This is a genomic window from Streptomyces sp. NPDC093109, from assembly GCF_040701725.1.
GTDB lineage: Bacteria > Actinomycetota > Actinomycetes > Streptomycetales > Streptomycetaceae > Streptomyces.
In genome coordinates this window covers 1-213,603 of record NZ_JBFBEZ010000008.1, presented here as the reverse complement: position 1 = coordinate 213,603, position 213,603 = coordinate 1, and the positions used below count along the sequence as shown (strand labels likewise).

Here is a 213,603-nt window from a genome sequence, read left to right as displayed (position 1 = left end):
GAAATGCCCTAGTAGCTCCGCTACGAGGGCCTCTCGGCGCCTTGCGATCGCACGCACCACGCCCCGCTCCCTGATCCAGATCACAACCCCACACAGGCCCTAGAAACACTTCACCACAGGGTCTGTTCCGTCTCCGGCTCAGCGGCTCCGGGCAGGTTGGGCGGGACTCCGACAGCGATCAGCTGGCCCCACGTGTCGTAGTGACCGGCCATGGCGATCAGCAGCTGTGCGGTGGCATACGCGTCGTACGTGGCGCGGTGCCGCCGCCCCGGGGCGGCGGTGAGGTCGGGCCCGATGTAGTCGGTCAGGGCATCGAGCGAGTACGAGGGCAGGCCCTTGTAGGTGGCCCTGGCGAGGCGGAGGGTGTCGATCACTCCGGCCGGTTCCCACGCGGGCAGGTGCCGCTTCAGGACTCCGTAGTCGACATGTGCGTTGTGCGCGCAGATCCACGCGCCGGCCAGGAGGGTCCGAGCCTGGTCGGCGACCTCCTGCCAGACCGGGCGGTCGGCCAGCAGTTCGTTGGTGAGGCCGTGGACCTTCGCCGCGAACGGTGTGACGGGCCGGGGCGGACGGACCGTCCACGCCCCGGCCGTACTGGTGTCGGGCTTGCCGCCGCGGATGGGGAGAGCCGCGGCTTCGACCAGGTCGGGCGGGTTGCCGCCGTTGCCTTCCACGTCTACGACGAGCAGCGGGGGCCAGTCTTCGAAGTTCACATTCCCCACGATGTGTTCAAGCACGTTCAGGTACGCGTGCTCAAAGTCCGGGAAAGCGGGCGGTGTTAACACTGAGCCTCCAGGAGGGAGTGGTTTGGTTCAGGTTCGTGGTCGTGGTCCTGCTCCGGACTGGAGTGCACTACGAGGCGGAGGAAAGGGAGCAGTTGTAGCGGGAGCCGATTGTGGTGAGGACGGAGACGGGACAGACGCTCCACGTCCACAGGCCGATCGATGTCCCCAGGGCGAACCCGTACGGTTTCCCCCTGCGCAATCCGACGACAGCCGCGTCAACGGCGCGGTGGTCGCCGAGCCAGCCCCAGACGTAGTGGAACGTCTCGCGGTCCAGCGTCGGACTGAGTCCGCGTACGGACTCGCGCACCCAGTCGACGGCCGCCCCCGGAGCCGTCGTCGTGAAGTCGTCCAGCGGCTCGGTCAGCGGCGGGTTCCCGACGAAATCGACATGGCACCAGAAGGTGCGTGGCAGCGCCGTCACGCCAACCACCTACTGACGTCGGTCAGCTCCGCAGTATCGGTCGCCTCGGCAAGCAGGTCCAGCATGTCGAGCGCGGCCAAGGCCAGACGGCGCGCATACGCACGGGCCGCCACGAACTCGGTGGGCGCCTCAAGCGTACGGAGAGCCGCCGCGCGCCCAACCGCCTCGGCCGCCGCGTAGACGGTCCCTGCGGGCGACTCCCGAAGGAGGTCGTCCCCCAGAGGGATCAGGACGGCCCGCAGCCGCCAGGTGAGTTCTTCGACCTCATGCGGCGACGGTGCCGCCCACACGCCGAGAACCACGTGCCGACGAACATGTATCCGTGCGAGACGCACCGAGCCAGGCACCATCGTGTAGTGCAGCGACCATTCATTGGCCGCTGAAACGGTTTCCACCGACTCGGTTGTCGTCACGTTTACAGGTCCCCCTCACCGGCAGCCGGGTGCAGCCCCGGCAGCCCTCGGGTCTCCAAGAGGTCGTAAGCAAACCCCGCCAACTCCCTGCGCCGCCACGGCTCATTCGTCAACCGGATACCGATATCCGCAAAGTGCATATCCGGAGCTTGTTCAAGGGTGAGATGCTGCTTACCGTGGGGAATCAGAACACTGACTGGTCCGCTTTCGGTGACCTCAAGGACGCTTCTCGCGCTGGTGACTTCGGCCGCGTGATTCAGCGCGCGCGGCAGATCGCGGGCCTCAATCAGGGTGAACTCGCCGACGCCTGCGGCCTGTCCCAAGCGGCCGTGTCCCGTCTGGAGAATCGCCGCACCGGCGCCTACAACACAACAACTCTGGCGAGCGCCGCCGCAGCCCTCGGGCTACCGTTCGAACTGGTTGGCCTCGCCAATCAGCACACGAACGGACACCCTCCCGTGGAACGACGCGAATTCCTCACCGCCGCCGTCGCGGCAACAGCCCATCCACTCGTCTCAGCCGTCCCTTCCTCTGCTCTGCCTGAATGGGATACCTCCCAGGCCGCTGCTCTACGAACGGCAACCGCCTCCTACCGCCGCCTGGACGCCACCATCCCTTCTCGCAGCCTGGCCGAGGCCATTCACGGCCACTTGCGGCTGATCCAGACGATCGCGGACCTGGCACCCGATGCTCACCATCGCGCCCGTATGGCATCCGTCGGCTCCGAGGCCGCGTCATTCGCGGCGTGGCTGGCTTGGGACATGGCTGACCATGGCTCCGCACGCAGGTGGTACGGCTCGGCCATCGGAGCGGCACGAGGAGCCGACAACGTCTTGCTCGGCGCCTACCAGGCCGGCTCACTCGCTTCCTTCGAGGCCGATACCGGGAACCCCCACGAAGCTCTGCGCCTTGTCACCAACGCTCGACACCAACTCGGCCCGAATGTGCCGCCACTCGCGGGCGCATGGCTCTCCTCCATCGAAGCGGTCGCCCACGCGGCCGGCGGCTCGCGCCGAGCCTGCGACAGAGCCCTCCAGGCATGCGAACAGCACGCGGGCCGCATTTCCGGCTCCGATCCGATCGCCTGGCCATGGATCTTCGCCTTTGACGAGCGGAAGATCGCTGCCTGCCGCATCACATGCGCGGCACGGCTCGGTCCAGCCCACCGCACACGCATGAGTGATGAAGTCATCGCCGCGGCTCTCAGCGGCGGGCACGACAAACAACGGGCCCTGCTCACTCTTGATGTCGCTTCACGGCACCTCGCTGAGGGGAATACCGACGCGGCCTTCGGTCTCGGCGGCCGAGGACTCTCCGAGGGGATACGCCTTCGATCCGGCAGGATCGTCGAAAAAGCTCGTGCCCTGCGCCGCTGTTATTCGTCCTCTTCGCCACCGAGTATGGTGCGCGAGTTCGACGACCAACTACACACCGCATACCTGTAGGAGGACGCACGATGCGTGTCGGCATCACCGGGCACCGGGGCCTGTCCGAGGAAATCGAGCAGCAGGTGCGCGCCATGCTGGCCGAACAGGTCACCGTCATCGGGTCGCGCGACCTGGTCGGCATCAGCTGTATCGCGGACGGCCCGGACACCTGGTGGGCTCAGGCCGTACTCGACGCGGGCGGACGTCTCGAAGTCGTGGTACCCGCCGAGCGGTACCGCGACGGCCTGCCCGGTTGGCATCACGCGGACTACGACGAACTGCTCTCGCGCGCCTCCGACACCCACCACACCGGCCTGACCGAATCCAACTCCGAGGCCCACCAGTCGGGCAGCGAAATCCTCGTCGGCCTCTCGGACCGGCTGCTCGCCGTCTGGGACGGCCTTCCGGCTCGGGGGTACGGCGGCACGGCCGATGTCGTGTCCTACGCGGAGCGTGTCGGTGTGCCCGTCAGCGTCCTCTGGCCCGAGGGAGCCACGCGGTAGTCCCCCGCGCCCAGGCCACCGCCCGCCGCTACTTCTCCCGCCGCGCCCGGCTCGGCTGGACGCGCTTCGGCTCCCCCGGCATCTTCGGGTAGTCCGGGGGGTACGGCATGTCGCTCGGGCCGTGGTCCTGGTCGTGGCGGTCCGCCAGGTCCAGGAGGCCCTCCAGGCTGTAGCGGTTCTCGTCCATGTCCGCGTGTACGTCGCCGAGTTCGGCGTAGCGTACGGGCATGGTGGCCAGGTCGAAGTCGCGCGGGGTCACCGCGTCGAGTTCGTCCCAGCGCAGGGGGGCGGAGACCGGGGCGTGGGGGTGGGGGCGTACGGAGTAGGCGCTGGCGATGGTGCGGTCGCGGGCGGTCTGGTTGTAGTCGACGAAGATGCGTTCGCCCCGTTCCTCCTTCCACCACGCGGTGGTCACCCGGCCCGGCATCCGGCGCTCCAGTTCGCGGCCGACGGTGATGGCGCAGCGGCGTACCTCGGTGAAGGTCCAGCGCGGTTCGATCGGGACGAAGACGTGCAGGCCCCGGCCGCCGGAGGTCTTGGGCCAGCCGACCAGTCCCTGTTCGTCGAGGAAGGCGTGGAGTTCGTGGGCGGCCCTGACCGCGTCGGCGAAGTCCGTGCCGGGCTGCGGGTCGAGGTCGATGCGCAGCTCGTCGGGGTGGTCGGTGCGGCCTCTGCGGACGGGCCAGGGGTGGAAGGTGAGGCAGCCGAGGTTCGCCGCCCAGAGGACGGCGGCGGGCTCGGTCGGGCAGATCTCGTCGGCGGACCGGCCGCTGGGGAAGTCGATCCGGGCGGTGGGGATCCAGTTGGGCAGGTTCTTGGGCGCGCGTTTCTGGAAGAAGGACTCGCCCTCGACGCCGTCCGGGAAGCGTTCCAGCGTGGTGGGCCGGTCGCGCAGGGCGCGGGTGATGCCGGGCGCGACGGCGAGGTAGTAGCGGGCGACGTCCAGCTTGGTGAAGCCGCGCTCCGGAAAGTAGACCTTGTCGGGGCTGGACAGCCGTACGGTCCGGCCGTCAGCCTCCAGCTCCACCGCCTGACCCGCTCCCGATCCCATGGGGGCAACGCTAGGCCGGGCGGAGGCGGAGCGCATATCGGCCCGGTGCGCATATCGGCGCGGTGCGCATATCGGGCGGAGTCCGGGACCGCCGAGGACAATCAGGAGCATGGATCTTCCGGTCATGCCTCCCGTGAAACCCATGCTCGCCAAGTCCGTGGCCCGTATCCCGCCGGGGATGCAGTACGAGGCCAAGTGGGACGGGTTCCGGGCGATCGTGTTCCGGGACGGGGACGAGGTGGTGATCGGCAGCAGGACCGGGAAGTCGCTCGCCCGCTACTTCCCCGAGCTGGTCACGGCCCTGCGCGCCGAGCTGCCCGAGCGCTGTGTGGTGGACGGCGAGATCGTGGTCGTCCACGGGGACCGGCTGGACTTCGACCGGCTGAGCGAGCGGATCCATCCCGCGAAGTCCCGCGTGGAGCTGCTCGCCGCCCGCACCCCGGCGAGCTTCGTCGCGTTCGACCTGCTGGCCCTCGGGGACGGCTCGCTGCTCGATCTCCCGCAGGTACGGCGCCGGGAGGCGCTGGAGGCGGCGCTGACGGGCGTCCGTCCGCCGGTCCATCTCGCGCCCGCCACCACCGATCCGGCGCTGGCGGAGGTGTGGTTCGAGCGGTACGAGGGCGCCGGACTCGACGGGGTGGTCGCCAAGCCGCTGGACCTGCCGTACCGCCCTGACACCCGGTCGATGTACAAGATCAAGCACGAGCGGACGGCGGACGTGGTCGTCGCCGGGTACCGCCCGCACAAGAGCGGTCCCGTGGTGGGGTCGCTGCTGCTGGGGCTGTTCGACTCCGGCGGCGTCCTCCAGCATGTCGGGGTGTGCGCGGCCTTCTCCATGCTTCGCCGGGCCGAGCTGGCCGAGGAGCTGGCCCCGCTGCGGATGGAGACGGCGGCGGGCCACCCGTGGGCGGCCTGGTCCGAGGAGTCCGCGCACGAGAGCGCCCGGCTGCCGGGCGCGCCGAGCCGCTGGTCGGGTACGAAGGACCTGTCCTGGCTGGCGCTGCGGCCCGAGCGGGTGTGCGAGGTGGCGTACGACCATATGGAGGGCGACCGGTTCCGGCACACCACCCAGTTCCGCCGGTGGCGCCCGGACCGTACACCGGAGAGCTGTACGTACGCGCAGCTGGTGGAGCCGGTGGGGTACGACCTGGCGGAGGTGCTCGCGCGGTAGCGGTCGCGCGAGCAACCCGTCCGGCAGCCGTCGGTTCAAACCCGGTCGCGCGTTCTCTCACCGGTACGGACTCCCCCACATGCGCGCCGAAGTGCCGAATGTGACGGTGCAAGGGTGACAACAGCCAGCGAAACCACGGCACCGGCGCCGCTGCCGGCGTCCGCCCCCGTGCCGCCCGTACTCGACAAGCGGCAGCGGAACATCGTCTTCGGCACGATCATGCTCGGGATGCTGCTCGCCGCGCTCGACCAGACGATCGTCGGCACGGCCCTGCCGACGATCGTGTCGGATCTGGGCGGCGCGGCGCACATGTCGTGGGTGGTCACCGCGTATCTGCTCGCCGAGACCGTCGCCACCGTACTGGTCGGCAAGTTCGGTGATCTCTTCGGCCGGAAGCTGATCTTCCAGGTCTCGGCGGTCATCTTCATCGTCGGGTCGTTCCTCTGCGGCCTCGCCACCAATATGACGCTGCTGATCCTGTGGCGCGCCGTCCAGGGCATCGGCGCCGGCGGGCTGATGGTGACGGCCATGGCGCTGATCGCGGACGTCATCCCGCTGCGGGAGCGGGGCAAGTACCAGGGGGCGATCGGCGCGGTCTTCGGGGTGGCCACGGTGGTCGGGCCGTTGCTGGGCGGGGTGTTCACGGACAATCTGAGCTGGCGCTGGTGCTTCTACGTCAATGTGCCGATCGCGATCGCCGTGGTGATCGCGGCGGCCCGCACCATCCCGTCCGTCAAGGCGGCGAGGCGGCCCGTCATCGACTATCCGGGCATCGCGCTGGTGGCCGTCGGGGCGAGTGCCCTGATTCTGGCGACGAGTTGGGGCGGCAATCAGTACGCGTGGGGCTCGCCGGTCATCCTCGGGCTCTTCGTCGGCGGGGCCGCCGCGCTCGCGCTGTTCTGTGTGGTGGAGACGCGTGCCGCCGAACCGATGCTGCCGATGCGGCTGTTCGCCAATCCGGTGTTCGGGGTCTGCGCGGTGCTGAGCTTCATCGTGGGGTTCGCGATGCTCGGCGCGCTGACGTATCTGCCGACCTATCTCCAGTACGTGGACGGCGATTCGGCGGTGGTCTCCGGGGTACGGACGCTGCCGATGGTGCTCGGGCTGCTGGCGGCGTCGGTGTTCAGCGGGAACGTGGTCAGCCGTACGGGGCGGTACCGGATCTTCCCGATCGTCGGTTCGCTGGTGATGGGCGTCGGGCTCTTCCTGCTGTCGCGGATGGGGCCGGGGTCGGGGGTCTGGCGGGAGTCGGGGTCCATGCTGGTCCTGGGGCTGGGGATCGGGCTCTCCATGCAGGTGCTGACGATCGCCGTGCAGAACACGGTGGCCTACGCGGACCTGGGCACGGCGACCTCGGGCGTCACCTTCTTCCGTACGCTGGGCAGCGCCTTCGGTACGGCCGTGTTCGGGACGATCTACGCGAACTCCCTGGCGCCGCGGCTGCGGAGCGGGGTCGCGGAGGCGGTACGGGCGGGCGGTGCGGGCACCGACCCGGCGGCCGTGGCCAGGGCGGCGCAGAGCCCGCAGGGGGTGCACCGGCTGCCCGGGGCGCAGTCGGGCCCGATCGTCCAGGCGTACGCGGACGCGCTGCACACGGTGTTCCTGTGGACGGTGCCGGTGGCTCTCATCGGGTTCGTGGTGGCGCTCTTCCTGAAGCAGGTGAAGCTGCACGACTCGGCGCGGGCCGGTTCCACGGACATGGGCGAGGGGTTCGCGCAGCCCGGTTCCGGTGACTCGGCCCGGCTGCTGGAGCTGTCCGTGGCGAAGATCCTGCGCTCCACGCGCGGGGAGGAGGCGCGCGGAATCGTCGGGTCCGCCGATACGCGGCTCGACATGGCCGGGGCGTGGGCGGTGATGCAGGTCGAGCTGTTCACCCGGATGGTCGGACACGCGAGTCTGGGTCTGATCGCGGGCCGCCACCGGGTGCCGCCGGAGGTGCTGCTGCCGGTCTTCGACCGCATGGTCGACGAGGGATATCTGAGCCGTACGGGGAACATGCTCGCGCACACGGAGGCGGGCAGCCGCGAGGCCGCGGTGATCACGGCGGCCTGGGGCCGCTGGCTGAGCGACCGGCTGGAGGCCGACCGGGGCCGCCCGAGCAGTACGGAGCTGCGCGGGGCCGTGGATGCGATCGCGAAGCGGCTGCTCGCGGAGGACCTGGCGCATGATCTGCCGGGCGGCCGGGGGCTGCGCCCGTCGGGGGCGACGCTCTCGACGACGCGCTGAGCGGACGGGGCGGCATGGGGCGTACGGGGCGGTGGGGGCGTACGGGGAGGCTTGGGGCGGACGGAGCGGTGGGGGCGAGCCTAGGCACGGCCCGGCCGCTCACTCCGGGAACGTACCGTCCACGTACACCCACGCGCCCTCGTGCCGCTCGAAGCGGCTGCGCTCCAGCAGTTCGCCGTCCCTGCCGCCCTCGCGGAAGCGGGCGCGGAAGGTGACCGTGCCCGCCGGGTGGAAGGCGCTGCCGCCGGTGGTCTCCAGGATCTCCAGGCCGGTCCAGCGCGTCCCGGGGTCCAGGTCCAGCCGCTCCGGCCGGGTGGCGGGGGCCCAGGTGCGCAGCAGATACGGCGCGTCCAGGACGGCGAAGGCGCTGTAGCGGGAGCGCATCAGCAGCTCGGGCGTGGGCGCGGCGGCGGCTCCGGTGTGGAACCGTCCGCAGCACGCGCCGTACGGCTCGCCCGCGCCGCAGGGGCAGGGTCCGGCGGGCGCGGCCGGCGGGACGGTGGTGGCCGTACCGGGAGCGGTACGGGCGTCGGTGCGGGTACGGGTACGGGCGGGACGTGACGTGCGGCGGGCCATGGCGCCATTCTCCCCCGCGCCGCCACCCGCGCCGCCACCCGCGCTGCCGCCGGCTTCGCCGTCAGCGCTGCCCGCGGTGGCCCAGCCTCGCGGAGAGCGCGCCCGCTCCCTTGACCGCGAGCTGGGCCAGCTCCTCCTCGCGGGCGTCGCTCCAGCGAATCATCGGTACGGAGATGGAGAGGGCGGCGACGACCCGGCCCACCCGGTCACGTACCGGCGCGGCCACACAGCTGACGTCAGGATTGGACTCGCGGTGCTCGACGGCGAAGCCGCGCTCCCGGATACCGGCCAGCTCGGCGCGGAGGGCATCGGGGTCGGTCAGGCTCGCGGGGGTCATCGCGGTGAACTCGTGTCCGGCGATGCGTTCTTCGAGGTCGGCGGGCGGCAGCGAGGCGAGCAGCATCTTCCCCACGGAGGTGCAGTGCGCGGGCAGCCGGCGGCCGGCGGCGGAGACCATCCGGACCGCGTGGGTGGAGTCCACCTTCGCGATGTAGATGACGTCCGTGTCCTCCAGGATCGCGACATGGACGGTCTCGTCGCAGGTCTCGGCCGTCTCCCGGGCGACCTGCCGCCCCTCGGCCGCGAGGTCGAGCTGCTCCGCGTACCGGCTGCCGAGCTGGTACGAGCGCACGCCGAGCCGGTAGCGGCCCGGCCGGCCGGGCACGGGCGCCAGATAGGAGCGGGCCGCCAGCGTGGTGAGCAGCTCGTGCACGGTGGTGCGCGGCAGCTGGAGTTTGCGAATGACATCGGGCGCGGAGAGCGTGCCGTCGCCCTCCAGGAACAGTTCGAGTATGTCCAGGGCCCGCGTCACCGCGGGGACCAGCCGACCCACGACCGACCACCCACCCCTCTTGTTCGGTACTTCGGCCATCGGCCGACATGACGAACACAGGCTAACCGGTGCACTACCCATTGACACCCCTCCGGCAGCCTGAATACCGTCACGCCACGATTTCGAACGTGTGACGAAATACCGAACGACCCGAACACCGAACCGAACACAGCCCCATCGCACCCTAGGGACACAGCCTTGCGCATTACGGGAATCAGCACGCATGTCGTCGGTACGCCCTGGCGTAACCTCACCTACGTCCTGGTCCACACCGACGAGGGCCTCACCGGAGTCGGCGAGACCCGGATGCTCGGCAGGACCGACGCGCTCGTCGGGTATCTGCGCGAGGCGGAGGCCAACCATCTCCGGGGGTCCGACCCGTTCGCGGTCGAAGACCTCGTCCGACGGATGAAGTACGGCGACTACGGGCGGGCCGGCGAGATCGTGATGTCGGGCATCGCGGTCATCGAGATGGCCTGCTGGGACATCAAGGGCAAGGCGCTGGGCGTGCCGGTCTGGCAGCTGCTCGGCGGCAAGGTCACCGACCGGGTCAAGGCGTACGCCAACGGCTGGTACACCACCGAGCGGACCCCGGAGGCGTACCACAAGGCCGCCGAGGCGGTCGTGGCGCGCGGCTACCGGGCGCTGAAGATCGACCCGTTCGGGACCGGCCACTTCGAGCTGGACCGGCAGGCGAGCAACGACGCCGTGGCGCTGATCGAGGCGGTACGGGACGCGATCGGCCCGGACGCCGAGCTGATGCTGGAGATGCACGGGCGGTTCAGTCCGGCCACCGCGATCCGGCTGGCGCACGAGATGGCGCCGTTCTCCCCGGCCTGGTTGGAGGAGCCGGTGCCGCCGGAGAACCTCAAGGCGCTCGCGAAGGTCGCCGCGAAGGTCGATCTGCCGATCGCGACCGGTGAGCGCATCCACGACCGGATCGAGTTCCGCGAGCTGTTCGAGTCGCAGGCCGCCGACATCATCCAGCCGGACGTGGGCCACATCGGCGGCATCCTGGAGACCAGGAAGCTGGCCGCCACCGCCGAGACGCACTACACGCTGATCGCGCCGCACAACGTCGGCGGCTCGGTGCTGACCGCGGCGAGCCTCCAAGTCGCCGCCTGCACACCGAACTTCAAGATCCTTGAGCACTTCAACGACTTCGCGGACGCGGAGATCAAGAAGGTCGTCACGGGCGCGCCGCAGGTGGACCCGGAGACCGGCTGCTTCGAGATCTCGCACGCCCCCGGGCTCGGTGTCGAGTTCGACGTGGAGGCCGCGGCCGAATTCCCGCAGCAGCGCGCGCGGTTCGACCTGTGGGCCGAGGGCTGGGAGAAGCGCGACCCGAAGGCGGAACGGTGAGCGACGGACCGGTGGGCGGCGGAGCGACGGGCAGCCGCTCGATCGTCGTCGAACGGCCGGGCGCGCACCGGCTGGTGACGGCCGCGGTGCCCGAGCCGGGCCCCGGCGAGGTACGGGTACGGGTCTTCGCGGCCGGCGTCTGCATGAGCGACCGCGAGGTGTACGACGGCCGCCGCGACGCGGCCTATGTGCGCTACCCGGTCACCCCGGGGCACGAGTGGTCGGGGACCGTGGACGCGGTCGGCGCGGGCGTCGACCCGGCCCTGCTCGGCCGCCGTACGGTCGCGGAGGGCTTCCGGGCCTGCGGGTCCTGCGCCCGCTGCCGGGAGGGCGAGACATCGCTGTGCGAGGGCGGTTACGAGGAGACGGGCTTCACCGTGCCCGGCGCCTTCGCCGACCATGTCGTCGTCCCGGCCCGGCTGTTGCACCTGCTCGCCGACGACGCCGATCTGCGCGCCGCCGCCCTGCTGGAGCCGGCCGCCGTGGTGGCCGCAGCCGTCCGGGCGGGCCGTCCCGAGCCGGGCGAGCGGATCGCGGTGGTCGGCGCGGGCACGCTCGGGCTGCTCGCCGTACAGCTGCTCGCGGCCTCCTCCCCCGGCGAGCTGACGGTGATCGATCCCAGAACTCAACGAACCCTCCAGGCACAGGAGTTCGGGGCCACCGGAGTGGGTACACCGGAGGAGTCCAAGGAGCTGCACGGGCGGTACGACCTGGTCGTGGAGACGGCCGGGGCGCCCGCCACGGCGGCCTCCTCGTGCCTGCTGGCGCGGCGCGGCGGCCGGGTCGTGCTCACCGGGATGTTCACCCCGGGGGCGGCCGGGATCGACCCGGTCCACCTGTCGTTCCAGCAGCTGACGGTACGGAGTGTCTTCGGCGCGCCGTCCAGCGCATGGGACTTCGCGGTACGGGCCTTCACGGCGGGGATCCTCACCCCGGGGCCGCTCGTCACGCACGAGTTCCCGCTGGAGCGGTACGGCGAGGCCGTGGCGCTGGTCGGCGGGGGCGATCCGGGCACGGGGAAGGTGCTGCTGCGCCCCTGACCGTACGGCGGTCCCCGCGCCACCGAGCACGACCGGCACCACTGGCACCACTGGCACTACTGAGCACGACGAGCACCACCCAGCACCACTGGCACCACCCGCACCACCTGAACGCCACGCACCACGCACTCCCACTGAACCGAAGGACTCGTCCGTGACCGAAGCATCAGCCCCCGCCCCCCGCCGCCCCGGTGAGCAGGCGCTCGCCTCGCTCGGCCTGGCCGCGCCCGCCCCCGACCCCGCCGACACCTCCCCGCACTCCTTCCCCGACGGTGGCACCTGGCGTACCGAAGTCCCGTCCGTGGAGGGCCCGGAGAGCCTCGCGGTGGTCCTCAAGGAGTCCGCCCGGCTCGATGTGCCCGTCCACCGCATCAGCCAGGGCAGCGGCGTCTGGATGCTCTCCGACGCCGACATCACCGAGATGGTCGACGGCTGCGCCTCCCGTGACATCGAGCTGTGCCTCTTCACCGGGCCGCGCGGCTCCTGGGACATCGGCGCCTCGACCCGTACCGACTCCGGCGGCGCGGGGCTGCGCGCCCGTGGCCACGACGCGCTGGCCGGCTGCGTCGAGGACGCCGTGCGCGCCACCGAGCTGGGTGTGAAGTGCCTGCTCGTCGCCGACGAGGGCGTGCTGTGGACGCTGCACCGGCTGCGGGAGAGCGGGGTGCTGCCCGCCGACACGACGTTCAAGGTGTCGGCGCTGATCGGCCCGGTCAACCCGGCGTCGTACGCGGTGTTCGAGGGGCTCGGGGCCGACTCCGTCAACATCCCGTCGGATCTGGCGCTCGCCCACTTCACCGAGATCCGCCGGGTCAGCCGCGCGCCCATGGACCTGTACATCGAGGCGCCCGACGACCTCGGCGGCTACGTCCGGATGTACGAGGCGGCGGAGTTGATCCGCCGCGGTGCCCCGCTCTATCTGAAGTTCGGCCTGTCAAAGTCCCCCGGCATCTATCCCTTTGGTGCCCAGCTTCGCGAGACTGCGCTCAGCAGTGCCCGCGAGCGGGTCCGCCGCGGCAGGCTCGTGCTCGATCTGCTCGCCCGGCACGGGGCCGACGGCGGTATGTCGCCGCTCGGTTCCCGGCTGCCGGGTGTTCTCCACCGTTTTCCCCTGACCCACGACAAGGACTGATGCCGCCCATGCGTACTCGCCGAGCCGCACTCGCCGTCACCGCCGTCTCCCTGGTTCTCTCCCTCGCCGCCTGCGGGCAGAGCAGCGAGGGCGGCAGCAAGGACGAGGGCAAGAGCGGTGGGGACTCCACCGTCGGCATCGCGATGCCGACCAAGTCGTCGGAGCGCTGGATCGCCGACGGCTCCAACATCGAGGCCCAGTTCAAGAAGCTCGGCTACAAGACGAACCTCCAGTACGGCGAGGACGACGTCGCCCAGCAGGTCAACCAGATCGAGAACATGATCACCAAGGGTGTGGACGTCCTGGTGATCGCGGCCATCGACGGCCGGGCGCTCAGCGATGTGCTCCAGCAGGCCGCCGACAAGAACATCAAGGTCATCTCCTACGACCGGCTGATCCTCGGCACCAAGAACGTCGACTACTACGCGTCGTTCGACAACGAGAAGGTGGGTGTCCTCCAGGCCACCTACCTCCTGGAGAAGCTCGGGCTGGCGGACGGCAGCAAGAAGGGGCCGTTCAACATCGAGCTGTTCGCGGGCTCGCCGGACGACAACAACACCCGCTACTTCTTCGACGGCGCGATGAAGACGCTCCAGCCGTACATCGACAAGAAGCAGCTGGTCGTGCAGAGCGGTCAGACGAAGCTGGAGCAGGTCACCACCCTGCGCTGGGACGGCGGCACGGCGCAGAAGCGCATGGACAACCTGCTCACCGGCTCGTACAGCTCGAAGAGCGTGGACGCGGTCCTCTCGCCGTACGACGGGATCTCGATCGGCATTCTGTCGGCGCTCAAGTCGGGCGGCTACGGTACGTCCAAGAAGCCGTACCCGCTGGTCACCGGGCAGGACGCGGAGGTCGCCTCGGTCAAGTCGATCATCGCGGGCGGGCAGACGATGACGGTGTACAAGGACACCCGGGCGCTGGCCCAGCAGGCCGTGCAGATGGCGGACGCGGTGCTGAAGGACAAGAAGCCCGAGGTGAACGACGAGAAGACCTACAACAACGAGGTCAAGGTCGTCCCGGCGTACCTGCTGAACCCGGTCAGCGTCGACAAGACCAACTACCAGAAGGAGCTGGTGGACTCCGGCTACCTCAAGGCGAGTGACCTGAAGTGAGCGAACCGTCCGCTCCAGCACCGGCCGTCGCGCCCTCGGCTCCGGTGCTGGAGATGCGTTCCATCGTCAAGACCTTCCCCGGCGTCAAGGCGCTCTCGGACGTGAGTCTCACGGTCGGCCAGGGCGAGGTCCATGCGATCTGCGGGGAGAACGGCGCGGGCAAGTCCACGCTGATGAAGGTCCTCAGCGGCGTTCATCCGCACGGGAGTTACGAGGGGGAGATCCTCTTCGAGGGCTCTCCCTGCGCCTTCAAGGACATCCGGGCCAGCGAGGCCCAGGGCATTGTGATCATCCATCAGGAACTGGCCCTGGTGCCCTACTTGTCCATCGCGGAGAACATCTTCCTCGGCAACGAGCATGCCAGCAGGGGGTTCATCAGCTGGAACGAGACGCTCCGGCACGCCGCCGAGCTGCTGAAGCGGGTCGGTCTCGACGAGCATCCGGGGACCCGGGTCGCGGACATCGGGGTCGGCAAGCAGCAGCTCGTGGAGATCGCCAAGGCGCTCGCCAAGAAGGTGAAGCTGCTGATCCTGGACGAGCCGACGGCGGCCCTCAACGACAGCGACAGTGCGCAACTCCTGCGGCTGATGCTTGAGTTGAAGGAACAGGGCATCACCTCGATCATCATTTCGCACAAGCTCAACGAGATCGCCGAGGTGGCGGACTCGGTGACGATCCTGCGGGACGGCCGGACCATCGAGACCCTCGACGTGAAGGCGGGATCGACCACCGAGGACCGGATCATCCGGGGCATGGTGGGCCGCGACCTCGACCACCGCTTCCCCGAACGCACCCCGTTCGAGGGCGAGTCGGGCGCCCATCCGGCGCTGGAGGTACGCGACTGGACCGTGCACCACCCCATCGACCCGCAGCGCAAGGTCGTGGACGGGGTCTCGGTCGAGGTGCGCCGGGGCGAGATCGTCGGGATCGCGGGGCTGATGGGCGCGGGCCGCACCGAGCTGGCGATGAGTGTGTTCGGGCGCAGCTACGGCCGCAACATCAGCGGGACGGTGCTCAAGGACGGCCGGGAGATCCGGACGAGGACGGTGCCCGAGGCGGTCGGCCACGGCATCGCGTATGTCACCGAGGACCGCAAGCACTTCGGGCTCAATCTCATCGATACGATCAGCCGCAACATCAGTCTGGGAGCGCTCCCCAAGGTGTCCCGGCGCGGCATCGTCGACGAGCACGAGGAGCGCCGGGTCGCCGAGTCGTACCGCACCAGCATGAACATCAAGGCGCCGACGGTGTTCGAGCAGGTCGGCCGGCTCTCCGGTGGCAATCAGCAGAAGGTCGTGCTCAGCAAGTGGATCTTCGCGGGTCCCGATGTGCTGATCCTCGACGAGCCCACCCGCGGCATCGATGTCGGTGCGAAGTACGAGATCTACACCGTCATCGACCGGCTCGCCGCGGAGGGCAAGGCCGTCATCTTCATCTCCTCCGAACTCCCTGAGCTGCTGGGCATGTGCGACCGCATCTACACGATGGCGGCCGGCCGGCTCACCGGTGAGATCCCGCGCGCAGAGGCGACCCAGGAAGTCCTGATGCGTCATATGACCAAGAACACGAGGTAGTCGACATGGGTCCGGTCACCACCGACATAACGAAGGGCGAGCCACCGAAGGACTCCCCGCCGAAGCCGCCCGCCAAGCGGTCGACCACCGGGGAGCTGCTGCTGGAGGCCGCCCGCCGCAACATGCGGCAGTACGGCATGCTGATCGCGCTCGGCCTGATCGTCGTCCTGTTCGAGATCTGGACCGACGGTGTGCTTCTCAAGCCGAACAACGTCACCAACCTGGTCCTCCAGAACAGTTACATCCTGGTTCTCGCGATCGGCATGATGATCGTCATCATCGCCGGCCATATCGATCTCTCGGTCGGCTCACTGGCGGCGTTCGTCTCCGCGGCCTGCGCGGTGATGATGGTCGAGCACGACATGCCCTGGGTCCTGGCGCTGATCGTGGGGCTGGCCATCGGGGCGGTCGCGGGGGCGTGGCAGGGCTTCTGGATCGCGTACGTGGGGATCCCGTCGTTCATCGTCACACTCGCCGGCATGCTGCTCTTCCGCGGCGGTACGCAGATCTTCCTGGGGTCGCGTTCGCTCGGCCCGTTCCCCGAGGGCTTCCAGAAGATCTCCACGGGCTATCTGCCCGAGGTCGGTCCGACCACCAACTACCACAATCTGACGGTGCTGTTGGGCGTCGCGCTGCTGGTCTTCGCGCTGCTCCAGGAGTTCCGGGACCGGCGCCGGCAGCAGGCGTACGACCTGGAGGTGCTTCCGCTCAACCTCTTCGTCATGAAGTGTGTGGCGCTGGCCGCCGCCGTCCTCGCCTTCACGATGACACTGGCCAGCTACCGCGGTGTGCCGGTGGTCCTGCTGCTGCTCGCGGCGCTGCTCATCGGCTTCGGCTATGTCATGCGCAACGCGGTGATCGGCCGTCATGTGTACGCGCTGGGCGGTAACCAGGCCGCCGCGAAGCTGTCCGGGGTGAAGGACAAGCGGGTCACGTTCCTGGTCTTCGTCAACATGGGTGTGCTCGCGGCGCTGGCCGGCGTCGTGTACGCGGCCCGGCTCAACGCGGGTGTGCCGCAGGCCGGTATCAACTTCGAACTGGAGGCCATCGCCGCCGCGTTCATCGGCGGCGCGTCGATGAGCGGCGGGGTCGGCACGGTGTTCGGCGCGATCATCGGCGGGCTCGTGCTGGGCGTCCTGAACAACGGGATGTCGCTGGTCGGTATCGGCACCGACTACCAGCAGGTCATCAAGGGGCTGGTGCTGTTGGCGGCGGTGGGCTTCGACGTGTGGAACAAACGCAAGGTGGGTGCCTGACACACACCCGGGTCCTTCCCGGTCGGGACGGACTGCGCGCGGCGCCGCAGCGCACCTGAAAGTGCTGCGACGCCGCGCCCCCGTTGCCCGGTTGAACGTCGGTGTGCCGGTCGGCGGGAACCGGCTCAGAGCTTGCGTGCCACGCCCACGTACCCCGGTACGGGCCCACCGCCGGGCACCTGTACCGGCTCCCCCGGTTCGGGTCGCCAGTCCGCGGCCAACGAGACGCCGGGCTCGACCAGTTCGAGCCCCCGGAAGAACCCGGTGACCTCCTCACGGGTCCGCGGCGCGAAGGTGAGCCCGCGCGCCCGGTACCGGTCCGTGGCCGAGTCCGCGCTCCGCCGGTCGTAGTCCCCCGTGGCGTGGGAGAGGACCAGGTAGCTGCCCGCGGGCAGCGGGGCGAGCAGCCGGCCGACCAGCTCGTACGGGCCCTCCTCGTCGGAGACGTAGTGCAGCAGCGCGACGAGCGAGACGGCCACCGGGCGGGTCAGGTCAAGAACCTTCCCCGCCGCCTCGACGACGGCCTCGGGCTCGCGCACATCGGCCCGTACGTACTCCGCCACGCCCTCCGGCGTGGAGCCGAGCAGCGCCCGCGCGTGCCGCAGCACGACCGGGTCGTTGTCCGCGTAGACGATCCGGGACTCGGGGGCGGCCCGCTGCGCCGTCCCGTGCAGATTGGGCTCGGTGGGAATGCCCGTACCGATGTCCAGGAACTGGCGCACCCCGCCGGTGGTGACCAGCCACCGCACCGCCCGGTGCTGGAACGCCCGGTTGGCCTTCGCCATGTCGGGTGCGCGCGCGTCCAGCGCGACGAGCCCGCGTCCCATCTCCTCGTCGGCCGGAAAATTGTCCTTTCCCCCGAGTAACCAGTCGTGGACCCGGGCAGGATGGGGCGTGGTGGTGTCGATCGCGTCGTGACCGGTCATGTGCGCTCCATGAGTCGCGGATCGGGAGGGGCGGCCGGTGGGGGTCGGTGAGGCGTCGGTGGGGGGAAGAGGGCCCGGGGCCCTGGATCAGGTGAGCAGGAAGTCCGCCTGACCGGACTTGGCTCCGTGGATGAACGCGGCGATCTCACTCGTGGAGTAGATCAGCGCCGGCCCGTCGGGGTCGGTCGACTGGCGCATGGCGATTCTGCCGTCCGCCAGCTTCATGGCCTCGACGCAATTGCCCCCGTTGCCGCCGCTCCATGGCTTGTGCCAGCCTTCGGTACCGAGGGCGGCGGCGGGCATGCCGTTGTATATGGGATCCATTCACAGCTCCTTGCGGACATCCTTGAGGATCTCCTTCGTGCGTTGTGCAGTCGCGGCCTGAGCCGCCATCCGGTCCATGACCTCCAGATGGGTGGCCACTTCGGGACGGGCATCTAGATATACGGCGCCGGTCAGATATTCGCTGAAGATCATGTCCGGCAGTTCCGGTACGGCGAAACGGAAGATCACGAACGGCCCGTAGGTGCCCGGGTGGTGTCCGCTGGAGAACTCCGCGATCTGAAGCGTCACATGGGGCAGCTCGGCGGCTTCCAGCAGCCTGTCGATCTGTCCCCGCATGATGTCCGGGCTGTCGCCCACCGGGCGGCGCAGCACGGTCTCGTCCATGACGACCCAGAACCTTGGCGCGTCCTCCCGGGTCAGCAGCGACTGACGGGCCATCCGGAGCGCCACATGACGCTCGATGTCGTCCGGCCGTGCCTGTCCCACCGCCCCCGCGACCATCACGGAGCGTGCGTACGCCTCGGTCTGGAGCAGCCCGGGGACGAAGTGCGGTTCGTACGCCCGGAGCAGCGACGCGGCGCCCTCCAGGCTGACGTACATGCTGAACCAGTCCGGCAGGATGTCGTGGAACCGCTGCCACCAGCCGGGCTTGTTGGCCTCCTCGGTGAGGTCGACGAAGGCGTCGACCTCGGCCTCCGGCACGCCGTAGGCCCTGAGCAGCAGCTGTACGTAGGGAATCTTGAGCGCGACCTCGGCCGTCTCCATCCGGCGGATCGTCGCCGGAGCCACCCGCAGCAGCTTGGCGGCTTCCTCGCGTTTCAGGCCCTGTCGCTCGCGCAGGTCTTGCAGACGTCTGCCGAGCACGACCTGACCCACGGTCGGGGCGGACCGCGGTTCACTCACTTCCGACCTCCTCACGCACAGTTGGCAGCAGTCTGCCATGCCCGTGGAACGAAGGACACGGCACTCTGGATTTTTCAGAGTGCCTCTTGCCAAGTGTCCTCGGCGGGTGGAGAGTGGATCGGTGAACCAGTACACGCGGTTGTCGCGCTCAGCCATGGGAGAGGCCCGCGCTCATCCGTCGCTCCCCCACTGTGAGGAATCGGTCGTGGCACCTGGTAACGCGCTCACCCCCCAGCTCATCGCCACCCTGTGCCCCGGCAACGTTGTCCGACGCTACGGATTCCGATTGCCGGCCCACGCGGAGTCGGTCGGCCGCGCCAGACAGCTCACCCGTGACCGGCTGGGCCGCTGGGAGCTGGACGAGGACACCCGCGACACGGCGGTCCTCGTGGTGTCCGAGCTGGTGACGAACGCGATCGTGCACGCGGCGGGCCACCGGGTGATGTGCGAACTCCGTGAGGGCGAGGGGCATCTGCGGATCGCCGTGGAGGACCAGGGGTTCGGCCCGACGGGCCCTCAGCTGCACCGCACCGGCACGGGCGTCGGTGAGGACGAGAGCGAGGGCGAGGGCGAACACGGCCGCGGGCTCTTCCTCGTCGACGCCGTGTGCAGCGGCTGGGGAGCCCACGACACCTCGGGATACGGTCCCGGGCGCGTCGTCTGGGCGGAGCTGGCGCACGGCGGCCGGCCGGGCGCGGCCCCGGCGCGGCCCGACGGTCTGTCCGGCGGCCTGCCCGGCGGCCTGCCCGGCTCTCTGCCCCGCCCGCTGCCCGGCTCTCTGCTGAACGGTGTGCCCCGCGGATCGGGGCAGTCGTGCTGAAAGCCGCTCTGCACCGTCTCACCCGCGGCTCGCGGCCCCCGTCCGAACGCCGGGTCCAGCTGCCGCTGCCGCCCACGCTGCCGGCCGCGCTGGGCTGTGACGCGGTCGGTGTCCCGGCGGAGCACGGCTTCCGGCTGATGGCCCGGCTGCCGCGGACCGGCTGTGTGTTCGCCGACACGGACTGGTGGTGGTGGATCGTTCCTGCGGGCTCCGACCTCGATCTGGCCTGGCCGTCCCCGGCGCGCTACGTCGCGGGTACGGCCGTACCGGCGACGGAGCCCCGGCTGATCCACTGGCCCGAGGCGCCGACCCCGTACACCCCGCCCATCCCCTTCTATCTCATGGTCTGCCAGCTCACGGGCGCGTCGCCCGCGTGGGCGCCGGACGGGGCGCCGGAGGCGCTGACGCCCGCGGGCGAGTGACCGCGCGTCACCGGCCACCGGCCGCCGTCCCGGCCCCGGTTCACCCCGGTTCCCCGGTCCACCGGTTCACTGGCCCTTCTGCACGCTCCAGCCGCCGTCCACGACCAGGCTCGTCCCGGTGATGAACGACGCCTCGTCGGCCGCCAGGAAGGCGATCGCGGCGGCCACCTCCTCCGGCTTCCCGAAGCGGCCGGCCGCCGTCCCCGCGGCGCCGCGCTCGCGCTCCTCCCGCGGCGCCTCGTCCCAGGAGGTGGCCCGTACCGGCCCCGGCAGGACGGCGTTGACCCGGATCTCGGGTCCGTACTCCACGGCGAGCTGAGCGCAGAGGGAGAGCAGCGCGCCCTTGCCGGCGGCGTGGGCGGGATGGCCGGGGACGCCCGTACGCGCGTGGACGGACGAGGTCAGCACGACTGCGCCGCGCCGCTCGCGCAGATCGGGCAGTACGGCTCTGAAGCCGAGGAAGCCGCCGGTGAGAGTGACCGCGAGCTGACGTTCCCAGGAGGCCAGGGACAGTTCGTGCGCGGGGGCGGCCTCCACGGTCCCCGCGTTGCTGACGAGCACGCCGACGGGCCCGAAGGTGTGCGCCGCCGCCACGATGCGGTCCCATCCCTCGGCGTCCGCGACATCGGCGTCGACGAAGGCGGCGCGACCGCCGTAGGCGCGTATCCGCGCGGCGAGGGGCACGCCCCGCTCCCCGTCGATGTCGGCGAGGACGACAGAGGCGCCTTCGGCGGCGAGCCGTACGGCGGTGGCGGCGCCGATGCCGGAGGCGGCGCCGGTGACGACGGCGACGCGGTCGGAGAAACGGGCGGCAGCGTTCATGTCTGTGGCCTCTGTGGATCCGGGGGCACTGTGGGCCCTGTGGACTTTAGTGGGCCGCCGCGGGCGGTCGGTGATCGCCTGCCGGGAGGGCGCTGGTGGCACGACCGGGACTAGGCTCAAGCGCGAGATGAACACCACACACACGTCCCTCGGCCCGAAGGCCGGCAAGGAGACCGTGCGCCGGCACAATCTGAGCCTTGTGCTGCGCGCGGTACGGGACGAGGGCGAGGCGACCAGGGCCGGGGTGGCCGCGCGGGTGGGGCTGACCAGGGCGGCCGTGTCCTCGCTGGTCGAACAGCTGCTGGAGAGCGGGTTCCTGTCCGAGTCCGGCAAGACCTTCAGCGGGCAGGCCGGGCGGCCGGGCACCGTGCTGAAGGTGACCCGTTCCGGGCCCGCCGGCATCGGTGTCGAGATCAACATCGACTACGTGTCGGTGTGTGTGGTCGACCTCGCCGGCACCGACCGGGTCCGGCTGACCGAACACCTCGACAACCGCGGCGCCCGCCCTGCCGAGGTGCTGGCGCGCGGCGCGCGGATCGCCGCGCGCACCCTGGAGTCCGCCGCCGAGCAGGAGTTGTACCCGGTGGGCGCCCAACTCGCCCTGCCGGGGCTGGTGTCGGGCGGTACGGTCCGGCAGGCGCCGAACCTCGGCTGGAACGGCGTCCCCGCCGAGGAGCTGTTCGCCCACGCGCTCGCGGGACTGCGGCCCGACGCGCCCGCGCTGCCGGTGCGCGCGGAGAACGAGGCCAATCTGGCGGCGCTGGCCGAGCTGTGGTTCGGCGGCCTTGGCCCCGTCCGTACGTTCCTCTATCTGACCGGCGAGATCGGCGTGGGCGGCGCGCTGGTGCTCGACGGCGAACTGCTGCGCGGGGCGCACGGGTTCGCCGGCGAGATCGGCCATGTGGTCGCCGACGCGGCGGGACCGCGCTGCCGGTGCGGCTCCCGGGGCTGTCTGGAGCAGTACGCCGGCCAGTCCGCGCTGCTGCGGGCCGCCGGTATCGACGAGAACGCCGGCGCGCCGGGTCTTGCCGAGCTGGCGCGCCGGGCGCACGCGGGGGACGCGCGGGCGGTGGCGGCGGTCGAACGGGCCGGGACGATGCTCGGCCGGGTGCTGTCCGGCGCGGTGAACCTCCTCGACCCGGACGCGGTGGTGCTGGGCGGCATCTACCGGGAGCTGATGGACCGGCTCTCCCCCGCCGCCGACCGGGAGCTGACGGCCCGGGTGGTGTCGGGGCTCTGGCCGCCCGGCAGCGGCCGGCTGCGCGCCTCCTCGTCGGCCGGCGACGCGGCCCGGGGCGGCGCGGCCCTGGTCGTACGCTCGGTGCTGGCCGACCCGGTGGCGTACGCCGATCCGGTGGCGTACGCCGATCCGGTGGCGTACGTACCGGAGCCCGGGAAGGGGTAGTACCGCTCCCGGGCTCCGGTGTGCGGGTGCGTCAGCGCGCGCCCAGCAGGTGGTCCATCGCGAGCTGGTCGAGGTGCTCGAACGCCATGCCGCGGGCGCCCGCCGCGTCGGCGTCGAAGTCCTCGTAGGCGCTGCGGTCCGCCAGCAGCGCGGCGACCCCGTCGGCGGCGGTGGGCTCGGCCAGCTGGTCGAGGCGCGAGGCGCGCAGCGCCTCCTGGACCAGCGGGTCGGCGCGGAAGGACGCGGCGCGCTCCTTGAGGATCAGGTAGTTGCGCATGCAGCCCGCGGCGGAGGCCCACACCCCGTCGTAGTCCTCGGTGCGCGGCGGCTTGAAGTCGAAGTGCCTGGTGCCGTCCCAGCCCGCGCTCTCCAGCAGGTCCACCAGCCAGAAGGCGGCCCGCAGATCGCCGGCGCCGAAGCGCAGGTCCTGGTCGTACTTGATGCCGCTCTGGCCGTTGAGGTCGATGTGGTAGAGCTTGCCCGACCAGAGCGCCTGGGCGACGGAGTGCGGGAAGTTGAGCCCGGCCATCTGCTCGTGGCCGACCTCCGGGTTCACCCCGAACAGCTCGGGGCGCTCCAGCCGCTCGATGAACGCCAGCGCGTGGCCGACGGTCGGCAGCAGGATGTCGCCGCGCGGCTCGTTGGGCTTGGGCTCGATGGCGAACCGGAGGTCGTAGCCCTGCTCCGTGACGTAGTCGCCGAGGAGGTCGAAGGCCTCCTTCATCCGGTCGAGCGCGAGCCGTACGTCCTTGGCGCCGCCCGATTCGGCGCCCTCCCGGCCGCCCCAGGCGACGAAGGTCTTCGCACCGAGTTCGGCGGCGAGGTCGATGTTGCGCAGGACCTTGCGCAGTGCGAAGCGGCGGATGTCGCGGTCGTTCGCGGTGAAGCCGCCGTCCTTGAAGACGGGGTGGGTGAAGAGGTTGGTGGTGACCATGGAGGCGACGACCCCGGTCGCGTCCAGGGCCTGCCGGAAGCGCTTGACGTGCGACTCGCGCTCGGTGTCGGACGCGCCGAACGGAATCAGGTCGTCGTCGTGGAAGGTCACCCCGTACGCGCCCAGCTCGCCGAGCCGCTGGACGGACTCGACGGGGTCCAGGGCCGGGCGGGTGGCGTCGCCGAACGGGTCCCTGCCCTGCCAGCCCACGGTCCACAGACCGAAGCTGAACCTGTCCGCGGGGGTGGGCGTGAAGCGTTCCGTCATCCTCTGGCCGCCTTCGATAACCGCAGGCCGGGTGGGTACCGACCCTATTTGTTTCCTGACATGACTAATAAAGCACGGAGTACCGTCCCGCAAAAGCCCCCGGCGGTGATCGCCCGTTCCGCCCTCATGGTTCCCGTCCGACGCACCATCGCGTAATTTGTTGGGCCACGTCCATAACTGGAGGTACAACCCCATGTCGCAGAGCCCGGTCGTCATCGGCGTGGACAGTTCCACCCAGTCCACCAAGGCGGCCTTCACCGACGCCGCCACCGGCCGGCTGCTCGCCGTGGGCCGGGCCCCGCACCGGGTGACCGGGGAGGGCGGCGCCCGCGAGACCGACCCCGAGGTGTGGTGGAACGCCCTGCGGGAGGCGGTCGGCGCCGGGCTCAAGGAGTCCGGCGTGGACCCGGCGTCGGTCACCGGCATCGCCGTCGCCGGGCAGCAGCACGGACTGGTGGTGCTGGACGGCGGCGGCAGGCCGCTGCGCCCGGCGCTGCTCTGGAACGACACCCGCTCGGCGCCCCAGGCGGCCGAACTCACCGCGGCGCTCGGCGGCCCGGACGCCTGGACGGCGCGTACGGGCTCGGTGCCGGTCGCCTCGATGACGGCCTCGAAGTGGCAGTGGCTGCGGGAGCACGACCCGGCCGTCGCGGACGCCACGGCGGCCATCCGGCTCCCCCACGACTTCCTGACCGAACGGCTCGCGGGCACCGCCGCCACCGACCCCGGCGACGCCTCGGGCACCTGCTGGTACTCGACGGCCACCGGGGAGTACGACCCCGAACTGCTGGCGCTCCTCGGGCTGGACACCGATCTGCTGCCGCCCGTCGCCGCGACCGGCGCCACCCGGATCGGCTCGCTCACCGCGGGCGCCGCGGCCGAGCTGGGCCTGCCGGCGGGGATCGCCGTCGCGGCGGGCACCGGCGACAACATGAGCGCCGCCGTCGGTCTGGGCCTCGGCGGCGCCGGACTGCTGGACCACCCGGTCCTCAGCCTCGGCACCTCGGGCACGGTCTTCGCCGCGACCCGCACCCGCCCCGGCTCGGCCGTGCTCTCCGGCTTCGCCGCCGCCGACGGTACGTACCTCCCGCTGGCCTGCACACTCAACTGCACCCTCGCCGTCGACAAGGTGGCCTCGCTGCTCCGGCTGGACCGCGAGGACGCCACGCCGGGCGGCGAGGCCGTACTGCTGCCGTATCTGGACGGCGAGCGCACCCCCGACCTGCCGACCGCGTCCGGCCTGCTGACCGGACTGCGCCACGACACCACGCCCCAGCAGCTGCTGGGCGCCGCCTACGAGGGCGCGGCCGTCACCGTACTGCGCGCCCTGGACGAGGTGCTGCGCGCCTGCGGTCTCGACCCGGCGGCGCCCGAGGTGGCGAGCCGGCCGCTGCGGCTGGTCGGCGGCGGCGCGCAGGGCCGGATGTGGGTCGAGACGGTACGGCGGCTCTCCGGCCGCCCGCTGATCGTGCCGGCCGGCGGCGAACTGGTCGCCCTCGGCGCGGCGGCCCTGGCCGCGGGCGCCGCCACGGGCGAGGACCCGGTGGCCGTCGCGGCGTCCTGGCGGGCGGGCGACGGCCTCGAACTGGAGCCCGTGGAGCGGGACCTGGAGACCTGGGAGCGGGTCGGCTCGGTGCTGGACAGGGCGGCACCGAGCCTGCTGAGCTGAGGCAGCCGCCTTCCGAGCTGCCTCAGCTGCCTCAGCTGCCTCAGCTGCCTCAGCTGCCGAGCGTGGCGCGCAGCGACGGCTGGAGCAGTTCCCCGTGGGCGCGCACCATGTCGTCGCACAGCTCCCAGATCCGCTCGACGGGCAGCGCCGCCGCGGTCGCCGGGTCGGCCATGGCGGCCTGCCGTACGGAGCGCGGGTCGTCCTCGACCGCGGCCCGTACCACCAGCTCGTTCATGCTGAGATAGGCGCGGTTGAGCGCCGCGCACTGGGCGGGCAGCGCGCCGATCCGGGTGGGCTGCACCCCCAGCGCGTCGACCAGGCAGGGGACTTCGACCGTACCGGTGGCGGGCAGATTGTCGATGAGCCCGTGGTTGGGCACATTGCCGTAGACGGTCCTTGGCGTGCCGGTGGTGATGCTGTGGACGATCTGCGGGGCGTACTCCATGGTGCTCTCGACGGTGAGCGGCGTCCCGGCGGCGAGCGCGTCGCGGGTCTTCTCGTACGCGGCGACGTTCTCGTCCACGATGCCGAGATAGGCGCCGACGGGCAGCCTCAGCCGCTCGATCTCGCTGTCGTGGTGGAGATACCAGGGGACGTACTCGGCGGAGTGCTCGCTCGTCTCGGTCGGGTAGTAGCCGAGCCGCCGGTACATGTCGACCCGTACGCGGCGGCGCAGTTGGGGGTCGTCGGCGACGAGCGCGTCCAGCCGGGGGTAGAGGTCGGTGCCGTTGTGCTCGAAACGCAGCACCCACGCCTGGTGGTTGACCCCGGCGGCGCGGTAAGTGACCTCTTCATAAGGGACGTCGATCAGGGCCGAGAGGTCACGCATCGTCCAGTACACCGAGTGGCACAGGCCCACGACGCGGGTCAGTCCGGTGGCCCGGGTGAGGTACTGGACGTTCATCGCCATGGGGTTGGTGTAGTTGAGCAGCCAGGCGTCGGGGCAGACGGCGGCGATGTCCGCGCCGAGCGACGCGAGCAGCGGGAAGGTGCGCAGCGCGCGGAAGATGCCGCCGATGCCCAGGGTGTCGCCGATGGTCTGGCGCAGCCCGTAGCGGGCGGGCACCTCGAAGTCGGTACGGGTCGACGCGCCCATCCCCACCTGGACGATGTTGATGACGAAGTCGGCGCCTTCGAGGGCCGCGCGCCGTTCGGCGTGGGCGGTGATGTGCGGGGCGGCGCCGGTCCGTTCGGCGATGTGCCGGGCGGCGCCGTGGGCGGTGGCCAGGCGTTCGGCGTCGACGTCGTGCAACGCCACGTGCAGGCCGTGGAGTTCGGGGAAGGCGAAGAGGTCGGCCAGCAGCCCCTGGGTGAAGACGACGCTGCCGGCGCCGATGAACGCGATCTTGGTGGGGGCGGTGCGGGTGGTGGGTGTGCTGCGGGTCATGAGTCGTTCTCTCCGTTGCGGGTGACGGCCGCGAGGGCTTCGTCCCAGGTGGGCTGGGCGGTGGTACCGCCGTGCGCCCGGGTGGACAGCGCGCCGCAGGCGGCGGCGAGTTCGAGGGAATCGGCGCGGGACAGACCGCGCAGCGTCGCGGCGACGAATCCGGCGTCGAAGCTGTCACCGGCGCCGACGCTGTCCAGCGGGGTGACGGGAATGCCGGGGGTACGCAGCGGGGCGCGGCCGTCGTGGAGGAGCGCGCCGTCGGCGCCGTCCTTGACCACGACGAGCGGTCCGCGCGCGGCGAGCAGGGCCGCCGCCTCCGCCAGGGAGGTGCCGGCACCCGGATCCGCCGCGAGGGAGCGGGCCAGCGCGCGGGCCTCCCGCGCGTTGGGCAGCAGGTGGTCGACGACCGGGAGTACGGCACCGATCCCGGCGGCCGACCACCGCCCGGCGGGGTCGTCGTTGGTGTCGAGCGAGGTGGTGGCCCCGGCGGCGCGGGCGGTGCCGAGGAGCCCCGGCAGCGCGGCGGCCAGCCGGGGCAGCAGGAAGAAGGAGGCGGCGTGCACATGCCGGGCGCCGGTGAGCAGCGCCTCGGGGACGTCGTCGGGTCCGGTGGCGGCGAGGGTGCCGGGCGAGGTGAGGATCGTACGGTCGCCGTCGGCCCGGGTGATCATCACGGTGAGCGGGGTCGGCAGGGCGGGGTCGAGGCGCAGCGCGGTCGTGTCGACGCCCCGGTCGCGCAGGGCCGCGTGGACGAAGCGGCCGGCCTCGTCGTCCCCGATCCGCCCGGCGAGGGCGACCTTCAGGCCGAGCCGGGCGGCGCCGCACGCCATGATCGCGGCGGAGCCGCCGAGGGTGAGCAGCCCGGTGTCGACGAGCTGTTCGCGCTGTCCGAAGGGGAGTTGGCCGTCGAGCGGACCGAGGACGATGTCGGGGTTGGCGTCGCCGATGACAAGCAGGTCGAAGGTGTGCGGCATACGGCTTCCAAAGGAGACGGAGGGACGGGTGCGGGTTCAGCCCTTGAGGCCGCTGGAGGTGATGGACCGGATGAACGACTTCTGCGCGAGGAGGAAGGCGAGCAGCACCGGCAGCACGGTGATCACGTTGCCCGCCATGACCGCCGACCACTGGGTGTGGTGCAGCCCCTGAAAGGTCGTCAGACCCAGTGGGAGGGTGTACTGGGTGTCGTGGTTGATGGCGATCAGCGGCCAGGTCAGGTCGTTCCACGTGGCCAGGAACGTCAGCACCGCCACCGTGCTCAGCGCGGGCCGTGACAGCGGCAGCACGATCAGCAGGAGCACCCGCAGCCGCGAACAGCCGTCGATCCAGGCGGCCTCCTCCAGCTCCCTCGGCAGGGAGAGGAAGAACTGCCGGAACAGGAACACCGCGAAGGGGGTGACCAGGGACGGGACGATCAGCGCGCCCAGGGTGTCGATGAGTCCGAGCCGCTTCATCACCAGAAAGGTGGGGATCATCGTGAGCTGGAACGGGATCGCCATGGTGGCCAGCATCGAGGCGAGCAGGACGCGCGACCCGGCGAACCGCATCCGGGCGAAGGCGTAGCCGCCCAGCGCGCCGAGGACCAGGTTGGAGCCGACCGCGACGGCCGACACGATCAGGGAGTTGGCGAACCAGCGCGGGAACATGGCGTTGCCGAGCACGTACCGGTAGCCGCCGAGATCGATGCTTGAGGGCCAGAGCGCGGGCGGGAACCGGTTGATCTCCGCGTTGCTCATCACGGAGCTGAGCAGCAGCCACAGCAGCGGGACGGCGAAGAGCAGGGCGAGGGGCGCGAGCAGCAGGTGCCAGGTGCTGAACGGCAGCCGCGTACGGGCCCGTTGGGATCCCGCTCCCGTTCCCGCCGCCACTGTCGCGGCGGGCACCGGCGCCGGGCGGGTGGTCGGTGTCGCCGTCATCGTGCGGCTCCTTCGAGGCGTCGGTCCTCACGGCCCCGGACCAGCCGCAGGGCGCCGACGGCCACCAGCAGGGCCAGGGCCAGCGCGTAGGCCGCGGCGGCGCCGTACCCGGCGGTGAAGTTCTTGAACGCCTGCTCCCAGATGAAGTAGACGATCACGGTGGTGGAGCCGAGCGGCCCGCCCTTGGTCGTCACGTACACGAGGTCGAAGACCTGGAGGGCGTTGATGGTCTGCCAGAGCAGCAGGAACACGGTGACCGGGGTGAGGGTGGGCAGGGTGACATGGCGGAGCAGGTGCCACCGCCCGGCGCCGTCGAGCCGGGCGGCTTCGAGGAGCGAGGCGGGTACGTCCTGGAGGGCGGCGAGATAGACGACCACGCAGAAGCCCGTACCGCTCCACAGCGAGATCGCCACCAGCACGAGCAGCGCCTGTCCGGGGTCGGTGAGGAATCCCTGGGCGGAGATGCCGAGCCGGTGGAGAGCCGAGTTGGCGGCGCCGAACTCGGGGTCGAGGATGAAGGAGAACAGCACGCCCTGGGCGGTGGCCGAGATGACGAACGGGACGAAGATCAGGGTGCGGTAGAGGCCGACGAGCCGGATGCGCCGGTTCAGTACGAGCGCGAGCAGCAGCCCGAGTCCGAGGCTGAGCGGCACGTACAGCGCCGTGTAGAGCAGGGTGTTGCGCACGGCCTCGGCGAAGTGCGGATCCTGGGCGAGCGCCCGGTAGTTGTCGAGCCCGACCCAGCGGCCGGGGGTGACCAGGTCGTCCGCCCGGAAGGACAGCAGCAGCGACCAGGCGACGGGGACGACGCTCAGTCCGAGGATGATCAGGACCGAGGGCGAGAGGAAGGCCCACGCGGTCGCCGACTCGCCACGGCGCCGACGGCGTGCGCCGCGCCGGACGGGTCCGGGTCCGGGTCCGGGGAGCGTGAGCGGAGTGGGCAGACGCGGCATCGTGTTCCTCTCAACGCGGGATCAGCAGGGCGGCGTTGGCCTCGTCGGCGCAGCGCCGCAGGGCCGCGGCCGGCGTGGACCGGCCGAGCAGCACGGACGCGACGGCCTGGCCGAGCGCCCGGGAGATCTGCGGATACGCGGGGTGTACGGGACGTACGCGCGCGGACTTCAGCGCCTCGGTGAAGACGGGCAGTCCTTCGGTCCCGCGGTCCTGCGCCTGCCAGGCGGGCAGTGCCCGGGTGGACCGGCTCAGCGGCAGGCCGCCGGCCATGATGTCCCAGCGCACGTCCTGCGCGGGCTGCGTGAGCCACTGGACGAAGGTGCGCGCGGCCCGTACCCGCGCCGCGCCGTTGTCGAACACGGTCCAGGTGTCGGGGCCCGAGATGGTCATCGGCCGGCCGCTGTAGCTGGGCAGCGGGACCACCCGGTAGCCGATGCCCGCCTCCCGGATGTCGGGCAGCTGCCAGGGGCCCGTGACCACCATTCCCATCCGTCCGGAGAGGAAGACCTGGTACATCTGCTCGCTGCCGGGCTTGGGGTCGACGTAGACGCTTCTGTCGCGGGCGAGCGCCGCCACCGTCTCCAGGGCCCTGACTCCGGTGTCGGCGAAGCCGATCCGCTTGCCGTCCGCCGCGATCACCTCGCCGCCGAGGTCCCACACCAGCGGCCAGAGCCGCCAGACGGTGTCCTCGTCGCCGACTCCGGGCCAGCCGGTGCCGAAGGTGCCGCGCGTCCGGTCGGTGAGCCGCCCCGCGGTCTCCACGAACTCGTCCCAGGTCCAGCCGGGCCGGGGCAGCGGCAGCCCGGCGTCCGCGAAGAGCTTCTTGTTGCAGACGACGGCGAGCGAGTCGAGCAGCGCGGGGGCCGCCCGTACCCGGCCGTTGAGGGTGACGGCCTCCCGGGCCGGGGCCCAGTAGTCGTGCCACGGGAGGGGGCCCGAGCGTACGGTGTCGGTGAGGTCCACCACCGACGGGCTGCGCGCGACGCTGGCCAGGTCCGAGCCGAAGACGTAGGCGATGTCGGGGAAGGAGCCGGCGGCGAGCGCCGCGGTGATCTTCTGGAGCATCGCGTCGGAGAGGACGCCGCCGCCGGGGTCGACACGGATCGCCGGATGGGTCCGGTTGAACTCGGCGACGAGCTGCTCGATGGCCTTGCGGCCGGTGTCCGCCTGTCCGTGCCACAGCTCGACGGTGACGCGCCCGTCGGCTCCGACGCCGTCGGCCGTACCCGCGCCGCATCCGGGCAGCGCCGCCGCGGCCGTAGCGCCCAACGCGAGCCGGGCACCGCCGCGCAGGACCGAGCGGCGGCCGGGCGCGGCGGGCATGGGAAATCCTGCGGCCATCCGGGCCTCCGGGGAAGAAGGAAGGGAACGCGGGAGGGGTGTTGCGGTGTGTCCTCCCGCGCGGGAAGGACACACCGGACCGGTCGGAGCCGGAGCCTGGGCCGGGTCAGCAGGTCTGGCGCACGTACGTGCCGCTGCCGGCCGGTGAGACGGCCACGTCGCGGCGGACGATGCTCAGCGTGTCCTTCCAGCCCGCGCAGGCCCGGGAGAGGCCCGCCGAGGTGTACTCGATGACGATCACGTTGTTGCCGAAGTACTCCGTGAAGTCACCGCACTCCTTGTACTCGCCGCACTCCTCCGCGACGGCGAAGTCGAGCCCGTTCGCCACCCGCGAGGAGGCCAGCTCGGCGGTGTTCTTCTGGGCGATGGCCAGGCCCTTGTCGTGGGCGTGCGCGGAGAGCAGGGTGATGAACGCCGTGGCGGCGCTCGTACCGAACTTGCCGCGGGAGCGGTCGTAGCTGTCGTAGTTGTCGGGCTCGACCGCCTGGAAGCCCTTGGCGGCGCAGCCGTCGATCCACCCGTTCACCTTGGCGGCGACGCGGGTGCGCTTGGCCGCGGTGCTGATGTCGAGGATGGCCTCGTCCCACTCCTCGTCGATGATGACGTTTCCGTTGGCGTCGCGGAGCAGGAGATCCGCGTCCCACTCGCCGATCTCGGCGGGCTGGACCTGGAAGGCGTTGACGTAGCAGATGTTGTACAGGCCGGCCGCCGGTGCGGCCTCGCGGTCACGGCTGACGACGGTGACGCCGGACGGCGGGGTGTAGGCGCCGCCGATCTGGTAGTCGAATCCCGCGTGCGTCGGCGGGAGGGTGATGGCCGCGGCGGCGGCCGGCTGCGCGCTCGCGGTGGAGGACGCGAGCAGCGGGGTGATCACCGCCGTCGCGAGCGCCGCGACCGCGGCGAGACATCGACGGGACCGGACACGATTGATGATCATCTTTGAGCTCCAGAAGATGGGGGGTACGTCCCCGCCTCGGACCGGAAACGGTCCTGGCGACTCAGTCCGGGCTCGCGGCGCGGGGGCCGTCTACCGGCTGGGCGTACCTCTGGCGCCGGATGCTCAACCCTGGCGTTGCATGGAGTAAAGCGATCGGAATTCTCCATGTCAACAGCTCAAAGCTGCGCGTATGACGCTCATTTGACGGATCGCGCACCTGTGCGCCGCTCCACCGTACTGGCGTTCACGGGTCGAGCTGCGCTCTTTCGCACGGAGCTATGCTCATCTCATGCTGAGAACTGAGCGCCATGCGCGGATACTTGAGCATGTGTCCGCCCAAGGCGGCGTGGACGTACACGAGTTGTCACGGCTGCTGAACGTCTCCGGGGCGACCGTACGGCGTGATCTCCAGCATCTGAGCCGGCTGAACCTGCTGCGCCGCACGCACGGCGGGGCGGTGGTCGGCAGCATCGGCCTGGAGGTGCCCGTCCAGCACCGCGCGGAGCGCCGCAGGCCCGAGAAGCAGGCCATCGCGCGGGCGGCGGCGGCCCTGGTGCCGGAGGGCGCGGTGGTCGGGATGACCGGCGGCACGACCGTTACGGAGGTGGCCCGGCTGCTGGCCGAGCGCGGGCCGGTCACGATCGTCACCAACGCGGTGAACATCGCCGCCGAACTCGTCCTGCACCGGGACGTCAACCTGGTCGTCATCGGCGGCAACGCGCGCACCGCCAGCTACGAACTCGTCGGCCCCATCGCGGAGAAGACCCTCGCCGACCACCACACGGACATGACCTTCCTGGGCGTGGACGGGATCAGCGCCGCGCACGGCTGTACGACCCACGACCAGCTGGAGGCGGCGACGGACCGCGCCTTCGCGGCCGGCAGCGGCCGGACAATCGTCGTGGCGGACCACTCGAAGATCGGGAAGGTCACCTTCGCCAAGATCTGCCCGCTGACGGACATCCACCATCTCGTCACCGACAACGGCGCGCCGACGGACCAGCTGGCCCGCATCGCGGACGCCGGAGTGCCGGTGACCATCGTCTGAACGGCTACTGGTAGGTGCAGTCCTTGCTTCCGCGCGCTCCGCTCAGCCGCGAGTCCCGCCGGCGCTGTCTGCGGGCCCGCAGCGCCCGGACCGGCGACGGCCGCCCGCCGCGTACGGTCAGCTCCCGCTCCGCGACGAGCTGCCCCAGCACGGGCACCACCCCGGGCGCCACGGGCACCGCCGCAGCGCTCCCGCGCCGGGAACGCTGCCGTACGAGCCCGCCGCGCCTGGCCCGCACGGCCACCGGCCCGGGGGCGGTCACGGGAACAGGGACGACGGGCCGCGGCGCGGGTACGGCCACCACCGTCGCCCGCGTGAGCAGCACCACACCGCGCGCCGCCACCACCGCGCCCGACAACGCCGCCACCACACCCACCGCGCCGCCCTGGAGCCGCTCGCCGAGAAGCGTGAGCCCTATCAGGGAGGCGGCGAGCGGGTTGGCGAGGGTGAGGACCGCGAGCGGCGCCCCCAGACCGCCCCGGTAGGCCGTCTGCGAGAGCAGCAACCCGCCGGCCGCGAAGGCCGCGACCACCAGCGCCACCGCGCCGACCTGCCACCACGGCAGCGCGTCCACGTCGCGGGCCGTGGCCGCGACGGTCACGGTCTGGGTGAGGGCGGACGCCACGCCCGAGATCAGCCCGGAGGCCGCCGCGTGACGCAGCCCCGGCCTGGCGCCCGGCCGGCTCAGCAGGGCGACCAGGGCCAGCGCCACCCCCGCCACTCCGAGGGCCTGCGGCAGCCCGAGGCTCGCGGCGGGGCCCGAGCCCGCGGCGGTCAGCAGGATGATCGCGAGACCGGCCAGCGTGTACGCCGTACCGCGCCACTCACCCCGGCCGACCCGCCGCCCGGCCCGGTGCGCGCCCAGCGGCACGGCCGCGACCAGCGTCAGCGCGCCCAGCGGCTGGACCACCGTGAGCGGCCCGTACGTCAGCGCCACGACATGCAGCAGCGCGCCCGTCGCGTTCAGCCCTACCGCCCACCACCAGGCGCCCCGGCCGAGCAGCGTGAGCAGCGGGGTCCCGGGGACGGTACGCGCGGCGAGCCGCTCCTGCGCCACCGCCGCCGAGGCGTACGCGAACGCCGACACGAGCGACAGGGCGACGGCGACGGCCGTCGCGCCGTTCATCTCGCGGCTCCCGTCGTGGCCACCGGCACGGCGGCGGCCGGCTCCCGGACGCCCCCGCCCCGTACGACCAGCGACCGGCGCCGGACGACCCCGGGCCGCCCCGGCGCGCGGAGGAACGCCAGCGCGACACCCAGCAGCGCGACGGCCACGACGGCGTCCAGCCAGTAGTGGTTGGCGGTGCCGACGACCACGAACAGCGTCAGCAGCGGGTGGAGCAGCCAGAGCCACCGCCACCGCGTCCGGGTGGCGGCGATCAGGCCGACCGCGACCATCAGGGCCCAGCCGACATGGAGCGAGGGCATCGCCGCGAACTGGTTGGCCAGCGAGTCCTGCGCGGGGGCCGCGCCGTACACCGTCGGCCCGTACACCCGCCCGGTGTCCACCAGCCCGGTCCCGGTGAGCAGCCGCGGCGGAGCGAGCGGCATCAGCAGATGCAGCACGAGCGCGGCGCCGGTCAGGGCGGCGAGAACCCGGCGCGACCAGAGGTAATGCGCGGGCCGGCGCCAGTAGAGCCAGCCCAGGAAGAGCACCGTCGCCGGAAAGTGCACGGTCGCGTAGTACGTGTTCGCCAGGTGAACAAGCGTGCTGTCGTGCAGCAGCACGCCCTGCACGCCGCCCTCCCCCGGCAGCCGGAGCGCCCGCTCCCACTCCCAGACACGGTCCGCGTTGCGGAACGCCTCGGCGGTGTGGCCGGTCGCGGCCTGCCTGCCGAGCTTGTAGACGAGAAAGAGTCCGACGACGAGCAGCAGTTCACGTACGAGGGGCGGTCGGGCGGAAGAATCCTGCTTCCGTTCGGCGGTCCCAGCGCGGGCGTTGATGGTCACCACCCGACCCCTTTGCATGGACGACACGCCGTGGCTGGACGACGTCGTGGTACGGCGACGCGCCCTGGGCCGCGTCCTATCGATACGCCAGTGTACCGATACGCGATCGTATCGGTACACTGGCGTATCGATACCGCAGGACGGGAGAGACGATGACGACGCAGCCACGCCGCTCCAAGATCACGCCGGAACGGGAACAGGAGTTCTACGAAGCAGCCCTCGACCTGCTCCGGGAGGACGGCTACGAGGCCCTGACCATGGAGGGCGTCGCGGCCCGCTCCCGCTGCGGAAAATCCACGCTCTACCGGCAGTGGGGCACAAAGCAGCGGCTGATCGCCGCGGCCCTGCACGGCACACGCTGTGCCCGGCTCGCCGACATCGACACCGGCACCCTGGAAGGCGACCTGCGGGCCATGGCCCGCTCGGCGGCGCAGTTCTCGGGGCGCGACACCTCACTGATGCACGCGCTCGGCCACGCGGTCCTCCAGAACCCGGAGCTGCTGCGAGCACTGCGCGAGACCCTCGTCGAACCGGAGGTCGCGGCGATCAACGGCGTGGTCCGGCGCGCCGTGGAACGCGGCGAGATCGCGCCGGACAACCCCGCCGTGGAGTTCGTCGCCGTCCAGCTGTCGGGCGTCATCCGCGCCCGCCCGATCCTGGAGGGCCGCCCGGCCGACGAGGCATATCTCACCCGCTTCATCGAAGCCTCAATCCTGCCGGCGCTTGCGCCTCGCCAGGGGTCCGCCTTGGGCTGAGCCCGGCACATACCTGCGGGTTTGCCTCCCGGCGAGGGGCCGCACTCCGTCTTGGGCTCGGCCCGGTGCACACGTGCGGGTTTGCCTCCCGGCGAGGGGCCGTGGTCCGTCCTGGGCTCGGCCCGGTGCACACGTGCGGGTTGTTGCCGGGTACCCCTCCGGGGGCACGTGCCCGGACTGCACGGGCCGCCTCCCGTCGCAGGGGCCGTGGTCCGTCCTGGGCTGAACCCGGTTCGTACCTGCGGGTTGTCACCGGGTGCCCCTCCGGGGGCACATGCCCGGACTGCACGATTTACGCCGCGTGCGGGCCGGAACACACAGCGCGGGTCTCGCTCAGCGGCACAAATCGCGCTTTACGTCCGGACACATACCCCCTGCGGTGCCCCCTTCACCACCCGCACAGACCCACCCGCCCCGGCCGGGCACGGCCGTTTGCGCGCGAGCCGACCACCGACCGGAGGGGGCCGGGGTCGCAGGAGGTGACGTCCCCGGATGTAGAGCGTGATTTGTGCCGCTGAACGCGCCTGCAGTCGGCCGACGGAGCCGCACGCGGCGTAAATCATGCATCCGGGGATGCGCCTCCGGAGTGCCCCGGCACCCGGCACCGCGTGCACCGGCCGCACCCGCACCGCACCGCCAAGCCCACGGCCCCTCGCCGGGAGGCGACCCCGCCGGGAGGCGACCCCGCGACTACGTCGATCGGCGTACCCGCACCGATCCGCTCCATCTCGGCCAGGCGGCCCGGATCATATACGAGCCGTGACGAAAACGCGCCCCCACACCGCCCAACCGTGCCGCCCACCGCGCCCGCCCGGGGCCCGGACAGGCCCGGCGCGGAACGCGCCCACGTGGCGATGATCGGGCTAGCTCACAATCAGTCAATTTCAGCCAGCGTGTGCCCAGTTGGATCGTTGTTGACGATTCGAGATGGACAGATACGCTCCACCCGAACGGCATCGCCCCATTCGCATCAGGAGGCCGATCATGTCCCGTGTCTCGGAACAGAGCCTGGTCCGACAGCTCCCGGCCGTGCCGTTCTACTGCCCCGTTCCGCCCGCGCGCCACCGGTCCGCCGACGCGCTCAACGAGCGGACCGTGGGGTGGATGCTGCGCCAGCGGCTGGATACGGACGAGCGCCAGGTCAAACGGCTCGCCGTCTGCGACTTCGGCGGGCTGACCGCCGCGACCATGCCGTACGGGCGGTTCGAGCCGCTCACCCTGATGGCCAAATTCCATGCCGTGCTGTTCTCCCTCGACGACGGCGTGTGCGACGAGTCGGGGGCCTCGGCGGATCTGCTCGCGCAGGAGACCTCGCGGATCATGCGCGCCGTGGAGGCGCCCGAGGCGGGCTCCGCCGGGGACTCGCCGCATACGGCGGCGCTGCGCCGGCTCCGGGGCGAGCTGGCGGCGTTCGCCTCGCCCCGGCAGCTGCGGCGCATGACGGAGGCGATGCGCGTGTACACCTCCGGGCTGGTGTGGGAGGCGTCGTGGCGCGGCCGGTCGGAGCTGCCCTCGCTGGACGACTACGTCACGCTGTGGATGCGCTCCATCGGGATGGCTCCCTCCACCGCGATGATCGAGATCGTCGGTGGTTTCTCGGTCCCCGACCGGGACCTTCAGGACGCCCGGGTGCGGGCCCTCACCGAGATCACCTGGACCCTGGTCAGCTGGGACAACGATCTGTACTCGCGCAACAAGGAGCTGGAGCGCGCCGACGACAACCTCAATCTGATCGATGTCGTCTGCCAGGAGCAGGACTGCGAGCCGCAGCGCGCGCTCGTGCGGGTCGTCACGATGCGGGACCGGGTCATGGTGCTCTTCGAGCGGCTGGCCGCGCAGGTCCTCGCCGGTGCCGACAAGGACCTGCGCCGGTATGTGAACGGACTGGCCCAGTTCGTCCGCGGCCATCTCGACTGGGCGTCGTCCTGCCCCCGTTACGCCGTCGACTCGGGGCCGCGGGCCACCCCCGGTGGCTGGTGGAAGCCGCAGCCGGCGGACGACAGCCTGGAGCCGCTCCCGATCCCGACGATCGCGTGGTGGTGGGACCAGCTGGCTCCGACGGGGAGTTGACGTACCGTCAACTGCCGTTCCACCAGCGGGACACCGCCGTCCAGGCGCGGCGCGGCGCGCTGTCGGTGCGCTGCGCCGGGACCGGGACCGCCCGCGGCTCCGGCGCCGGTTCGGCGGCAAGCGACTCGGCGGCGGGGACGGGAGTCGCGTACGCCGGCTGCGGCACGATCGGTGCCGAGCCGGGCCGGGGCGACTCCACCTGCCACTGCGGTCGCGGTACGGCGGCCGTCGCGCTCGGCGGGCCGGCGACGTCCTGGGGCGGCCTGGGCGCGAACGTCACGGGCAGCTCGGTCAGCTGGTGGGACATCAGGGCGCCGGAGTACCGCAGTTCGCTCTCTTCGACGGCCAGTTGGAGATCCGGCAGCCGCATCAGCAGCGCGTCGATCCCGGTGTCGGCGATGGCGCGGCCGATGTCCTGGCCGGGGCACTCGTGCGGGCCGCCGCTGAAGGCGAGGTGGGCCCGGTTGCCCTGCATGTGGGCGCGGAGATCGGGGCGTACCACCGGGTCCACGTTGGCCGCGGCGATCCCGACGATCAGCGCGTCGCCCGCCTTGATGCGCTGGCCGCCCAGTTCGGTGTCGCCGACCGCCCACCGACCGAAGATCGTGGTGAACGGCGGCTCGTCCCACAGCGTCTGCTCGACCGCGTCCGGCAGGGTCATGTGGCCGCCGCTCAGCTGGGCCCGGAACCGGGGGTCGGTGAGCACCATGCGCAGCACATTCGCGATGAGGTTGGCGGTCGTCTCGTACGCCGCGATGAGCACCAGCCGCAGATGCTGGCCGACCTCGTCGTCGGTGAGCCCGGCCGGGTGCTCCACCAGCCAGGTCGCGAAGTCCTCCTCGGGTGCGACGCGACGGCGCTTGACCAGCCGGATCAGCGCGGCCATGACATAGGCGTTGGACTCGTTGGCGGTCTCGGTGCCCTTGATCATGTCGCGGGCCGCCTGCACGAGCCGTTCGCTGTACTCCTCGGGCATGCCGAGGATCTGCGCCATCACCATCATCGGCAGGTGTTCGGCGAAGCTGCTGACCAGGTCGGCCCGGCCGTCCTGGCAGAAGTCGTTGACCAGCCGGTTGCTGTAGCGGTTGATGTAGCGGCGGACGCCCCGGTGGTCGATGCGGGCGATCGAGTCGGTGACCGCGCCGCGCAGCCGCTCGTGCTCCGCGCCGTCGGCGAACACACAGATCGGCTGCCAGGTGAAGACGGGCGCCAGGGGGTGGTCCGGGGGCGCGCTGCCGTCGTGGAGCGCGCGCCAGCGCCGGGAGTCGCGGGAGAACTGCGACGGCGTACGCGTCATGTGCAGGTTCTCGCTGTGGCCGAGCACCAGCCATGCCGGTACGTCGCCCTGGAGCAGTACGGGGGCCACGGGCCCGTGTTCGGCGCGCAGCTTCTCGTACAGGCCCATCGGGTCGCGCTCGGCCTCGGGCCCGTACAGCCGCCGGGGCGCGGGCGTACCGCTCAGGCTGTCTATGTCGTACGGGCTCAGGCCGTGGGCCGGGCAGCCGGGGGGCGGCACCGGGCGGTCGTCCGACCCGGGCCGGGGGGAGAAGGGGGTGGTCACGGTCGCTCCAGGGATCAGGCCGGAAGGGATGGGGGTGGGCCGGGGCCGGGTGCCTGTCCGGGCGGTCCGGCCGGACAGGACGGGGTGCCGCGACCGGCGGTAGGGGCCGGTCGCGGCGGTGGCGCGGCGGGTCAGCCCGCCGGTACGGCCAGCGCGTGCAGATAGCGCATCAGGGTGAGCAGCGTGTCGCGGCTCGACTCGCGCAGCCGGGCGTCGCAGTCGATCATCGGCACCTCGTCCGGCAGATCGAGGGCCTTGCGCAGCGCTTCGACGGGGTGGTGCGGCGCGTCCGGAAAGGTGTTGACGGCGACGACGAACGGGACGCCGCGCTCTTCCAGCCGTCCGATCACGTCGAAGCTGACTTCGAGGCGGCGGGTGTCGACGAGGACGACGGCTCCCAGCGCGCCTTCGAAGAGGCCGTTCCACAGGAACCAGAAACGTTCCTGGCCGGGGGTGCCGAAGAGGTAGAGCACCAGCCGCTCGCTGATGCTGATGCGGCCGAAGTCCATGGCGACCGTGGTGGCGGTCTTGCTCTCGACCCCGGAGTTGTCGTCGACGCCCACCCCGGCCTGGGTCATGGTCTCTTCGGTGGTGAGCGGGCGGATCTCGCTGACCGAGCCCACCATGGTCGTCTTGCCGACCCCGAAGCCGCCCACGATCACGATCTTCACCGCGGAGGTGGCCGTGTCGGGCAGGACGTCCTCGCTCCTGGGGCCGGTGATCGTGTCAGAGTCTCTGAAGTCCATGCATCACCGCTTCGAGAAGGGACCGGTCGGGGAGTGAGGCGCGCACGATGGGCGCGCGCGATTCGACCAGTTCGGTCGCGAGGAGCTCGGTCAGCAGTGCGGTCACCACGCTGAACGGGAGGCTGAGATAGGCGGAGATCTCGGCCACGGACAGCGGTGCCCGGCAGAGCCTGAGGATGGCGGCCTGTTCGGGCTGGACCGTCGGTGACGGCTCGTCACACGCCATGATCATGGTGACCAGGTCGAGGGACGCGCGTTCGGCGCCGTCGGGGCCGCCGGTGATCACGTACAGCCGTCCGGGGTCGGTGACGTCCGTCTCGGGCTGCCGGCGCTCCCGGGGGGAGGGCAGACCGGGAGGGCCGGTCATCCGGCCTGCCCGTCGTGGCGCGGCGGGCTGGTCAGGTGGGCGCCGATCCGTACGACCATGTCCCGCATCCGGGCGCCGACCAGGCCGGCGTCCACCGTGTCGGCGGCGAGGACGGCGAGATAGGCGCCGGCTCCCGCCTCCATCAGGTAGAAGAAGCCGCCCCCGATCTCGATGACGACGAGCCGCATCCGGCCGTCGCTGTGCGGGATTTCGACGGCGACGGCGGCGGCCAGGCTCTGCAGGCCGGCGCAGGCCGCCGCGAGCCGGTCGGCGGCGTCCGGGTCACCGCCGTGCCGGGCGATCCTGAGCCCGTCCGCGGAGAGCACCACGATCTGGTGGATCTGCGGCACGCCGTCGGCCAGCTCCTTGAGCATCCAGTCCATGTTGGCCCGCTGCTGAATCACTTGAGATCTCCCTTGTCCCGCACATCGTCGGAGTCACCGCGGTCGCCGGGCCGCCGGTCCGGGGGCTCACCGGCCCCGGCCGACGGCTCCTGGGGGGTGCCGTTGACCGCATTCGTGAACGCTTCGAGCCAGATGCCGGGGCCTGGCTTCTCCTCGCCGGGACCGCTCGGGCCGGGGACGTGTCCGCCGTATCCGTTGGTCCGGCCGGCGGCCGGCGGGGTGCCGTACGTGCCGGCGGCGGACACGTGTCCGTTGTTGATCAGGCCGAGGTTGTGGGAGCCGAGCGGGGCCCGGCCGCGGCTGCGGCGCTGCGGCAGTCCGTTCTCCGTCCACTCGGTGACCACGGGTACGTCGTCCTCGGCGGCCGGCACGGACACGCGGGCGGCGGGCGGCACGGGGACCGTGACCGGGGCCGACGGCTGGGGGCCGGTGACCGCCCTGACCCGGTGGGCGGGGCGCAGCATGTCCTTGGTGGGCAGGTCGTTGGGGACGCCCCGGGGTCCTGCGGTGGCGCCGATGCCGTGGGCGATGCCGGGCGCGGGCCCGGTGGTCACGACATCGCGCGGCACGATGAGGACGGCGCGGACGCCGCCGTACGCCGACTGCCGCAGTGAGACCTGGAGGTGGTACATCTGGCAGAGCCGTCCGACCACGGCCATGCCGAGCCGGGGGGTCTCCCCGAGGTCGTTGAGGTCGATTCCGGCCTGGGCCTTGGCGAGCATGCGCTCGGCCCTGGCGCGGGCCTCCTCGCTGAGGCTGACGCCGCCGTCCTCGATCTCGATGGCGATGCCGGTCTGCACCTCGACCGCGGTGACATGGACGCGGGTCTGCGGGGGCGAGTAGCGGGTGGCGTTGTCGAGGAGTTCGGCGCAGGCGTGGATGAGGGGTTCGACCGCGGTGCCGACGATGGCGACCTTGGCGATGGAGTGCAGATCGACGCGCTGGTACTCCAGGATCCGGGACATCGCGCCGCGCAGCACGCTGAACAGCGGTACGGGCTTGGGCCACTGGCGTCCCGGGCGGGCCTTGCCGAGTACGGCGATGCTGTCGGCGAGGCGGCCGATCAGCGCGGTGCCGTGGTCGATGCGCAGCAGGTCGTCGAAGACCTCGGGGTTGCGGCCGTGGGCCTCCTCCATCTCGCGCAGCTCGCTGGCCTGCTGGTGCACGATCGACTGCACGCGGCGCGCGATGTTCACGAAGGAGCGCTGCGCGGACTCGCGCATGGCTTCCTCGTCGTCGATGATCTTGAGTACGGAGTAGAGCAGGGAGCGCTGCGCCGTGGGCAGTTCGCGGTAGCGCTCGTCGGCGTCGACGATGTCGCGCATGACCTCCCGGGGCGACTGGCCCTGGCGGAGCCGGTGGATCGTGACCGGCATCAGCTCCTTGCCGAGCCGTACGGTCTCCTCGTCGTGTTCGGCGAGACGCCTCTCCAGGGCGGCGACGCGGTGGGCGTGCTGTGCGCGCAGGGCCGTGACGGTCGCACGGCGGCGGGCCAGCTCGCCGGCGCACCAGGCGACCACACCGGTGGCGGCCACGCCGTACAGCACCAGCGGTATGCGCGCGGCGTCCGGGGCAGCCGCGACGACGACGGCGGTGGCGGCGGCCATCAGGGCGACGGGGAGCGCGAGCGCGCGCACGACGGGCGACGCTTGATCATTCGGGGGTGCTTCAACACGAACCATGTGAGCCCTCTGGCGGTCGATTCAGGTCGGATAATTCGAACAATCGCGGAACAGGGGAACAAGTGCCTGATTACGTATCAACTCGGCGCGCTCCGCGAGAGCTTAGCCCGCCACAAACGACACTTCGGCCTCTTCGCGCAACCTCACGCACAGGCCACACCTTCGGGCATAGACTCGCGCATTTGCACGGAGTGCTTTCGATTCAGCACGAAGCGTGATGTCCCGGGGCATGACGAAGGGGCCGTTCCCGACGGAAACGGCCCCTTTTCGTACAGCGCTGTCGCGCGAGGGTGTGTTACGAAGCGACGTCCGCGGCGAGAAGGCCGAGCAGCTCCTCGACGATCGCGGGCGCCTGGCGCTGGAGCGCGGCGACGTCGATGCCCTCGTCACCGAGGATCGAGAGCAGGGCCCGGTCGCCCACGGCCAGCACGATGACCTGGCCGCCGCCGCAGCGGATGACGACATCGCGCAGCGCGCCGGCGTCCGCCTGCTGCGCCATCCGGGCGCCGAGTCCGAGCGTCGCCGCGGCGAGCGCCGCGATGGCCTCGGGCTGGACGGTGTCGGTGTCGGCGGCCACCAGCAGGCCGTCGGCGGTGGAGAGGACGCTCTCCGACGCTCCCATCACCCGCTCCCGCAGCGAGGCCAGCACCTCGACCAGCGAGCCGAGCGGGACGGGGGACGTGATGGGCGAGTCTGCGTGCATGCTGTGCGCTCCTTGGTGATGATCCGGCCGAGGGTCGTGCCGTGGGGCGTCGTACGCGGCTCCGGACCGGAGGGGGATCACGACCCCCGGGTCATCGGGCCTGGTGAGCTGCTGAAGTCCGGTGAGTGGCTATAAGTCGTCCTGTGGGGCGGGCAGTTCCGGCCCGCGCGCCGTCCGGTCCGGGCTCGCGCCGCGGATCCGCCGGGGCAGCGAGGCGGCCGGCGCCGGCAGCACCGCGACCGGCTGTCCGGCGCGGGCGCGCGGGGCGGTGCTCGGCCGGTCGGTCCTGCGCGGGCGGTCCCACTCGATGAGCCCGAGGCCGTCCATCCTGATCAGATCCGCCATGACACCGAAAAGGCCCCGGCCCAGCGTGAACGCCAGATCGCGGGGGGTGCGGCGGCCGTTGGCGGTGACGAGCAGGGACCGGTAGCGCGACGGCAGCCGGGCGGCCCGGCCGTCGGCGCCCGCGGAGGGCCGGCTCTTCGCCCGCGCCAGCTCGGCCGGCGGGCCCCATTTCCTGGAGACGGCCGCCACCCGGCGCGAGGTCTCCTCCGCCAGGGCGTGTGGCTCGATCCCGCTCCGGCTGAGTACGGTCACCGCCGACTCGCCGACCTCCCACTCGCTGGGTTTGCCCAGGGACAGCGCGAACGCGCCCTCGAAGACCGCCGCGGCGCAGACCAGTTCCAGCTCGGCCTCGCTGATCCGCCCCTGGCCGGCCAGCGCGGCGCCGAGGCCGTCCGTCTCCCGGGTGGCGGTGAGGGCGGCGGCCCAGCCCTCGTCGTCGATACGGCCCGTTTTCAGCAGCGCGGACTCTACGGACGGCGTGCCCGGAGTCTCGATCGCGCCGACCAGTCCGGCCCGCAGATGAATCGTTCCTCCAGGTGCGCCGGACAGCCTCACGGTGCCGCTGAAGTTGTCCTGGCGCAACTGGCGCAGCAGAGCGGGCACATTGCGCGGGTCTCCGGTCGTCATGCCAGCACACCTTCCGCGTGACCGTTCAACTGCCGCAGGGCCAGGGCGAGATTCGTCCGGTCGCGGTCGAGCGAGGCGACGAGGAGCAGCGGGTCCCCGGCGCTCCGCACGGTCTGCACCACGTGGTACCGGCGCGCACTGGTCACGATCACGCTCTCCAACTCGCTTCCGTCCCCGGCCCGTCCCACTTGGTCGGTGATCACGGCTGTCACTTCCGCGGTGTCCACGCCGTCCCCGACCTCCAGCGCGTCTCCGACTGCGCAGTAGGTGAGCCCGGTGACCGCGTCCACCAGGGCGGCTCCGGTGACTCCGGGGGTTTCCAGGAACCGGGAGAGGGACGCTTCCAACGCTGACACGGACACCCCTTCATTTTAAGACAGATTACACAGTAGCCTAGTCTGTAACTTGCGCTTTAGTGACCGATCTTGGCGCTTTCGCCGCTCCGCTGCCGAGATCTCGGCACGACGACCCGCGCCATCAGCTTGAGGAACAGGAACCGCGATGAACCTTGACACCGCACTCAAAGAGGCCATGACCATCGACGGCGCCATCGGGATCGCGGCGGTCGACTACGAGAGCGGCATGTCGCTCGGCATGCTGGGAGGCGGTCAGGGCATCGACCTGGAGATCGCCGCCGCCGGTAACACCGAGGTCGTTCGCGCCAAGGTGCGCACCCTGGCCACGCTGGACATCGATGACGCCATCGAGGACATCCTGATCACCCTCGGCAAGCAGTACCACCTGATCCGCCCGCTCTCCGCCAGCCGCGGCTCGCTCTTCCTCTACCTGGCGCTGGACCGCTCGCGGGCCAACCTGGCGCTGGCCCGGCACAACCTCCGCCGTATCGAGAACGACCTGGAGATCTGACCGCCCGTTCCCGTCGCCCCTCCCTCCGGTGTCCCCTGTGGCTATCGTGACCGGTCACGGACAACGCGGGGAGCGGGGGCGGACGGGTGGGCGACGGGCGGGCCGATTGGCTGCGGGTGCCGGTGGGCACGGACGCGGCGCGCTGGACGACGCGGAGCCGGTGCCGGCTGGTGCTGTTCGTCGTGCACAACGTGACCTCGGCGACCCGGCTGCTCGACGTACTACCGCTGTTCCGGGACGATCTGCGGGTCCAGTCGCTCATCACCTGCACCGGGTCCTCGCCGTTCCGGGCGGGCGTGGCGGAGCTGATGGCCGGAACCGGTGTGCCCGTGCTGCCCTGGGAGCAGGCCCTCGAACTCCCCGCGCACCTGGCGATCTCGGCCAGTTTTGGCGGTCAGCTCCCGCTTCTTGACGCTCCATTGACCGTGCTGTCACACGGAGTTGGCTACAATAAAAGGCTGGCCACACCGGACACCGGACACCGGACACCGGACACCGGTCGCCCTTCGCCCGTCTTCGGTCTGTCGCCCGAGTGGCTGCTCGCGGACGGCTCCCCCGTCGCGGACGCGATGGTGCTCTCGCACCCCGAACAACTGGACCGGCTGCGCGCCGCCTGCCCCGAGGCGGTACCGACCGCCGTGATCGCGGGCGATCCCTGCTTCGACCGGATACGGGCCGCCCTGCCGCACCGCGAGCGTTTCCGCCGCGCGCTCGACGTACGGCCCGGCCAGCGGCTCGTCCTGCTGAACTCGACATGGAACCCGGACGCGCTCTTCGGTGACGGCGGCGCGGACGATGTCCTGCCGTCGCTGCTGCCGCGGCTGACCGCCGAACTGCCGGCCGACGAGTACCGGGTGGCGGCCGTCCTGCACCCCAATATCTGGCACGGTCACGGCCCCGGGCAGATCCGCGCCTGGCTGGACCGGGCCCGGCGTGGCGGATTGGCGCTGGTGGACCCGCTGGAGGGCTGGCGCCAGGCGCTGATCGCGGCCGACGCGGTCATCGGGGACGCGGGCTCGGTCAGTTACTACGCGGCGGCGCTCGGCATCCCCGTACTGATGGGCGCCGAGCCGTCGGACGGTCTCGACGCGGCGTCCCCCGTCGCCGCGTTCGTACGGCAGGCGCCCCGGCTCTCGCCGCACGCCCCGCTACGGGCGCAACTGGACGCCCTGCTGAACGGACCGGTCCCCGCGGCGGATTCGGGTCCGGGACCGGCCGAGCTGGTCTCGTCGGTGCCGGGCGAGGCCGCGGCGCTGCTGCGCCGCCACTTCTACCGGCTCATCGGCATCCCCGAACCTCCGGAGCCCGCGCTGTTCGACCCGCTGCCGCTGCCGCCGTACGAGCGGACCGTCCGGACCGCGCCCCTGCGGGTGGTGACCCGGGCGGTGGCGAACGGCGAGATCGAGGTGAGCCGGTACGCGGACCCCCGCTCGGAGCCGGCGGGCGACGGCGACGCCCACACGGCCGTGCACGAGGACACTCTCGACCCCGGCCGGCTCGCGCTGGCCGATGTCGTCTTCCGCGACGGCGCGGCCGGCGATGTGCGGTTCGGCGGACCCGGGCGGTGGACCGCCGAGATCCTGGCCCGCCATCCGCACTGCTCCGTGGCGGCGTTCCTCACGGACACCGGCACCTGTCTGGCCCGGGTGCGCACCCCCGGCCTGGGCGGTGCGCCGGACGGGGCCGGACCGCTGCTGCGGCTCTCCGGCGGCGCCTGGGCCGCCGACCCCGCCGTCCACGCCTCCGCCCTCCACGCCCATCTGGCCGCCGGCGGAAAGGTGACGGAGCTGACGGCGTCCGGACTGACCGTACGGACCGGCGGACACGTGCACCGGGTCACCGTGACGGTCGCGGAGGCCACCGGAGACGCCGCCGGGGACGCCGCCGGGGACGCCGCGCCCGCCGCGCCGGTCACCCCTCCGGCGCGCTGAGGCAGCGCTCCCGCAACGCCCGCAGCAGGCCGAGATGGTGAGCGGCCCCCTCCTTGTCCAGCGTGACCAGCGCCTCGTCGATCAGCGGCAGCGCACCGGCCGGATCGTCCTCGTCCAGATGGGTCTCCGCCAGGTCGGTCAGTGTCCTGGCCGTGTTGTACGCCTCGCCCGCGGACCGGAAGTACTCCAGCGACTCCGCCAGCCGCGCGCGGGACCCGGCGAAGTCGCCGAGGCCGCGCAGGGCCCGGCCCCGGTGACGTGCCAGCAGGGCGTGGGCGCGCGGCAACTGTTGCGCGCCCACGTCCTCGGGCGCCGTCCGTCCGAGGACGGCCGACGCCGCCTCGAACGACGCGTACGCCTCCGCGAACCGCCACTGGCGCAGCCGCAGCAGCCCCAGCGACTCGACGGCCGACGCCTGTCCGAGTGGATGCCCGGCCGCCTCCTCGGCCCGTGCGGCGGCGGTCAGTTCGGCCTCGGCCTCCTCGTAGCGCCGCAGCTCCATCAGGTCGAGCCCGAGCAGCGAGTGCATCCGCCCCGCCTGCCGAGTGCCGGGGCAGTGGCTCTCGGCCACCCGTGCTCCGGCCCTGAGCGCGGGGAGGAGCGCGTCGTGGTGACCGGCCTTGAGCTGGAGCGGCCAGAGCGCCTGGCAGAGCGAGAAGACCGCGTCCGGATCGCCGGACTCCTCGGCCGCGTGCACCGCCTCGACGAGGTTGCCCAGCTCGGCGGCGAGCGCGCCGAGCGCCTCCCCCGTGCTCCCGTACGGACTCGGCTCTCCCCGCAGCTCGTCGTAGAGCGGACCGATCGTCCAGGCCCCCGGCAGCGCGGCCAGCCGCGCCCGGGCCGCGAAGCGCGCGTACCAGCGCACCGTACGGGCGAGGGCCGCCGCGCAGGCCGCGATCCGGTCCTCCGCGGCCGCGGCCGTCTCGGCGTGCTCACGGACCACCGGACGGTAGGAGTACCGGCCGGCGTCCGTCCGCTCCAGCAGCTGCCGGTCGGCCAGCTCGCCGAGGGACCGGGCCGCCTCGGCCTCCGGTATGCCGAGCGTGCCGGCGACCACCGCGGGAGCCAGCGCGGGCCAGGCCCGCGACGACATCAGCCGGTAGACCCTGGCCACGCCGGGCTCCAGCGCGCGGTAGGCGCTCTCGACGGCGGCACGGACGGGGTCGGTCCCGTACACGGACGGCTCCTCCGGTCGGTGGGCGGCGGGGCGGCCGGCGGCGCCGGGCGACGGACCGTCCGGGTCGGTCAGCCGGGGCACGGCCGCGCGCAGGGCGTACGGCGAGCCGCCGCACCGTGCCAGCACCCGCGGCAGGGTGTCGCGCGCGGCGGCCACGGTCTCCTCCCCCGCCAGATCGGTGAGCAGCCGGCGCGCGTCCTTGTCGGCGAGCGGCCCGACCGGGACCGACAGGGCGTCGAGCCCGGCCAGCGGACGACGGGCGACCACCACGGTGAGGACTCCGGGCGCGGAGGTCAGCAGCGGCAGGACCTGTGCGGAGGAATGGGCGTGGTCGAGCACGACGAGCAGCCGCCGGTCGGCCGCGCAGCGCCGGAACGCGTCCCTGCGGTCGGCCGCGTCCGGAGGGATCGCGTCCTGCTCCATGCCCAGTTGACCGAGGAGGCTCCGCAGCACCACCTGGGTGTCCACCGCCGTGCCCGGCGAGGCGCCGAGCAGATCCGCGTAGAGCTGTCCGTCGGGGAAGAGATCCGCCCTGCGGCAGCCCCAGTGGACAGCGAGCGCGCTCGTCCCGATGCCCTCCGGTCCGTGGACCAGTGCGACCCGGGGCCGTCCGTCCGCCTTCCGCCGGGCCTCCCGGTCGAGCTGCCGCATGGCGGTCCTGCGGTCCGTGAAGAAGCGGACGGACGGGGGCAGCGACGGTATGGAATCGGCGCGCGCCGGCCCGGGTGCCGTACGGGCGAACGCCGCCCAGGCGCGGGCCAGCGCCGGATCCCGCAGCACGCCCTCGTGGACCAGCCGCGCCACGGCCGACAGCTCGGCGGGACCGGTGGGCGCGGCCACCTCGCGCCCGGCGATGCGCCGCACCAGGCCGCCGGCCGATTCCCAGGCCCACTTGCCCGCCTCATTGGCCATCCCCGCGCCCACCGCGCCCAGCACCGCGGTGATCGCCGCCAGCGACATGGGATCCAGCATGCTCCGCTCCCCCCGCTCCCCCGCACCCCGGTCCGGCGCACGGCCCCCGAGAAGGCCGCGCGCCACGTATCGGGATCAACCGTAATCGGGATCAGCGCCAGGTGGGAGGGGGTTGGCGATTACTCGCCGCTTCCCGCAACGGCGGTTGGAGCGGCCCCCGTTCGGGAACGCCGATTCTTCCGATCATGTACGGAGAGCGGCCGGTCCCGGACCCGGCAGGCAGAAAGTACTGAGCGGTATCAGGCGGAAGAGGCCGTACCCGCTGATACTGACTCCATGACCCGACACGGAGAGCTGGGCACGGCCCTGCACCGCTGGCGTGACCGGATCCCCACGGCCGAGGCCGGACCGCCCGCCGACGAGTCGCGCGAGTCCGGGGAACGTGAGTCCGGGGAACGTGAGTCCGCGGAAGCCGGTGGGACCTGTGGGGCCGACGGGACCACCGGCGCCTGCGGAGCCGACCGGGCCATGGGGCTGCGGCTGACCGAGCTGGCCCGGCTGACCGGCCTGTCCGTGGACTATCTCGGCCGGCTGGAGGAGGGCCGCGCCACCTCCCCTTCGGCCCAGGTCCTCGCCTCGCTGGCGCGTGCCCTGCGGCTCTCCGAGGAGGAGCGCCGGCATCTCTTCCTGCTCGCCGGGCAGTCCCCGCCCGCGCTGGGGCGGGTCTCGGAGCTGGTTCCGCCCAGTGTGCGGCGGCTGCTCGGGCGGCTCGGCGGGACACCTGTCGGCGTCTACGACGCCTCCTGGAACCTGCTCACCTGGAATCCGCTGTGGGCGGCCCTCGTCGGTGATCCGTCCGAGATCTCGGCGCGCGGCCGCAACGCGGCCTGGCAGCACTTCACCGGCCAGCCCAGCCGGGTCACCCACACCCCGGAGCAGGAGGCGGGCTTCGAGGCGGCGCTCGTCGCGGATCTGCGGGCCGCGACAGTGCACTACCCGACCGATGTACGGCTGCGCTTCCTCATCGGGGAACTGCGGCGCGCGAGCGCCCGGTTCGCGGCGCTGTGGAACTCCCGTATCGCCGGTTCGCACGCCACCGGGGTCAGCACCGTCCTGCATCCGGACGTCGGGCCGCTGACGGTCGACCGGGACACCTTCACCGTGCCGGGCTGCGATCTGCGGATCTCCGCGTACTCGGCGGCTCCTGGCACCGAGGCGGCGGAGAAGCTGCGGCTGCTCGATGTGATCGGCACCGACATCATGTCCGCCCCCGCGGCCCCACCCGCCCCGTTCGCCGAACACGCCGAACACGCCGAACACGCCGAACACGCGGAGCAGGTGCAGCACGCCGAGCACGCACCCGCGACGGAGTGAGCGCGCGATAGGCACGAGGTGAGCACGGAAGCGCCGAACCACCCGATCGGGTGCCGGGCGCGCGCTCGCCATTGACCGGCCCCGCGGGACGGGGATACCTCCGGTCGGCCCACGCGAGGGGCGCGGAACGCCGTCCGTTCCTACCGTGGCGGAATGATCACCAGATCCGTGACGCGCTCCGCGCTCTCCGGCACCGTGGCCCTCACCACCGGCCTGCTGGTCCTCCTGCCCGTGGCCGCGCCGGCCGCCGCGGACTCCGGGAGCGATCCGGTCGTACGGGCGCCCGGCCTGCCCGGCGCCCCCGCGGTGGCGGTGGCGGGCACCACCGCCTTCTCGGCACCGCCGGCCCCTCCCGCCCCGGCAGCCCCCGCCGCTCCCGCGGACAACTCGCTGCTCCACCGCTCCGGAACCCAGGTACGGCCCGCGCGCGGCACCCCGCCGCCGAGCGAGGTGTCCGCACTGTCCTGGCTGATCGCCGACGCCCGTACGGGTGAGGTGCTCGCCGCCAGGAACGCGCATCTCAAGCTGCCCCCTGCCAGCACCCTCAAGACACTCTTCGCGATCACCGCCCTGCCCCGGCTGCCCGAACACGCCCGGCACACGGTCACCGAGGAGGAACTCGCCGACATCGGTCCCGGCAGCAGCCTGGTGGGGATCGTGCCGGGCGAGTCGTACGAGGTGGCGGACCTGTGGCGGGGAGTCTTCCTCAGCTCCGGCAATGACGCGGTCCGCGCGCTCGCCGAGATGAACGGCGGCTGGGACGCGACGGTCACCCAGATGAGCGCGAAGGCGAAGCTGCTGGGGGCGCTCGACACCCATGTCGTCTCGCCGGACGGCTACGACGCGCCGGACCAGGTCACCTCGGCGTACGACCTGGCGGTCTTCGGCCGTACGGGGCTGGCCTCCCCGGAGTTCGTACGGTACAGCTCGACGGTCGACGCCCAGTTCCCCGCGGACGGCGGCGGCAGCTTCGGCATCGTCAACACCAACCGGCTGCTGAGCGGCGCGGACGGAGTCGCTCCGTATCCGGGGCTGATCGGCGTCAAGAACGGCTACACCTCCGGGGCGGGCAACACCCTGATCGCCGCGGCCAAGCGCGGCGACCGCACGCTGCTGGTGACGGTGATGAACCCGCAGTGGGGCGGCGGGTACGAGGTCTACGAGGAGGCCAGGTCGCTGCTGGACTGGGGTTTCGAGTCCGGGAAGGGGGTCACGCCGGTGGGTTCGCTCCAGCCGCCCACCCCGCCGCTGCCACCGCTGCCGCCCGTGCGGCCCGGCGAGGAGGACCCTCAGGGCCTGGCGAAGAGCCCGGTCCTGAAGGCGCTGCGGGCCGCGCCCGCCGGAACGGCTGAGCCGGCGGGCCGGGGGCGGGCTGCGGAGTCCGCCGTGCACGCCTCCTCGGCCGCCGCGGAAAAGGCGGACTCCCGGTCCGGGTACGTGTTTCCGGTGGTCCTCATCGGCGGCGCCTGTCTCGCGGCGGTCGCGCTGGCGGTCGTACGCAGGTCACGGCGGCGCCGGGCGGAGACCGGGTGACGGGCTACCAGTGGGCGGGGCGGGTCAGGCCCGGCGGCAGGGCGGTCGCCGCGTCGCCCTTCGCCGCGTTCACCTGCGTCTGCGCCAGGAAAATACTCCCGGTCAGATCGGCTCCGCGCAGATCCGCGTCCCTGAGGTCCGCCCCGATCAGGTCGGTCTGCCGCAGATCCGCGCCGCGCAGGTCCGCCGCGATCAGATACGCCCCGCGCAGATCGGCGCCGCGCAGGTCAGCGCCCTTCAGCTTCGCCCCGAAGAGGTCGGCGCCCCGGCGGTTCGTCTTCCTGCCGCGCGCCCGGGGGACCTGTGCCCGTACCAGCTCGCTCGTCCGCAGCAGGAGGGGGTTGACGGCCGCGCGCCGGGCGGCGACGTCCAGCTCCAGCAGCGCCTCGGGGTCCGTCAGGGTCAGCCGTTCGGTCGTGTCGAGGGCGCGGCGGATCTCCGGGTGCAGGGAGCGCGCCGGTTCCAGGGTCAGGGCCTCGCGCAGATAGCTGAGCAGTTCGTGGAGCTGGCGCATCACCGGGAGGACGGCGAACATCTGCTCGGCGGTCTCCGGGGCCTCCCGCCAGTCCCGGCCGCCGAAGGTGACCTGGGAGATCTTCTGCCCGGCACCGAAGCAGTCGTACACCGTGCATCCCCGGAAGCCGCGCTGCCGCAGGGTGGTGTGGATGCCGCAGCGGAAGTCGGTGCGCAGATTGCCGCAGGGGTCGCCCGCCTTCTTGTCGACCGGGAAGTCCGCCGAGACCGAGAAGGTCAGCGCGACGCAGCACAGCCCGAAGCAGTTCTCGCAGTCGGCGCGCAGGTCGGCGGCGGACGTGTCGGGCAAGGGACTCTCCTCGGTGGGGCGGGGGTCGAGCCTACCCTCCGCCGCCCACCGGCCGTCTTCTCCGCTCCCGCCGGTCAGCGCTTCGCGTGCCGCGCCGCCATCGCGCGCCCGGCCCGCTCCGCGAGCCCGTCGGCGCCGCAGCTCTCGGCCAGTTCCAGCCCGCAGGCCAGTTCGGCGGGGAAGCCCGCGGCGATCCCGTACTCGACGCGCGCGACGGCCAGTTCGTAGCGGGACGGCGACGCTTCGAGGTGGGCGACGGCCTGGGCCAGCAGGTCGGTCCTGGCCGGGCCCTCCTTCAGGGAGGCCGCGCAGCACAGCGCGACCCCGATGGCGGTGTGTGTGCCGAACCGTTCGGCGCGGTCCCGGGCGTACGAGGCGAGCTGGGCGGCGCGCCTCGGGTCGTCGTCCGCCACGGCGCGCGCGAGGTCGAGGGCCCAGGGCGCCATGACGGTGTTGTGCCTGCCGCGGGCGGTCAACGCCTCACCGGCCGCCTCAAGTTCGGCGATGGCCTCGGTCTTCCGGCCGAGCGCGAGCAGCAGCCGGCCACGTACTGACGGTGCGTCAGGGATGACGATGGAGGAGGAGTACGGGGTGGCGAACGCGTAGCGGTCGGCCGCTTTCCGCGCCTCCTCGACATGGCCGCGCGCGAGCAGGGTGTCGATGAGCATGCACGCCGCGTCCCAGTGCATCGGCAGGCCGTTGCCGACCCGGTCGGCCAGCCGCAGGCTCTCGCGCAGATACATCTCGGCGTCCGCGAGCCGGCCGCGCCTGCGCTGGACGTATCCGGCGAGCGCGTGGGCGAAGGCCAGATGGCCGCCGCTCCAGCCGGAGATCTCGAACGCGCGCAGCGCCTCGGTGAACAGGGTCTCGGCGCGGTCGAGCCGGTCGGCGAAGGCGTAGGAGAGACCGAGCAGGGCCGGGGGTTCGAAGCCCCATACGGTGTCGGCCCAGCCGACGCCCGGCGGCAGTCCGCCGTCGGACAGGGCCCGTTCGGCGATCTGGACGATCTCCTCGGCGCTCTCGCCCCGGGCCGTACCGTCGAAGGCGCGCAGCATCAGCAGGACACGTTCGGTGCTGTCGCGGCCGGTGAGCCCGCTCGCCGTACGGGCCAGCCTGCGCGAGCGGTCCGGGCCGTCGTCCTCGATGGCCTGGACGCCCTCCCACAGGAAGTGCGCGGCCTGGAGCCGCATCCGGGCGGGTCCTTCGGGGGCTCTGGCGACCTCGGTCGCCACCACGTGGGCGGCGTCGCCGGTCTGGTTGTTGTGGGTGAGCGCCTGGGCGAGCCGGAACACCACGTCCACCCGGAGCGGGTCGTCCAGCTGCTGGGTGTCGAGCGCGGCGCGCAGATGGCTCACGGTGGTGGCGGGTGAGGTGAGCAGGGTCGCGCAGCCGAGTTCGTACAGCAGGAGGGTGCGTACGGAGGCCAACGGCGGTTCCAGCAGGGCGCGTTCGAGGCAGCGGCGGGCGGCGTCCGGCGCGCCCACGGCCAGGTGCTCGGCGGCGGCCTCGCGCAGTTGCTCGACGAGTTCGGGGTCGCCGTCGGGGTGGACCTCAAGGAGGTGCGGGGCCGCCGCGGCGGCTCCCCGGCCGCTGCGCGAGACCGCCCAGGCGGCCAGGCCGTGCATGGCGGTGCGCACCGCGGGCGGGATCGCCCGGTAGACGGCGCCGGCGATCAGCGGGTGGACGAACTCCAGCGGGTCGGTGCCCACGAGGATCCGCGCGGTGCGCAGCCGTTCGGCGCACTCGGCGGCCTCCTCGTGGCTCATGCCGGCCAGTGAGACCGCCAGATCGAGGGAGATGTCGGTGCCGAGGACGGCGGCGGCCCAGGCGAACCGGGTGGTGGCGGGGCCGAGTTCCTCCAGCCGGGTGATCAGACCGGAGCCGCGCGCCGAGGCGCCCAGGACCCGCAGCTCGCTCGCGTGCTCGTCGACGGGGCTCAGTCCGCTCTCGCGCACCTTGGCGAGCAGTTCGACGGTCTCGTACGCGTTGCCGCCGGTGACGGCCCACACCTCGCGGCAGAACGATCCGTCGGCGCCGTCGCCGAGCGCGGTCCTGGTGAGGTCCGCGGTGGCCTCGGCGGTCAGTTCCCGCAGGGTGACCAGCAGCCTGGCACAGGCGCCGAGCGTACGGAGGTACTCCTCGGTCTCGCCGACGGCCTCCTCCGTGCGGTACGCGACGACCACGAGGACGGGCAGTCCGCGGCCGGGGCGCCGGGAGAACGAGGCCAGCCAGGAGAGGGTTTCGAGGTCGGACCACTGCGCGTCGTCCACCAGGAGCAGCAGCGGGCCGTGCGCTCCGGCGAGCCGCTCGACCATGGCGTCGAGCCCGTCCCGTACCCCTTGCGGATCGGCGTGCTGCTCGCCGGGCGGCGCGATACCGAGCGCGGGCGCGACGATCTCGTACCGGTCGCCGAGCAACTCCCGTGCGTCCGGGGCCGGCAGTCCGGCCAACAGCGGGCCACCGGAGGGCGATTCGGCGGACGGCGGACCTGCCGGCAGTGGGCCCGCCGACAGGGCGGAGCGGAACAGCTGCTGGACGAGGTCGAAGGGCCCGGGTGTGACGGCCTCGGCGCCCCGGGCCGACCACACCACGCAGCGCCCCGCCGCCAGCAGCCGTACCTCGCTGAGCAGCGCCGTCTTGCCGAGCCCGGCGGCGCCGCGGTAGACGAGCAGCCCACCCGCCGGTTCGGATCCGCACAGCGCGTCCACGGCGTGTGCCGCCGCGGCCAGTTCGGGTTCACGCTCCAGCAACGGGAGGGTGACCGTACGTTCCGGCCGGTACACCGGCATCCCCTCCCCTCTCGGATGACTCATCGCTTCTCACGGTTCACGTACAGTGTTTGGGCCTGATGCCGAGCGTAGTCCCGGGACCCGCCGGGCGGACCCGATTCCACACGAATTCGACCGTTCGACTGTGCGCGGGGGCGCGGCATAGTAAGGGCGTACGGGGTGGCGCGGCCCGGCCGGGTTCACGCCCGTACCGCTCTGGGCCTCGGCGGGCCGGCGGTCCCGGCGGTCCCGGCCGTCCCCGCGGCCAGTTCGGACGCGGCGAGGACGACCGCGAACTGGTGCTCGGCCTGGTCCCTGACCGGGATCCAGCGGGCGCGGCAGTCTGCTTCGAACGCCTGGCAGCGTTCGGTGAGGAAGCGGTCCACGGCGGTGCGCACGTCGTGCGCCACGGCATCGTCCCCGCTCGTCCCTCCGTCGGCGAGCGCCTGGTGCATCAGTCCGGCGGACCGGACCATGAGCCGTCGGGCGGCTATCCGCAGGGTCATGACCCGCGCCCGGTTCATGGGCCGGGGTTGCCCGCCGCCCGCCGGGGCCGGGCCGCGTACGGCCTCGGAGGCCCACTCGTCCGCCAGTCCCGGCGAGACGCCGAGGTACTCGTCGACCGGCGCGAGCAGGGGCCCGGCCGTCGCGGGCAGCCCCGCCCTGACCTGCTCCAGCAGGCCGGACAGCAGCCGCGCGTCGCCCCGGAGGGTACGGCCGATGGTGTCCAGCGCGCCGTTCGGGTCGGGGTGCGGCGACGCGTCGCCGACGGCGTCCACGGCCCACATCGGCGCCTCGACGACCGCGGTGACCGTGCCGTACCGGTTCGGGTGGAACCAGGTGGAGGTGGCGGTGGCCGAGGGCAGCGAGGAGAACTGGTCGGTCTCCTCCGGCCGCGGCATGTCGAAGACGCCGGGCCCCGGACTCGGCCAGAAGAAGGCGTCGTACGGCCCCAGTTCGACGGGTATCCCGAGGCCGTCGGCGGACCGGACCAGCGGTCCCGAGAGTCCGGGCAGTTTGCGGGTCAGCTGGACGAAGCCACCGCCGACGTCGGTGCTGTGCAGCGAACACTGGAGATACGGCCGGAGTTCGTCCTGGATGTCGAGCAGCGCGCGGGTCTCCGGCATGGGTTCAGCCCCGGGTGCGGTGGGCAGCCACTCGGGCTGCGCCGCGAAGCCGGGGCGGAAGAAGTTCCGGAAGTGGTGTTCCATGGTCATCGGCCCTTTGAGCCAGCGCTCGTTGCGACGGGCCCCGTCGGGGTCCAGGGAGAGCAGAAAGTGCCAGGCCGTGTCCGCGGGTCCGCTCGGCGGCCGGTCCGCCCCGGCCAGATGGCGGGCCGTCCGCAGCACGGCGACCCCGCCGGCCGGCTCATTGGCGTGCGGCCCCGCCACCACCAGCACATGCCGGTCCCCCCGGCCGACGGAGAGCAGCCGGATCGGCTCCCCCGCCCGCGAGGACCCGATCCGCCGCAGCGTCACCCGCTCCGGATACGCGGAGACCAGCGCCTCGGCCCGGAGGGTCAGTTCGTCGACGTCGAGATAGCGCCCCGGCACAACAGCTCTCAGCCCCCGGTCGAACCACTGCCGCACGCACGCACCCCGCGCACCTGACACCGGATCGCCGTCGCCCCCGCCTTCGGCACGGAGCGCGCGATCCTGTCGCTTTCGGCTGTTCCCCGCATGGGCAGCTCCCTCGACATCGCGTGACCCGGCCAACGCGTTACGTAACCACCGCGATGGTCCGCCACGGACCGCCGTCACGTCAACACTCCCGTGACTCCTGTGGCTTCGAGCCGGGAGTTCACGGGCTTCCGTGTGCGCGTCGTTGACGCGGAGCCCCAACACCCCTACGGTCGCGTCCCGTTCGCCATCACGTGCGTCATCCGAAATACCGAACAATGAGGTGAGGTATGGGACGACCGGGACGATCAGAACGAGCGGGGCGATCCGCGCCCAGCCGCCGGCACGCGCTCACGGGAATGGGCGCGGTGGTGGCCGCCGGCGCGCTCGCCACGGCGACCGCGGCCACCGCCGGCTGCGCCGCGCCCTCGGGAGCCACCGCAGGGAAGACCCGGCTGCGCTACTGGCATCTCTTCGGCGGCGGCGACGGCGTGACGATGACCGGCATGGTCGACGCCTTCGCCGCAGCGCACCCGGACATCGGCCTGGAGGCCACCCAGCTCGCGTGGGGCAGCCCGTACTACACGAAGCTCGGCATGGCGGGGGCCGGCGGGCGGGCGCCCGAGGTCGCCGTGCTCCATCTGGCCCGGCTCGCGGGCTTCGCGCCCGGCCGGCTGCTCGACCCGTTCGACCTCGGCCTGCTCGCCGAACACGGCATCACCCCCGACCGGTTCCCGCCGGACATCTGGCGGCGCGGGCAGGTCGACGGCAAGCAGTACGCGATCCCCCTCGACACCCATCCGATGGTGCTCTACTACAACCTCGACGTCTGTGCGAAGGCCGGGCTGCTCGGCGCCGACGGAAAGCTCAAACCCCTCCACGGCGCGGCGGAGTTCATCGCCGCGCTGCGGACGGCCCGCGAACACACCGGCGTACCGGCGCTCACCACCGAGACCATCGGCCCGGACGCCGCCACCCCCTGGCGGCTCTTCGCGACCTTCTACTCGCAGACCGGCGGCGATGTGCTCTCCGAGGACGGGAAGCGCCTCGCCCTCGACGACACCAAGGCCCTGAAGGTCCTCGACTTCATGGCGCGGCTCGCCGAGGAGGGCCTGATGGTCCGCCGCGCCGACTACCCGGGCTCCATCGGGGTGTTCAACGACGGCAGGACCGCCTTCCACCTCAACGGCGAGTGGGAGGTGACCACGTTCAAGACGTCCGGGCTGCCGTTCTCCATGACGCGGGTGCCCGCGCTCTTCGGGCGCCCCACCGTCCAGGCCGACTGCCACTCCTTCGTCCTGCCCCACCAGCAGGGCCGCTCGGGCGCGTCGAACCGGGCGGCGCACACGTTCACCGCCTGGATGCTGAAGCACTCGGCGGACTGGGCGGAGGGCGGTCATGTGCCCGCGTATCTGCCCACCCTCGGGGACCCGGCGTATCTGCGGCTCACCCCGCAGTCCGCGTACCGCTCCGTCATCAGCGATGTCGTCCTCGACCGGCCGGCCTGGTTCGCGGGTTCGGCCTCCGTCATGTGGATCGAGCTGGGGGCGGTGTTCTCCGGGGTGCTCACCGGCTCCCGTACGCCCCGGAACGCGCTGCGCGAGGCCAAGGCGCGGCTGCGCAAGCTGCTCGACACCCCGGACCCGCTCGGCGGTACGGGGAGCAGCAGTGCGGGGAGCAGCGGTACGGGGAGTACGGGGGGCTCCGTATGAGCTCCCCCGCCACCGGGCCCGTGGGAATCCGCCGCAGGTGGACCGAGCACGGACTCGTGTTCATCGCCCCCTTCCTGATCACCTACTCCCTCTTCCTGCTGTGGCCGCTGCTCTCCGGCGTCAGGATGAGCCTGCGCAGCGACAACATCACCGGTTCCGGCGGCGAGTTCGTCGGTCTGGACAACTACGCGGAGGCGCTGCGGGACCCCGGTGTCTGGTCGTCGATGGGCAACACCGTCTGGTTCACCGTCCTGTCCACGGTCCCGCTGGTGGTGTGCGGGCTGGTCCTCGCCCTGCTGTCGCACCATCTCCGCGTCGTCGAGTGGCTCTGGCGCCTCGCCTGGTTCGCGCCGTTCCTGCTGCCGTCGGGGGTGGTGGGGCTGCTCTTCCTCTGGGTGATCTACCCGTCGGACTTCGGCTTCGCGGACCAGGTGCTCGCCTCCGCCGGCCTGCACCCCGGCATCGGCTGGCTCACCGACGAGCGGTACGCGATGCTGTCGGTCGTCCTCACCACCGTGTGGTGGACGGTCGGCTTCAACTTCCTGCTGTATCTCGCGGCGCTCCAGTCCATCCCGCGGTACGTGTACGAGGCGGCGGAGCTGGACGGCGCGAGCGGGCGGCAGCGGCTGTGGCACATCACCCTGCCGTTGCTGCGCCGGACGACCGGGGTGGTGGTCGTGCTCCAGGTCCTGGCGTCGCTCAAGATCTTCGATCAGGTGTACATCATGACGGGCGGCGGGCCCGACGACTCCACCCGTCCCGTCCTCCAGTACGTCTACCAGGCGGGCTTCACCGGTTACCGCATCGGCTACGCCTCCGCCGTCTCGTATCTCTTCTTCGCCCTGATCGTGATCGTCTCCCTGGTGCAGCTGCGGCTGTCCCGCCGCCGTGGTGAGGAGTCCGGATGAGTGCCGTCGCCGACGAGGGACGCCGGGCCCGCTGGACCCCCGGCCGGTTCGCCCTGCTCGCGGGGGCGGTGCTGCTCGCCGCGGTGTGGGTGGCGCCGCTCGCCTGGGCGGTGGCGACCTCGCTCAAGCCGGAGGCGGAGGCGACCCGTACGCCACTGCGCTGGATCGGCTCCACCGTCACCCTGCGGGCGTACCGGCAGGTGTGGGAGGCCGGGGACATCGGGCGCTGGATGTTCAACACCGCGTACATCTCGGTGATGACGACCCTGCTGACCGTCGTGTTCTGCGCGATGGCGGCGTACGGTTTCGCGCGCACCGACTTCCGGGGCAGGAAGGTGCTGTACGGAGTGGTCCTGGCCGGGATCATGGTGCCGCCGCAGGTGCTGATGGCGCCGCTCTTCGCGGAGATGGTGAGCCTGGGGCTGGTGGACACCTACTGGGGCGTGATCCTGCCGCAGGTCGCGGTGCCCGCGATGGTGTTCATCCTGGTGAAGTTCTTCGACGGGGTGCCGCGCGAGCTGGAGGAGGCGGCGTTCGTGGACGGCGCGGGGCGCTGGCGGGTCTTCTGGACAATCGTGATGCCGCTGTCGCGTCCGGTGCTCGCCGCGGTCGCGATCTTCACGTTCATCTCGACGTGGAACAACTTCCTCTGGCCGTTCCTCGTGACGACCGACCCGAACGGGATGACACTGCCCGTGGGGCTCGTCAACGTCCAGTCCTCGTACGGTCTGCGGTACGCGCAGATGATGGCGTCCGTGGTCATCGCGGGGCTGCCGCTGCTGGTGGTTTTCGTCCTCTTCCAGCGGCAGATCGTCCGGGGCGTGGCACGGACGGGGCTGTCCGGGCAGTGAGCGGACCGGCGGGCCGGTCAACAGTTCCGGAAGAGTTGTCAAGCGGCTCTGCCCCCGCGCGAGTTGCTGTGGCAGACTGCCCGGCATGGCGCTGGCACACGGTGGTGGGGTGTGAGCGAGCCCCGGTCCGCCCCGACGATCGGTCAGCTCGTCCTGGGACGGCAGTTGCGGTCACTGCGCGAGAAGTCGGGGCTCAGCCGGGAGCAGGCGGGCAGGCTGCTGCGGGTCACCGCGGCCACCGTCCGCCGGATGGAGATGGCCGAGGTCGCGCTCAAGATCCCGTACGTACAGCTGCTGCTGCCCGCCTACGGGCTGGACGCCGAGGAGACCGAGGTCTTCCTGCGGCTGGCGGACGAGGCGAACAAGCCCGGCTGGTGGCAGCGGTTCCACGATGTCCTGCCCGACTGGTTCAGCGGCTATGTCAGCCTTGAGGAGGCGGCCAGGACCATTCGCGCGTACGAGCCGCACTTCGTGCCGGGGCTGCTCCAGACCGAGGAGTACGCGCGCCACGTGCTGACCTCGGGTTCCATCGGCCGTACGGTCGACCGCGACCGGGTGGAGCGCCATATCGCCCTGCGGCTGGAGCGGCAGGCACTGCTGGAGCGGCCGGACACGCCGGCCTTCTGGGCGGTGCTGGACGAGACGGTGCTGCGCAGGGCCGTGGGGTCGCCGGCGGTGATGCGGGCGCAGCTGGACCGGCTGCTGGAGGTGATCGAGATGCCGCGGGTGACGCTCCAGATCGCCACGTTCGCCCGGGGGCCGCATCCCGGCACGTACAGTCCGTTCGTGCTCTTCCGGTTCGACATCCCGGAGGTGCGCGACATGGTGTACATCGAGTATCTGACCGGTGCGCTCTATCTCGACGAGGAGAGCGAGGTCCTGGCGCACATGCAGGCGATGGACCGGATGGTGACGCACGCGGAGCCCGCGACGCGCACGAAGGAGCTGCTCGCCGGGTTCCGGGCGGAGCTGGACCGCTGACACGGCGGCAGGCGCGCCCGTCCGTCGTGGGTGCGCCTGCCGCCGTGTGCGGGTGTGAGTGTGTGCGTGCGTGGTGTTTTACGGGGTGGTGATCCCGTGGTCCGCGAGGAGCCGGTCGATCGTGGCGAGTTCCTCCTCGGCGAGGGCCGCCGACTCCAGCACCACGAGGTTCTGGTCGAGCTGCTCGACGCCGCTCGCGCCGATCAGGACCGAGGTGACGCGCGGGTCGCGCAGCACCCAGGCCAGCGCGAGCTGGGCCAGGGTCTGGCCGCGCTCGCCCGCGAGCTTGTTGAGGGCGTGCAGCAGGGCGACCTTCTCGTCGCTGAGCGCGTCCCGCTTCAGGAAGTGGCCCACGGCCATCCGCGAGTCGGCCGGCACCCCGTTGAGGTAGCGGTCGGTCAGCTGTCCCTGCGCGAGCGGCGAGAACGCGATGACTCCGGCGCCGACCTCGTCGGACGCGGCGATCAGCCCGCTGCGCTCGATGGTGCGGTCCAGGATGTTGTACGCGTGCTGGTTGATCAGCAGGGGGGTGCCGAGGTCCTTGAGGATCTCCGCGCCGCGCCGCATCTGGTCCGTCGGGTAGTTGGACAGTCCCACGTACAGCGCCTTGCCCTGCTGTACGGCGGAGGCCAGCGCGCCCATGGTCTCTTCGAGCGGGGTCTCGGGGTCGAACCGGTGGGAGTAGTAGAGGTCGACGTAGTCGAGCCCCATCCGCTCCAGCGACTGGTCGAGGCTGGCCAGCACGTGCTTGCGCGAGCCGAATTCGCCGTACGGGCCCGGCCACATGTCGTAGCCCGCCTTGGACGAGATGAAGAGCTCGTCGCGGTACGGCCGGAAGTCCTGGGCGTAGAGCGTGCCGAAGTTCGCCTCGGCGCTGCCGTAGGGCGGGCCGTAGTTGTTGGCGAGGTCGAGGTGGGTGACGCCCCGGTCGAACGCGCGGCGCAGTACCGCGCGCTGCTTCTCCAGCGGCGCGGTGTCACCGAAGTTGTGCCACAGCCCCAGCGAGACCTTGGGCAGCTTGACCCCGCTGTGACCGCTGCGCTGGAAGCGCATGCCGTCGTAGCGGTCGGCGGCGGCGAGGTAGGGCGGTTGTTTCAACGAACTCTCCTGTGACATGGCCGAGGCCGGGAAGGGTGCCGGGACGGCTCCGTACGGACGGCAAACCGGTCGCCGTAGACGCTACACACGCGCGGCACCGATGGGAACGCCAAACAAGTTCCGAAACTTTCCGACAGATTCCAACATGCCTCACCCCTTCGCGCGGCGGTGGGCCGCCACCCGCTCCCGGGTCGCGCACCGCCGGGAGCAGTAGCGGCGTGGGGGACCGCCACCCTGGGTGAGCAGGACGTTCGGGCAGGCCGGGGAGGCACAGAGGCCGCCGGGCGGTCGCTGATCGTCCCAGAGGAGGACGGTCAGGGCGAGGCAGGACGAGGCGAGGAACCACTCGCCCCAGGGCGCGTCGTCGTCGCTGTCGAGATGGGGGTGCCAGGGGGTGGTGGCGCCGTGCGAGGTGAGGCGCGGTGTGCCGGATCCGCGCGCCAGCAGCCGGTTGAGGGCGGTGGCCGCGCCGTCCACACCCTGCGCCGCGAAGACCTCGCGCAGCAGCAGGGCGGCGGTCCGCAGGTCACCGAGGTCGTCGGGGGTGAGGTCGAGGGCGCCGGTCTCGCCGTGCGCGCGCAGGATGCCCGCGACGTCGTCCGGGTCGGGGTGTTCGGCGGACAGGGCGTTGACGAGGGCGACGGTCCGCCGGGCGGTGGCCCGGACGGAGTGCCGGGTGGACCAGTCGTCGTCGCGGGAGGGCTCCATGCGGGCACCGTAACGCATGTGAATGGGTTTTGCGTTACTCACGTAACGTGATGTGGATGAGAAAGCGTTACGCGCTGAGGGTCTACACGGCGGGGGCGGCGGTGGCCCGTACCGGCGACGAGATGTCGGGGCCCGCGCTGCTGCTGGCGGGCCTGGCCCTCACCGGTTCCACCGCGACCGCCTCGTCGCTGCTCGCGGCCGTGCTGGTCTCGGCGGCGGCCGGCGGGCCCGTCCTCGGGGTGCTGCTGGACCGGTCGGCGGCGCCGGGGCGGCTGCTGGCGGGGGCGCTCGCCGGTTACGCGGCGGCGCTCGTCGCCGTCCTGCTCTGTCTGGGCCGCGCGCCGGTCGCCGTCGCGCTGCTGATCGCCGTACCTGCCGGGCTGCTGGGTCCTGCCCTGTCCGGCGGCTGGACCGCGCAACTGCCGCGTGTCGTGCCGTCGGCCGGGGCGCTGCCGCGCGCCACCGCGGTGGACGCGATGACCTTCAACGTCGCGAGTCTGGCGGGCCCGGCGCTGGCCGGTCTGGTCGCCGGGCGGTACGGCGCGGAGGCGGGCGTGCTGACGGCCGCCGCGCTGATCTGTCTGGCGCTGCCGTCGGCGCTGGCGCTGCCGCGCGCGCTTCCGGCCGCCCCTTCGGAGCGTTCGGGTGGCTCGGCCGCCGGTGATCTGGCCGCCGGTTTCCGCGTCATCGTCCGCAACAGACCGCTCGCCCGCTCCACGCTCACCTCGGTGATCTCCGCCGCCGGCGCCGGCGCGCTCGTCGTGTGCGCTCCGCCGCTCGCCGCGCGGGACCTCGGCTCGGCCGACCGGGGCGCGCTGCTGCTCGCCGGGATCGCCGCCGCCTCGCTCGCGGCCAACGCCGCGCTCGCGCGCCTGCCCCGGCAGCCGCGCCCCGACACCGTCCTGTGGTGCGGGGCCCTGGTGTCGGCGCCGGCGTTCCTGCTCGCTGCGGCCGGCGGGCCCGTACTCCTCGCCGTCGCGGTGGTGATCGCCGGAATCGGTGAAGGTCCGCGGCTCACCGCCCTGTTCGCGGTACGGCACCGGGAGGCCCCGGAGCGGCTGCGCGGCCGGATCTTCACCACCGGGGCGAGCCTGAAGATCACCGGGTTCGCGGTGGGCGCGGCGCTGGCGGGACCGCTCGCCGAGCGGTCCCTGTCCGCCGCCCTGCTCGCCGCCGCCCTGTGCGAACTGCTGGCCGTCGCCGCGTACGGAGCACTTCACGGGCCCGGTTACCCCGAATGCCGGTCCACCGGTACTGGATCGCCCGCGCAGCGCGCAGAGTCGGAGCATGACACGAGCAAGGATCCTGATCGTCGGCGGCGGCTTCGCCGGAGTTGAGTGTGCCCGCCGCCTGGAACGCGCGCTGTCGCCGGGCGAGGCCCGGATCGCCCTCGTGGCGCCCTTCAGCTACCAGCTCTATCTGCCGCTGCTGCCGCAGGTGGCCTCCGGTGTGCTCACCCCGCAGTCCGTGGCCGTCTCCCTGCGCCGGGAGCTGCACCACACCCGGGTCATTCCCGGCGGCTCCATCGGCATCGACACCAAGGCCAAGGTGTGTGTCGTCCGGAAGATCACGGACGAGATCGTCGACGAACCGTACGACCACCTCGTCCTCGCGCCAGGCAGTGTCACCCGTACGTTCGACATCCCGGGCCTGACCGAGCACGCCCGGGGCATGAAGACGCTCGCCGAGGCCGCGTATCTGCGCGACCACGTCATCGCCCAGCTCGATCTGGCCGACGCGGCGACCGATCCGGCCGAGCGGGCCTCCCGGCTCCGGTTCATCGTGGTGGGCGGCGGCTACGCGGGCACCGAGACCGCGGCCTGTCTCCAGCTCGTCACCACCGCGGCGGCCCGGCGCTATCCGCGGCTGGACCCGCGGCTGATCAAGTGGCACATCGTCGATGTGGCGCCGAAGCTGATGCCCGAGCTGGGCGACCGGCTCGGTACGGACGCGCTGCGGGTGCTCCGGCAGCGCGGCATCGAGGTGTCGCTCGGGGTCTCGGTCGCCAAGGTGGAGCCCGAGCTGGTCACCCTCACCGACGGCCGCGCGCTGCCGTGCCGCACCCTCGTCTGGACGGCGGGCGTCGCCGCGAGTCCGCTGGTCGCCACCCTGGGCGCCGAGACCGTACGCGGCCGGCTCGCCGTCACCAGCCATCTCACCGTCCCTGGCGCCGACGGGGTGTTCGCGCTGGGCGACGCCGCCGGCGTACCGGACCTGGCGAAGGGCGACGGCGCGCTCTGCCCGCCCACCGCGCAGCACGCGCAGCGCCAGGGGCGGACCGCCGCCGCCAACGTGGTGGCCGCGCTGCGCGGGACGCCGCCGCGACCGTACGTCCACAAGGACCTCGGTCTGGTCGTCGACCTCGGCGGCAAGGACGCCGTCTCGCGTCCGCTCGGCCTCCAGCTGACCGGGCTGCCCGCGCAGGCGGTGGCGCGCGGCTACCACCTGATGGCGCTGCGCACCAATGTCGCCAAGGTCCGTACGCTCACCAACTGGATCCTCAACGCGACCGCGGGCGACGACTTCGTCCGTACCGGCTTCCAGCGCCGCCGCCCCGCCACCCTGCGCGACTTCGAGTACACCGACTCCTATCTGACGCCCGATCAGATCCGGGCGCGGACACACGCGCTCAGACCACGATGACCCGTACCCCCGCGTCGCGGATCTCCTCGACCGCGACGAGCGGCGCGCCGGTGTCGGTGATCAGGTAGTCGACGGCGCCGGGCGGGCAGATCCGGGCGAAGGCGCGGGCGGCCAGCTTGCTGCTGTCCGCGACGACGACGACCGTACGGGCCCGCTCGGCCATCAGCCGGTTGATCCGGGCCTCGTCCTCGTCGAGCGCCTTGGCGCCGAGCGCGGGATCGAAGGCGTCGACACCGAGCATGGCGTAGTCGAGGTCGATCTGCGCGAGGGTGTCGTAGGCCAGTGGGCCGGTGAGTTCGAAGGACTGGAGCCGGGCCACCCCGCCGGTCATGATCAGCTTGACGTGGCGGCGGACGGTGAGCTCGCCGGCGATGTTGATGGCGTTGGTGACGATGGTGATCTGCTCGGGCGGCTTCGTGTCGTGGCGGGCCGAGTCATGGCGGGCCGCGTCGTCGTCGGGCCGGCCCTCCGCGATCGCGCGGGCCACCTCCGTCGTCGTCGTACCGCCGTTGATGCCGACCACATCGCCGGTGCCCACGAGCGCGGCGGCGGCCCGGCCGATCCGGGTCTTCTCCGGGGCGTGGCTGGCGCGGCGGTAGCGGATGGGCAGGTCGTAGTTGACGGTGGTCGCCACGGCGCCGCCCCTGGTACGCGTCACCAGCTGCTGTTCGTGCAGGTGGTTGAGGTCGCGCCGGATGGTGGTGGGCGAGACGCCGAACTGTCTGGCGAGGCTGTCGACATCGACATGGCCCTCGGCGGCCATGGCGTCGAGCAGCGCGTTCATCCGGGCGTAGCGGTTCACGGCCCTGGTCCCTCCCTCGTCCCCGGCGCACGGGGTCCGGCGCGTGAGGTTGCCGGATCGTAGCAGAAATGCTCGAAACTGCTCACAGATGCCATTGAGTGGACACTTATGAGCGCCTACGCTTCCGGTGTTCTGTGCATCTCAGACCTGCCTCAAGCACTGCCCCACCGCACGCGAGGAGCATGTATGTCGTTCATCGACGAGGAGATCGACCGGCAGCCGGCGGCCTGGCGCGAGGCCGCGGCCGTCGTCGCCAAGGGCGGCACCGGACTGCCGGAGCCCGGGGAGCGGGTCGCCGTGGTCGGCTGCGGGACCTCGTGGTTCATGGCCGAGGCGTACGCGGTGCTGCGCGAGCGGCGCGGGCTCGGCGAGACGGACTTCTGGACCGCGTCCGAGTTCCCGGAGGGGCGCGCGTACGACCGGCTGGTGGCGATCTCCCGGTCCGGGACCACGACGGAGATCCTGGAGCTGCTCGGCCGGCAGCGCGGGGTCCGCCCGACCGTGGCGCTCACCGCCGACACCACGACCCCGATCGCGGGGGTGGCCGATCATCTCGTCGATCTCTCCTTCGCCGACGAACGCTCCGTCGTACAGACCCTGTTCGCGACGACCGCGCTGACGGCGCTGCGGGCGAGCCTCGGTGAGCCGGTCGAACCGCTGGCCGCCGCGGCCGAGTCGGCGGTGTCCGAACCGCTGCCCGAGGAGTGGCTCGCCGCGGACCAGATCACCTTCCTGGGGCGCGGCTGGGCCCACGGGGTGGCGCGCGAGGCCGCGTTGAAGATGCGCGAGGCCACCCAGGGCTGGACCGAGGCGTATCCGAGCATGGAGTACCGGCACGGGCCGATCAGCATCGCCGCGCCCGGCCGGCTCGTCTGGCACTTCGGCCCCGACAGCGACGGGCTGCGCGCCGATGTGGCGCCGACCGGCGCGCTGTTCGTGGACCATCCCGAGGATCCGCAGGTCGATCTCGTACGGGTGCAGCGGCTGGCCGCCGCGCTCGCCGGGCGCAAGGGGCTGGATCCGGACCGGCCCCGGCATCTGACGCGGTCCGTGGTGCTGGACGCGTGAGGCCCGTACCGAGGTCCGGCCCGAGGACCGGCCCGAGGACCGAACCGGCGATCGCGCCGCGTCCCGTCGCGTTACCGACCGCGAGGAGTACTTCCCTGTGCTGAGCACCACCGCCGAACTGGTCGCCGAGGCCCGGGAATCGGGCACCGGCGTCGCCGCGTTCAACGTCATCACGCTCGAACACGCCGAGGCCGTCGCCACCGCGGCGGAGCGGACCGGGCTGCCCGCCATCCTCCAGATCAGCCACAACGCCGTCCGCTACCACGGCGGTGTGGCACCGCTGGCCGCGGCGGTCGCCGCGCTCGCGGCGGACAGCACTGCCCGTCTCTCGCTCCATCTCGACCATGTCGAGGACGTCGCCCTGCTGCACCGGACCGCCGACTGCGGGGCCAGTTCGGTGATGTTCGACGCCTCCAGGCTGCCGGACGACGAGAACATCGCCGCCACCCGCGCCGCCACCGACTGGGCGCACGCCCGGGGGCTGTTCGTCGAGGCCGAGATCGGCGAGATCGGCGGCAAGGGCTCCGCCCACACCCCCGGGGTACGGACGGATCCCGCCCAGGCCGCCGCGTTCGCCGCCGCGACCGGGGTGGACGCGCTCGCCGTGGCCGTCGGCAGCAGTCACGCGATGCTGAGCAGGACGGCCAGGATCGACCTCGGGCTCATCGCCCGGCTGCGGGACGCCGTCCCCGTACCGCTGGTGCTGCACGGCTCGTCCGGCATCCCTCACGCGGCGCTGCGGGACGCGGTCGGCCACGGTATGACCAAGATCAATATCGGCACGCTGCTCAATATCGCGTTCACCGGCGCGATCAGGACCGTCCTGGGCGAGAATCCCGCGCAGGTCGATCCGCGCCGCTACCTCGCACCGGCGCGCGAGGCGACCGCGACCGCCGTCGCTGAGTGCCTGCGGGCCGTCGCCGGAGGAGAAGCCCACCGGAAGGCGGAGGCCGCCGTTGAAGAAGCCCACCGGGTGAAGGAGTCCACCGTGACGGAATGATGGCGCCATGGAGTACACACTGCGGATGCCGAACCGGCCGGAGCCGCCCCTGCGCGGCCATCTGGACATGGGCGACCGGCCGGGCGTCCCCCGTCCCGTCGGGGTGACCGGCCGCTGGCTCACCCGGGACGGCGTCCCCTTCATCCCGGTGACCGCCGAATACCACTACAGCCGGCATCCCCGCGCCCGTTGGGAACAGGCGCTGCGCAAGATCAGGGACGGCGGTGCCACGGCCGTCGCGAGCTATCTCTTCTGGCTCCACCACGCCCCGGACCGGGGCGGGTTCCGCTTCGAAGGCCGGTTCGACGTACGGCACTTCGCCGGGCTGTGCGCGCGCCTCGGGCTCGACTTCGTGCCCCGGATCGGCCCGTGGGTGCACGCCGAGTCGCGCAACGGCGGACTGCCCGACTGGCTCGTGGCCGAGGACGCGGCCGGAAAGTTCCGGGCGCGCACCGACGATCCGGGCTATCTGGAGCTGGTGCGCGGCTGGTACGGCGCGATCGCCGGTCAACTGCGGGGCCTGGAGCGGGCGTCGGGCGGGCCCGTGCTCGCCCTCCAGATCGAGAACGAGCTGTTCGGGGACGCCGGCCATCTCGCCACGCTCAAGCGGCTCGCCGTCGAGGCCGGCCTCGACGCGCCGCTGTGGACCGCGACCGCGTGGGGCGGCGCCCAGCTCCCCGGGGACGCGCTGCTCCCGCTGTACGGCGGCTACACCGACGGTTTCTGGTTCGACGCCGACGAGCCCTGGGACGCGGGCTGCCGCGCCAACTTCCACTTCCGCCACGACCGCGACGACCCGGGCATCGGCGCCGACCTCCGCACCGACCCGCGGGCGCCCTCGGCCGACGCCGGAGTGACCGACCGGTTCCCCTTCGCCACCTGCGAGTTGGGCGGCGGCATGACACAGGCGTACCACCGCAGGGTACGGACCGAGCCGGACGACATCGCCGCGCAGGCGCTGACCAAGCTGGGCTGCGGCTCCAACTGGCAGGGCTACTACGTCTTCCACGGCGGCACCAATCCGGCCCCCGGGCTCCAGGAGTCCCACGCGACCGGATACCCCAACGACGTACCGGAGCTGACCTACGACTTCCAGGCGCCGCTGGGCGAGTACGGCCAGGCCAGGCCGCACTACTTCGCCCTGCGCCAACAGCACCAGCTGCTCGCCGACTTCGGGCAACTCCTGGCCCCCTGCGACAGTGTGCTGCCCGAGCGGACACCGGCGGGGACCGACGACACCGCGACCCTGCGCTGGGCCCTGCGGTCCGACGGCGAGAGCGGCTGGCTCTTCGTGACCAACCACCAGCCGTACGATCCGCTCCCCGACCACCACGGCGTCCGCTTCGACCTCGCTCTGCCGGCCGGTCGCCGGGTCAGGCTCCCGCACCGCCCGGTGACCGTGCCGTCGGGCGCGTACTTCTGCTGGCCCGTCGGGCTGCGTACGGCCGGGGTGCGGCTCGCGTGGGCGACCGCACAGCCGGTGTGTGTGCTGGGCCGGGGCGCGGAGCGCGGCGGGCGTCCGCTGCTGGTGCTGGCCGCCACCGACGGGATCCCCGCCGAGCTGGCGTTCGCCCACCCCGCGCCGGCCGTGCTCGCCCTGCCCGAGGGCGCCACCGTCACGGACACCGGCGACGCGCTGCTGGTCGAGGGCGCCAGGCCGGGCACGGACTGCCTGGTCACCGTCGCCACCGACACGGGCGCGACCGACATCCTGCTGCTGGACGCGGCCACGGCGCGCACCGCCGTACGGCTCGATGTGCTCGGTGGGGAGCGGCTGGTGCTGTGCGCGGACGCCGTCACCGCCGACGACGGTGTGCTGCGCCTGCACACCGCCCGCGACCTGCCCGGTTTCGCGCTGCTGCCCGCGCCGGACCGGCTCCCCGGCGTACCGGGAGCGACACTCACCCCGGCGGCCGACGGTGTGTTCACGCGCTACACACTGACACCGGACGAGGGCCCACGAGACGAGGCGATACGCGTCACCACCCGCCGCGTCCGCGCGGCGGACCCGCCTCCGGCCGCCGTCGTCTCCGTACCCGGCCGGGCGAGCGCCCCGCCCGCCGAGGCGTACGAGCGGGCGGAGATCCACCGTGTCCGGGTCACCGGCATCCCCGCCGACGCCGACGAGGTCGTCCTGCGCGTCCGCTGGAGCGGTGACACCGCGCGCGCCCACGGCGCGGACGGCGCGTTCGTCGCCGACGACTTCTACCACGGCCGCCCCTGGGAGATCGGCCTGAGCGCCCTCGGGCCACTGACACCGGGCGGCGGGGAGCGGACCGTGGAGCTGCGGCTGCTCCCGCTGGCGGCCGACTCCCCCGTCCGCTTCCCGCCCGGCGCCCGGCCCGGCGCGGCCGGGGCCCCGCACCATGTCGCGCTGCACGGTGTGGACGCCGACATCGTCCGGGTGTGGACCGTAAAGGTACTGTGACGAGCGGGGGACATCAGAGGTATCGGCGGCATCGGGGACATCGGAGGTGTGCCGAGGTGATCGACGCTCTCGACCGGGGAATCATGGGGATCCTCACCCGGAACGGACGCACGCCGTACACGACCGTCGCCCGTGAGCTGGGCACCTCGGAGGCGACGGTGCGCCAGCGGGTCACCCGGCTCCAGGAGAGCGGGGCGCTGCGGATCGTGGCGCTGTGCAATCCGCTGACGCTCGGGCACCAGTCGGTGCGGCTGATGATCCGGGTGCGTGATCTGACGCCCCGGGCGGTTGCGCGCAGCCTGGCCGATCTGCCGATGGTCAACCATGTCGCGCTCTGCGCGGGCAGCCAGGACATCTTCCTGGAGGGCACCTGCCGTGACCAGGCGCAGCTGGTGCAGTTGCTGGACGACATCCGGATGCTGCCCGGGGTGTCGGAGGTGCAGGTGCTGCTGTTGCTGGAGCTGTTCAAGGACTACTCGTGGGGCGGGCTGTCGAGCGCGGTGGGGCAGGGCGGCCCGGGGAGCCACGGGAGCCGGGGCGGGCCCGGCGGCGCCGGCGGCCCCGGCGGCGCGCTCACGGCGGAATGATCCGTTCGCCGGGCGCCGCCGGCAGTTCGCGGAAGCCCGCCCACAGATAGCTGTCCTTGATGACCTCCAGCACGGTCAGCGCCTCCGCGTGCGCGACGCCGTTCACCCGGCGGACCCGTTCGGTGAGCAGCTCGGCGAGGTGGCCGAGGTCCCGGCAGCGGACATCGGTGATCAGGTCGTACGGGCCGACGCAGGAGGCGACGTACCGCACTTCGGGCATCCGGGAGAGCTCGCGGGCGACCAGCGCGACGGGCATGTGGTGCACCCGTACGGCCAGATGCACCTCCATCTCGCCGAGCTTCACCGAGTCCGTCATACCGACCACCTGAAGCACGCCCTGGCGCTGCAACCGCCCGAACCGGGCCCGTACGGATGCCTCGGAGAGTCCGATCGAGCGGCCGACCTCGCCGAACGACCGGCGGCCGTCCACCCGTAGCTGATCGATGATCTGCCGGTCGAGGTCGTCGATCATTTCCGGTCCATCTCCTGTCTCACTGTGCCCACCGGACACCTTCACCCCACGGCCATCATCGCCCCGTACGCGTTGCCGCGGCATTTCGGTCCGGTCACGGACACCGGCCGCGGGGCGCGTACTGCGAGATTCGTGGAAAAGGGGGCCCGCTTCCACTGGATCCGATGCCATTCGCCCTGTTCACCGGGGTGTCCGGGGGCAGACGCTGTTCTCCATCCCGGGACCCGAGACAGAGACGGCCGGGACGGAGACGGCCGTCCGTCGATCCGTACCCGAGCAAGGTCGATCCGTACCCGCGCAAGGAGGACCGTGCATGACCGCACCACCGCCCGCCGCCGGCCCACGCACCCGCCAGGGATTTCTCACGGCGGCGCTGCTGGCACCCGCCGGGCTGACCGTCGCGGGTCTGGTGCTCGTTCCGCTGCTGCTCGTCGTACGCGACAGCTTCGCGGCGCCCGACGCCTACGGCGGGATCAAGGGCGGCTTCACCCTCACCAACTACCAGAACCTCCTCGACCCGGTCTATCTGAAGGTGTTCGGCTACAGCCTGGGCATGGCCGCCGCCAACATGGTGATCTGCGTCCTGCTCGGCTATGTGGTCTCGTACTGGCTGGCGAGCCGGCCGCCGCAGCGGCAGATGCTGCTGCTCCTGCTGATCATCGTGCCGTTCTGGACGGACTTCCTGGTGCGCACCTTCGCCTGGATCAATCTGCTCAGCCCCGGCGGTCCGGTGAACAGCCTGACGGACGCGGTCGGGCTCACCCACGGGTCCACCCAGTGGATCCCGAGCCAGGGCGCGTCGTTCATCGGGCTGGTCTACGCGTTCCTCCCCACGGCGATCTTCCCCGTCTACGCGTCGCTGCGCGGGGTGGATCCGTCCCTCGGTGAGGCGGCCAGGGACCTGGGCTGCGGCTGGTGGCGGGTGCATACGAAGGTGCTGCTGCCGATCGCGCGGCCGGGGCTGCTGGCGGCCGGTCTGCTGACGTTCATCCCGACGCTCGGTGTGTTCGTGATCCCGGTGCTGCTCGGCGGTGGCAAGAACCAGCTGGTCGGCAACCTCATCGTGACGCTCTACACCGAGTTCCGCAATCAGCCGATGGGCGCCGCCGCCTCGGTCCTGCTGCTGGTGCTGATGCTGTGCTCCCTCGTGGTGTTCGGCACGGCCGCCCGGCGGCTGAGGAGGAAGACCGCATGAAGCACACTCTGGACCGTGTCACCGGCTGGGTGGCGCGCGGTGTGATCGCGTTCCTCTACATACCGATCGTGGTCGTGGTCGTCCTCTCCTTCAACGACTCCGACATCACCTACAAGTGGGAGGGGTTCACCACCCGCTGGTACGGGGTGCTGGCCCGGGACACCGCGCTGCTGGACGCGCTCAAGGTGAGCGCCGAGGTGGCGGTGGTGTCGGCGACCCTGGCCACCGCCTGCGGGCTGCTGGCTGCGATGGGGATGGCCCGGCTGCGGCCCAGGTGGCGGGCGGTGTTCTCCGGCGGGCTCTTCCTGCCGCTGATCATCCCGGAGATCGTGCTCGGCGTCGCGCTGCTGTCGGTGTTCGGCACGCTCCACGCGGATCTGGGCCTGACCACTCTCGTACTGGGCCATCTCGTGGTCACACTGCCGTACGCGGCGCTGATCGTGCTCGGTGCGCACGGCGCGCTGGACTCCTCCCTGGAGGAGGCGGCACGGGATCTCGGCTGCAACGCCTGGCAGGCGTTCCGGCGGGTGACACTGCCGCTGCTGCGGCAGGCGCTGCTGGCGGCCTGGCTGCTCTGCTTCACCATCTCCTTCGGCAACATCGTGATGTCGACGTTCACCAACGGCGTCGGCTCGACGACGCTGCCGCTGCGCGTCTACTCGCTGCTCAAGGTGGGTCTCACTCCCGAGATCAACGCGCTGGGCACCCTGCTCGTCCTCTTCACCTTCCTGATCATCCTGGGCGTCGGCCTCCGCCAGATGCGCCGGGTCCTCATCGGTGCCGACCGCACGCCGTAGTGATCGCCGTACTCGCGCAGTGCCCGTACTCCGCAGTGCCCGTACGCCGTAATGACCGTGCCCCCGGGCACACTTCCGAAAGGTCCGTCATGCGCAGAAGCACACTCTCCCGCTCCCTCCTGGCCACCGCCGTGGTCACCACCACGGCCCTGCTCGCCACCGCGTGCGGCGGCTCCGACTCCTCGTCGGCCGGGACCTCCTCCTCCGGCGGCGGCAAGACCCTCAACATCTACGCCTGGGCGGGCGAGATACCGGACTCCGTGGTGAAGGGCTTCGAGAAGGAGACGGGGATCAAGGTCACCCTCGACACCTTCGACAGCAACGAGACGATGACCGCCAAGCTCAGCTCGGGCGCCTCCTCGTACGATCTCGTCGAGCCGAGCCAGTACACCGTCCAGCAGCTCATCGGGCAGGGGCTCGTCCAGAAGCTGGACCACTCGAAGATCGAGGGACTGGACAACCTCGCGCCCAAGTTCCGCAACCCGTCGTACGACAAGGGCAACCAGTACAGCATCCCGTGGATCTGGGGCACCACCGGCTTCGCCTACAACGACAAGTGTGTGAAGTCCGCGACGAGTTGGAAGACCCTCTTCGACGCGAAGTACAAGGGCAAGCTCTACATGCTCGACAACATGCTGGCCTCCTACATCGCGGGCCTCCAGGTCAGCGGCTACCGGGCGACCAGCACCGACAAGAACGAGATCGCGACGGCCACCGCCGCGCTGGAGAAGCAGAAGAAGATCCTGGCCGGCTACAACTCCACGAACTACGCCCAGCTGCTCTCCACCGGCCAGGCGTGTGCCGCCGAGGCGTGGAGCGGCACCGCGATGGCGAAGGTCGTGCAGTCCAACCCGCATGTGCACTACGTGATCCCGTCCGAAGGCGGCTCCATCTGGACCGACGGCCTGGCCGTCCCCAAGGGCGCGAAGAACACCACGTCGGCGTACGCGTTCATCAACTACCTGCTGCGTCCCGAGGTCGCGGCGCTGGCCACCGACGACGGCTCGTCGGCGAGCGCCAACCAGGCGGCCCGTGACCACATCAAGGACACCGCCGCCCTGAAGAACCCGGCGATCTACGCCCCGGACGCGGCCATCACCAAGTCCGACTTCCTGCTCGACCCCGGCACCGCCATGCAGTACTTCCAGCAGGGCTGGACGAAGATCAAGGCGTCCTGACATGACAACGACCGACCTCTCCCCCGCGCCCGGCCCGACCGTCGCCGCGCCGGCGGTCCGGCTGACCGGCGTCGGCAAGGCGTTCGGAGCGACGTACGCCGTCAAGGAGGTGACCCTGGACATCCGGCAGAACGAGTTCTTCTCGATCCTGGGTCCCTCCGGCTGCGGCAAGACCACCCTGATGCGGATGATCACCGGCTTCGAGGAGCCCAGCGAGGGCACCGTCGAACTCGGCGGCGCCCCCGCCACCGGCGTCCCGCCGCACAAGCGGGACCTCAACATGCTCTTCCAGAGCTACGCGCTCTTCCCTCATCTGAGCGTCCGGGACAACGTGGCCTTCGAGCTGAAGGTCCGCAAGCACCCCCGGGCCGCCATCGCCGACGCCGTACGCGACGCGCTCGCGCTGGTACGGCTCGACGGCTACGGCGACCGCGCCATCGCGCAGTTGTCCGGCGGCCAGAAGCAGCGCGTCGCGATCGCCCGCGCGCTCATCGGGCGGCCCTCGCTGCTGCTGCTCGACGAGCCGCTCGGCGCGCTCGACCAGAAGCTGCGCGCGGAGATGCAGTTGGAGCTGAAGAAGCTCCAACGCGAGGTCGGTGTCACCTTTGTGACGGTCACTCATGACCAGGAGGAGGCGCTCACCATGTCCGACCGCATCGCGGTGATGGACGGCGGCCGGGTGCTCCAGGTGGACACGCCCGAGGCGATCTACGAGCGGCCCGCCACCCGCTTCGTCGCCGACTTCATCGGCACCTCCACCTTCCTCACCGGTGTGCTGGAGGCGGGCGGGCTGGCCGTGCGGGGGCTCGGTGTCCTGCCGGTCCCCGGGGCCGGCGGGGCGGCCGGGGCGGCCGGGGCGGCCGGGGCCGAGGTGCATCTCGCCGTACGGCCCGAGAACGTGACGGTGGCCGCCACCGCGGAGGAGCTGCCCACCGGCGCGGTGGCGCTCCCCGCCACCCTCCAGCAGACCGTCTATCTGGGCCACGCCACGCGCTACCACCTCACCCTGGCCGACGGCAGCGAGCTGCTCGCCGAGTCCGGCGGCGCCGACCGGAGCGGCCTGTCCGCCGGCGAGCGGGTGTGGGCCGGCTGGGACCCCGAGCGCTCCCGGGTGCTGGCCGAGTGAACGCCCGCACCCGCCCCGTCCACTCGATCCGCCCCGTCCACCCCGTCCGCCCCGTCACCACAGTCAAGGAGGTACGGCCGTGAAGGTCGCCGTAGCCCAGTTCGCGCCGACCGCCGACGCGGCCGGCAACCTCGCGGTCATCGAGGACATGACCCGCGAGGCCGCCTCGGCGGGCGCCGAACTCATCGTCTTCCCCGAGGAGTCGATGTTCCCCGCCGAGAACGCCGCGCCCCTGCGCGCCGCCGCCTCGGCCCACTGGCCCGGCTTCCTCGACGCGCTCGCCCGCACCGCCGCCGCGCACGGCATCGCGGTCATCGCCGGCGGGTACGAGGACAGCGGCGAGTCGCTCCCGTACAACACACTCGTGGCGGTGGACCGCGACGGCTCGACGCTCGGCCACTACCGGAAGATGCACCTCTACGACGCCTTCGACTACAAGGAGTCCCGCGAGGTGCAGCGCGGCGAGGGCGGGCCGTGCGTCGTACGGATCGGGGACTTCAACGTCGGCCTGGTCAACTGCTACGACCTGCGCTTCCCCGAATTCACCCGCTCCCTGGTGGAGATGGGCGCCGATCTGCTCTCGGTGTCGGCGGCCTGGGTGCGCGGGCCGCTCAAGGAGGACCACTGGACGACGCTGCTGCGCGGCCGGGCCATCGAGAACACCTGCTGGGTGGTGGCCTCGTCGCTCACCACCCCCGACTGCATCGGGATGAGCATGGCGGTCGACCCGCTCGGGGTGGTCAGGGCGGCGCTCGGCGAGGAGCGCAGAGCGCTGTTCGTCGTCGACATCGACAAGGACCGGATCGACACCGCGCGCACCGTACTGCCCGTCCTGCGCAACCGCCGCATCATCATCGGACCGAGGTGACCCCGCCATGCCCCTGACCCTGCGCGACTTCCCCGAGCCCGCCGATCCCGCCCTGCTGGCGCGGCTGGCGGACCTCGACTTCCCCACTCTGGGCCACTACCTGGAGGAGGGGTTCTGCGATCCCGCGCTGCGCCGCCTCGCCGGGACCCGCAAGCTGATCGGCCAGGCCGTGACCGTACGGATCACCGCCACCGACTCCACCCTGCTGCACCACGCGGCGGGCCTGGTGCGCCCCGGCGATGTGGTGGTGATCGACTGCGGCGGCGACCGCCGGCACGCCCCGCTGGGCGAGGTCGTCGCCAACGCGCTCGCCTCGCGCGGCGCGGCGGGCGTGGTGGTGGACGGCGTGTGCACGGACATCGACGCGCTGCGCGCGGTCGGGCTGCCCGTCTACGCGTACGGCCTGTCGATGCTCACCACCAAACTGCACGGCATCGCGGACGGCGCCCTCAACACCCCGGTCGGCTGCGCCGGGGTGGCCGTGCGGCCGGGCGATATCGTCCTCGGCGACGCGAACGGACTGCTGATCGCCCCGGCCGGACGGCTCGCCGCCGTACTGGACGAGGCACTCGCCGACGACGCGGAGGAGCCGGATCTGATCGCCGAGCTGTGGAGCGGCGGACGGCTCGGGGAGCTGACGGGGGCCACGGCGTCCGTCGAGAAGAACCGCTGACCTTACAGAACCCCCCACTCCAGGAAGGACCCCCCGTGTTTCTCAAAGCCGCCGTCAACGGTGGAAGGACCAAGGCCGAACACCCCGCCGTCCCCGTCACCCCCGCGGAACTCGCCGCCGACACGGCCGCGGTCGTCGCGGCGGGCGCCGATGTGGTGCATCTCCATGTCAGGGACGGGGAGGAGGGCCAGACCATCCGCCCCGACGCGCTCGCCGAGGTGCTGCGCGCGGTGCGCGCGGCGGCCCCCGGCGCGGTGCTCGGCACCACCACCGGGCTGTGGACCTGCTCGGGTCCGGCGGAGCGGCTCGCGCTGGTCGCCGCGTGGGACGTGCTGCCGGACTTCGCGTCGGTCGCCTTCAGCGAGGAGGGCGCCGCCGAGACCGCCGCCCTGGTGGTGTCGCGCGGTATGGAGCTGGAGAGCGCGGTGTGGAGTCTGGACGACGTCCCGGCGCTGCTCGCCTCACCGACCCTCCACGACAACGTGCGCGTGCTGATCGAGCCCATGGACGAGGACCCGGACACGGCGGTCGCCCACGCGCGCGCCATGGCCGCCGCGATCCTGGCCGCCGGTGTGACCTGCCCGCTGCTCTACCACGGCGACGGCGCGACGGCGTGGCCGGTGCTGCGGGCCGCCCTGGCCGACGGGCACCAGGTCCGGATCGGTTTCGAGGACGGTACGGAACTCCCCGACGGCACACCGGCGGCCGACAACACCGCGCTGGTGGCCGCCGCGCTGGCGCTCGGGCTCAGGGTGCCGGAGGACGCTCCCCGGCCCTGACCCGCCGCGGCCCGGCCGCGTACGGGGCGTGGCGCAGGAGCCGTACGGGACCGAAGAGTCCGGTGCGGACCTGCCCCGCGGCGATCGCGCCGGTCGGCGAGGCATCGTCGAGACAGCCGGCGAGGGTGCCGCGCACAACGATCTCGATGGTGTTCTCGCCCGGCCTCAGGGCGTCGGTGACATCGCTGGTCCAGGGCGCCCACACGAGCCGGTCGGTCAGCCGTCCGTTGACCGTGACATCGGCGCACCCGCGCACCTCACCGAGGTCCAGCAGCACCGTCCCTTCGCCGCGCCCTTCGGGCAGGCACACCGTCGTCCGGTGGCGCACCTGACCGCCGAGAGAGCGCAGCCCCAGCTCCTCCCAGCCCGCCAACGGCGCGGGCACTTCCCCGACTTCGACCTCGACGGCCGTATCGAGCAGCGCCCCGCCGCGCCGGCCGTCGGTGGCCCTGATCCGCAGATGCACCGGCGTCCCGGCGGCGAGCGGGCCCGCCGGCACGACCCGGCCGCCGTCGTCCGGCCGGTACTCCGCGCCCCGGACGAGGACGGTTGTCTCCAGAGTGGTGGGGACGCGCAGCGCGGTGGTACCGAGCGGCGCGGCCATCCGCAGCCACTCGATCCGCTCGCCGCCGTCCGGGGCGAGGTCGGGAACGAGCGGCTCGACGATGTCGCGGGGCGCGGCGGCGGGCTCCAGCCAGTGGGCGCCGGGGAGCGGATGGGGCCGGGCCCACAGACACACGAAGCGCGGATCGCGCGGATTCGACAGCCGTGTACGCAGGGGCACCTGACCGCTCTCGCGGGCGGCCGTCCAGCCGGGTCCGCTGATCCAGCCGAGGCCGCCGCGGGCCGTGGGGAGGGAGTCCAGTACGGCCCCGGTGGGGGCGCCGCCGGTGTCGACGACCCGGAGCACGACGGTGTTCTCGCCCGTACGGAGCCGGTCCCTGAGGTCGTAGGGGTGGACCCGGATCTCGCGGTGGCCGGGGTACGGGTTGAAGTCGCCCTGCCTGCCGATCTCGACGCCGTTGACGAACACACCGCACGGGCCGTCGGAGGCGACCTGGACGGTGCAGTCGGCCGGCAGTGTGCGCAGCCGCGCCCGGAACGTCAGATCCGTGGCACGGCCGACGGCGGTGCCCGTCTCCGCCGGCTCCAGCCACTGGGGACGGCGGTACGCCTGCGGTCCGCGCACCACGGCGAACGACGCCCTGACCGGACCGTCCACCACAGCGGTCAGCTCGATCTCCACGGCCACGGAACGGCCCGCCGCCCGCACGGGCAGGAGGCCGAACGACTGATAGCCGGTGTCCCGGCTGGTGAGTACGGTGCCGTCGACGGTGATCCGGCGGTTCGCGTTGGCACCCACGGCCAGATACAGGCCGTCGCGGTCGGGCAGGGTCAGCCAGGTACGGACGGCGACGCGCGCGCCCGCTGGGACGTGCCGCCAGTCGAGGAACTCCTCGGGGACATAGCCCTTGGGGCCGAGTGTCCCGTCGTGGACCGGGTCCTTTCTGATGCCCCGGGACAGGGACCACTCGGCGGGCCGCCAGCCGCTGTCGGGGCCCGGGGAGGTCCAGGGGCCGCGTACCAGTGCGAACGGACCGTGTCCCGCGACAACGGGCCGCCAGGACGCGGAGTCGGAGGGAATGCCGGGAGGAACGTCGGAAGAAACACCGTCGCCCTCGCTCGTGGCATGGTCCATGCGCCACACCTCGATGGGCAGCACGCCCGTACGGCCGGCCGCCGCCAGATCCCCCCGGCTGTTGTCCAGTGTGGAGGTGGCCAGCGCGGTCCACGGCCCGTCGACCGCGAGCGCGTCCCGCGGCTCGCCGAGCGGTTCGCGCGTCGCCGGTGGCAGGGCGCCGGCGAGGACGATCAGCGCGACGGGCCCGTCCTCGAAGCCGACGTCCAGCAGCCACGCCCCGTCCGGCGCGGCGGTCACCGTCAGCTCCGTACGGTGTCCCGTGCGCGGATCCCACCGCTGGGCGCGCGGCGGGACCGTCCCCGCGCCTGTCCCCGCGCCTGTCCCCGCGCCCTCGAACCGTACCCGCGCGCGGCGTGCACCGGCCGGCCCGAACCGGTAGCCGGTGGTGCGCAGTTGGTCCCAGTACTCCTCCCAGGGGAAGCCGCCGGTCCACCAGTCGACGGTGTCGAGGGAGACGACGGGCGCGGCGGTGCCTGACCGCTCGTCGTGGGCGACCAGGGTCAGCACATGGCAGTCGCCGTGCCGGCGCAGCAGATACGGCGCGTCGGCCCGGACGCGCACCGGTCCGCTCACCACCGCGTCGGGCACCTGCTCGGCGCGCTCGACGAGGAGGATGTCGCCGCGGTCGAGGGCGGCGGCGAACGACGCGCCCGCGGTGGTGTCCAACTCCCCTCCGCCGAGGAAGAGTTCGGGCGCTCGGCCCACACAGATCACCCGGCCGCCGGCCGTCGCGAAGCGCACGAGCGTACGCGCCACATCGGCGCGCAGCGCCCGTACGGCGGGCAGGACGACGGTGCGGTACGTCTCGTCCCCGACGCGTAATCCACCGCCCCCGTCGCCGCCCCCGTCGCCACCGTCGGCGCCGACGACGGTCGCGGTGGCGAGGGCCGCCTCGTCCAGCACATCGTGGTCGAGCCCGGCCCGCTCCAGCACACCGCGCTCCTCCGCGTACCACGAACTCCGGCCGTTCAGCCGGTGGTAGAGCCCCGCGGCCTCCCGCGCCGGGCCGAGCGGTCCGTCGAGCCGCTGGTACGCCTGGGCGGTGGTCGTCGGGGAGAGCAGCACGGTGTCGCACACGTGGGTGCCGGCCGACAGTACGGAGCAGAGCCGCGCCACCGCGCCGGAGAACACGTGGTACGAGGGCCAGTACGGCTGGCGCCAGCAGGTCGAAGGCGGCGCCCACTCCCACCAGCCGCCGGCGGTGCTGTAGTAGACGGCGTGCGGGTTGTAGAGGTTGGCGCCCCGGCGCAGCAGGGGCGCGAGCCAGTCGTACGTCTCCTCCAGCGTGCCGCCCCAGCCCGTCGAGTGGAACGCCTCGATCCAGGTGCGCTCGTGCCCGCGCGCGTGCGCGAGGGAGCTGTGCACTTTGGGGTCGCCCCAGTGGTCGCTGCCGGGCGCGCCGTAGCCGGTGTGGGTGCCGAGGTAGTCGCCGTACACCTGGACACCGCCGCTGGGGTCGCCCTCGCGCGCCGGGGACGGCTGGTCGAAGCCGCAGACCAGGCCGTGGCGGGCGAACCAGGCGTCGTGGCGGTCGAAGAAGCCCCGGCGGCCGAGGTGGGCGCGGTGGTCGTGGTAGTCGCGCCGGAACCGGGCAGCCAGGGCGGCCGTGGCGGCTGAGGCGCCGCCGGTGTCGGCTGTAACAGCCGTGTCGGCCGTACCGGCCGTACCGTCCGCGTCGGTGCCGTCGTCCCACAAGTGACGGAGCAGCGGCAGTGGGTCGTATCCGTACCGCTGGGTGAAGGTCTCGGCGAAGTCGCGGCCCCAGGTGGGCAGGGCGGGCAGTTCGTCCTGGAAGAAGCCGCCGATGCTCCGGCCGAACCAGCGTCCGACGTGGCGTTCCAGTGTGCCGTGCACCTGGTCCAGCAGGGCGGTGCACGCCTCCTCGCCGAAGTAGTCGAAGCCGCTGGTCCCGCTGTGTACGAGGGTGATGTCGGCCGGGGGCCCGCTCCAGCGCGCCGTACCGTCGGCGGCCAGCGGGACGGCGACCGGCGGCGCGGTGGCGGTAGTGCCGTCTCTCGCGACCGTCCTCGCGTGGGCGGCGAGCGCGGTGTGTCCGGCGGGGGCCGCGAGGACGGTCGCGCCCGCCTCCTCCCCTGTGCTCCTGACGGTGGTGCGGTGGAGCGCGAGTCCGGCGAACTCGGGGCGGTCTGCGGTCAGCCGGCCCTGGAAGTTGGCGCCGGAGAAGCCGATCTGGTCGTACATCCAGAGGCTGAAGCCCAGCTCCTCGGCGTCGGCGCAGGCGGTGTCGAGGAGTGCGAGCCACCGGGGGCTCAGAAAGGGCGGGTCGTCCGCCAGCGATCCGAACATCGGCCCGGTGGGCGCCAGGCACATCACGACGGCCTGCCGGATGCCCTGCGCCACCATCTGCTCCAGTTGCCGGCGCAGCCCCTCCCGGGTGACGGTCGCGCCGCTCCACCACCAGAGGGGCAGCGGGCCGAACCGGGGTTCCGGCGCGGTGAACCGGGCGAGCAACTCCTGTGCGTGCCTACTGCTGTCGGGCATGGGGGACCCTTCCGGGAGCGACGTGGGACACGTCGTCCCATCCTGGAGCCCGCACCCCCCTGCCCGCACCAGGACCCGGCCGTCATGGCCCCCGAACAGCCCGTACGCCACCGCGTGCGGAACGGCCGCCCGCCCCGCACGGTCCGGGCCACCTGTCCCGGCGGGTCACCCTTCGCGAGCCGCCCGCACCAGGCGGAGCCGGCCGATCTCGGCCACGTTCTTCATCAGTTCGGCGTTCACCCAGCCGGCCATGTCGGCAACGGTACGGCCGGCGTCGCGCGGCCACGGGAACGGCGCGACGGCGTCGAGGCCGGCGTCGGTGAGACCGTCCAGCACGGTCAGCCAGTCCGCGCGCAGCCCCCGCGGCCACCCGGCGGCCGACGGACCGTCACCCGGCCAGATGACCTGCGTACGGTCCCGGGGGACGTGCCCCCGGGCGTGCTCGGCCGCGGTGGTCCACCACCAGCCGATGTGCCAGGTCAGCCGGCCGATGGTCGGCACAGGCACGGGATCGGGTTCCTCCTCCGACCGGTCCGGCCGCCACACGCCGGTGGCGTCCGGGCGCACCGTCCAGCAGCGGGGCGCGGGCTCCCACAGGAAGTCCGCGGGCTCCAGTCGTTCGAGGTGGTACTCGAACAGCGCCCAGGTCAGGTCGAATTGCCCGCGCAGCAGGTCTCTTCGGGATGCGGTCACCGGCCGACCCTGGCAGATCGCGTCCCGGCCGGAAACCGTATTTCCGCCGTGGCCCCGGTGGCTCGGTATTATTCGGGGCTGGGCCGACGATCGCTGTCGGAAGCGGCCCGATCGCATCGGAGGAGTGGGCAATTCATGTTTGACCGTCTGAAGGACCTCAAGGACAAGGCGACCGACCTCGCGAGCGAGCACGGTGAGGTGATCGGTCAGGGGCTGGAGAAGGTCGCCTCGGTGATCGACGACAAGACCGACGGCAAGTACAGCGACAAGCTCGACACGGGTGTCGAGAAGGCGAAGGACTTCCTCGGCAACCTGGACGAGAAGGACGAGAAGTAGCCAGAAGGACAGCTGGTGGGCAACCCAGGGCCGGCCACGCGGGCCGGACGGACGCGTACGGCCGCGCCCCGGCCCTGGACAGCCCCGGACAGCGCCCCGGACAGCCCCTGCGCACGGCACGCCGCCGCCGGAGACATTAGAATGTATGTCCGGCATGTACGGCGTCCCCCTCAGGGCCAGGAGGCGACATGGGCAGGTCCGACCGGTACGAACTGGTCTTCTCCCACCACGGCGCGCCGACGGCCGTCCCGGACGTCCCGGGCGACGGTGTGGATGTCGTCGCCGTGCACCGTACGGACCGCAAGGGCCCCGGCGGCCACCCGCTGTACGAGGACGACACCGGCATCGTCCTCGCGGAGATCAGCGACCAGGACGAGGTGCGGATGATCGCCAGTGGCGGGCATCAGAACCCCGCCGTGTCGGTCGAGGCGCGCCCCGCGTGACGGAGCACCCCGGCGCGCGCTCCGGCGCGGAGCTGGCGTCGCGGCCGATGCTGGCCACGCTGGGCGACCCGAGCGAGATCGACGCGGCCGACGACGGCTGGATCTTCGAGCGGAAGCTCGACGGGATCCGGGTCCTCGCGGTACGGGACGAGCACGGCGTACGCCTGCTGTCGCGCACCGGTCGGCGCCTCAACACCACCTACCCCGAGATCGTCGCGGCCCTCGCCGCGCAGGAGTCCGCCGATTTCACCGTGGACGGCGAGATCGTCGCGTACGACCACCGCGGCCGTACCGACTTCGGCCGGCTCCAGCGGCGGATGGGGCTCACCGACCCCCGCCAGGTGCTCAGCAGCGAGGTGGCCGTCACCTACTGCCTCTTCGATCTGCTGCGGCTCGACGGCGCCGATGTCACCGCGCGGCCGCTGCGCTCCCGCAAGGCCCTGCTCCACCGGGCGCTGACCTTCCACGCGCCGCTGCTGAGCTTCATCACGCACCGCAACAGCGGCGGCCGGGAGCTGCTGGAGCACGCGTGCGCCCGTGGCTGGGAGGGGCTGATCGCCAAGCGCGCCGCGGGCCGCTACGTCCCCGGGCGGTCCCGCGACTGGCGGAAGCTCAAGTGCTCGCGGAGCCAGGAGTTCGTGGTCGGCGGCTGCACGGAACCCGCGGGCTCGCGCGTCGGCTTCGGCTCGCTGCTGCTCGGCTACTACGAGGACGGGCTGCTCCGGTACGCGGGCAAGGCCGGCACCGGCTTCGACCGCCAGACCCTCCTCGGCCTGCGCCGCCGGCTCGACGAACTGGCGCTGGACCGCTCGCCGTTCGCCGACCCCGTCGCCGAGCGGACACCGCGCTGGGCACGCCCCCGGCTCGTCGCCGCGGTCGCGTTCACCGAGTGGACCCGGGACGGGATGCTGCGCCACCCCCGGTTCCTCGGGCTGCGCGACGACAAGCAACCGGCCGACGTGGTACGGGAGTCGGTCACCTGACCTCGGCCGCCTGACCTCGGCCACCTGGTCCCGGCCGCCTGGTCCCGGCCGGCAAGGTGCGCGTCGGTGCCCCCGTACGCGGGCCCTACCGGCGAGCGCCGCCGTCGAACGGCACGGTCAGGCAGGCGGCCCTGCCTCCCGCCGTTCCCGCGTCGCCCGGGTCCGTCGCGGTGCCGTGTTCGTGCAGGACGACGGCGTTCGCCGCGCCGGGGCGGAAGCGCCAGTCGTGGCGGGAGACGGCGAAGCCGGTGCCGCGCGCGTCGGTGGTGAAGTCCAGCCAGACCTCGTTCGCGGCGTTCGCGTACGCGGGGTCGGTGGAGGGCTGGTGCGGGTCCGGCACGTTCTGGTAGTGCGGGCCCGCCGCGTCCGGGGTGGCGCCGCACGGCTTGGTGTGCACATGGGCGCCGTACACCCGGTCGGGGAGCAGCCCCGACACCCGCAGGACGACCGCGGTGACCGGGCCGCGCGCGCCCGCCGTGACGTGCTCGGCGACGGAGGCGCGGGAGCCCGCCGGCACGAGCGCGGTCTCGTACGTGAGGGCGTTCGGGAGGGGGAGAGGGGCGGCGGGCGGCGGCACGAAGCGGCCCTCCACCCTCACCCCGCCCCCACCCGCGCCCCATTCGGCGCCGCCGCGCGCGGACGCCGCCCCGGACGGGAGCGCGAGCAGTGCGGCCGTCACAGCGGCGGCGGTGGCCTTGGAACAGGTCCTCATGAGCGGTCTCCTTCGACGGATCCGACGGCACGGCTGAGCCGGCACCGGGATCAACGGAAGGAAGCCGCCAAAGGATGTGCTACTCGTTGACGAGCACCGGTACGGAGAGCACCGCGGCGGCCGGGGTGCCCGTGAGCTTCTTCGCGGGCACGGTGAACGCGATGCCACCGGTGGCCGCCTCCGAGCCCTCGTGCACCGCGTGCCCGTGGGCGTCCTCGCCCTCCTCCTGGTACTCGAACTCCCCGGTGCCCAGCAGCCGTCCCGCGCTGTCGTAGTAGGCCGCGCGCAGCTCCAGCGCGAGGACATGGCTGACATCGGTGGTGATCTTCAGCTTGCCGGTGACGGCGGGGGCGGTGGAGGAGGCGCCCGTCAGCTTGAGTCCGGTGATCGTCACCCGGTCGGTGAACGGCCCCGGCTCGACGCGGACCTCGCCGGCGCGGGCGGCCGGTGTGAGGGTGGCGGCGGGTTCGGGCGCGGAGCGCGGCGCGGGCAGCGCCACCGCGGACGCGGTCGCCGCCGGGTCCGGCGCCGTCTTCGCGGCGGCGGGATCGCCGCCGCTGCCGCTGTCGCAGCCGGCGGTCAGGACGAGGGCGGCCACGGCCAGCGCGACCGCCGTACCGCCGCGGGTGAGGTGTCTCATCGGTGGATCACTCCCGGTGTGGCGGAGGGAGGACGGGGAACGTGCCCCGCCCTCCCTCCGGATTCCGTGTCGGACTCCGTGCCGGACTCCGTCGCCGGACTCCGTCGGTGTCGTCAGTGCTTCGCCGGCGCCTTGCCGAAGAGCGAGCGGTACAGCTTGCCGTACAGCTCCGTGTTGTTCTGGCTGGCCGCGAAGGCGCTGCCGTTCGGGCCGTACGCGTAGATCGGGACGTCGGCGCCGGTGTGGCTGCCGGAGAGGTACGTCAGCCAGAGGCTGGCGTCCGCGCTGCCGTCCTTGACGCTCTTCGGGTCGTCCGGGGTACGGAAGGTCGCCGGGCCGAAGTTCTTCGCGTCGCCCGCGCCGGCGCCGTTGACGATCCCGCTGGAGCGGGCCGGGTCCTTGGCGCCCGAGGCGGTGCGGGACGGGGTGCTGTTGTTCGCCGTGTTGCCGGCGTCGACGTTGCCGGGGGGCGTCGCCGCTTCCGCGTTGGCGTAGCCCCCCTTCTCGATGATGTTGAACCCGGCGCACTCGTGGTCCGCCGTGACGACGACCAGGGTGTGGCCGTCCTTCTTCGCGAAGTCGTACGCGGCCTTCACCGCGTCGTCGAACGCCTTGATCTCGTCGAGCGTCTGCGCCGCGTCGTTGGCGTGCGAGCGCTTGTCGATCTGGGCGCCCTCGACCTGGAGGAAGAAGCCCTTGGCCTTCTTGCCGGCGCTCTTCTGGGCGTCACCGAGCAGGGAGATCGACTTGCTGGTCATCTCCGCGAGCGTGGGCTCCTGCTTCTCCGGGGCGCCGGCCGGCAGGCCCGCCTTCGCCCGCTCGACCGTCAGGTTGCCGCGGTTGAAGAGGCCGATGACCTTCTTGCCCCGCGTCTTGTCCAGCTCCGCCTTGGTCGCCACGCGCTGGCTCGCCGCAGTCTGCGCGGGCAGCTTGGCGTCGCCGAAGCTGCCGAGCACCTCGTAGCCCTGGGCCTTCAGCGCCTTCTGGTCGTCCGGCTGGAAGCGGGCGAGGCCGCCGCCGAGGATGACGTCCGCCGTGCCGTTGCGCGCGATCTGCTGCGCGATCGGCGTGATCAGGGTCTTGTCCTTGGGCGCCGTCTCGTAGGAGCCGTCGGCCTTCTTCGGCAGGCAGGCCGCGTCCGAGTAGACCGGGCCCTGGCAGCCGCGCAGCAGCGCGTGGCTGAACTGCGCCGCCGGGGTGGCGTCCGTGATCTCCGCGGTGGAGACGTTGCCGGTGGCGAAGCCGGCGGCCTTGGCCTGCTCCATCATCGTGACGACGCGCTTCTCGTACGAGTCCACGCCGATCGCGGCGTTGTACGTCTTGACGCCGGACGCCCAGGCGGTGGCGGAGCTGGCCGAGTCGGTCACCAGGGCCGGCTGGGCGCTGTCCTTCTCGACCGCGTACGTCGCCACCGCGCCGGTGTACGTCAGGCGCTCCATGTTCAGCTTGCCGGCGGCGCCGTAGAAACGGTCGCGGCCCGCCGTGACGTGCGTCCGGCCCATGCCATCGCCGAGCAGGTAGATCACATTGCGGATCTCCGGACCCCGACTGCTGGTCTGGGGGGCCGAGTTCGCGGCCACCGCGGTCCCGGCGGCCAGGGTGCCGGTCACGGCCAGAACGGTCAGGACCTTAGCGGGTCTGCCTCGCATAGCGGTATGTCTCCTCGTCCGGATCGAGTATTCGATCAGGTCCCCGACCCTAGGAGCGGGACATGAACGGCCCACGAGCGCACGGTGACCCCGGGGGGAACACCACTGTGGAGCGCGGCCCGTTCCGGCCCGTCGCGCACTGTGCCAGGATTCCCGCATGGTTTCCGTAGACCGCCATCTGGCGCCCGATGAACAGCTGGTGCACGCCACGCGCCAGCACTGGACCGAGATCGTCACCGAATTCCTGGTACTGGCACTGATCTGGGTGGTGGCGACCGTACTCATCTGGCTCACCCCATCGGGTGAGGACTGGGCCACCAATACCGACTATGTCATCCTTGGCCTCGCTCTGATCGCTTCCGTCCGGTACTGGCTGATACCGCTTCTCACCTGGCGCGGCACGCTGTACATCGTGACCACGAAGCGGATCTACAAGCGCAGCGGGTTTCTGACGAAGACCGGACACAGCATTCCGCTGGTCCGGGTCAACGACGTCTCGTTCCGCGCCACGCTGTGGGAGCGGATCATGCGGGAGGGGACGCTGTTCATCCAGTCCGCGTCCGAGCAGGGGATGCTCACCCTCAAGCACGTACCCGATCCGGAGGGCCTGAAGGATCTGATCTACCGGGCCGTGGACGATGAACAGAACGCACATCAGCGGGGCGGGTTCGAGGGACCGGTACCACCCCAGCACTGACCGGCGGCGGAAAAGGCCCGGCGCCGCGCTGACGTCCGCACGACACCCCCTCGGCTACCTTTGGTGACTCCATCATCGCTTTGCGTGACACCAGGGAGTGCGTGTGAAGGTCGCCTGTGTCGGCGGCGGGCCCGCCGGACTGTATTTCTCCATCCTGATGAAGCGGCAGAACCCGTCCCACGACATCACCGTCCATGAGCGCAATCCGGCCGGTTCGACCTACGGCTGGGGCGTGACGTACTGGGGCGGTCTGATCCAGAAGCTCCACCACCACGATCCCGAGTCCGCCCGCGCCGTCCGGGAGAACTCCGTCTCCTGGAGCGACGGGGTCGCGCACATCCGCGACCACCGGACCACGCACCGCGGCGACGAGGGGTTCGGCATCGGCCGGCGCGTGCTGCTGGACATCCTCGCCGAACGGGCCCAGTCCCTGGGCGTCCGCGTGGAGTTCGGCCGCGGGATCACCCCGGACGGCGAGCTCCCGGAGGCCGATCTCCTCGTCGCCTGCGACGGGGTCGGCAGCGCGCTGCGCGAACGCCACGCCGGCCACTTCGGTACGGAGTCGGTGGCCGGGCGCAACGTCTACATCTGGCTCGGCACGACCAAGGTGTTCGCCGCCTTCACGTTCGCCTTCGTGGAGACCGAGCACGGCTGGATCTGGGCGTACGGATACCCGTTCGGCCCCGAGCACAGCACCTGCGTCGTCGAGTGCTCACCGGCGACCTGGACGGGGCTGGGGCTCGACGAGGCGAACGAGGCCGACGGGCTGGCCCTGCTGGAGAAGCTCTTCGCCGAACCGCTCGACGGACATCCGCTGATCGGCCGGGCGGAGTCCGGCGGCGACGCGCGCTGGCTGACGTTCCGTACCGTCACCAACCGGACCTGGTCCCACGGCAATCTCGTACTCCTCGGCGACGCGGCCCACACCACGCACTACTCCATCGGCGCGGGCACCACCCTCGCCCTGGAGGACGCCATCTCCCTGGCCGGCGCGCTGCGCGGGCAACTCGACCTGCGCACCGCGCTCGCCCACTACGAGCGCGAGCGCCGCTCCGCGCTGCTCCCCACACAGAGCGCGGCCCGCTACAGCGCCCAGTGGTACGAGAACCTGCCCCGCTACACCAAGCTGCCGCCCGAGCAGATGTTCGCGCTGCTCGGCCAGCGGCACTCCCCGCTGCTGCCGCACCTGCCGCCCGCGCTGTACTACCGGCTGGACCGGACGGCCGAGCGGCTCGACGCGCTGCGCCGGTTCAAGCGCTGGCTGGGCCCGAAGGTCGCCAGGACAGTGCACTCCCGGCTGAGGTAAGGGTGAACGCATGACAGAGAGCGAGAGCACACACTTCCGGGGCGTTCCGGTGCTGGTGCTGGGGGTCGTCGAGGGAGATCCGCCGTTCCGGATCGTGGAGATCCACGGCGAGCCGGCCGGCAAGGCGTACGCGATGGAGGACGTGGTGAGAATCGCCTTCCACGCGGGGCTGACCCATATCGATCTGGACGATCTCGACACGGTCCGCTGGGTGGGCGGCGGCAAATACACCTGGCACGTCAGGCACTGGCTCTGACACGCCCGGACGGGCCGGATTCCCTCCCGGCCACCACTCCGATGGCCCCTTCGCGTCGCGGAAGCGCCCCACCCGGAACAGAATCCCGAGGTAGTACGGTGCGCGGCAATTCAGCGTATTCGGCGTATTCAGCGCATCGCAGTACTCGGCGTATTTCGACCCGTGGATCGCGGAAGGCAGAAACCCATGAAGGAACACGTAGGTAAACGGGGCGGTCTCATCGGCGAACTGTCCGCGGAGTTCGCCGGGACCATGATCCTCATCCTCTTCGGCTGCGGAGTGGTGGCCCAGGTGCTGGCCGGCGGGCTCGGCGACCACGACAGCATCGCCTGGGCGTGGGGGCTCGGGGTGACCCTCGGGGTGTACGTGGCCGCCCGGCTCAGCGGCGCCCACATCAACCCGGCGGTGACCCTGTCGTTCGCGCTCTTCCGCGGGTTCGAGTGGCGCAAGGTGCTCCCCTACGTGCTGGCGCAGACGGCGGGGGCGTTCGTGGCGGCGCTGCTGGTGCGCTGGAACTACACGGAGGTGCTGGCCAAGGCCGACCCCGGACACACCCACAAGACCCAGATCGTGTTCTCCACGCTCCCCGGCAACGGCTCGCTCCCGGTGAGCGAGTGGGGGGCGCTGCGGGACCAGATCATCGGTACGGCCATCCTGGTCCTGGTCCTCTTCGCGCTCACCGATCTGCTCAACAGCCCGCCCGGAGCCAACCTCGGGCCGCTGCTCATCGGTCTGCTGATCGTCGCGATCGGCATGGCGTGGGGCACCGACGCCGGTTACGCCATCAACCCGGCGCGCGACTTCGGGCCCCGGCTGGCCAGCTTCATCACCGGGTACCACGGGGCGTGGCGGGACCAGTACGGCAATCTCTACTTCTGGGTGCCCATCGTGGGCCCGCTGATCGGCGGCCCGCTCGGCGCGTTGCTGTACAAGTTCTTCATCGCCAAGTACCTGCCGACCAAGGAGCAGGAGATCGGCAGGATCCCCGAGGCCGACCCGGTGAAGTGAGCGGAGCGCCCGTACGGAGCCGGGGCGCCCCGCCCCGGCTCCGTACGCTCACACCACGACGGGCAGCCCCTCCAGCCCCCGGATCACGAAGTTCGGCTTGCGGACCGGTTCCGCGGCCGGGCCGAGGCCGGGGGCTCCGTCGAGCAGGGCGGCCATCGACGCGGCGAGTTCGATCCGGGCCAGCGGGGCGCCTATGCAGTAGTGGATGCCCGCGCTGAAGGAGATGTGCGGGTTGTCCCGGCGGCCGAGGTCGAGGGTGTCCGGCGCGGTGAAGACCGCCGGGTCGTGGTTGGCGGAGCCGAAGAGCAGGGCGACCTCGGCGCCGCGCGGGATGGTGGTCCCGCCGATCTCCACCGGGTCGAGCACCCACCGTTCGAAGAGCTGGAGCGGTGTGTCGTAGCGCATCAGCTCCTCGACGGCGGTGGGCAGCAGGGAGCGGTCGGCGCGCAGCGCGGCGAGCTGCTCCGGGTGCCGGAACAGGGCGTGCCAGCCGTTGACGGTGGAGTTGACGGTGGCCTCGTGCCCGGCGTTGAGCAGCAGGGCGCAGGTGGCGACCATCTCGGCCTCGGTCAGCCGTCCGCCCTCGTCGTGGGCGGCGATCAGCCCGGAGATCAGGTCCGTGCCGGGTTTCTCGCGCCGGGCTGCGATGAGTCCGCGCAGATACGCGGAGAACTCCAGCGAGGCGGTGACCGCCTGCCGGGCCGTCTCCTCCGGCGGGTTCAGCTCGTACATCGCGCAGATGGCCGCCGACCAGGGCCGCAGCAGCGGGCGGTCCTCCTCGGGAACGCCGAGCATCTCGGCGATGACGGCGACGGGCAGCGGTTCGGCGACGGCGGTGAGCAGATCGCCCCCGCCCTCGTCGACGAGCCGCCCCACCAGTTCGGCCGCGAGCTTCTGTACATACGGCTGGAGCTGTTCGACCGTGCGGGGCGTGAACGCCTTCGAGACCAGGCGGCGGATCCGGGTGTGGTCCGGCGGCTCCAGCTCCAGCATCCCGCGGTCGTTCAGCTCGTGGAAGGGCTCATGGCCGGCGGGCGGCGGGGTCCTGCCGAACTCCTCGTGGCTGAACCGGTGTCCGTACGAGCGGCCGAGGCGCCGGTCCCGCAGCAGCGCGGAGACGTCCGCGTGGTGCGGGACGAGCCACTGGTCGCTGGGTGCGTAGTAGTGCGCCCGGCCCCGCGCCCGCAGTTCGGCGTAGGCGGGGTAGGGGTCGGCGAGGAATTCGGGCGACCGGGGGTCGAAAGCTGGCATGCCAGGACCGTAACCGGCGGCGTGCCCCGGCGGCCAGCGAGGCCGGATGCGACGACGCGGGTGTCACGACGGCAGGTGTCCCCGGAGCGCGAGGGCGAGGCCGCTCTCGGCGTCCGTCACCAGGCCGAGCTGGTAGGCGCTCTCGTACGCCGGATCGCCCGCCGCCTCGCGCGCGCGCCGCTCCCACTCGTCGCGGATGGCGCCCAGTTCGGGGGTGCCCCGGTGCGGGTGGCCGATCATGCGCCAGTACGTGTGTCCCGTACCGGAGGTACGGGCGGCCGCCACGCCGTCGCCCCGGGCCGCGATGGCCCCGGCGAGCAGGTCGAGGCCGAGGGCGATGCCGAGGCTGTCGCGCAGCTGGTACTTGCCGGCGAGCATGGCGCGCGCGTGCCTCTCGGCGTCACGCGCGCGGCCCCGCAGGAGCTCTATCAGGGCCAGTTGGTGGTCGGCGTAGGCGCGGGCCCAGTGTTCGCCGTAGCCCAGGCTGAGCTGCTGGAGGTCGGCGGCGTCCTCGTACGCCTCGTCGAGGCGGCCGAGCGCGGAGAGCGCGAAGAGCCGTATCACCCGGCACCGCAGGTGGGACGGGGCGTCGTGGGGGGCGCTGGTCACATGGCGCAGGGCGCGGTCGGCGACGGTGAGGGCGGACCGGGGACGGCCCATCATCAGATAGGTGAAGCTGACGGAGTGGGCGGCGGACAGCACGGACTCGGGGTCCTGGTCGTGCCAGGCGGCGAGGCTGCACTCCTCTCCGAGCCTTCTGGCGTCCTCGTGGTCGCCCTGGAGCGTGCGGGTGATGCCGAGCGCCCAGAGCGCGCGGATACGGTCGGGCCCGCGCGCGGACGTGCGGCTCAGCGCGCGTTCGAGATAGGCGCGGGCCTCGTGCAGATGGCCGCAGCAGCTCCAGAAGAGCCCGGTGTGGCCGGCCATCCGCATGGCCCGCTCGGGTTCCTCGGCGAGCAGGTGGTCGAGGGCGGCGCAGAGATCGGCGTGGCAGTCGGCGATCCTGCGGTACCAGGCGACCTGGCGCGGGCCGAGCCAGCCGGCGTGCGCCAGGGCGGCGGTCTCGGCGAAGTGGCCGGCGTGCCGGGTGGCGAGGAGGTCCCGTTCACCGAGCTCCGCGAGCCACATCGTGCCGTACTCGCGGAGCGTGTCGAGCATCCGGTAGCGGTCGCCGTCGCGCTGGAGGACGGACTGCGCGGCGAGCCGCTCCAGGAGGACGGGAACGTCGTGGCCGGCGAGCGGCCCGCCGGCGCAGACGGCCCGGGCGTCGGCCACGTCCACGGCGCCGGGGAAGACCGAGAGCCTGGCCCACAGGAGCCGTTCGAGGGGCGCGCAGAGTTCGTGGCTCCAGCCGATGGCGGTACGGAGGGCCCGGTGGCGCTGCGGCCATACGGAGTCGTCGGCGAGGACGTCGAGCCGGGCGGTGGTCCGCGAGACGAACGGGGACGCGGCCCCGGAGGCGGCCCCGGACGTGGTGTCCCGCAGCCGGGCGGCGATCTGCTCGACGCCATTCTCGCGGAGCCGGGCGCAGGCCAGCTCGACGGCGAGCGGGATCCCTTCGAGGCGGTGGCAGATCTCGGCGACGGCCGCGGCGGCGGCCGGGGTGTCGAGGGGGACGTCGGGCGCGGCGGTGGCGGCCCGGTCGTGGAAGAGCCGGACGGCCTCCTGGCCTGCGCCGCCGGCGGGCAGCGGCCCCACGTCGAGGAGGTGTTCGCCGGCGATGCCGAGCGGCTGTCTGCTGGTGGCGAGGACGGTCAGGGCGGGCGCGGCGTCGAGGAGGTCGGCCACAACGCCGGCGCAGGAGACGATCACCCGTTCGCAGCAGTCGAGGACCAGCAGCGCACGGCGTCCGGCCAGCCATTCGCCCAGCGCCTCCACGGGCCGGCGCGGGCTGTGGTCCAGGAGGCCGACGGCGTCGCAGACGGTGGCGATGAGCAGCCGGTCGTCCTGGAGGGGCGACAGGTCGGCCCACCAGACCCCGTCCGGATGACGGGCCCGCGCCCGGTCCGCGGCGCGCAGCGCGAGACGGCTCTTGCCGACGCCGCCGCCGCCCGTGAGAGTGACCAGCCGGTGCTCTTGCAATGCTCGCTCGACAGCGTCCAGTTCGGTCTCTCGGCCGATGAAACTGGTCGTGACGACGGGAAGGTAGCCCACCACGGGTACATCCTGGCCCTGTTGGGATCCCTGGCCGATACCTGTGGCGGAAAACGGTGAGAAACGGCCGGTATTAGTCGCAGTCGGTCAAGGAGTGTCACGTTCCGCTGCGCTGAGCGGTCGGAGTGGTGACCGCCGCCTCGGGGAATCCGCTCGTACGCCACGAGGCACCGTCCCAGGTGACCGCGAACCCCTCGTAACCGTCCAGGGATTCCAGCCAGTCCTGGGCCCGCTCCCCCATCGCGAAGGCGGCGGTCGCGTAGGCGTCGGTCAGGGTGAGCCCGGCGCCGACGACGGTGAGGGACGCGGGTCCCGCGGCGGGGGCGCGGCGGCGCGGGTCGAGGATGTGGGCGCCGCGTTCGGCCGTACCGGAGGTGGCGATGGCGAGGTCGCGGCCGGTGACGAGCGTGCAGAGCTCGCCGGGGCGCAGCGGGTGGGCGACTCCGATGTGCCAGGGGGTGCCGGGGAACGGCTCGCCGGTCAGCCGGAGGTCGCCGCCGCCGTTGACGCAGGTGTTGCGGGCGCCGGCCTCGCGCAGGATCCGCGAGGCGTGTTCCACGGCCCACCCTTTGACCAGCCCGGACGGATCGAGGGTGCCGCCGGCCCGGTCGCTGAACCAGCCGCCGGTGGTCCGCTCGGCGCCCGCGCACAGGGCGAGGACGTCGCGTACCTCCTGGGGGCACTGCGCGGGGTGCAGTTCACCGCGCCCGAGCCGGCTGATGACACTGTCGGGGCGGTACGTGGAGAACACCTCGTCGACGTGGTGCAGCCAGACGACCGCCTCGCGCAGCGCCGCGTGGAGGACCGGGGTGCGCTGGTCGCGGATGTCGAAGGAGAAGACGGTGCCCATCACGTGTTCGACGTGACGCAGACCGCGTGGGCGGTCGGAGGCGGGTGCGGAGGCGGGTGCGGGTGCCGGGTCGTAAGCGAGTGTGTGTGCGGGTGCGAGGGTGTGCGTGGTCTCAGACATCGGTCTTGTCCAATGCGCTCTGGAGGGAGTCGATATAACCCTGGCTGGTGTAACTGGCGCCGGAGACCGCGTCGATACGCGCGCTCTGGGCGGTCAGGGCCTCCTGGGTCAGACGGGGCACGGCATCGGCGGCGATCTGCTGGCTGCGGCCCTCCGAGGGCATTTGAAGGACTTTGACGGCGGTCAGTTCGCCGTTCTTGACGGTGATGGCGAGCTGGACCGTACCGTACCGGGTGCTGATGGCGTCGCCGGTGTACGTACCACTGGACGTGGATGTGGACGCGGACGCGGTGGCGCTCGGTTCCGATGTCGCCGTCGGGGTCGAGGTCGGGGTCGGTGCCGGTGTGCCGACGGCCAGTTGGGTGGTGGTCTGGTGGGGCTTGAGTGCGAGCAGCAGAACGACCAGGGTGGCGGTCGACGCGGCGGCGAGGACGGCTCTGCGCACGGGGGTCTCCTCAGAACTCGAACGACTCGTGGTGGATGTGGTGGCGCGGCACTCCGGCGTCGCCCAGGGCACGCTTCGCGGCGTCGGTCATCCCGCGCGGGCCGCAGAGATACACCTCGTGGGCGGCGAGACCGGGGACGAGGCGGCTCAGCCCGTCGGCGGTCAGGGGTGCGGGTGCCTCCTGGCCGGCGGCTTCGCTGAGGAGGTAGTGGACGGTGGCGCCGCGCGCGGCGGCGATGGCGTCCAGCTCCCCGCGCAGGGCCAGGTCCTCGGCGCGCCGCGCCAGATGGACCAGGGTCACCTGGCCGGGCAGGGTCTCGAAGAGCGCCCGCAGCGGTGTGATTCCGACGCCGCCCGCCAGCAGCAGGACGTTCGGGGAGCGGCGCCTGGCTTCGGTGAAGGCGCCGTACGGTCCCTCCGCCCAGACCCGGGTGCCGGGCTTGAGGCGGGCCAGGGCCGCGCTGTGGTCGCCCGACTCCTTCACGGTGATGCGCAGCAGACGGTCGTGTGGCGGTGCGGACAGGGAGTACGGGTTGGCGCTCGCCCACAGTCCGGGGGCGAGGAACCGCCAGCGGAAGAACTGGCCCGGCCGCGCGCCCAGTTCGCCGAGGCGCTCGCCGGTCAGGTGGACGGAGACGACGCCCGGCGCCTCGGGGACGACCTGGGTGACGCGCAACCGGTGGCGCAGGTTGTGCCGTACGGGAGCGAGGAAGCGGTACCAGAGGATGAGCGCGGCGACGCCCAGGTAGAGGGTGTACCAGGCGAGTTGGGCGGGGCGGTTGCCCACGAAGTCGGCGCCGTTGCTGAGTTGATGGAAGAAGGCGAGGAACACCGCGAGATACGTGGCGAAGTGGAGGTAGTGCCAGGTCTCGTAGCGCAGTCTGCGGCGCGCGGCCCGCGCCGACACGAACGCCGTCCCGAGCAGCAGCAGGAAGGCGGCGGTCGCCTTGAGCATGTCCGGGTAGTCCAGGACGAAGGTGGTGGTCTGCTCCACCACACCGGTGTCCGCGGCGAGCGAGTAGCCCCAGATGATCAGCACGATATGGGCGGTGACCAGCGAGATCGTGTACCGGCCGCCCATCGCGTGCCACCGCGCCAGCCGGTCGCTGCCGATGTTGTGATCCAGAAGCGGAATCCGGGCCATCAGCGCCACCAGCACGGCACACGCGTACCCCGCGAGCAGCCCGGTGATCCGCCCCGCGTCCGTCACCCACCCGGCCGCGCCCACCACCGCCTCGGTGTCCGCCCACCAGAGGGCGAGCACCCCGGCGGCCCCGCCCCAGATGACGCCCTGCGCCACCAGCGGAACGGCCGAACGCGGCCGGGAGAGCCGACGCGGTGTGTGCCGCTGTCCCGGCGGCGCGGATCCGTCCGTACCGTTGCGCGCGTGGGTCGCGGTGCTCATGGGGCCTCTCTTCGCCGGTGAGCGGCCAGCGTCGCAGCGCAGTCTGAGAGAACCTTTTGAAGTTCTTGTGACCGGGATGAGTGGATCACTTGTCCGCTGTTGAGGGGCCCGCCGTGCCGGGCGACGCGCGGACATGCGCGCGCTCGCCCTGTCTTCCGATGAGGCTCAGGAACTCGACGGGCCCGGCGCCGGTGGCCCCGAACCAGTGCGGGGTGCGGGTGTCGAACTCCGCCGCCTCTCCGGACGCGAGGATGAGGTCGCGCTCCCCGAGCACCAGGCGGAGCGTCCCGTTGAGGACATAGACCCAGTCGTAGCCCTCATGGGTGCGCAGGTCGGGCTGGTCGTCGTCGCGTCCGGCCGGGAGGACGAACTTGTACGCCTGGATGCCGCCGGGCCTGCGGGTCAGCGGCAGGACGACCGAGCCGTCGCCGCAGGGGATGGGGCGCAGATGGATACGGGGGTCGCCGGTCGGCGGCGCGTCGACGAGTTCGTCGAGTGTGACGCCGTGGGCGCGGGCGAGCGGCAGCAGCTGTTCGAGCGTGGGGCGGCGCAGCCCGGCCTCCAGCCGGGACAGGGTGCTGGCGGAGACGCCGGTCTCCGCCGCGAGCTCGGCGAGGGTGACGTCGCGCCGGAGCCGCAGGCGTTTCAGCCTCGGTCCGACGGCGTCGAGGGTGCGATCGACGCTTTCATCCATCCCGTACATCCCTTACATCCGTCCCGCCTACGTCCATCCCGCCATTTTGCCATTCGGCAACAGCATTTGCGCACGGCCTTCGCTGTCAGCACCCTGAGGAGCGAACCGAACGAGGAGACGATCCATGACGCACGGATTCGACAAGGACTACTGGGAGCGGCACTGGCGGCAGGGGCGGGCCGGGGGCTCCGGATCCATGGCCGGTAACCCGCCGAACCCGTATCTCGCGCGCGAGACCGGCGGTCTCGCACCGGGCACGGCACTGGACGCGGGGTGCGGCAGTGGCGCCGAGGCGATCTGGCTCGCCTCCCACGGCTGGCACGTCACCGCGGCCGACATCTCGTCCGAGGCCCTCGCCCGCGCCGCCGGGCGCGCGGCGACGAGCGGGGCCGGCGAGCGGCTGCGGTGGGTCGAGGCCGATCTGGGCGCCTGGACCCCGGACGTACGGTTCGACCTGGTCATGACCCACTACGCCCACCCGGCGATGCCCCAGCTGGAGTTCTACGACCGCGTCGCCGCATGGGTGGCGCCCGGCGGCACCCTGCTCATCGTGGGCCATCTGCACACCCCGGACCCGGCCGGCCACGGCCACGGCAACGGCCACCACCCTCCCGCCGAGGCGTCGGCCACCCCCGCGGCCATCACCGCGCGTCTGGACAGCACGGAGTGGGAGATCGTCACCGCCGAAGAGCACCTCCGTACGCTCACCGGCCCCGAGGGGCGGCCGGTCCCCCTCCGCGACGTCGTCGTACGCGCCACCCGGCGCTGAACGCGGCCTGCTCGGACGGCCGCCCGGGACGGCCGCCGGTCAGGGCGTGTGCGACGTGATCAGGTCGGCGGCCCGTTCCGCGAGGACCATGACCGTCACCACGGGGTTGGTCGCGGTGAGTGTCGGGAAGGCGGAGGCGTCGGCGACGCGCAGCCCCTCCACACCTCGTACCCGCAGTTCGGGGTCGAGAACGGCCAGCGGGTCGTCGTCGGCGCCGATCCGGCAGGTACCACTGACGTGGTACACCGTCTGGTGCGTGGCGCGGGCGACGCGCGAGAGGTGCTCGTCGGACTGCACGTCCGGGCCGGGGAAGACCTCTCGCACCAGCCAGGAGCGCATGGGCTCCTCCTCGGCGATCCGCCGCGCGGCGCGCACCCCCGCGAGCAGCATCTTCTCGTCGTGGCCTGCCGGGTCGGTGAAGTAGCGGTAGTCGATCTTCGGAGGTTCTTCGATGTCGGCCGTCTCGATCCACACCCGGCCACGGCTCGCGGGCTTGGCCACGTTCGGGGCGATCGCGACGATGTTCTCGGGGAACACCACACCCTGCGCCAGCGGATGGTCGACGACGGGCTCGACCGGGAAGTGCATCAGGACGTCGGGCGCGTCCTCGCGGTCCGTCAGGGTGAGCATCGCGCCCGCGTCCCAGCCGCTCGCGCTCGTGGCCGGCGGCGGCCCGGTGGACTCCCAGACCACCAGCCCCTCCGCGTGGTCCTGAAGGTTCTCGCCGACGCCCGGCGCGTTCACGAGCACCTCGACTCCGGCGGCGTCGAGGACGTCGGACGGTCCGATGCCGGACAGCTGCAACAGCTTGACGGTGTCGATCGCGCCGGCGCTGATGACCGTCTCGCGCCGGGCCGCGCAGAGCCCGCCGTCGTCGAGTTCGGCACCGGTCGCCCGGAGGACACCGCCCGCACGGCGCTCCAGGACGACACGCCTGACGCGGGCCCCGGTGAGGACGTGGAGGTTGGGCCGGGAGCCGGCGAGTGCGTGGATGTAGTGGATGGAGGTGGAGGACCGCAGGTTGGACTCCGGTGTGTAGCCCACCTCGAAGAAGCCGGCGCCGCGCGCGCCGGCGTCGAGCCGGCCGTCGTTCCACTCGTCCTGCACGGGAACGCCCAGTGCCTTGGCCGCGGAGGCGACGACGTCGGCGACGAAGGGGTTGCGGTCCTGCGGCGCGACGGGATGGATGGGCGTCAGCAGCCGGTCGTAGTACGGCAGCACGGCCTCGGGGGTCCAGCCGGTGGCGCCGAGTTCCACCCACTCCCGGAGGTCGGAGGCGAGCGGGCGCCACGCGATCATCGTGTTGGTGGTGGAGCAGCCGCCGAGGATGCGCATCCGCGTCTGCCTGACAGCGGAATTGCCGCGCTCCTGGGGCACACTGCGGTAGTCGAGGTCGTACTCGCTCTCAACCATCTCCGCCCAGCGGCGGATCGCGCGGGCGCGCTCCTCGTGCAGGTCGCTCGGCCCCCACTCCAGAAGCGCGACGCTGACCCCGGGGTCTTCGGAGAGCCGGGAGGCGAGGACGCATCCCGCCGTACCACCGCCCACGACCACGTAGTCGTACTCGGGGACGGTGGGGGCGGGCGATGGTGTCGTCATGACCGGGTGACCTCCTGTGCGGCGTACATGTGCAGAGTGTCCTGCACCGGGCTGATCCGGACGAAGTGCGCGGCGCCGTGCTCAGTTCGTCTTCGCGGCCGGGGTGAGCGCGTCCGTCCGCGCCGCGGGCGGCTGTGCGGCCGTGCCCTGCGTGCGGCGCATGAGGAAGAAGTAGAGGGGGCAGATGACGGCGAGGCCCACGACCCAGGAGATGTCGACGCCGTCGAGGGCCTTCGCCACGGGCCCCTCGTACATGGTGGTACTCAGGAAGGGCAGCTGTACGAGGATGCCGAGGACGTAGCAGACGATGGCGTTGACGTTGAATCTGCCGTAGCGGCCTCCGTCGCGTTCGAAGAGCGCGTCGATGTCGTACTCGCCGTGGCGCACCGCGTAGTAGTCGATCAGGTTGACCGCGGTCCACGGGATCAGGACACACAGCAGCAGTGTCATGAAGTTGGTGAAGTTCACCAGGAAGTCGGCCCGTCCCAGGACCGCCATGGCCTGCGCGGCGAGGAAGAGAACACAACACACCACGCCGCGGCCGAGGGCACGGGGCATCCAGCGCGGAAACAGCGTCTGGCCGATGGTGATGGTGGACAGGGCGCCGCAGTAGAGGTTCATGGCGTTGGTGCCCGCGATGGCGAGACCGAACACCGCGACGACGAGCCCGCCGACACCGTGGGTGAACTGGCCGAGGCCCTGGACGGTGTCGTCCTTGGGGTACGCGGCACCGACGAGCGTGCCGAGGATCATCGGGAAGAGCGAGCCGAGCACTGCTCCGCCGTAGGTGGCCCAGAAGGCGGGGCGCACGCCGGTGTCCCGGGGCATGTAGCGCGTGTAGTCGGAGACGTACGGGGCGTAGGCGATCTGCCACAGCGCGGCCAGTGACACGGTGCCCATGAAGCCGGCCGCCGTGAAGCTGCCCGACGTCCAGGTGTGCGCGGGTGTGCCGTTGACGCCCAGTCCCCAGACGAAGGCGAGAACGAGCACGACGCCGGCCACGAGGCTGAGGACGCCGCTGAAGGCGTGGATCAACCGGTAACCGACGATGGCGCCGAGCACACTGAGCACACCGATGAGTGTGATGGCCAGGTCCTGGCCGATGTGCAGGAGAGAGGCGACGGCCTGGCCGCCGAGCACCAGGTTGGAGGCGAAGAAGGCCACGTACATGACCACGACGAGGACGACCACGAGGAGACTGCCGAAGGAGCCGAACTGCGCCCGGGTCTGGAGCATCTGGGGCACACCCAGCTGCGGCCCCTGCGCGGCGTGCAGCGCCATGACGACACCACCGACGATGTTTCCCACTGCCACGGCGAGGACGGCGGCCCACACCGGCAGGCCGTAGACGACGGTGGCCACGGCACCGGTCGCCACGGTCAGGAGCATGATGTTGGAGCCGAACCAGATGGTGAACAGATTGCGGGCGGTGCCGTGTCGCTCGGTGACCGGGATGTGGTCGATCGTGCGGACCTCGACGGCGGAACCCCGTGATGCGCTGGCATCAGTCATACGGCACCTTCTCGGGACGGAGGGGCGAATGCGGTCGGAAACGACCGGGCGCGAATGCTTGGGGAGTATGCTCCGCCGACGGCATGGCATCAGACAAACAAGAATTCGAGAAGCATTGCATCACTTTTACTGAGGAAGCAGAAGGGGCAATCCGATCGGTGCTCCGGCGTAGCACGGTGGAAACGGATGCGCGGTACGCGACTCCGTACGAGGAAGACACGAAGTGAAGCGAGGGAGAACGAGTTGAGCAAGCGCCCGGAGGTCACCCTCGTACAGTTGCACTACTTTGTCGCGGCAGCCGAGCGGCTCAGCATGACCGCGGCGGCACAGGACTTCTTCGTCGCCCAGTCCGCTGTCTCCGCGGCCATCGGGCAGCTGGAGCAGCAGGTGGGGGTGCAGCTCTTCATCCGGCAGCGCTCGAAGGGCCTGATCCTCACGGCCGCCGGCCTGCAGTTCCTCGGGGATGTCCGGGCGCTGCTGCTCAGCCTCGACGGCGCGCTGGACGCCGCACGCGGGTTCGACAACCAGGTCCGCGGCACGCTCCGCATCGCGTGTTTCGTCACCCTCGCGCCGTTCATGCTGCCCAGCCTGATCGCCAGGTGCCGCGCGGTGCACCCCTATCTGGACATCGCGGTGGAGGAGGTCGACGCCGAGGGCGGCAGGGAGGCGTTGCGCACCGGCCGGGCCGAACTCCTGCTGGGGTACGACTTCGCGCTGGGGGAGGATGTCGCCCGCGAGACCGTGGTGCAGGTGCCGCCGCACGTGATCCTGCCCCCGGACCATCCCCTCACCAAGGGCAAGCAGGTCTTCCTGCGGGAGCTGTCGACGGAGAAGTTCATCCTGCTCGACCTGCCCTACAGCCGGGACTACTTCCTGCGCGTGCTGTCGTCGGCCGGCCTGGAGCCGGACATCCGGCATCGCTCGGGCAGCTACGAGACGGTCCGTTCCCTGGTCGCCCACGGGCACGGATTCTCCATACTCAATCAGCGGCCGGCGCACGACCTCACCTATGACGGCCACCCGGTGACCGCACTGCCGATCGCGGACGCCGTGCCGTCCCTGCCTGTCGTGGTCGCCTCCTTGCGCGGTGTACGGCAGAGCGCGCGGGCCCGCGCGGTGTCCACCGTGATCCGCGAGGTGGCGCTGCGTACGGTGAGCATGCCCCGCCCGGCGACGACGGACGGCCGGGGCGACCACTGAGGGGTATGTTTCCGCCGGGTTACGAGAAAAAGTCTCCGGACGCGGTCGACAGGTGAGACGGAACAGGTCGATATGTCGGGGTCGGCTTACGCCGCGGCACGCCGCACTCCCCGGCCTTCTGCATCTGTTGATCTGATGCCCTGTAGCTGAAACATCTGTTGGACACGGCTTTCCGCAGGTCCAAGGATGGCTTCAGCGGCAGCACCGTCACATCGACGCACGGGCGGGAGTGCCGCCCGAGCGGAGGTTGCTATGTCGATGGAAGAGACCGAGGTAGTCGTCGTCGGGGCGGGCCAGGCGGGTGTGGCGATGAGCGAGCATCTGGGCGCCGCGGGCATCCCGCACATCGTCCTGGAGCGGCACCGCGTCGCCGAGCGCTGGCGTTCCGAGCGGTGGGACTCCCTGGTCGCGAACGGGCCCGCGTGGCACGACCGGTTTCCCGGAATGGAGTTCTCCGCCGTCGCCCCCGACGGCTTCGCGTCGAAGGAGCAGGTCGCCGACTACTTCGTCGCCTACGCCGAGAAGATCGGCGCCCCGGTCAGGTGCGGGGTCGAGGTGACCTCGGTACGCAGGCACACCGGCCGCCCCGGTTTCCGGGTCGAGACATCGGCGGGCGCCATTGACGCGCGCTTCGTCGTGGCCGCGACCGGGCCGTTCCAGCGGCCGGTGATCCCGCCCATCGTTCCGGACGGCGCCGTCTCCGTACAGATCCACTCCAGCGGGTACCGGAACCCGGGGCAGCTGCCCGACGGCGCGGTCCTCGTGGTCGGGGCCGGCTCCTCGGGCGTGCAGATCGCCGACGAGCTGCGCCGTTCCGGACGCCGCGTCTTCCTCTCCGTCGGTCCTCATGACCGGCCTCCCCGCGAGTACCGCGGGCGTGACTTCTGCTGGTGGCTGGGCGTACTGGGGCGCTGGGACGCGGAGGCGCCCCCGCAGGGTGCCGAGCACGTCACCATCGCGGTCAGCGGCGCACGCGGCGGCCACACCGTCGACTTCCGCACGCTGGCCGCGGACGGCATCCAGCTCGTCGGACTGACCGCGTCCCACGCCGACGGGACCCTGCGTTTCGCCCCGGACCTCGCCACGAACATCGCCGAGGGCGACGCCAAGTATCTCGAACTTCTCCGCGCGGCCGACGCGTACGTCGAGCGGTACGGGCTCGGTCTGCCCGAGGAACCGGAAGCCCATGTCCTCGGTCCCGACCCGGAGTGCGTGACCTCTCCCCTCCTGGAACTCGACCTGGCCGAGGCGGGGGTGACGTCGATCGTCTGGGCGACGGGCTTCGCCGCCGACTACGGCTGGCTGGAGGTCGACGCGTTCGACGGGAAGGGCCGTCCGGACCAGCGGCGCGGGGTGGCCCGCGAGCCCGGTGTGTACTTCCTTGGCCTGCCGTGGCTGTCCCGGCGCGGATCGAGTTTCATCTGGGGTGTCTGGCACGACGCCCGTCATGTCGCCGACCACATCACGACCCGGCGGAGCTATCTCACGTACGGCGGTACCGACGACCGGCCTGGCGCCGACGGCCGGTCCGCCACCGACGACCGGCCCGCCACCGCCGGTCTGCCCGGCACCACGCCCGCGCCCCAGAAGTGACCGAGGAGTACACGATGACCTCCCCAGCCGAGGGCCGCCCCGTACGGGCCCCGATCGTCGCCGGCGGCCACACCCGGATCCGCCCGTTCAACACCCGCGACACGTATCCCGAGCAGAACCTCGACAACGACCTCTGCCAGGCCGTCGTCGCGGGGAACACCGTCTACGTCCGCGGGCAGATCGGCCAGGACCTCGCCACCAGCGAGTCCGTGGGCCTCGGTGACGCCGGGGCGCAGGCCGAGCAGGCCATGGCGAACATCAAGATGCTCCTCGAAGAGGCGGGCAGCCGGATGGACCATCTGGTGAAGCTGACGATCTACCTCGTCGATCCCCGGTACCGGGAGGCGGTGTACCGCGCGGTGGGCCGCTGGACCAGGGGCGTGCATCCCATCTCCACCGGCCTGGTGGTCTCCGCCCTGGCCAGGCCCGAGTGGCTGTGCGAGATCGACGCCGTCGCGGTGATCCCGGAGGGGCGGCGGACATGACCTTCTCCCTCGTGGTCAGGGACGGCGGCCGGTTCGGCATCGCGGTCAGCTCGTCGAGCCCGGCGGTCGCGGCGCGCTGCGCGCATCTGCGGCCGGGCGTCGGCGCCGCCGCCTCGCAGAACATCACCGACCCCACCCTCGGCACCGGTCTGCTCGACCGGCTCGCCGCGCACGGTGACGCGTCGCGCGCGCTGGCGGAGGTCACCGGCGCGGACGGCAACGCGGCGACCATCGGGTACCGGCAGCTGACCGTCCTCGGCCGCTCCGGCCCCGGGCACGCCTTCAGCGGCCCGCACACACTCGGCACCCACGCTTCGGCCACCGCCGACGGCGCGGTGGCGGCGGGCAACATGCTGGCCGGAACCCATATCCCCGACGTCCTCCTCGACACCTGGTTCACGACCGGCGGGGAACTGGAAGAGCGTCTGGTGGCCGCGCTCCGGGCGGCTCTGGCGGCCGGTGGCGAGGAGGGGCCGGTGCACTCCGCCGGTCTCGCGGTCGTCGCGGACGCCGGCTGGCGGGTGACCGACCTGCGGGTGGACTGGGCCGACGACCCCGTCGAGCGGCTCGCCGGGCTCGTCGACGTATGGCTGCCGCAGCGGGACGACTATGTGCGGCGCGGTCTCGACCCCGCCTCCGCACCGTCGTACGGCGTTCCGGGCGATCTGTGATGGGCACGCTGAAGGAGGCCGCCCGGCGCGAGGTCGAGCGTCACGCCACGGAGCTGATCGCCCTCTCCGAGCGGCTGCACGCCGATCCGGAGACCGCCTGGGAGGAGCGGCGTGCCGCCGCCGCCGTACCGGAGCTGCTCGACCGGGCCGGCTTCGAGGTCACCCCGGCCTATCTGGGCCTGGAGACCGCGTTCCACGCCCGGTACGGGAGCGGGCCCGTCCGGATCGCGCTGTGCGCCGAGTACGACGCGCTGCCGGGTCTGGGCCACGCCTGCGGACACAACCTCATCGCCGCGAGCTCGGTCGGCGCCGCCCTGGGGCTCGCCGCCGTCGCCGACGACGCGGGGCTGACCGTGGAGGTCTACGGCACACCCGCCGAGGAGGGCGGCGGCGGCAAGATCGAGATGCTGGACCGGGGCGCCTTCACCGGGGTGGACCTGGCCATGATGGTGCACCCGGCTCCCGTCGACGTCGCCGAGGCCCGCCCGTTCGCGGTCAGCCACTCCAGGATCTCCTACACCGGGCAGTCCGCCCACGCCGCGGCCTACCCCGAAGCCGGGATCAACGCCGCCGACGCCTTCACCGTGGCACAGGTCGCCATCGGGCTCCTGCGCCAGCAACTCCCCGCCTCGGCACGCGTGCACGGGGTGGTGACCCACGCGGGGGACGCGCCGAACGCCATCCCGGGCCGTACCTCGGGGCGGTGGTACGTACGGGCGGAGACGCTGGCCGAACTGGCCGAGGTGGAGCCACGGGTCATGCGGGCCTTCGAGGCCGGGGCCCTCGCCACCGGCTGCGAGATCGAGATCGAGCCGGAGAGCCAACCGTACGCGGAGTTCCGCACGGACGAGACCGCGCTCGGGCACTACCGGCTCAACGCCCGAGCCCTGGGGCGGGAGTTCGCCCCGCCCGGCCAGGCCGCACGGATGAACCGCGCCTCCACGGACATGGGCAACGTCTCCCAGGTGGTGCCGGCCATCCACCCGTACATCGGGATCGGTTCCCTGCCCGCCACCAACCACCAGCACGAGTTCGCCGCGTTCTGCGTCGGCGGACCCGCCGAACGCGCGCTGCTCGACGGGGCGGTCGCACTGGCCTGGACCGGAGTGGACCGGGTCACGACGGCGGGGCGAGCCTCGTGACGCCGAAGAGCCCCGGCCGCGGTGGGCTCTCCCCCGCCCCATGACGCACGCCCCATGACGCAATGGAAGGCAGAAGCATGACAACGCACTCCTCCTGGCGGCAGCGCGCCGCCGACTTCGCACCCCGCACGCGGCTGTTCATCGACGGAGCATGGGCCGACCCGGTGGACGGCGGCCTGCTGCCCACCGTGAACCCGGCCACCGGCGAGGTCACTGCCCGGGTGGCGGCTGCCTCGGCCGCCGACGTCGATCGCGCCGTTGCCGCGGCCCGTACCTCCTTCGAGGACGGCCGCTGGTCACGCACCGCACCAGCCGAGCGCAAGAGGGTCCTGCTCGCCCTCGCCCGCCTCATCGAGGAGAACGGCGAGGAGCTCGCCCTCTGCGACACCCTCGACATGGGCAAGCCGATCGCGGAATCGTACGGCACCGACGTCCCCGGCGCGGCCGGCGTCTTCGCCTGGTACGCCGAGGCCGTCGACAAGCTCTACGACGAGATCGCCCCCACGCCGCCCGGCAACCTCGCCCTGGTACGACGCGCCCCGCTCGGTGTGGTGGGCGCGGTGGTGCCCTGGAACTTCCCCCTGGACCTCGCGAGCTGGAAGCTGGCCCCCGCCCTGGCCGCCGGCAACAGCGTCGTCCTCAAACCCGCCGAGCAGTCTCCCCTGTCGGCGCTGCTGCTCGCCGAGCTCGCCGCCGAGGCGGGGCTCCCCGACGGGGTGCTGAACGTCGTCCCCGGACCGGGCGGGACCGCCGGACGCGCGCTCGGCCTCCACCCGGACGTGGACACCCTTGTCTTCACCGGCTCGACCGCCGTCGCCAGGAAGTTCCTCGCCTACTCGGCCGAGTCCAACATGAAACAGGTCTGGCCCGAGGCCGGCGGCAAGAGCCCCAACCTGGTCTTCGCCGACGCCGACCTGGAGGCCGCCGCCGAACGCACCGCCTGGGGATTCATCTACAACGCCGGCCAGGTCTGCTCCGCCAACACCCGGCTGCTGGTCGAGGCCTCCGTCGCGGAGGAGTTCACCGCCCGCGTCGCCGCACACGCCCGTACCTGGCGGCCGGGCGATCCGCTCGACCCCGCCACCCGCCTCGGCCCGCTCGTCGACAGCGCCCAGGTGGAACGCGTCCTCGCGGCCGTCGAGTCGTCGGGCGGCACCCTCGTGTGCGGTGGCACGCGCCCCGACCGCGAAGGCGCCTACCTCGACCCCACCGTCGTCACCGGCCTGCGGGCCGACGCACCGCTCGTGCGGGAGGAGCTCTTCGGTCCCGTTCTCGCGGTGCTGCCCTTCCACGACGAGGGCGAGGCGATCCGTCTCGCCAACGACTCCGCCTACGGCCTGGCCGCATCCGTGTGGACCCGGGACCTCGGCCGAGCCCACCGCGTCGCCGACGCCCTCCGGGCCGGCACGGTCTCGGTCAACACCGTCGACGCGCTCAGCCCGTCCACCCCGTTCGGCGGATTCAAGCAGTCCGGCCACGGCCGCGATCTCTCGCTGCACTCCTTCGACAAGTACACCGGCCTGAAGACCACGTGGATCGCCTACGGCTGATCCGGTCCCCGACCGAAGCCCGGCGCGAAGCAGCAGGTCCGGGCAGAGAAGAAGCTCTGCCCGGACCTGATCACTCATGCATCACCTCGCGAGGTGATGCTTTTTCTGTTGTGTCCGAGGGGGGACTTGAACCCCCACGCCCGATAAAGGGCACTAGCACCTCAAGCTAGCGCGTCTGCCATTCCGCCACCCGGACGAGTGGTCGAACCGTGGCTTGTGGCCGCGGCGACGTGGTCAACAATACCAGGGGTTCGCGGGGGGTCTCACCCCTATATCCGGTGGTCAGAGCGGGGCCGGGTGGTGGCGTGAGGTGGGGGGCTACGGCAGGCGCGGATCTGGTGTGCTGTTGTGATGTGTCGCGTTGTGTCGTGTTGTGCGGGCGCGGCCTGCGGTGGTCCGTGCGCCGCGCTCCGCGCCCCGCCGGCCGAGGCGCTCCCGCACCAGCCGCGCCGTCTCGCCGGGGGTCGAGCCGACCCGTCGCGAAGAGCTCCCTCGCCCGGTGCTCGTACAGATCCATGTCGGCTTCCTTTCGCCGAAAGCGCCGCACGCCCTCTGGACACCGTCCGCCCGATGGAGGATAACAAGCTTCATACAGTATTCGTCGACTGTATGCAATGTGCGAGTCAATGTACCGATCCCAACGAAGGGACAGGGACCTCCTCATGCCCGACGACAGCCAGGAACTCATCTCCGGTGGACATCTGGTCGCCAAGGCACTCAGAGCGGAGGGTGTCGAGGTCATCTACACGCTCTGCGGCGGCCACATCATCGACATCTACGACGGCTGCGTCGACGAGGGCATCGAAGTCGTCGACGTACGCCACGAGCAGGTCGCCGCCCACGCCGCGGACGGCTACGCCCGGATCACCGGCAAGCCCGGGTGCGCGGTGGTCACCGCCGGACCCGGTACGACGGACGCCGTCACCGGCGTCGCCAACGCGTTCCGCGCCGAGTCCCCGATGCTGCTCATCGGCGGTCAAGGGGCCCACAGCCAGCACAAGATGGGGTCCCTCCAGGACCTGCCGCACGTCGACATGATGACGCCGATCACCAAGTTCGCCGCCACCGTGCCGGACACCGCGCGCGCCGCCGACATGGTGTCGATGGCCTTCCGCGAGTGCTTCCACGGCGCCCCCGGGCCGTCGTTCCTGGAGATCCCGCGCGATGTGCTCGACGCGAAGGTGCCGGTGGCGAAGGCCCGGGTGCCCGAGGCCGACCGGTACCGGGCCTCGACCCGCTCGGCCGGCGACCCCGAGGCCGTCGAGAAGCTCGCCGATCTGCTGATCCACGCCGATAAGCCGGCGATCCTGCTCGGCAGCCAGGTGTGGACGACCCGGGGCACCGACAGCGCCATCGAGCTGGTGCGGACGCTCAACATCCCCGCGTACATGAACGGAGCGGGCCGCGGCACCCTCGCCCCCGGCGATCCGCACCACTTCCAGCTCTCCCGGCGCTACGCGTTCTCGAACGCCGACCTCATCGTCATCGTCGGTACGCCCTTCGACTTCCGGATGGGGTACGGCAAGCGGCTCTCGCCGGACGCGACCGTCGTCCAGATCGACCTCGACTACCGCACGGTCGGCAAGAACCGGGACATCGACCTCGGTATCGTCGGCGACCCGGGGCTCGTCCTTGCGTCGGTCACCCAGGCCGCGAGCGGGCGCCTCAACGGCGGCGCGGTCAGGCGCAAGGCGTGGCTCGACGAGCTGCGCGCCACCGAACAGGCCGCGATCGAGAAGCGGTTGCCCCAGCTGCGCTCGGACGCGTCGCCGATCCATCCGTACCGGCTGGTGAGTGAGATCAACGAGTTCCTCACCGAGGACTCCATCTACATCGGTGACGGCGGCGACATCGTCACCTTCTCCGGCCAGGTCGTCCAGCCCAAGTCCCCGGGCCACTGGATGGATCCGGGGCCGCTCGGCACGCTCGGCGTCGGGGTGCCCTTCGTCCTCGCCGCCAAGAAGGCGCGGCCCGACAAGGAGGTCGTGGCGCTCTTCGGGGACGGCGCGTTCTCGCTGACCGGCTGGGACTTCGAGACGCTCGTCCGCTACAACCTGCCGTTCGTCGGCATCGTCGGCAACAACTCCTCGATGAACCAGATCCGTTACGGCCAGAAGGCCAAGTACGGCGACGAGCGCGAGCGGGTCGGCAACACCCTCGGCGATGTGCACTACGACAAGTTCGCCCAGATGCTGGGCGGTTACGGCGAAGAGGTGCGCGACCCCGCCGACATCGCGCCCGCGCTGCGGCGCGCCCGCGAGTCCGGGCTGCCGTCGCTCATCAACGTCTGGGTCGACCCCGACGCGTACGCCCCAGGAACCATGAACCAGACCATGTACAAGTGAAGGAGCCCCTCCCATGACCCAGGCTCTCGACACCCCCGCGGACCCCGGTCCTGTCGCAGGCGCCAAGGCGCTCTCCGGCATCCGTGTGCTGGACATGACGCACGTTCAGTCCGGGCCATCCGCAACGCAGTTGCTCGGCTGGCTCGGCGCGGACGTGGTGAAGCTGGAGGCACCGGCCGGCGACATCACCCGCAGGCAGCTGCGCGACATCCCGGACGTCGACTCGCTGTACTTCACGATGCTCAACTGCAACAAGCGCTCCATCACCCTCAACACCAAGACGGAGCGCGGAAGTGAGCTCCTCACGGAGCTCATCCGCCGCTCCGATGTCCTGGTCGAGAACTTCGGCCCCGGCGCCGTGGACCGGATGGGCTTCACCTGGGAGCGGATCCAGGAGATCAACCCGCGGATCGTGTACGCCTCGATCAAGGGCTTCGGCGAGGGCCCGTACACCAACTTCAAGGCGTACGAGGTGGTCGCGCAGGCCATGGGCGGCTCGATGGCCACGACCGGTTTCGAGGACGGTCCCCCGCTCGCCACCGGCGCGCAGATCGGCGACTCCGGCACCGGGGTGCACGCCGTCGCCGGGATCCTCGCCGCGCTCTTCCAGCGGGAGCACACCGGGCGCGGCCAGCGGGTCAATGTCGCGATGCAGCACGCGGTGCTCAACCTCTGCCGGGTGAAACTCCGCGACCAGCAGCGTCTGGCGCACGGGCCGCTCGCCGAGTATCCCAACGATGACTTCGGCGACGAGGTGCCGCGCAGTGGCAACGCGTCGGGCGGCGGGCAGCCCGGCTGGGCCGTCCGGTGCGCGCCCGGCGGACCCAACGACTACGTGTATGTGATCGTGCAGCCCGTGGGGTGGCGGCCGGTCACCGAACTGATCGGCCGGCCCGAGCTGGCGGACGATCCCGAGTGGGCGACCCCGGAGGTCCGGCTGCCCAAGCTGGGCAAGATGTTCCAGCTTATCGAGGAGTGGACGGCCACCCTGCCCAAGTGGGAGGTGCTGGAGCGGCTCAACGCCCACAACATCCCGTGCGGTCCGATCCTCTCCACCAGGGAGATCATCGAGGACGCCTCGCTGGCGGCCAACGAGATGGTCGTCGAGGTCCCGCACCCCCGGCGGGGCTCGTTCACCACCGTGGGCTCCCCGCTCAAGCTCTCCGACTCCCCCGTCGACGTGGTCACCCCACCGCTCCTCGGTGAACACAACGCGGAGGTGTACATCGGCGAACTCGGGCTGGGCGAAGAGGAATTGCGGCTGCTGAAGACGGACGGAGTCATCTGACGGTGGACACCACACAGAGCACGGCCGGGACGGACAGCACGGCCGGGACGGACACCACGGCCGGCGCGGGCGGCGCCCTTCTCACCGACGCGGGGCGCAAGACCGTGCGGGCGCTGCTGGACGCGGCGCTCGCCGGGGGCCGCACCTCCCTCACCGCGCCCGAGGGCAAGGCCGTCACGGACGCGTACGGCATCCCCACCCCCGCCGAGGCGCTCGCCGAGACCGCCGACGAGGCCGTGGCACTGGCCGCGCGGATCGGATTCCCGGTCGCGATGAAGATCGTCTCGCCGGAGATCCCGCACAAGACGGAGGCCGGCGGGGTACGGACCGGCCTCGCCTCGGCCGCCGAGGTGCGCGGCGCCTTCACCTCGATCGTCACCAACTCCCGTACGTACGAACCGAACGCGCGGATCCTGGGCGTACAGGTGCAGCAGATGGTGCCGACGGGCACCGAGGTGCTCATCGGTACGGTCACCGACCCCACCTTCGGCAAGATCGTGGCCTTCGGGCTCGGCGGGGTGCTGGTGGAGGTCCTCAAGGACGTCACCTTCCGGCTCGCCCCGGCCTCCGAGGACGACGCGCTGTCGATGCTGGACGGGATCCGCGCGGCGGAGATCCTGCGCGGGGTGCGCGGCGCCGCCGCCGTCGACCGGCGGGCGCTGGCCGGACTGATCGTGCGGGTGTCTCAACTCGCCGCCGACTTCCCGGAGATCGCCGAGGTCGACCTCAACCCGGTGTTCGCGTCGGCGAGCGGGGTGATGGCCGCCGACGTACGGATCCTGCTGTCGGACACGCCGCCGGTGCGGCGGCGCGCGTACAGCCGCGCGGAGATCCTCGGCTCGATGCGCCGGCTGATGAAGCCCGCCTCGGTGGCGGTGATCGGCGCCTCCAACGAGCCGGGAAAGATTGGCAATTCGGTCATGCGGAACCTCATCGACGGTGGATTTCCGGGCGAGATCCACCCGGTGAACCCCAGAGCCGATGACATACTCGGCCGTAAGGCGTACAAGAGCGTGATGGATGTTCCGGGTGAGCCCGATGTGGCGGTCTTCGCGATCCCCGCGAAGTTCGTGCCGGCGGCGTTGGAAGAGGTCGGCCGCAAGGGCGTGCCCAACGCGGTACTGATCCCTTCCGGCTTCGCCGAGACCGGTGAACACGCCCTCCAGGACCGGATCGTGGAGATCGCCGAGCGGTACGGCGTACGGCTGCTCGGACCGAACATCTACGGCTACTACTCCACCTGGCAGGACCTCTGCGCCACCTTCTGCACCCCGTACGACGTCAAGGGCGGGGTGGCGCTGACCTCGCAGTCCGGCGGGATCGGTATGGCCATTCTCGGCTTCGCGCGGACCACCAGGACGGGCGTGTCGGCGATCGTCGGGCTCGGCAACAAGTCCGATCTGGACGAGGACGATCTGCTGACCTGGTTCGGCGAGGACCCGCACACCGAGTGCATCGCGATGCATCTGGAGGACCTCAAGGACGGCCGCGCCTTCGTGACGGCGGCGCGGGCCACCGTACCGAAGAAGCCGGTGGTGGTCCTCAAGGCCGGGCGTACGGCGGCCGGCGCCAGGGCGGCCGGTTCGCACACCGGCGCGCTCGCCGGGGACGACGCGGTCTACGACGACATCCTGCGGCAGGCCGGGGTGATCCGGGCGCCGGGCCTGAGCGAGATGCTGGAGTACGCGCGGGCGCTGCCGGTGCTGCCCACTCCGCAGGGCGACAACGTCGTCATCATCACGGGCGCGGGCGGATCCGGGGTGCTGCTCTCGGACGCCATCGTCGACAACGGCCTCTCGCTGATGGAGATCCCGCCGGATCTCGACGAGGCGTTCAGGCGGTTCATCCCGCCGTTCGGCGCGGCGGGCAATCCGGTGGACATCACCGGCGGCGAGCCGCCGTCCACGTATGAAGCGACGATCCGGCTCGGTCTGGAGGATCCGCGGATCCACGCGCTGGTGCTGGGCTACTGGCACACGATCGTCACTCCGCCGATGGTCTTCGCGGAGCTGACAGCGCGGGTGGTGGCGGAGTTCCGGGCGCGCGGTGTCGAGAAGCCGGTGGTGGCGTCGCTCGCGGGCGATGTCGAGGTCGAGGAGGCGTGCCAGTACCTCTTCGAGCGCGGGGTGGTGGCGTACCCGTACACCACGGAGCGGCCCGTCGAGGTGCTGGGTGCGAAGTACCGGTGGGCGCGAGCGGCGGGGCTGCTGTGACACACCGGCAGCGGCCGGCAGCGGCTTGGGCGGCGGGGCTGTTGGGGGGCGGTCGATGAGCTGATCCCACCCGGGCACGGCACGAAAGTTTTTGGACAGGGGGCGCTGGCCAGTTCTTTCGATGCAAGGGGTGCGAGACCAATGGCAACCACTCAAGTGAATCGCGCCGTCCCCTTCCACGAGGTGACGGACCGCAATGGCAGGGTGTACCGGATCGGTGAGACCGACCGGGACATCATGGGCCGGCCGCGCTGGACGATGGTGCTGTTCCCCTGGATGGGGATGCTCGGCATCAGCTCCTCGGAGTACGCGTTCACCTCGGCGGAGGACACACTGCACGAGGCCCATCTCTGGGACAGCGGACACATCTTCTGGCTGATGGGCGTCTGGATCTTCTTCCAGGCGGCCGTCGCCTTCCCCGCCGGGCAGCTGCGGGAGAGCGGCCGGCTGCCGGCCCGGCACGCCATGCTGCTCGGCGCGCTGGGCACGCTGCTCGGCTATGTCTCGCTCGCCTTCGCGCCGCATGTGATCGTGGCGTACATCGGCTTCGGGATGTTCAGCGGCATCGGCGCCGGTCTGGTCTATGCCACCTGTGTGAATACGGTCGGCAAGTGGTATCCGGAGCGCAAGGGCGGTAAGACCGGCCTGGTCAACGGTGGTTTCGCCTACGGTTCCGTGCCGTTCGTCTTTCTCTTCACCTCGTATCTGGATCTGAGCAACTACCGCGGTGTGCTGGTCTCCGTCGGTGTGCTGTGCTGTCTCGTCGTCGCGGTCGCCGGCTGGTTCTTCCGTGATCCGCCCCGGTCCTGGTGGCCGGTCGGCGCCGACCCGCTCACGGTGTCGGAGGATCCGCGGGTCCGGCGGGCGCTGGCGAAGAACCCGCCGGCGGTGAAGCAGTTCACCCCGCGGGAGGCGGCCCGTACCCCGGTGATGTGGATGATGTGGTTCTGTCTGCTCTGTACCGCGGGCATCAATATCTTCGGCATCGCGTTCCAGGTGCCGTTCGGCAAGGACATGGGATTCGCCGGCGGGATCGTGGCCACCGCCATGTCCCTCAAGGCGATCGTGAACGGTACGGGGCGCGGTGTCATCGGCTGGATCTCCGACCGGTACGGGCGCCGGCACACCCTGGTCCTGGTCTGTCTCGTGCTGGGCGGTGCGCAGTTCGGTGTGCTGGTCTCCGGGACGCTGGGCAGCATGCCGTTCTTCCTCCTCTGCTCGATGGTCTCCGGCTTCGGCGGCGGCGCGATCTTCCCGCTGTTCGCGGCGATGACGGCGGACTACTTCGGAGAGAACAACAATGCCTCGAACTACGGCATGGTCTACAGCTCGAAACTCGTATCGGGCCTGGTCGGGTCCGGTATGGGGGCTGTCGTGGTGGCCGCCTGGGACTACGCGGGCGCGTTCGTCATCGCGGGCAGCATCGGTCTCGCCTCCGCCGTACTGGCGCTGTTCCTGAAGGCGCCGGGGAGGCCCGACCCGCGGAAGATCCGACCCAATCCGAACCCCATCAGCCGGGATATCGCCTGATATGACAGCGGAACCCTTCTCAGGTACGTCCGCGCCGGCTCCGGCCCGGCGCGGACTACCGCGAAATCACCGACTCCCACGGCCGGATCTACCGGGTCGGCGAGTCCGACCGGCAGATCCTCGGTCTGCCCCGCTGGACGATGGTGGCGCTGCCATGGCTCGCCATGCTCGCCATCAGTGTGTTTGCAGTTCGGTGTGCTGTGGGCCGGGGAGATCCGGAACCAGACGCTGTTCCTGGTCTTCGCGTTCCTGTCCGGCTTCGGCGGGGGCGCGCTCTATCCGCTCTTCGCCACGCTGGTCCCCGACTACTTCGGGGAGAACAACAACGCGTCGAACTACGGCATGGTCTCGCTGCTGCTGCGGCAGCCGGGCGGCCCGCCGCGCGGCGTGTGAGCCGTGCGGCGGGCCGCCCTGGTGCGGGTGTGCGCGCGGGTCCGGTGGTGGACGCGGGTCAGCACTTCTCGCGCAGGGAGTGCAGATGCGCCGCCGACTTGCGGGCGAAGGCGATCGAGTCCACCGGCTGGTCGTGCTCCACCTGCCAGTGGTGCGTGCGGCGCCCGTCCCGGGTCTTGTTCACCGCGGAGATGAAGCCCTTGTAGTCGATGTCGCCGTCCCCGACGTCCACCATGCGGTAGCCGTCGCGGGCGGCGATGTCCGCTATGCCGTCCTTGACGTGGAAGAGCGGGTAGCGGTGGGGCTGCTTCAGTACGTAGCGCAGCGGGTCGAAGGGGGCGGGCCGGCCCTCGGGGGTTCTGCTGAAGCGGAACTGGCCGGCGAACGCCCAGTAGATGTCCATCTCCAGATACACGAGGTTCGGGTCGGTCTCGGCGAGCAGCACGTCGTAGAGGCGGACGTCCGGCCGGTCGGTGGCGAAGGAGAACTCCTCGGCGTGGTTGTGCTGGTAGAACTTCAGGCCGCGCCGCCGGGCCGCCTCGCCGTACGCGTTGAAGTCCGCGGCGGCCCGCTTCCAGGCGTCGACGGTCGATCCGTACCGGAAGGGGCCCGAGGCGGTGCCGATGTGTTCGAGGCCGAGGGCCTGGGCGTCGTCGAGGACCTTGGTGAGGTTCTGCGCGAAGCTGTAGGCGTTCGGGTTGTTGTTGTCGTAGTAGTTGACGTGGCTGCCGATGGCCTTGAGGCCGTGGTCCTTGGCGAGCCGCTTGAGCTGCGGCAGGGTGATCGCTCCGGCGGTGCCCTGGGTGTAGCCGGCGAACTCGATCTCGTCGTAGCCGAAGCGCTCCAGCTCGTCGAAGACCTGGGCGAAGCCGAGGGTGGAGACCTTGTCGCGCAGGGAGTAGAGCTGGACGCCGAGCCGGCCGGGGGTGAGGACGGGCTGTCCCTTGCCCTTGGCCGGGCTCGGGCCCCTGCCCGTGCTGTGCTCCGCGCTGCCGTGGGCGGCGGCGGGAACGGCGGATGCGCCTAACACCGCGGCGGCGGAGGCCCCGGCGGCGACGCCGAGCATGCCGCGCCTGCTGAGCCGGTGCGCGAGTTCGGGGTCGGCTGACTTCTTGCGGCTCATAAACGGAACTCCTTATGTCGCTTCTGTCGTGTGTACGCCACTGTCTTCCGTTGGACGCCCCAGTCCGGCAAGCTGGAGGAGCAGGGACTTCACATCGGTGGCCGCCACGCGGTCACCGACGGCACGGGGGGTGGAACAGATGATGAGCGGACCTTCTTCGTCGCTCCTCGGCAGGCGGCCGTGGCTGCCGCGAATAGGCGACGGGTCCAGGGGGACCACCGCGAGCCGGTAGCGCATGCCGAGCTTCTTGCGGGCGATCGCCTTGGCCGCCTTGAGGCGCACATAGGGATCGAGCGGGTCCATGAACAGCTCGACGGGGTCGTAGCCCGGTTTGCGGTGGATCTCGACCAGCTGGGCGAAGTCGGGCGCCCGGTCGTCGTCCAGCCAGTAGTAGTACGTGAACCAGGCGTCGGGTTCGGCGACGGCCACCAGCTCGCCCGAGCGGGGATGGTCGAGCCCCTGGGCCTTCTTGCCCTCGTCGTCGAGGATCTCGTCGATCCCGGGGAGGTCCGCGAGCGCCTCGCGGGTCGCGTCGAGATCCTCCGGCCGGCGAACGTAGACATGGGCCAGCTGGTGGTCCGCGACCGCGAAGGCGCGGGAGGCCATGGGGTCGAGATACTCCATGCCGTCCTGGGTGTGCACCTCCAGGAGTCCGGCCCTGCGCAGCGCCCGGTTGATGTCGACCGGCCGGGAGACCGGGGTGATGCCGTACTCGGAGAGCGCGACGACGGTACGGCCCTGCTCGGCGGCGTCGTCGAGGAGCGGGGCGAGTGCGGTGTCGAGCTCGGCGGCGGCCCGGTGGGAGCGCGGGTCGTCGGGGCCGAAGCGCTGGAGGTCGTAGTCGAGATGAGGGAGGTAGCAGAGCGCCAGATCGGGTCGGCGGGTGCGCAGGAGGTGCCGGGTGGCGTCCACGATCCACTGGGAGGAGACGAGGTCGGCGCCGGGGCCCCAGAAATGGAAGAGGGGGAACGTGCCGAACAGCTCGGTGAGTTCGTCGTGGAGTTCGGGGGGCCGGGTGTAGCAGTCGGGTTCCTTGCGCCCGTCGGCGTAGTACACCGGGCGCGGGGTGACGGTGTAGTCGGTGTCCGCGCCCATGGCGTACCACCAGCAGACGTTGGCGACCGTGTAGCCGGGGTGGGCGCGGCGGGCTGCGTCCCAGAGCTTGTCCCCGGCGACGAGTCCGTTGTGCTGGCGCCAGAGCAGTACGTCGCCCAGCTCCCGGAAGTACCAGCCGTTGCCGACGATGCCGTGCTCGGCGGGGAGCGTGCCGGTGAGAAAGGTGGACTGGGCGCTGCAGGTGACGGCGGGCAGCACGGTGGTCAGCGGCGCCCGGGAGCCGGTGGCGGCGAGCGCGGTGAGTCGGGGCATGTGGCGGAGCAGCTGGGGGGTGAGACCGACGACATCGAGGACGAGCAGAGGGGTGGGCGTCATGGCAGTTCCTTGAGGCCGAGGTCGACCAGCAGATCGCGGGCCAGGGTGAGTTCGGCGGCGATGCCGTCGGCGAGCTGACCGCGTGAGCGCGGGCGCAGCCGGGGCGGGAGCGCCTGCCAGGTGTAGGTCTCGACCTCCAGGTGGCGGGTCAGCGGTACCGGGCCGCCGACGAGCCGGGCCAGGGCGTCCTGGAGCACGGGAAGGGTGGAGGTGAGCGGCGGGGCGGGCGGGGCGTGCAGGGGCACGTGGAAGTGGGCGCGCCAGGGCGTGTCGTCGGGGAGTACGGCGCCGGTGAGGGCCTCGTCGAGGTCGTCGGTGCCGAGCAGTCCGGCGGCGGTGCGGGCGCGGGTCTGGTGGAGGAAGCGGGGTTCGGCGAACGCGGCGAGGGCTTCCCGTACCTCCGGCAGCCGTGGCTGTTCGGCGTGCAGGGCGGCGGAGAGCTGGGCCTTGGGAATGGTGAGGCGGGCGGCTGTCAGCGCGTCCAGTGCGGTGGCCGGGTCTTCGAAGGAGGTGGCGAGATGGCAGGTGTCGACACAGACGCCGATGCGGTGGGAGGCGAGGGCGGTGAGCGGGCCGATGGCGTCGGCGGTGGTCTCGATGGTGCAGCCGGGCTCCGGTTCGAGGGCGATCCTGATGGATTTCCCGGTCAGCTCCTCAAGGGCGTCGAGCCGCTCGGCGAGCGCGCCGAGCGCCGTGCGGGCGGTGCGGTCGCGGTCCTCGGTCCAGTGGGTGCGCCAGCCGAGCGGGAGGGTGGAGACGGAGCCCTCGGTGATGTCGTCGGGCAGCAGGGCGGCCAGCAGCCGGGCGAGGTCTCCGGTGTGGGCGAGGCGCTCGGGGTCGGCCCAGTCCGGCTTGTACACGCGGTACTTGACCTCTTCGGCGCCGAAGCCCTCGTACGGGAAGCCGTTGAGGGTGATGACCTCCAGGCCGCGGCGGTCCAGTTCGGCGCGGAGCCCGCGCAGGGTCACCGGGTCGTTGGTCAGGGCCCTGGCCGCGTCCTTGGCGAGCCAGAGACCGATGCCGAGGCGGTCCCGGCCGAGGCGCCGGCGGACCGGCTCGCAGTGGTCGCGGAGCTGGGCGAGCACACCGTCGAGGTTCTCGGCGGGGTGGACATTGGTGCAGTACGCGAGATGGACGGTGGAGCCGTCGGGGTGGCGGAAGCGCATGTCCGTCTCACTCCCCGCCGCGCAGGACGGAGTTGCCCTCGTGCAGGGCCTCCGGGGCGGGGACGTCGAGCTGGAGACGGCCGCTGAGCCCGTAGAAGGCGACGGGGTTGCGCCACAGGACGGTATCGACGTCGTCCTCGCCGAATCCGGCCGCGAGCATGGCGTCGGCGACCTTGCGGGTCTTGAGGGGGTCGCTGTTGCCCCAGTCCGCCGCCGAGTTGATGAGCACCTTCTCGGTGCCGTGCTCCTTGAGGACGGCGACCATGCGGTCCTCGTCCATCTTGGTGTCCGGGTAGATGGAGAAGCCGAGCCAGCTTCCGCTGTCGGCGGCCTCTTTCACGGTGGTCTCGTTGAGATGGTCGAGCAGGACGCGGTCCGGGGCGAGGGCTGACTCCCGTACGGCGTCGATGGTGCGGCGCAGCCCGGACAGCTTGTCGCGGTGCGGGGTGTGGACAAGGGCGGGCAGTCCGTGGTCGGCGGCGAGCTGGAGCTGGGCGGCCAGCGCGGCGTCCTCGGCGGGGGTCATCGAGTCGTAGCCGATCTCCCCGACGGCGACGACGCCGTCCTTGACCAGATAGCGGGGAAGTTCGTCGAGGACGGGCAGGCAGCGCGGGTCGTTGGCCTCCTTGGGATTGAGAGCGAGGGTGCAGTGGTGGGCGATGCCGTACTGGGCGGCGCGGAACGGCTCCCAGCCGAGGAGCGCGTCGAAGTAGTCGAAGAAGCTGGCCGGCGAGGTGCGGGGCTGGCCGAGCCAGAAGGCGGGCTCCACGAGGGCGCGGACTCCGGCGGCGTACATCGCCCGGTAGTCGTCGGTGGTGCGGGAGGTCATATGGATATGGGGGTCGAAGATGCGCATCAGAACTCCTCGCCGGTCAGGTGTGACGCATGGTGCAGGTCGGCGGGTACGGGACGGCCGGCGGCGGTGCGTTCGGCCGCGAAGTCGGCGAGCATCCGGGCCAGTTCGCCGTCACCGCGGGCGCGCCGAGCCAGGCCGGCGACGGCGTCGAGGGGTACTCCGGTGAAGAGGCACTTCAGGACGGCGTGCCGCCATGCGTGGGCGCCGAGATGGGTGGCGGCGTACGGGCCGACGGCGGCGGCGATCAGCCGGCTGTCGTGGGTGCGCAGGGCGTCCTCGATCAGCGGCAGGGCGTCAGGTCCGGCGACCCGGTGCTCCAGCGCGAGCAGGACGGCGCGGCGTTCGGCGCCGGTGCCCTGATGGTAGAGGCGGGTGAGGGTGCCGGTGTCGGCGGCGGCCGCCCGGAGCAGCAGGGTGCGGGCGGCGTCGGCGTGGTCCGGGCCGCAGTGCCGGCCGGCGGCGGCGAAGCGCAGTTCCCAGGGCGGGACTGCGCCGGGGCCCGCGTCCTGGCCGTCCGGAGTGTGCGGGGACGCGTGTGCGTGGGCCTCGGCGAGGGCGGCGTCCAGCCAGGATCCGGCGTCGTCGTCGAGCAGGCCGTGCAGCGTTTCGCGGGTGGGCGCGGTGGCGGTGGTGTCCGGGGTCATGGTGTCGCTCCCGCCGTGCGGAGGAAGTCCAGGGAGGTGCGGGCCAGTTCGGGTCCCGCGTGCGAGTGCCGGGGCAGTTCGACGACGGTCAGGCCCTGGTAGCCGGTGGCGGCCAGTGCGTCGAGGACCGGCGGGAAGTCGATCTCGCCGTCGCCGAAGGGGAGGTGTTCGTGGACTCCGCGCCGCATGTCCTCGATCTGTACGTGCCGCAGCCAGGGGGCGGCGTCCCGTACGCAGTCGGCGGGCGACGGGGTCTCCAGGCACTGGCAGTGTCCGATGTCGAGGGTGAGGCCGAGTGGGTCGGGGTCGCCGAGGAGGTGTCTGAGCCGGTGGAAGTCGTCGAGGCGGGAGACGAGCTGGCCGGGTTCCGGCTCGAAGGCGAGCGGGATGTCGGCGGCGTCCGCCGCGTCGAGTACGGGGGTGAGGGCCTCTTCGAGCCGTTTCCACGCGGTGTCGGTGTCCGTGCCGGCCGGGACGATGCCGCTGAAGCAGTGCACGGCGTGCGCGCCCAGGTCGGCGGCCACCTGTACGGCCGTCACCAGCAGCGCGGTCCTGGCGGCCCTTCCTTCGGGGTCCGGGTCGAGGAGGGAGGGGCCGTGTTTGCGGCGCGGGTCGAGCACATAGCGGGCGCCGGTCTCCACGGTGACGCCGAGCCCCAGCTCGGCCAGCCGCCGGGCGACGCGCTGGGTGCGGGCGGCCAGTTCGGGGGCGAGCGGGTCGAGGTGCATATGGTCGAGGGTCAGCCCGACCCCGTCGTAGCCGAGGCCGGCGAGCAGCCCGAGGGCGTCGTCCAGCCGGAGGTCGGTGAGCCCGTTGGTGCCGTATCCGAAGCGCAGGCTCATGTGGGGCTCACTTTCCGTGCGAGGGTGCGGGCCGCCGGTACGAGTCCGATGACGCCGAGCGCGACCCCGACCGCCCCGCCGCGCGCCGCGAGCGCCGCCTGGAGCGGGATCATCGCCCGGATGCCCCCGCCGACGGCGCGCTGGGTGAGGGGCGGGGACGGGTTGAGCGCGGCGTGCAGCAGCGGCCGGCCCGCGGTGGCGGCGTATCCGGCGGCGAGGACGGGGGCCGCCAGCCGTCCGGCGGCGAGAACGGGGGCGGCGGCTACCGGGGACGGCCGGCTCGCCAGCGCGCCCAGTATTCCGGTGGCGACCAGTCCGGCCAGTGGTGCGACCGACGAGCCGCCCTGCGCCTCCCGGCGCGAGACGGTGGTGACGGCGACGGTGTGCGCGCCGAGCAGCGCGGCGGACGGCAGCGCGGCGCGGGCACCGGCCCAGGGCCCGGCGGTCACGGCCGGGGCGCCAGGACCGCTCGCCGCCGGCCCGCTCGCCACCGGCCCGCTCGCTGCCACCGCGCCCGCCGCCGCCGTCGTCGCTGTCGCTGTCGCTGTCGCGCCCAGGAGGAGATCCAGTGCCCGTGCCGCGCCCATGGCCACCGGGCCGGCCGGGGTGTGCTTGAGCCAGAGGTCGTAGGACCAGACGGTGGCGGCGAGGGCGGAGCCCACGGCCAGGGACGGGCGGCCGGCGCGGCCGGCCAGCGCCAGGCCGGCCCCGGTCAGGACGGCCGCCGCCGTCAGCGCGGCCCCCGGCGAGATCCGCCCCGAGGGGATCGGCCGGTGCGGCCGGTCGCGGGCGTCCTCCTCGCGGTCCGCCCAGTCGTTGAGCGCCATGCCCGCCTCGTACAGGCACAGCGACGCGCCCACGGCCAGCGCGGTGGCCCGGTTGGGGCGTACCCCCACCCGGGCCGCGCCGGCCAGCGCGTCGCCCGGGACGGTGAACAGGGCGGAGACCCGCAGGAGTTCGGCCCAGGCGCCGAGGCGCGGGCTCATCCGGCCACCCGCAGCCGCTCGCCGAAGGCCAGCAGCTCCCCGTACTGTTCGGCGAGCGCGGCGGGCCCGCCGTCCGGGTCCTTGAAGTAGAAGCCCAGTTCGGGCAGGGGGCCGCTCAGCCCGGCCTCGTGCGCGCGGGCCAGCAGCCGGGCCAGGTCCAGTACGAGCGGCGCGGCGAGCGCCGAGTCGCAGCCCTGCCAGATGGTCTGGAGGATCATCCGCGAGCCGAGGAAGCCGTCGAAGGCGATGTGGTCCCAGGCGGTCTTCCAGTCTCCGAGCGCCGGTACGTCGTCGATATGGACCTCTCCCTCGGGCGCCGCGCCCAGGGTGTCGGCGAGGACGCGCTCCTTGCCCGCGTTCTTGGCCGCCGCCGCGGCCGGGTCGGCCAGCGCCGCTCCGTCCCCGCCGCCCAGCAGGTTCGTACCCGACCAGGCCCGTACGGCCAGGGCCCGTTGGACGAACATGGGGGCGAGTACGGAACGGAGCAGCGTCTGGCCCGTCTTGCCGTCGCGGCCCGCGTGGGGAAGTCCGCGGGCCTCGGCGGCGGCGGTGAGCGGGCCGGTGCGCAGCCCGGTGGAGGGGGTGAAGTTGACGTACGGGCAGCCGGCCCGGACGGCGGCGGCCGCGTACAGCGAGCTGGCGGGCAGCCGCTGCGCGTCGGGGCCGGGGGCGGGTTCGGTGGAGGAGACGTTGACCACCACCGTGCGGGCGACCCCGGTGCGGCGGGTGAAGGCGGTGAGGTCGTCGGCGAAGGAGGCGATGATCTCCTCGTCGCCGCGGGTGTCGCCCGGGTGCGGTCCGCCGGGCCGGATCTCCCGGTCGGCGGCGTCGAGTTCGGCGTGCAGCGCGGCGGGCAGCCCGTGCGGCAGTACGCCGGCCGCGGTCAGCTCCTCCGCGCGCTTGGGCAGGGGGCAGCTCGCGGTGTCGTGGCCGCCGAAGACGAGGGAGGAGAGTGCGGGCAGGCCCGACTCCGCGAAGGGCGGGGTCTCGGTGACCATGCCCGTCGGGGGATGGAGTCCGGCGGTCACCGCCGCGCATCCCGCGACGGCGGTCGTGGCGACGGAGCCGCGCGCCCCGACGAACCAGACTCCGGTGCGGTGGGTGGGCTGTTCGCCTCTCGGCGTCGGGGTGGTGGGCACGGGGGGCCTCCCTGGCGGTACGTGCGGGTGCGAGTGCGGTTTCGGATGGTTCGGGCGCGTATGCGGGTACGCGTACGGAGGTGCATGAGCGGATACGGGTGGTGACGGCGGGCGGGGAGTACGGCGCCTCCCCGCCCGCCGCCGGCTGGTGCCGGGAGGGGGGTTCTAGGAGGAGGGCAGTTCCTTGATCTGGATGTCGCGGAACGACACGTGGTCGCCGGCTCCGTGGTTCTGGAGGCCGATGTGTCCGCTGGTCAGGCTGCGCGCCGGATCGGTGTTGGTGAAGTCGTTGATCTTCACACCGTTGAGGAAGATCCGCAGCCGTTCGCCCTGGACCTTGATCTCATAGCTGTTCCACTGGCCGGGCGGGCGCAGCACCCGGTCCCGGGCCTTGATGTCGGCCGACTTGAAGCCGTAGACGGCACCGGTGGTGCGGTCGGGTGTGTCGGTGGCGTCGATCTGCACCTCGTACCCGTTGTTCACCGCGGACCAGGGGTCCTCGGAGGGCGGGAAGCCCACGAACACACCGGAGTTGTCGTCGCCCTCCGTCTTCCAGTCCAGCTTCAGCGAGTAGGAGGTGAACTCCTTGGCCTGGTACCAGAGCAGCCCCATGCCGCCCTCGGTGCGCAGTTCACCGTCCACGATGTTGAACTTTCCGGGGCCTGCCTGCTTCCAGCCCTCCAGTGTCTTGCCGTTGAACAGCGACCGGTAGCCGGTCTGCGGCTTGCAGTCGGCCTTCACCTGTCCGGCCGCGTACCGCAGTCCGCCGAGCAGGTGCTGCCGGAAGGCCGGTTCGGTGTAGGACTCCTTGGTGTGGCCGCCGCCGGTGTAGAAGGACCGGCCGCCCTGGTAGGTCTGGCACCAGGCGATCGGGTGGTCGCCCTTCATGGTGCCGCCGCGGTAGCTGGTCTCGTCGAGGGTGGCGAGGACACGGACGCGGTCGCGGGGGTTGGTGCGGTAGTTGTACCACTCGTCGGTGCGCTGCCACTCGTCACCGAGGTGCGCGGTGGCGGGGTGGGTCTTGTCCTCGATACGTACGGTGGCGCTCTGGTTCTCCGGGTGGGACTGGAAGTAGGCGCCGACGAGGCCGCCGTAGAACGGCCAGTCGTACTCGGTGTCCGCCGCCGCGTGCACTCCCATGTAGCCGCCGCCGGCGGCGATATAGCCCTCGAACGCCTTCTGCTGGTTGGCGTCGAGGACGTCTCCGGTGGTGGAGAGGAAGACCACCGCGTCGTACCGGGCCAGGTTGCCGGTGGTGAACTGGGCCGCCGTCTCGGTGGAGTCGACGGTGATGCCGGTGGTCTTCCCCAGCTCCTTGAGCGCCGCGACGCCCTCGGGGATGGCGTCGTGGCGGAAGCCGGCGGTCTTCGAGAAGACGAGGACGCGCTTGTCGGTCTTGCCGGGTGCCTTCGTGGAGATCTCGAAGTCGTCGATGTCGAAGAGCGCGCCGGAGCCGCCCTTGAAGACCAGGAACAGTTCGGTGGTCTTCTTCGGTACGGACCTCAGCGGGACGTCGATGTCCTGGAAGGTCTCCCAGCTGCCGGTGACGGGCACGGGCGACGAGCCGAGCAGGGTGCCGGTGGCGGAGCCGGTGCGTACTTCGAGGAAGCCGCCGGCGCCGCCGGAGGAGATCCGGGCGTTGAGTGTCTTCGACCCGGTGAGGTTGTACGGCTTGAAGGAGATCCAGTCGCCGTTGTCGATGTCACCGACGGTCCTGCCGCCGTTGGCCTCGGCCTTCTCGAAGACATTGATGCCGTAGGAGTTGTTGAAGTGCTCGGCCTGCCGGTGGCGCGGCTGGAGCTGCGCCTGGGCGTGGCTGGTGAGCGGGGCCTGGCCGCCGCCTCCGCCGTCGGTGTACTCGGCGTCGATCACGCCGAAGATATTGGCGTTGGGGTCGTGTTCGGTGTCGGCGGGCGCGGTGATCGTGCCTTCGCAGCCGTTGGTGGAGGTGATGGGGTGGCCGTGGTTGTCGTGGCCGAGGATGTAGCGGACGATCACCTTGGCGCAGTCGATCGCGCCGTCCTCCGGGTCGGTGACCTTCACCTTGAACGGGATGGTGTCGCCGAAGTGGAACAGAGTTCCGTCGGCGGGGAGTTCGAGCTTCACGGTGGGTGCGGTGTTGCCGACGACCACCCGCACGGATGCCGTGCCGGTGCGTTCGGTGGAGTCGGTGACCGTGAGGCGGGCGGTGTAGGTGCCGTTGGTGCGGTACTTGTACACCGGGTTTGCCTCGGTGGAGGTGCCGCCGTCGCCGAAGTCCCAGGCGTAGGTGAGCGGGTCGTCGTCCGGGTCGTAGGTGCCGGCCGAGGAGAAGCTCACCTTGAGCGGCGCCTTGCCGGAGGTTCTGTCCGCTGCGGCGGCCGCGATGGGGGATCTGCCGCCGGTGGTGTTCTCGATGCGGTAGAGCGCGGAGTGCTCGTCGCCGCCGAACCAGGACAGGCCGTAGTCGAGGACGTAGAGGGCGCCGTCCGGGCCGAACTCCATGTCCATGACCTGGGTGCCGGTCCACGGGAACGGGTTGATCCCGTTCACCGTGCCGTCGTCGTCGTGCTCGATGCGCTTGATCCACTGGCGGCCGAACTCGCCCGCGAAGAAGTCGCCGTCGTACGCCTCGGGGAACTTCACCGGGGAGTCGAGATCGGCGTCGTAACGGTAGACCGGGCCCGCCATGGGTGACTCGGATCCGTTGCCGAACTCGGGCACACTGCCGCCGTCGTAGTCGATCCAGGCGGGCTGGGCGGGCGGCAGGTCGACGAGTCCGGTGTTGTGCGGCGAGGTGTTCTTGGGGGCCGCGCAGTCGAAGGCCGCGCCGGACGCCTTGGTGGCGAAGTCGTAGGCGATGTACGGCTCGTTCTTGCCGACGCAGTACGGCCAGCCGAAGTTGCCGGCCTCGGTGACCCGGGCGAACTCGACCATGCCGGACGGTCCCCTGGTCGGGGACGCGGCGCCCGCGTCGGGGCCGTAGTCACCGACGTACACCACCCCGGTCTGCTGGTCGACGGAGATCCGGAAGGGGTTGCGGAAGCCCATCGCGTAGATCTCGGGCCGGGTCTTCGCGGTGCCGGGGGCGAAGAGGTTGCCCTCGGGGACGGTGTACGAGCCGTCGTCGGCGACCTTGATGCGCAGGACCTTGCCGCGCAGGTCGTTGGTGTTGCCGGCGCTGCGCTGGGCGTCGAACGCGGGGTTGCGGTCGGGCCGTACGTCGATCGGTGTGTAGCCGTCGGAGGCGAACGGGTTGGTGTCGTCGCCGGTCGAGAGGTAGAGGTTGCCGTCCGCGTCGAAGGCGATGTCGCCGCCGACGTGGCAGCAGGTGCCGCGGGTGGCCGCGACGTCGAGCACCTTCTTCTCGCTGGCGGTGTTCAGGGTGCCGTCCGCGTTCAGGGTGAAGCGGGAGAGCCGGTTGTATCCGTCGAAGGGGGCGAAGTCGGCGGCGGTGCCGTTGTCGGGCGCGTCGCCCGCCGGGGTGTCGAGCTTGGGCGCGTAGTAGAGGTAGATGGCCCGGTTCTCGGCGAAGCCGGGGTCCACACCGACGCCTTGGAGGCCCTCCTCGTCGTGGCTGTAGACGTCCAGCCGACCGGAGACCGTGGTGTCACCGCCTGCGTCGGTGATCCGCAGTGTGCCGTCGCGCGAGGTGTGCAGCACCCGCCGGTCCGGCAGGACGGCGAGCGACATCGGCTCGCCCACCTCGTCGGCGCCCTTGGCGAGGGTCACCTGCTGGAAGCTCTCCGCCGAGGCGCTGTCCGAGGCGGTGGGCCCGGGGTCGGCGGCGGTGGCGGGTACGGCGGCGAGGCTCGATCCGGCGAGCACGGCGCTCGTCAGAAGGGCGAGGAGAGTTACGGCTCTTGGGCGTTTTCTGTGCACGAAAGTCCTCCACGGGTGGGCTGTTCGTACGTGCGGGCTGTCGAGCGCGGTCCGACGCGCTCACACCACCGACGTGCGCCGTCACGCCGTGGTCATCTGACACCGATCGCTCATTTGTCCTGTACAGATCAATGCTTCACCATGGACGGTAGCCGCGTTTGTCCCGGGCCGAAAGCCCTTGCGCACGGGTTAAGTTGTGCTTTCTCCCGACCCAGGACAAAGAAGGCGTTACTCCCCGCCCCCGAAGGCCGCGTCGAAGGACGCCGCCGGCGGCTCGAAGTCGAAGCGCTTCAGATGGGCCAGCGCCTCCGGAGCGCCGGCCAGCCGGTCCATGCCGGCGTCCTCCCACTCGACCGAGATCGGCCCTTCGTACCCGATCGACCGCAGCATCCGGAACACGTCCTCCCACGGCACCACACCGTGCCCGGCCGAGACGAAGTCCCAGCCGCGCCGCGGGTCGCCCCAGGGCAGATGGCTGCCGAGGCGGCCGTTGCGGCCGTCGAGACGGGTGCGGGCCTCCTTGCAGTCGACGTGGTAGATCCGGTCCCTGAAGTCGTAGAGGAAGCCCACCGGGTCGAGGTCCTGCCAGACGAAGTGGCTCGGGTCGAAGTTCAGCCCGAACGCGGGCCGGTGGTCCAGCGCCTCCAGCGCGCGGTGCGTGGTCCAGTAGTCGTACGCGATCTCGCTCGGGTGCACCTCGTGGGCGAAGCGCACACCCTCGGCGTCGAAGACGTCGAGGATCGGGTTCCAGCGCTCCGCGAAGTCCTCGTACCCCCGGTCGATCATGCCCGGCGGCACCGGCGGGAACATCGCGACCAGGTGCCAGATGGACGAGCCGGTGAAGCCGATGACGGTGTCCACCCCGAAGGCGGCGGCGGCCCTCGCGGTGTTCTTGATCTCGGCGGCGGCGCGCTGTCTGACGCCTTCCGGTTCGCCGTCGCCCCAGATCCGGCCGGGCAGAATGCCTCGGTGGCGCTCGTCGATGGGGTTGTCGCAGACCGCCTGGCCCACCAAGTGGTTCGAGATCGCCCAGCACTTGAGGCCGTACTTGTCGAGCAGTTGGTGGCGCCCCTCCAGATACGCCGGGTCGGCGAGCGCCTTGTCGACCTCGAAGTGGTCTCCCCAGCAGGCGAGTTCCAGCCCGTCGTAACCGAAGTCACGGGCGAGCCGGCACACCTCCTCCAGGGGCAGATCGGCCCACTGGCCGGTGAAGAGGGTGAACGGGCGTGGCATACGGTTCTCCTCCTGCTCGTGGTGTGCGGACGCTACGCCTGGGGCGCGGCCGGCGGCGGTACGGGCGTGTACACGGCGTTCTTCGCCGCGCTCTCCTCCACGGCGGCCAGCACCCGCTGGACCTGGAGCCCGTCGGCGAAGGACGGTGCCGGGTCGGTCCCGGCCGCGACCGCCACCACCAGATCGCGCGCCTGGTGGACGAAGGTGTGCTCGTAGCCGAGCCCGTGGCCCGGCGGCCACCACGCCTCCAGATAGGGATGCTCGGGCTCGGTGACCAGGATCCGGCGGAAGCCGGCCGTGGCCGCGGGCTCGTCGTGATCGTGGAACGACAGCTCGTTGAGCCGCTCCAGATCGAAGGCGAGCGAACCGCGCTCGCCGTTGATCTCCAGCCGCAGCGCGTTCTTGCGGCCGGCCGCCATCCGCGTCGCCTCGAAGGAGGCGAGCGCGCCGGAGGCGAGCCGGCCGGTGAACACCGCCGCGTCGTCCACGGTCACAGGACCGTACGCGCTGCCCGCCGCCCCCGACAGGCCGGCGCTCGCACCGCTGAGGACCGGCCGCTCCCGTACGAAGGTCTCCGAGAGCGCGGAGACCCCGGCGATCGGCTCCCCCGCCAGGAACTGCGCGAGGTCGACGATGTGCGCCCCCAGATCCCCCAGCGCGCCCGACCCGGCGCGTTCGCGGTCCAGCCGCCAGGTCAGCGGGGCCGCCGGGTCGGCCAGCCAGTCCTGGAGATAGGTGACCCTGACATGGCGCAGGGTGCCCAGCCGGCCCGCCGCGATGAGCTTCCTGGCGTACGAGATGGCCGGTACGCGGCGGTAGTTGAAGCCCACCATCGCCAACTGGCCCCGGGTACGGGCCGCTTCCGCGGCCCGTACCATCGCCTCCGCCTCGCCCACCGAGTTGGCGAGCGGCTTCTCGCACAGGACGTGCTTGCCCGCCTCCAGGGCGGCGATGGCGATCTCCGCGTGACTGTCCCCCGGTGTGCAGACGTCGACCACCTGCACATCGTCCCGCTCGATGAGCCGCCGCCAGTCGGTCTCGGCGGCGGCCCAGCCGTGTTTCGCCGCCGCCGCCTCCACCGCCGTCCGGTCACGGCCGCAGACCGCGGCGAGTACGGGCCGCATCGGCAGGTCGAAGACGTGTCCGGCGGTACGCCACCCCTGGGAGTGGGCGGCGCCCATGAACGCGTATCCGACCATGCCGATTCCGAGAGCCGGCGGTGGGGCGGCTTTCGGGTCCGGCGCTTCCGTGGGACTGGGGGTCATCCGGGTAACTCCTCGTCATCTCGCTCGGTGGGGACGGCCCGGCCTCGCGGCCGGTCGGGGCCGGTCAGCGGAAACCGGTCGGGAGGTACTGGTCGACGTTGTCCTTGTCGACCACGGCGGAGTAGAGCGTGACCGAGGCGGGGATCTCCAGCTCCGCCAGCCCGCTGACGCCCTTGGCCTGGCCGAGGGCGCGCGCCAGGTCGATGGCGGAGGCGGCCATGGTCGGCGGGTAGAGGACGGTCGCCTTGAGCACGCTGTTGTCGGCCTTGATGGCGTCCATCGCGGACTTGGCCCCGGCGCCGCCGACCATCAGGAAGTCGTCGCGGCCCGCCTGCTGGATGGCGCGCAGCGCACCCACGCCCTGGTCGTCGTCGTGGTTCCAGAGCGCGTCGAAGGAGGACTGCGCCTGGAGCAGCTGGGCCATCTTGGCCTGGCCGGACTCGACGGTGAAGTCGGCGGCCTGACGGGCGACCTTCTTGATGTTCGGGTAGTTCTTCAGGGCGTCGTCGAAGCCCTTGGTGCGCTGCTGGGTCAGCTCCAGGCCGTCGATCCCGGCCAGCTCGATGACCTTGGCGTTCTTCTTGTCCTTGAGCTTCTGGCCGATGTAGTTCCCGGCGCTGACGCCCATGCCGTAGTTGTCGCCGCCGATGTAGGCACGGTACGCCTGCGGGTTGGAGAAGATCCGGTCGAGGTTGATGACCGGGATGCCGGCGCGCATGGCCTTGAGGCCGACCTGGGTGAGCGCCTTGCCGTCGGCCGGCAGGATCACCAGGACGTCGACCTTCTTGTTGATCAGCGTCTCGACCTGGCCGATCTGCGCGGCGATGTCGTTGGAGCCCTCGGTGATGTCCAGCGTCACCTCGGAGTACTTCTTCGCCCGTGCCTTCGCCTGCTCGTTGATCGCGTTCAGCCAGCCGTGGTCGGCCTGGGGTCCGGCGAAGCCGATGGTGACGGCCTTGCCGGGCTTGTCGCCGTCGGCGGCGGGCTCGGTGTTGGCGGAGGTCTCCGCGGCGGCGGGTTCGTTGCTGGTGCAGGCGGTGAGGAAGGCTCCGGCGGAGAGGGCGGCGGTGCCGAAGAGGAGTCTTCTGCGGCTGGTTTCTGGCATGACGGTTCAACCCTTCGAGTAGGGCGGGGGGTGCGGGTGCGGGGCCGGACGGGGTGTCAGGCCTCGCCGTTGCGCAGCGTGCGGCGCTGGACCAGTACGGCGGCGACGATGATGGCGCCCTTGGCGATCTGCTGGACATCGCTCTGGAGGTTGTTCAGAGCGAAGATGTTGGTGATGGTGGTGAAGACGAGGACACCGAGGACGGAGCCGACGATCGTGCCGCGGCCACCGCTGAGCAGGGTGCCGCCGATGATCGCCGCCGCGATGGCGTCGAGTTCGTACAGGTTGCCGTTGGTGTTCTGGCCCGAGCCCGCCAGGATGATCAGCAGGAAGGCCGCGATGCCGCAGCAGAGCCCGGAGAACAGGTAGAGGTAGAGCCGCTGGCGGCGGACGTCGATACCGGCGAGCCTGGCGGCCTCCGGGTTGCCGCCGACGGCGACGGTGCGGCGGCCGAAGGTCGTACGGTTCAGGATCAGCCAGCCGGCGACCGTGACGGCCGCGAAGACCAGCACGAGCGGCGGGATCCCGAGGACGTACGAGTCGGGGACGCCGAGGTCGAGCACCGACTGGACCTCGACGATCTGGGTCTTGCCGTCGGTGATCATGAGCGCGAGGCCGCGCGCCGAGGCGAGCATGGCGAGGGTCGCGATGAACGGCACCATCCCGCCGTACGCGATGAGTACCCCGTTCACGAGCCCGCAACCGAGCCCCACCAGGACGGCGGTGAAGAGGATGCCGGCGAAGCCGAACTCCTGGGTGGCCAGCGTCGTCGCCCACACCGAGGAGAGGGCCACGATCGCGCCGACCGAGAGGTCGATGCCGCCGCTGGTGATGACGAAGGTCATGCCGACGGTGACCACACCGATGACGGAGGCCTGGGTCAGCACGAGCTGGAGGTTGTTGGTGTCGAGGAACTGATCCGGCTTGGTGATGCCGCCGACCACGATCAGCGCGGCGAGCACCCCCAGCAGGGAGAGGTTGCGGACGTCGAGCCGCAGCCCGAGGGCGCGGGGCCCACCGCTCGGCCGGCCGGACGTGCCGGACACACCGGACGTGGCGGGTGCGGCGCGGTCCGCGGGTGCGGCGGACCTGGGCTCGGCGGGTGTCGCGGCCGGTTCGGACGAGGCGGCCGAGCCGGGCCCGCCCCGCCGCTCCTCGGAGGCAGGCGGTTTCATGGCGTCGGGCTCCCTTCCATCACAAGATCGAGTACGCGGTGCTCGTCCAGCTCGCGGGCGGGCGCCCGGTGGACCACCCGGCCCTCGCGCAGGACCAGCACCCGGTCGGCGAGGCCCAGAACTTCGGGGACCTCGCTGGAGACGAGCAGGACGGCGAGGCCCTCGTCGGCCAGCCGCCGGATGACGGCGTACAGCTCGGCGCGGGCACCCACATCGACCCCGCGCGTCGGTTCGTCGAGCAGCAGCACCCGGCAGCCGCGCAGCAGCCAGCGGGCGAGTACGGCCTTCTGCTGGTTGCCGCCGGAGAGGGTACGGATCCGGGCGTCCGGGTTGTCCGGGCGCAGCGAGAGTTCCCTGGTCGCGGCCTGGGCGGCGGTCCGTTCGGCCGTACGGTCGAGCCAGCCCGCGCGGGCGAAGCGCGGCAGCGAGGACACCGACACGTTGCGGGTGACCGATTCGAGCATCAGCAGCCCCTGGGCCTTGCGCTCCTCGGGGGCGAGCCCGAGTCCGGCGCGCACGGCGGCGCGCACACTGCCGGGCCGCAGCGGGACACCGTCGACGAGGACCCGGCCCGCGGTGGGTTTGCGGGCGCCGTACACCGTCTCCAGGATCTCGGAGCGGCCGGAGCCCACGAGCCCGGCCAGGCCGACGATCTCGCCGGGCCGCAGTTCGAGGTCGACGGGCGCGAACTCCCCTTCCCTGGCGAGCCCTTCGACGCGCAGGACGGGTTCGGGGCGCGGGTCGCCGGGTGCCGGCGGGGCGGGCCGCTCGGGGAAGACGTACTCGACGTTCCGGCCGGTCATCAACGCGACGACCTCGCGGGTCGGGGTCTCCTTCGCGGGCAGGGCGACGGCCACGGTACGGCCGTCCTTGATGACGGTCACGCGGTCGCCGATGCGCCGGATCTCCTCCAGCCGGTGCGAGATGTAGATGACGGCCACTCCGTCGGCCGTGAGGGTGGCGACCGTACGGAAGAGGTTGTCGACCTCGTCGGGGTCGAGGGCCGCGGACGGCTCGTCCATCACGATGAGCCGTACGTCGTGGGAGAGCGCGCGGGCCATGGAGACGATCTGCTGCTGGGCGGCGGAGAGCGAGCCGACGAGCTGGTGGGCCAGGATCTCGGAGTGGCCGAGGCGGGCCAGCAGCGCGGTGGCCGCTGTTCTGGCCTCCCGGCCCCTGACGACGAATCCGGCGGTGGTCGGTTCATGGCCGAGGAAGATGTTCTCCGCCACCGACAGCCCCTCGACCAGGTCGAGTTCCTGGTAGATGGTGGCGATGCCGAGCCGCATGGCGGCGATGGGCGATTTCAGTGTGACGTGCTCGCCGCGCCAGGTGATCACACCGTCGTCGGGCTGGTGTGCCCCGGCGAGGACCTTGATGAGTGTGGACTTCCCGGCGCCGTTCTGGCCGAGCAGACAGTGGACCTCACCCGCCGCGACCTCCAGGTCCACCCCGTCGAGGGCGCGGACGCCGGGGAAGGTCTTGGTGATGCCGGACATGGTGAGCAGTGGGGTGTCGGGTGGTACGGGTGGTGCGGGTGCCATGGCGTATCCCCTCGGCGGACGCGGCCGGTGAGCGAGCAGGGCGAACAGGAGGCAGGGCAGGCAGGAGGCAGGAGTGGGCGGGAGGCGGAGTGAGCGGGGCAGGACGGAGCTGTCGTACGGGGGCGGCTCGGTGCGGATGGCGGCTCGTGCGGCTCGTACGGTTCCGGGGCGCGGCACTTGTGGTGCGGCGCGTGCGGACACTGCGGGTACTGCGGCTCGTGCGGACGTGCTGGCGTGGCGTTGTGACGGTGTGTCGGTTGTTGTGCCGGTGTGGCGTTGTGCCTGCGTGCTGGTGTTGCCGGTGTGCCGTTGTTACGGACGGTTCAGGTGTTCAGGTGTTCCGTGTGTTGCTGGTGGTACGCCGTCGGCCCTCAGGCCGGCGAGAACAGGTGGTCGCTGATGAGCCGGGCCGCGCCGGTGACCCCGGCTGTCTGCCCCAACTCGCCCAGGACGATGGGCAGATTGCCGGTGGCCAGCGGCAGGGACTGCCGGTAGACCTGGGTCCGTACGCTGGCCAGCAGGGTGTGGCCGAGGCCGGTCACCCCGCCGCCGATCACGACGAGCCCGGGGTTGAAGAAGCTGACGAGTCCGGCGATGACCTGGCCGACCCGGTTCCCGCCCGCCCGGATGAGTTCGAGCGCGGCGGGGTCGCCGGCCGCCGCGGCGGCCGCGACGTCCACGGCGGTGAGCCGCCCGGCGGCGGCCAGCAGCGCGGCCAGTTCGGGCGAACGGCCGTCGCGGGCCGCGTCCTCGGCGTCCCGGGCGAGCGCGGCGCCGCTGAAGTACGCCTCCAGACAGCCCTTGTTGCCGCAGGCGCAGGGACGGCCGTCCATCTCGACCTGGATATGGCCGATGTCGCCGGCGCTGCCGGTGGTACCGCGGTAGACATCGCCGCCGACGACGATGCCGCAGCCGATGCCCGTACCGATCTTGACGCAGATGAAGTCGCCCACGGAGCGGGCGACGCCCGCGTGCTGCTCCCCCATCGCCATCAGGTTCACGTCGTTGTCGACCATGACCGGGCAGCCAAGCTCCTGGCTGAGCGCCTCCCGTACGGGGAAGCCGTCCCAGCCCGGCATGATCGGCGGTGCGACCGGGACCCCCTCGGGAAAGCGGACCGGTCCTGGCACTCCGATGCCCGCTCCGTCGAACTCCTCGGCGAGACCGGAGACTTTGAGCTTCGCCGCCAGCGCGAGCACCTGCTCGAAGACGGCGACGGGGCCTTCCCTGACATCCATCGGATGGTTGAGGTGACCGAGCACCTCCAGCTCCGCGTTGGTGACGGCCACATCGATGGACGTGGCACCGATGTCCACCCCGAGGAAGCGCATGGCCGGTGCGAGCCGGATGTTGTGGGAGCGCCGGCCGCCGCGCGAGGCGGCGAGTCCGTCGGCGACGACCAGCCCGGTCTCCAGCAGCCGGTCCACCTCGACGGCCAGCTTCGAGCGCGAGAGATCCACCTGATCACCCAGTTGCGCACGGGAGTTGGGGCCACCGTCGCGCAACAGCCTGAGCAGTCGCGCCTGGTGCGCGTTCGCAGGTCGTGCCGTCATACGTCTCACGCGCCCCTCCCCGCCTTCCCGGCCGTCTCCGTGGTGCTTTTGAGGGAACGTAGCAGCGCTTGCCCGCAGTGGGAAGAAGTTGCGCAGGAATCTGCCATAACTTTCTCCACACCCAGGACAAAGAAAAGGCCGTCACGCGTCCCACGCGTGACGGCCGGGCGGGGAAACGGTTCGGGCGGCGGGCGGGATCAGCCGCGTTCGCGCTGGTGGTAGGTGGTTCTGGTGTGTTCGGTGTGCGCCTTCATGACGGCGGTGGCGCGCTGCTCGTCCCGGGCGGAGATCGCGGCGATCAGCTGCCGGTGCTCGGTCCAGGAGTCCTTGCCGCGCTGCCTGGCGACCGGGGTGTAGTACCAGCGGACCCGGCGGTCCACCTGCGCGGCCAGCTCCGCCAGCACCACATTGCCCGCCAGCTCCATGACCTTGGCGTGGAAGGCGGCGTTCGCGGCGACCGCCTGGTCCACGTCGTCGTCCGCGACCGCCCGCTCCCCCCTGGCGCACAGCTCCTCCAGCGCGGCGATCCCCGCCGTGCCCGAGTTCGCCGCGGCCAGCCGGGCGGCCTCCGCCTCCAGGAGGGTGCGGACCGAGAGCAGCTGGTCCGCCTCCTCCTCGGTCGGCTCGTGGACGAACGCGCCCTGGGCCGGCCGCAGATCGACCCACCCCTCGGTGTTGAGGCGCTGGAGCGCCTCGCGCACCGGCTGCCGCGACACCCCGAGGTGGCCCGCGAGTTCGCTCTCGACCAGATGCTGGCCCGGCTGGAGCGCCCGGGTCGTGATCAGTTCGAGCAGGGCCTCGTACACCCGCTCACGCAGCGGACCCGGGCGTTCGAGCCTGGGCACGGCGCCCGGTGTCAACTTCGCGGACAGCATCGCGGTCCCCCTCCTGGCGGCGGTGGCGACAGCACACAATTGGCTATCGTCTACAGTCTACCGAGGTCGGGGGGCGAACTCAGGGGCAGCGGACGACCTGGCCGCCGTACGAGAGGTTGCCGCCGAAGCCGAAGAGGAGCACCGGGTCGCCGGCCTGGATCTCCCCGCGCTCCACGAGTTTGGACAGCGCCATCGGGATGGACGCGGCGGAGGTGTTGCCGGAGTCCACCACATCGCGGGCGATCACGGCGTTGACCGCGCCGATCTTCTGCGCGAGGGGCTCGATGATCCGCAGATTGGCCTGGTGCAGCACCACCCCGGCCAGCTCCTCGGGAGTGACCCCGGCCCGCTCGCAGACCTTGCGGGCGATGGGCGGCAGCTGGGTGGTGGCCCAGCGGTAGACCGACTGCCCCTCCTGGGCGAAGACCGGCGGGGTGCCCTCGATCCGTACCGCGTGCCCCATCTCGGGCACGGAGCCCCAGAGCACCGGGCCGATCCCCGGCTCCTCGCCGGGGCCCGTCGCCACGACGACCGCCGCGCCCGCGCCGTCGCCGAGCAGCACGCAGGTCGTCCGGTCCGTCCAGTCGGCGATCTCCGTCATCTTGTCGGCGCCGATGACCAGGACGCGCGACGCGGAACCGGCCCGTACGGCGTGGTCGGCGGTGGCGAGGGCGTGGGTGAAGCCCGCGCACACCACATTGAGGTCCATCACCGCGGGCGAGCCCATGCCGAGCCGGGCCGCGACCCGGGCCGCCATGTTGGGCGAGCGGTTGATGGCGGTGGAGGTGGCGACCAGCACCATGTCGATGTCCTCGGGCACCAGGCCGGCCGCGGCGAGCGCCTTGGCCCCCGCGTGCGCCGCCAGCTCGTCCACCGGCTCGTCAGGGCCCGCCACGTGCCGGGTCTTGATGCCGACCCGGCTGCTGATCCATTCGTCGCTGGTGTCGACCATCGTCGCCAGCTCGTGGTTCGTGAGCACCTTGGCGGGCTGATAGTGCCCGAGCGCGGCGATACGAGTGCCGGTCATGCCCGGGACCCCCTCTGTTTCGACGTCAGGAATTCTCCAGTCTCGTCAGCGACTCACCGGTAGGGGTGCGGGTGAACCAACAGGATTAACGCGCTCCGTTTGGAGAGTCCACATCATCGGGTGAAAAGCTGAGCCGCCTTGAGGACCAACTCATAGACACCGTACGCGAGCGGAATGCCCACCCAAAGCCAGGCGAAGGTGATCAGACCGGTACGGCGGGGCTCAGCCGGCCCGGCCGGAGTCGCTGAAGAGCTGGTCATCGGGGGTCTCCTTCGGTTCGGGGACGTGGTGGCGGGGGTGAACGGGCCGTACCAGTTCATTGGCGACGAAGCCGACAGCGAGCAGTCCGATCATGATGGTGAACGAAAGACCGTACAGCCCCGCGCCGCTCCTGCCCGCCGCCTCCTGGCTGTCCGCGACCTTGTTGACGATGAGCGGGCCCAGCACTCCGGCGGTGGACCAGGCGGTGAGCAGCCTGCCGTGGATCGCGCCGACCTGGTAGGTGCCGAAGAGATCCTTGAGATACGCGGGGATGGTGGCGAAGCCGCCGCCGTAGAAGGAGAGGATCACCAGCGCGCAGCAGACGAAGAGCGGTTTCGAGGAGTCGCCGAACCGGGCGATCAGCAGATACATGACGGCGCCGACACCCAGGTAGACGCGGTAGACGTTCTTGCGGCCTATCAGGTCCGAGGTGGAGGACCAGCCGATCCGTCCCGCCATGTTGGCGGCGGAGAGCAGGGCGACGAAACCGGCCGCGGCCGAGACGGAGACGGGCGTGGCGGTCCTGGCGAAGAAGTCCGTGATCATCGGGGCGGCCTTCTCCAGGATGCCGATGCCCGCGGTGACGTTCATGCACAGGACGACCCAGAGGCACCAGAACTGCGGGGTGCGCACGGCCGACCTGGCGGAGACCTGAGGCGTACGGGCCGCCGCGGCCTCCCCGGCGACGGGATCGGCGGGCCGCCGCTGCCGGTAGCCGGGCGGCGGGACCCGGACCAGGAAGACGCCGAGGCCCATGAACACCGCGTACACCAGCCCGTGCGTCAGGAAGGCGAGGGCGATGCCGCGGCTGTCGGAGCCGTACGACTCCAGCATCTGCGCGGACCACGGCGAGGCGATGAGCGCGCCGCCGCCGAAGCCCATGATGGCGATGCCGGTGGCCATGCCCGGCCGGTCGGGGAACCACTTGATCAGCGTGGACACGGGCGAGATGTAGCCGATGCCGAGCCCGATCCCGCCGACGAAGCCGTAGCCGAGGACGATCAGCCAGTACTGCTCGGTGGCGGCGCCCAGCGCGGCGAGCAGGAAGCCCGAGGAGAAGCAGCACAGGGCGACGGTCATCGCCCAGCGCGGCCCGTTGCGCTCCACGAGGGTGCCGCCGAACGCGGCCGACAGCCCGAGCATCACGATGCCGAGCTGGAAGGGGAGCGCGCTCTGGGTGCCGGTCAGGCCGAGCGCGGATTCGAGTGGGGGTTTGAAGACGCTCCAGGCGTATGCCTGGCCGATCGAGAGATGCACCGACAGCGCGGCCGGCGGCACCAGCCAGCGGCTCCAGCCGGCGGGGGCGAGAGGTGGGGTCATGGTCGCGAACTCTAGGAACGGGCCTACCCGTTGGGAAGATCCCCGACACGGATCGGTACGCGCGCGACGCGGCGGCCCGAGGCCGGGTACGGCAGCCGGGCCCGTAGTACGGCAGCCTGGGGGTGCGGAGCGCGGAGGAACCTCGTACGCGGGTCTTCCTCCGCACCACCTGCCGGAATACTGTATGCAAAGCATCGCGCCAGCGAGCGCCGACGAGTAGGACTGATCACCATGGGACGGGTCACCGAGCGCCGCCGCACCATCCGCGTCAGGGACGGGGTCGTCACCACCCGCCCGGACACCCTGGTGGCCGAGGAGCCACTGGAGATCCGGCTGAACGGCAAGCCGCTCGCCATCACGATGCGCACTCCCGGCGACGACTTCGCGCTGGCGGCCGGGTTCCTGGTGAGCGAGGGCGTGCTCGCGTCGAGCGCGGACGTGCGCTCCATCGTGTACTGCGCGGGCGCCAAGGACGACGGTACGAACACGTACAACGTGGTCGACGTCCAGCTCGCGCCCGGTGTGCCGGTCCCCGACATCACACTGGAGCGCAACGTCTACACGACCTCGTCGTGCGGGCTGTGTGGCAAGGCCAGCCTGGACGCCGTACGGACCACCACCCGCTTCCCGATCGCCGACACTCCCCCGGTCCTGGTCGAACCCGCCCTGCTCGCCGGCCTCCCCGACCGGCTCCGCGCGGCGCAGCGCGTCTTCGACCGGACCGGGGGCCTGCACGCGGCGGCGCTGTTCTCGGAGGACGGCGAGCTGCTGGACATCCGTGAGGACGTCGGCCGGCACAACGCGGTCGACAAGCTGGTCGGCCGGGCGCTGCGGGAGGATCTGCTGCCGCTGTCGCGGGCGATCCTGCTGGTCTCCGGCCGTGCCTCGTTCGAACTGGCGCAGAAGGCGGTGATGGCGGGCATCCCGGTGCTGGCGGCGGTCTCGGCGCCGTCGTCGCTCGCCGTCGATCTGGCCGCGGAGTGCGGGCTCACACTGGTCGGGTTCCTGCGCGGCCCCTCCATGAACGTGTACGCGGGCGACGAGCGGATCGCCCTGCACAGCGGGGTGTGAACCTCTCCCGCCGCACGGGACACGGGCCCGGCCGACGGGGAGCGCCCCCTGCGCCGGCCGGGCCCTGCCGTACGGTCAGACCGGACCGGCCCCCGCCGCGGCGGCCGGCGTGTCGTCCCTGGCCGCGCCCCGCGTAACACCCCCGTCCGGCTTCGCTACGGCTACCGCTTCCGCTGCCGCCTCCGGCTCCTCGTCGCGCGCCCTGCGCTTCGCGATCACCGCGCAGACCATCAGCTGCATCTGGTGGAAGAGCATCAGCGGCAGCACCGCGAGGCTCGCGTGCGCGCCGAACAGTACGGTCGCCATCGGCAGCCCCGCCGCCAGGCTCTTCTTCGACCCGGCGAACTGGATCGCGATCCGGTCGGCCCGGCCGAATCCGAGCCGCGCGCCGCCGTACCAGGTGGCCGCGAGCATCACCGCGAGCAGGACAGCCTCCACGGCCAGCAGCGCGCCGAGCCGGGCCGGGGTCACCTGGTGCCAGCTGCCGGAGATCACCCCCTCGCTGAACGCGGTGTAGACCACCAGCAGCACCGAACCCCGGTCGACCAGGCCGAGCACCTTCTTGTGCCGGGCGAGGAAGCCGGCGATCCAGCGCCGCAGCAGCTGTCCCGCGACGAAGGGCAGCAGCAGCTGGGCCACGATCCTGAGCAGCGAGTCCGCCGAGAATCCGGCGGTCCGCCCGCCGATGAGCAGCGCCGCGAGCAGCGGAGTGAGCACGATGCCGATCAGGCTGGAGAAGGAGCCGGCGCAGATCGCGGCGGGCACGTTGCCGCGCGCGATGGAGGTGAAGGCGATGGACGACTGGACGGTCGAGGGCACCAGGCAGAGGAAGAGGAGCCCGCTGTAGAGCTGCGGGGTCAGGACGTACGGCACGAGCCCCCGCGCGGCCAGTCCGACCAGCGGGAAGAGGACGAACGTGGCGGCGAGGACGGTGAGATGGAGCCGCCAGTGCGTGATCCCCTCGACCACCTCGGCGGTGGACAGCCGCGCTCCGTAGAGGAAGAAGAGCAGCGCCACCGCGCCGGTCGACGCGCCGCCCGCGACCTGGGCCGCCGCGCCGGACGCGGGCAGGAGAGCGGCGAGCCCGACGGTCGCGAGGAGCGCCAGGACGTACGGGTCGACGGGCAGCCACGACGGCAGACGCAGGCGCGGGCGGATGGACGCGGAGGAGGAGGCGCGGGGCGTACGGGACGTGCGGCGGTTCATGTGCTCCACAACTGGTCTCTCGTGCGGTACAGGCGGTACGGGGGTACAGGCGGCAGTACGCGTGGTACGTGCCGTACGGGGGGCGACGATCGCGCCTCCCCATGGTCCACCTGTTCGACTTGATCGGGAATCCCGTATACCGCTCTGACTGTCATCACGTTCCGCGATAACGCTGTACGCTGGGGGCATGTACGACCCCGGACAACTGCGCACCTTCCTCGCCGTGGCCCAGACGCTCAGCTTCACCGGGGCGGCCCGCCGGCTGGGGCTGCGCCAGTCCACGGTGAGCCAGCACGTCCGGCGGCTGGAGGACGCGACCGGGCGCCCGCTCTTCACCCGGGACACCCACAGCGTGGAGCTGACCGAGGACGGGGAGGCCATGCTGGGCTTCGCCCGGTCGATCCTGGCCGCGCACGAGCGGGCGGCGGCGTTCTTCGGCGGCACCCGGCTGCGCGGCCGGCTGCGGTTCGGCGCCTCGGAGGACTTCGTCCTGACCCGGCTGCCGGAGATCCTGGAGGCCTTCCGCCGCGACCATCCGGAGGTCGATCTCGAACTGACCGTGGAGCTGTCGGGCATCCTGCACGAGCAACTGGCGGCGGGCCGGCTCGATCTGGTGCTGGCCAAGCGCCGCACGGGCGACACCCACGGCCGGCTCGTCTGGCAGTCGTCCCTGGCCTGGATCGGCGCGCCCCGGCTGCGGCTCGATCCCGACCGGCCGGTGCCGCTGATCGCCTTCCCGCCGCCCGCGCTCACCCGTGCCCGCGCGCTGGAGGTACTGGAGGCGCACGGCCGGTCCTGGCGCCTCGCCTGTACGAGCGCCAGCCTGAGCGCGCTGATCGCGGCGGCACGCGCCGGGCTCGGCGTGATGGCGCACACCCGGGGGCTGATCCCGCCGGGGCTGGTGCCCGTACGGGCCAAGCTCCTGCCCGAACTCGGCGGGGTGGACTTCGTCCTGCTGCACGCCCGGGACCACGGCCGCGACCACGCCGGGGAGCGCGGCGGTACGGCGGCGCGGGAGGCCGCGGACGCGCTCGCCGCCGCGATCCTGGCGAGCGGCGACCGGCTGCACCGCCCGGCCGCGGCCGACGGCTGAACACGCGCATCCCGCTCCGCGGCGCGCCACCACCGACGCATCCGGCGGAGAGAGCTTCCTCCTCGGGCCGTCGCCCCCCGTCCTGACCTGTGGCGATACGGCTCGGAGAGAGTCGCGCGGGCGGTCTCCCGCCGGATGGCCGGGTCGGGTACCGTCACCGGCGCTGGTGCGGAATGCCACAAGGAGCGAGTTTTGCGCGAGTTCACCGTCCCTCCTCTGCCGGCCGCCCCTCACGTCGGCGGACTCGCGGACGCGGTCTTCGACCATGCCCTGGCCGATCCGGAGCGGGTCGCGCTCGGCCGCGAGGACGGGGCCGGCCAGTGGCGGGACGTGACGTCGGCCGCCTTCCGTGACAAGGTGCTCGCACTGGCCCGGGGGCTGCTGGCACAGGGCGTGCGGTTCGGCGACCGGGTCGCGATCATGTCCCGTACCCGGTACGAGTGGACGCTCTTCGACTTCGCGCTCTGGACGGTCGGCGCCCAGCCCGTACCGGTCTATCCGACGTCCTCGGCCGAGCAGGTCCACTGGATCCTGTACGACGCCGAGGTCTCCGCCTGTCTGGTCGAGCACGGGGACCACGCCATGACCGTCGGCTCGGTGATCGGCCGGCTGCCGCGGCTCCAGCGGCTGTGGCAACTGGACGCTGGCGCGCTGGACGACCTGGTCGCGGCGGGCGCGCGGGTGGCCGAGGAGGTGGTGCACCGCCACCGCAGGGCCGTCACCCCGGACTCCGTCGCCACGGTGATCTACACCTCCGGCACCACAGGACGGCCGCGGGGCTGTGTGCTCACCCACGCCCATTTCATGTTCGAGACCGACACCCTGCTGGGGCGCTGGGAGCCGGTCTTCGGCACCGCCACCGGCGACCGGGCGTCGACCCTGCTCTTCCTGCCGCTCTCGCATGTCTTCGGGCGGATGATCGAGATTGCGGCGATCCGCGGCCGGGTGAAGCTTGGCCACCAGCCCGAGCTGCGGTCGGAGGTGCTGCTGCCCGCACTCGCCGCGTTCCGGCCGACCTTCGTGCTGGCCGTGCCGTACGTCTTCGAGAAGCTCTCCCGCGCGGCCCGGCGCCGGGCGGAGCGGGACGGCAGGGCCGCCGCCTTCGACCGGGCGGTGGAGGTCGCGGTGCGGTACGCGGAGGCGCTGGAGGAGCGGGCGTTCGGCGTCGGTCCCGGGCCGTCGGCCGCGCTGCGGGTCCAGCACCAGTTCTTCGAGAAGGCCGTGTACGGCAAGGTGCGCGACGCGCTGGGCGGGCGCGTACGGCACGCGATGTCCGGCGGCTCGGCGATGGACCGGCGGCTCGGGCTGTTCCTGGCGGGCGCGGGCATCACCGTCTACGAGGGGTACGGGCTCACCGAGTCGTGCGCGGCGGCCACCGCCAACCCGCCCGAACGCACCCGGTACGGCACGGTCGGGCAGCCGATCCCCGGCACCGCCGTACGGATAGCGGCGGACGGCGAGATCTGTCTGCGCGGCGGGCATGTCTTCGCCGGCTATCTGGGCGACCCGAAGGCCACCGGCGCCGTCCTGCGCGACGGCTGGCTGGCCACCGGCGACCTCGGCGCCCTCGACGACGACGGCTATCTCACCATCACCGGCCGGAAGAAGGAGATCCTGGTCACGTCGGGCGGCAAGAGTGTGCCGCCGGCCCCGCTGGAGGCGCGGGTACGGGCGCATCCGCTGGTGGCGCAGTGTCTTGTCGTCGGCGACAACCGGCCGTACGTCGCGGCGCTGGTCACCATCGACCCCGAGGCCGTCGAGCACTGGCTCACGGTCCGGGGCAGACGGCCCCTCACCCCCGCGGAGCTGGTACGGGACACGGAGCTGGAGGCGGAGATCCGGCGGGCGGTGATCACCGCGAACACGTCGGTCTCGCAGGCCGAGTCGATCCGTACGTTCCGAATCCTGGCCCATCCGTTCAGCGAGGAAGCCGGCCTGCTGACACCGTCGTTGAAGCTGAAGCGCCGGGCGATCGAGGCCGCCTACGCCGCCGAGGTCGACGCGCTCTACCGCTGAGACCGGCGTTCGCGGGCGACCCGTGGAAAACGGGCGCGGGAATCCGTCCGGCCCTGAGATCGTTGGACCATCGAAGAACCACCCGACGACGTTAGGATCGACCGCCCGTGAGCAAGGTCCCCACCCTCACTCTCAACAACGGCATCGAGATGCCCCAGCTCGGCTTCGGCGTCTGGCAGGTTCCCGACGACGAGGCGGCGCAGGCCGTCGGCACCGCGCTGGAGGCCGGGTACCGCAGCATCGACACCGCCGCCATCTACGGCAACGAGGAGGGCACGGGCAAGGCCCTCGCCGCCTCCGGGGTCGACCGCGCGGACCTCTTCGTCACGACGAAGCTGTGGAACAGCGAGCAGGGGTACGACTCGACGCTGCGCGCCTTCGACGTCTCGCTGGCCAAGCTCGGCCTGGAGTACGTCGACCTCTATCTGATCCACTGGCCGAAGCCGGCCGCCGACACCTACGTCGACACGTACAAGGCGTTCGAGAAGATCCTCGCCGACGGCCGCGCCAAGTCCATCGGTGTCTCGAACTTCCTTCCCGCGCACCTGGAGCGGCTGCTGGACGAGACCTCCGTGGTCCCGGCCGTCAACCAGATCGAGCTGCACCCGCAGCTCCAGCAGGCCGAGTCGCGCGCCTTCCACGAGCGGCACGGCATCCTCACGGAGGCCTGGTCGCCGCTGGGCCAGGGCAAGGGCCTGCTGGAGGTGCCGACCGTGCTGGCGATCGCGCGCAAGCACGAGCGGACGCCGGCCCAGGTGGTGCTGCGCTGGCATCTCCAGCTGGGGAACGTGGTGATTCCCAAGTCGGTGACCCCGTCCCGGATCCAGGAGAACATCGACGTCTTCGGCTTCGAGCTGGACGCGGACGACCTGGCGGCGTTCGCCGCGCTCGACGAGGGCCGGCGCATCGGCCCCGACCCGGCCGAGCTGAACAACTGATCCGGGCGCGATGACGCGCGGACAGCACGGCGCCGTCGCCCGGCAGGGCCGACGGCGCCGTGCTGTGGTGTGCGGTGTCAGCGGGCGCCGTGCGCCGGGGCGATCGCCTCGACACGCTCGGCCAGCGTGAAGTCCAGCGCGGTGAGGGCGCCGCCCGCGTCATGGGTGGAGACGGCCAGCACGATCGTGCTGTACCCCAGCGTCAGCTCGGAGTGATGGATCAACTGCTCCTGGATACTGGCGATATGGACCACCATCGCGGTGGCCGCGAAATGCGAGGACAGCCGGTACGAACGGGTGAGACGCCCGTCGGCCACCGACCAGCCGGGCAGGGACCGCAGCCGGTCCTCGGTCTCGCTCTGCGACAGCGGTTCGGCGGGGGGCATGGCCGTGACTCCTTCCGGGATACGGGCAGCGACCCGGCCGACGATACGGCGTCGGGACAGGAATCCGGCCGACGGACGCATGGCCGCGGGGAAACGGGGCAGGCGCCCCCCTCGAACGGACCACCGCGACGGAGGAGTGACGTCATGACGACCACAACTGTGCGTGCTGCCGAGGCGGAGCAGGCGGCGGGCGTCCTGACCAGCGGATCCACAGTGCCCTCTGACGGACTGCCACGGATCGAGGACCCGGGAGCCATCGCGCCGAAGGACGCGCGGGCGCTGTCGAAGCTCTTCTTCGACCGGCTCCAGCTCCTCGAAGAGGGCACCCCCGAGCACAGTTACGCCCGCAACACGCTGATCGAGATGAACCAGTCGCTCGTACGGTACGCCGCCGGCCGCTTCCGCAACCGGGGCGCCGGCGACATGGAGGACATCCTCCAGGTCGGCACGATCGGTCTGATCAAGGCCATCGACCGCTTCGACCTCTCCCGCGAGGTCGAGTTCACCACCTTCGCCGTCCCCTACATCGTCGGCGAGATCAAGCGCTTCTTCCGGGACACCAGCTGGGCCGTCCATGTGCCGCGCCGGCTCCAGGAGCTCCGCGTCGAGCTGGCCAAGGCCAGGGACCAGCTGGCCGGCACGCTGGACCGGGAGCCGACCGTCCGGGAGCTGGCCGCGCTGCTGGACATCCCGGAGGAGGAGGTCGTCGAGGGGCTGGTGGCCACCAACGGCTACACGGCCGGCTCCCTGGACCTGCCCGCGGGCGACGAGCACGGCAGCGGCGGCGGACGCACCTTCGCCGATGTGCTGGGCGAGCCGGACCCGGCCATGGAGAAGGTGGAGAACCTGCACGCCCTGGCGCCGCTGCTGGAGCGGCTCGACCCGCGCGAGCGCGGCATCGTCGAGATGCGCTTCGGCCGGGAGATGACCCAGTCGCAGATCGGCGCGGAGCTGGGCGTCTCGCAGATGCATGTGTCCCGGCTGCTGAGCCGCATCCTCACCCGGCTGCGGTCGGGGATGCTCGTCGAGGAGTGACGGAAGGCGGGCGCCCGTGGACCGGGCGCCCGCCTCCGTACCGTTTCGCAGCCGGTCGAGGATCAGCCGCGGGTCAGCCGCAGGGTGATCAGCTCGAACGGGCGCAGCGACAGCCGGACCGCTCCGCCGTCCAGCGCGGGCGGCTCGGTGTCCGTGAGGGGCCGCTCCAGCAGGTCGGTGACGGCGAGCGCGGTGGCTCCGAAGCCGAGGCCGACCAGCGCCCTGGCCCGGCCGCCGGCCGACTCGTAGAGGCGTACGACCACATCGCCACTGCCGTCGTCGGCGAGCTTCACCGCGCTGACGACGACCGCGTCGTTGTCGACGGTCACCAGCGGGGCCACCTCGGCGTCCGTGCCGGTGATCCGGCGCTCGGGCAGATTGACGCGGTAGCCCTCGCGGACCGCGTCACCGATGCCCGCGCCCGGGACCAGGGAGTGCCGGAAGCGGTGAACGCCCTGGTCGGTCTCCGGGTCGGGGAAGCGCGGGGCGCGCAGCAGCGAGACCCGGACGGTGGTGGTCGTGCCGGCGTCCGAGGCGCGGACGGTCCGGGTGACATCGTGGCCGTACGTCGAGTCGTTGACCAGGGCGACGCCCCAGCCGGGCTCCTCCAGGTGGACGAATCGGTGGTTGCACGCCTCGAACTTGGCCGCCTCCCAGCTGGTGTTGGTGTGCGTGGCGCGGAAGACATGGCCGAACTGGGTCTCGGAGGCGTACCGCTCGGCGTGGATGTCCAGCGGGAAGGCCGCCTTGAGGAACTTCTCGGTCTCGTGCCAGTCGACCTCGGTGTCGATGTCGAGCCGCTTGGCGCCCGGAGCGAGCGTCAGCAGCTGGGTGACCTTCGACGAGCCGAAGGTGCGGACGATACGGACGCCGCCCTCCACCGGGGTGAGTTCGTCCAGGTCCGTGAGGTCGGTGACGGTGTTGCGGTAGAACTCGTCCACGTCCCAGGCGTCCCACTGGTTGGGGAAGTCGGGGTGGATCTGGAGCAGGTTGGCGGCGGCGCCGGGGGCGACGGTCTCGCGCTCGGCGCTGATGTCGTACGCGGAGACGACCAGCCCGCGGCCGTCGATGCCGATCTCCAGCAGGCCGTTGCCGAGCACGTACCCGCCGCCCTCGCGCGGCGACAGCTCCACCCCGGCGCCGGTGGCGGCCGGTCCGGCTGCGCCCGCCGCGACTCCGCCGCGCGCGTGCGGGGCGGAGTTGAAGAGCAGGTCGGTGCCGCCGGCCGGGTCGCCGGCCAGGGCGCGCTGCGCGTCACCGATGACGGTGTTCAGCTCGGCGGCGACGCGCTCGTAGGTCTTCGCCGCCTCGCGGTGCACCCAGGCGATCGACGAGCCGGGCAGGATGTCGTGGAACTGGTGCAGCAGCACCGTCTTCCAGATCCGGTCCAGCTCCTCGTACGGATACGGCGCGCCGGCCCGTACGGCGGCGGTGGCGGCCCACAGTTCGGCCTCGCGCAGCAGGTGCTCGCTGCGCCGGTTGCCCTGCTTGGTCTTGGCCTGGCTGGTGAGGGTGGCGCGGTGCAGCTCCAGATACAGCTCACCGACCCAGACCGGCGGGTTGGCGTACTCCGCCTCGGCCTTGGCGAAGAACTCCGCGGGCGCCTCCCACTCGACGGTGGCGGAGCCTTCGAGGCTCTTCAGCCGGGCCGCCTTGGCGATCATCTCGCGGGTCGTACCGCCGCCGCCGTCGCCCCAGCCGGTCGGGGCGAGCGAGTGGCGGGCGACGCCCTTCTCCTTGAAGTTCTTGGCGGCGTGCGCGATCTGCTCGCCGGTCATGGAGCAGTTGTAGGTGTCGACGGGCGGGAAGTGGGTGAAGATCCGGGTGCCGTCGATGCCTTCCCAGTTGAAGGTGTGGTGCGGGAACTTGTTGATCGTGGACCAGGAGATCTTCTGGGTGAGCAGCCACTTGGAGCCGGCGGCCTTGATGATCTGCGGCAGTCCGGCGGCGAAGCCGAAGGTGTCGGGCAGCCAGGCCTCGTCGTTCTCGATGCCGAACTCGTCGAGGAAGAAGCGCTTGCCGTGGACGAACTGGCGGGCCATCGCCTCGGAGCCGGGCATGTTGGTGTCGGACTCGACCCACATGCCGCCGGCCGGGACGAACCGGCCGTCCGCGACGGCCTTCTTGACCTTGGCGTAGACCTCGGGGCGGTGCTCCTTGATCCACGCGAACTGCTGCGCCTGCGACATCGCGAAGACGAACTCGGGCTCGTCCTCAAGCAGCGCCGTCATGTTCGCCGTCGTACGGGCGACCTTGCGGACCGTCTCGCGCAGCGGCCAGAGCCAGGCGGAGTCGATGTGGGCGTGTCCGACGGCGCTGAGGCGGTGGGCGGTGGCGGGCGCGGGCGTCGCGAGCACCCCGGCGAGCCGCTCCCGGGCCACGGCGGCGGTGCCGTTCACGTCCTGGAGGTCGATCGCGTCGAGCGCGTGGCCGATGGCGCGCAGGATCTCCCAGCGGCGGGCGCCGTCCAGGGGCAGTTCGGCCATCAGCTCGCCGAGCACCTCGAAGTCCTGGATCAGCTCCCAGACGGTCCGGTCGAAGACCGCGAGGTCCATCCGGGCCAGGGTGTACTGCGGCTCGCTGCCGGCCGTCTCCTTGTCACCGAGCTGGGTGGGCAGGAAGGGGTGGTAGTCGAGGATGACGGGGTTGGACGCGGCCTCGATGTGCAGCAGCACCTCTTCGCCGCCGGCGACGGGCGCGCCGATCCGTACCCACTGGTTGCGCGGGTTGAGGCCCTTCACCGGGGTGCCGTCGGGCCGGTAGACCAGGCCCTCGCACTGGAAGCCGGGCATGTTCTCGTCGAAGCCGAGGTCGAGGATCGCCTCGACGGTGCGGCCCGCCCACTTCTCGGGGACGGTGCCGGAGACCCGGAACCAGCTGGTGCCCCAGGGAGCCCCCCACCGGTCGCCGACCGCGACCGGCTCGACGGGACCCGCGAGGCCCTCCTCGACGGGGACGGGTTCGCCGGGCGCGTTCCAGACGGCGATGTCCAGCGGCACGGATTCGGGGTAGACGGCGGGCCGGACGCGCTCGTCGAGAACACGCTTGAGGCGGCCCTCGATGAGGCTGCGGTCATCGTGCATGCGGGGTGCTCCTGAGGTGCGGTGGTACGTATGGGTACGGTCTGGTGCGCTGCCGCGCGGTCGTGTCGGACTACCTGACCTCGTCCGGGTGGACGACTTCGGTGATACCACGGGCCGCCAGGTGGTCCCGGTCCCCGGCCCGGCTCGCGAGAACCGCGGTGGGGCGGACGCCGGCCTCGGTGAGCCGGGCGAACGCCTCGAAGAACGCGCCGCCGGGCGCGCAGGTGGACCGGGCGGGCCCGGTGCCGTAACCGCCGCCGTCGCCTCCGTCCGCAGCGTCACGTTCGCTGTCGCTGTCGCCGTCACCGATGTCGACGGCGAGGGCGGTGGTGCGGGGCGCGGGCGCGTACGTCCTGCCCCGCCACTCCTCGACGGTCCTGGCGAGCGCCTCGCCGGCCGGTTTGACCTTGCGGTCGTTGGTGAGGAGCCCGAGGCCGTACTCCAGCTCGGGAAAGTCCGCGAGGGAGCGCGACACGTCGTGCGAGCACCACCAGGTGACGCCCCAGACATCGGCGCAGTCCAGCGCGTTCGCGACCGTCGCGGTGGTGAACTCTGCGGCGTGCTCGGCGGGGATCAGCGGCGCGGGCGCGCCGACCTCCTGGAGCCAGACCGGGCGGTGCGGATCGCGCGCCCACGCCTTGGACAGCTCGATCAGATACGCGGCGTGGTGCTCGGTGGCCGTGCCGGTACGGCCGTGGCGCTGGGCGGTGCCGTTGAACACCCAGGAGTGCACGGCGGTCACGGCGCCGAGCCGAGCCGAGTGCGCGGGGGTGAAGGGGTGGTCGTCCTGGTACCAGGCGGCGTCGTACTCGGCGTGCAGATGGAGCTTGCCGGGCGCGCCCTCCTCGCAGGCGTCCAGCAGCCGCCGGAGCCAGCTGCCGGCCTGTGCGGGGGTGATCGGGTCGGGGTCGGGGTGCGGGGGTCCCGAGAACTGGTTGATCTCGTTGCCGATGGTCATGCCGAGGAAGTTCGGCCGGTCCGCGAGCGCGGCGGCGAGCGTACGGAGGTACTCGGCCTGCCCGGAGACGACATCGTTGTCAGTGAACAGGTTCCGCCGGTGCCAGGTCTGTGTCCAGGCCGGCAGGAAGTCGAAGCTGGAGAGATGGCCCTGGAGTCCGTCGACATTGACGTCGAGCCCGCGTTCCGCGGCGGCGTCCGCGAGCTGGACGAGCTGCTCGACGGCGCGCGGCCGGATCAGGGTGCGGTTGGGCTGGAAGAGCGGCCAGAGCGGGAAGACGCGGATGTGGTCGAGGCCGAGCGCCGCGATGGAGTCCAGATCGGCGCGTACGGCGTCCAGGTCGAAGTCCAGCCAGTGGTGGAACCAGCCCTGGCTGGGCGTGTAGTTGACGCCGAAGCGCGGCGTGGAGGGGCTCATACGGTCAGCGGTGTCCTGATTCATTCTCGCGTGCGGTGACGGAACGGGAGGTCAGCCCTTGACGGCGCCCTCGCCGACGCCCCGGAAGAAGTAGCGCTGGAGGCAGGCGAAGAGCGCGATGAGCGGCAGTACGGCGATCATCGTCCCGGCGGCGACAAGCCGCGAGTCGTTGGAGAACGTGCCGTGCAGATAGTTCAGGCCGATGGTCAGTGTGAAGTTCTCCGGGTCGCTGAGGACGATCAGCGGCCACAGGAAGTCGTCCCAGGCGCCCATGAAGGAGAAGATCGCGACCACCGCGACGGTTCCCTTGACGGCGGGCAGGGAGATGCGCAGGAACCGCTGCCAGACATTGGCGCCGTCGACGAACGCCGCCTCCTCCACCTCGTTGGGGAGGTTCAGGAACGCGTTGCGCATCAGCATGACGTTCATCGCGCCGATGGAGGCGGGCAGCAGTACCCCGACCAGGGTGTTGTTCAGGCCGAGTTGGCGCATGGTGATGAACTGCGCGATGAAGATCGTCTCGACCGGCACCAGCATCGCGAGGATGAACGCGAGGGTGGCGGCCCGCTTTCCCCGGTAGCGCAGCCGGGCGAGCGCGTAGCCGGCCAGGGCCGCGCCGACGCAGTTGGTGATCACATTGGCCGAGGCCACCTTGATCGAGTTGAACGCGTACTCCCAGACCGGGATGGTGTCGGCGACCCGGGTGTAGTTGTGCAGCGTCGGCTCGCTCGGGAAGAAGCTCGGCGGGGAGCTGTAGATGTCCTCGTGCGGGCCCTTCAGCGAGGTGGAGAGCTGCCAGAGGAACGGCCCGACCAGTACGGCGAGCGCGACGAGCAGCAGGCCGTAGCGGAGGAAGAGCTGCGCGGGCGGCACCCGCCGGCCGTCGGCGTCGGTGATCCTGGGGAAGCTCACGCGTCCTCCTTGCGGTCGAACCGGAGCACGAGCAGCATCAGGACGACGGTGACGGCGAAGACCACGACCGAGATGGCCGAGGCGTAGCCGACCCGGCCGGTCAGTCCGCCGCCGACCCGCTGGATGAGCATGACCAGGGTGGTGTCCTCCCCTGCGGGGCCGCCGGTGGGTCCTGCGATCAGATAGACCTCGGAGAACACCTTGAAGGCGAAGACCGAGGAGAGCGCCCCGACGAGGACCATCGTCGTACGGACCGCGGGGACGGTCACGGTGACGAAGCGGCGTATCGCGCCCGCGCCGTCCACGGCCGCCGCCTCGTGCAGTTCGCGCGGTACGTTGGCGAGGGCGGCCAGATAGATGACCATGTAGTAGCCGAGGCCCTTCCAGACCGTGACGGCCATCGCGCTCAGCAGCAGGAGCCACTGGTCGCTGAGAAAGCCGATCTTGCCGATTCCCACCGTCTCCAGCAGGGAGTTGATCAGGCCGCGGTCGTCGAGCATCCACACCCAGATCAGCCCGACCACGACGACCGAGGCGACGACGGGGGTGTAGAACGCGGACCGGAAGAACGTCATTCCGGGCAGCTGGCGCTCGACGAGCAGGGCCAGCAGGAGCGGCAGCAGCACCAGGGCGGGCACCACGCCCACCATGTAGAGCGTGCTGTTGCGCAGCCCGATCCAGAACATGTCGTCGTGGAGCAGCTCGCGGTAGTTCGCGAGGCCGACGTATTCGCCCGGGCGCAGCGCCTGCTTGCTGGTGAAGGAGTGGTAGAGCGTGGTGAGGAAGGGATAGAGGCTGAAGGTGCCGACCACCAGCAGCCCAGGGGCCACGAACAGCCAGGGGCTGCTGGGGAGTTGGCGCCTGATACGGCCGGCTTCCCCGGTTCGGGCGGTGGGGGTGGGGGACCCGCCGCGGGGCCCACGGCCGCCAGGGCCTGAGCCCTGGCGCGTGGGCCCCGCCACCGCGGGATCCGGGGGGAACGCCCTGGGGGCGGTGGAACTCGTCATGGTGCGGGGGCTCGGCTCTCAGCTCTGCTTGAGCAGCTTGTTGCAGGCTTCAACGGCCTGGTCGAGCGCTGCCTGGGGGGACTGCTTGCCCTGGAGCGCCTTGGCGACGTTGTTGCGCAGCTCGGTCTTCATCTGCTCGCTGAACAGGACGGGGGTGTAGTTGACCGCCTTCTTGAGGGACTTGGCGGCGGCGATGCGGACGCGGGTCTCGTCGGTCCCGTCCTCCTTGTTGAAGTACGGGTCGTCGAGGGAGCCCGCGGTGCTGGGGAAGATCGCGACCTTCTTGGCGAAGGACATCTGGCGCGTCGGGTCGGTGACGTAGTGGGCGAAGGCCACCGCGGCGGGCTTCAGCTTGGTCTTGGAGTTGACCATGACGCCCATGACGTACATGTTCACCTTGCCGGTGCTGGTGATCTGGTCGGTGATCCCGATGTTCTTGTAGAGGTTCGGGGCGTCCTTCTTGAAGGTCTCCAGGTCGTGCGCGCTGCCCGGGTTCATCGCGATGGCCTCGGTGAGGAACTTCGTTCCCGTGGTCTCGGGGGTCGCGGTGAGCGCCTGCGGGTCGAGCGCCTTCTTGTCGAACAGCTCCTTGTAGCGGGTGAGCATGGCGACGCCCTTGGCGTCGTTGAACGTGAAGGCGTCGCCTTCCTTGTTCATCAGCTCGGCGCCGTAGCGACCGAAGTCCTCGATGGTGGGGACCTGGCCGAGCGTGGCGACCTTGCCGCCGGTCTGCTCGGCGATCTTCAGGCCCTGGTCGAAGAGCTCGTCGTAGGTCTTCGGGGGGTTCTCGGGGTCGAGACCGGCGTCCTTGAGGAGGCGCTTGTTGTAGAACATCGGGCCGGTGTTCAGGTACCACGGGAAGCCGTAGGTGCCCTCAAGACCGGGTATCTGGTGGCTCTTCCACGCGCCGTCCAGGTACTCCTTGCGGTACGAGGCGGCCGTCTTGTCCTTGTCGAGGTCCAGCGCGAGCCCGGCCTTGGCGAGCGGCGCCACCAGGTCGGGGGCGATGTTGACGACGTCGGGCAGGGTGCCGCCCGCCGCGTCGGCGCTGAGGGACTCCGAGTACCCCTCGGCGGGCCGGTCCACCCACTTCACCGTGGTGCCGGGGTTCTCCTTCTCGAAGTCCTTGATGACTCCGTTGAAGTAGTCCTTGAAGTTGGCCTGGAGGTTCCAGGTCTGGAAGGTGATCTTGCCCTTGATGTCGCCGGAGGCGTCGGACGAGTCACTGTCCGATCCGCCGCCGCAGGCGCTGAGCGGCAGGACGGTGGCCAGCACAGTGGCTGCGGCGACTGCTCTTCGGGAGATACGCACGGTGAACGGCTCCTTGTGCTCTATCAGGCGTGCGGGCGGTTGGGCCGGAGCGCGCGCCTCCGGCTGCTTATGCCCAGCAGACCTTGCAATGTGGTGGGTTGAAAGTCAACAGATTCGGCGGGCCGGATCCTGGGGGCTCGGTTTAGCCACAGGTCAGGCCCTGTTCTCTGTTTTTTTGCAATGCCGACCTAATGCGCTTTAGGATGGAGCAGCTCAAGCGCTTTAGTCCGGAGTCCACTTGACTCGTCCGGTACGTACGAGAGGGACCCGGATGACAGCCGACCGGCCGACGAGGACCGGACGTTCCGGCGCGCGCCGCCCGACGATGAAGGACATCGCCCAGCGGGCCGGGGTATCGGAGAGCGCGGTGTCCTTCGCGCTCAACGACCGCCCCGGAGTCTCCGAGGTGACCCGGGACCGGGTCCGCAGAGTCGCCGAACAGCTGGGCTGGCGGCCCAGCACGGCGGCCCGCGCGCTCTCGGGCGAGGGCTCCGCCACAGTGGGTCTGGTGCTCGCCAGACCCGCGGCGACCCTCGGCGTCGACTCGTTCTTTCTGCAACTGATCTCCGGCATCCAGGAGATCCTGTCAGAACGTCAACTCGGTCTGCTCTTCCAGGTGGTGGAAGATGTGCACGCCGAGTGCGCGGTCTACCGCAGATGGTGGGCGGAACACCGGGTCGACGGGGTGCTCGTGGTGGACCCCAGGACGGCCGATCCACGCCCCGGACTCCTCGATGAGCTGGGACTTCCCGCTGTTGTCATCGGCGCGCTGCCCGGTGACGACGGCCCGGCACCCCACCCCGGGCTCTCCCAGGTACGGGCCGACGACGCGGGCGCGATGGCCGCGATCGTCGGCCGGCTGCACGGTCTCGGCCACCGCAGGATCGCCCATATCGCGGGACTGCCCTCGCTCGCGCACACCGAGCGGCGCATCCGGTCACTGCGGATCGAGGCCGAGCGGTACGGACTCGCCGAGGCGCGGTCGCTGCCGACCGACTACTCCGACACCCAGGGCGCCGAGGTGACCCGCCGGGTACTGGCGGAGCCCCGTCCGCCGACCGCGCTGATCTACGACAACGACGTGATGGCCGCGGCGGGGGCCGCCGTGACGACCGGGCTCGGGTTCGGGGTGCCGGAGGACGTCTCGATCGTCTCGTGGGAGGACTCCGCGCTGTGCGGGCTGGTCCGCCCGTGGCTGACGGCGCTCTCCCGGGACCCGGTCGCGTTCGGCCGGATCGCCGCCGGGGAGCTGGCCGCGCTGCTCGACGGCGGCGCGGCCCGCACCGTCCACGTACCGCTGCCGACTCTGATCGAACGTCAGAGCACGGCGGCGGCCCGGGACTGAGACCGACTACCTACGGAACCGCAGGCCGAGGCGCCTGCCGCGCACCGGTTCCGCGGGCTCGGGCGCGGTGGCCGTCGCGGTCGTCGCGGACGCGGACGCGGCCACGGTCGCCGCGGCGGCCACCGGCTCGGGATCCGGGTCACGGTCGGGCCCCGGCCCCGACGGGCCGGCGGCACGGAGCCGGGACGCCGACTCGTCGGCGCGGGCGGCCTCGGCCCGGATCATGGCGTTGAGCGCGGCGAAGAGGTCAATGGGCATGACGGTGTCCTCACTTCGAGCGGGAAAGGTGCTGTCACGGCTGCTTGAACGGGTCCTGACGGACCTGTCAGCAGCGCAGCACCACGCGGCGTGAGGAACCCGGTACGCGCGGGGCTCCGGCCCGGCCGCACCGCTCGGTGTACGGGACGGCCGGCTCGTCGTACGAACCGAGCGGGGCCGGCGGCTCCAGCCGGGCCCTGGCCGGCCGCTGCACCGTGGCTGGGGTGACGTGTTCGGGCTCGGTGGTGTCCTGCTGCACCTCGCCCGTGCCGTCGCCCGAGGGGTCCCGGGAGCCCGGGACGGGCGGCGGATCCACGCTTCCCTTGGCCACCGCGCCCGGTTCGAGCCCCGTGCCCAGCAGGGCGGCCAGCGCCAGCAGGAGGATCAGCGCACCCCGGCGCACGGCGCGTGCCCGGGCCGCCGCGGCGGCGGCGGTACGCGGGACAGCGGGTGCGGTGCGGTGCATGGCACGACCTCCTGGACATGCCTCACCTGCCCAGCCCCACCCGTCCCCCGTCCTGCTACCGCCGGAAACAGCCCGCACGGGGGACGGGAGTTACGCCGGGCCCGGCTCGTCCTCGGCGGTTCGTGCCACCGTAGACCGCGTATGCGACCCGGTCCCGGGCACCGGTACGGGGACCTCGGGCCCCTCGGCCGCCGCGGTCGCGCCCGCCGCGCCCAGCGGCACCTGCGGGCCGCTCCCCTCGCGCAGCCAGCGCCTGAGCACCCCGTGCACCTGTTCCGCGCCGGTGAGCCGGCCGCCTTCCGGCACCGGCTCGGAGAGCGTCAGCGGCGACAGCAGGAACGGCCGCGACTGCTCGCCGCCGAGCCCGCCGTGCGAGCCGATCTGCTCCTCGAAGGCGTGCACCCGGCCCGTCGCCGGTTCGTACATCGAGTTGACCATGATGTCCGCGACATGCGGGAAGCCGTCGGTGCGCCGGACGGCGTCGGCCGCGCCCGGCCCCATGGCGGCGAGCGGTCCGTCGTCCGTCAGCGCGGCCACCGGCACCTCGGCGCCGTCCGGGCCGAGCACCACGGAACCGTGCTCCTCGCTCCGTACGAGCAGGAAGCCGATGCCCGGGTGGTTGGCCAGGGTGCGCAGCAGCGCGGGGTGGCGGCGGTCGATCTGCTCGCGGCTCATCCGCTCGGGCACATCGGGGAAGGAGATCAGGGCGAGGTTCCCGGAGGCGAGTACGACCGGGTCCGAGCCGCGCGCGGGCTCCTCCTCGCCGGCGCCCTCCGGGTCGGGCCTGTGCAGCGCGCCGAGGACCGCGTGGCGGGCGGCGTCGCGCGCCTCGGCACCGCTCTTCGTCCGCCGTACCCGGCGCGGTACGGGCAGTCCGCAGCCCGCGCGGACCAGATCCCGCAGGGTGAGCCCGTACGCGGCCTCGAAGGTCTCGCCGGGGCTCTGCCCGTGGTCGGAGAGGAGCACGATCCGGTAGGGCCGGGGGGCGTGCTCGGCGGCCTTGGCTATCAGGCCGACCGAGCGGTCGAGCCGGGCCAGCACCTGGAACGCGTCGCGGCTGTGCGGCCCCGAGTGGTGGGCCACCTCGTCGTAGGCGACGAGATCGGCGTAGACGGCGGTGCGGCCGGCCAGCATGTCGCCGATGACCGCCGTGACCACCACGTCCCGCTCGACGACGGTCGCGAAGGCCCGGATGAACGGATAGAGCCCGCCGCGCCCCACCCGGGGCCGGTCGCCGCGCAGCCGCGCCCGGGTGGACTGGCCGATCTCGCGGCCGACGTCGGCGGCGAAGGAGACGACCGTACGGACGGCGTTGGCCGGGTCCGAGAAGTACGCGAAGTACCCGGCGCGCGAGCGGTTGGCCCGGCCGCGCCGGGCGGCGATCGACAGCACCAGGGCGAGCTGGTCGGCGCCGCCGCTGAAGAGGTTGCCGCGGCTGGCGCCGTCGAGGGTGAGGAGCCCGCCGTCACCGGTCCGCGCGATGGCCCTGCGCTGGAGTTCGGCCGCGCTCGCGGGCCGGTTGCTGACCATGATCCGGCCGGTGTCCTTCTCGTACCAGCGGAACGCGGGGACATCGTGGTTGGAGCCGTGCAGGATGCCGAGCTGGCTGGCGCCGGTCTGGCTGGACCAGTCGGTGTGCCAGGGCGTGAGCCGGTGGGTGGCCGGGCGCTCGGGGCGCCGGTCGGGGCGCCGGGCGCGGGGCACCGGGGCGGGGCTCTCGCCGAGCCAGCCGGCGATGTGCGGCACCACGCCGTCGGCGACGGCGTCCAGCAGCGTCCGGTGGCCGACCCCGTCGAGCTGGAGGAAGACCGTACCGGGCGGCCCGCCGTGCCGGCCGTCCTCGCCGCTCCTGCGCCGCCGCCGGTCGGCCAGGCGCGAGAGCCGGCGCCGGTAGGCGTTGTCGTCGCCGACCGCGAGCGCGGTGGAGGTCGCGGAGGCGACGGCGGACATCACGGCGGCGACCACCACCGCGGTCTGCGGGTCGGCCGCGCCCCGGCCGTCGGGGATCAGCCGGAGCGCGATCAGCAGCAGCGAGCCGTTGAGGAAGAAGACCAGCAGCCCGAGGACGAGCGCGGGCACCAGCAGCAGCGCCCGGACGAGTACGGGCCAGACCAGTGCGCTCAGCAGCCCGAACGCGCCCGCGCCCCACGCGGCGGTCAGCGCGGTCCTGGTGAGGCTGTCGCCGTCGTCGGACTGGAGGTGGAAGTCGGGCAGAATCCCGGCGAGCAGCAGCATGGTGAGCGTGGACGCCGCCCACACGGTGATCACACGCAGCAGGGCGCTGCCCGTCGTCCGCCATCGCCCCTCGAACACGTTCCCCGTCACCTCACGTCAGGACCCGTACGGCTGCACGGGCTCCGCACCAGCCTCGCACAGCGCGGCGGGGGCGCCCGGGTACGGGCCGGGGGACCTCCGGCTCATCGGGCTCAAGCAGGCTCAAACGGGCTCAGCGGCTCCGGTAGCCGGCCGTCGGCATCGAGAGCCGGCGGTGCACCTCGGCCTTCATGGCCGCGTCGTAGCGCGGTTCGTCCAGGCCGACGGTCTCCAGCCGTACCCCCCGGCGCGCGCACTCCGCCGCGAAGGCGTCGGCCGAGGTGAACGCGCGCTCCAGCACCCGGTCCCCCGCGGCGACGAACACGTCCACCAGCCCGGCCTCGACATCGAGCCAGAGCCCGCGGTGGTCGGGGCGCAGCCGGTAGAGGAGCAGCTGACGGGTGACGGCGTACCCCCGGTCCTCGGCCCAGCGGGCGCACATGGCGTGCTGGCCCCGGGTGTCCACGAGGAAGGGGTCGCTGTCGAGTTCCTCCAGCGGGGTGTGGCTGGCGATCACGGCCACCCGTACCTCCGCCGACGCCTCCCAGCCCGTACCGGTCCTCACGTTTCCCCCGCTCCGCCCCCGGATCCGTCCCCGTTCCCGTCCCCGCTCCCGCCGCCACACCGCGCGCACCCCACGCCCTCCTCGTCCTCCCGCCGACCCTAACCGGCGCGTGCGGCGCCGGGCAGGCGCGCGGCGGGTGGGCACAGGGGCGCGGCCGGGCGCATCACGACCGCACGCGCCACAGGCCGCACGCCCCCGTGGGGACCCCCGTACGCTGAGTGGGGAGATCGGACCCGGGCGTGCGCGGCACGCCCCGGGCGGGGACGGGAGCTGAGACCGGGTTGGGTGCTGTCATCACATGGTGGGGTCATGCCACCTGTACGGTCGAGGACTCCGGCGTCCGGGTGCTGACCGACCCGCTCTTCACGCGCCGGCTGGCCCATCTGCGCCGCAGGCTCGGCGCCGTACCGCCGCCGGAGGCCGCCGTCGCCGATGTGGTGCTCGTCTCGCATCTGCACTCCGACCATCTGCATCTGCCGTCGCTGGCGGCGCTCGCGCCCGGCACCCGGCTGATCGTGCCGCGCGACGCGGCGTGGTCGGTGCCGGGGCTGCGCCGGCTGGACGCCCGGCGCGGCGGGGCCGGGCTGCGGATCACCGAGGTCGAGGCGGGCGACGAGGTTGAGGTCGGGCCGCTGCGGGTACGGGCGGTGCCGGCCAGGCACGACGGCCGCCGGCTGCCGGTGGGGCCGCACCGCTCCCCCGCGCTCGGCTATGTGGTCAGCGGCGAGTCCCGGACGTACTTCGCGGGCGACACCGGGCTCTTCGACGCGATGGCGGACACGGTGGGGCCGGTCGATGTGGCGCTGCTGCCGGTGGGCGGCTGGGGGCCGCGGCTGGGGCCCGAGCATCTGGACGCGGGCCGTGCGGCCCAGGCGCTGGCCCGGCTGGCGCCGGCCGCGGCGGTGCCGGTGCACTTCGGCACGTACTGGCCGATCGGTCTCGACGCGGTACGGCCGCACGAGTTCTACGCGCCGGGCTCGGAGTTCGTACGGCAGGCGGCCGGGCTCGCGCCCAAGGTGGCCGTCCATCTGCTGCGGCACGGCGAGAGCGTGGCGCCGGAGGCGGCGGCGTGATCGAGCGGTTCTTCTCCCAACTGGTGGCGCTGCCCACCGAGTCGACCCAGCAGGCCGTCGGCTATCCGTCGGTGTTCCTGCTGGTGTCGCTGGGCGCGCTGGTGCCGGTGGTGCCCACGGGAGCGGTGGTGAGTTCGGCGGCGGTGGTCGCCTTCCACCAGACCCATCCGCTCGCGCTGCTGTTCGTGTTCCTCGTCGCGTCGTGCGCGGCCTTCCTCGGCGATGTCGCGCTGTACTGGCTCGGCCGGCGCGGCGTCGGCTCCCGCAGCGGCTCGCGCTGGCTGGCCGCACTGCGCCGCCACGCGCCCCCGGACCGGCTGGAGCAGGCGCAGCTGAGGCTGCGGGAGAACGGTGTGACGGTGCTGGTCCTCTCCCGGCTGGTGCCGGCCGGCCGGATTCCGGTGATGCTGGCCTGCCTGCTGGGGGACTGGCCGCTGCGCCGGTTCGCCCGGGGCGATGTGACGGCCTGCCTGGCGTGGTCGGCGACGTACATGCTGATCGGGATAGCGGGCGGTTCGCTCTTCCCCGAGCCGTGGGAGGGGGTGCTCGCGGCGGTGGTCCTGACGGTGGTCCTGAGCGCGGCCCCGGCGCTGTGGCGATGGCTGCGGGGCTCGGGGTCGGGTTCGGGGTCGGAGGGCCGGCCCACGTAAGTCCCCGGGGCGGATCGGGGTGACCGGGCCGGGGGTGACCGGGCCGGGGTGACCGGGCCGGGGTGACCGAGGCGCCCGTTACCGCTCCAGCGCCGTCGCCAGATCCGCGAGCGCCAGCGCGACCTGTGGCAGCCGCAGCGGATCGGGCGCCGTCAGGGCAGCCAGGCGCTGCGCCGGGTCCGTGCCGAGCAGGGGCGCGGTCGGCAGCCGTACGCGCAGCGCCGCCGGGTCGTCGCCGAAGCGGTGGCCGCCCGGTACGGCGGTGCCAAGGCGCGCGCTCAGGTGGTTCTCCAGCTCCAGCGAGTCGGTGACCCCGAGCCCGGCCAGGCGCGCGCGCAGCGGCCCGAGGTCGGCGTAGAGGAACCGGCCCGCGCGCGGGGTCCTGGCGAGGGCGCCCGCGTCGAGCACGGCGCGGTGGGCGGCGGCGGCCACGCGCCCGTGCAGCGCGGCGGCGGCCCGCGTCCTGGCGGTGACGGCGGCGGGCTCGCCGAGCGCGTGGACGGCCGCCGCGGCGACCGGTCCCGCGACCGTCGCGCCGAGCGCGGTGAGGAGATCGAGCGTCCTGGCGCGCAGGGCGGCGCCCTCCGGGGTCGCGGGGAAGCGTGCGACGGCCAGCGGCCAGGCCGCCGGGAGCAGCGAGCCCACCGCGTCGGCGAGGACCACGACCTCGTCGGGCCACATCTCCGCCGGGCTGAGCAGCACGGTCTCGTGCGGCCGGTGCAGCGTGTCGCGCCAGGTCTCGTCGCTGACGACGCGCAGCCCCGCCGCGAGGGCCGCCTCGCAGGTCTCGCGGACGAGTTCGGGCGGGGCGACGGTGGCGGTGGGGTCGTCGGCGGGGCAGAGCAGCAGCACGCGCGGCGCGCCGCCCTCGGCCCGTACCCGCCGCACCGTCTCCAGCAGGGCGAACGGATCGGGTACGCCGCCCGCGTCCGCCGACACGGGGACGTGGTAGGCCGGGCGGCCCAGCAGACGGGCCTGCGGGGTCCACCGGGCGGGGCAGGGCCGGGGCATCAGGACGTCCCCGCCGTACGCGGCGAGCAGCGCGAGCAGCAGGGGCTGGACGCCTGGCGCGGCGGCCATGTCGTCGGGCCCGCCGTGCAGGCCGCGCCGCCACCAGTAGCCGCGGGCCGCCTCCCGCAGGGCCGCACCGCCGCCGGGCGGCTGGGCCTCGGTGTGCCGGACCGCCGCCGCGCACGCCCCGGCCAGCTCGGGGAGGACGGGCAGGCCGGTGCCGGGCGCGGGCGGACCGTACCGTACGGGGCCACGGTCCTCGGTGGTCGTACGCGGCACAGCGCCACCTCCCGTCGCGGCCGTTCGTAGCCCTTTATCCCCCTTTATACGGAGGTTTGCCACCCCCTGCTCCCGGACCGCACGGCTTGATGCCGCGCTCCCGGGGTAGCCGGGTTCCATGACCGACACCTTCGCGGCACTGTTCGACTCCTGGGACCGACACGCCTTCCGCTCCGTCGCCGGGCGGCACTGGCCGGGCGCCGATCCGGTGCTGCCCCGGCTGAGCCGGAGCGCCAACCACGGGCTGCTGTGGTTCGGCGCCGCCGCGGGCATCGCCGTGCTCGGCCGCGGGGCGAAGTCGCGCCGGGCGGCCCTGCGGGGCGCGGTGTCGCTGGGGGTCGCCTCGGCGGCCGTCAACACGGTGGTCAAGCACGCGGTAGGGCGCCGGCGGCCGGCGCTCGACGCCGTGCCGATCGTCCGGCAGCTGAAGCGGCGGCCGTTCACGACCTCCTTCCCTTCCGGGCACGCGGCCTCGGCCGCCGCCTTCGCGACCGGGGTCGCGCTGGAGTCGAAGGGCTGGGGCGCGGCGGTGGCACCGCTCGCCGCCGCCGTGGCGCTCTCCCGCGTCTACACCGGCGCGCACTATCCGAGCGATGTGGTGGTGGGCGCGGCGCTGGGGGTGGGCGCGGCCTTCGCGGTGCGCGGGCTGGTGCCGACGCGCGCCCAACTGCCCTCGCCGGGCCGCCCGTACGCCGAGGCACCCGCGCTGCCCGGCGGCCGGGAGCTGGTCGTGGTGGTCAACCGCGCCTCCGGTTCTTCGGACACGGCGAGCCTGGTGCGCGACGCCCTGCCGGAGGCGGACATCGTGGAGTGCGAGCCGGAGGAGGTCGAGAGCGCGCTGGAGAAGGCGGCGGGGCACTGCCGCGCGCTCGGGGTCCTCGGCGGCGACGGTACGGTCAACCGGGCCGCGGTGATCGCCGTGCGCCACGGGCTGCCCCTGGCCGTCTTCCCCGGCGGCACGCTGAACCACTTCGCGTACGACCTGGGCATAGAGCATGTTCACGACACGGCCAGGGCGGTGTCCGAGGGGGACGCGGTCCGGGTCGACCTGGGGCGCTTCACCCCGGGCCCGGACGGGAAGACGCCGGGCCACTTCCTCAACACCTTCAGCCTCGGCGTCTATCCGGAGCTGGTACGCGTGCGCGAGCACTGGTCGCCGCGGATCGGCGGCTGGCCCGCCGGGGTGCTGGCGGCGCTGAAGGTGCTGCGCGGCCGGCACCAGCTGGACGCCGAGTTCGAGGGCCGGCCGCGCTCACTGTGGCTGATGTTCGCCGGAAACGGCATGTACGAGCAGATGGGCCCCACCCCGGGCCACCGCCGCGATCTGGCCGACGGGCTGCTGGACGTACGGATCGTCCACGGCGGCCGGACCCCGGGCCTGCGTCTCCTCGGCGCCGCACTGGCGGGCCCGCTGAGCCGCTCCCCCTTCCACGCGGCCGAGCGGATGCGCCGGGTGCGCCTCGCGGGCATCGCGCCGGGCACTCCGCTGGCCTTCGACGGCGAGGTGACCGAGGCGCCGGAGGAGCTGACGCTCGACAAGGCGGCGGAGGCACTGCGGGTCTACCGGCCGAAGGCGCTGTAGGACGGACAGGAGGGGCGCGCGGCCGAGCGCATCCCGAGCACCGATGTCCACATTCCAAGACATGGGTCTCACTATTCGACATCGGGGCGTAGCGTGGCAGGACCACTTCACGTACGGGAGAGGGAGTCCGGCCATGCCGAAAGAGACCGCCGTCTACACCCACGGACACCACGAGTCGGTGCTGCGCTCGCACACCTGGCGCACCGCCGCCAACTCCGCCGCGTACCTCCTCGCCGAGCTGCGCCCCGGTCAGGACGTGCTGGACGTGGGGTGCGGCCCGGGGACCATCACCGCCGACCTGGCGGCGCTCGTCGCCCCGGGCACGGTGACGGCCGTGGACGCCGCCGAGGAGGTCCTGGACAAGGCACGCGGGGCGGCGGAGGCGGCCGGGGTGGACAACGTCCGCTTCGCGGTCGCCGACGTCCACGATCTGGACTTCCCCGACGACTCGTTCGATGTCGTCCACGCCCATCAGGTCCTCCAGCACGTCGGCGATCCGGTGCGTGCGCTGCGCGAACTGCGCCGCGTGTGCAGGCCCGGCGGGGTGATCGCGGCGCGCGACGCGGACTTCGGGGCCTTCGCCTGGTTCCCGGCCGTACCCGTGCTGGACGACTGGCGGGAGGTGTACCGCCGGGTGGCCCGCGCCAACGGCGGCGAGCCCGACGCCGGCCGCCGGCTGCTCTCCTGGGCCAGGCAGGCCGGTTTCCCCGATGCCGCGATCACCGCGACGGCCACCACCTGGTGCTTCGCCACGCCGGAGGAGCGCGCCTGGTGGAGCGGGCTGTGGGCGGACCGGACGACCGCGTCGGACTACGCGGGGCTGGCGGTCGGCGGCGGCCACGCGACGGCCGGGCGGCTGGCGGAGTTCGCCGGGGCGTGGCGCGCGTGGGGCGCCGCCGAGGACGCGTGGTTCATGGTGCCGCACGGCGAGATCCTCTGCCGGGTCTGAGGAGCGGGGCCGTGCCCCGAGCGGGGCCGTGCACCGAGCCGGGCCGTGCACCGAGCGGGAGCACACGGACTCCCGCGGAGGCGCCCCCACCAACTACCCTGTCGGGCATGGAAATCCTGGGAACCACGCTGCGCGTCTGCGTCGACGACCTGGAGACCTCGGTCGCGTTCTACGAACGTCTCACCGGCAGTCCCGCGCTCCGTTTCGAGCGCGGCGGGGTCTCGGTCGCCGCCGTCGGCTGCTTCCTGCTGATGAGCGGTCCCGCGTCGGAGATCGACGTCCTGCGCAAGGTGACTGCGACCATCGCCGTCAAGGACGTCGAGGAGGCGCGCACCGTCCTCACCGGCACCGGGGCGAAGGTCATCGTGGGCCCGGTCGCCACCCCGGTCGGCCGGAACCTGATCGCCGTCCACCCCGACGGCTCGGTCTTCGAGTACGTCGACCGCAAGGCCGCCGAAGCCGGCTGACGCGAGCGGTCCCGTACACCCGGTTACGGTACGAGCGCCGCCACCAGCAGATCCGTGAGCAGCGTCGCGCCCGTGCCGTCCGGGTCCAGATCCGGGTCGTAGATCGTCACGTTGAGCCCGACGCACCGCTCCGAGCCGGCCAATGTCCGCAGCAGGGTGGTGAGTTCGTCCGGGAGCAGGCCGCCGGCGTCCGGGCTGTCCACGGCCGGCATGACCTCCGGGTCGAGGACGTCGGCGTCCAGATGCACCCAGAACCCGTCCAGCTCCGGCGCCTCCAGCGACAGCGCCGCCGCGGCGGCCACCTCGGCCACGCCCCGCTCCCTGAGCTCGCCCACCGTCGTGTGGGAGATCTTCAGCCGGGTGAGTTCCGCGCGGTCCTCGTCCTCGTCCCGCATCCCGAAGAGCCGGACGTCCTCGTCCCGCAGATACGGGCGCAGCCCCTCCAGATCGGTCAGGTCCCGCTGGCCGCGTCCGGTGCCGAGGGCCAGCTCCTCGCCGCCCGCCGCGCCGATGGCGGTGGAGTTGCCGGGGTGCCTGAAGTCGGCGGAGCCGTCGATGGCGGCCAGGCCGTACCGGCCCCTGCGGCGCAGCGCGAGGGACGCGCCGAGCTGGATGGAGCAGTCGCCGCCGAGCACGACCGGGAAGTCCCCTGCCCGTACGTGCTGTTCGATGCGGTCGGCGAGCCTGGGCGTGTACGCGGCGAGCGCGGCGGCGTTGAAGACGCCGTCGCCCTCCCGCCAGTCGCCCCTGTCGTAGCGCGGCGGCACGACGACCCCGCCCTCGCGCGCGCCGAGGCGCCGCACGATGTCCTGCTCACGCAGGGCACCGGCCAGTTTGTAGCAACCGGGCACCGTGCCCGGGGCGGGCGGGCGCAGGCCCAGGTTGGAGGGGGCGTCGATCACCACGAAATTCCGCATGCGAACCATCCTCTCTTACGTACGCTGGCGCCTTCACACCTGACGTACCTGTTGACGAAGAGAGAGCGAGCGGCGCGATGACCACGCAGCACACCTATCGGGTGATCGTCCGGGGGACCTGGAACGGGCTGCCGGACGACGTACGCACGCGGCTGCTCGCGGAGGTGGCGGACCACGGGCTGACGCAGATGCGGTTCACGCCGGACGGGTCGCTGACGTACGACCGGACGCTGAAGCACTTCAGCTACCGCTACGAGCTGCTGTCCGACGCGGCCGACGGCCCGGAGATGGCGGGCGCGCTCGCGGAGGACCGCGCGGAGACGGCGCTGCGCGCGCTGGGCGGCGAGTGGGGCGAACTGCGCTCGACGGTGACCGACCTGGACACCATGAAGATCAACCGCAAGGGCCGCTCACCCGTGCGGTGATCGCCCAGCGCTCGTGGTCGCGCCACGCGCCGTCGATGAACAGGAAGTCCGGCGAGAACCCCTCCAGCCGGAAGCCGGCCCGCCGTACGAGCGCGATCGACGCGGCGTTGGCGGGCTGGATGTTGGCCTCCAGCCGGTGCAGCCCGAGCGGCCCGAACGCGTGGCGCAGGACCAGGCCGAGCCCCTCGGTCAGCAGCCCGCGCCCGGCCGCGTGGGCGAACGCGCCGTATCCGAGCGCACCGCACTGGAAGCCGGCCCGGACGATGTTGTTGATGTTGATGAACCCGGCCACCCGCCCGTCCTCGCGGGCACGGACGAGATACCCCTGCTTGGTGGGGTCCTCGACGATCCGGCCCGCGTACGCCGCGAACGCCTCGGTGTCCTCGGGCGGGAACAGCCAGGGCCGGTGCAGCTCCCTGCTCGCGCGCGCGAGCGCCGTGAACTCCTCGGCGTCGTCGAGGCGGTACGGATCCAGACGGGTGCGGGGGCCCTCGGCGAGCGGGAGGGCGAGGTTCTGGTCGGGCATCCGGACACCCTAAACGGACAGCGGGAGCAGCTCGGCAGACGGGCGGCGGCGCGGCAGACGGGCGGCGGCGCGGCAGACGGGCGGCGGCGCGGCTCAGCCAGGTCAGCTCAGCGCGGGCACCTCCAGCGTCAGGGACGGCCGCCCCTCCCCCGCCGCCGGCGCGTCCAGCACCGCCGGCACGCCCAGCGCCACCGTCGGCGCCGTGTCCGCGTGCCCGAAGCCCAGCTCCTCGACGACCGGTACGCCCAGCGGGCCCAGCCGGTCGAGCAGCACCGCGCGCACCTCGTCGTAAGGGCCGCACCGCTCCCAGGAACCGAGGGCGATCCCGGCGACGCCGTCCAGCCATCCGGAGCGCAGCAGCTGGGTGAGGATGCGGTCGAGGCGGTACGCCTCCTCGCCGATGTCCTCGATGAGCAGCAGCCCGCCCGCGGCCGAGGGCCGTGCGTGCGGGGTGCCCAGCTCCGCCGCGAGCAGGCTGACACAGCCGCCGAGGGTGACCCCGCGCGCCCGGCCGGGCACCAGCGTGCGGGCCGTGTCCGGGGCGAGGGTACGGACCGACGCGGGGTCCAGCAGCGTGGCGCGCAGCGACTCCTGGACCTCGGCCGCCTTGAGGAAGGCCAGGGCGGCGGTCATCGGGCCGTGCAGGGTGGCCAGTCCCAGCCGGACGGCGAACGCCTCGTGCAGGGCGGTGATGTCGCTGAAGCCGACGAAGACCTTGGGACCCGCCGCCCGCATCGCGTCCCAGTCGAGCAGCTCCACCATCCGCTGTGCCCCGTAGCCGCCCCGGGCGCACATCACCGCGCTCACGGCCGGGTCGCACCAGGCGTCCTGGAGGTCGCGGGCACGGTCCTCGTCCGTGCCCGCCAGATAGTCGAACCGTGGGTGGCGGTCGAGGACGTGCGGGGCGGCCACCGGATCGAGGTCCCAGCCGCGCAGGATGTCCAGCCCCGCTTCGAGCCGCTCCCCCGGTACGGGCCCGCTCGGCGCCACGACGGCGACCCTGGCCCCCGGGCGCAGCCGCGCGGGCCGGGTCAGCGGCGTCACAGGTACCTTCATCGCTCCATCTCCAGCAGCGGGACATCGGGACGCGCGAAGCCGAAGGTCCACGCGTACAGCGACAGTTCGGCCTCCAGCGCCCGGACCATGGTGTCCGCCCGGCGGAAGCCGTGGCCCTCGCCCTCGAAGGCGATGTACGCGTGCGGGATGCCGCGCCCGGCCATCCGGTCGAGGAAGCGCTCGCACTGCGCGGGCGGGCAGATCACGTCGTCGAGCCCCTGGAGCAGCAGGAACGGCGCGGTGATCCGGTCGACGTGGTGCAGCGGCGAGCGCTCGTGGTAGCGCTCGGGAACCTCGGCGAGCGGCCCGACGAGCGATTCGAGGTAGCGGGACTCGAAGTCGTGGGTCTCGTCGGTGGCCCAGCCCAGCAGATCGAGGATCGGATAGCTGATCGTGCCGCAGGCGTAGACATCGGTGCTGGTCAGCGAGGCCGCCGCGGTCCAGCCGCCCGCGCTGCCGCCGCGTACGGCGAGCCGCGCGCGGTCGGCGGTGCCCTCCGCCGCCAGCTCCTCGGCGACCGCCGCGCAGTCCTCGACGTCGACCACGCCCCACTGCTCGCGCAGCCGTTCGCGGTACTCCCGCCCGTAGCCGGTGGAGCCGCCGTAGTTGACCTCGGCGACCCCGATGCCCCGGGAGGTGAAGTAGGCGATCTCCAGGTCCAGGACGAGCGGCGCGTGCCCGGTGGGCCCGCCGTGCGCCCACACCACGTACGGCGGCAGTTCGCCCTCGGGCGCGGTGTGTCCCGGGTGGTGCGGCGGATAGATCTGGGCGTGGATCTCCCGGCCGCCGGGTCCGGTGAAGGTACGCGGCCGGGGGTCGGGGTAGTACGCGGGGTCCACCGGGTCGTGGTGGGCGGCGCCGATCACCCGGGTCCGTCCCGTGGTGGTGTCCAGCTCCACGATCTCGTACCCGTGGCGCGGTCCGGCCGCGACACCGATCACCCGGTCGCCGCTGACGGCGAGGGTGGACGCCCACTCGGTCCAGGGCCCCTCGGCGTCCACAAGGGTGCCGTCGGCCGGGTCGAGCACGCCGAGCGCGGTGGTGCCCCGGCCGTGGATGACGGCGATCCGGCCGTCGTCCAGCGGATGGAACCACTGGGAGCCGATCTTCCAGAGCGGCCCGCCGAACTCCTCCCGGCGGCCGGGGCAGAGGCTGGTGCTCGCGATCACGCCCGGTCCGGCCGCCGCGTCCCCGTCCACCCGCAGGCGCTGCACCTCCCACCAGCCGCTGAGGTCGGAGACGAGGAGCAGCGAGCCGTCGGGGGCCCAGTCGACCTGGGCGACGGACTCGTCGGTGCCGCCGGCGACCGGCCTGATCCCCCGGAAGGGCCCGCCGTCGGCCACCTCCCCGAGCATCACCACCGTGCCGTCCCAGGGCATCCGCGGATGGTCCCAGGCGATCCACGCGGCGTGCCGGCCGTCCGGGGAGAGCCGGGGTCCGGTGACGAAGCGGTGCCGGTCGTCGGAGAGCTCCCGGACGGCCGTACGGTCCTCGGCGGCCGAGCCGTCCAGCGGTACGGCGGCGATGACCCGGCGGACGTCGGTGGGGCCCTTGCCGGTGAACTCCTCCAGTACACACCAGACTTCGCCCCGGTCGGGGTGGAGCACCGGGTCGGCCCAGCGCAGCCCGCCCCCGATCGCGGACACGGGGGTGAGGGGCCTCGGCTCGCCCGCGCCGTCCGGCTCGTACGCGTACAGCCGCTGGTCGGGGAAGTGGACGAAGACGACGAGCGGGCCACCGTCGGAGCGGGCGGCGCCGGCCCAGGGCACGCCGCCGTACTCGATGACCCGGCTGCGGACGTTCCACGGCGCGGGCAGGACCGACTCCTCGCGTCCTTCGGCCGTCAGCCGTACGAGCGCGCGCCGACCGTCCTCGGCGGGGCGGGGCGCCGTCCACCACACCTCGTCGCCGACCGTCCCGACGTACTCGGGACGGCCGTCGTGCGAGGCGGCGAGGGCGGCGTCGATCGGCGACGGCCACGTTCCGTACGGGATGGCGCTCCGCGCGGTTTCCATCAGCGGTACTCCTCGCTCTCTAGGCGGACTTGAGATAGTGGTCGAGGACCCGGACGCCGAAGTGCAGCGCCTCGACGGGTACCCGTTCGTCGACGCCGTGGAAGAGCGCCTGGTAGTCGAAGCCGGGGGGCAGCTTCAGCGGCGAGAAGCCGTAGCCGGTGATGCCGAGCCGGGAGAACTGCTTGGCGTCCGTGCCGCCCGACATGCAGTACGGCACGGCGTGCCCGGCCGGGTCGAAACGCTCGACGGCGGCGCGCAGTTTGGCGAAGGTCGGCGAGTCGACCGGCGCCTGGAGGGCGACCTCCCGGTGGTGGAACTCCCACTCCACATCGGGCCCGGTGAGCTGGTCCATGGTGGTGCGGAACTCCTCCTCGCCGCCGGGCACCATCCGCCCGTCGACGAAGGCCGTGGCCCGGCCCGGGATCACATTGACCTTGTAACCGGCCTCCAGGACGGTCGGGTTGGCGCTGTTGCGCACGGTCGGCTCGACCAGTGCCGCCGCCGGACCGAGCTTGCCCAGCAGCCCGTCCGGGTCGAAGTCCGGCGCGTGGACGTCGGCGTCGATGCCGTACAGCGCGGCGAGTTCGGCCAGGGCGGCCCGTACGGTCGGGGTGAGCCGGACCGGCCAGGGGTGGTCGCCGATCCTGGCGACGGCGGCGGCGAGCCGGCTGACCGCGTTGGCGCGGTTCACCTTCGAGCCGTGGCCGGCCTTGCCGTGGGCCGTGAGCTTGAGCCAGCCGGTGCCGCGCTCGCCGGCGGCGATCGGGTAGAGCGCCATTCCGGGTCCGGCGTGGAAGGTGAAGGCCCCGGACTCGCTGATGCCCTCCGTACACCCCTCGAACAGCCCGGGGTGCCGGTCGGCCAGGAAGCCGGCGCCGTCCTCCGCGCTGGCCTCCTCGTCGGCGGTGTAGGCGATGACGATGTCCCGGCGCGGCCGGACGCCGGTCCTGGCCCAGGACCGGACGACCGACAGGACCATCGCGTCCATGTTCTTCATGTCGATGGCGCCGCGGCCCCACACCACCCCGTCCCTGATCTCCCCGGAGAACGGGTGCACGGTCCAGTCGGCGGGCTCGGCGGGCACCACGTCGAGATGCCCGTGGACCAGGAGGGCGTCGGCGGACGGATCGGTGCCCTCGATCCTGGCGACCACGTTGGTGCGGCCGGGAGTGCGTTCCAGCAGCACCGGCTCGATCCCGGCGTCGGCGAGCCGCTCGGCGACGTACTCCGCCGCCGGGCGCTCGCGGCAGTCACCGCTGCCCCGGTTGGTCGTGTCGATGCGGATGAGCTCGGAGGTGAAGGTGACGGCCTCCGCCATCGCCGCCTCGTCCGGCGTCGTCGCGTTCAGTGTTGTCCCGTCCGGTGTCATCGCGTCAGCCATACTGCTCCTCCACCGCCGCCGAGACGATCGTCGTGACCGCCTTGAAGGTACGGATGCCCTCGTACATGGTGTCGCTCGTGTACGACACGCGGCGCTCGCCGCTGAGCGCCACCCCCGGGACCACCGTGGCCGCCGCGGAGAGATGCGCGGCGTCGAACTCCAGCTCCAGGGTGAACGGGCCGCCCCGGACCGGTTCGTACCGCACGGCCAGCTCGGTGGCCTCTTTCGCGGCGGCCCGGATGTCGGCGGCGGTACGGGCCGGGGTGCGGCACACCGCCGCGTACCGCGAGACATGGTCCTTGACGGCGACCTTGCGCGCCTCCGGCGCGTACCCCAGCGCGTCCTCGCAGGTCAGGTCGTCGCCGGTGACGAGCACGACCGGCACGCCGTACTCCGCGACGACCCGCGCGTTCAGCAGGCCCTCGCTCGCCCGCACCCCGTTCAGCCAGACCCCCGTCAGGGAGTTGGCGAGATAGGTGTGCGCGAGCACCCCCTCGGCACCCGCGCCCGTGTGATAGCCGACGAACGCGATGGCGTCCACGTCGCCGCTCTGCACCCCCTCGACCATGGTGAGCTCCTTGTGGCGGCCGGTGAGCAGCTCGGCGCGCTCGTCCAGCCGTTCCAGCAGCAGGTTCCGCATGGTCCAGTGCGCCTCGTTGACGAGCACCTCGTCGGCGCCGCCGTCGAGGAAGCCCAGGACGGCGGCGTTGACGTCGGAGGTGAACAGGGAGCGGCAGCGTTCCCACTGGGGTGTGCCCGGCAGGACGTCGGCCGGCCAGGTCACCCCCGTGGCGCCCTCCATGTCGGCGCTGATGAGGATCTTCATGGCGAGAAACGTACGCGTCCCGGCAGAACCGGGCCAGCCCTGTGGACAACCGCCGGCGGACCGGACCGGCGAAGTCACCCCGGACGGCCCACGACCAGGGCTTTCACCGGAGGACGCCCGGTCCGCCCGACTCGCCCGGGATGATTTACGTACGGTGACTGTCCGGCTGTCCGGCTGTCCGGCTCTCCGGCGTCCGGCTGTCCGGCTGGACTGACGGCCGTCCCTCCTACGCCCGCGCCAGCACGAACCACCGGGCCGGCAGATCGATCCGGGTGCCGTCCGGCAGATGTTCCGTCTGCGGCAGCGCGGTGTCCCCGCTCGCCAGGATCGTCAGCCCCGCGGCCCGCAGCAGCTCCGGCACCTCCTCGTCCGTGGCCCCGGCCGGCTTGAGGCCGTGTGCGAAGACCCGCCGCAGCTTCTCCGGCGGACCGCCGGGGGCCGCCGCCGCCTGCTGGAGGACGGCCTTCGAGGCGCTGGTCAGCTCCGCGACGAAGGCCCGGCCGCGTGCGCCGAGAAGCGTGGCGACGGCCGCGGCGACGGCGGCCCGGTCCTGCGGTTCGCTCTGGTGGATGACCGCCCGCATATAGACGTTGGTGTCGCCGATCCGGTCGTGCAGCGCCCGTACGGCCGTGTCGTCGACCAGGTCGAGCTGCTCGAACTCCGCCGTCCCCGCCGTATCCGCGCGGCGCGCGTGCTCGATCGCCGCGTGCGAGAGGTCCACACCGACCGCGCGGGCGAAGCGGGTGGCGAGATAGCGGGTCTGGGTGCCGTTGCCGCAGCCGAGGTCGGCCACGGGCAGGGTGGTGTCGGCGTACGGAAGCAGCAGTTCGCTGTGGGGTACGGCCGAGAGCGAGGGGTCGGCGTCCCATATGGCCTCGCCGGGGACGTCGGAGGTCTCCCGCCAGTAGCCTTCCCACGATGCGCGGTAGCGCTGCGACACGTCCATATTCGCTCTCCCCACGTCCGGCCCGCCGACGGCGAGTTGCTGCCGACCGGATTACCGTCCGGACGACGGGAGGGCAAGGGGGCGGGGCCTTCCGTCACCTTCCGCGCGGCGGATTGTGGGCCTTGTGGGTGAGCGCCTGCTCGAACCAGACCGTCTTGCCGTGCGCCGAGCTGCTGCTGCCCCACTCCCTGGCGAGGCCGCTCACCACGCGCAGCCCGCGCCCGGACTCGTCGTCGCGCCCGGCGGCGAGCAGCGTGGCGGGGGCCGGTTCGTCGTCGGTGACCTCGCACAGCAGCGCGTCCGTACGGACCAGCCGCAGCCCGACCCGGTCGGACCGCGCATGGCGCACGGCATTGGTGACCAGCTCGCTGACCAGCAGTTCCGCGGTGTCCACCGCGTGCGGCAGCCCCCAGCCGAGCAGCCGCTCGCGCACCAGCCGGCGGGCCCTGCCGACCTCGCGCGGGTCCGTGGCGAGTTCGTACACGGCGACGTCCTCGTCGGCGATGCCGCCCAGCCGGGCCATCAGCAGCGCCACGTCGTCCTTGCGCCCGTCGCGGGTGTTGAGCGCGCGGATGATGGTGTCGCAGGCGTGGTCCATGGAGGCGGCGGGGTGCGCGGCGGACTCGCAGAGCGCGGCGAGTCCGTCACCGATGTCCTCGCCGCGCACCTCGACCAGGCCGTCGGTGCACAGCACCAGCCGGTCGCCGGGCCTGACGCGTACGGTCACGGTCTCGAAGGCCACCCCGCCGACGCCGATCGGGGCGCCGGTCGGCACGTCGAGGACCTCGGCACGCCCGTCCTCGGCCCGGACGAGCACGGGCGGGATGTGCCCGGCGTTGGCGATCTGGACCTGGGACCTGATCGGGTCGTACACCGCGTAGAGGCAGGTCGCGAGGTACTGCTCACCGAGCCGCTGCGCCAGGTCGTCCAGGTTGCGCAGGAGCTGCGCCGGCGGCATCTCCATGGTCGCCATGGTCTGTACGGCGGTGCGCAACTGGCCCATCATCGCGGCCGAGTTGAGGCCGTGGCCCATGACGTCGCCGACGACGAGCGCGGTGCGCGAGCCGGGCAGCTTCACCGCGTCGAACCAGTCGCCGCCGATCCGGCCGAGGCGGGTGCCCGGCAGATAGCGGGTGGCGATGTCGCAGCCGGCCATGCGCGGCGGGACCTGCGGCAGCATGCTGTCCTGGAGGGTCTCGGCGACGTTCTCCTGGTACGTGTACATACGGGCGTTGTCGAGCACGAGCCCGGCACGGGCGGCGAGTTCGGCGCCGGTCGTACGGTCCATGTCGTCGAACGGCTCGCGCTCGGGCCGCCGCATCAGCACCATGAAGCCGAGCACCACGTCGCGCGCCTTCAGCGGGACGAGCAGCATGGAACGGTGGTTGATGAGGGGGCGCAGGTCCCGCTTCTCGAACTGCCCCGAGATCCGGTTTCCCGCCTCCTCGCTGATCCGGGGGATCAGCACGGGCTCGCCGGTGACCATGCACTGGAAGAACGGGGTGTGTTCGGGGAAGGCGATGGCCTCGCCGACCGGGACCGTGTCGTCCCAGCGGCCCGGCTCGTCGTTGTGCTCGACCCAGACCCGGTGCCAGATGGTGGTCACGTCCGGCGGACCGTCAGGGAACCCCTCACCGGCGAGGACCGCGGCGCGCAGATGGGTGCCGGCGAAGTCGGTGAAGCGCGGCACGGCGGCGCTGGTGACCTCGCGGATCGTACGGGCGAGATCGAGGGAGGAGCCGATCCGGCCGCTGACCTCGTTGAGGAACTCCAGCCGCTCGCGCACGGCGCCGTATTCGAGGTCGAGCTGGGGCCTGGGGGCTTTGCGCCGCCGTGGCGTCCCGTCGCCGGACGGGGCTCCGGTGGTGTCGTACGCCCCCGGGGAGCGGCGCGGCACGCCCCAGTCGGGGGTGACGGGGACGCGGTCGTGGTGGCTGAACTCCAGGACGGGATAGCCCAGTTCGAGTACCTGCGCGATGATGCGGGTGGACTCGGCGGGGCCCATGTTCGGCAGAATGTCCGGCAGCCGCCCGGCGAGCACGTCGGCGTCCGGGAACTCCGTGTGGAGGGCGAAGCCGGGGGTGATCCGGAGGACCCGCCGCGCCGCGGAGCCGTCCTCCGTGCGGTCACCGGCCTCCGTACGGCCACCGTCGTCGTCGCGGTGCTCGGTCCTGAACTGCCCGGCGTCCGCCGCCAGTACGAGATGGCGGCCGGGCCCTGGGCCGACCAGCGGGTAGGCCCACCAGAGCACTTCGAGCCGCGCGGCCCCGGGGTCCGAGAGCTTCGCCACCCCGGCGGTCGGATACGAGCCGCGGGCGTGCAGTCCGGGGCCCAGCTCGTCGTCCGCGTCGTACACCCCATGGGCCACGCCGCGCTCCTCGTCGGCGAGTGCGCCCGCGACCGGCATCAGATCGCCGGCGTGCCGGCCGACCGCGTCCTCGCGGGCGTGCCCGAAGAGCCGTCGCGCACCGGACGACCAGTGCGACACCAGGCCGTCACCGTCCACGACGACCACGGCGAGCGGGATCCGTCCGGCCGCGGCGAACCGCTCCCGCGGCTCCTGCGGCCCTGACGGAGTGCCACTGTCCATGGGTGGAAGGCTCCTTCCCTGCCGCCGGGATCAGCGGCTCCGCCTCCACGGTACGGCCCCCGGGACGCGATCCGCCGGGCATTGAACCAATAGGTTGTGCGCCCGCGCACAACCCCACAACTGACTGAAATTCAGTCAGTCCTCGTGGCCCAGCTGGAGATCGCGTTCGGTGCGTCCGCCGCCCGCCATCCGGAGCACGGTGGCGACCGGCGGATACCCCGCCGCGATCACCGTGTACTCGCCGGAGGAGAGGTCGACGAAGCGGAAGGTGCCGTCGAGACCGGTGGTGAGGGTGTCCACCACATTGCCCGCCGCGTCGAGCAGAGTGACCCGCGCGTCCTCGACGGGACGGCCCCCACCTGCGCGTACGGTGCCGCGCAGCACGGCGCCGCCGGCCAGTTCGATGTCCTGCCGCGTCTCGCGCGACGCCTGGACGCTGACGGGCAGCGCGGCGGGCCGGAAGGCGGGCGCGCTCGCCGCGAGGGTGTACTCCCCGGCCACCAGCTCGGAGATCACGTAACTGCCCTCGCGGCCACTGCGGGTGGACGCCACGACGTCCCCGCGCACATCCGTGAGCGTCACGGCCGCGTCGCGCACGGGAGTGCCGTCGGCGGTGCGTACAGCCCCGGCGAGACGGCCGGCCCCGCCGAGTACGACATCCAGTTCGACGGGCCGTTCACCGACGGTCACGGTGACGGCCTGGGGCTGGTGCCCGCCCGCCGCCGCGATCATCACGTACGACCCGGTGCCCGGCACGCTCAGCGCGTACCGCCCGTCGCCGCCGCTCGCGCCGCGGCCGATCTGCCGGCCCTGGACATCGATGAGGGTGAGCGCGGCGCGCGGTACGACGGTGCCGTCGTGGTGCTGGACGGTGCCGCAGACGGCCACCCCCGGCGCGGACGGGGCGGGCGGCGCGACGGGCGCAGGCCGGGGTTCGGGGACGGCGGTACGCGCGGCGGGAACCGCGCCGGACTCGGCGGCGGGGGCGTTCTGGGACACCAGCGGTTGCTCCTTGAGGAAGAGAGTGATCAGCAGGCCGAGGGCGAGCACCGGCACGAGATAGAGGAAGATCCGCGGCATGGCGTCCGCGTACGCCTGTACGTAGCCCTCGCGCACTGCGGGCGGCAGCGCGTGGACGGCCTGGGGGGTGAGGGAGCCGGCGCCGGGCAGTCCGCCACCGGCGGGGATACGGTCGGCCAGCGCGTCGGCGAGCCGGTTCGCGAAGAGCGTGCCGAAGACGGCGGCGCCGACGCTGCCGCCGATCTGCCGGAAGTAGTTGTTGGCGCTGGTGGCCGCGCCGAGGTCGGACGGCGGTACGGCGTTCTGCACGGCGAGGACGATCACAGGCATCACCAGGCCCATCCCGAAGCCGAGGACCGCCTGCGCGATGCCGCATTCGAGCCGGGAGGTGCCGACGTCCAGCCGGGACAGCAGCCACATACCGAGCACCGAGAAGGCGCTGCCGGCCACCGGGTAGATCTTGTAGCGGCCGGTACGGGAGATCAGCTGCCCGGAGGCGACGGAGGCGACCACGATGCCGCCCATCATCGGCAGCATCAGCAGCCCGGACTCGGTGGCGCTGGCCCCGTCGACCATCTGGAGGAACGTCGGCAGATAGCTGGCCGCGCCGAACAGCGCCACCCCGACAACAGCGCCGACCAAGCCGCACACGACGAAGACCGGATCGCGGAACAGCCGCAGCGGAATGATCGGTTCGGCGGCCCGGTGCTCGACGGCCAGGAAGAGCAGCGCGCTGCCGGCCGCGCCCGCCGCGAGCCCCAGGATGACGCGGGAGCCCCAGGCGTACTCCGTACCGCCCCAGCTGGTCAGCAGGACCAGGCAGGTCGACGCGGCGGCGAGCAGCAGCGCGCCGAGGACGTCCAGCCGCGCGCGGACCACGGGCTTGGGGATCTTCAGTACGACGCTGACGACGGCGAGCGTGAGCAGCCCGAAGGGCACGTTGAAGTAGAAGCACCAGCGCCAGGAGACATGGTCGGTGAAGAACCCGCCGAGCAGCGGCCCGGCCACCGAGGCGACGCCGAACGCCCCGCCGATGAGCCCCATGTACCGGCCGCGCTCCCGGGGCGGCACGATGTCCGCGATGATCGCCTGCACACCGATCATGAGCCCGCCCGCGCCGACGCCCTGGAGGGCGCGGAAGGCGATCAGCTGGTCCATCGTGCGCGACCAGCCGGCCAGCGCGGAGCCGAGGACGAAGACGACGATCGCGAACTGGAAGACGCCCTTGCGGCCGAAGAGGTCACCGAGCTTGCCGTAGAGCGGCAGTCCGACGGTGGCGGTGAGCAGATACGCGGTGATCGCCCAGGACATCCGGTCCAGGCCGTGGAGTTCGCCAACGATCTTCGGCAGCGCGGTCGCCACGATCATCTGTTCCAGCGCGGCGAGCAGCAGGGCGAGCATCAGCCCGACGAAGACCATCCGGACCTGGCGGGGACCGAGCGGCACGGGGGCGCCGGCCGCTGCCATCGACGCGGCCGGGGCCGGTGGCGGTGGCGGTGCCCCGTCGGCGCGGCCGGTGGACACCGGCTCCACGGCCGCCCCGGCGCCCCCATCGGCCCCGGCACCTCCATCGGCCCCGACGCCCTTCACCAGAGTGGTCCCGCCCACGTACTGCTCCCCTCGTCGCACCTGCGCGGCGTCATTGTTCGCATCGCGCGCCAAGCGGGAGCAAGCGGGAATCCCTCCCCCTAAGGGGAGTGTGACGGGGGGAAGTTGAGCGGGAAAGAGCGCACCGAGGCGCTCATCAGGGGCTTTCCCGCGGCGGGTCGCGCGGGGGGCGCACTACCGCACCACGGGGAAGACCACCCGAATCGGTGACTCCGGCAACGATCTGTACGAGGGGTGCCTACAAGGCGTCGTGACGCCTAGGATCCCGCCCCGGCGCCGGCCTCGGAGCCTGCCTCCGAACCGGAGCCCGCCTCAGAGCCGGCCTCGGAGCCCGCCTCGGTCTGAGCGGCGAGCTTTCCGAGCACCTCGTCGTAGATACGGCCGAGCCCCTTGGGGGCGAAGGTGCGCTCGAAGAAGCCGCCGATACCGCTCGCGCCGTCCCAGACCGTCGTGACGACCGCCTTCGAACGCCCCTCACCGGCCGGAGTGACGGTCCAGGTGGTCACCATCGAGGAGTTGCGGTCCTTCTCGACCAGCTGCCCCTCGGTCGGCTCGGTCACCTCGAGCAGGCAGTCACGGACGCGCTTGCTGGTGGCCTGGAGCCTCCAGTGGACGAGGGTGCCCTCACCGTCGCCGCCCTCACGCACCTCGTACTCGCTGAACTGGCCCGGCAGAAGCTTCGCGCGGGTGTTCTCGTAGTCCGCCAGAGCATCGAACACCGTCTCCGGGTCCGCCGCGATGACTCGCTCCGTGGTGGCCTCGACCTGCGCCATGGCTCTTCCTCCAGCACTCGGTATTTCGGTGGGGTGCGGCCACACCCAACCACCCTCCGGTCCACCCGCCCAAATCCGGGCCCCAGCAATCAATGGAACATCCGTTCCGGTCTCCGGGCGGGGGCACGGAGGAGGCCTCGACGCACCGAGCCAACAGCAGCGCGAGCAGGCCTGCTTGAAGCAGGAAAAGCCCCTGGGTGACGGCCGGGACGTCACGTGGGCCGCCCCTCCATCTGTGAGTGTCGCGTCTCCGTGACAGGTGTAAAGGGCGCTCCTGCGTCGCGTCGCTGCGCGATGACCTTCGGTCACCCTTGACTCCTGTCCCGGAGTCGCAAGTGCGGGTGTGGGAGGGGCGGCCGGGTGGGAGGGGGTTGCCCGGGGGGTCTGCTGTCATACCACCCGGCTCAGGGGCCGTCGGGCGGGTGGACCCTGCGGGGCTGCGCACACTTTGCATGGGGCAGCCGGGCTCGTCTCGGCGGCTGACGGCCGCCCGTTGGCTGGCACTCATGCCCCGCCGGTCACTGTTGCGTTGTGGTACCCGGGAGGTGGGCGGGGTCTGCTGTCCGGCCGGGGTCCTCCGGCCGGTCCGGGGGCCGGGGGTCTCCGGGCGGTGCCCGGGGGCAGGGGGTGCGACGCTAGAGCCACCTCCGGCACGTCAGACGGCTGCAACGTCACAGTCGTTGGGATCAAGCACTCCACCACCCGCCGATCTGTCCCATATGGGGCGGTTTGGCGGGTGGTTGGGGGCCGCTCCGGACGGCACATGTGTCCTGAGGTGCATAAGAAGCACTCCAGGGCCCAAAGACCGCCTCCAGAAGCCCACTTACCGCCACACGAGTCCCAGCAGACCCTGCTCCCACTCCACGGCGACCAGCGGGGCATGTGCCGCAACCAGCAACGGACCGCCGGCCGCCGAGCCGGTGTCGGACCGCCCCACTCCTCTGCCGCGCAGCCCCGCAGGGCCCACCCGCCCGAGGACCCCGAACCGACCGCCAGTCCGGCCGGTCCCCCGGGCAACCCCCTCCCACCCGGCCGCCCCTCCCACACCCGCACTTGCGACTCCGGGGCAGGTGTCAAGGGTGACCGAAGGTCATCGCGCAGCGACGCGACGCAGGAGCGCCCTTTACACCTGTCCCGGAGACGCGACACTCACACCAGGAGGGGCGGCCCCCATCCCCACAACCCCCGCCACCCCAACCTGCATACACGCCCGCCGCGCTACGCGAGGCGGCTCAGTGCCGCCTCCGCTGCGGCGGTCAGTCTCGGGTGGGCGCGGGCCGCTTCGAGGGTGGGGCGGGCGCGGGGGTCGGCGAGGCGGCCCAGGCCCTCGACGCAGGCGAGCGCCACCCGCCAGTGCGGGTCGTCTGGGGCCAGCAGGCGTCGCAGCGTGGCGGTCAGCGCCGGTACGGACTCGGGGGCGCGCAGTTCGGCGAGGAGGCGTACGGGGTGCAGCGCGTAGGCGGTGCGCAGGGTGTTGGTCGCGAGCGCGGCGGCGGCCCGGGGTGTGCGCGGGTCACCGAGCCTGGCCAGCGCGTACGAGGCACTGACGCAGCGTTCGGGGTCGCGGTGGTTCAGAAGCAGCACCAGCGCCTCGAAAGCCCGCCGGTCCCCGGCGCAGCCGAGCCGGAACGCGGCGACCTCCCGCGCCCACAGCGGCTGTTGGGGCGCGGTGAGAACGCCGGCAAGGTCTTCCGTGTCCTCGGTGGCCAACAGCGCCTCGCACGCCGCCGAGCCGCCGGACTCGCTCCGTACCCGGTCCGCGAGCGAGCGTAAGTCCTCATCCATGCGGGCCAGCGTACCGATGCGAATTGATCCCGTTCGCACCCTGGCGCGCTCGTTACCCGTCGGTTAACCTCAGATGAGCTGATAACCTCCGCAGCAACCACACCGCACCGCAACGCTCCGACGGCCTGGTGACGCAGCCGTCGTGAGCGCCCGCCGCTGTCGGTTCAGCGGCACCCCCGTGTACGGCGCGACCCCGGGACAGGGTCCGCCGCAGCCCGCAGCACCGCAACTCCCTTCTGCCGCGCCTCCGTTCGCGCGCGCCCTCAGCCGTCACTCATCCCCTGGAGTCCCCCGATGGACATCCGCACGGATACCTCTCCCACCTCTCCTGCCTCTTCCGCCTCTCCCGGTACGGAGACCTCCCCCGACTCGGCCACCCCGCTCTCCCCCGTCGCCGTCATCGGCCTCGGCACCATGGGCACCGGCATCGCCGAAGTCCTCGCCCGCGCCGGCCACGAGGTGATCGGCGTCGACATCGACGACGCCGCCGCCGGCCGCTGCGTGCGCGCGCTCGAAGAGTCCACCGCGCGGGCCGTGGCGCGCGGGCGGCTCGGTGAGGAGGAGCGGCGGGCCGTCCTCGGCCGCTTCCGCGCCCACACCGATCCGCGCGCCGCCGCCGACGCCCGGCTGGTGATCGAAGTGGTCCCGGAGGACTACGCGGTCAAGCAGCGGGTCCTGCGCGCGCTGGACGGCATCGTCGGCCCCGCCACGATCATCGCGACCGGCACCAACGCGCTGTCCGTGACCCGGCTGGCCGCCGAGTCCGCCCACCCGGAACGCGTGCTCGGCCTGCACTTCTTCCATCCCGCGCCCGCGATGCGGCTGGTCGAGGTGGTGTCGTCCGTGCTCACCTCGGAGCGCGCCGTCGAGGCCGTCACCGCGCTCGCCCGCGCGCTCGGCAAGGAGCCGGTGGCGGTCGGCGACCGGCCCGGCTTCGTCGCGGACGGGCTGCTCTTCGGCTATCTCAACCAGGCCGCCACGATGTACGAGGCCAAGTACGCCTCCCGCGAGGACATCGACGCGGCGATGCGGCTGGGCTGCGGGCTGCCGATGGGCCCGCTGGCGCTGCTCGACCTGATCGGGATCGACACCGCCCGTACCGTACTGAACGCCATGTACGCCGCCTCGCACGACCGGCTGCACGCTCCCGCGCCCGTCCTCGGGCAGCTCAGCGACGCCGGACTGACCGGGCGGAAGGCCGGGCGCGGCTTCTACACGTACGACGCTCCCGGCGGCGGCGCCGCCCCCGTGCCGGACGCCCTCACCCAGTCGCCCGCCACGTCGCCCGCCGCCTGGCCCGTCCCCGGGCGGCCGGTCACCGTCGTCGGGGTCGCGGGCTCGGGGACGATGGCGAGCGGCATCGCCGAGGTCTTCGCGGGCGCCGGGTACGACGTGGTGCTCGCCGCCCGTACCCCGGAGAAGGCCGCGGCGGCCAAGGAGCGGATCGCCGCGTCCCTGGCCCGCTCGGTGGCGAAGGGGCGGCTGTCCGCCGGGGCTCGGGACGGCGCGCTGGCGCGGATCGCCCCGGCCGGCTCGCTCGACGCGTTCGGCGGGGTGGATCTCGCCGTCGAGGCGGTCGCCGAGGATCTGGAGGTCAAGCGGGAGCTGTTCGCCGCGCTCGACAAGGTCTGCCCGCCGGGCGCGGTGCTGGCCACGACGACCTCCTCGCTCCCGGTGATCGCCTGCGCCCGCGCGACCACCCGCCCGCAGGACGTCATCGGAATGCACTTCTTCAACCCGGCGCCGGCGATGCGGCTGGTCGAGGTGGTCCGTACGGTGCTGACCTCCGACGACGTCCACTCCACGGTCCGCGAGGTGACGGCGACCCTGCGCAAGCACGCCGTGGACTGCGGCGACCGCGCCGGGTTCATCGTCAACGCGCTGCTCTTCCCGTATCTGAACAACGCGATCAAGATGGTCGGCGAGCACTACGCGACACCGGACGACATCGACGCCGCGATGAAGCTGGGCGGCGGCTATCCGATGGGCCCCTTCGAGCTGCTCGACGCGGTCGGTCTCGATGTCTCGCTGGCCATCGAGCGCGCGCTGCACCGGGAGTTCCGCGATCCGGGCCTGGCGCCCGCGCCGCTGTTGGAGCATCTGGTCGCCGCGGGCTGCCTCGGCCGCAAGACGGGCCGCGGGTTCCGTGCCCATGCCCGGCGCAACTGAGCCGGGCACAGAGCCGGGCACCGAACCCGCCGCCGGGCCCGGCGGGGAAGCCCGTACGGGATCCGGCGCCGGACCCCGCGGCAGACCCGGTGCCGGCCTCGGTGCCGGGCCCCGCGGGTCTCCCCCACGGGCGCGCTCTCCTGCGTCGATGCAGTACGTTCACCTCATGTCCCAGCCCGCCAGGTCCGCCCGTACCAGCAGCAAGTCCGACGCCCCCGAGAGCGCCGCGGGCACCCGTGCCGCCGCCCAGCGCCTCAAGATGCGCCGCGAGCTGGCGGCGGCTGCCATGGAGCTCTTCGCGACCAAGGGGTACGAGGCGACGACCGTGGACGAGATCGCCGCCGCGGCCGGGGTGGCGCGCCGGACCTTCTTCCGGCACTTCCGCTCCAAGGAAGAGGCGATCTTCCCGGACCACGACGACACGCTCGTCCGGGCGGAGGACGTACTGAACGCCGCCCCCGCCCACGAGCAGCCGCTGGACACGGTCTGCCGGGGCATCAAGGAGGTCATGCGGATGTACGCGGCCTCCCCCGCCGTCTCGGTGGCGCGCTACAAGCTGACCCGTGAGGTGCCCACCCTGCGCGAGGCCGAGATCGCCTCAGTGGCCCGTTACGAGCGGCTGTTCACCCGTTATCTGCTGGGCCACTTCGACGAGCGCGACCACATCGACGGCAACGACGACCCGCTGATGGCGGAGGTGGCCGCGTCCGCCGTCGTCACCGCGCACAACCATGTCCTGCGCCGCTGGCTGCGCGCCGACGGCCAGGGCGATGTGGAGGCGCAGCTCGACCACGCCTTCGCGATCGTCCGCGCGACCTTCGGCAGCGGCATCGGCGCGGGCCGGACCATGGGCGGTCCTTCGGCCCGGCCGGCGGCCACGGCGCGTACCAGCGGGGACGTCCTGGTGGCTGTGGCGCACACGGACGCCCCGCTGGACGAGGTCATGCGCACCATCCAGCAGGCGCTCAAGAACAACGCGTAGCCCTTACGTACACCTGCACCGCACCGCCCGAGCGCGCTCACGCGTGCCGCTCATGCATGCCGCTCATGCGTGTCCACGCGGTGACAACTGAGAGAAAATTCTGGCACCCAGTGCCTTGTCAGTTGTCACGGCGTGCCATACGTTGATGTTGTCCGGCTGTTCCCGCGAGCCGTCCCGCTCGTGGCCCGGACGCCTGCGTCACAGGCACACACCGCACAGCACCGCACAGCACCGCACACACAGCACCGCGCGCCACCGCGTCACCCACGCCACCCGCGCCACTTCCGCACCACCCGCCGAACCGACGGCACACCTCCACCCGCACCACCTCCACCCCACACCGCCCCCTGCCCGGCGCCGCCCCGCGCCGGCTCCCCGACGTACCCTCAGCTTCGCCCGGAGGCCCCACCGTGAAGGAAATCCTGGAGGCGATCCAGTCGCCGGACAGCACGTCCGCCGACTTCGCCGCGCTCCCGCTGCCCGGCTCGTACCGCGCGGTGACCGTGCACAAGGACGAGACCGCGATGTTCGCGGGCCTCACCAGCCGGGAGAAGGACCCCCGCGCCTCGCTCCATCTCGACGAGGTGCCGGTCCCCGCGCTCGGTCCGGGCGAGGCCCTGGTGGCCGTCATGGCCAGCTCGGTGAATTACAACTCCGTCTGGACCTCGCTCTTCGAACCGCTGCCGACCTTCGGGTTCCTGGAGCGGTACGGCAGGCTCAGCGAGCTGGCCCGGCGTCACGATCTGCCGTACCACGTCATCGGCTCGGACCTGTCCGGTGTCGTGCTGCGCACCGGGCCAGGGGTCAACGCCTGGCGGCCGGGCGACGAGGTCGTCGCGCACTGTCTCTCCGTCGAACTGGAGTCGTCCGACGGCCACAACGACACCATGCTCGACCCCGAGCAGCGGATCTGGGGCTTCGAGACCAACTTCGGCGGTCTCGCGGAACTCGCCCTGGTGAAGTCCAATCAACTGATGCCCAAGCCACAGCACTTGAGCTGGGAGGAGGCCGCGGCTCCCGGGCTGGTCAACTCGACCGCGTACCGCCAGCTGGTGTCCCGCAACGGCGCCGGCCTCAAGCAGGGCGACAACGTGCTGATCTGGGGCGCGAGCGGCGGGCTCGGTTCGTACGCCACCCAGTACGCGCTGGCCGGCGGCGCCAACCCGGTCTGTGTGGTCTCCAGCGACCGGAAGGCGGAGATCTGCCGGCGGATGGGCGCCGAGGCGATCATCGACAGGACCGCCGAGGAGTACCGGTTCTGGCCGGACGAGCACCATCAGGATCCGCGCGAGTGGAAGCGCTTCGGCAAGCGGATCCGGGAGCTGACCGGCGGTGAGGACGTGGACATCGTCTTCGAGCACCCGGGCCGCGAGACCTTCGGCGCCTCCGTCTACGTCACCCGCAAGGGCGGCACGATCGTCACCTGTGCCTCCACCTCCGGCTACACCCACGAGTACGACAACCGCTACCTGTGGATGTCACTCAAGAAGATCGTCGGCTCCCACTTCGCCAACTACCGCGAGGCGTGGGAGGCCAACCGGCTCGTCGCCAAGGGCCGGATCCATCCGACCCTGTCGCGGGTGTATCCGCTGGAGGAGACCGGCCAGGCGGCGTACGACGTGCACCGCAACCTGCACCAGGGCAAGGTCGGGGTGCTGGCACTGGCTCCGCGCGAGGGCCTGGGGGTACGGGACGAGGCGCTGCGGGCCCGGCATCTCGACGCCATCAATCTCTTCCGGGACGCCTGACATGACGCCTGATATGACGAACCGTCAGATACCGCGCGCCAAGGACCGGCCCTGGCTCATGCGGACGTACGCGGGCCACTCGACCGCCGAGGCGTCCAACGCGCTGTACCGGCGCAATCTCGCGAAGGGGCAGACCGGCCTCTCCGTCGCGTTCGACCTGCCGACGCAGACCGGCTACGACCCGGACCACATCCTGGCCCGCGGCGAGGTCGGCCGGGTCGGGGTGCCGGTGTCGCACCTCGGCGACATGCGCCGGCTCTTCCGGGACATCCCGCTGGAGCGCACCAACACGTCCATGACCATCAACGCCACCGCGATGTGGCTGCTGGCGCTCTATCAGGTGGTCGCCGAGGAGCAGGGCGCCGACCCCGCGCTGCTGCGGGGGACGACGCAGAACGACATCGTCAAGGAGTACCTGTCGCGCGGGACGCATGTCTTCCCGCCGGTGCCGAGCCTGCGGCTGACCACCGACATGATCACGTACACGGTGCACCACCTGCCCAAGTGGAACCCGATCAACATCTGCAGCTACCACCTCCAGGAGGCCGGCGCGACGCCCGTCCAGGAGATCGCGTACGCGATGTCCACGGCGATCGCCGTGCTGGACGCGGTGTTCGCGTCCGGGCGGATCCCCGAGGAGCGCCGGGGCGAGGTCGTCGGGCGGATCTCGTTCTTCGTCAACGCCGGGGTGCGGTTCGTCGAGGAGATGTGCAAGATGCGGGCCTTCTCCCGCGTCTGGGACCGGATCACCCGGGAGCGGTACGGGATCGGGGACGCCGGGCACCGCCGCTTCCGCTACGGGGTGCAGGTCAACTCGCTGGGCCTGACCGAGGCGCAGCCGGAGAACAACGTCCAGCGGATCGTGCTGGAGATGCTCGCCGTGACGCTCTCCCGGGACGCCCGCGCCCGCGCCGTACAGCTGCCCGCGTGGAACGAGGCGCTGGGGCTGCCCCGGCCCTGGGACCAGCAGTGGTCGCTGCGGATCCAGCAGGTGCTGGCGGACGAGAGCGATCTGCTGGAGTACGGCGACCTCTTCGACGGCTCGCGGGTCGTGGAGGAGAAGGTGGCGGGTCTGGTCACCGAGGCGTTCGGGGAGATCGGCCGGATCGAGGGGATGGGCGGTGCGCTGGCCGCCGTCGAGTCCGGCTATCTCAAGTCGCGGCTGGTGGCCGCGCACGCCGAGCGGCGGGCGCGCATCGAGTCGGGCGAGGAGCGGATCGTCGGCGTCAACTGTTACGAGTCGACCGAGCCCAGTCCGCTGACCGCCGATCTCGACGGCGCGGTCATGACGGTCGACCCGGCGAACGAGGCCCGGGTCGTGGCCGCCCTGCGGGCCTGGCGGGAGGCGCGGGACGGGGCACGCGCCACGGCCGCGCTGGCCGCGCTGCGGACGGCCGCGGCGGGCACCGGCAATCTGATGGCCGCCACCGTGGAGTGCGCGCGGGCCGGGGTGACGACCGGCGAGTGGTCCTCGGCGCTGCGCGACGTGTTCGGCGAGTTCCGCGCACCCACCGGGGTCGGCGGCGCGCCGGTCGCGGTGACGGCCGAGGCCGGTACGCCGCTGGCCGCCGTGCGGGCGAAGGCCGCCCGTACCGCCGAGGAGCTGCGGGTGGGACGGCTGCGGCTGCTGGTCGGCAAGCCGGGCCTGGACGGCCACTCCAACGGCGCGGAACAGATCGCCGTACGGGCCAGGGACGCCGGTTTCGAGGTGGTCTACCAGGGCATCAGGCTCACCCCGGAACAGATCGTGGCCGCCGCGGTCGCCGAGGACGTGCACTGTGTGGGGCTGTCGATCCTGTCGGGCTCGCACGCCGCGCTGGTGCCCGACGTACTCGGCCGGCTGCGCGAGGCCGGCGCGGGCGATCTGCCGGTGGTCGTCGGCGGGATCATCCCGAACGCCGACGCGCGGGCGCTGCGGGCGGCCGGCGTGGCCGCCGTCTTCACCCCGAAGGACTTCGGGATCACGACGATCATCGGTCGTATCGTCGACGAGATCCGTACCGCGAACAGACTCGACCCTGACCCTGACCCTGAACCCGACCCCCTGGAGGTCTCCGCATGACTGCCACCGTGCCCGCCCCCGACGCCCGCGACCGGCGGCTTCGTCCGCGCCGTTCCTGCCTCGCCGTGCCGGGCTCCAACCCGCGCTTCCTGGAGAAGGCCCAGGGGCTGCCGGCCGATCAGGTCTTCCTCGATCTGGAGGACGCGTGCGCGCCGCTCGCCAAGGAGGGCGCCCGGCACAGCATCGTGGACGCGCTCAACAAGGGCGACTGGACGGGCAAGATCCGGGTCGTCCGGGTCAACGACTGGACGACGCACTGGACGTACCGCGATGTGATCACGGTCGTGGAGGGCGCGGGGCAGAACCTGGACTGCGTGATGCTGCCGAAGGTCCAGGACGCCCAGCAGATCACCGCCCTCGATCTGCTGCTCACCCAGATCGAGAAGACGATGGGCTTCGAGGTCGGCCGGATCGGTATCGAGGCGCAGATCGAGAACGCCAAGGGGCTGGTGAACGTCGACGCGATCGCGGGGGCCTCGCCGCGGCTGGAGACGATCGTCTTCGGGCCGGCCGACTTCATGGCCTCCATCAACATGAAGTCGCTGGTGGTCGGGGAGCAGCCGCCCGGCTACGGCGCGGACGCCTACCACTACATCCTGATGCGGATCCTGATGGCGGCCAGGACGCACGACCTCCAGGCCATCGACGGCCCGTACCTCCAGATCAGGAACGTGGACGGCTACCGCGAGGTGGCGCGGCGCGCCGCGGCGCTCGGCTACGACGGCAAGTGGGTACTGCACCCGGGGCAGATCGAGGCGTCGAACGAGATCTTCTCGCCGTCGCAGGAGGACTACGACCACGCCGAGCTGATCCTCGACGCGTACGAGTACCACACGTCGGAGGCGGGCGGCGCGAAGGGTTCGGCGATGCTCGGCGACGAGATGATCGACGAGGCGAGCCGCAAGATGGCGCTGGTCGTCTCGGGCAAGGGCCGGGCGGCCGGGATGCGCCGTACCACCTCCTTCGACGTGCCGGAGGCGTGAGCGATGCGGTTCGGGCGCACTTTTGAGGAGTTCGAGGTCGGCGCGGTCTACAAGCACTGGCCGGGCAAGACCGTGACGGAGTACGACGACCATCTGTTCTGTCTGCTGACCATGAACCACCATCCGCTGCATCTGGACGCGAACTACGCGGAGAAGACGACGGATTTCGGCAGGAATGTCGTCGTGGGGAACTACGTGTACTCGCTGCTGCTGGGGATGTCGGTGCCCGATGTCTCCGGCAGGGCGATCGCCAATCTGGAGGTGGAGTCGCTCCGGCATGTGGCGCCGACCTTCCACGGCGACACGCTTTACGGGGAGACGACGGTGCTGGACAAGACGCCGTCGAAGTCCAGGAGCGACCGCGGAATCGTCTATGTGGAGACCCGGGGATACACCCAGGACGGGACGGTGGTGTGTGTGTTCCGCCGGAAAGTGATGGTCCCGACCGAGACCTTCGTCAAGGAGCGCGGCGGAGATCAGCCGGGCCGCCCGGAACCGAAGTATCCGGAACCGAAGCACCGGGAGAAGTGAGACCGAGATGAGCCGACTCGCGCAGACCGCCGGACTGACGGATATCCAGCGGGAGATCCTCGCCACGGTAAGAGACTTTGTCGACAAGGAGATCCTCCCGGTCGCCACCGAGCTGGAACACCGCGACGAATATCCGGTGAAAATCGTCGAGGGGCTGAAGGAACTCGGTCTCTTCGGTCTGATGATTCCGGAGGAATACGGCGGCCTCGGCGAGTCGCTGCTCACGTACGCGCTGTGCGTGGAGGAGATCGCGCGCGGCTGGATGTCCGTCTCCGGCATCGTCAACACGCACTTCATCGTGGCGTACCTCCTCCAGCGCTACGGCACCCCGGAGCAGAAGGAGACCTTTCTGCCGCGCATGGCGGCCGGCGAGGTGCGCGGCGCGTTCTCGATGTCGGAGCCCGGTCTGGGCTCCGACGTCGCGGCGATCACGTCGCGGGGGGTCAGGGACGCGGACGGGGACGCGTACGTGCTGACCGGGCAGAAGATGTGGCTGACCAACGGCGGCACGTCCTCGCTCGTCGCCGTGTTGTGCCGGACGGACGAGGGCCACCCGGAGGGGACGGCCCCGCACCGGTCGATGACGACGTTCCTGGTCGAGAAGGAGCCGGGGTTCGGCGAGATACGACCCGGCCTCACCATCCCCGGGAAGATCGAGAAGATGGGCTACAAGGGCGTCGACACCACCGAGCTGCTCATGGACGGACTTCGCATTCCGGCCAATCGGGTCCTCGGCGGTGCCACTGGCCAAGGGTTTTACCAAATGATGGACGGCGTGGAGATCGGCCGGGTGAATGTCGCGGCGCGTGGTTGCGGGGTCGCGCAGCGCGCCTTCGAACTCGGCGTCTCCTATGCCCAGCAACGTCATACATTCGGGAAAGCCATCGCCCACCATCAGGCGATCCAGTTCAAGCTGGCCGAGATGGCTACCAAAGTCGAAGCGGCCCATGCGATGATGGTCAACGCGGCACGCAAAAAGGACTCCGGCGAACGAAACGACCTGGAGGCAGGGATGGCGAAGTACCTCGCCTCCGAATACTGCAAGGAAGTCGTCGAGGACGCCTTCCGTATCCACGGCGGTTACGGCTTCTCCAAGGAGTACGAGATCGAGCGCCTCTACCGCGAGGCACCGATGCTGCTGATCGGCGAGGGTACCGCCGAGATCCAGAAAATGATCATCGGCCGCCGGCTGCTGGAGGAGTACCGATTCCAGGGTTAATTATCTTGTTTGGGCCGGTTTGACGGCGAAGAAGATCACACCACGTTGCGGCCTGCCGCATGCTTCAAGCCGCTCGACTCGGGTGCTGGCTTGCTCAGTTGCGGCTCGCTACCAGTACCATCGCTCAAAAGCCGCCGTCCCCCGTCGCCTGCGCGGCATCATCCGCTACGAAGGTCATCCATGCCCCACAGCCAAACCTCTGCACCAAGCGGCCGGGTCCGCATCGCACGCGGAGCATCGCCGTGGCTCCTGCCGACCGTCGCCACCGCAGCGATCAGTCTGGCCCGTGCCGGTCGTTCCCGGCGTGCCGCCGCCCTCGCCGTGCCCGCCACCGCGCTCGCCGCGGGCATGCTGTGGTTCTTCAGAGACCCCGAGCGGGAGATCGCTCAGGGCCGTGTGATCTCGCCGGCCGACGGTGTGGTGCAGAGCATCATGCCGTGGAAGGACGGGCGCACCCGGGTCGCCATTTTCATGAGCCCGCTGAACGTACACGTGAACCGCGCTCCCCTCGCGGGTACCGTGACCTCCGTGGAGCACGTCCCCGGTGGGTTCGTTCCGGCGTTCAACAAGGAGAGCGAGAACAACGAGCGCGTTGTCTGGCACTTCGACACCGAACTGGGCGACATCGAGATGATCCAGATCGCCGGCGCGGTGGCCCGGCGCATCGTCCCGTACGTGCCTCAGGGGACCAAGGTGGAGCAGGGCGAGCGCATCGGCCTGATCCGGTTCGGCTCGCGCGTCGACATCTACCTTCCGGAAGGTGTCGATGTCGCCGTCGAGGTCGGCCAGACCACGACCGCAGGGGTGACTCGAATTGACCGTTCTTGATCCCGAGACCCAGGCCGGCTGGGCCGCCGACGTGACCGACGAGGCCGAGGCCGACGCGGAGGACATGCCGCTCTCCCTGCGGCTGTCGATAGCGGACACCCTCACGCTCGGTAACGCCACGTGCGGCTTCATGGCCGTCTACTTCACCACCACCGGCATCCTGATCCCGCATCTCACGGGTGACGACGAGAGCGGCATGGCGCGGCACTCCGCCGCGACCGCCGTGATCCTGATGCTCGCCGCGGCGATCTTCGACCTGTTCGACGGCATCGTGGCGCGCAAGCTGCGCAGCTCGCCGATGGGCGCGGAGCTGGACAACCTCTCCGACCTGATCAGCTTCGGTCTCGCCCCGGCCTATTTCGTACTGGTGTACGGAATGGTCGCGGACGACGCGCATCAACGGGTATCGGCGCTGGCGGCGATCGTGGTCTTGCTGGCCGTGGTGCTCAGACTCGCGAGATTCTCGTGCGTGACGATGAAGGACGGCATGTTCCAGGGGATGCCGAGCCCCTTCGGGGCGCTCACGGTCATCTCGATCGTGCTGCTGGAGCTGCCCTTCGTGCCGACGCTGATGGCGATCATCGGGGTGGCCTGGCTGATGGTGAGCCGGGTCGAGTACCCGAAGCCGCGCGGAGTCCTCGCGGTCGCGATGCTCAGCTGGATCGTCGCCGCGATGGGGCTGCTGGCGGCCTGGGCGTTCGACGCGCCCGGCGGTCAGCTGCTGCTCCAGACCGGCTGCGCGCTCCAGGTCGTGACGGGCGCGGTGATCCCGCTCTTCGCCACGGCGCGGCGGGTGAACACGTTCCGCGGCAACCGCCGCGAGGCGCGGGCGGCGCAGCTGCCGTAGCGGTACGCAGGACGGTAGGACGTAGGACGCAGGGATGGACGGCGAAGGGCCCGGGCGCACAGCGCGCCCGGGCCCTTTCCGCGTGGAGAGGCGTGGAGAGCCCCGGCTCAGCTCAGGAAGTCCCGCGCGATGTTCTCGGCGAGGCGCTCCAGCAGCGGGCCCGCCTCGGCCATGCAGACCGCCGGGTCCGGCTCCAGGTCGGTGAGCGCGTAGGCGCGGCGGATGCCCGCGCGGCCGAGGGCCTCCGGGGGCAGGCCGAGCCGCCCGCAGACGGCGATGACCTCGATGTGCCGGGCCCGCGCCGCCGCCGCGACCCCGGCCGGGGCCTTGCCGTGCAGGGTCTGCTCGTCGAGCGAGCCCTCGCCGGTGATCACGAGGGTCGCGCCGGCCAGCGCGGTCTCGAAGCCCAGGACGTCGAGCATGACCTCGATACCGGGCCGGAAGCGCGCCCCCAGGCCGACCAGCGCCCCGTAGCCGATGCCGCCCGCCGCGCCCGCGCCGGCCGAGAACGCCAGGTGGGCGGCGCGGGGCCCGACGGCCGTCATCAGCACCTCGGTGTAGCGGACGAGCGCGGCGTCGAGCACGGTGACGTCCTCGGGGCTCGCGCCCTTCTGCGGTCCGTAGACGGCCGCCGCTCCCCGGGGACCGGTCAGCGGATTGTCGACATCGCTGGCGAGGACGGTGTCCGTGACGGCGAGCCGCGGGTCGAGCCCGGAGAAATCGGCGCCGGCGAGATCCCGCAGTCCGCCGCCGCCCGGCCCGACGGGCTGCCCGTCGGCGTCCAGGAAGCGGGCGCCGAGCGCCGTGAGCATCCCCGCGCCGCCATCGGTCGTGGCGCTGCCTCCGACGCCGAAGACGATGCTCCGCGCGCCCGCGTCGAGCGCGGCGCGCAGCAGCTCGCCGGAGCCGTAGGTGGTCGCGGTGAGCGGGGCGAAGACCCCTTCGGGAAGGTGCTGGAGGCCGGACGCCTCCGCCATCTCTATGACGGCCGTACCGTCGCGCAGGGCGTAGGCGGCCGTCACCTCGTCGCCGAGCGGGCCGGTGACCCGCACCTCGCGCCGCTCGAATCCGGCCGCGACGGCGGCGGCGACCGTACCGTCACCGCCGTCCGCGACGGGCAGGGTGCCGACCGGCACCCCGGGGGCGATCCGGCGCAGCCCGGCCGTCACACGCTCGGCGACCTGTACGGCCGTGAGTGAACCCTTGAACTTGTCGGCCGCGATCAGTACGCGTGCGGCCTTGGTTACGGCTCCGTTCGTCACCATGTCCCCCCATATCTCACTCGCTTCTCACGTGCTCGTGCTGCTCACGACCCTATCCGGGCGGCCGGGTTTGACTTTCAGGCGGCTTGAACGCCGACAATCGCGGCCATGGAGAGCACTACAGACAGCACGAGCGGTACGAACGGCACGAGTGGTACGAGCGGCGGGAGCGGCGGGAGCGGCAGACCGTCGGGCGGGGTCCCGGTGGATCTGGTTTTCGGCGCGCCCGAGTTGCTCGGCATCAGCGCCTTCGCCCGGCGCGTCGGCCTCGCGCCGAGCGCCCTGCGTTTCTACGACGACTGCCAGGTCCTGCCGCCGGCCCGGGTGGACGCGACGACCGGTTACCGGTTCTACAGCGCCGACCAGCAGATACGCGCCAACATGCTGCGGAGCCTGCGCGAGGCGGGGCTGCCGCTGGCGGACGTCACCGTCGTCCTCGACGGCGAGGTGCCCGAGGCGCGCGCCGTCCTCGAACGGCACAGGACCACCGTACAGAACCGGTCGCGCGCGGCCGACGCGACGATCGCGGCCGTACTCCGGTCGATGCCTGGGCCCGGCGACGGAGACCGGGTCGGCGACGACGAGGCGGCCGATCCGACCACCCGGGTACGGCTCGGTGGCGCCGAACTGGCCGCCGCCGTACGGCAGGTGGCACCGGCCGCGGCTCGGAGCGCGGAGTTCCCCGTCCTCGGGTGCGTCCTCGTCGAGATCGACGAGGACGAGGTACGGCTGGTGGCCACCGACCGCTACCGGCTGTCGGTACGCGGCCTGAAGCCGGTCCTGACGGTGGAGGGCCCGCCCCGCCGGCTGCTGGTGGACGCCGAGCGGCTGGCCGGCATCGGCACCTGGGCGGCGCGCTGCGCGGCGGTGACGATCGAGGCCGGTCCGGGCGGCGCGGCGGCGCACGACACGGACGGGCCGCGGGAGACGGCGGAGGAGAAGGCGGAGGCTACGGGGGAAGGATCCCGGGAAATCCCCCTGACCGAGGGCGAGTTCCCGGCGTACCGGGAGATGCTGACCGCCCTGCCGCCGCGACGGCACCGGGTGATCGTGGACCGCGCGGCGCTCATCGCGGCCGTGGGCGACTGCGGTGACGGCAGTGGTGACGGCAGCGCCGAAAACGTCGACGCGCGGGCGGTCGCGCTGCGGCTCGGCAAGGACGAGGTGACCGTCTCCCGCCCGGACGGCACCCGCGCGACCGCGCTCCCCGCCGTGCGGCTGGGCGAGGAGACCCCGCGGATCGGCTTCGACCCGGCCGTGCTCGTCCCGGCCCTCGAAGCGAGCGTCGGGCCCGATGTCCTGCTGGAGATCTCCGGTGCGACGGAGCCGGTCGTGGTGCGCTCCGCCGACCAGGGCAGCTTCACCACCCTGGTGATGCCGGTCGCCCTGCCCGCCGACCCGACCACCGAGGAGACCGGCCCGACCGCCGAGGAGAGCCGGGCCTGAGCGGACCGTCCGGAACGGAACCGCTCCCCCGGCGGCGAGTTGATGACCCGTCGGGGGCATTCTCGGTCGTTCACCCCGCGTTGGTCCGGCGTGCACGCGGGGCGGGCAGCATCCTGGGGTCCCACGACCCGCGGAGGCTCCCATGCGCACGCGACCCGGCCGGCTGACGGACCGTAGGAAGCAGCACGCACCGTCCGCCGCCCGCGTCCCCGTACTGCCGGCCGCCGTCTCGGTGGCCGCGGCGCTGGCGCTGGCGCTGGCCGCCGGGGGTACGGAGCGCGCCGTTCCTGGCGCCACCGCCCCGGCCTCGGCCGCGCCCGCATCGGCCGTGCGGAGCCTTCCCGCGCTGCCCGCGTCCGTGGACGGCGGCGCGTGGGCGTCCGGGCATCTTCAGGGCATGGCCGTCGACCGCCGCAAGGGGGTGCTGTACTTCTCCTTCACCAACCTGCTGGTGAAGACGGATCTGCGCGGCACCCCCCTCGGCTCCGTCACCGGCTTCACGGGCCACCTCGGCGATCTCGACTTCGACGAGCGGGACGGCAGGGTCTACGGCTCCCTCGAGTACAAGGCCGCGAAGGCGTTCTACATCGCCGTCTTCGACGGGGACCGCATCACCCGGATGGGCATGGACGCGGCGTCCACCGGGGTGGTCTCGACCGTCCATCTCCAGGAGGTCGTGAAGGACTACACGGCCGACATGAACGGCGACGGTGTCTTCGACGGCGACACCGCCGACACCCCCGACCACCGCTACGGTTGCAGCGGTATCGACGGGGTGACCTTCGGCCCCGCCCTCGACGGCAGGCCCGGCCTCCTGCTCACCGTCGCGTACGGGATCTACGCCAACACCGCCCGCGAGGACAACGACCACCAGGTCCTGCTCCAGTACGACGTACGGCACTGGCGGACGTACGAGCGCCCGCTGACCGAGCGGGACCCGCACACCAGCGGCACCGCCGCCCCCGACGGCAAGTACTTCGTCCGCACCGGCAACACCACGTACGGCGTCCAGAACCTGGAGTACGACGGGCACACCGGCAACTGGCTGATGGCCGTCTACAAGGGCCGGAAGCCTGCCTTCCCCTCCTACTCGCTCTTCGTCGTCGACGGCTCGAAGCGGCCCGTACGGGGCGAGCTGCGCGGTCAGCCGCGGCCCGAGCGCGGACAGCTGCTCTCGCTCCTCCCCCAGGGGCTGCACCACCCCGAATCCGGTGTGTACGGCTGGGAGTCGGCCGGGCAGTACGGGCTCGTCGCGCTCGACGACGGCCGCTTCTACGTGGGCGCGGCCGGTACCGCGCCGGGCGACGGGGGCCCGCTCCAGACCGGCCGTGCCGCGCTCCACCGCTGGACGGGCCTCACGCCGGACCCGTTTCTCGCCGGCGACGCCGTCCCGTGAGGAGCGCTCCGGCCCTGCCGCTGATGACGAGCAGGGCGAACAGCGCCTCGATCCCGTGGCCGGGGATCAGATAGCCGACCGGGACGGCCAGCGCCAGCGCGACCAGATCGAACCAGAGCTCGTGGCGGTCGGACGCGGCCCGCGCGGCGCCGGCGTCCCCGGCGGGCAGCGCCGCGTACCGGATCAGCAGGAGGGCCACGGTGGCGAGGACGTTCACGCCCGCGTAGACGGCGAGCGCGGTCCCGGCGTGGCCGCCGTAGGCGCCCAGCAGACTGGAGGCGAACGGCAGCGCGCTGACCGCGAGCAGGAGCAGCATCGTGCACCGTACGAGGGCCGGCCGGCCGACCCGGACCGTCCGCGTCTCGTGGCGGTAGCGCCGCCAGTAGACCGCGGCGATGTAGAAGCTGAGCAGGAAGGACAGATAGCGCGAGCCCTGCTCGGCGAGCGCGTGCCGCACCGCCTCGTCGGGCGGGCTCGCGCCCAGGTCGGGGACGCGCAGATCGAGCGCCAGCAGGGTCATGGCGATGGCGAACACGGCGTCGGAGAGACCGAACAGGCGGCCCACCTCGCGTTCATCGGCGGCTTCCTCGGATGGTGCGGCGGGTGGTGTGGCGATCGTGCTCATGCGTCGTATCCCCGGGGTGTGAGACACCGTAGGGCGCCAACGTAGATGCCCGCGCGCGCCGGGCCGGTGACCCCGTGCGGCGGTTCCCCGGAAACCGCCGCACGTTCACGTTCACACGCTCACACGTTTCAGAAGAGCGTGCCGTTGTCGGCCGGGGCTCCGCTCTCGAAGGCCAGCAGCCGCTTCTTGCGGTCGAGGCCGCCGCCGTACCCCGTGAGGCCGCCCGTCGAGCCGATCACCCGGTGGCACGGCACGATGATGCCGACCGGGTTCCTGCCGTTCGCCAGGCCCACGGCCCGGGAGGCGCCGGGCTTGCCGAGGGCCTCGGCGAGTTCGCCGTACGAACGGGTCTCGCCGTACGGGATACGGGTGAGCTGGTCCCAGACAGCGCGCTGGAACGGGGTGCCCGCGAGCCGCAGCGGCAGGTCGAACTCCGTCAGCTCGCCGTCGAAGTACGCGCCGAGCTGCCGTACGGCCTCGGTGAACGGCCCGGGGTCGGGGACGCCGAAGGTCTCCTGGGGCGGCCGGTGGCGCTGGTCGGTCATGTAGAGCGCGCTCAGGACACCGCCGGTGGCGACGAGCGTCAGCGGCCCGTAGGGACTGCCGATCACGGTGTGCGCGACATCGTGCGTGACGTCGTGCGTGGCGGGGGTGGCGGGCGCGGTCATGGCGGATCTCCTTACGCGGGAGGGTTGTTGACGGGAAGACGGTTGATGGCGTGGTCGTCCGTCGCCCACAGGTACTGGACGGCGTACGCGCGCCACGGCCGCCACGCGGCGGCGCGCGCGGTGAGCGCGGCGGGGGTGGCCGGCAGGCCGAGGTTTGCGGCGGCCCTGCGCATGCCGAGGTCGGTGGCGAGGAAGGCGTCGGGATCGCCGAACGCGCGCATCGCGATCACCTCGACCGTCCACGGCCCGAACCCGGGCAGCTCCCCGAGCCGTGCCCGCGCCAGCTCCCAGTCGCTGTCGGGGCCGAGGCCCAGCGAGCCGTCGGCGAGGGCCGCGACCAGGGTGGTGAGGGTGGTCCTGCGGCTGCGCGGCAGAGCCAGTGCCTCGGGGTCGAGCCCGGCCAGCGCCGCGGGCGTGGGGAACAGATGCGTGAGGCCGCCCTCGGGATCGTCGACCGGCACACCGTGCGCCGTGACCAGCCGGGCCGCGTGGGTGCGCGCGGCGGCGGTGGACACCTGCTGGCCGAGCACCGCGCGTACGGCGAACTCGGCGGCGTCCACCGTACGGGGCACCCGTCGTCCCGGCGCCTTGTCGACCAGCGGCGTGAGGTGTGGGTCGGCCCTCAGCTGCTCGTCCACGGCGACGGGATCGGCGTCCAGATCGAGCAGCCGGCGGCAGCCGCTGATGGCGAACGTGAGGTCGCGCGGGTCGGTGAGGGAGAGCCGGCAGGCGATGTGGTCGGGGCGGGGAGCGAGCGCGACGATGCCGTGCCCGTACGGCAGGGTGAGCGTGCGCCGGTACGCGCCGTCCCGCCACTCCTCGACGCCGGGGACCGCGGTGGCGGCGAGGTGGCCGAAGAGGTTGTCGGGGTTGAGCGGGGCGCGGAACGGCAGGCGCAGGGAGAGGGCCGCGCGCGTGCCGTCGGCGGACGCGCCGGCGCCCGGCGCGCCGCCCTCGCGTGCCGTACTCCCCGCGCGTGTGCGCAGCTCGCTCGGGGAGAGCGCGAAGACCTCGCGGACCGTGTCGTTGAACGCGCGGATCGAGGCGAATCCCGCCGCGAAGGCGACCTCAGCCATCGGCAGCGCGGTCGTCTCGACGAGCAGCCGGGCGGTCTGCGCCCGCTGGGCGCGGGCCAGCGCGAGCGGCCCCGCGCCCAGCTCGGCGAGGAGCTGCCGTTCGATCTGGCGCGCCGAGTAGCCGAGCCGGCCGGCCAGCCCGGGAACGCCCTCCCGGTCGACGACGCCGTCCTGGATGAGCCGCATGGCGCGGGCGACGGTGTCGGCGCGGGCGTTCCACTCCGGGGAGCCGGGGCTGGTGTCGGGCCGGCACCGCTTGCAGGCGCGGAACCCGGCCTGCTGGCAGGCGGCGGCGCTGGGGTGGAACGTCATGTTCTCGGCCTTGGGCGGCACGGCCGGGCAGCTGGGCCGGCAGTAGATCCCGGTGGTCAGGACGGCGGTGAAGAACCAGCCGTCGAACCGGGCGTCCTTGGATCTGACGGCCCTGACGCAGCGTTCCGTGTCGGTGTACATGGCGGGTCGCATGGCTCCATCATCGGCCACCTCCACGGGCCGGGCTGGCGGAAAAACGACATCAGCCTGTGGCCGCCGGCCGCGTCCACGGGCCGGGTCCGGGTCATCTCCGGGTCATCTCCGGGTCATCTCCGCAGCCCGAGCAGGGGTGGATCCTCGTCGCCGTCGGCGTTGACCAGGACCCACCGATCGCCGGAGACCGGTATGAGCCCCGGATACGAGCCGACGCGCCGGTCGTCGTCGTGAATGCTGACGCCGTCGTCCTCGCGTCTGTCCCCGCTGACGGAGTCCAGGGTCCACAGCCGGGCGCGCGCCCGCCCTCCGTCCGCGTAAGCGGCCACGTTCCGCCCGTCCACCCGGGTCACGGCCTCGACCTCGCCGCCGATCCCCTGGTGCCACAGCCGGGTGCCGTCCCGCAGCGAGAAGGCGGAGAGCGCCTCGGGGTAGTCGTCGCCCGGCTTCCTGGACGCGACCACCAGGGTCTCTCCGCTCACCGTCGCGAGCAGCGCCGGACGGGCGTCGAAGCCGGAGTATCCGGGGGCGACGACGAGATCCTCCTCGTCGGACGCGAGCGGCACGGTCACCGGGTCGCCGCCGTCGGCGCCGTCGCCGCCGTCGGCGCCGAAGGCCAGGACCGCGTCCAGCCCGCGCTCGTCCTCCTCCTTCAGCCACAGGGTGAACGGTTCGGCGGCCACGACCCGCGCGGTGGTCAGCCGCTGCTCGACGGGCAGCTTCTGGCGCCCCTGCTCCTTGCCGGTGGCGGTGTCCAGGATGAGCAGCTCGGCGGAGAACAGGTTGTCCTCCGCGCACTGGGCGAGCACGCGTGTCCGGCCGCCCGCCGCCGATGTGAGGACCGGCGCGCACCCCGGATCGAGCGCCGTCGTCCACCGCGGTTTCCCGTCGCGCGCCCCGAGGCCGCGGACCGTGTCGTCCACCAGCGCCACCACGGTGCCGCGGTCCACGGCGAGCCGGCCGTCGGTGGCGCCCGGCTGCCCGCGGGTGGCACCGAGGGACCGCTTCCAGCGGACGTCGCCGGTGCGCGGGTCCACACCCCACACGGTGTCGCAGGGGGCTTCGTGACGCTGGAAGGCGACGACGGCGACCCCGTCCCGCGTGGTGTCGCTCATGGCGCAGACGGTCTCCCGCGCGGGGGCCTCGACGCGCCAGCGCCGATCGCCGTCCTCGGCCCCGTACGCCGCCAGGGCGTCGCTCCGTACCCGTATCACCGCGTCGTCGAGCGGCCAACTGCCCTGGGCCCGTACCGAGGAGGGCCGGTCGTGCGGCGCGGTCCAGACGACGTCGGCGACATCGCCGCGTACCCAGGAGAAGAACAGCCAGCCGGGCCAGAGCGCGGCGGTGGCGCCGGCCGCGACCACGAGCGCCGTGACCACCCTGCCGCGCGGCGTCTTCCGGGCGAGGAAGACCGCCCTCACCAGGGGAACACCGGCGAAGCTGAACAGGAAGGCGAGCACGAGCGTCGGTGTGGTGCCGTCGGGGCACGGCCGGAACTTCCCGCAGGAGTTGCCCGGGATCGAGGTCCAGCCCAGATAGTGGAGCTGGACGGCGAGCCCCGCCAGCACGCCCGCGGCGAGCGCGAGCAGCGCCGCGCTCCGGAATTCGCCCCGGGTCATCCGTTCACGGTCATCGGTCATCCGAGCCCCCCAGCCCTGCATTTGTGTCCCCAGCCCCCACCGCGCGCCTCCCGTCAGGTCAGCCCTCGCTCCACTTCCGCCAGCGGCGCCATACCGCCTTCGCCGCGTTGTGCCCCGACATGCCGTGCACCCCGGGTCCCGGCGGGGTCGCGGCGGAGCAGAGGAAGACGGCGGGGTGCGAGGTGGTGTACGGGGAGAGCGAGAGCTTGGAGCGCACCAGGAGCTGGAGCCCGGAGGCGGCGCCGCAGGCGATGTCCCCGCCGATGTAGTTGGCGTTGCGGGCGGCGAGTTCGGGCGGTCCGGCGGTGGCGCGGGCCAGGACACGGTCCCGGAAGCCCGGTGCGAAGCGCTCGATCTGCCGCTCGATCCCGTCGGTGAAGTCGCCGTCCCAGCCGTTGGGGACATGGCCGTACGCCCAGAACACGTGCTTGCCCTCGGGCGCGCGCGACGGGTCGACCAGGCTGGGCTGCGCGGTGATCAGGAACGGGGTCTCGGGCACCTCTCCGCCCGCCGCCTGCCGCAGGGCGGTGGCGATCTCCCGGCTGCTCGGGCCGATCTGGACGGTGCCCGCCCGGCGCGGCTCCTCGGCGGTCCAGGGCACGGGCCCGTCCAGCGCGTAGTCGATCTTGAAGACGCTCGCGCCGTAGCGGTAGCCGTCGTACGCCCGGCCGAGTCCGGCGATCCGGGCGAGGGCGGTCGGGGACGTGTCGAAGATGTACGCGCGGGCCGGCGGCAGGTCGTCCAGCCGCTTGACCTCGTATCCGGTGTGGACCGTGCCGCCCAGGTCACGGAGGTACGCGGCGAGCGCGTCGGAGATCGACTGCGAGCCGCCGCGCGGCATCGGCCAGCCGCCCCCGTGCGCGGCGAGCGCGAAGACCAGCCCGACGGCTCCGGTGGCGAACCCGCCGAGCGGGGCGATGACGTGCGCGACGAGCCCGGCGAACAGGGCGCGCGCCCGGTCGTCGCGGAAGCGGCTCATCAGCCAGGTCGACGGCGGCAGCCCGGCCAGCCCGAAGCGGGCGAGGGTGACCGGGTCGCGCGGCAGCGCGGTGAGCGGCAGGGCCATGAAGTCCGCGGCGAACGTGTCCCACTTGCCGAGGAAGGGCGCCACGAGACGGCGGTACGCGCCGGCGTCGCGCGGCCCGAACGACGCGGCCGTCTCGGCGGGCGAGCGTGCCAGCACCGCGGCCGTACCGTCGTCGAAGGGGTGCGCCATGGGCAGTTCGGGGTGCAGCCAGTCGAGTCCGTACCGGGCGAGCGGCATGGTCTTGAAGACGGGCGAGCCGACGCCCAGCGGGTGCACGGCCGAGCAGGGGTCGTGCCGGAAGCCGGGCAGTGTCAGCTCCTCGGTCCGCGCGCCGCCGCCCACCGCGTCCTTGGCCTCGAACACGGATACGGAGAACCCGCGTCGGGCCAACTCGACCGCGGCGGTCAGACCGTTGGGTCCCGCTCCCACGACGACCGCATCGAGCATCGACGTCACCTTCGGACTCCTCTGTCAGCTCTTGTCGGCGCTGTCGGCCACCGGTCCGGAGCCCCAGCGTATTCCCGGCCGCGGGCGGCCCGGATACCGGTCCCGGAGAAGGCGGCGGACAGGGCATCGGGCACGGCCGTGGGCACGGCCGCGATCCGCACCGCCTCACCGAACGCATGCGGCACGCAACGCTGCGTTATCCTGGCTCGTCGCCTGACGATACGTCAGCGGCCGATACATCAGCACCCGAAGGGAATCTCCGAGTGAACCGAATGCGCTCCCTCCTCGCCGGATTCGGCGTCACCGTCGCCCTGGCGATGGCGCCCGCCGCGAACGCGGCTCCGCAGCAGCGGGAGGAGGTACGGCCCGCCGCGGACGTGGTCGCGACCGCGGCCGTGAACGTGGTGGCCGACCGGCACGACCCCTGCACCGGCGAGTTCCGCGGCGACGCGCGCCTCGGCCCGAAGTGGCTGCCGAAGCGGTGGCAGCGGCCGGTGGGGCCGCTGCTGACGGACTATCAGCGGACCGGACGGCTGAGCCCGTCCGCCTTCCTCAGGAAGTACTGGGAGGGCCCGGCCGACTCGGGCAGCTGGAAGTACCCGCCCAATGACGGGTTCGCGGAGGTCAACGGCGAGATCGACAAGACGGCCACCCGGCTGCGCCCGGGTCAGAAGCTGGACCGTTTCGGTTCCGAGTACGGCGCCTACCTGGCACCGGCCGGTGACGCGTACGAGAAGCGCGCGCTGCCGCCGCAGAACCTCAACACCCGTGATGCCGCGGTGCCGTGCGACTACCGCGTCTACCAGGTGACCAAGCCGTTCAAGGTGTGGCAGGGCAGCATCGCCCCGTGGTTCGAGCAGCCGGGCAGGGGCCAGCAGATCAAGCTGGACCCGGTGTTCCTGAACCCGGGCCAGGACCAGCGGCTCAATGTGAAGTGGCTGCTGGACAACGGCTATCTAGCACCGTCCGCCGCGTAGCGCGGCAGCGCCGTCATGGACCGGTACGCGCTGCGGGCCGCGCTGAGCGCCGCGGGAGTGCCCGACGGGTACTACCGCATCGAGCATGTCCACGAACCGGCGCCCACACCCCCCGACTTCCTCTTCCTGCGGGAAGCGGGGAGCGGCGGGACGTGGGAGACCGGGGTCTACGAGCGCGGGGTGTACGAGACGGTCGCCCGGCACACGAGCGAATCGGCGGCCTGCGCGCACCTGCTGCGGCTACTCGTCCGGTGACCGCCGCGCGTCCGTGCGGCACACCTCCAGGCAGCAGCGGACGAAGTACTGGACCACCGGGTCGGTGTCGGCGGCGGGCGACCGGGCGACGCCGACCCGGCTGGGGCTGACGCCGCTCACGGGCCGGTAGACGATGCCGGGGCGGGCGTAGAAGCGGGCGGAGGATTCGGGGGTGAGCGCGATGCCGTAGCCGTTGGCGATCGCGCTGAGCCAGTCGTCGGGCTGGTCGGTGACGGCGCCGATCCTGACCGGCCGGCCGTCACGTTCGCCGGTGGCCGGCCGTCTTCTGCAACGTTGCGTTCCCGGCGCCTCGCTCGCGCTCGTCGTCGCGCACGGGTGACACAAGACGTGTCACGTGGCGGGAGCTCCTGGGCGCCGGTACTCCGGACCGGCTCGCCGTGCGCTCTCGCGTGGCGGCCGGCCCCCGGCGCTCATCCGCCGGCGAGCAGCCGCTCCCGGACCCGGCGGGCCGTCGCCGCGTCCCGCGCCGCCGTGAAGGGCAGCGCGTTGCCGCCCGTGATGCGGTACGGCTCGCCCGTGAGCGTCATCTGCGTACCGCCCGCCTCCGCCACCAGCAGGAGGCCCGCAGCGTGGTCCCAGGCCAGCTCCCAGTTGAAGGCCACCGCGTCGAGCGTGCCGCGGGCGATGGCCAGATACTCCAGCCCCGCCGCTCCGCAGGGGCGGGCCTCGATGTCGGCGCAGCGCAGTCCGAGCAGGGCGTTCTTCTGTGCCTCGTCGGTGTAGTCCGGGTGGGAGTGCGCGACCTTGAGCACCGCGTCCGGCTCCGGGGCGCCGGAGCGCAGCGGAACGCCGTTGAGCACCGCGCCCCGGCCGCTTACGGCGATGGCCATCAGGTCAAGCGCCGCCGCGTACGTCCAGGAGGCCAGCAGCTCGCCGCCCTGCGCGAGGGCGACGAGCGTGCCGAAGTTCGGCTCGCCGCGTACGAACTGGCGGGTGCCGTCGACGGGGTCGATGATCCATACGGGCGCGTCGCCGCCCAGCGCGTCGTATCTCGCCGGGTCCGCGTGGACGGACTCCTCGCCGACCACGACGGAGCCGGGGAGCAGCTCGGTCAGGGTGGCGGTGAGGTGCTCCTCGGCGCGCCGGTCCGCGACGGTCACGAGGTCGTGCGGGCCGGTCTTCTGCACGACCTCGTGCGCCGCGAGCCGGCGGAAGCGCGGCAGGATCTCGTCGGCCGCGGCTTTGCGTACCGCTTGCTCGACCGCGGCCACGCCGGGGCCTTGGTCCGTCCCCCGCAGGGGAACCGTTCCATACACAGGGTCATCGATCATCTCCCCAGATAATCACGCCACGGCGACGAGGGCAGGAGCGCCTCGTACGGGAGGCCCGGCGCGGCTCAGGGCTCCGCCCGCCTCCCCGGGAGTGTCAGCGCCACATACAGCGCCAGCGACACCGCCAGTCCCACCGCCCAGCCGTAGTTCGCCAGCGGCTTCAGGAACGGGATCAGGCCGTCCGCCGGGAACGGCCCCTTTCCCGGCTCGGAGTGGGATCCGCCCACCGCCAGCACCCCGCCGACGATGAAGGCGGCCACCGCCCGGAGGTTCCAGCCGCCCCGGTACCAGTAGCGTCCGCCGGGCCGGTAGAGGTCGGCCAGGTCGAGGACGGTACGGCGGACGATCCAGTAGTCGGCGATCAGGATGCCCGCGACCGTACCGAGCAGCCCGCCGACCAGCCCCAGCCAGGTGAAGATGTACAGCTCCGGGGTGGCGGTGAGCTTCCACGGCATGATGACGACCCCGACGACGCCGGTGATCAGCGCGCCCGTACGGAAGCTGATGAGCTTCGGCGCCAGGTTGGCCAGGTCGTACGCCGGCGAGACGACGTTGGCGGCGATATTGACCGAGATCGTCGCGACCAGAACGGTCACCAGCCCGAAGAGCAGCCCAAAGACGTTGTCGGTCTTGGCGGCCAGCTCGACCGGGTCCCAGATCGTCGCCTCGTACACCGCCTGCGATCCGGAGGTGACCAGGACCGACAGCAGCGCGAAGAGCGTCATCGTGGTCGGCAGGCCGAGCGTCTGGCCGAGGATCTGGGCGCGCTGGCCCGCGCCGAAGCGGGTGAAGTCGGGGATGTTCAGCGAGAGCGTGGCCCAGAAGGCGATCATCCCCATCAGCGACGGGAAGAACACCGGCCAGAAGTCCTTGCCCCAGCCCAGCTCGGAGGGCTGGTCGAGCAGCGGACCGACGCCCCCGGCCTTCACGGTGATCCAGACGAGCAGCACCAGCGCGCCGACGATCACAAAGGGCGCCGCCCAGTTCTCGAAGCGCCGCAGGGTGTTCATCCCCCGGTAGATGATGGCGAGTTCGAGCGCCCAGAAGAGCACGAAGCAGACCCAGAGGGTCCACGGCTGCCCGCCGATCCGGGACGCGTCCGCCCAGCCGCCGAAGATCTTGCCGAGCAGGACGAAGATGCCCTGGCCGCCGATCCAGGTCTGGATCCCGAACCACGCGCAGGCCACGCCCGCCCGGACCAGCGCGGGCAGATTGGCGCCGCGCAGCCCGAACGAGGCGCGCGCGAGCACCGGAAAGGGGATGCCGTACTTCGGCCCGGCGTGCCCGGTCAGCAGCATCGGGAGCAGCACGATCACATTGGCCAGCGCGATCGTGAGGATCGCCTGTTTCCAGTCCATGCCCAGGTCGACCAGGCCGGAGGCCAGCAGCCAGGAGGGGATGTTGTGCGCCATGCCGACCCAGAGCGCGGTGAAGTTGTACGTGGTCCAGTCGCGGCGGGCGACCGGTACCGGCAGCAGATCGGCGTTGGCGTAGCGGCTGTCCTCGGGGACCGCGCCGGGTGGCAGTTCGACGCGGTCCCGGGAAGGGGGCGGTGCGGCTATGGGATCGGGTCCCGGGGTGGGCGGTACGGTCGCGGTCATGGCGGCGTGACCCTTCGTTCGAGGGGCGGGGTGACGGGGACGTCGAACGAGGCCGTGCGGGCGGGGCCGTGCGGGGGTGCCGGGATGCGGGGGTGCCGGGGTGCGGGGTGCCGGGGACGCGGGTGCGGCGGGGTGCCGGTGTGTTACCGGAGCGCCGGGATGATCTCCGTCCCGTACGCGTCGATCGTCTCCTCCTTCCGGTCGTGCATGTTGTAGACGGCGAACTGGTCGACGCCCAGCTCCCGCAGCGCCTTCAGCTTCTCGATGTGCGCCTCGACCGGGCCGAGCAGACAGAACCGGTCGACGATCTCGTCCGGCACGAAGTCCGCGTCCGGGTTGCCGGTCCTTCCGTGGTGGCTGTAGTCGTACCCGTGGCGCTGCTTGATGTAGTCGGTCAGCGCGTCGGGTACGAGCCCGGAGTGCTCGCCGTACCGCGACACCAGGTCCGCGACATGGTTGCCGACCATCCCGCCGAACCACCGGCACTGCTCGCGCGCGTGCGCGAGGTCGTCGCTCACATAGGCCGGCGCCGCGACGCAGATCGTGACGGAGTCGGGGTCGCGCCCGGCGTCGGAGGCGGCGGTGCGGACGGCCTTGACCATCCACTCGGTGAGGAACGGGTCGGCGAGCTGGAGGATGAACCCGTCGGCCTTCTCCCCGGCCAGCGCGAGCGCCTTCGGACCGTACGCCGCCATCCAGACCGGCAGCTTGCCCTCCCGGATCCACGGGATGCGGATCGGGTTGCCGTCGACAACAGCCTCCCGGCCCTCCGCCAGGTCCCGGATCACGCCCATCGCCCGGCCGAGTCGGCCCAGGGTGTTGGGGGCGCGCCCGGCGACACGCATCGCGGAGTCGCCGCGCCCGATCCCGCACACGGTGCGGTTGCCGTACATGTCGTTGAGGGTGGCGAAGGTGGAGGCGGTCACCTCCCAGGTGCGGGTGCCCGGGTTGGTGACCATCGGGCCCACCGTCAGCTCCCGTGTGTTGGCCAGGATCTGGCTGTAGATGACGAAGGGCTCCTGCCAGAGCACGGCGGAGTCGAAGGTCCAGCCGTACCGGAAGCCGTTGCGCTCCGCGCGCTGCATGAGACCGACGACCGCCGAGGCGGGCGGGTCGGTCTGGAGTACGAGTCCGAAGTCCATGACGTGCGACGCTCCCGATGGTTCAGATGAGACGCGGTTCAGGTGAGGTACTGACAGGTCGAGCGGGGGGTGTACTGGCCGTGTCCGGCCCTACCGGTGAACTCCCGCCGGTCGATGACGGGTTCGCCCCGGGAGAGCACAGTCTCGACCCGGCCCGTGATGCGCTTGCCCTCGTACGCGGAGTAGTCGACGGCCATGTGGTGTGTCTCGGCGGAGACGGTCTGCTCGGTGTGCGGGTCGTAGATGACGACATCTGCGTCGGCGCCCGGCGCGATGGTGCCCTTGCGCGGGTAGAGGCCGAACATCCGGGCCGGGGCGGCGCAGGCGATGTCGATCCAGCGGCGGCGGGTCAGCTTCCCCTCGACGACGGCCTGGTGGAGCAGATCCATCCGGTTCTCCACCCCGGGCAGCCCGTTGGGGATCTTGGAGAAGTCGCCGCGGCCCTTCTCCTTCTGTCCCGTGAAGCAGAACGGGCAGTGGTCCGTGGAGACCACCTGGAGATCGTCGGTGCGCAGCCCGCGCCACAGGGCGTCCTGGTGCTCCTTGGGCCGCAGCGGCGTGGAGCAGACGTACTTGGCACCCTCGAAGTCCGGCTCGGCGAGGTTGTCGGTGGAGAGGAAGAGGTACTGCGGACAGGTCTCGCCGAAGACCGGCAGTCCCTTGTCGCGGGCGGCGGCCAGTTCGGCCACGGCCTCCTCGGCGGAGACATGGACGACGTACAGCGGGGCGTCCGCGACCCGGGCGAGCTGGATGGCGCGGTGGGTGGCCTCGGCCTCCAGCAGCACCTTCCGTACCTCGCCGTGGTAGCGGGGATCGGTGCGGCCGGCGGCCAGGGCCTGCTCGACGAGGACATCGATCGCGATGCCGTTCTCGGCGTGCATCATGATCAGCCCGCCGTTGGACGAGGCGGCCTGCATAGCCCGCAGGATCTGGCCGTCGTCGCTGTAGAAGACGCCGGGATACGCCATGAAGAGCTTGAAACATGTGTGGGTGCGCCCTCGGGTGTTTTAACATCCTCGCTGGCTACGGCACGTCGGGTGGGGCCGCTGAGGCGGGGGTCGAAGGTTCCGGTGATGTGCAGGTCAGGCAGTACGTACAGGGGCGGAACCGGTGTCCCACCGGAAGCATCCAGCGCAAGTACAGCGCTCTCCCACACTCCGCTCTTCAGGTAGCCAAGTGCGCGCTGATAGAGGGCCTGGGGGCGCTGCCCTTGTGTGACCTCATCCGGGAGGTCCTTCCACATCAGGCCGTGCCGGACCTTGTACAAAGACGCCTCGAACGCAAGTCTCGGGGGAACAACCCTCGACTGCTTCTTCGGCCTCGGGAAGAGACCCTCCACCCGCGACCACTGGTCCTCAGTGAGTTGCGGCGGCACCAGGAGGCCCTCACGATCGAACCAACTCTCGAAAGGACAGCCTCCACTTCGAAGCGCACCCGGGACCTCGCTGGTCACGACGACCTGTACATCGAGCAGTTCGAGCAGGTCTCGTTTCTTCTCCACGGGAAGGTCGTCCAGCTCGGGCCTCGCCTGGAGAGCGAGGTTGAGGATTTCATTGGCTCGAGTCTCTTGCTGCTCCGCTTCGAGGAGCCACTCCATCGTGTCGTCACGCATTTTCCGGAGCTGTTGCTCCTTACTTTTCAGCTCTTCCCTCACTTCCTCAATGGTGACCCTGATCTCTTCCTCGGTTTCCACGTCATCGCTTTCATCAGCCGCCATGGCCGTAGCAAGCGCGACAAGTTTCTTCTTGCGCATCCGCCGATTACGTTCGATCTGATCGTCGAGCTCGGCGATTCTCTCGCGATAGGATCGAGATCTATCAGGGATCTCACCTATCCATTCCTCGGCGAGCCTTTGGAGCTTTTCCTTATCCCCCAGAGTGTCAGCCACCTCTCCCCATACCACCCTCTCCAGGGGTTCCGCAAGGATCTCTTGACAGGAACACGAATTCTCGTCTCGATGGCCACTGCATCGATATGTGGTCCGACCCCTGGTTTCCCTATGCGTGCCAATGTAGTGACGTCCACACAAAGCCTGGACGCGCCGGGAGAGAAGATATTCTTTCTGGCCATTCTTGACGAAGGAGCGCCGAGCGAGAGCCTTCCTTACTTCGGCGACACGTTCAGCCTTAAGTGGCAAGGGCACCGAGATTCGAATGGTTTCCCCATAAAGGGGCTGACCATCCGGAGCGAGACGGACAGAATTCCCTCGGGGGTGATCTGTGTTTCGGTAGACGATGTATCCATCGAGAGCTGTCTGCATGAACACACGGATGAGGTTGGCACCGGTCCAGGGCAGGCCACGCGGAGTGGTGTATCCGAGCGCATTGAGGCTTCGAGCGCCATCTTCCGCGTTTTTGCGCTCGTCGACAAGAAGGCATGCAGCCCGCTCGAGGACCTTCATCCCGTCCTCTCGCAAGGTCGGGGGGCCGTTCACTCCCTTGGCGGGGAGCTCAAGCCAGAAGGGCGCGACGCCGCCCGGCCAGCCGCCGGCCTCCAGCTTCTTCTCACGGCCTCCCATCGTTCGATCGAGGATCATGGTGTGCTCGAGTTCTGCCATGTAGGCGAGAAGGCTGAGCTGGATGCCAAACATCTCGTCTTCGCTGTCGATGCGGCCGTCTGCGGTCGCAACACGGACATCCTGATCGGTGGTGTCGTAGACCCAGCGATGGATGTCCTTCATAGTCCGCCCGATGCGGTCCAGCTTGCCGAAGATGACGAGGTCGTACTGGCCGTCTGCGATATCCGCGTTCAGCGCGGTCAGGTCAGGCCGGTTAGCGAGCTTCCCGGACACGCCACCGTCGGTATACACCTCGAAGGTGTATTTTCCCTTCCCGATCTTATAGTCGAGCCAGGCGATCGACTCGTCGAACTGAACCTTGAGCCCGTATCCGCGAAGCTGCTTTGCGGTGGATACGCGAAGGTAGATAGCGGCACGAAGCATGCGCCGCCGATCCGATATTTTGGGTAGATACCTCTTCTGCAAAACCTCACTCCTCGTGGTCCCGATAATCCGACCACCGATCTTCCTGCGAGTCAACCAGTTTGCCGCTTAACAAATTCCCCCTCCTGCGAACGTGCGGCACCAAAGATGATGTCGGCAAGCCGCCTACGTTCCGAGCGGTCGAAGGCGCGCGGTCGCCAATCGACGCGAATGTCTGCTGCCACACGATGTTTGGGTGACCGATTAGAGCAGTCCTGTGCCATGGTTCGGGGGTGCCTTCCGGAGGGACGTGTCGGGGCGGACCTCAGGCGCTAGCCCTCCACAACCAATCCGCAGGACATGGGGGGGGAGACAGCCAGGAGCGACTAGAGATCCAGCAAGGGGGATCGCACCGCTGCCCAGCAGTCGATGCGACTACGTCAAGTGTCCCTAGAATCCCCGGTTTCGCTAACCGGGGATCGTCGGCTATATACGTTCCGCCAAGAACCGACAGGTAAGCGCCGTCGGGAAGAGCGTGCAGCACCGGTGACTGCAAGTCGGCGCCCAACTGCCACAGAAGTTTGCAGGGCACTGGCCGCGGCTGACCGGCCCGCCGCGAATCCCTTGCTTTCCCGGTCGGCCAGCAGATCCTCCCTGCCTTCAGCGGCCGGCACAGCACCGTACGCTGGGACTCCTCGGACAGGGGCCGCGCAGATCAGTGCCCGGCTTCCGGGCTCGACCAGCGCAAACAGCAAGATCATGGGGAAGCCGCAGACTTTGTCCCAGGCCACCGGCCGCAGCCCCCGCCGTCATGATCAACTCATCCTCGGGCCGTCACCGCACCTGGTCTAACAACGCGGACAGCGGCGCCGATCCGAGCCGACGCCGGACCTGGCCCAGTGCCGCCGCCGACGGGTCCACGTCCGGCATGCCCAGCACAGCGACCAACGTGGTCAGCACGGACCGTCCGGTTAGGTCCTGTATCGAGTCGTGATCAATCTGCGGGATTCGCCCTCGCTTCGGGGGCGGGTCCTGTAGTCCGGTGTGTATGACGCGGAGACAGCTGACGGACAAGGAGTGGGGGTACGTGGAGCCGTACCTGCCGATCGGCGAGTACGGGCCGTACCCCACGAAACTGCGCGAGCAGTTCGAGGGTGTGATCTGGAAGTTCCGCTCGGGCGCGCAGTGG

179 protein-coding genes, 1 tRNA gene and 5 pseudogenes are annotated in these 213,603 nt (G+C 71.9%); 83 read left to right on the top strand and 102 right to left on the bottom strand.

The features are described 5' to 3' along the window. Positions 1-110 precede the first annotated feature (110 nt). The 3 genes from AB0389_RS11360 to AB0389_RS11350 all read right to left on the bottom strand — a co-directional run bounded on the left by AB0389_RS11360 (position 111) and on the right by AB0389_RS11350 (position 1,619). Positions 111-713, bottom strand: coding sequence for a 3'-5' exonuclease (locus AB0389_RS11360; RefSeq protein ID WP_366395092.1), 603 nt, complete (start codon positions 711-713; stop codon positions 111-113). A gap of 139 nt (positions 714-852) precedes the next feature. Further along, positions 853-1,206: a hypothetical protein gene (locus tag AB0389_RS11355; RefSeq protein WP_366395091.1), complete on the bottom strand. Its 354-nt coding sequence runs from the start codon at positions 1,204-1,206 to the stop codon at positions 853-855. Beyond that, complete coding sequence (locus AB0389_RS11350) at positions 1,203-1,619, bottom strand: DUF6415 family natural product biosynthesis protein (RefSeq protein ID WP_366395090.1); 417 nt, start codon at positions 1,617-1,619, stop codon at positions 1,203-1,205. Before AB0389_RS11350 ends, AB0389_RS11355 begins: the two co-directional genes overlap by 4 nt. A 164-nt stretch (positions 1,620-1,783) precedes the next feature. Here AB0389_RS11350 and AB0389_RS11345 point away from each other — a divergent pair, with 164 nt between their 5' ends. Together AB0389_RS11345 and AB0389_RS11340 are read left to right on the top strand one after the other, a co-directional pair. Next, positions 1,784-3,064 carry a helix-turn-helix transcriptional regulator gene (locus AB0389_RS11345; protein ID WP_366395089.1) on the top strand — a complete coding sequence of 427 codons (1,281 nt, stop codon included), beginning with the start codon at positions 1,784-1,786 and terminating at the stop codon, positions 3,062-3,064. An 11-nt stretch (positions 3,065-3,075) separates the two neighbouring features. Beyond that, on the top strand, positions 3,076-3,549 hold the full coding sequence (locus tag AB0389_RS11340; RefSeq protein ID WP_366395088.1) for a hypothetical protein: 474 nt from the start codon (positions 3,076-3,078) through the stop codon (positions 3,547-3,549). A 28-nt stretch (positions 3,550-3,577) separates the two neighbouring features. Here the strand turns inward: AB0389_RS11340 and ligD (AB0389_RS11335) are convergent, their stop codons facing one another. Next, positions 3,578-4,600, bottom strand: coding sequence for a non-homologous end-joining DNA ligase (gene ligD / locus AB0389_RS11335; RefSeq protein WP_366395087.1), 1,023 nt, complete (start codon positions 4,598-4,600; stop codon positions 3,578-3,580). Between the two features lie 109 nt (positions 4,601-4,709). On the opposite strand from ligD (AB0389_RS11335), the gene AB0389_RS11330 reads away from it, so the two are divergent. Both AB0389_RS11330 and AB0389_RS11325 read left to right on the top strand, forming a co-directional pair. Then, positions 4,710-5,771 (top strand): ATP-dependent DNA ligase, encoded by a 1,062-nt coding sequence (locus AB0389_RS11330; protein WP_366395086.1) that lies wholly within the window; start codon positions 4,710-4,712, stop codon positions 5,769-5,771. A 114-nt stretch (positions 5,772-5,885) separates the two neighbouring features. Then, the gene (locus AB0389_RS11325; RefSeq protein WP_366395085.1) at positions 5,886-7,997 is read left to right on the top strand and encodes an MDR family MFS transporter; all 2,112 of its coding nucleotides are present in this window, start codon (positions 5,886-5,888) and stop codon (positions 7,995-7,997) included. A gap of 99 nt (positions 7,998-8,096) precedes the next feature. On the opposite strand, the gene AB0389_RS11320 is transcribed toward AB0389_RS11325, so the two are convergent. Both AB0389_RS11320 and AB0389_RS11315 read right to left on the bottom strand, forming a co-directional pair. Next, the gene (locus tag AB0389_RS11320) at positions 8,097-8,573 is read right to left on the bottom strand and encodes a YchJ family protein (RefSeq protein WP_366395084.1); all 477 of its coding nucleotides are present in this window, start codon (positions 8,571-8,573) and stop codon (positions 8,097-8,099) included. A 61-nt stretch (positions 8,574-8,634) separates the two neighbouring features. Further along, positions 8,635-9,405: an IclR family transcriptional regulator gene (locus tag AB0389_RS11315; protein WP_366395107.1), complete on the bottom strand. Its 771-nt coding sequence runs from the start codon at positions 9,403-9,405 to the stop codon at positions 8,635-8,637. A 198-nt stretch (positions 9,406-9,603) separates the two neighbouring features. On the opposite strand from AB0389_RS11315, the gene AB0389_RS11310 reads away from it, so the two are divergent. The 6 genes from AB0389_RS11310 to mmsB all read left to right on the top strand — a co-directional run bounded on the left by AB0389_RS11310 (position 9,604) and on the right by mmsB (position 16,884). Then, positions 9,604-10,767, top strand: a complete 1,164-nt coding sequence (locus AB0389_RS11310) for a mandelate racemase/muconate lactonizing enzyme family protein (protein WP_366395083.1) — start codon at positions 9,604-9,606, stop codon at positions 10,765-10,767. Then, positions 10,764-11,807, top strand: coding sequence for an alcohol dehydrogenase catalytic domain-containing protein (locus tag AB0389_RS11305; RefSeq protein ID WP_366395082.1), 1,044 nt, complete (start codon positions 10,764-10,766; stop codon positions 11,805-11,807). Before AB0389_RS11310 ends, AB0389_RS11305 begins: the two co-directional genes overlap by 4 nt. Before the next feature lie 154 nt (positions 11,808-11,961). After that, the gene (locus tag AB0389_RS11300; protein ID WP_366395081.1) at positions 11,962-12,939 is read left to right on the top strand and encodes a hypothetical protein; all 978 of its coding nucleotides are present in this window, start codon (positions 11,962-11,964) and stop codon (positions 12,937-12,939) included. An 8-nt stretch (positions 12,940-12,947) separates the two neighbouring features. Then, on the top strand, positions 12,948-14,054 hold the full coding sequence (gene chvE, locus AB0389_RS11295; protein ID WP_366395080.1) for a multiple monosaccharide ABC transporter substrate-binding protein: 1,107 nt from the start codon (positions 12,948-12,950) through the stop codon (positions 14,052-14,054). A 53-nt stretch (positions 14,055-14,107) separates the two neighbouring features. Beyond that, positions 14,108-15,628: a multiple monosaccharide ABC transporter ATP-binding protein gene (gene mmsA, locus AB0389_RS11290; RefSeq protein WP_366395106.1), complete on the top strand. Its 1,521-nt coding sequence runs from the start codon at positions 14,108-14,110 to the stop codon at positions 15,626-15,628. 5 nt (positions 15,629-15,633) lie between these two features. Beyond that, the gene (gene mmsB / locus AB0389_RS11285; RefSeq protein ID WP_366395079.1) at positions 15,634-16,884 is read left to right on the top strand and encodes a multiple monosaccharide ABC transporter permease; all 1,251 of its coding nucleotides are present in this window, start codon (positions 15,634-15,636) and stop codon (positions 16,882-16,884) included. 125 nt (positions 16,885-17,009) lie between these two features. Here the strand turns inward: mmsB and AB0389_RS11280 are convergent, their stop codons facing one another. From AB0389_RS11280 to AB0389_RS11270, 3 genes are all read right to left on the bottom strand, one after another. Continuing rightward, positions 17,010-17,810: an SAM-dependent methyltransferase gene (locus AB0389_RS11280; RefSeq protein ID WP_366395078.1), complete on the bottom strand. Its 801-nt coding sequence runs from the start codon at positions 17,808-17,810 to the stop codon at positions 17,010-17,012. Positions 17,811-17,897: 87 nt separating this feature from the next. Beyond that, a complete protein-coding gene (locus AB0389_RS11275; protein ID WP_366395077.1) occupies positions 17,898-18,134 on the bottom strand; it encodes a DUF397 domain-containing protein in 237 nt (78 codons plus the stop codon). Next, positions 18,135-18,998: a helix-turn-helix transcriptional regulator gene (locus AB0389_RS11270; protein ID WP_366395076.1), complete on the bottom strand. Its 864-nt coding sequence runs from the start codon at positions 18,996-18,998 to the stop codon at positions 18,135-18,137. A 205-nt stretch (positions 18,999-19,203) separates the two neighbouring features. On the opposite strand from AB0389_RS11270, the pseudogene AB0389_RS11265 reads away from it, so the two are divergent. Then, positions 19,204-19,680, top strand: a pseudogene (locus AB0389_RS11265) (ATP-binding protein); the annotation flags it as partial. Between the two features lie 131 nt (positions 19,681-19,811). Next, positions 19,812-20,240: a hypothetical protein gene (locus AB0389_RS11260; RefSeq protein WP_366395075.1), complete on the top strand. Its 429-nt coding sequence runs from the start codon at positions 19,812-19,814 to the stop codon at positions 20,238-20,240. Positions 20,241-20,306: 66 nt separating this feature from the next. Here AB0389_RS11260 and AB0389_RS11255 read toward each other — a convergent pair whose 3' ends face one another. After that, on the bottom strand, positions 20,307-21,062 hold the full coding sequence (locus tag AB0389_RS11255; protein WP_366395074.1) for an SDR family oxidoreductase: 756 nt from the start codon (positions 21,060-21,062) through the stop codon (positions 20,307-20,309). Positions 21,063-21,189: 127 nt separating this feature from the next. Between AB0389_RS11255 and AB0389_RS11250 the strand changes: the two genes are divergently transcribed. Continuing rightward, positions 21,190-22,467 (top strand): ROK family protein, encoded by a 1,278-nt coding sequence (locus AB0389_RS11250; protein WP_366395073.1) that lies wholly within the window; start codon positions 21,190-21,192, stop codon positions 22,465-22,467. Positions 22,468-22,498: 31 nt separating this feature from the next. On the opposite strand, the gene xylA is transcribed toward AB0389_RS11250, so the two are convergent. After that, positions 22,499-23,668, bottom strand: coding sequence for a xylose isomerase (gene xylA, locus AB0389_RS11245; protein ID WP_366395072.1), 1,170 nt, complete (start codon positions 23,666-23,668; stop codon positions 22,499-22,501). A gap of 193 nt (positions 23,669-23,861) precedes the next feature. On the opposite strand from xylA, the gene xylB reads away from it, so the two are divergent. Further along, on the top strand, positions 23,862-25,337 hold the full coding sequence (xylB, locus tag AB0389_RS11240) for a xylulokinase (RefSeq protein ID WP_366395071.1): 1,476 nt from the start codon (positions 23,862-23,864) through the stop codon (positions 25,335-25,337). Positions 25,338-25,386: 49 nt separating this feature from the next. On the opposite strand, the gene AB0389_RS11235 is transcribed toward xylB, so the two are convergent. The 6 genes from AB0389_RS11235 to AB0389_RS11210 form a co-directional block, all read right to left on the bottom strand. After that, on the bottom strand, positions 25,387-26,724 hold the full coding sequence (locus tag AB0389_RS11235; RefSeq protein WP_366395070.1) for an alpha-glucosidase/alpha-galactosidase: 1,338 nt from the start codon (positions 26,722-26,724) through the stop codon (positions 25,387-25,389). Then, positions 26,721-27,698, bottom strand: coding sequence for a carbohydrate kinase family protein (locus AB0389_RS11230; RefSeq protein ID WP_366395069.1), 978 nt, complete (start codon positions 27,696-27,698; stop codon positions 26,721-26,723). The genes AB0389_RS11235 and AB0389_RS11230 overlap by 4 nt, the downstream gene beginning before the upstream one ends. A gap of 36 nt (positions 27,699-27,734) precedes the next feature. Further along, complete coding sequence (locus tag AB0389_RS11225) at positions 27,735-28,637, bottom strand: carbohydrate ABC transporter permease (RefSeq protein ID WP_366395068.1); 903 nt, start codon at positions 28,635-28,637, stop codon at positions 27,735-27,737. Beyond that, entirely contained in the window at positions 28,634-29,590 is a 957-nt protein-coding gene (locus AB0389_RS11220) for a sugar ABC transporter permease (protein ID WP_366395067.1), read from the bottom strand. Before AB0389_RS11220 ends, AB0389_RS11225 begins: the two co-directional genes overlap by 4 nt. A gap of 10 nt (positions 29,591-29,600) precedes the next feature. After that, positions 29,601-30,914 (bottom strand): ABC transporter substrate-binding protein, encoded by a 1,314-nt coding sequence (locus AB0389_RS11215; RefSeq protein ID WP_366395066.1) that lies wholly within the window; start codon positions 30,912-30,914, stop codon positions 29,601-29,603. A 124-nt stretch (positions 30,915-31,038) separates the two neighbouring features. Continuing rightward, positions 31,039-31,869, bottom strand: a complete 831-nt coding sequence (locus AB0389_RS11210) for an endo alpha-1,4 polygalactosaminidase (RefSeq protein WP_366395065.1) — start codon at positions 31,867-31,869, stop codon at positions 31,039-31,041. A 289-nt stretch (positions 31,870-32,158) separates the two neighbouring features. On the opposite strand from AB0389_RS11210, the gene AB0389_RS11205 reads away from it, so the two are divergent. Continuing rightward, on the top strand, positions 32,159-32,917 hold the full coding sequence (locus AB0389_RS11205) for a DeoR/GlpR family DNA-binding transcription regulator (RefSeq protein ID WP_366395064.1): 759 nt from the start codon (positions 32,159-32,161) through the stop codon (positions 32,915-32,917). A 4-nt stretch (positions 32,918-32,921) separates the two neighbouring features. On the opposite strand, the gene AB0389_RS11200 is transcribed toward AB0389_RS11205, so the two are convergent. Together AB0389_RS11200 and AB0389_RS11195 are read right to left on the bottom strand one after the other, a co-directional pair. Then, positions 32,922-34,043, bottom strand: a complete 1,122-nt coding sequence (locus AB0389_RS11200; protein WP_366395063.1) for a hypothetical protein — start codon at positions 34,041-34,043, stop codon at positions 32,922-32,924. Beyond that, positions 34,040-34,861, bottom strand: a complete 822-nt coding sequence (locus AB0389_RS11195; protein WP_366395105.1) for a phosphatase PAP2 family protein — start codon at positions 34,859-34,861, stop codon at positions 34,040-34,042. Before AB0389_RS11195 ends, AB0389_RS11200 begins: the two co-directional genes overlap by 4 nt. A gap of 158 nt (positions 34,862-35,019) precedes the next feature. On the opposite strand from AB0389_RS11195, the gene AB0389_RS11190 reads away from it, so the two are divergent. Beyond that, positions 35,020-35,622 carry a TetR/AcrR family transcriptional regulator gene (locus AB0389_RS11190; RefSeq protein WP_366395062.1) on the top strand — a complete coding sequence of 201 codons (603 nt, stop codon included), beginning with the start codon at positions 35,020-35,022 and terminating at the stop codon, positions 35,620-35,622. 984 nt (positions 35,623-36,606) lie between these two features. Further along, positions 36,607-37,692, top strand: a complete 1,086-nt coding sequence (locus tag AB0389_RS11185; RefSeq protein WP_366395061.1) for a hypothetical protein — start codon at positions 36,607-36,609, stop codon at positions 37,690-37,692. Between the two features lie 7 nt (positions 37,693-37,699). Here AB0389_RS11185 and AB0389_RS11180 read toward each other — a convergent pair whose 3' ends face one another. The 8 genes from AB0389_RS11180 to AB0389_RS11145 form a co-directional block, all read right to left on the bottom strand. Next, positions 37,700-39,253 (bottom strand): cytochrome P450, encoded by a 1,554-nt coding sequence (locus tag AB0389_RS11180; protein ID WP_366395060.1) that lies wholly within the window; start codon positions 39,251-39,253, stop codon positions 37,700-37,702. A gap of 131 nt (positions 39,254-39,384) precedes the next feature. Further along, a complete protein-coding gene (locus AB0389_RS11175) occupies positions 39,385-39,999 on the bottom strand; it encodes an ATP/GTP-binding protein (RefSeq protein WP_366395059.1) in 615 nt (204 codons plus the stop codon). Then, positions 39,980-40,366 (bottom strand): DUF742 domain-containing protein, encoded by a 387-nt coding sequence (locus tag AB0389_RS11170; protein ID WP_366395058.1) that lies wholly within the window; start codon positions 40,364-40,366, stop codon positions 39,980-39,982. Before AB0389_RS11170 ends, AB0389_RS11175 begins: the two co-directional genes overlap by 20 nt. Continuing rightward, positions 40,363-40,770 carry a roadblock/LC7 domain-containing protein gene (locus AB0389_RS11165; RefSeq protein ID WP_114663846.1) on the bottom strand — a complete coding sequence of 136 codons (408 nt, stop codon included), beginning with the start codon at positions 40,768-40,770 and terminating at the stop codon, positions 40,363-40,365. The genes AB0389_RS11170 and AB0389_RS11165 overlap by 4 nt, the downstream gene beginning before the upstream one ends. Continuing rightward, complete coding sequence (locus AB0389_RS11160; protein WP_366395057.1) at positions 40,767-42,452, bottom strand: ATP-binding protein; 1,686 nt, start codon at positions 42,450-42,452, stop codon at positions 40,767-40,769. Before AB0389_RS11160 ends, AB0389_RS11165 begins: the two co-directional genes overlap by 4 nt. A 295-nt stretch (positions 42,453-42,747) precedes the next feature. Next, positions 42,748-43,155: a roadblock/LC7 domain-containing protein gene (locus AB0389_RS11155; protein WP_366395056.1), complete on the bottom strand. Its 408-nt coding sequence runs from the start codon at positions 43,153-43,155 to the stop codon at positions 42,748-42,750. Between the two features lie 129 nt (positions 43,156-43,284). Further along, a complete protein-coding gene (locus AB0389_RS11150) occupies positions 43,285-44,127 on the bottom strand; it encodes a hypothetical protein (protein ID WP_366395055.1) in 843 nt (280 codons plus the stop codon). Continuing rightward, positions 44,124-44,483 carry a hypothetical protein gene (locus AB0389_RS11145; protein ID WP_366395054.1) on the bottom strand — a complete coding sequence of 120 codons (360 nt, stop codon included), beginning with the start codon at positions 44,481-44,483 and terminating at the stop codon, positions 44,124-44,126. Before AB0389_RS11145 ends, AB0389_RS11150 begins: the two co-directional genes overlap by 4 nt. Positions 44,484-44,628: 145 nt before the next feature. On the opposite strand from AB0389_RS11145, the gene AB0389_RS11140 reads away from it, so the two are divergent. Together AB0389_RS11140 and AB0389_RS11135 are read left to right on the top strand one after the other, a co-directional pair. Next, complete coding sequence (locus AB0389_RS11140) at positions 44,629-44,994, top strand: hypothetical protein (protein WP_366395053.1); 366 nt, start codon at positions 44,629-44,631, stop codon at positions 44,992-44,994. Between the two features lie 86 nt (positions 44,995-45,080). After that, positions 45,081-46,925, top strand: coding sequence for a hypothetical protein (locus tag AB0389_RS11135; protein WP_366395052.1), 1,845 nt, complete (start codon positions 45,081-45,083; stop codon positions 46,923-46,925). On the opposite strand, the gene AB0389_RS11130 is transcribed toward AB0389_RS11135, so the two are convergent. Beyond that, a complete protein-coding gene (locus tag AB0389_RS11130) occupies positions 46,906-49,074 on the bottom strand; it encodes a tetratricopeptide repeat protein (RefSeq protein ID WP_366395051.1) in 2,169 nt (722 codons plus the stop codon). The genes AB0389_RS11135 and AB0389_RS11130 overlap by 20 nt on opposite strands. 276 nt (positions 49,075-49,350) lie before the next feature. Here AB0389_RS11130 and AB0389_RS11125 point away from each other — a divergent pair, with 276 nt between their 5' ends. Beyond that, positions 49,351-50,388 (top strand): helix-turn-helix transcriptional regulator, encoded by a 1,038-nt coding sequence (locus tag AB0389_RS11125; RefSeq protein ID WP_366395050.1) that lies wholly within the window; start codon positions 49,351-49,353, stop codon positions 50,386-50,388. A gap of 153 nt (positions 50,389-50,541) precedes the next feature. Continuing rightward, positions 50,542-51,921, top strand: coding sequence for a D-alanyl-D-alanine carboxypeptidase (locus AB0389_RS11120; RefSeq protein WP_366395049.1), 1,380 nt, complete (start codon positions 50,542-50,544; stop codon positions 51,919-51,921). 4 nt (positions 51,922-51,925) lie between these two features. On the opposite strand, the gene AB0389_RS11115 is transcribed toward AB0389_RS11120, so the two are convergent. The 3 genes from AB0389_RS11115 to AB0389_RS11105 form a co-directional block, all read right to left on the bottom strand. Beyond that, complete coding sequence (locus AB0389_RS11115; RefSeq protein WP_366395048.1) at positions 51,926-52,744, bottom strand: pentapeptide repeat-containing protein; 819 nt, start codon at positions 52,742-52,744, stop codon at positions 51,926-51,928. A gap of 74 nt (positions 52,745-52,818) precedes the next feature. Next, positions 52,819-55,557, bottom strand: a complete 2,739-nt coding sequence (locus AB0389_RS11110) for an AAA family ATPase (RefSeq protein ID WP_366395047.1) — start codon at positions 55,555-55,557, stop codon at positions 52,819-52,821. A 155-nt stretch (positions 55,558-55,712) separates the two neighbouring features. Continuing rightward, positions 55,713-57,101, bottom strand: a complete 1,389-nt coding sequence (locus AB0389_RS11105) for a M14 family zinc carboxypeptidase (RefSeq protein WP_366395046.1) — start codon at positions 57,099-57,101, stop codon at positions 55,713-55,715. Positions 57,102-57,490: 389 nt separating this feature from the next. Here AB0389_RS11105 and AB0389_RS11100 point away from each other — a divergent pair, with 389 nt between their 5' ends. The 4 genes from AB0389_RS11100 to AB0389_RS11085 all read left to right on the top strand — a co-directional run bounded on the left by AB0389_RS11100 (position 57,491) and on the right by AB0389_RS11085 (position 61,583). Continuing rightward, the gene (locus AB0389_RS11100) at positions 57,491-58,843 is read left to right on the top strand and encodes an extracellular solute-binding protein (RefSeq protein ID WP_366395045.1); all 1,353 of its coding nucleotides are present in this window, start codon (positions 57,491-57,493) and stop codon (positions 58,841-58,843) included. Then, positions 58,840-59,751 (top strand): sugar ABC transporter permease, encoded by a 912-nt coding sequence (locus tag AB0389_RS11095; RefSeq protein WP_366395044.1) that lies wholly within the window; start codon positions 58,840-58,842, stop codon positions 59,749-59,751. The genes AB0389_RS11100 and AB0389_RS11095 overlap by 4 nt, the downstream gene beginning before the upstream one ends. Continuing rightward, positions 59,748-60,602 (top strand): carbohydrate ABC transporter permease, encoded by an 855-nt coding sequence (locus AB0389_RS11090; protein ID WP_366395043.1) that lies wholly within the window; start codon positions 59,748-59,750, stop codon positions 60,600-60,602. Before AB0389_RS11095 ends, AB0389_RS11090 begins: the two co-directional genes overlap by 4 nt. A gap of 111 nt (positions 60,603-60,713) precedes the next feature. Then, on the top strand, positions 60,714-61,583 hold the full coding sequence (locus tag AB0389_RS11085; protein WP_366395042.1) for a helix-turn-helix transcriptional regulator: 870 nt from the start codon (positions 60,714-60,716) through the stop codon (positions 61,581-61,583). Positions 61,584-61,661: 78 nt separating this feature from the next. Here the strand turns inward: AB0389_RS11085 and AB0389_RS11080 are convergent, their stop codons facing one another. Together AB0389_RS11080 and AB0389_RS11075 are read right to left on the bottom strand one after the other, a co-directional pair. Then, positions 61,662-62,636, bottom strand: coding sequence for an aldo/keto reductase (locus AB0389_RS11080; RefSeq protein ID WP_366395104.1), 975 nt, complete (start codon positions 62,634-62,636; stop codon positions 61,662-61,664). 195 nt (positions 62,637-62,831) lie between these two features. Beyond that, on the bottom strand, positions 62,832-63,389 hold the full coding sequence (locus AB0389_RS11075; RefSeq protein WP_366395041.1) for a CGNR zinc finger domain-containing protein: 558 nt from the start codon (positions 63,387-63,389) through the stop codon (positions 62,832-62,834). 56 nt (positions 63,390-63,445) lie between these two features. Between AB0389_RS11075 and AB0389_RS11070 the strand changes: the two genes are divergently transcribed. Both AB0389_RS11070 and AB0389_RS11065 read left to right on the top strand, forming a co-directional pair. Further along, positions 63,446-64,726 carry an MFS transporter gene (locus AB0389_RS11070; protein ID WP_366395040.1) on the top strand — a complete coding sequence of 427 codons (1,281 nt, stop codon included), beginning with the start codon at positions 63,446-63,448 and terminating at the stop codon, positions 64,724-64,726. Beyond that, positions 64,677-66,032, top strand: a complete 1,356-nt coding sequence (locus AB0389_RS11065; protein WP_366395039.1) for an NAD(P)/FAD-dependent oxidoreductase — start codon at positions 64,677-64,679, stop codon at positions 66,030-66,032. The genes AB0389_RS11070 and AB0389_RS11065 overlap by 50 nt, the downstream gene beginning before the upstream one ends. Here the strand turns inward: AB0389_RS11065 and AB0389_RS11060 are convergent. Continuing rightward, positions 66,019-66,834: a DeoR/GlpR family DNA-binding transcription regulator gene (locus tag AB0389_RS11060; RefSeq protein ID WP_366395038.1), complete on the bottom strand. Its 816-nt coding sequence runs from the start codon at positions 66,832-66,834 to the stop codon at positions 66,019-66,021. The two genes, AB0389_RS11065 and AB0389_RS11060, sit on opposite strands and share 14 nt — an antisense overlap. Positions 66,835-67,020: 186 nt before the next feature. Here AB0389_RS11060 and AB0389_RS11055 point away from each other — a divergent pair, with 186 nt between their 5' ends. The 4 genes from AB0389_RS11055 (at position 67,021) to AB0389_RS11040 (ending at position 71,917) form a co-directional block, all read left to right on the top strand. Beyond that, complete coding sequence (locus AB0389_RS11055; protein ID WP_366395037.1) at positions 67,021-67,902, top strand: sugar isomerase; 882 nt, start codon at positions 67,021-67,023, stop codon at positions 67,900-67,902. A 97-nt stretch (positions 67,903-67,999) separates the two neighbouring features. Further along, positions 68,000-68,902, top strand: a complete 903-nt coding sequence (locus AB0389_RS11050) for a class II fructose-bisphosphate aldolase (RefSeq protein ID WP_366395036.1) — start codon at positions 68,000-68,002, stop codon at positions 68,900-68,902. 7 nt (positions 68,903-68,909) lie between these two features. Continuing rightward, positions 68,910-71,330, top strand: coding sequence for a beta-galactosidase (locus AB0389_RS11045; RefSeq protein ID WP_366395035.1), 2,421 nt, complete (start codon positions 68,910-68,912; stop codon positions 71,328-71,330). Between the two features lie 56 nt (positions 71,331-71,386). Further along, a complete protein-coding gene (locus AB0389_RS11040; RefSeq protein WP_366395034.1) occupies positions 71,387-71,917 on the top strand; it encodes an Lrp/AsnC family transcriptional regulator in 531 nt (176 codons plus the stop codon). Here the strand turns inward: AB0389_RS11040 and AB0389_RS11035 are convergent. After that, the gene (locus AB0389_RS11035) at positions 71,904-72,389 is read right to left on the bottom strand and encodes an Lrp/AsnC family transcriptional regulator (protein ID WP_366395033.1); all 486 of its coding nucleotides are present in this window, start codon (positions 72,387-72,389) and stop codon (positions 71,904-71,906) included. The genes AB0389_RS11040 and AB0389_RS11035 overlap by 14 nt on opposite strands. A gap of 313 nt (positions 72,390-72,702) precedes the next feature. On the opposite strand from AB0389_RS11035, the gene AB0389_RS11030 reads away from it, so the two are divergent. The 7 genes from AB0389_RS11030 (at position 72,703) to AB0389_RS11000 (ending at position 79,005) form a co-directional block, all read left to right on the top strand. Next, positions 72,703-73,584, top strand: coding sequence for an ABC transporter permease (locus tag AB0389_RS11030; protein WP_366395032.1), 882 nt, complete (start codon positions 72,703-72,705; stop codon positions 73,582-73,584). Further along, a complete protein-coding gene (locus AB0389_RS11025) occupies positions 73,581-74,381 on the top strand; it encodes an ABC transporter permease (protein WP_366395031.1) in 801 nt (266 codons plus the stop codon). Before AB0389_RS11030 ends, AB0389_RS11025 begins: the two co-directional genes overlap by 4 nt. 89 nt (positions 74,382-74,470) lie before the next feature. Continuing rightward, positions 74,471-75,559, top strand: a complete 1,089-nt coding sequence (locus AB0389_RS11020) for a spermidine/putrescine ABC transporter substrate-binding protein (RefSeq protein ID WP_366395030.1) — start codon at positions 74,471-74,473, stop codon at positions 75,557-75,559. Between the two features lies 1 nt (position 75,560). Next, the gene (locus tag AB0389_RS11015; RefSeq protein ID WP_366395029.1) at positions 75,561-76,685 is read left to right on the top strand and encodes an ABC transporter ATP-binding protein; all 1,125 of its coding nucleotides are present in this window, start codon (positions 75,561-75,563) and stop codon (positions 76,683-76,685) included. A 79-nt stretch (positions 76,686-76,764) separates the two neighbouring features. After that, complete coding sequence (locus tag AB0389_RS11010) at positions 76,765-77,553, top strand: carbon-nitrogen hydrolase family protein (RefSeq protein ID WP_366395028.1); 789 nt, start codon at positions 76,765-76,767, stop codon at positions 77,551-77,553. A 7-nt stretch (positions 77,554-77,560) separates the two neighbouring features. Beyond that, the gene (locus AB0389_RS11005) at positions 77,561-78,226 is read left to right on the top strand and encodes an RraA family protein (RefSeq protein WP_366395027.1); all 666 of its coding nucleotides are present in this window, start codon (positions 77,561-77,563) and stop codon (positions 78,224-78,226) included. Positions 78,227-78,261: 35 nt separating this feature from the next. Beyond that, a complete protein-coding gene (locus AB0389_RS11000; RefSeq protein WP_366395026.1) occupies positions 78,262-79,005 on the top strand; it encodes a 3-keto-5-aminohexanoate cleavage protein in 744 nt (247 codons plus the stop codon). Here the strand turns inward: AB0389_RS11000 and AB0389_RS10995 are convergent. Beyond that, positions 78,974-83,209, bottom strand: a complete 4,236-nt coding sequence (locus tag AB0389_RS10995; RefSeq protein ID WP_366395025.1) for a hypothetical protein — start codon at positions 83,207-83,209, stop codon at positions 78,974-78,976. The genes AB0389_RS11000 and AB0389_RS10995 overlap by 32 nt on opposite strands. A gap of 165 nt (positions 83,210-83,374) precedes the next feature. Then, the gene (locus AB0389_RS10990; protein ID WP_366395024.1) at positions 83,375-83,902 is read right to left on the bottom strand and encodes a DinB family protein; all 528 of its coding nucleotides are present in this window, start codon (positions 83,900-83,902) and stop codon (positions 83,375-83,377) included. Positions 83,903-84,037: 135 nt separating this feature from the next. On the opposite strand from AB0389_RS10990, the gene AB0389_RS10985 reads away from it, so the two are divergent. The 3 genes from AB0389_RS10985 (at position 84,038) to ligD (AB0389_RS10975) (ending at position 85,664) form a co-directional block, all read left to right on the top strand. Continuing rightward, positions 84,038-84,238, top strand: coding sequence for an antitoxin (locus tag AB0389_RS10985; RefSeq protein ID WP_366395023.1), 201 nt, complete (start codon positions 84,038-84,040; stop codon positions 84,236-84,238). Positions 84,239-84,426: 188 nt separating this feature from the next. Continuing rightward, on the top strand, positions 84,427-84,681 hold the full coding sequence (locus AB0389_RS10980) for a DUF6296 family protein (RefSeq protein WP_366395022.1): 255 nt from the start codon (positions 84,427-84,429) through the stop codon (positions 84,679-84,681). 47 nt (positions 84,682-84,728) lie between these two features. Next, positions 84,729-85,664 carry a non-homologous end-joining DNA ligase gene (gene ligD, locus AB0389_RS10975; protein WP_366395103.1) on the top strand — a complete coding sequence of 312 codons (936 nt, stop codon included), beginning with the start codon at positions 84,729-84,731 and terminating at the stop codon, positions 85,662-85,664. A gap of 85 nt (positions 85,665-85,749) precedes the next feature. Here the strand turns inward: ligD (AB0389_RS10975) and AB0389_RS10970 are convergent, their stop codons facing one another. The 3 genes from AB0389_RS10970 to AB0389_RS10960 all read right to left on the bottom strand — a co-directional run bounded on the left by AB0389_RS10970 (position 85,750) and on the right by AB0389_RS10960 (position 88,626). Further along, on the bottom strand, positions 85,750-86,376 hold the full coding sequence (locus AB0389_RS10970; RefSeq protein ID WP_366395021.1) for a superoxide dismutase family protein: 627 nt from the start codon (positions 86,374-86,376) through the stop codon (positions 85,750-85,752). A 79-nt stretch (positions 86,377-86,455) separates the two neighbouring features. Next, positions 86,456-87,016: a hypothetical protein gene (locus tag AB0389_RS10965; protein WP_366395020.1), complete on the bottom strand. Its 561-nt coding sequence runs from the start codon at positions 87,014-87,016 to the stop codon at positions 86,456-86,458. Positions 87,017-87,129: 113 nt separating this feature from the next. Next, entirely contained in the window at positions 87,130-88,626 is a 1,497-nt protein-coding gene (locus AB0389_RS10960; RefSeq protein WP_366395019.1) for an alkaline phosphatase, read from the bottom strand. A gap of 196 nt (positions 88,627-88,822) precedes the next feature. Between AB0389_RS10960 and AB0389_RS10955 the strand changes: the two genes are divergently transcribed. The 4 genes from AB0389_RS10955 (at position 88,823) to AB0389_RS10940 (ending at position 91,932) form a co-directional block, all read left to right on the top strand. After that, the gene (locus AB0389_RS10955) at positions 88,823-89,362 is read left to right on the top strand and encodes a PH domain-containing protein (protein ID WP_366395018.1); all 540 of its coding nucleotides are present in this window, start codon (positions 88,823-88,825) and stop codon (positions 89,360-89,362) included. Positions 89,363-89,465: 103 nt separating this feature from the next. After that, the gene (locus AB0389_RS10950; protein WP_366395017.1) at positions 89,466-90,668 is read left to right on the top strand and encodes an FAD-dependent monooxygenase; all 1,203 of its coding nucleotides are present in this window, start codon (positions 89,466-89,468) and stop codon (positions 90,666-90,668) included. A gap of 10 nt (positions 90,669-90,678) precedes the next feature. Beyond that, complete coding sequence (locus tag AB0389_RS10945) at positions 90,679-90,924, top strand: hypothetical protein (RefSeq protein ID WP_366395016.1); 246 nt, start codon at positions 90,679-90,681, stop codon at positions 90,922-90,924. Positions 90,925-91,110: 186 nt separating this feature from the next. After that, positions 91,111-91,932: an MIP/aquaporin family protein gene (locus AB0389_RS10940; RefSeq protein WP_366395015.1), complete on the top strand. Its 822-nt coding sequence runs from the start codon at positions 91,111-91,113 to the stop codon at positions 91,930-91,932. Between the two features lie 48 nt (positions 91,933-91,980). Here the strand turns inward: AB0389_RS10940 and AB0389_RS10935 are convergent, their stop codons facing one another. From AB0389_RS10935 to AB0389_RS10910, 6 genes are all read right to left on the bottom strand, one after another. After that, entirely contained in the window at positions 91,981-93,183 is a 1,203-nt protein-coding gene (locus AB0389_RS10935; RefSeq protein WP_366395014.1) for a cytochrome P450, read from the bottom strand. Positions 93,184-93,246: 63 nt separating this feature from the next. After that, entirely contained in the window at positions 93,247-95,337 is a 2,091-nt protein-coding gene (locus AB0389_RS10930) for a regulator (RefSeq protein ID WP_366395102.1), read from the bottom strand. Positions 95,338-95,434: 97 nt separating this feature from the next. Next, positions 95,435-96,187 carry an FAD:protein FMN transferase gene (locus tag AB0389_RS10925; protein WP_366395101.1) on the bottom strand — a complete coding sequence of 251 codons (753 nt, stop codon included), beginning with the start codon at positions 96,185-96,187 and terminating at the stop codon, positions 95,435-95,437. A gap of 112 nt (positions 96,188-96,299) precedes the next feature. After that, a complete protein-coding gene (locus AB0389_RS10920; protein ID WP_366395013.1) occupies positions 96,300-96,752 on the bottom strand; it encodes an FMN-binding protein in 453 nt (150 codons plus the stop codon). A 10-nt stretch (positions 96,753-96,762) separates the two neighbouring features. Further along, the gene (locus tag AB0389_RS10915; protein ID WP_366395012.1) at positions 96,763-98,157 is read right to left on the bottom strand and encodes a ferredoxin reductase family protein; all 1,395 of its coding nucleotides are present in this window, start codon (positions 98,155-98,157) and stop codon (positions 96,763-96,765) included. Between the two features lie 85 nt (positions 98,158-98,242). After that, complete coding sequence (locus AB0389_RS10910; RefSeq protein WP_366395011.1) at positions 98,243-98,851, bottom strand: XRE family transcriptional regulator; 609 nt, start codon at positions 98,849-98,851, stop codon at positions 98,243-98,245. A gap of 124 nt (positions 98,852-98,975) precedes the next feature. Between AB0389_RS10910 and AB0389_RS10905 the strand changes: the two genes are divergently transcribed. Beyond that, positions 98,976-99,620, top strand: coding sequence for a class I SAM-dependent methyltransferase (locus AB0389_RS10905; RefSeq protein WP_366395010.1), 645 nt, complete (start codon positions 98,976-98,978; stop codon positions 99,618-99,620). A 39-nt stretch (positions 99,621-99,659) separates the two neighbouring features. Here AB0389_RS10905 and AB0389_RS10900 read toward each other — a convergent pair whose 3' ends face one another. Continuing rightward, positions 99,660-101,219 carry a GMC oxidoreductase gene (locus AB0389_RS10900; protein ID WP_366395009.1) on the bottom strand — a complete coding sequence of 520 codons (1,560 nt, stop codon included), beginning with the start codon at positions 101,217-101,219 and terminating at the stop codon, positions 99,660-99,662. 81 nt (positions 101,220-101,300) lie between these two features. Further along, on the bottom strand, positions 101,301-102,731 hold the full coding sequence (locus AB0389_RS10895; protein ID WP_366395008.1) for a cytosine permease: 1,431 nt from the start codon (positions 102,729-102,731) through the stop codon (positions 101,301-101,303). A gap of 243 nt (positions 102,732-102,974) precedes the next feature. Here AB0389_RS10895 and AB0389_RS10890 point away from each other — a divergent pair, with 243 nt between their 5' ends. The 6 genes from AB0389_RS10890 (at position 102,975) to AB0389_RS10865 (ending at position 109,372) form a co-directional block, all read left to right on the top strand. Beyond that, positions 102,975-103,931, top strand: a complete 957-nt coding sequence (locus AB0389_RS10890) for a LysR family transcriptional regulator (protein ID WP_366395007.1) — start codon at positions 102,975-102,977, stop codon at positions 103,929-103,931. Between the two features lie 252 nt (positions 103,932-104,183). Further along, entirely contained in the window at positions 104,184-105,524 is a 1,341-nt protein-coding gene (locus AB0389_RS10885; protein ID WP_366395006.1) for an NAD(P)/FAD-dependent oxidoreductase, read from the top strand. 14 nt (positions 105,525-105,538) lie between these two features. Next, positions 105,539-106,009, top strand: a complete 471-nt coding sequence (locus AB0389_RS10880; protein ID WP_366395005.1) for a RidA family protein — start codon at positions 105,539-105,541, stop codon at positions 106,007-106,009. Next, complete coding sequence (locus AB0389_RS10875; protein WP_366395004.1) at positions 106,006-106,680, top strand: DUF1028 domain-containing protein; 675 nt, start codon at positions 106,006-106,008, stop codon at positions 106,678-106,680. Before AB0389_RS10880 ends, AB0389_RS10875 begins: the two co-directional genes overlap by 4 nt. Next, a complete protein-coding gene (locus AB0389_RS10870) occupies positions 106,680-107,822 on the top strand; it encodes a M20 family metallopeptidase (protein WP_366395003.1) in 1,143 nt (380 codons plus the stop codon). Before AB0389_RS10875 ends, AB0389_RS10870 begins: the two co-directional genes overlap by 1 nt. A 77-nt stretch (positions 107,823-107,899) precedes the next feature. Continuing rightward, entirely contained in the window at positions 107,900-109,372 is a 1,473-nt protein-coding gene (locus AB0389_RS10865) for an aldehyde dehydrogenase family protein (protein ID WP_366395002.1), read from the top strand. A 111-nt stretch (positions 109,373-109,483) separates the two neighbouring features. Here the strand turns inward: AB0389_RS10865 and AB0389_RS10860 are convergent. After that, positions 109,484-109,568 (bottom strand) — tRNA-Leu (locus tag AB0389_RS10860). A gap of 466 nt (positions 109,569-110,034) precedes the next feature. Here AB0389_RS10860 and AB0389_RS10855 point away from each other — a divergent pair. The 5 genes and pseudogenes from AB0389_RS10855 to AB0389_RS10835 form a co-directional block, all read left to right on the top strand. Then, positions 110,035-111,717, top strand: coding sequence for a thiamine pyrophosphate-binding protein (locus AB0389_RS10855; RefSeq protein WP_366395001.1), 1,683 nt, complete (start codon positions 110,035-110,037; stop codon positions 111,715-111,717). Between the two features lie 13 nt (positions 111,718-111,730). Beyond that, positions 111,731-113,005, top strand: coding sequence for a formyl-CoA transferase (gene frc, locus AB0389_RS10850; RefSeq protein ID WP_366395000.1), 1,275 nt, complete (start codon positions 111,731-111,733; stop codon positions 113,003-113,005). Between the two features lie 104 nt (positions 113,006-113,109). Beyond that, entirely contained in the window at positions 113,110-115,218 is a 2,109-nt protein-coding gene (locus AB0389_RS10845) for an acetate--CoA ligase family protein (RefSeq protein ID WP_366395100.1), read from the top strand. Between the two features lie 141 nt (positions 115,219-115,359). Continuing rightward, the gene (locus tag AB0389_RS10840; RefSeq protein ID WP_366394999.1) at positions 115,360-116,748 is read left to right on the top strand and encodes an OFA family MFS transporter; all 1,389 of its coding nucleotides are present in this window, start codon (positions 115,360-115,362) and stop codon (positions 116,746-116,748) included. Between the two features lie 186 nt (positions 116,749-116,934). Then, positions 116,935-117,141: pseudogene (locus tag AB0389_RS10835) on the top strand (hypothetical protein); the annotation flags it as partial. Positions 117,142-117,199: 58 nt separating this feature from the next. On the opposite strand, the gene AB0389_RS10830 reads toward AB0389_RS10835, so the two are convergent. The 18 genes from AB0389_RS10830 to AB0389_RS10745 all read right to left on the bottom strand — a co-directional run bounded on the left by AB0389_RS10830 (position 117,200) and on the right by AB0389_RS10745 (position 140,547). Beyond that, positions 117,200-118,264 carry a sugar phosphate isomerase/epimerase gene (locus AB0389_RS10830; protein ID WP_366394998.1) on the bottom strand — a complete coding sequence of 355 codons (1,065 nt, stop codon included), beginning with the start codon at positions 118,262-118,264 and terminating at the stop codon, positions 117,200-117,202. Positions 118,265-118,276: 12 nt separating this feature from the next. Next, positions 118,277-119,695: a nucleotide pyrophosphatase/phosphodiesterase family protein gene (locus tag AB0389_RS10825; protein ID WP_366394997.1), complete on the bottom strand. Its 1,419-nt coding sequence runs from the start codon at positions 119,693-119,695 to the stop codon at positions 118,277-118,279. Then, positions 119,692-120,861 carry a metabolite traffic protein EboE gene (gene eboE / locus AB0389_RS10820; RefSeq protein ID WP_366394996.1) on the bottom strand — a complete coding sequence of 390 codons (1,170 nt, stop codon included), beginning with the start codon at positions 120,859-120,861 and terminating at the stop codon, positions 119,692-119,694. Before eboE ends, AB0389_RS10825 begins: the two co-directional genes overlap by 4 nt. Before the next feature lie 7 nt (positions 120,862-120,868). Continuing rightward, on the bottom strand, positions 120,869-121,717 hold the full coding sequence (locus AB0389_RS10815) for a TatD family hydrolase (protein ID WP_366394995.1): 849 nt from the start codon (positions 121,715-121,717) through the stop codon (positions 120,869-120,871). Beyond that, positions 121,717-122,361, bottom strand: coding sequence for an EboA domain-containing protein (locus AB0389_RS10810; RefSeq protein WP_366394994.1), 645 nt, complete (start codon positions 122,359-122,361; stop codon positions 121,717-121,719). The genes AB0389_RS10815 and AB0389_RS10810 overlap by 1 nt, the downstream gene beginning before the upstream one ends. Then, entirely contained in the window at positions 122,358-123,203 is an 846-nt protein-coding gene (locus AB0389_RS10805; protein ID WP_366394993.1) for a sugar phosphate isomerase/epimerase family protein, read from the bottom strand. The genes AB0389_RS10810 and AB0389_RS10805 overlap by 4 nt, the downstream gene beginning before the upstream one ends. Beyond that, the gene (locus AB0389_RS10800) at positions 123,200-124,189 is read right to left on the bottom strand and encodes an SCO3242 family prenyltransferase (protein WP_366394992.1); all 990 of its coding nucleotides are present in this window, start codon (positions 124,187-124,189) and stop codon (positions 123,200-123,202) included. Before AB0389_RS10800 ends, AB0389_RS10805 begins: the two co-directional genes overlap by 4 nt. Next, the gene (locus tag AB0389_RS10795; protein ID WP_366394991.1) at positions 124,186-125,328 is read right to left on the bottom strand and encodes an inositol-3-phosphate synthase; all 1,143 of its coding nucleotides are present in this window, start codon (positions 125,326-125,328) and stop codon (positions 124,186-124,188) included. The genes AB0389_RS10800 and AB0389_RS10795 overlap by 4 nt, the downstream gene beginning before the upstream one ends. Positions 125,329-125,493: 165 nt before the next feature. Further along, positions 125,494-129,189 (bottom strand): ThuA domain-containing protein, encoded by a 3,696-nt coding sequence (locus tag AB0389_RS10790; RefSeq protein ID WP_366394990.1) that lies wholly within the window; start codon positions 129,187-129,189, stop codon positions 125,494-125,496. Between the two features lie 228 nt (positions 129,190-129,417). After that, the gene (locus AB0389_RS10785; RefSeq protein ID WP_366394989.1) at positions 129,418-130,422 is read right to left on the bottom strand and encodes a sugar phosphate isomerase/epimerase family protein; all 1,005 of its coding nucleotides are present in this window, start codon (positions 130,420-130,422) and stop codon (positions 129,418-129,420) included. 32 nt (positions 130,423-130,454) lie between these two features. Further along, a complete protein-coding gene (locus tag AB0389_RS10780; protein ID WP_366394988.1) occupies positions 130,455-131,687 on the bottom strand; it encodes a Gfo/Idh/MocA family oxidoreductase in 1,233 nt (410 codons plus the stop codon). 64 nt (positions 131,688-131,751) lie between these two features. Continuing rightward, a complete protein-coding gene (locus tag AB0389_RS10775; protein WP_366394987.1) occupies positions 131,752-132,792 on the bottom strand; it encodes a substrate-binding domain-containing protein in 1,041 nt (346 codons plus the stop codon). 56 nt (positions 132,793-132,848) lie between these two features. Beyond that, complete coding sequence (locus AB0389_RS10770) at positions 132,849-133,967, bottom strand: ABC transporter permease (RefSeq protein WP_366394986.1); 1,119 nt, start codon at positions 133,965-133,967, stop codon at positions 132,849-132,851. Then, entirely contained in the window at positions 133,964-135,511 is a 1,548-nt protein-coding gene (locus tag AB0389_RS10765; RefSeq protein WP_366394985.1) for a sugar ABC transporter ATP-binding protein, read from the bottom strand. The genes AB0389_RS10770 and AB0389_RS10765 overlap by 4 nt, the downstream gene beginning before the upstream one ends. 371 nt (positions 135,512-135,882) lie before the next feature. Continuing rightward, positions 135,883-137,064: an ROK family transcriptional regulator gene (locus AB0389_RS10760; protein ID WP_366394984.1), complete on the bottom strand. Its 1,182-nt coding sequence runs from the start codon at positions 137,062-137,064 to the stop codon at positions 135,883-135,885. A 197-nt stretch (positions 137,065-137,261) separates the two neighbouring features. Then, positions 137,262-137,939: a GntR family transcriptional regulator gene (locus AB0389_RS10755; RefSeq protein WP_366394983.1), complete on the bottom strand. Its 678-nt coding sequence runs from the start codon at positions 137,937-137,939 to the stop codon at positions 137,262-137,264. A 79-nt stretch (positions 137,940-138,018) separates the two neighbouring features. Next, positions 138,019-138,966, bottom strand: a complete 948-nt coding sequence (locus tag AB0389_RS10750; protein ID WP_366394982.1) for a beta-ketoacyl-ACP synthase III — start codon at positions 138,964-138,966, stop codon at positions 138,019-138,021. Positions 138,967-139,188: 222 nt separating this feature from the next. Further along, positions 139,189-140,547 (bottom strand): OFA family MFS transporter, encoded by a 1,359-nt coding sequence (locus AB0389_RS10745; RefSeq protein ID WP_366394981.1) that lies wholly within the window; start codon positions 140,545-140,547, stop codon positions 139,189-139,191. A gap of 231 nt (positions 140,548-140,778) precedes the next feature. On the opposite strand from AB0389_RS10745, the gene fdhD reads away from it, so the two are divergent. Then, positions 140,779-141,618, top strand: coding sequence for a formate dehydrogenase accessory sulfurtransferase FdhD (gene fdhD, locus AB0389_RS10740; protein ID WP_366394980.1), 840 nt, complete (start codon positions 140,779-140,781; stop codon positions 141,616-141,618). Positions 141,619-141,693: 75 nt separating this feature from the next. Here fdhD and AB0389_RS10735 read toward each other — a convergent pair whose 3' ends face one another. Then, a complete protein-coding gene (locus AB0389_RS10735; protein ID WP_366394979.1) occupies positions 141,694-142,824 on the bottom strand; it encodes a bile acid:sodium symporter family protein in 1,131 nt (376 codons plus the stop codon). A 187-nt stretch (positions 142,825-143,011) separates the two neighbouring features. Between AB0389_RS10735 and AB0389_RS10730 the strand changes: the two genes are divergently transcribed. From AB0389_RS10730 to AB0389_RS10720, 3 genes are all read left to right on the top strand, one after another. Further along, positions 143,012-143,917, top strand: coding sequence for a LysR substrate-binding domain-containing protein (locus AB0389_RS10730; protein WP_366394978.1), 906 nt, complete (start codon positions 143,012-143,014; stop codon positions 143,915-143,917). A gap of 192 nt (positions 143,918-144,109) precedes the next feature. Then, the gene (locus AB0389_RS10725) at positions 144,110-145,933 is read left to right on the top strand and encodes an AMP-dependent synthetase/ligase (protein ID WP_366394977.1); all 1,824 of its coding nucleotides are present in this window, start codon (positions 144,110-144,112) and stop codon (positions 145,931-145,933) included. Between the two features lie 107 nt (positions 145,934-146,040). Further along, positions 146,041-146,871, top strand: coding sequence for an aldo/keto reductase (locus AB0389_RS10720; RefSeq protein ID WP_366394976.1), 831 nt, complete (start codon positions 146,041-146,043; stop codon positions 146,869-146,871). 77 nt (positions 146,872-146,948) lie between these two features. On the opposite strand, the gene AB0389_RS10715 is transcribed toward AB0389_RS10720, so the two are convergent. Next, positions 146,949-147,257 (bottom strand): 4a-hydroxytetrahydrobiopterin dehydratase, encoded by a 309-nt coding sequence (locus AB0389_RS10715; protein WP_366394975.1) that lies wholly within the window; start codon positions 147,255-147,257, stop codon positions 146,949-146,951. A 144-nt stretch (positions 147,258-147,401) separates the two neighbouring features. Between AB0389_RS10715 and AB0389_RS10710 the strand changes: the two genes are divergently transcribed. After that, a complete protein-coding gene (locus tag AB0389_RS10710) occupies positions 147,402-148,292 on the top strand; it encodes an RNA polymerase sigma factor SigF (RefSeq protein ID WP_366394974.1) in 891 nt (296 codons plus the stop codon). Positions 148,293-148,354: 62 nt separating this feature from the next. Here the strand turns inward: AB0389_RS10710 and AB0389_RS10705 are convergent, their stop codons facing one another. From AB0389_RS10705 to AB0389_RS10685, 5 genes are all read right to left on the bottom strand, one after another. Continuing rightward, a complete protein-coding gene (locus AB0389_RS10705; protein ID WP_366394973.1) occupies positions 148,355-151,375 on the bottom strand; it encodes a glycoside hydrolase family 38 C-terminal domain-containing protein in 3,021 nt (1,006 codons plus the stop codon). Between the two features lie 70 nt (positions 151,376-151,445). Further along, positions 151,446-152,750 carry a glycosyl hydrolase gene (locus AB0389_RS10700; protein WP_366394972.1) on the bottom strand — a complete coding sequence of 435 codons (1,305 nt, stop codon included), beginning with the start codon at positions 152,748-152,750 and terminating at the stop codon, positions 151,446-151,448. Between the two features lie 51 nt (positions 152,751-152,801). Further along, positions 152,802-153,662 carry a carbohydrate ABC transporter permease gene (locus tag AB0389_RS10695; RefSeq protein WP_366394971.1) on the bottom strand — a complete coding sequence of 287 codons (861 nt, stop codon included), beginning with the start codon at positions 153,660-153,662 and terminating at the stop codon, positions 152,802-152,804. Continuing rightward, entirely contained in the window at positions 153,659-154,669 is a 1,011-nt protein-coding gene (locus AB0389_RS10690) for a sugar ABC transporter permease (protein WP_366394970.1), read from the bottom strand. Before AB0389_RS10690 ends, AB0389_RS10695 begins: the two co-directional genes overlap by 4 nt. A gap of 18 nt (positions 154,670-154,687) precedes the next feature. After that, on the bottom strand, positions 154,688-155,980 hold the full coding sequence (locus tag AB0389_RS10685) for a sugar ABC transporter substrate-binding protein (protein ID WP_366394969.1): 1,293 nt from the start codon (positions 155,978-155,980) through the stop codon (positions 154,688-154,690). 325 nt (positions 155,981-156,305) lie between these two features. Between AB0389_RS10685 and AB0389_RS10680 the strand changes: the two genes are divergently transcribed. Further along, positions 156,306-157,325 carry a LacI family DNA-binding transcriptional regulator gene (locus AB0389_RS10680; RefSeq protein WP_366395099.1) on the top strand — a complete coding sequence of 340 codons (1,020 nt, stop codon included), beginning with the start codon at positions 156,306-156,308 and terminating at the stop codon, positions 157,323-157,325. A 6-nt stretch (positions 157,326-157,331) separates the two neighbouring features. Here AB0389_RS10680 and AB0389_RS10675 read toward each other — a convergent pair whose 3' ends face one another. From AB0389_RS10675 to AB0389_RS10660, 4 genes are all read right to left on the bottom strand, one after another. Further along, positions 157,332-157,583 carry a hypothetical protein gene (locus tag AB0389_RS10675; RefSeq protein ID WP_366394968.1) on the bottom strand — a complete coding sequence of 84 codons (252 nt, stop codon included), beginning with the start codon at positions 157,581-157,583 and terminating at the stop codon, positions 157,332-157,334. 67 nt (positions 157,584-157,650) lie between these two features. After that, on the bottom strand, positions 157,651-158,049 hold the full coding sequence (locus AB0389_RS10670; protein WP_366394967.1) for a hypothetical protein: 399 nt from the start codon (positions 158,047-158,049) through the stop codon (positions 157,651-157,653). Positions 158,050-158,139: 90 nt separating this feature from the next. Next, a complete protein-coding gene (locus tag AB0389_RS10665) occupies positions 158,140-160,362 on the bottom strand; it encodes a phage holin family protein (protein ID WP_366394966.1) in 2,223 nt (740 codons plus the stop codon). A 133-nt stretch (positions 160,363-160,495) separates the two neighbouring features. Continuing rightward, entirely contained in the window at positions 160,496-160,927 is a 432-nt protein-coding gene (locus AB0389_RS10660; RefSeq protein WP_366394965.1) for a hypothetical protein, read from the bottom strand. A 281-nt stretch (positions 160,928-161,208) separates the two neighbouring features. Here AB0389_RS10660 and AB0389_RS10655 point away from each other — a divergent pair, with 281 nt between their 5' ends. Further along, positions 161,209-162,000 carry an MBL fold metallo-hydrolase gene (locus tag AB0389_RS10655; RefSeq protein ID WP_366394964.1) on the top strand — a complete coding sequence of 264 codons (792 nt, stop codon included), beginning with the start codon at positions 161,209-161,211 and terminating at the stop codon, positions 161,998-162,000. Beyond that, positions 161,997-162,650, top strand: a complete 654-nt coding sequence (locus AB0389_RS10650) for a VTT domain-containing protein (protein WP_366394963.1) — start codon at positions 161,997-161,999, stop codon at positions 162,648-162,650. The genes AB0389_RS10655 and AB0389_RS10650 overlap by 4 nt, the downstream gene beginning before the upstream one ends. Positions 162,651-162,728: 78 nt before the next feature. Here the strand turns inward: AB0389_RS10650 and AB0389_RS10645 are convergent, their stop codons facing one another. Continuing rightward, a complete protein-coding gene (locus tag AB0389_RS10645; protein WP_366394962.1) occupies positions 162,729-163,940 on the bottom strand; it encodes an aminotransferase class I/II-fold pyridoxal phosphate-dependent enzyme in 1,212 nt (403 codons plus the stop codon). Between the two features lie 118 nt (positions 163,941-164,058). On the opposite strand from AB0389_RS10645, the gene AB0389_RS10640 reads away from it, so the two are divergent. The 3 genes from AB0389_RS10640 (at position 164,059) to AB0389_RS10630 (ending at position 166,938) form a co-directional block, all read left to right on the top strand. After that, positions 164,059-165,522: a phosphatase PAP2 family protein gene (locus AB0389_RS10640; protein ID WP_366394961.1), complete on the top strand. Its 1,464-nt coding sequence runs from the start codon at positions 164,059-164,061 to the stop codon at positions 165,520-165,522. A gap of 133 nt (positions 165,523-165,655) precedes the next feature. Then, complete coding sequence (locus AB0389_RS10635; RefSeq protein WP_366394960.1) at positions 165,656-166,471, top strand: class I SAM-dependent methyltransferase; 816 nt, start codon at positions 165,656-165,658, stop codon at positions 166,469-166,471. Between the two features lie 107 nt (positions 166,472-166,578). Then, entirely contained in the window at positions 166,579-166,938 is a 360-nt protein-coding gene (locus AB0389_RS10630; protein WP_366394959.1) for a VOC family protein, read from the top strand. Positions 166,939-166,961: 23 nt separating this feature from the next. Here AB0389_RS10630 and AB0389_RS10625 read toward each other — a convergent pair whose 3' ends face one another. Then, complete coding sequence (locus AB0389_RS10625; protein WP_366394958.1) at positions 166,962-167,855, bottom strand: arginase family protein; 894 nt, start codon at positions 167,853-167,855, stop codon at positions 166,962-166,964. A gap of 77 nt (positions 167,856-167,932) precedes the next feature. Between AB0389_RS10625 and AB0389_RS10620 the strand changes: the two genes are divergently transcribed. After that, positions 167,933-168,280, top strand: coding sequence for a DUF6204 family protein (locus AB0389_RS10620; RefSeq protein ID WP_366394957.1), 348 nt, complete (start codon positions 167,933-167,935; stop codon positions 168,278-168,280). On the opposite strand, the gene AB0389_RS10615 is transcribed toward AB0389_RS10620, so the two are convergent. The 10 genes and pseudogenes from AB0389_RS10615 to AB0389_RS10570 all read right to left on the bottom strand — a co-directional run bounded on the left by AB0389_RS10615 (position 168,249) and on the right by AB0389_RS10570 (position 182,806). Next, positions 168,249-168,806, bottom strand: coding sequence for a GNAT family protein (locus AB0389_RS10615; RefSeq protein WP_366394956.1), 558 nt, complete (start codon positions 168,804-168,806; stop codon positions 168,249-168,251). The two genes, AB0389_RS10620 and AB0389_RS10615, sit on opposite strands and share 32 nt — an antisense overlap. A 102-nt stretch (positions 168,807-168,908) precedes the next feature. Continuing rightward, positions 168,909-169,862, bottom strand: a complete 954-nt coding sequence (locus AB0389_RS10610; RefSeq protein WP_366394955.1) for an LD-carboxypeptidase — start codon at positions 169,860-169,862, stop codon at positions 168,909-168,911. Then, the gene (locus AB0389_RS10605) at positions 169,859-171,877 is read right to left on the bottom strand and encodes a prolyl oligopeptidase family serine peptidase (protein WP_366394954.1); all 2,019 of its coding nucleotides are present in this window, start codon (positions 171,875-171,877) and stop codon (positions 169,859-169,861) included. Before AB0389_RS10605 ends, AB0389_RS10610 begins: the two co-directional genes overlap by 4 nt. Positions 171,878-171,896: 19 nt before the next feature. Next, positions 171,897-173,258 (bottom strand): M20/M25/M40 family metallo-hydrolase, encoded by a 1,362-nt coding sequence (locus tag AB0389_RS10600; protein WP_366394953.1) that lies wholly within the window; start codon positions 173,256-173,258, stop codon positions 171,897-171,899. Beyond that, positions 173,251-174,084, bottom strand: a complete 834-nt coding sequence (locus tag AB0389_RS10595; RefSeq protein ID WP_366394952.1) for a M55 family metallopeptidase — start codon at positions 174,082-174,084, stop codon at positions 173,251-173,253. Before AB0389_RS10595 ends, AB0389_RS10600 begins: the two co-directional genes overlap by 8 nt. A gap of 226 nt (positions 174,085-174,310) precedes the next feature. Beyond that, positions 174,311-175,030: a class I SAM-dependent methyltransferase gene (locus tag AB0389_RS10590; RefSeq protein ID WP_366394951.1), complete on the bottom strand. Its 720-nt coding sequence runs from the start codon at positions 175,028-175,030 to the stop codon at positions 174,311-174,313. Between the two features lie 94 nt (positions 175,031-175,124). Continuing rightward, positions 175,125-177,620, bottom strand: coding sequence for a SpoIIE family protein phosphatase (locus AB0389_RS10585; protein ID WP_366394950.1), 2,496 nt, complete (start codon positions 177,618-177,620; stop codon positions 175,125-175,127). 135 nt (positions 177,621-177,755) lie between these two features. Next, a complete protein-coding gene (locus AB0389_RS10580) occupies positions 177,756-180,107 on the bottom strand; it encodes an MFS transporter (protein ID WP_366395098.1) in 2,352 nt (783 codons plus the stop codon). 476 nt (positions 180,108-180,583) lie between these two features. After that, positions 180,584-181,021: pseudogene (locus AB0389_RS10575) on the bottom strand (SRPBCC family protein); the annotation flags it as partial. A gap of 1,218 nt (positions 181,022-182,239) precedes the next feature. Then, complete coding sequence (locus AB0389_RS10570) at positions 182,240-182,806, bottom strand: adenylosuccinate lyase (protein WP_366394949.1); 567 nt, start codon at positions 182,804-182,806, stop codon at positions 182,240-182,242. A gap of 294 nt (positions 182,807-183,100) precedes the next feature. On the opposite strand from AB0389_RS10570, the gene AB0389_RS10565 reads away from it, so the two are divergent. From AB0389_RS10565 to pssA, 9 genes are all read left to right on the top strand, one after another. After that, on the top strand, positions 183,101-184,975 hold the full coding sequence (locus AB0389_RS10565) for a 3-hydroxyacyl-CoA dehydrogenase NAD-binding domain-containing protein (RefSeq protein WP_366394948.1): 1,875 nt from the start codon (positions 183,101-183,103) through the stop codon (positions 184,973-184,975). Positions 184,976-185,141: 166 nt separating this feature from the next. Beyond that, positions 185,142-185,957 (top strand): TetR family transcriptional regulator, encoded by an 816-nt coding sequence (locus AB0389_RS10560; RefSeq protein ID WP_366394947.1) that lies wholly within the window; start codon positions 185,142-185,144, stop codon positions 185,955-185,957. A 410-nt stretch (positions 185,958-186,367) separates the two neighbouring features. Next, positions 186,368-187,705, top strand: a complete 1,338-nt coding sequence (gene ccrA, locus AB0389_RS10555; RefSeq protein ID WP_366394946.1) for a crotonyl-CoA carboxylase/reductase — start codon at positions 186,368-186,370, stop codon at positions 187,703-187,705. Positions 187,706-187,718: 13 nt separating this feature from the next. After that, on the top strand, positions 187,719-189,767 hold the full coding sequence (locus tag AB0389_RS10550) for a protein meaA (protein WP_366394945.1): 2,049 nt from the start codon (positions 187,719-187,721) through the stop codon (positions 189,765-189,767). Next, the gene (locus AB0389_RS10545) at positions 189,764-190,750 is read left to right on the top strand and encodes a CoA ester lyase (RefSeq protein ID WP_366394944.1); all 987 of its coding nucleotides are present in this window, start codon (positions 189,764-189,766) and stop codon (positions 190,748-190,750) included. The genes AB0389_RS10550 and AB0389_RS10545 overlap by 4 nt, the downstream gene beginning before the upstream one ends. A 3-nt stretch (positions 190,751-190,753) precedes the next feature. Beyond that, entirely contained in the window at positions 190,754-191,281 is a 528-nt protein-coding gene (locus tag AB0389_RS10540) for a MaoC family dehydratase (protein WP_366394943.1), read from the top strand. A 7-nt stretch (positions 191,282-191,288) separates the two neighbouring features. Then, positions 191,289-192,500, top strand: a complete 1,212-nt coding sequence (locus AB0389_RS10535; protein ID WP_366394942.1) for an acyl-CoA dehydrogenase family protein — start codon at positions 191,289-191,291, stop codon at positions 192,498-192,500. Positions 192,501-192,680: 180 nt separating this feature from the next. Continuing rightward, a complete protein-coding gene (locus AB0389_RS10530; protein ID WP_366395097.1) occupies positions 192,681-193,328 on the top strand; it encodes a phosphatidylserine decarboxylase in 648 nt (215 codons plus the stop codon). 64 nt (positions 193,329-193,392) lie between these two features. Beyond that, positions 193,393-194,175, top strand: a complete 783-nt coding sequence (gene pssA / locus AB0389_RS10525) for a CDP-diacylglycerol--serine O-phosphatidyltransferase (RefSeq protein WP_366395096.1) — start codon at positions 193,393-193,395, stop codon at positions 194,173-194,175. Positions 194,176-194,282: 107 nt separating this feature from the next. On the opposite strand, the gene AB0389_RS10520 is transcribed toward pssA, so the two are convergent. After that, entirely contained in the window at positions 194,283-195,440 is a 1,158-nt protein-coding gene (locus tag AB0389_RS10520; RefSeq protein ID WP_366394941.1) for a glycerate kinase, read from the bottom strand. Between the two features lie 105 nt (positions 195,441-195,545). On the opposite strand from AB0389_RS10520, the gene AB0389_RS10515 reads away from it, so the two are divergent. Beyond that, positions 195,546-196,883, top strand: coding sequence for a MerR family transcriptional regulator (locus AB0389_RS10515; RefSeq protein ID WP_366394940.1), 1,338 nt, complete (start codon positions 195,546-195,548; stop codon positions 196,881-196,883). 142 nt (positions 196,884-197,025) lie between these two features. Continuing rightward, positions 197,026-198,279, top strand: a complete 1,254-nt coding sequence (locus AB0389_RS10510; protein ID WP_366394939.1) for a hypothetical protein — start codon at positions 197,026-197,028, stop codon at positions 198,277-198,279. Here the strand turns inward: AB0389_RS10510 and AB0389_RS10505 are convergent. The 5 genes from AB0389_RS10505 to AB0389_RS10485 all read right to left on the bottom strand — a co-directional run bounded on the left by AB0389_RS10505 (position 198,239) and on the right by AB0389_RS10485 (position 204,236). After that, positions 198,239-198,904, bottom strand: coding sequence for a TMEM175 family protein (locus AB0389_RS10505; protein WP_366394938.1), 666 nt, complete (start codon positions 198,902-198,904; stop codon positions 198,239-198,241). The genes AB0389_RS10510 and AB0389_RS10505 overlap by 41 nt on opposite strands. A 128-nt stretch (positions 198,905-199,032) precedes the next feature. After that, positions 199,033-199,572, bottom strand: coding sequence for a methylated-DNA--[protein]-cysteine S-methyltransferase (locus AB0389_RS10500; RefSeq protein WP_366394937.1), 540 nt, complete (start codon positions 199,570-199,572; stop codon positions 199,033-199,035). Positions 199,573-199,583: 11 nt separating this feature from the next. Beyond that, positions 199,584-201,101: an AlkA N-terminal domain-containing protein gene (locus AB0389_RS10495; protein WP_366395095.1), complete on the bottom strand. Its 1,518-nt coding sequence runs from the start codon at positions 201,099-201,101 to the stop codon at positions 199,584-199,586. Between the two features lie 125 nt (positions 201,102-201,226). Next, on the bottom strand, positions 201,227-202,753 hold the full coding sequence (locus AB0389_RS10490; RefSeq protein WP_366394936.1) for a PQQ-binding-like beta-propeller repeat protein: 1,527 nt from the start codon (positions 202,751-202,753) through the stop codon (positions 201,227-201,229). A gap of 58 nt (positions 202,754-202,811) precedes the next feature. After that, positions 202,812-204,236 carry an NAD(P)/FAD-dependent oxidoreductase gene (locus tag AB0389_RS10485; RefSeq protein WP_366394935.1) on the bottom strand — a complete coding sequence of 475 codons (1,425 nt, stop codon included), beginning with the start codon at positions 204,234-204,236 and terminating at the stop codon, positions 202,812-202,814. Between the two features lie 254 nt (positions 204,237-204,490). Here AB0389_RS10485 and AB0389_RS10480 point away from each other — a divergent pair, with 254 nt between their 5' ends. Further along, on the top strand, positions 204,491-205,204 hold the full coding sequence (locus AB0389_RS10480) for a TNT domain-containing protein (protein ID WP_366394934.1): 714 nt from the start codon (positions 204,491-204,493) through the stop codon (positions 205,202-205,204). A gap of 15 nt (positions 205,205-205,219) precedes the next feature. After that, a complete protein-coding gene (locus tag AB0389_RS10475; protein WP_366394933.1) occupies positions 205,220-205,459 on the top strand; it encodes a hypothetical protein in 240 nt (79 codons plus the stop codon). On the opposite strand, the pseudogene AB0389_RS10470 reads toward AB0389_RS10475, so the two are convergent. From AB0389_RS10470 to AB0389_RS10445, 6 genes and pseudogenes are all read right to left on the bottom strand, one after another. Continuing rightward, positions 205,445-205,726, bottom strand: a pseudogene (locus AB0389_RS10470) (LysR substrate-binding domain-containing protein); the annotation flags it as partial. The gene AB0389_RS10475 and the pseudogene AB0389_RS10470 sit on opposite strands and share 15 nt — an antisense overlap. A gap of 164 nt (positions 205,727-205,890) precedes the next feature. After that, positions 205,891-206,751 (bottom strand): inositol monophosphatase family protein, encoded by an 861-nt coding sequence (locus tag AB0389_RS10465; protein ID WP_366394932.1) that lies wholly within the window; start codon positions 206,749-206,751, stop codon positions 205,891-205,893. Positions 206,752-206,816: 65 nt separating this feature from the next. Continuing rightward, the gene (locus AB0389_RS10460; protein ID WP_366394931.1) at positions 206,817-208,352 is read right to left on the bottom strand and encodes an NCS1 family nucleobase:cation symporter-1; all 1,536 of its coding nucleotides are present in this window, start codon (positions 208,350-208,352) and stop codon (positions 206,817-206,819) included. 143 nt (positions 208,353-208,495) lie between these two features. Next, positions 208,496-209,494, bottom strand: coding sequence for a TIGR03842 family LLM class F420-dependent oxidoreductase (locus AB0389_RS10455; protein ID WP_366394930.1), 999 nt, complete (start codon positions 209,492-209,494; stop codon positions 208,496-208,498). 38 nt (positions 209,495-209,532) lie between these two features. After that, positions 209,533-210,474 (bottom strand): annotated as a pseudogene (locus AB0389_RS10450) (amidohydrolase family protein); the annotation flags it as partial. After that, positions 210,381-212,435: a recombinase family protein gene (locus AB0389_RS10445; RefSeq protein WP_366395094.1), complete on the bottom strand. Its 2,055-nt coding sequence runs from the start codon at positions 212,433-212,435 to the stop codon at positions 210,381-210,383. The gene AB0389_RS10445 and the pseudogene AB0389_RS10450, both read right to left, overlap by 94 nt. Before the next feature lie 1,027 nt (positions 212,436-213,462). Between AB0389_RS10445 and AB0389_RS10440 the strand changes: the two genes are divergently transcribed. After that, positions 213,463-213,603 (top strand): transposase (locus tag AB0389_RS10440; protein ID WP_366395093.1); only part of this gene is annotated, 141 nt, incomplete at its 3' end.

What these genes read in the sequence shown, in the direction of transcription:
- AB0389_RS11345 (WP_366395089.1), top strand. Translation starts at nt 1,784, where the DNA reads ATGCTGCTTACCGTGGGGAATCAGAACACTGACTGGTCCGCTTTCGGT.
- AB0389_RS11340 (WP_366395088.1), top strand. Translation starts at nt 3,076, where the DNA reads ATGCGTGTCGGCATCACCGGGCACCGGGGCCTGTCCGAGGAAATCGAG.
- ligD (WP_366395087.1), bottom strand. Translation starts at nt 4,600, where the DNA reads ATGGGATCGGGAGCGGGTCAGGCGGTGGAGCTGGAGGCTGACGGCCGG.
- AB0389_RS11330 (WP_366395086.1), top strand. Translation starts at nt 4,710, where the DNA reads ATGGATCTTCCGGTCATGCCTCCCGTGAAACCCATGCTCGCCAAGTCC.
- AB0389_RS11320 (WP_366395084.1), bottom strand. Translation starts at nt 8,573, where the DNA reads ATGGCCCGCCGCACGTCACGTCCCGCCCGTACCCGTACCCGCACCGAC.
- chvE (WP_366395080.1), top strand. Translation starts at nt 12,948, where the DNA reads ATGCGTACTCGCCGAGCCGCACTCGCCGTCACCGCCGTCTCCCTGGTT.
- mmsA (WP_366395106.1), top strand. Translation starts at nt 14,108, where the DNA reads ATGCGTTCCATCGTCAAGACCTTCCCCGGCGTCAAGGCGCTCTCGGAC.
- mmsB (WP_366395079.1), top strand. Translation starts at nt 15,634, where the DNA reads ATGGGTCCGGTCACCACCGACATAACGAAGGGCGAGCCACCGAAGGAC.
- AB0389_RS11280 (WP_366395078.1), bottom strand. Translation starts at nt 17,810, where the DNA reads ATGACCGGTCACGACGCGATCGACACCACCACGCCCCATCCTGCCCGG.
- AB0389_RS11275 (WP_366395077.1), bottom strand. Translation starts at nt 18,134, where the DNA reads ATGGATCCCATATACAACGGCATGCCCGCCGCCGCCCTCGGTACCGAA.
- AB0389_RS11255 (WP_366395074.1), bottom strand. Translation starts at nt 21,062, where the DNA reads ATGAACGCTGCCGCCCGTTTCTCCGACCGCGTCGCCGTCGTCACCGGC.
- AB0389_RS11250 (WP_366395073.1), top strand. Translation starts at nt 21,190, where the DNA reads ATGAACACCACACACACGTCCCTCGGCCCGAAGGCCGGCAAGGAGACC.
- xylA (WP_366395072.1), bottom strand. Translation starts at nt 23,668, where the DNA reads ATGACGGAACGCTTCACGCCCACCCCCGCGGACAGGTTCAGCTTCGGT.
- xylB (WP_366395071.1), top strand. Translation starts at nt 23,862, where the DNA reads ATGTCGCAGAGCCCGGTCGTCATCGGCGTGGACAGTTCCACCCAGTCC.
- AB0389_RS11235 (WP_366395070.1), bottom strand. Translation starts at nt 26,724, where the DNA reads ATGACCCGCAGCACACCCACCACCCGCACCGCCCCCACCAAGATCGCG.
- AB0389_RS11230 (WP_366395069.1), bottom strand. Translation starts at nt 27,698, where the DNA reads ATGCCGCACACCTTCGACCTGCTTGTCATCGGCGACGCCAACCCCGAC.
- AB0389_RS11225 (WP_366395068.1), bottom strand. Translation starts at nt 28,637, where the DNA reads ATGACGGCGACACCGACCACCCGCCCGGCGCCGGTGCCCGCCGCGACA.
- AB0389_RS11220 (WP_366395067.1), bottom strand. Translation starts at nt 29,590, where the DNA reads ATGCCGCGTCTGCCCACTCCGCTCACGCTCCCCGGACCCGGACCCGGA.
- AB0389_RS11215 (WP_366395066.1), bottom strand. Translation starts at nt 30,914, where the DNA reads ATGCCCGCCGCGCCCGGCCGCCGCTCGGTCCTGCGCGGCGGTGCCCGG.
- AB0389_RS11210 (WP_366395065.1), bottom strand. Translation starts at nt 31,869, where the DNA reads ATGATCATCAATCGTGTCCGGTCCCGTCGATGTCTCGCCGCGGTCGCG.
- AB0389_RS11205 (WP_366395064.1), top strand. Translation starts at nt 32,159, where the DNA reads ATGCTGAGAACTGAGCGCCATGCGCGGATACTTGAGCATGTGTCCGCC.
- AB0389_RS11200 (WP_366395063.1), bottom strand. Translation starts at nt 34,043, where the DNA reads ATGAACGGCGCGACGGCCGTCGCCGTCGCCCTGTCGCTCGTGTCGGCG.
- AB0389_RS11190 (WP_366395062.1), top strand. Translation starts at nt 35,020, where the DNA reads ATGACGACGCAGCCACGCCGCTCCAAGATCACGCCGGAACGGGAACAG.
- AB0389_RS11185 (WP_366395061.1), top strand. Translation starts at nt 36,607, where the DNA reads ATGTCCCGTGTCTCGGAACAGAGCCTGGTCCGACAGCTCCCGGCCGTG.
- AB0389_RS11175 (WP_366395059.1), bottom strand. Translation starts at nt 39,999, where the DNA reads ATGGACTTCAGAGACTCTGACACGATCACCGGCCCCAGGAGCGAGGAC.
- AB0389_RS11170 (WP_366395058.1), bottom strand. Translation starts at nt 40,366, where the DNA reads ATGACCGGCCCTCCCGGTCTGCCCTCCCCCCGGGAGCGCCGGCAGCCC.
- AB0389_RS11160 (WP_366395057.1), bottom strand. Translation starts at nt 42,452, where the DNA reads ATGGTTCGTGTTGAAGCACCCCCGAATGATCAAGCGTCGCCCGTCGTG.
- AB0389_RS11155 (WP_366395056.1), bottom strand. Translation starts at nt 43,155, where the DNA reads ATGCACGCAGACTCGCCCATCACGTCCCCCGTCCCGCTCGGCTCGCTG.
- AB0389_RS11150 (WP_366395055.1), bottom strand. Translation starts at nt 44,127, where the DNA reads ATGACGACCGGAGACCCGCGCAATGTGCCCGCTCTGCTGCGCCAGTTG.
- AB0389_RS11140 (WP_366395053.1), top strand. Translation starts at nt 44,629, where the DNA reads ATGAACCTTGACACCGCACTCAAAGAGGCCATGACCATCGACGGCGCC.
- AB0389_RS11130 (WP_366395051.1), bottom strand. Translation starts at nt 49,074, where the DNA reads ATGCTGGATCCCATGTCGCTGGCGGCGATCACCGCGGTGCTGGGCGCG.
- AB0389_RS11125 (WP_366395050.1), top strand. Translation starts at nt 49,351, where the DNA reads ATGACCCGACACGGAGAGCTGGGCACGGCCCTGCACCGCTGGCGTGAC.
- AB0389_RS11120 (WP_366395049.1), top strand. Translation starts at nt 50,542, where the DNA reads ATGATCACCAGATCCGTGACGCGCTCCGCGCTCTCCGGCACCGTGGCC.
- AB0389_RS11110 (WP_366395047.1), bottom strand. Translation starts at nt 55,557, where the DNA reads ATGAGTCATCCGAGAGGGGAGGGGATGCCGGTGTACCGGCCGGAACGT.
- AB0389_RS11100 (WP_366395045.1), top strand. Translation starts at nt 57,491, where the DNA reads ATGGGCGCGGTGGTGGCCGCCGGCGCGCTCGCCACGGCGACCGCGGCC.
- AB0389_RS11095 (WP_366395044.1), top strand. Translation starts at nt 58,840, where the DNA reads ATGAGCTCCCCCGCCACCGGGCCCGTGGGAATCCGCCGCAGGTGGACC.
- AB0389_RS11090 (WP_366395043.1), top strand. Translation starts at nt 59,748, where the DNA reads ATGAGTGCCGTCGCCGACGAGGGACGCCGGGCCCGCTGGACCCCCGGC.
- AB0389_RS11080 (WP_366395104.1), bottom strand. Translation starts at nt 62,636, where the DNA reads ATGCGCTTCCAGCGCAGCGGTCACAGCGGGGTCAAGCTGCCCAAGGTC.
- AB0389_RS11075 (WP_366395041.1), bottom strand. Translation starts at nt 63,389, where the DNA reads ATGGAGCCCTCCCGCGACGACGACTGGTCCACCCGGCACTCCGTCCGG.
- AB0389_RS11070 (WP_366395040.1), top strand. Translation starts at nt 63,446, where the DNA reads ATGAGAAAGCGTTACGCGCTGAGGGTCTACACGGCGGGGGCGGCGGTG.
- AB0389_RS11065 (WP_366395039.1), top strand. Translation starts at nt 64,677, where the DNA reads ATGACACGAGCAAGGATCCTGATCGTCGGCGGCGGCTTCGCCGGAGTT.
- AB0389_RS11055 (WP_366395037.1), top strand. Translation starts at nt 67,021, where the DNA reads ATGTCGTTCATCGACGAGGAGATCGACCGGCAGCCGGCGGCCTGGCGC.
- AB0389_RS11045 (WP_366395035.1), top strand. Translation starts at nt 68,910, where the DNA reads ATGGAGTACACACTGCGGATGCCGAACCGGCCGGAGCCGCCCCTGCGC.
- AB0389_RS11035 (WP_366395033.1), bottom strand. Translation starts at nt 72,389, where the DNA reads ATGATCGACGACCTCGACCGGCAGATCATCGATCAGCTACGGGTGGAC.
- AB0389_RS11030 (WP_366395032.1), top strand. Translation starts at nt 72,703, where the DNA reads ATGACCGCACCACCGCCCGCCGCCGGCCCACGCACCCGCCAGGGATTT.
- AB0389_RS11025 (WP_366395031.1), top strand. Translation starts at nt 73,581, where the DNA reads ATGAAGCACACTCTGGACCGTGTCACCGGCTGGGTGGCGCGCGGTGTG.
- AB0389_RS11020 (WP_366395030.1), top strand. Translation starts at nt 74,471, where the DNA reads ATGCGCAGAAGCACACTCTCCCGCTCCCTCCTGGCCACCGCCGTGGTC.
- AB0389_RS11015 (WP_366395029.1), top strand. Translation starts at nt 75,561, where the DNA reads ATGACAACGACCGACCTCTCCCCCGCGCCCGGCCCGACCGTCGCCGCG.
- AB0389_RS11005 (WP_366395027.1), top strand. Translation starts at nt 77,561, where the DNA reads ATGCCCCTGACCCTGCGCGACTTCCCCGAGCCCGCCGATCCCGCCCTG.
- AB0389_RS10995 (WP_366395025.1), bottom strand. Translation starts at nt 83,209, where the DNA reads ATGCCCGACAGCAGTAGGCACGCACAGGAGTTGCTCGCCCGGTTCACC.
- AB0389_RS10985 (WP_366395023.1), top strand. Translation starts at nt 84,038, where the DNA reads ATGTTTGACCGTCTGAAGGACCTCAAGGACAAGGCGACCGACCTCGCG.
- AB0389_RS10980 (WP_366395022.1), top strand. Translation starts at nt 84,427, where the DNA reads ATGGGCAGGTCCGACCGGTACGAACTGGTCTTCTCCCACCACGGCGCG.
- ligD (WP_366395103.1), top strand. Translation starts at nt 84,729, where the DNA reads ATGCTGGCCACGCTGGGCGACCCGAGCGAGATCGACGCGGCCGACGAC.
- AB0389_RS10970 (WP_366395021.1), bottom strand. Translation starts at nt 86,376, where the DNA reads ATGAGGACCTGTTCCAAGGCCACCGCCGCCGCTGTGACGGCCGCACTG.
- AB0389_RS10965 (WP_366395020.1), bottom strand. Translation starts at nt 87,016, where the DNA reads ATGAGACACCTCACCCGCGGCGGTACGGCGGTCGCGCTGGCCGTGGCC.
- AB0389_RS10955 (WP_366395018.1), top strand. Translation starts at nt 88,823, where the DNA reads ATGGTTTCCGTAGACCGCCATCTGGCGCCCGATGAACAGCTGGTGCAC.
- AB0389_RS10945 (WP_366395016.1), top strand. Translation starts at nt 90,679, where the DNA reads ATGACAGAGAGCGAGAGCACACACTTCCGGGGCGTTCCGGTGCTGGTG.
- AB0389_RS10940 (WP_366395015.1), top strand. Translation starts at nt 91,111, where the DNA reads ATGAAGGAACACGTAGGTAAACGGGGCGGTCTCATCGGCGAACTGTCC.
- AB0389_RS10935 (WP_366395014.1), bottom strand. Translation starts at nt 93,183, where the DNA reads ATGCCAGCTTTCGACCCCCGGTCGCCCGAATTCCTCGCCGACCCCTAC.
- AB0389_RS10925 (WP_366395101.1), bottom strand. Translation starts at nt 96,187, where the DNA reads ATGGGCACCGTCTTCTCCTTCGACATCCGCGACCAGCGCACCCCGGTC.
- AB0389_RS10915 (WP_366395012.1), bottom strand. Translation starts at nt 98,157, where the DNA reads ATGAGCACCGCGACCCACGCGCGCAACGGTACGGACGGATCCGCGCCG.
- AB0389_RS10910 (WP_366395011.1), bottom strand. Translation starts at nt 98,851, where the DNA reads ATGGATGAAAGCGTCGATCGCACCCTCGACGCCGTCGGACCGAGGCTG.
- AB0389_RS10905 (WP_366395010.1), top strand. Translation starts at nt 98,976, where the DNA reads ATGACGCACGGATTCGACAAGGACTACTGGGAGCGGCACTGGCGGCAG.
- AB0389_RS10900 (WP_366395009.1), bottom strand. Translation starts at nt 101,219, where the DNA reads ATGACGACACCATCGCCCGCCCCCACCGTCCCCGAGTACGACTACGTG.
- AB0389_RS10895 (WP_366395008.1), bottom strand. Translation starts at nt 102,731, where the DNA reads ATGACTGATGCCAGCGCATCACGGGGTTCCGCCGTCGAGGTCCGCACG.
- AB0389_RS10885 (WP_366395006.1), top strand. Translation starts at nt 104,184, where the DNA reads ATGTCGATGGAAGAGACCGAGGTAGTCGTCGTCGGGGCGGGCCAGGCG.
- AB0389_RS10880 (WP_366395005.1), top strand. Translation starts at nt 105,539, where the DNA reads ATGACCTCCCCAGCCGAGGGCCGCCCCGTACGGGCCCCGATCGTCGCC.
- AB0389_RS10875 (WP_366395004.1), top strand. Translation starts at nt 106,006, where the DNA reads ATGACCTTCTCCCTCGTGGTCAGGGACGGCGGCCGGTTCGGCATCGCG.
- AB0389_RS10870 (WP_366395003.1), top strand. Translation starts at nt 106,680, where the DNA reads ATGGGCACGCTGAAGGAGGCCGCCCGGCGCGAGGTCGAGCGTCACGCC.
- AB0389_RS10865 (WP_366395002.1), top strand. Translation starts at nt 107,900, where the DNA reads ATGACAACGCACTCCTCCTGGCGGCAGCGCGCCGCCGACTTCGCACCC.
- AB0389_RS10855 (WP_366395001.1), top strand. Translation starts at nt 110,035, where the DNA reads ATGCCCGACGACAGCCAGGAACTCATCTCCGGTGGACATCTGGTCGCC.
- frc (WP_366395000.1), top strand. Translation starts at nt 111,731, where the DNA reads ATGACCCAGGCTCTCGACACCCCCGCGGACCCCGGTCCTGTCGCAGGC.
- AB0389_RS10840 (WP_366394999.1), top strand. Translation starts at nt 115,360, where the DNA reads ATGGCAACCACTCAAGTGAATCGCGCCGTCCCCTTCCACGAGGTGACG.
- AB0389_RS10830 (WP_366394998.1), bottom strand. Translation starts at nt 118,264, where the DNA reads ATGAGCCGCAAGAAGTCAGCCGACCCCGAACTCGCGCACCGGCTCAGC.
- AB0389_RS10825 (WP_366394997.1), bottom strand. Translation starts at nt 119,695, where the DNA reads ATGACGCCCACCCCTCTGCTCGTCCTCGATGTCGTCGGTCTCACCCCC.
- eboE (WP_366394996.1), bottom strand. Translation starts at nt 120,861, where the DNA reads ATGCGCTTCCGCCACCCCGACGGCTCCACCGTCCATCTCGCGTACTGC.
- AB0389_RS10815 (WP_366394995.1), bottom strand. Translation starts at nt 121,717, where the DNA reads ATGCGCATCTTCGACCCCCATATCCATATGACCTCCCGCACCACCGAC.
- AB0389_RS10810 (WP_366394994.1), bottom strand. Translation starts at nt 122,361, where the DNA reads ATGACCCCGGACACCACCGCCACCGCGCCCACCCGCGAAACGCTGCAC.
- AB0389_RS10805 (WP_366394993.1), bottom strand. Translation starts at nt 123,203, where the DNA reads ATGAGCCTGCGCTTCGGATACGGCACCAACGGGCTCACCGACCTCCGG.
- AB0389_RS10800 (WP_366394992.1), bottom strand. Translation starts at nt 124,189, where the DNA reads ATGAGCCCGCGCCTCGGCGCCTGGGCCGAACTCCTGCGGGTCTCCGCC.
- AB0389_RS10785 (WP_366394989.1), bottom strand. Translation starts at nt 130,422, where the DNA reads ATGCCACGCCCGTTCACCCTCTTCACCGGCCAGTGGGCCGATCTGCCC.
- AB0389_RS10780 (WP_366394988.1), bottom strand. Translation starts at nt 131,687, where the DNA reads ATGACCCCCAGTCCCACGGAAGCGCCGGACCCGAAAGCCGCCCCACCG.
- AB0389_RS10775 (WP_366394987.1), bottom strand. Translation starts at nt 132,792, where the DNA reads ATGCCAGAAACCAGCCGCAGAAGACTCCTCTTCGGCACCGCCGCCCTC.
- AB0389_RS10770 (WP_366394986.1), bottom strand. Translation starts at nt 133,967, where the DNA reads ATGAAACCGCCTGCCTCCGAGGAGCGGCGGGGCGGGCCCGGCTCGGCC.
- AB0389_RS10765 (WP_366394985.1), bottom strand. Translation starts at nt 135,511, where the DNA reads ATGGCACCCGCACCACCCGTACCACCCGACACCCCACTGCTCACCATG.
- AB0389_RS10760 (WP_366394984.1), bottom strand. Translation starts at nt 137,064, where the DNA reads ATGACGGCACGACCTGCGAACGCGCACCAGGCGCGACTGCTCAGGCTG.
- AB0389_RS10755 (WP_366394983.1), bottom strand. Translation starts at nt 137,939, where the DNA reads ATGCTGTCCGCGAAGTTGACACCGGGCGCCGTGCCCAGGCTCGAACGC.
- AB0389_RS10750 (WP_366394982.1), bottom strand. Translation starts at nt 138,966, where the DNA reads ATGACCGGCACTCGTATCGCCGCGCTCGGGCACTATCAGCCCGCCAAG.
- AB0389_RS10745 (WP_366394981.1), bottom strand. Translation starts at nt 140,547, where the DNA reads ATGACCCCACCTCTCGCCCCCGCCGGCTGGAGCCGCTGGCTGGTGCCG.
- fdhD (WP_366394980.1), top strand. Translation starts at nt 140,779, where the DNA reads ATGGGACGGGTCACCGAGCGCCGCCGCACCATCCGCGTCAGGGACGGG.
- AB0389_RS10735 (WP_366394979.1), bottom strand. Translation starts at nt 142,824, where the DNA reads ATGAACCGCCGCACGTCCCGTACGCCCCGCGCCTCCTCCTCCGCGTCC.
- AB0389_RS10730 (WP_366394978.1), top strand. Translation starts at nt 143,012, where the DNA reads ATGTACGACCCCGGACAACTGCGCACCTTCCTCGCCGTGGCCCAGACG.
- AB0389_RS10715 (WP_366394975.1), bottom strand. Translation starts at nt 147,257, where the DNA reads ATGCCCCCCGCCGAACCGCTGTCGCAGAGCGAGACCGAGGACCGGCTG.
- AB0389_RS10710 (WP_366394974.1), top strand. Translation starts at nt 147,402, where the DNA reads ATGACGACCACAACTGTGCGTGCTGCCGAGGCGGAGCAGGCGGCGGGC.
- AB0389_RS10705 (WP_366394973.1), bottom strand. Translation starts at nt 151,375, where the DNA reads ATGCACGATGACCGCAGCCTCATCGAGGGCCGCCTCAAGCGTGTTCTC.
- AB0389_RS10700 (WP_366394972.1), bottom strand. Translation starts at nt 152,750, where the DNA reads ATGAGCCCCTCCACGCCGCGCTTCGGCGTCAACTACACGCCCAGCCAG.
- AB0389_RS10690 (WP_366394970.1), bottom strand. Translation starts at nt 154,669, where the DNA reads ATGACGAGTTCCACCGCCCCCAGGGCGTTCCCCCCGGATCCCGCGGTG.
- AB0389_RS10680 (WP_366395099.1), top strand. Translation starts at nt 156,306, where the DNA reads ATGAAGGACATCGCCCAGCGGGCCGGGGTATCGGAGAGCGCGGTGTCC.
- AB0389_RS10675 (WP_366394968.1), bottom strand. Translation starts at nt 157,583, where the DNA reads ATGCCCATTGACCTCTTCGCCGCGCTCAACGCCATGATCCGGGCCGAG.
- AB0389_RS10670 (WP_366394967.1), bottom strand. Translation starts at nt 158,049, where the DNA reads ATGCACCGCACCGCACCCGCTGTCCCGCGTACCGCCGCCGCCGCGGCG.
- AB0389_RS10640 (WP_366394961.1), top strand. Translation starts at nt 164,059, where the DNA reads ATGACCGACACCTTCGCGGCACTGTTCGACTCCTGGGACCGACACGCC.
- AB0389_RS10635 (WP_366394960.1), top strand. Translation starts at nt 165,656, where the DNA reads ATGCCGAAAGAGACCGCCGTCTACACCCACGGACACCACGAGTCGGTG.
- AB0389_RS10630 (WP_366394959.1), top strand. Translation starts at nt 166,579, where the DNA reads ATGGAAATCCTGGGAACCACGCTGCGCGTCTGCGTCGACGACCTGGAG.
- AB0389_RS10625 (WP_366394958.1), bottom strand. Translation starts at nt 167,855, where the DNA reads ATGCGGAATTTCGTGGTGATCGACGCCCCCTCCAACCTGGGCCTGCGC.
- AB0389_RS10620 (WP_366394957.1), top strand. Translation starts at nt 167,933, where the DNA reads ATGACCACGCAGCACACCTATCGGGTGATCGTCCGGGGGACCTGGAAC.
- AB0389_RS10615 (WP_366394956.1), bottom strand. Translation starts at nt 168,806, where the DNA reads ATGCCCGACCAGAACCTCGCCCTCCCGCTCGCCGAGGGCCCCCGCACC.
- AB0389_RS10610 (WP_366394955.1), bottom strand. Translation starts at nt 169,862, where the DNA reads ATGAAGGTACCTGTGACGCCGCTGACCCGGCCCGCGCGGCTGCGCCCG.
- AB0389_RS10605 (WP_366394954.1), bottom strand. Translation starts at nt 171,877, where the DNA reads ATGGAAACCGCGCGGAGCGCCATCCCGTACGGAACGTGGCCGTCGCCG.
- AB0389_RS10600 (WP_366394953.1), bottom strand. Translation starts at nt 173,258, where the DNA reads ATGGCTGACGCGATGACACCGGACGGGACAACACTGAACGCGACGACG.
- AB0389_RS10595 (WP_366394952.1), bottom strand. Translation starts at nt 174,084, where the DNA reads ATGAAGATCCTCATCAGCGCCGACATGGAGGGCGCCACGGGGGTGACC.
- AB0389_RS10590 (WP_366394951.1), bottom strand. Translation starts at nt 175,030, where the DNA reads ATGGACGTGTCGCAGCGCTACCGCGCATCGTGGGAAGGCTACTGGCGG.
- AB0389_RS10585 (WP_366394950.1), bottom strand. Translation starts at nt 177,620, where the DNA reads ATGGACAGTGGCACTCCGTCAGGGCCGCAGGAGCCGCGGGAGCGGTTC.
- AB0389_RS10580 (WP_366395098.1), bottom strand. Translation starts at nt 180,107, where the DNA reads ATGGCAGCGGCCGGCGCCCCCGTGCCGCTCGGTCCCCGCCAGGTCCGG.
- AB0389_RS10570 (WP_366394949.1), bottom strand. Translation starts at nt 182,806, where the DNA reads ATGGATGAGGACTTACGCTCGCTCGCGGACCGGGTACGGAGCGAGTCC.
- AB0389_RS10565 (WP_366394948.1), top strand. Translation starts at nt 183,101, where the DNA reads ATGGACATCCGCACGGATACCTCTCCCACCTCTCCTGCCTCTTCCGCC.
- AB0389_RS10560 (WP_366394947.1), top strand. Translation starts at nt 185,142, where the DNA reads ATGTCCCAGCCCGCCAGGTCCGCCCGTACCAGCAGCAAGTCCGACGCC.
- AB0389_RS10550 (WP_366394945.1), top strand. Translation starts at nt 187,719, where the DNA reads ATGACGAACCGTCAGATACCGCGCGCCAAGGACCGGCCCTGGCTCATG.
- AB0389_RS10545 (WP_366394944.1), top strand. Translation starts at nt 189,764, where the DNA reads ATGACTGCCACCGTGCCCGCCCCCGACGCCCGCGACCGGCGGCTTCGT.
- AB0389_RS10540 (WP_366394943.1), top strand. Translation starts at nt 190,754, where the DNA reads ATGCGGTTCGGGCGCACTTTTGAGGAGTTCGAGGTCGGCGCGGTCTAC.
- AB0389_RS10535 (WP_366394942.1), top strand. Translation starts at nt 191,289, where the DNA reads ATGAGCCGACTCGCGCAGACCGCCGGACTGACGGATATCCAGCGGGAG.
- AB0389_RS10530 (WP_366395097.1), top strand. Translation starts at nt 192,681, where the DNA reads ATGCCCCACAGCCAAACCTCTGCACCAAGCGGCCGGGTCCGCATCGCA.
- pssA (WP_366395096.1), top strand. Translation starts at nt 193,393, where the DNA reads ATGCCGCTCTCCCTGCGGCTGTCGATAGCGGACACCCTCACGCTCGGT.
- AB0389_RS10520 (WP_366394941.1), bottom strand. Translation starts at nt 195,440, where the DNA reads ATGGTGACGAACGGAGCCGTAACCAAGGCCGCACGCGTACTGATCGCG.
- AB0389_RS10515 (WP_366394940.1), top strand. Translation starts at nt 195,546, where the DNA reads ATGGAGAGCACTACAGACAGCACGAGCGGTACGAACGGCACGAGTGGT.
- AB0389_RS10510 (WP_366394939.1), top strand. Translation starts at nt 197,026, where the DNA reads ATGCGCACGCGACCCGGCCGGCTGACGGACCGTAGGAAGCAGCACGCA.
- AB0389_RS10505 (WP_366394938.1), bottom strand. Translation starts at nt 198,904, where the DNA reads ATGAGCACGATCGCCACACCACCCGCCGCACCATCCGAGGAAGCCGCC.
- AB0389_RS10500 (WP_366394937.1), bottom strand. Translation starts at nt 199,572, where the DNA reads ATGACCGCGCCCGCCACCCCCGCCACGCACGACGTCACGCACGATGTC.
- AB0389_RS10495 (WP_366395095.1), bottom strand. Translation starts at nt 201,101, where the DNA reads ATGTACACCGACACGGAACGCTGCGTCAGGGCCGTCAGATCCAAGGAC.
- AB0389_RS10490 (WP_366394936.1), bottom strand. Translation starts at nt 202,753, where the DNA reads ATGACCGATGACCGTGAACGGATGACCCGGGGCGAATTCCGGAGCGCG.
- AB0389_RS10475 (WP_366394933.1), top strand. Translation starts at nt 205,220, where the DNA reads ATGGACCGGTACGCGCTGCGGGCCGCGCTGAGCGCCGCGGGAGTGCCC.
- AB0389_RS10465 (WP_366394932.1), bottom strand. Translation starts at nt 206,751, where the DNA reads ATGATCGATGACCCTGTGTATGGAACGGTTCCCCTGCGGGGGACGGAC.
- AB0389_RS10460 (WP_366394931.1), bottom strand. Translation starts at nt 208,352, where the DNA reads ATGACCGCGACCGTACCGCCCACCCCGGGACCCGATCCCATAGCCGCA.
- AB0389_RS10455 (WP_366394930.1), bottom strand. Translation starts at nt 209,494, where the DNA reads ATGGACTTCGGACTCGTACTCCAGACCGACCCGCCCGCCTCGGCGGTC.
- AB0389_RS10445 (WP_366395094.1), bottom strand. Translation starts at nt 212,435, where the DNA reads ATGCTTCGTGCCGCTATCTACCTTCGCGTATCCACCGCAAAGCAGCTT.